Annotated in this window: 204 protein-coding genes and 4 tRNA genes (1 of these 208 only partly in view); 107 read left to right on the top strand and 101 right to left on the bottom strand. The window is 68.4% G+C overall.

Annotated features, from left to right (window positions below; all coding sequences use genetic code 11):
* The 7 genes from ACFQ0E_RS04320 to ACFQ0E_RS04290 all read right to left on the bottom strand — a co-directional run.
* On the bottom strand, positions 1–382 hold the 5' portion of the coding sequence (locus ACFQ0E_RS04320) for a TenA family transcriptional regulator (RefSeq protein WP_386822457.1). The gene continues 329 nt to the left of window position 1, outside the view; only the first 382 of its 711 coding nucleotides appear in the window; it begins with the start codon at positions 380–382; the stop codon falls past the left edge of the window.
* The gene (locus ACFQ0E_RS04315) at positions 379–1893 is read right to left on the bottom strand and encodes an AMP-binding protein (protein ID WP_386822456.1); all 1515 of its coding nucleotides are present in this window, start codon (positions 1891–1893) and stop codon (positions 379–381) included. Before ACFQ0E_RS04315 ends, ACFQ0E_RS04320 begins: the two co-directional genes overlap by 4 nt.
* Before the next feature lie 8 nt (positions 1894–1901).
* Complete coding sequence (locus ACFQ0E_RS04310; protein ID WP_386824021.1) at positions 1902–2555, bottom strand: thermostable hemolysin; 654 nt, start codon at positions 2553–2555, stop codon at positions 1902–1904.
* A 311-nt stretch (positions 2556–2866) separates the two neighbouring features.
* Positions 2867–4138, bottom strand: a complete 1272-nt coding sequence (locus tag ACFQ0E_RS04305) for an RNA polymerase sigma factor (RefSeq protein WP_386822455.1) — start codon at positions 4136–4138, stop codon at positions 2867–2869.
* Between the two features lie 78 nt (positions 4139–4216).
* On the bottom strand, positions 4217–4576 hold the full coding sequence (locus ACFQ0E_RS04300; protein ID WP_386822454.1) for a DUF1428 domain-containing protein: 360 nt from the start codon (positions 4574–4576) through the stop codon (positions 4217–4219).
* 36 nt (positions 4577–4612) lie between these two features.
* Entirely contained in the window at positions 4613–5032 is a 420-nt protein-coding gene (locus ACFQ0E_RS04295; RefSeq protein ID WP_386822453.1) for a VOC family protein, read from the bottom strand.
* A 48-nt stretch (positions 5033–5080) separates the two neighbouring features.
* Positions 5081–5512: a YciI family protein gene (locus ACFQ0E_RS04290; RefSeq protein WP_386822452.1), complete on the bottom strand. Its 432-nt coding sequence runs from the start codon at positions 5510–5512 to the stop codon at positions 5081–5083.
* A gap of 175 nt (positions 5513–5687) precedes the next feature.
* Here ACFQ0E_RS04290 and ACFQ0E_RS04285 point away from each other — a divergent pair, with 175 nt between their 5' ends.
* Positions 5688–6062, top strand: coding sequence for a YciI family protein (locus ACFQ0E_RS04285; RefSeq protein WP_386822451.1), 375 nt, complete (start codon positions 5688–5690; stop codon positions 6060–6062).
* 57 nt (positions 6063–6119) lie between these two features.
* On the opposite strand, the gene ACFQ0E_RS04280 is transcribed toward ACFQ0E_RS04285, so the two are convergent.
* From ACFQ0E_RS04280 to ACFQ0E_RS04255, 6 genes are all read right to left on the bottom strand, one after another.
* A complete protein-coding gene (locus ACFQ0E_RS04280) occupies positions 6120–6629 on the bottom strand; it encodes a hypothetical protein (RefSeq protein WP_386822450.1) in 510 nt (169 codons plus the stop codon).
* On the bottom strand, positions 6626–7459 hold the full coding sequence (locus tag ACFQ0E_RS04275) for a TIGR02452 family protein (RefSeq protein ID WP_386822449.1): 834 nt from the start codon (positions 7457–7459) through the stop codon (positions 6626–6628). The genes ACFQ0E_RS04280 and ACFQ0E_RS04275 overlap by 4 nt, the downstream gene beginning before the upstream one ends.
* A 61-nt stretch (positions 7460–7520) precedes the next feature.
* On the bottom strand, positions 7521–8294 hold the full coding sequence (locus ACFQ0E_RS04270; protein ID WP_386822448.1) for an SDR family NAD(P)-dependent oxidoreductase: 774 nt from the start codon (positions 8292–8294) through the stop codon (positions 7521–7523).
* Between the two features lie 121 nt (positions 8295–8415).
* A complete protein-coding gene (locus tag ACFQ0E_RS04265; RefSeq protein WP_386822447.1) occupies positions 8416–9648 on the bottom strand; it encodes an efflux RND transporter periplasmic adaptor subunit in 1233 nt (410 codons plus the stop codon).
* Positions 9649–9668: 20 nt separating this feature from the next.
* Positions 9669–12041: an ABC transporter permease gene (locus tag ACFQ0E_RS04260; protein WP_386822446.1), complete on the bottom strand. Its 2373-nt coding sequence runs from the start codon at positions 12039–12041 to the stop codon at positions 9669–9671.
* 19 nt (positions 12042–12060) lie between these two features.
* Positions 12061–12816: an ABC transporter ATP-binding protein gene (locus ACFQ0E_RS04255; protein WP_386822445.1), complete on the bottom strand. Its 756-nt coding sequence runs from the start codon at positions 12814–12816 to the stop codon at positions 12061–12063.
* A gap of 142 nt (positions 12817–12958) precedes the next feature.
* On the opposite strand from ACFQ0E_RS04255, the gene ACFQ0E_RS04250 reads away from it, so the two are divergent.
* On the top strand, positions 12959–13801 hold the full coding sequence (locus ACFQ0E_RS04250; RefSeq protein ID WP_386822444.1) for a universal stress protein: 843 nt from the start codon (positions 12959–12961) through the stop codon (positions 13799–13801).
* Positions 13802–13894: 93 nt separating this feature from the next.
* Complete coding sequence (locus tag ACFQ0E_RS04245) at positions 13895–15139, top strand: MgtC/SapB family protein (RefSeq protein ID WP_386822443.1); 1245 nt, start codon at positions 13895–13897, stop codon at positions 15137–15139.
* 22 nt (positions 15140–15161) lie between these two features.
* Here ACFQ0E_RS04245 and ACFQ0E_RS04240 read toward each other — a convergent pair whose 3' ends face one another.
* The 4 genes from ACFQ0E_RS04240 to ACFQ0E_RS04225 are packed head-to-tail and all read right to left on the bottom strand — an operon-like array spanning position 15162 to position 18995.
* A complete protein-coding gene (locus ACFQ0E_RS04240) occupies positions 15162–16769 on the bottom strand; it encodes an MFS transporter (RefSeq protein WP_386822442.1) in 1608 nt (535 codons plus the stop codon).
* Positions 16770–16809: 40 nt separating this feature from the next.
* Entirely contained in the window at positions 16810–17019 is a 210-nt protein-coding gene (locus ACFQ0E_RS04235; RefSeq protein WP_386822441.1) for a hypothetical protein, read from the bottom strand.
* A gap of 9 nt (positions 17020–17028) precedes the next feature.
* Complete coding sequence (locus ACFQ0E_RS04230; RefSeq protein ID WP_386822440.1) at positions 17029–17778, bottom strand: murein L,D-transpeptidase catalytic domain family protein; 750 nt, start codon at positions 17776–17778, stop codon at positions 17029–17031.
* A 53-nt stretch (positions 17779–17831) separates the two neighbouring features.
* The gene (locus tag ACFQ0E_RS04225; RefSeq protein ID WP_386822439.1) at positions 17832–18995 is read right to left on the bottom strand and encodes a L,D-transpeptidase; all 1164 of its coding nucleotides are present in this window, start codon (positions 18993–18995) and stop codon (positions 17832–17834) included.
* Positions 18996–19143: 148 nt separating this feature from the next.
* Here ACFQ0E_RS04225 and ACFQ0E_RS04220 point away from each other — a divergent pair, with 148 nt between their 5' ends.
* The 7 genes from ACFQ0E_RS04220 to hemC all read left to right on the top strand — a co-directional run bounded on the left by ACFQ0E_RS04220 (position 19144) and on the right by hemC (position 23499).
* Positions 19144–19845 (top strand): alpha/beta hydrolase, encoded by a 702-nt coding sequence (locus tag ACFQ0E_RS04220; RefSeq protein ID WP_386822438.1) that lies wholly within the window; start codon positions 19144–19146, stop codon positions 19843–19845.
* A gap of 70 nt (positions 19846–19915) precedes the next feature.
* Entirely contained in the window at positions 19916–20656 is a 741-nt protein-coding gene (locus ACFQ0E_RS04215; RefSeq protein ID WP_386822437.1) for a LytR/AlgR family response regulator transcription factor, read from the top strand.
* A 56-nt stretch (positions 20657–20712) separates the two neighbouring features.
* Positions 20713–21165 carry a hypothetical protein gene (locus ACFQ0E_RS04210; RefSeq protein ID WP_386822436.1) on the top strand — a complete coding sequence of 151 codons (453 nt, stop codon included), beginning with the start codon at positions 20713–20715 and terminating at the stop codon, positions 21163–21165.
* A 7-nt stretch (positions 21166–21172) separates the two neighbouring features.
* Positions 21173–21622: an NADAR family protein gene (locus tag ACFQ0E_RS04205; protein ID WP_386822435.1), complete on the top strand. Its 450-nt coding sequence runs from the start codon at positions 21173–21175 to the stop codon at positions 21620–21622.
* 30 nt (positions 21623–21652) lie between these two features.
* Positions 21653–21826 (top strand): hypothetical protein, encoded by a 174-nt coding sequence (locus ACFQ0E_RS04200; RefSeq protein WP_386822434.1) that lies wholly within the window; start codon positions 21653–21655, stop codon positions 21824–21826.
* Between the two features lie 179 nt (positions 21827–22005).
* Complete coding sequence (locus tag ACFQ0E_RS04195; RefSeq protein WP_386822433.1) at positions 22006–22524, top strand: hypothetical protein; 519 nt, start codon at positions 22006–22008, stop codon at positions 22522–22524.
* A 66-nt stretch (positions 22525–22590) separates the two neighbouring features.
* Positions 22591–23499: a hydroxymethylbilane synthase gene (gene hemC, locus ACFQ0E_RS04190; RefSeq protein ID WP_386822432.1), complete on the top strand. Its 909-nt coding sequence runs from the start codon at positions 22591–22593 to the stop codon at positions 23497–23499.
* 100 nt (positions 23500–23599) lie between these two features.
* Here hemC and ACFQ0E_RS04185 read toward each other — a convergent pair whose 3' ends face one another.
* From ACFQ0E_RS04185 to ACFQ0E_RS04155, 7 genes are all read right to left on the bottom strand, one after another.
* Entirely contained in the window at positions 23600–24544 is a 945-nt protein-coding gene (locus tag ACFQ0E_RS04185) for a dimethyl sulfoxide reductase anchor subunit family protein (RefSeq protein WP_386822431.1), read from the bottom strand.
* Entirely contained in the window at positions 24544–24900 is a 357-nt protein-coding gene (locus tag ACFQ0E_RS04180) for a hypothetical protein (protein ID WP_386822430.1), read from the bottom strand. The genes ACFQ0E_RS04185 and ACFQ0E_RS04180 overlap by 1 nt, the downstream gene beginning before the upstream one ends.
* Positions 24897–25676: a 4Fe-4S dicluster domain-containing protein gene (locus ACFQ0E_RS04175; protein WP_386822429.1), complete on the bottom strand. Its 780-nt coding sequence runs from the start codon at positions 25674–25676 to the stop codon at positions 24897–24899. The genes ACFQ0E_RS04180 and ACFQ0E_RS04175 overlap by 4 nt, the downstream gene beginning before the upstream one ends.
* Before the next feature lie 16 nt (positions 25677–25692).
* Positions 25693–27456 carry an SLC13 family permease gene (locus tag ACFQ0E_RS04170; RefSeq protein ID WP_386822428.1) on the bottom strand — a complete coding sequence of 588 codons (1764 nt, stop codon included), beginning with the start codon at positions 27454–27456 and terminating at the stop codon, positions 25693–25695.
* Complete coding sequence (locus ACFQ0E_RS04165) at positions 27453–27692, bottom strand: hypothetical protein (RefSeq protein ID WP_386822427.1); 240 nt, start codon at positions 27690–27692, stop codon at positions 27453–27455. The genes ACFQ0E_RS04170 and ACFQ0E_RS04165 overlap by 4 nt, the downstream gene beginning before the upstream one ends.
* Complete coding sequence (locus ACFQ0E_RS04160; protein ID WP_386822426.1) at positions 27689–30556, bottom strand: molybdopterin oxidoreductase family protein; 2868 nt, start codon at positions 30554–30556, stop codon at positions 27689–27691. The genes ACFQ0E_RS04165 and ACFQ0E_RS04160 overlap by 4 nt, the downstream gene beginning before the upstream one ends.
* Before the next feature lie 65 nt (positions 30557–30621).
* On the bottom strand, positions 30622–31170 hold the full coding sequence (locus tag ACFQ0E_RS04155; RefSeq protein WP_386822425.1) for a hypothetical protein: 549 nt from the start codon (positions 31168–31170) through the stop codon (positions 30622–30624).
* Positions 31171–31338: 168 nt separating this feature from the next.
* Between ACFQ0E_RS04155 and ACFQ0E_RS04150 the strand changes: the two genes are divergently transcribed.
* Positions 31339–32307, top strand: a complete 969-nt coding sequence (locus ACFQ0E_RS04150; protein WP_386822424.1) for a helix-turn-helix transcriptional regulator — start codon at positions 31339–31341, stop codon at positions 32305–32307.
* Between the two features lie 60 nt (positions 32308–32367).
* Here the strand turns inward: ACFQ0E_RS04150 and ACFQ0E_RS04145 are convergent, their stop codons facing one another.
* Positions 32368–32874, bottom strand: coding sequence for a DUF6940 family protein (locus tag ACFQ0E_RS04145; protein WP_386822423.1), 507 nt, complete (start codon positions 32872–32874; stop codon positions 32368–32370).
* Between the two features lie 181 nt (positions 32875–33055).
* Between ACFQ0E_RS04145 and ACFQ0E_RS04140 the strand changes: the two genes are divergently transcribed.
* The 3 genes from ACFQ0E_RS04140 (at position 33056) to ACFQ0E_RS04130 (ending at position 36445) form a co-directional block, all read left to right on the top strand.
* Positions 33056–33367, top strand: coding sequence for a hypothetical protein (locus ACFQ0E_RS04140; RefSeq protein ID WP_386822422.1), 312 nt, complete (start codon positions 33056–33058; stop codon positions 33365–33367).
* 101 nt (positions 33368–33468) lie between these two features.
* Entirely contained in the window at positions 33469–35619 is a 2151-nt protein-coding gene (locus tag ACFQ0E_RS04135) for a prolyl oligopeptidase family serine peptidase (RefSeq protein ID WP_386822421.1), read from the top strand.
* A 112-nt stretch (positions 35620–35731) separates the two neighbouring features.
* A complete protein-coding gene (locus ACFQ0E_RS04130; protein WP_386822420.1) occupies positions 35732–36445 on the top strand; it encodes a hypothetical protein in 714 nt (237 codons plus the stop codon).
* Positions 36446–36525: 80 nt separating this feature from the next.
* Here the strand turns inward: ACFQ0E_RS04130 and ACFQ0E_RS04125 are convergent, their stop codons facing one another.
* Positions 36526–37062 (bottom strand): DUF924 family protein, encoded by a 537-nt coding sequence (locus ACFQ0E_RS04125; RefSeq protein ID WP_386822419.1) that lies wholly within the window; start codon positions 37060–37062, stop codon positions 36526–36528.
* Between the two features lie 180 nt (positions 37063–37242).
* Positions 37243–38019: an AMP nucleosidase gene (locus ACFQ0E_RS04120; RefSeq protein WP_386822418.1), complete on the bottom strand. Its 777-nt coding sequence runs from the start codon at positions 38017–38019 to the stop codon at positions 37243–37245.
* Between the two features lie 243 nt (positions 38020–38262).
* On the opposite strand from ACFQ0E_RS04120, the gene ACFQ0E_RS04115 reads away from it, so the two are divergent.
* The 5 genes from ACFQ0E_RS04115 (at position 38263) to ACFQ0E_RS04095 (ending at position 43554) form a co-directional block, all read left to right on the top strand.
* Complete coding sequence (locus ACFQ0E_RS04115; protein ID WP_386822417.1) at positions 38263–39711, top strand: amidohydrolase; 1449 nt, start codon at positions 38263–38265, stop codon at positions 39709–39711.
* Positions 39708–41027 (top strand): amidohydrolase family protein, encoded by a 1320-nt coding sequence (locus ACFQ0E_RS04110; protein ID WP_386822416.1) that lies wholly within the window; start codon positions 39708–39710, stop codon positions 41025–41027. Before ACFQ0E_RS04115 ends, ACFQ0E_RS04110 begins: the two co-directional genes overlap by 4 nt.
* 65 nt (positions 41028–41092) lie before the next feature.
* Entirely contained in the window at positions 41093–41845 is a 753-nt protein-coding gene (locus tag ACFQ0E_RS04105; RefSeq protein ID WP_386822415.1) for a hypothetical protein, read from the top strand.
* A 20-nt stretch (positions 41846–41865) separates the two neighbouring features.
* On the top strand, positions 41866–42522 hold the full coding sequence (locus tag ACFQ0E_RS04100; protein WP_386822414.1) for a 2-hydroxychromene-2-carboxylate isomerase: 657 nt from the start codon (positions 41866–41868) through the stop codon (positions 42520–42522).
* Between the two features lie 87 nt (positions 42523–42609).
* On the top strand, positions 42610–43554 hold the full coding sequence (locus ACFQ0E_RS04095) for a DegV family protein (protein ID WP_386822413.1): 945 nt from the start codon (positions 42610–42612) through the stop codon (positions 43552–43554).
* A gap of 45 nt (positions 43555–43599) precedes the next feature.
* Here ACFQ0E_RS04095 and ACFQ0E_RS04090 read toward each other — a convergent pair whose 3' ends face one another.
* The 4 genes from ACFQ0E_RS04090 to rpmH all read right to left on the bottom strand — a co-directional run bounded on the left by ACFQ0E_RS04090 (position 43600) and on the right by rpmH (position 46455).
* Positions 43600–43944, bottom strand: coding sequence for a hypothetical protein (locus tag ACFQ0E_RS04090; protein WP_386822412.1), 345 nt, complete (start codon positions 43942–43944; stop codon positions 43600–43602).
* A gap of 137 nt (positions 43945–44081) precedes the next feature.
* Entirely contained in the window at positions 44082–45773 is a 1692-nt protein-coding gene (gene yidC, locus ACFQ0E_RS04085; protein WP_386822411.1) for a membrane protein insertase YidC, read from the bottom strand.
* Positions 45770–46228: a ribonuclease P protein component gene (gene rnpA, locus ACFQ0E_RS04080; RefSeq protein ID WP_386824019.1), complete on the bottom strand. Its 459-nt coding sequence runs from the start codon at positions 46226–46228 to the stop codon at positions 45770–45772. The genes yidC and rnpA overlap by 4 nt, the downstream gene beginning before the upstream one ends.
* Positions 46229–46314: 86 nt before the next feature.
* The gene (rpmH, locus tag ACFQ0E_RS04075) at positions 46315–46455 is read right to left on the bottom strand and encodes a 50S ribosomal protein L34 (RefSeq protein ID WP_137852594.1); all 141 of its coding nucleotides are present in this window, start codon (positions 46453–46455) and stop codon (positions 46315–46317) included.
* A 343-nt stretch (positions 46456–46798) separates the two neighbouring features.
* On the opposite strand from rpmH, the gene dnaA reads away from it, so the two are divergent.
* From dnaA to ACFQ0E_RS04025, 10 genes are all read left to right on the top strand, one after another.
* Complete coding sequence (gene dnaA / locus ACFQ0E_RS04070) at positions 46799–48136, top strand: chromosomal replication initiator protein DnaA (RefSeq protein WP_386822410.1); 1338 nt, start codon at positions 46799–46801, stop codon at positions 48134–48136.
* A gap of 322 nt (positions 48137–48458) precedes the next feature.
* Positions 48459–49559: a DNA polymerase III subunit beta gene (gene dnaN, locus ACFQ0E_RS04065; protein ID WP_386822409.1), complete on the top strand. Its 1101-nt coding sequence runs from the start codon at positions 48459–48461 to the stop codon at positions 49557–49559.
* A 117-nt stretch (positions 49560–49676) separates the two neighbouring features.
* Entirely contained in the window at positions 49677–50786 is a 1110-nt protein-coding gene (gene recF / locus ACFQ0E_RS04060; RefSeq protein WP_386822408.1) for a DNA replication/repair protein RecF, read from the top strand.
* A 157-nt stretch (positions 50787–50943) separates the two neighbouring features.
* Complete coding sequence (gene gyrB, locus ACFQ0E_RS04055; protein WP_386822407.1) at positions 50944–53400, top strand: DNA topoisomerase (ATP-hydrolyzing) subunit B; 2457 nt, start codon at positions 50944–50946, stop codon at positions 53398–53400.
* A 565-nt stretch (positions 53401–53965) separates the two neighbouring features.
* A complete protein-coding gene (locus tag ACFQ0E_RS04050; RefSeq protein WP_386822406.1) occupies positions 53966–55180 on the top strand; it encodes a tetratricopeptide repeat protein in 1215 nt (404 codons plus the stop codon).
* Between the two features lie 120 nt (positions 55181–55300).
* Complete coding sequence (locus ACFQ0E_RS04045) at positions 55301–56068, top strand: energy transducer TonB family protein (protein ID WP_386822405.1); 768 nt, start codon at positions 55301–55303, stop codon at positions 56066–56068.
* A gap of 110 nt (positions 56069–56178) precedes the next feature.
* The gene (locus tag ACFQ0E_RS04040) at positions 56179–56961 is read left to right on the top strand and encodes a MotA/TolQ/ExbB proton channel family protein (RefSeq protein ID WP_137851599.1); all 783 of its coding nucleotides are present in this window, start codon (positions 56179–56181) and stop codon (positions 56959–56961) included.
* Between the two features lie 42 nt (positions 56962–57003).
* Positions 57004–57429, top strand: a complete 426-nt coding sequence (locus tag ACFQ0E_RS04035; protein WP_386822404.1) for an ExbD/TolR family protein — start codon at positions 57004–57006, stop codon at positions 57427–57429.
* Between the two features lie 15 nt (positions 57430–57444).
* Complete coding sequence (locus tag ACFQ0E_RS04030; RefSeq protein ID WP_137851601.1) at positions 57445–57861, top strand: ExbD/TolR family protein; 417 nt, start codon at positions 57445–57447, stop codon at positions 57859–57861.
* Between the two features lie 201 nt (positions 57862–58062).
* The gene (locus tag ACFQ0E_RS04025) at positions 58063–58464 is read left to right on the top strand and encodes an ExbD/TolR family protein (RefSeq protein ID WP_386822403.1); all 402 of its coding nucleotides are present in this window, start codon (positions 58063–58065) and stop codon (positions 58462–58464) included.
* An 87-nt stretch (positions 58465–58551) separates the two neighbouring features.
* Here ACFQ0E_RS04025 and ACFQ0E_RS04020 read toward each other — a convergent pair whose 3' ends face one another.
* From ACFQ0E_RS04020 to cls, 3 genes are all read right to left on the bottom strand, one after another.
* Positions 58552–59301, bottom strand: a complete 750-nt coding sequence (locus ACFQ0E_RS04020; protein WP_386822402.1) for a pyridoxine 5'-phosphate synthase — start codon at positions 59299–59301, stop codon at positions 58552–58554.
* Between the two features lie 12 nt (positions 59302–59313).
* Positions 59314–59604 (bottom strand): hypothetical protein, encoded by a 291-nt coding sequence (locus ACFQ0E_RS04015; protein ID WP_386822401.1) that lies wholly within the window; start codon positions 59602–59604, stop codon positions 59314–59316.
* 137 nt (positions 59605–59741) lie between these two features.
* Positions 59742–61223, bottom strand: a complete 1482-nt coding sequence (cls, locus tag ACFQ0E_RS04010) for a cardiolipin synthase (protein WP_386822400.1) — start codon at positions 61221–61223, stop codon at positions 59742–59744.
* 52 nt (positions 61224–61275) lie between these two features.
* On the opposite strand from cls, the gene ACFQ0E_RS04005 reads away from it, so the two are divergent.
* Positions 61276–62415, top strand: a complete 1140-nt coding sequence (locus tag ACFQ0E_RS04005; protein WP_386822399.1) for a PA0069 family radical SAM protein — start codon at positions 61276–61278, stop codon at positions 62413–62415.
* A 19-nt stretch (positions 62416–62434) separates the two neighbouring features.
* Here the strand turns inward: ACFQ0E_RS04005 and ACFQ0E_RS04000 are convergent, their stop codons facing one another.
* Entirely contained in the window at positions 62435–63421 is a 987-nt protein-coding gene (locus tag ACFQ0E_RS04000) for a GlxA family transcriptional regulator (protein ID WP_386822398.1), read from the bottom strand.
* Positions 63422–63513: 92 nt separating this feature from the next.
* Between ACFQ0E_RS04000 and ACFQ0E_RS03995 the strand changes: the two genes are divergently transcribed.
* Both ACFQ0E_RS03995 and ACFQ0E_RS03990 read left to right on the top strand, forming a co-directional pair.
* Positions 63514–64344 (top strand): dienelactone hydrolase family protein, encoded by an 831-nt coding sequence (locus ACFQ0E_RS03995; RefSeq protein WP_386822397.1) that lies wholly within the window; start codon positions 63514–63516, stop codon positions 64342–64344.
* A 38-nt stretch (positions 64345–64382) separates the two neighbouring features.
* Positions 64383–65459 (top strand): hypothetical protein, encoded by a 1077-nt coding sequence (locus ACFQ0E_RS03990; protein ID WP_386822396.1) that lies wholly within the window; start codon positions 64383–64385, stop codon positions 65457–65459.
* A gap of 22 nt (positions 65460–65481) precedes the next feature.
* Here the strand turns inward: ACFQ0E_RS03990 and ACFQ0E_RS03985 are convergent, their stop codons facing one another.
* The 3 genes from ACFQ0E_RS03985 to ACFQ0E_RS03975 form a co-directional block, all read right to left on the bottom strand.
* Positions 65482–66183, bottom strand: a complete 702-nt coding sequence (locus ACFQ0E_RS03985) for a 2OG-Fe(II) oxygenase (RefSeq protein WP_386822395.1) — start codon at positions 66181–66183, stop codon at positions 65482–65484.
* Positions 66184–66226: 43 nt separating this feature from the next.
* A complete protein-coding gene (locus tag ACFQ0E_RS03980; RefSeq protein ID WP_386822394.1) occupies positions 66227–67255 on the bottom strand; it encodes a class 1 fructose-bisphosphatase in 1029 nt (342 codons plus the stop codon).
* Between the two features lie 75 nt (positions 67256–67330).
* A complete protein-coding gene (locus tag ACFQ0E_RS03975; RefSeq protein ID WP_386822393.1) occupies positions 67331–68023 on the bottom strand; it encodes an O-methyltransferase in 693 nt (230 codons plus the stop codon).
* Between the two features lie 467 nt (positions 68024–68490).
* Here ACFQ0E_RS03975 and rpmB point away from each other — a divergent pair, with 467 nt between their 5' ends.
* Together rpmB and rpmG are read left to right on the top strand one after the other, a co-directional pair.
* Entirely contained in the window at positions 68491–68727 is a 237-nt protein-coding gene (rpmB, locus tag ACFQ0E_RS03970) for a 50S ribosomal protein L28 (protein ID WP_137851609.1), read from the top strand.
* A 10-nt stretch (positions 68728–68737) separates the two neighbouring features.
* The gene (gene rpmG, locus ACFQ0E_RS03965; protein WP_171008295.1) at positions 68738–68905 is read left to right on the top strand and encodes a 50S ribosomal protein L33; all 168 of its coding nucleotides are present in this window, start codon (positions 68738–68740) and stop codon (positions 68903–68905) included.
* Positions 68906–69007: 102 nt separating this feature from the next.
* Here rpmG and ACFQ0E_RS03960 read toward each other — a convergent pair whose 3' ends face one another.
* The gene (locus ACFQ0E_RS03960) at positions 69008–69550 is read right to left on the bottom strand and encodes a GNAT family N-acetyltransferase (RefSeq protein WP_386822392.1); all 543 of its coding nucleotides are present in this window, start codon (positions 69548–69550) and stop codon (positions 69008–69010) included.
* A 95-nt stretch (positions 69551–69645) separates the two neighbouring features.
* Here ACFQ0E_RS03960 and ACFQ0E_RS03955 point away from each other — a divergent pair, with 95 nt between their 5' ends.
* Positions 69646–70116: a hypothetical protein gene (locus ACFQ0E_RS03955; protein ID WP_386822391.1), complete on the top strand. Its 471-nt coding sequence runs from the start codon at positions 69646–69648 to the stop codon at positions 70114–70116.
* Positions 70117–70133: 17 nt separating this feature from the next.
* Here ACFQ0E_RS03955 and ACFQ0E_RS03950 read toward each other — a convergent pair whose 3' ends face one another.
* Positions 70134–70679 carry a hypothetical protein gene (locus tag ACFQ0E_RS03950; protein WP_386822390.1) on the bottom strand — a complete coding sequence of 182 codons (546 nt, stop codon included), beginning with the start codon at positions 70677–70679 and terminating at the stop codon, positions 70134–70136.
* Between the two features lie 254 nt (positions 70680–70933).
* Positions 70934–72784 (bottom strand): proprotein convertase P-domain-containing protein, encoded by a 1851-nt coding sequence (locus tag ACFQ0E_RS03945; protein ID WP_386822389.1) that lies wholly within the window; start codon positions 72782–72784, stop codon positions 70934–70936.
* 296 nt (positions 72785–73080) lie between these two features.
* Here ACFQ0E_RS03945 and ACFQ0E_RS03940 point away from each other — a divergent pair, with 296 nt between their 5' ends.
* The 8 genes from ACFQ0E_RS03940 to ACFQ0E_RS03905 all read left to right on the top strand — a co-directional run bounded on the left by ACFQ0E_RS03940 (position 73081) and on the right by ACFQ0E_RS03905 (position 78678).
* Entirely contained in the window at positions 73081–76551 is a 3471-nt protein-coding gene (locus ACFQ0E_RS03940; protein WP_386824017.1) for a hybrid sensor histidine kinase/response regulator, read from the top strand.
* Between the two features lie 69 nt (positions 76552–76620).
* Positions 76621–77094: a hypothetical protein gene (locus ACFQ0E_RS03935; RefSeq protein WP_386822388.1), complete on the top strand. Its 474-nt coding sequence runs from the start codon at positions 76621–76623 to the stop codon at positions 77092–77094.
* 189 nt (positions 77095–77283) lie between these two features.
* On the top strand, positions 77284–77532 hold the full coding sequence (locus tag ACFQ0E_RS03930; RefSeq protein ID WP_386822387.1) for a phosphotyrosine protein phosphatase: 249 nt from the start codon (positions 77284–77286) through the stop codon (positions 77530–77532).
* Positions 77533–77767: 235 nt separating this feature from the next.
* A tRNA-Leu gene (locus tag ACFQ0E_RS03925) sits at positions 77768–77844 on the top strand.
* A 57-nt stretch (positions 77845–77901) separates the two neighbouring features.
* Positions 77902–77978 (top strand) — tRNA-Leu (locus ACFQ0E_RS03920).
* A gap of 58 nt (positions 77979–78036) precedes the next feature.
* Positions 78037–78113 (top strand) — tRNA-Leu (locus tag ACFQ0E_RS03915).
* Between the two features lie 21 nt (positions 78114–78134).
* Positions 78135–78482, top strand: a complete 348-nt coding sequence (locus ACFQ0E_RS03910; protein ID WP_386822386.1) for a peptidyl-tRNA hydrolase — start codon at positions 78135–78137, stop codon at positions 78480–78482.
* A gap of 4 nt (positions 78483–78486) precedes the next feature.
* Positions 78487–78678, top strand: coding sequence for a CPXCG motif-containing cysteine-rich protein (locus ACFQ0E_RS03905; RefSeq protein ID WP_386822385.1), 192 nt, complete (start codon positions 78487–78489; stop codon positions 78676–78678).
* Between the two features lie 3 nt (positions 78679–78681).
* Here the strand turns inward: ACFQ0E_RS03905 and ACFQ0E_RS03900 are convergent, their stop codons facing one another.
* Both ACFQ0E_RS03900 and acs read right to left on the bottom strand, forming a co-directional pair.
* Positions 78682–79347 carry a response regulator transcription factor gene (locus ACFQ0E_RS03900; RefSeq protein ID WP_386822384.1) on the bottom strand — a complete coding sequence of 222 codons (666 nt, stop codon included), beginning with the start codon at positions 79345–79347 and terminating at the stop codon, positions 78682–78684.
* A gap of 12 nt (positions 79348–79359) precedes the next feature.
* Positions 79360–81324 carry an acetate--CoA ligase gene (gene acs / locus ACFQ0E_RS03895; RefSeq protein ID WP_386822383.1) on the bottom strand — a complete coding sequence of 655 codons (1965 nt, stop codon included), beginning with the start codon at positions 81322–81324 and terminating at the stop codon, positions 79360–79362.
* A 198-nt stretch (positions 81325–81522) separates the two neighbouring features.
* Here acs and ACFQ0E_RS03890 point away from each other — a divergent pair, with 198 nt between their 5' ends.
* Together ACFQ0E_RS03890 and ACFQ0E_RS03885 are read left to right on the top strand one after the other, a co-directional pair.
* The gene (locus ACFQ0E_RS03890; RefSeq protein ID WP_386822382.1) at positions 81523–82905 is read left to right on the top strand and encodes a DcaP family trimeric outer membrane transporter; all 1383 of its coding nucleotides are present in this window, start codon (positions 81523–81525) and stop codon (positions 82903–82905) included.
* Positions 82906–82922: 17 nt separating this feature from the next.
* Entirely contained in the window at positions 82923–84590 is a 1668-nt protein-coding gene (locus tag ACFQ0E_RS03885) for an MFS transporter (RefSeq protein WP_386822381.1), read from the top strand.
* Between the two features lie 330 nt (positions 84591–84920).
* On the opposite strand, the gene tatC is transcribed toward ACFQ0E_RS03885, so the two are convergent.
* The 4 genes from tatC to ACFQ0E_RS03865 all read right to left on the bottom strand — a co-directional run bounded on the left by tatC (position 84921) and on the right by ACFQ0E_RS03865 (position 87345).
* Positions 84921–85664, bottom strand: coding sequence for a twin-arginine translocase subunit TatC (tatC, locus tag ACFQ0E_RS03880; protein WP_386822380.1), 744 nt, complete (start codon positions 85662–85664; stop codon positions 84921–84923).
* Positions 85651–86082 carry a Sec-independent protein translocase protein TatB gene (gene tatB, locus ACFQ0E_RS03875; protein ID WP_386822379.1) on the bottom strand — a complete coding sequence of 144 codons (432 nt, stop codon included), beginning with the start codon at positions 86080–86082 and terminating at the stop codon, positions 85651–85653. Before tatB ends, tatC begins: the two co-directional genes overlap by 14 nt.
* A gap of 40 nt (positions 86083–86122) precedes the next feature.
* A complete protein-coding gene (gene tatA / locus ACFQ0E_RS03870) occupies positions 86123–86347 on the bottom strand; it encodes a Sec-independent protein translocase subunit TatA (RefSeq protein ID WP_386822378.1) in 225 nt (74 codons plus the stop codon).
* A 140-nt stretch (positions 86348–86487) separates the two neighbouring features.
* Entirely contained in the window at positions 86488–87345 is an 858-nt protein-coding gene (locus ACFQ0E_RS03865) for a lipid-binding SYLF domain-containing protein (protein ID WP_386822377.1), read from the bottom strand.
* Between the two features lie 158 nt (positions 87346–87503).
* Between ACFQ0E_RS03865 and hemH the strand changes: the two genes are divergently transcribed.
* The 6 genes from hemH (at position 87504) to ACFQ0E_RS03835 (ending at position 92151) form a co-directional block, all read left to right on the top strand.
* Entirely contained in the window at positions 87504–88496 is a 993-nt protein-coding gene (gene hemH, locus ACFQ0E_RS03860) for a ferrochelatase (protein WP_386822376.1), read from the top strand.
* A complete protein-coding gene (locus tag ACFQ0E_RS03855) occupies positions 88493–89356 on the top strand; it encodes an alpha/beta fold hydrolase (protein ID WP_386822375.1) in 864 nt (287 codons plus the stop codon). Before hemH ends, ACFQ0E_RS03855 begins: the two co-directional genes overlap by 4 nt.
* 96 nt (positions 89357–89452) lie before the next feature.
* The gene (gene queF, locus ACFQ0E_RS03850) at positions 89453–90262 is read left to right on the top strand and encodes an NADPH-dependent 7-cyano-7-deazaguanine reductase QueF (protein ID WP_386822374.1); all 810 of its coding nucleotides are present in this window, start codon (positions 89453–89455) and stop codon (positions 90260–90262) included.
* Between the two features lie 136 nt (positions 90263–90398).
* The gene (locus ACFQ0E_RS03845) at positions 90399–90755 is read left to right on the top strand and encodes a LysM peptidoglycan-binding domain-containing protein (RefSeq protein WP_386822373.1); all 357 of its coding nucleotides are present in this window, start codon (positions 90399–90401) and stop codon (positions 90753–90755) included.
* Positions 90756–90816: 61 nt separating this feature from the next.
* Entirely contained in the window at positions 90817–91320 is a 504-nt protein-coding gene (locus ACFQ0E_RS03840) for a hypothetical protein (protein ID WP_386822372.1), read from the top strand.
* Between the two features lie 126 nt (positions 91321–91446).
* Positions 91447–92151, top strand: a complete 705-nt coding sequence (locus tag ACFQ0E_RS03835; protein WP_386822371.1) for a UPF0149 family protein — start codon at positions 91447–91449, stop codon at positions 92149–92151.
* Positions 92152–92582: 431 nt separating this feature from the next.
* Here ACFQ0E_RS03835 and ACFQ0E_RS03830 read toward each other — a convergent pair whose 3' ends face one another.
* From ACFQ0E_RS03830 to ACFQ0E_RS03815, 4 genes are all read right to left on the bottom strand, one after another.
* Positions 92583–94607 (bottom strand): 2Fe-2S iron-sulfur cluster-binding protein, encoded by a 2025-nt coding sequence (locus ACFQ0E_RS03830; protein ID WP_386822370.1) that lies wholly within the window; start codon positions 94605–94607, stop codon positions 92583–92585.
* A 69-nt stretch (positions 94608–94676) separates the two neighbouring features.
* Positions 94677–95294, bottom strand: coding sequence for a glutathione S-transferase family protein (locus tag ACFQ0E_RS03825; protein ID WP_386822369.1), 618 nt, complete (start codon positions 95292–95294; stop codon positions 94677–94679).
* A gap of 105 nt (positions 95295–95399) precedes the next feature.
* The gene (locus tag ACFQ0E_RS03820) at positions 95400–96278 is read right to left on the bottom strand and encodes a LysR family transcriptional regulator (protein WP_386822368.1); all 879 of its coding nucleotides are present in this window, start codon (positions 96276–96278) and stop codon (positions 95400–95402) included.
* 25 nt (positions 96279–96303) lie between these two features.
* Positions 96304–97206, bottom strand: a complete 903-nt coding sequence (locus ACFQ0E_RS03815) for a LysR family transcriptional regulator (protein WP_386822367.1) — start codon at positions 97204–97206, stop codon at positions 96304–96306.
* Positions 97207–97392: 186 nt separating this feature from the next.
* On the opposite strand from ACFQ0E_RS03815, the gene ACFQ0E_RS03810 reads away from it, so the two are divergent.
* On the top strand, positions 97393–97950 hold the full coding sequence (locus ACFQ0E_RS03810) for a carboxymuconolactone decarboxylase family protein (protein ID WP_386822366.1): 558 nt from the start codon (positions 97393–97395) through the stop codon (positions 97948–97950).
* A 67-nt stretch (positions 97951–98017) separates the two neighbouring features.
* Entirely contained in the window at positions 98018–98488 is a 471-nt protein-coding gene (locus ACFQ0E_RS03805; RefSeq protein ID WP_386822365.1) for a nuclear transport factor 2 family protein, read from the top strand.
* Between the two features lie 18 nt (positions 98489–98506).
* Here ACFQ0E_RS03805 and ACFQ0E_RS03800 read toward each other — a convergent pair whose 3' ends face one another.
* Together ACFQ0E_RS03800 and ACFQ0E_RS03795 are read right to left on the bottom strand one after the other, a co-directional pair.
* On the bottom strand, positions 98507–99682 hold the full coding sequence (locus ACFQ0E_RS03800) for an NAD-dependent epimerase/dehydratase family protein (RefSeq protein WP_386822364.1): 1176 nt from the start codon (positions 99680–99682) through the stop codon (positions 98507–98509).
* Positions 99683–99855: 173 nt separating this feature from the next.
* A complete protein-coding gene (locus tag ACFQ0E_RS03795; protein ID WP_386822363.1) occupies positions 99856–101031 on the bottom strand; it encodes a S1 family peptidase in 1176 nt (391 codons plus the stop codon).
* A gap of 352 nt (positions 101032–101383) precedes the next feature.
* On the opposite strand from ACFQ0E_RS03795, the gene icd reads away from it, so the two are divergent.
* Positions 101384–102712 (top strand): isocitrate dehydrogenase (NADP(+)), encoded by a 1329-nt coding sequence (gene icd, locus ACFQ0E_RS03790; protein ID WP_386822362.1) that lies wholly within the window; start codon positions 101384–101386, stop codon positions 102710–102712.
* A gap of 177 nt (positions 102713–102889) precedes the next feature.
* On the opposite strand, the gene ACFQ0E_RS03785 is transcribed toward icd, so the two are convergent.
* Positions 102890–103126, bottom strand: a complete 237-nt coding sequence (locus ACFQ0E_RS03785) for a hypothetical protein (RefSeq protein ID WP_386822361.1) — start codon at positions 103124–103126, stop codon at positions 102890–102892.
* A 448-nt stretch (positions 103127–103574) separates the two neighbouring features.
* Here ACFQ0E_RS03785 and aceK point away from each other — a divergent pair, with 448 nt between their 5' ends.
* Positions 103575–105305 carry a bifunctional isocitrate dehydrogenase kinase/phosphatase gene (gene aceK, locus ACFQ0E_RS03780; protein ID WP_386822360.1) on the top strand — a complete coding sequence of 577 codons (1731 nt, stop codon included), beginning with the start codon at positions 103575–103577 and terminating at the stop codon, positions 105303–105305.
* Positions 105306–105312: 7 nt separating this feature from the next.
* On the opposite strand, the gene ACFQ0E_RS03775 is transcribed toward aceK, so the two are convergent.
* A complete protein-coding gene (locus ACFQ0E_RS03775; protein WP_386822359.1) occupies positions 105313–105540 on the bottom strand; it encodes a hypothetical protein in 228 nt (75 codons plus the stop codon).
* Between the two features lie 287 nt (positions 105541–105827).
* On the opposite strand from ACFQ0E_RS03775, the gene ACFQ0E_RS03770 reads away from it, so the two are divergent.
* Positions 105828–106715, top strand: coding sequence for a class I SAM-dependent methyltransferase (locus tag ACFQ0E_RS03770; protein WP_386822358.1), 888 nt, complete (start codon positions 105828–105830; stop codon positions 106713–106715).
* Positions 106716–106759: 44 nt separating this feature from the next.
* Here ACFQ0E_RS03770 and ACFQ0E_RS03765 read toward each other — a convergent pair whose 3' ends face one another.
* The gene (locus ACFQ0E_RS03765) at positions 106760–107311 is read right to left on the bottom strand and encodes a DUF1003 domain-containing protein (protein ID WP_386822357.1); all 552 of its coding nucleotides are present in this window, start codon (positions 107309–107311) and stop codon (positions 106760–106762) included.
* An 87-nt stretch (positions 107312–107398) separates the two neighbouring features.
* On the opposite strand from ACFQ0E_RS03765, the gene ACFQ0E_RS03760 reads away from it, so the two are divergent.
* Together ACFQ0E_RS03760 and ACFQ0E_RS03755 are read left to right on the top strand one after the other, a co-directional pair.
* Positions 107399–107935 (top strand): pseudouridine synthase, encoded by a 537-nt coding sequence (locus tag ACFQ0E_RS03760; RefSeq protein WP_386822356.1) that lies wholly within the window; start codon positions 107399–107401, stop codon positions 107933–107935.
* Positions 107936–108005: 70 nt separating this feature from the next.
* Complete coding sequence (locus tag ACFQ0E_RS03755) at positions 108006–108665, top strand: Fe2+-dependent dioxygenase (protein ID WP_386822355.1); 660 nt, start codon at positions 108006–108008, stop codon at positions 108663–108665.
* Between the two features lie 52 nt (positions 108666–108717).
* Here the strand turns inward: ACFQ0E_RS03755 and ACFQ0E_RS03750 are convergent, their stop codons facing one another.
* Both ACFQ0E_RS03750 and hrpB read right to left on the bottom strand, forming a co-directional pair.
* Positions 108718–109683 (bottom strand): hypothetical protein, encoded by a 966-nt coding sequence (locus ACFQ0E_RS03750; protein ID WP_386822354.1) that lies wholly within the window; start codon positions 109681–109683, stop codon positions 108718–108720.
* The gene (hrpB, locus tag ACFQ0E_RS03745; protein ID WP_386822353.1) at positions 109680–112205 is read right to left on the bottom strand and encodes an ATP-dependent helicase HrpB; all 2526 of its coding nucleotides are present in this window, start codon (positions 112203–112205) and stop codon (positions 109680–109682) included. The genes ACFQ0E_RS03750 and hrpB overlap by 4 nt, the downstream gene beginning before the upstream one ends.
* 639 nt (positions 112206–112844) lie before the next feature.
* On the opposite strand from hrpB, the gene ACFQ0E_RS03740 reads away from it, so the two are divergent.
* The 5 genes from ACFQ0E_RS03740 to ACFQ0E_RS03720 all read left to right on the top strand — a co-directional run bounded on the left by ACFQ0E_RS03740 (position 112845) and on the right by ACFQ0E_RS03720 (position 117496).
* Positions 112845–113882 (top strand): sensor histidine kinase, encoded by a 1038-nt coding sequence (locus ACFQ0E_RS03740; protein ID WP_386822352.1) that lies wholly within the window; start codon positions 112845–112847, stop codon positions 113880–113882.
* Positions 113879–114664 (top strand): LytR/AlgR family response regulator transcription factor, encoded by a 786-nt coding sequence (locus tag ACFQ0E_RS03735; RefSeq protein ID WP_386822351.1) that lies wholly within the window; start codon positions 113879–113881, stop codon positions 114662–114664. The genes ACFQ0E_RS03740 and ACFQ0E_RS03735 overlap by 4 nt, the downstream gene beginning before the upstream one ends.
* A 151-nt stretch (positions 114665–114815) precedes the next feature.
* Entirely contained in the window at positions 114816–116570 is a 1755-nt protein-coding gene (locus ACFQ0E_RS03730; RefSeq protein ID WP_386824015.1) for an endonuclease, read from the top strand.
* A gap of 185 nt (positions 116571–116755) precedes the next feature.
* The gene (locus tag ACFQ0E_RS03725) at positions 116756–117202 is read left to right on the top strand and encodes a hypothetical protein (protein ID WP_386822350.1); all 447 of its coding nucleotides are present in this window, start codon (positions 116756–116758) and stop codon (positions 117200–117202) included.
* Between the two features lie 90 nt (positions 117203–117292).
* The gene (locus ACFQ0E_RS03720) at positions 117293–117496 is read left to right on the top strand and encodes a hypothetical protein (RefSeq protein ID WP_386822349.1); all 204 of its coding nucleotides are present in this window, start codon (positions 117293–117295) and stop codon (positions 117494–117496) included.
* 12 nt (positions 117497–117508) lie between these two features.
* Here ACFQ0E_RS03720 and ACFQ0E_RS03715 read toward each other — a convergent pair whose 3' ends face one another.
* Positions 117509–118663, bottom strand: a complete 1155-nt coding sequence (locus ACFQ0E_RS03715; RefSeq protein ID WP_386822348.1) for a serine hydrolase domain-containing protein — start codon at positions 118661–118663, stop codon at positions 117509–117511.
* Between the two features lie 218 nt (positions 118664–118881).
* On the opposite strand from ACFQ0E_RS03715, the gene ACFQ0E_RS03710 reads away from it, so the two are divergent.
* From ACFQ0E_RS03710 to ACFQ0E_RS03695, 4 genes are all read left to right on the top strand, one after another.
* Entirely contained in the window at positions 118882–119421 is a 540-nt protein-coding gene (locus ACFQ0E_RS03710; RefSeq protein WP_386822347.1) for a hypothetical protein, read from the top strand.
* Positions 119422–119485: 64 nt separating this feature from the next.
* A complete protein-coding gene (locus ACFQ0E_RS03705; RefSeq protein WP_386822346.1) occupies positions 119486–120322 on the top strand; it encodes a TatD family hydrolase in 837 nt (278 codons plus the stop codon).
* Positions 120323–120419: 97 nt separating this feature from the next.
* The gene (locus ACFQ0E_RS03700) at positions 120420–121568 is read left to right on the top strand and encodes an efflux RND transporter periplasmic adaptor subunit (RefSeq protein WP_386822345.1); all 1149 of its coding nucleotides are present in this window, start codon (positions 120420–120422) and stop codon (positions 121566–121568) included.
* Positions 121565–124654 carry an efflux RND transporter permease subunit gene (locus tag ACFQ0E_RS03695; protein WP_386822344.1) on the top strand — a complete coding sequence of 1030 codons (3090 nt, stop codon included), beginning with the start codon at positions 121565–121567 and terminating at the stop codon, positions 124652–124654. Before ACFQ0E_RS03700 ends, ACFQ0E_RS03695 begins: the two co-directional genes overlap by 4 nt.
* Positions 124655–124833: 179 nt before the next feature.
* On the opposite strand, the gene ACFQ0E_RS03690 is transcribed toward ACFQ0E_RS03695, so the two are convergent.
* The 3 genes from ACFQ0E_RS03690 to ACFQ0E_RS03680 are packed head-to-tail and all read right to left on the bottom strand — an operon-like array spanning position 124834 to position 127140.
* A complete protein-coding gene (locus ACFQ0E_RS03690) occupies positions 124834–125331 on the bottom strand; it encodes a hypothetical protein (protein WP_386822343.1) in 498 nt (165 codons plus the stop codon).
* A 46-nt stretch (positions 125332–125377) separates the two neighbouring features.
* A complete protein-coding gene (locus ACFQ0E_RS03685; RefSeq protein WP_386822342.1) occupies positions 125378–126184 on the bottom strand; it encodes an ABC transporter permease in 807 nt (268 codons plus the stop codon).
* On the bottom strand, positions 126181–127140 hold the full coding sequence (locus ACFQ0E_RS03680; RefSeq protein ID WP_386822341.1) for an ABC transporter ATP-binding protein: 960 nt from the start codon (positions 127138–127140) through the stop codon (positions 126181–126183). Before ACFQ0E_RS03680 ends, ACFQ0E_RS03685 begins: the two co-directional genes overlap by 4 nt.
* 96 nt (positions 127141–127236) lie before the next feature.
* On the opposite strand from ACFQ0E_RS03680, the gene ACFQ0E_RS03675 reads away from it, so the two are divergent.
* Complete coding sequence (locus ACFQ0E_RS03675) at positions 127237–128040, top strand: ferredoxin--NADP reductase (RefSeq protein ID WP_386822340.1); 804 nt, start codon at positions 127237–127239, stop codon at positions 128038–128040.
* Between the two features lie 67 nt (positions 128041–128107).
* Here the strand turns inward: ACFQ0E_RS03675 and ACFQ0E_RS03670 are convergent, their stop codons facing one another.
* The 3 genes from ACFQ0E_RS03670 to ttcA all read right to left on the bottom strand — a co-directional run bounded on the left by ACFQ0E_RS03670 (position 128108) and on the right by ttcA (position 130978).
* Entirely contained in the window at positions 128108–128914 is an 807-nt protein-coding gene (locus ACFQ0E_RS03670; protein ID WP_386822339.1) for a M48 family metallopeptidase, read from the bottom strand.
* A 132-nt stretch (positions 128915–129046) separates the two neighbouring features.
* Positions 129047–129952, bottom strand: a complete 906-nt coding sequence (locus ACFQ0E_RS03665) for a recombination-associated protein RdgC (RefSeq protein WP_386822338.1) — start codon at positions 129950–129952, stop codon at positions 129047–129049.
* A 114-nt stretch (positions 129953–130066) separates the two neighbouring features.
* On the bottom strand, positions 130067–130978 hold the full coding sequence (ttcA, locus tag ACFQ0E_RS03660) for a tRNA 2-thiocytidine(32) synthetase TtcA (protein WP_386822337.1): 912 nt from the start codon (positions 130976–130978) through the stop codon (positions 130067–130069).
* 235 nt (positions 130979–131213) lie between these two features.
* Here ttcA and ACFQ0E_RS03655 point away from each other — a divergent pair, with 235 nt between their 5' ends.
* From ACFQ0E_RS03655 to ACFQ0E_RS03630, 6 genes are all read left to right on the top strand, one after another.
* A complete protein-coding gene (locus ACFQ0E_RS03655) occupies positions 131214–131582 on the top strand; it encodes a BON domain-containing protein (RefSeq protein ID WP_386822336.1) in 369 nt (122 codons plus the stop codon).
* Between the two features lie 113 nt (positions 131583–131695).
* A complete protein-coding gene (locus tag ACFQ0E_RS03650) occupies positions 131696–131899 on the top strand; it encodes a CsbD family protein (RefSeq protein WP_137851655.1) in 204 nt (67 codons plus the stop codon).
* Positions 131900–132387: 488 nt separating this feature from the next.
* Entirely contained in the window at positions 132388–133857 is a 1470-nt protein-coding gene (locus ACFQ0E_RS03645) for a sigma-54-dependent transcriptional regulator (protein WP_386822335.1), read from the top strand.
* A 109-nt stretch (positions 133858–133966) separates the two neighbouring features.
* Positions 133967–134488 (top strand): TspO/MBR family protein, encoded by a 522-nt coding sequence (locus tag ACFQ0E_RS03640; protein WP_386822334.1) that lies wholly within the window; start codon positions 133967–133969, stop codon positions 134486–134488.
* A 70-nt stretch (positions 134489–134558) separates the two neighbouring features.
* Positions 134559–136808, top strand: a complete 2250-nt coding sequence (locus ACFQ0E_RS03635; protein ID WP_386822333.1) for an ATP-binding protein — start codon at positions 134559–134561, stop codon at positions 136806–136808.
* Positions 136798–137910, top strand: a complete 1113-nt coding sequence (locus ACFQ0E_RS03630; protein ID WP_386822332.1) for a hybrid sensor histidine kinase/response regulator — start codon at positions 136798–136800, stop codon at positions 137908–137910. Before ACFQ0E_RS03635 ends, ACFQ0E_RS03630 begins: the two co-directional genes overlap by 11 nt.
* A 30-nt stretch (positions 137911–137940) precedes the next feature.
* On the opposite strand, the gene ACFQ0E_RS03625 is transcribed toward ACFQ0E_RS03630, so the two are convergent.
* Entirely contained in the window at positions 137941–138105 is a 165-nt protein-coding gene (locus ACFQ0E_RS03625) for a DUF1328 family protein (protein WP_137851659.1), read from the bottom strand.
* A 390-nt stretch (positions 138106–138495) separates the two neighbouring features.
* Between ACFQ0E_RS03625 and ACFQ0E_RS03620 the strand changes: the two genes are divergently transcribed.
* The 5 genes from ACFQ0E_RS03620 (at position 138496) to ACFQ0E_RS03600 (ending at position 142878) form a co-directional block, all read left to right on the top strand.
* Entirely contained in the window at positions 138496–138759 is a 264-nt protein-coding gene (locus tag ACFQ0E_RS03620; protein ID WP_386822331.1) for a hypothetical protein, read from the top strand.
* 87 nt (positions 138760–138846) lie between these two features.
* Positions 138847–139065 (top strand): YdcH family protein, encoded by a 219-nt coding sequence (locus tag ACFQ0E_RS03615; protein WP_386822330.1) that lies wholly within the window; start codon positions 138847–138849, stop codon positions 139063–139065.
* Entirely contained in the window at positions 139062–139448 is a 387-nt protein-coding gene (locus tag ACFQ0E_RS03610; protein WP_386822329.1) for a VOC family protein, read from the top strand. The genes ACFQ0E_RS03615 and ACFQ0E_RS03610 overlap by 4 nt, the downstream gene beginning before the upstream one ends.
* Before the next feature lie 153 nt (positions 139449–139601).
* Positions 139602–142448: an RCC1 domain-containing protein gene (locus tag ACFQ0E_RS03605; RefSeq protein WP_386822328.1), complete on the top strand. Its 2847-nt coding sequence runs from the start codon at positions 139602–139604 to the stop codon at positions 142446–142448.
* Between the two features lie 55 nt (positions 142449–142503).
* On the top strand, positions 142504–142878 hold the full coding sequence (locus ACFQ0E_RS03600) for a hypothetical protein (RefSeq protein WP_386822327.1): 375 nt from the start codon (positions 142504–142506) through the stop codon (positions 142876–142878).
* 49 nt (positions 142879–142927) lie between these two features.
* On the opposite strand, the gene ACFQ0E_RS03595 is transcribed toward ACFQ0E_RS03600, so the two are convergent.
* On the bottom strand, positions 142928–144448 hold the full coding sequence (locus ACFQ0E_RS03595) for a hypothetical protein (protein WP_386822326.1): 1521 nt from the start codon (positions 144446–144448) through the stop codon (positions 142928–142930).
* Positions 144449–144611: 163 nt separating this feature from the next.
* On the opposite strand from ACFQ0E_RS03595, the gene ACFQ0E_RS03590 reads away from it, so the two are divergent.
* Positions 144612–149237 (top strand): RCC1 domain-containing protein, encoded by a 4626-nt coding sequence (locus tag ACFQ0E_RS03590; protein WP_386822325.1) that lies wholly within the window; start codon positions 144612–144614, stop codon positions 149235–149237.
* A 41-nt stretch (positions 149238–149278) separates the two neighbouring features.
* Here ACFQ0E_RS03590 and plsB read toward each other — a convergent pair whose 3' ends face one another.
* The 5 genes from plsB to ACFQ0E_RS03565 form a co-directional block, all read right to left on the bottom strand.
* Positions 149279–151990 (bottom strand): glycerol-3-phosphate 1-O-acyltransferase PlsB, encoded by a 2712-nt coding sequence (gene plsB, locus ACFQ0E_RS03585; RefSeq protein WP_386822324.1) that lies wholly within the window; start codon positions 151988–151990, stop codon positions 149279–149281.
* A gap of 60 nt (positions 151991–152050) precedes the next feature.
* Positions 152051–153019: a hypothetical protein gene (locus ACFQ0E_RS03580; RefSeq protein WP_386822323.1), complete on the bottom strand. Its 969-nt coding sequence runs from the start codon at positions 153017–153019 to the stop codon at positions 152051–152053.
* A 259-nt stretch (positions 153020–153278) separates the two neighbouring features.
* Complete coding sequence (locus ACFQ0E_RS03575) at positions 153279–154181, bottom strand: 5'-nucleotidase, lipoprotein e(P4) family (RefSeq protein ID WP_386822322.1); 903 nt, start codon at positions 154179–154181, stop codon at positions 153279–153281.
* 62 nt (positions 154182–154243) lie between these two features.
* The gene (locus ACFQ0E_RS03570) at positions 154244–155017 is read right to left on the bottom strand and encodes a TSUP family transporter (protein WP_386822321.1); all 774 of its coding nucleotides are present in this window, start codon (positions 155015–155017) and stop codon (positions 154244–154246) included.
* 1 nt (position 155018) lies between these two features.
* Positions 155019–156998, bottom strand: a complete 1980-nt coding sequence (locus ACFQ0E_RS03565) for a UvrD-helicase domain-containing protein (RefSeq protein ID WP_386822320.1) — start codon at positions 156996–156998, stop codon at positions 155019–155021.
* A gap of 258 nt (positions 156999–157256) precedes the next feature.
* On the opposite strand from ACFQ0E_RS03565, the gene ACFQ0E_RS03560 reads away from it, so the two are divergent.
* The 4 genes from ACFQ0E_RS03560 to ACFQ0E_RS03545 all read left to right on the top strand — a co-directional run bounded on the left by ACFQ0E_RS03560 (position 157257) and on the right by ACFQ0E_RS03545 (position 160656).
* Positions 157257–158078: a hypothetical protein gene (locus tag ACFQ0E_RS03560; protein ID WP_386822319.1), complete on the top strand. Its 822-nt coding sequence runs from the start codon at positions 157257–157259 to the stop codon at positions 158076–158078.
* Positions 158079–158342: 264 nt separating this feature from the next.
* Complete coding sequence (locus ACFQ0E_RS03555) at positions 158343–159143, top strand: hypothetical protein (protein ID WP_386822318.1); 801 nt, start codon at positions 158343–158345, stop codon at positions 159141–159143.
* Positions 159144–159218: 75 nt separating this feature from the next.
* Positions 159219–159965, top strand: coding sequence for a hypothetical protein (locus ACFQ0E_RS03550; protein ID WP_386822317.1), 747 nt, complete (start codon positions 159219–159221; stop codon positions 159963–159965).
* 67 nt (positions 159966–160032) lie between these two features.
* Positions 160033–160656 (top strand): thymidine kinase, encoded by a 624-nt coding sequence (locus ACFQ0E_RS03545; RefSeq protein ID WP_386822316.1) that lies wholly within the window; start codon positions 160033–160035, stop codon positions 160654–160656.
* A 39-nt stretch (positions 160657–160695) separates the two neighbouring features.
* On the opposite strand, the gene ACFQ0E_RS03540 is transcribed toward ACFQ0E_RS03545, so the two are convergent.
* The 4 genes from ACFQ0E_RS03540 to mutM form a co-directional block, all read right to left on the bottom strand.
* Complete coding sequence (locus ACFQ0E_RS03540) at positions 160696–161145, bottom strand: hypothetical protein (RefSeq protein ID WP_386822315.1); 450 nt, start codon at positions 161143–161145, stop codon at positions 160696–160698.
* A 13-nt stretch (positions 161146–161158) separates the two neighbouring features.
* Positions 161159–163978: a serine/threonine-protein kinase gene (locus ACFQ0E_RS03535; RefSeq protein ID WP_386822314.1), complete on the bottom strand. Its 2820-nt coding sequence runs from the start codon at positions 163976–163978 to the stop codon at positions 161159–161161.
* A 67-nt stretch (positions 163979–164045) separates the two neighbouring features.
* Positions 164046–164633, bottom strand: a complete 588-nt coding sequence (locus tag ACFQ0E_RS03530) for an ECF-type sigma factor (RefSeq protein ID WP_137851715.1) — start codon at positions 164631–164633, stop codon at positions 164046–164048.
* Between the two features lie 106 nt (positions 164634–164739).
* Complete coding sequence (mutM, locus tag ACFQ0E_RS03525) at positions 164740–165567, bottom strand: bifunctional DNA-formamidopyrimidine glycosylase/DNA-(apurinic or apyrimidinic site) lyase (protein WP_386822313.1); 828 nt, start codon at positions 165565–165567, stop codon at positions 164740–164742.
* Positions 165568–165800: 233 nt separating this feature from the next.
* Here mutM and ACFQ0E_RS03520 point away from each other — a divergent pair, with 233 nt between their 5' ends.
* Positions 165801–166658, top strand: coding sequence for a hypothetical protein (locus ACFQ0E_RS03520; RefSeq protein ID WP_386822312.1), 858 nt, complete (start codon positions 165801–165803; stop codon positions 166656–166658).
* Positions 166659–166791: 133 nt separating this feature from the next.
* Here ACFQ0E_RS03520 and ACFQ0E_RS03515 read toward each other — a convergent pair whose 3' ends face one another.
* The 7 genes from ACFQ0E_RS03515 to ACFQ0E_RS03485 form a co-directional block, all read right to left on the bottom strand.
* Complete coding sequence (locus tag ACFQ0E_RS03515) at positions 166792–167241, bottom strand: hypothetical protein (RefSeq protein WP_386822311.1); 450 nt, start codon at positions 167239–167241, stop codon at positions 166792–166794.
* 127 nt (positions 167242–167368) lie between these two features.
* A complete protein-coding gene (locus ACFQ0E_RS03510; protein ID WP_386822310.1) occupies positions 167369–168319 on the bottom strand; it encodes a phosphatidate cytidylyltransferase in 951 nt (316 codons plus the stop codon).
* A gap of 28 nt (positions 168320–168347) precedes the next feature.
* Positions 168348–169013 (bottom strand): lysophospholipid acyltransferase family protein, encoded by a 666-nt coding sequence (locus ACFQ0E_RS03505; protein ID WP_386822309.1) that lies wholly within the window; start codon positions 169011–169013, stop codon positions 168348–168350.
* 37 nt (positions 169014–169050) lie between these two features.
* The gene (locus ACFQ0E_RS03500; protein WP_386822308.1) at positions 169051–169503 is read right to left on the bottom strand and encodes a hypothetical protein; all 453 of its coding nucleotides are present in this window, start codon (positions 169501–169503) and stop codon (positions 169051–169053) included.
* Positions 169500–170825 carry a phosphatase PAP2/dual specificity phosphatase family protein gene (locus ACFQ0E_RS03495; protein WP_386822307.1) on the bottom strand — a complete coding sequence of 442 codons (1326 nt, stop codon included), beginning with the start codon at positions 170823–170825 and terminating at the stop codon, positions 169500–169502. Before ACFQ0E_RS03495 ends, ACFQ0E_RS03500 begins: the two co-directional genes overlap by 4 nt.
* Positions 170822–172591: a bifunctional alpha/beta hydrolase/class I SAM-dependent methyltransferase gene (locus tag ACFQ0E_RS03490; protein ID WP_386822306.1), complete on the bottom strand. Its 1770-nt coding sequence runs from the start codon at positions 172589–172591 to the stop codon at positions 170822–170824. The genes ACFQ0E_RS03495 and ACFQ0E_RS03490 overlap by 4 nt, the downstream gene beginning before the upstream one ends.
* Before the next feature lie 157 nt (positions 172592–172748).
* A complete protein-coding gene (locus ACFQ0E_RS03485) occupies positions 172749–173351 on the bottom strand; it encodes a CDP-alcohol phosphatidyltransferase family protein (protein WP_386822305.1) in 603 nt (200 codons plus the stop codon).
* Positions 173352–173521: 170 nt separating this feature from the next.
* Here ACFQ0E_RS03485 and ACFQ0E_RS03480 point away from each other — a divergent pair, with 170 nt between their 5' ends.
* From ACFQ0E_RS03480 to ACFQ0E_RS03470, 3 genes are all read left to right on the top strand, one after another.
* Positions 173522–174730 carry a DesA family fatty acid desaturase gene (locus tag ACFQ0E_RS03480; RefSeq protein WP_386822304.1) on the top strand — a complete coding sequence of 403 codons (1209 nt, stop codon included), beginning with the start codon at positions 173522–173524 and terminating at the stop codon, positions 174728–174730.
* A 180-nt stretch (positions 174731–174910) separates the two neighbouring features.
* A complete protein-coding gene (locus tag ACFQ0E_RS03475) occupies positions 174911–175312 on the top strand; it encodes a helix-turn-helix domain-containing protein (protein WP_386822303.1) in 402 nt (133 codons plus the stop codon).
* A gap of 46 nt (positions 175313–175358) precedes the next feature.
* Positions 175359–175778, top strand: coding sequence for a calcium-dependent protein kinase 21 (locus ACFQ0E_RS03470; protein ID WP_386822302.1), 420 nt, complete (start codon positions 175359–175361; stop codon positions 175776–175778).
* Between the two features lie 219 nt (positions 175779–175997).
* On the opposite strand, the gene ACFQ0E_RS03465 is transcribed toward ACFQ0E_RS03470, so the two are convergent.
* Positions 175998–176873: a BPSS1780 family membrane protein gene (locus ACFQ0E_RS03465; RefSeq protein ID WP_386822301.1), complete on the bottom strand. Its 876-nt coding sequence runs from the start codon at positions 176871–176873 to the stop codon at positions 175998–176000.
* 24 nt (positions 176874–176897) lie between these two features.
* Complete coding sequence (locus ACFQ0E_RS03460; RefSeq protein ID WP_386822300.1) at positions 176898–177635, bottom strand: glutamine amidotransferase; 738 nt, start codon at positions 177633–177635, stop codon at positions 176898–176900.
* Between the two features lie 83 nt (positions 177636–177718).
* Between ACFQ0E_RS03460 and glyQ the strand changes: the two genes are divergently transcribed.
* The 7 genes from glyQ (at position 177719) to ACFQ0E_RS03425 (ending at position 188955) form a co-directional block, all read left to right on the top strand.
* On the top strand, positions 177719–178663 hold the full coding sequence (gene glyQ, locus ACFQ0E_RS03455; protein ID WP_386822299.1) for a glycine--tRNA ligase subunit alpha: 945 nt from the start codon (positions 177719–177721) through the stop codon (positions 178661–178663).
* Between the two features lie 121 nt (positions 178664–178784).
* Positions 178785–179183 (top strand): hypothetical protein, encoded by a 399-nt coding sequence (locus tag ACFQ0E_RS03450; RefSeq protein WP_386822298.1) that lies wholly within the window; start codon positions 178785–178787, stop codon positions 179181–179183.
* A gap of 1 nt (position 179184) precedes the next feature.
* Entirely contained in the window at positions 179185–179853 is a 669-nt protein-coding gene (locus tag ACFQ0E_RS03445) for a DUF3011 domain-containing protein (protein WP_386822297.1), read from the top strand.
* 137 nt (positions 179854–179990) lie between these two features.
* A complete protein-coding gene (gene glyS, locus ACFQ0E_RS03440; RefSeq protein WP_386822296.1) occupies positions 179991–182318 on the top strand; it encodes a glycine--tRNA ligase subunit beta in 2328 nt (775 codons plus the stop codon).
* Positions 182319–182650: 332 nt separating this feature from the next.
* Positions 182651–183007 carry a hypothetical protein gene (locus ACFQ0E_RS03435; RefSeq protein WP_386822295.1) on the top strand — a complete coding sequence of 119 codons (357 nt, stop codon included), beginning with the start codon at positions 182651–182653 and terminating at the stop codon, positions 183005–183007.
* Positions 183008–183183: 176 nt separating this feature from the next.
* Positions 183184–184989, top strand: a complete 1806-nt coding sequence (locus ACFQ0E_RS03430; protein WP_386822294.1) for an autotransporter assembly complex protein TamA — start codon at positions 183184–183186, stop codon at positions 184987–184989.
* A 3-nt stretch (positions 184990–184992) separates the two neighbouring features.
* On the top strand, positions 184993–188955 hold the full coding sequence (locus tag ACFQ0E_RS03425; RefSeq protein WP_386822293.1) for a translocation/assembly module TamB domain-containing protein: 3963 nt from the start codon (positions 184993–184995) through the stop codon (positions 188953–188955).
* Positions 188956–188971: 16 nt separating this feature from the next.
* On the opposite strand, the gene ACFQ0E_RS03420 is transcribed toward ACFQ0E_RS03425, so the two are convergent.
* The 5 genes from ACFQ0E_RS03420 to ACFQ0E_RS03400 all read right to left on the bottom strand — a co-directional run bounded on the left by ACFQ0E_RS03420 (position 188972) and on the right by ACFQ0E_RS03400 (position 193929).
* A complete protein-coding gene (locus ACFQ0E_RS03420; protein WP_386822292.1) occupies positions 188972–190030 on the bottom strand; it encodes a serine hydrolase domain-containing protein in 1059 nt (352 codons plus the stop codon).
* A gap of 100 nt (positions 190031–190130) precedes the next feature.
* Positions 190131–190961 carry a helix-turn-helix transcriptional regulator gene (locus ACFQ0E_RS03415; RefSeq protein WP_386822291.1) on the bottom strand — a complete coding sequence of 277 codons (831 nt, stop codon included), beginning with the start codon at positions 190959–190961 and terminating at the stop codon, positions 190131–190133.
* 7 nt (positions 190962–190968) lie between these two features.
* Positions 190969–191766 (bottom strand): ABC transporter permease, encoded by a 798-nt coding sequence (locus tag ACFQ0E_RS03410; RefSeq protein WP_386822290.1) that lies wholly within the window; start codon positions 191764–191766, stop codon positions 190969–190971.
* Complete coding sequence (locus ACFQ0E_RS03405; protein WP_386822289.1) at positions 191763–192701, bottom strand: ATP-binding cassette domain-containing protein; 939 nt, start codon at positions 192699–192701, stop codon at positions 191763–191765. The genes ACFQ0E_RS03410 and ACFQ0E_RS03405 overlap by 4 nt, the downstream gene beginning before the upstream one ends.
* Positions 192702–192969: 268 nt before the next feature.
* Complete coding sequence (locus ACFQ0E_RS03400) at positions 192970–193929, bottom strand: LysR family transcriptional regulator (RefSeq protein ID WP_386822288.1); 960 nt, start codon at positions 193927–193929, stop codon at positions 192970–192972.
* 120 nt (positions 193930–194049) lie between these two features.
* Between ACFQ0E_RS03400 and ACFQ0E_RS03395 the strand changes: the two genes are divergently transcribed.
* Positions 194050–194817, top strand: coding sequence for an SDR family oxidoreductase (locus ACFQ0E_RS03395; RefSeq protein WP_386822287.1), 768 nt, complete (start codon positions 194050–194052; stop codon positions 194815–194817).
* Positions 194818–194901: 84 nt separating this feature from the next.
* Here the strand turns inward: ACFQ0E_RS03395 and htpG are convergent, their stop codons facing one another.
* The 3 genes from htpG to ACFQ0E_RS03380 form a co-directional block, all read right to left on the bottom strand.
* Entirely contained in the window at positions 194902–196821 is a 1920-nt protein-coding gene (gene htpG, locus ACFQ0E_RS03390; protein ID WP_386822286.1) for a molecular chaperone HtpG, read from the bottom strand.
* 154 nt (positions 196822–196975) lie between these two features.
* On the bottom strand, positions 196976–199024 hold the full coding sequence (locus ACFQ0E_RS03385) for a S8 family peptidase (protein WP_386822285.1): 2049 nt from the start codon (positions 199022–199024) through the stop codon (positions 196976–196978).
* 403 nt (positions 199025–199427) lie between these two features.
* Positions 199428–200294, bottom strand: coding sequence for a LysR family transcriptional regulator (locus ACFQ0E_RS03380; protein ID WP_386822284.1), 867 nt, complete (start codon positions 200292–200294; stop codon positions 199428–199430).
* A 121-nt stretch (positions 200295–200415) separates the two neighbouring features.
* On the opposite strand from ACFQ0E_RS03380, the gene ACFQ0E_RS03375 reads away from it, so the two are divergent.
* The 3 genes from ACFQ0E_RS03375 to ACFQ0E_RS03365 are packed head-to-tail and all read left to right on the top strand — an operon-like array spanning position 200416 to position 202681.
* The gene (locus ACFQ0E_RS03375; RefSeq protein ID WP_386822283.1) at positions 200416–201075 is read left to right on the top strand and encodes an ankyrin repeat domain-containing protein; all 660 of its coding nucleotides are present in this window, start codon (positions 200416–200418) and stop codon (positions 201073–201075) included.
* A complete protein-coding gene (locus ACFQ0E_RS03370) occupies positions 201072–202151 on the top strand; it encodes a catalase family peroxidase (RefSeq protein WP_386822282.1) in 1080 nt (359 codons plus the stop codon). The genes ACFQ0E_RS03375 and ACFQ0E_RS03370 overlap by 4 nt, the downstream gene beginning before the upstream one ends.
* The gene (locus ACFQ0E_RS03365; RefSeq protein WP_386822281.1) at positions 202148–202681 is read left to right on the top strand and encodes a cytochrome b; all 534 of its coding nucleotides are present in this window, start codon (positions 202148–202150) and stop codon (positions 202679–202681) included. Before ACFQ0E_RS03370 ends, ACFQ0E_RS03365 begins: the two co-directional genes overlap by 4 nt.
* 79 nt (positions 202682–202760) lie before the next feature.
* On the opposite strand, the gene ACFQ0E_RS03360 is transcribed toward ACFQ0E_RS03365, so the two are convergent.
* Positions 202761–202837: transfer RNA gene (locus ACFQ0E_RS03360), tRNA-Arg, on the bottom strand.
* A gap of 65 nt (positions 202838–202902) precedes the next feature.
* On the opposite strand from ACFQ0E_RS03360, the gene ubiA reads away from it, so the two are divergent.
* Positions 202903–203802, top strand: coding sequence for a 4-hydroxybenzoate octaprenyltransferase (ubiA, locus tag ACFQ0E_RS03355; protein ID WP_386822280.1), 900 nt, complete (start codon positions 202903–202905; stop codon positions 203800–203802).
* Between the two features lie 4 nt (positions 203803–203806).
* Here the strand turns inward: ubiA and ACFQ0E_RS03350 are convergent, their stop codons facing one another.
* The 5 genes from ACFQ0E_RS03350 to zwf all read right to left on the bottom strand — a co-directional run bounded on the left by ACFQ0E_RS03350 (position 203807) and on the right by zwf (position 209555).
* Positions 203807–204436 carry a bifunctional 4-hydroxy-2-oxoglutarate aldolase/2-dehydro-3-deoxy-phosphogluconate aldolase gene (locus ACFQ0E_RS03350; protein WP_386822279.1) on the bottom strand — a complete coding sequence of 210 codons (630 nt, stop codon included), beginning with the start codon at positions 204434–204436 and terminating at the stop codon, positions 203807–203809.
* The gene (glk, locus tag ACFQ0E_RS03345; protein WP_386822278.1) at positions 204433–205440 is read right to left on the bottom strand and encodes a glucokinase; all 1008 of its coding nucleotides are present in this window, start codon (positions 205438–205440) and stop codon (positions 204433–204435) included. The genes ACFQ0E_RS03350 and glk overlap by 4 nt, the downstream gene beginning before the upstream one ends.
* Positions 205437–207284 carry a phosphogluconate dehydratase gene (gene edd / locus ACFQ0E_RS03340; protein WP_386822277.1) on the bottom strand — a complete coding sequence of 616 codons (1848 nt, stop codon included), beginning with the start codon at positions 207282–207284 and terminating at the stop codon, positions 205437–205439. Before edd ends, glk begins: the two co-directional genes overlap by 4 nt.
* On the bottom strand, positions 207285–207989 hold the full coding sequence (pgl, locus tag ACFQ0E_RS03335; protein ID WP_386822276.1) for a 6-phosphogluconolactonase: 705 nt from the start codon (positions 207987–207989) through the stop codon (positions 207285–207287). It lies immediately after the preceding gene.
* A 102-nt stretch (positions 207990–208091) separates the two neighbouring features.
* Positions 208092–209555 carry a glucose-6-phosphate dehydrogenase gene (zwf, locus tag ACFQ0E_RS03330; RefSeq protein WP_386822275.1) on the bottom strand — a complete coding sequence of 488 codons (1464 nt, stop codon included), beginning with the start codon at positions 209553–209555 and terminating at the stop codon, positions 208092–208094.
* A 396-nt stretch (positions 209556–209951) separates the two neighbouring features.
* On the opposite strand from zwf, the gene ACFQ0E_RS03325 reads away from it, so the two are divergent.
* A complete protein-coding gene (locus ACFQ0E_RS03325) occupies positions 209952–211721 on the top strand; it encodes a beta-1,3-glucanase family protein (RefSeq protein WP_386822274.1) in 1770 nt (589 codons plus the stop codon).
* An 84-nt stretch (positions 211722–211805) separates the two neighbouring features.
* On the opposite strand, the gene ACFQ0E_RS03320 is transcribed toward ACFQ0E_RS03325, so the two are convergent.
* Entirely contained in the window at positions 211806–214400 is a 2595-nt protein-coding gene (locus tag ACFQ0E_RS03320; RefSeq protein WP_386822273.1) for a glycoside hydrolase family 3 protein, read from the bottom strand.
* Between the two features lie 275 nt (positions 214401–214675).
* Between ACFQ0E_RS03320 and ACFQ0E_RS03315 the strand changes: the two genes are divergently transcribed.
* The 6 genes from ACFQ0E_RS03315 to ACFQ0E_RS03290 all read left to right on the top strand — a co-directional run bounded on the left by ACFQ0E_RS03315 (position 214676) and on the right by ACFQ0E_RS03290 (position 224087).
* A complete protein-coding gene (locus ACFQ0E_RS03315) occupies positions 214676–215689 on the top strand; it encodes a LacI family DNA-binding transcriptional regulator (protein ID WP_386822272.1) in 1014 nt (337 codons plus the stop codon).
* A gap of 392 nt (positions 215690–216081) precedes the next feature.
* Complete coding sequence (locus ACFQ0E_RS03310) at positions 216082–219096, top strand: TonB-dependent receptor (protein WP_386822271.1); 3015 nt, start codon at positions 216082–216084, stop codon at positions 219094–219096.
* A 112-nt stretch (positions 219097–219208) separates the two neighbouring features.
* Positions 219209–220801 carry a tryptophan halogenase family protein gene (locus ACFQ0E_RS03305; protein WP_386822270.1) on the top strand — a complete coding sequence of 531 codons (1593 nt, stop codon included), beginning with the start codon at positions 219209–219211 and terminating at the stop codon, positions 220799–220801.
* 23 nt (positions 220802–220824) lie between these two features.
* Positions 220825–221532 (top strand): SapC family protein, encoded by a 708-nt coding sequence (locus tag ACFQ0E_RS03300; protein WP_386822269.1) that lies wholly within the window; start codon positions 220825–220827, stop codon positions 221530–221532.
* Positions 221525–222538 carry a cupin-like domain-containing protein gene (locus tag ACFQ0E_RS03295; RefSeq protein ID WP_386822268.1) on the top strand — a complete coding sequence of 338 codons (1014 nt, stop codon included), beginning with the start codon at positions 221525–221527 and terminating at the stop codon, positions 222536–222538. The genes ACFQ0E_RS03300 and ACFQ0E_RS03295 overlap by 8 nt, the downstream gene beginning before the upstream one ends.
* Before the next feature lie 25 nt (positions 222539–222563).
* Positions 222564–224087, top strand: a complete 1524-nt coding sequence (locus ACFQ0E_RS03290) for a tryptophan halogenase family protein (RefSeq protein WP_386822267.1) — start codon at positions 222564–222566, stop codon at positions 224085–224087.
* Between the two features lie 149 nt (positions 224088–224236).
* Here ACFQ0E_RS03290 and ACFQ0E_RS03285 read toward each other — a convergent pair whose 3' ends face one another.
* Positions 224237–225685, bottom strand: a complete 1449-nt coding sequence (locus ACFQ0E_RS03285; RefSeq protein ID WP_386822266.1) for an MFS transporter — start codon at positions 225683–225685, stop codon at positions 224237–224239.
* Positions 225686–225900: the final 215 nt, after the last annotated feature.

Genomic DNA, 225900 nt, shown 5'->3' with positions numbered 1-225900 from the left:
TGGTGTCGTAGGCGTAGGCGACCATCAGTTCGGTGGCCTCGGCCGGCTGCGACCGCTCGGACGCGTCGCGGTCGGCACCGCAGGCGGCGAGGTCGTCGAGGATCCATTCGTGATGGCCCATCTCCTCCTCGATGTAATCGCCGACAGCGGTGCGGAGCCATTCGAGCCGCGCCGGCAGGCGCGCGCCGCAGGCCATCAGCAGCGGCACGGTGTGGCGGACGTGGTGGAAGGCCTGGGTGAGGAAGGCGATGTAGTCCTCGCGACGGATGCGCCCGCCCAGGGCCTCCTGGATGATCGGGATCGACAGCAGCGAGGCGCGCTCGGCCTGGGTCTCGGCGAGCAGTCGGTCGTGGAAAGCGATGTCGTTCGATGCGGCGGTCATGTGGCGGTATCCGGGATGCGTTCGGTGGGGAAGGAAGCGGCGGCGTCGCGCGCGTAGCAGGCCTCGACCGCGTCGGCATGGCGGGCGAGGATGGCGTCGCGGCGCGGGCGGCCGTTGCTGGTCAGCAGGCCGTCTGCGAAGGTGAAGGGCGCATCGGCGCGGACGATGTCGCGCACGCGGGCGTAGTCGGGCAGCGCGCGGTTGATCACGTCGAGCGCGGCGCGCAGCGTGCGGTCGTCGGCCGCGGGATCGCGCGGCCAGACGATCGCGATGTTGAACGGCCGCGCCTCGCCGTGGACCACCGCCTGGGCGAAGGCCGGATGCTGCAGCAGCTCGCTTTCCACCCATTCCGGCGACACGTTGCGCCCGAACGCGGTGATGAACAGGTGCTTGCGACGACCGCTGATGTGCACGTAGCCATCGTCGTCGATGTGGCCGAGGTCGCCGGTGGCGATCGGGCCATGCCGCGAGTCTTCGTCGCCGAGGTAGCCGAGCATGCGCACGCCTTCGACGAACAGTTCGCCGTCGCGCACGGTCACGCGCGCATGCGGCAGCGGACGACCGACGCTGCCCGCGCGGGTCGCGCCGGGCCGGTTGAGGCAGACCACCGAGGCGCATTCGCTGAGGCCGTAACCTTCGAACACCGGCAGGCCGACGGCCTCGGCGCGCGCGACGAGGGTTTCGCCGACGCGACCGCCGCCGACGGCGAGGAATTTCAGCGAATCCGGCAAGGCAGCACCGCGTTCCGCCGCCATCACCAGCGCCAGCAGCAGCTGCGGCAGCAGGATCGCGCTCTCGGGACGATGGCGATGCAGGCAGGCGAGCAGGGTCGGCACGTCGAGCCCGGCCGAACCGCTGTAGCCGATCTCGCCGAGCGAGGGCACGACGATCTCGGCATCCGACAGCAGGGCCGCGCACAGGCCGCCGACGTTCTCCAGCAGGGTCGACAGCGGCATCAGGCACAGGTGGCGCCTCGCCGACAGCGGGCCTGCGGCCTCGGCCAGCGAGGTTGCGACCGCGAGCAACGCGTCGGCATCGAGGCATACGCCCTTCGGCGTGCCGGTGGTGCCGGAGGTGAAGGTGATGACGACCGTGCCCTCGGGCAGGTCGACAGGTTGCGCGGGCAACGAGACGAGGCGCATCGCGTCGCCGAGCGCGCGCGACGGCAGCAGCGAGAACGGCTCCGGCAGCGGCGCGTCGACCGACACCACCAGCGCATCCGCACCGCTGCTGGCCAGCGCATGCGCGACCTGCCCGGGCGTGAAGAAGGTCGGCAGCGGCACGTGCACGCGGCCGAGCGCACGGATCGCCAGGTCCAGGGCCAGCCAGTCCGGCCCGTTGTCGAGGCGGCTGGCGATGCGCGCGGCGCCGCTGTCCTCCAGGGCTTGTGCGAACTGGCGGATGCGCGCGGCGAAGTCGTCGCCGGTCCACTCGCCGCCGGTCCAGCGCACGCGCACCGCGTCGCCGCCGATGCCGGCGATCAGGTCATCGAAGGTCGTGGTCGTATCCATGCGGCTGCTCATGCGCCCGCCTTCGCCGTGCGCGGCAGCCAGGCGGGACAGGGCGACATCGACGGCAGCGCGCCGCTGCGCACCAGGTACGCGTGGCCGGCACCGATGTCGCCGAACATCAGGGTCGGCTGGGTGTCGTAGTAGCGGCCCCAGTCGCTGGCATCGCCCTGCAGCCGCGAGGCCAGCGCCGGGGCCAGTTCCACGGTGGCCAGGTGCAGCCGATCGAACGTGTTGCGCAGCTGCCGCGTGGCCGCGAACAGCACCCAGCGGAAGCCGGCGAGGTGCAGCCAGTGGGTCATGTGCACGATCAAGGCGCGCGCGTCGCCGGCGCGCACCGCGCCGAAGTTGCCGGCCTCCACCAGCGCGGATCGCGACACCGGCCGGCCGAGGTGCGCGGCGATGGCGTCGTCCGCCGGCACGTCGAGGTACTGCTCGACGAACAGCGGACCTTCGTCGCCGCTGCGCAGGCCGACCGCCGCGCGCAGTGCGCCGGCGTCGTTGCGGAAGGCCAGCAGGTGCGGCAGGAAGGCCGCGAGCGAAGCGCCGTAGCGCGCGCGATAGACCTGGGCGATGAAGGCCTCGGTCTCGGCGCGACGGGCATCGCTGGCATCGACCAGCGCGCCCTGTGTGAAAGCACCGTCGACGACGCGCTGCGTCGGCATCGGGACGAAGGCGTCGGACAGCGTGTCGGGCATCGTGGGCGTCATGAGCATCATGGAGCGGGATGCTCGGCGCCGCGGATTAAGCGTCGATTAGCCGATTGTGAGCGTCGCGTGAGGGAAGCGTTCGCTTTTCATTGCGACCCGTGCATGCGGTCACGCGCTTGACGCGGACTTAACGCGCGCTTGTCGAAATCCTGACGAAAACGAGGATGGATCGCGAATCGTTCGCGTTTGCGCGCGAACGAAACGATACATGCCATGCGTGCGCGCAATCGCACGGAACTTCCGCGGACGCAGCCCGCGCCGATCGTTCAACCGTCGCCGATCGCGCATGCGCGCGCCTTGTCGCGCATCAGGTCGCGATCACGGACATTGCCGGCGAGTGCGGCGGCGCGCTGGTATTCGATGCCGGCTTCCGGCAGTCGGCCCAGGCGTTGCAGCAGGTCCGCGCGCACCGCATGCAACAGGCCGTAATCGCGCAGCGCACCGCCCTCGCAGAGCGCATCCACCAGCGGCAGAGCGGCCTTGGGACCTTCGGCCATGCCCACCGCGACCGCGCGGTTGAGTTCGATCACCGGGGACGGCATCACCGTGCACAGCACGGCATACAGCGCCGCGATGCGCGACCAATCGGTGTCCTCGGCGCGCGCGGCGATGGCATGGCAGGCGGCGATCGCGGCCTGAAGCGCGTACGGTTCGCGGCCGCCGCCGAGTGCCTGCGCGCGACGCAGCGCGACCAGGCCGCGGCGGATCTGCAGGCGGTCCCAGCGGCTGCGGTCCTGCTGCAGCAACAGCACCGGCGCGCCATCGGCATCGGTGCGCGCGCGGGCACGCGACGCCTGCAGCTCCATCAGCGCGAGCAGGCCGAGCACCTCCGATTCGTCGGGCATCAGGCCGGCCAGCACGCGCGCCAGGCGCAGCGCTTCCTCGCACAGCGCCGGACGCATCCAGTCGTCGCCGGCGCTGGCCGCGTAGCCTTCGTTGAACACGAGATAGATCACTTCGAGCACGGCGTCGAGGCGTTCGGCCAGTTCCGCGCGGCGCGGCACCTCGAACGCCACGTCGCGCTCGGCGAGCGTGCGCTTGGCGCGCACGATGCGCTGGGCCACGGTCGGCTCCGCCTGCAGGAAGGCGCGCGCGATCTCGGCCGTGGTCAGGCCACCGAGCAGGCGCAGGGTGAGCGCGACCCGCGATTCGCGCGGCAGCACCGGATGGCAGGAGACGAACACCAGGCGCAGCAGGTCGTCGCCGATGTCGTCGTCCGCGAAGGCTTGCGCTTCGTCGCCCATGGCGTCTCCGTGCAGCGCCAGTTCGATGCCGTACTCGTCCTGGCGCCGGGCGTGCAGCGCACGCTGGCGCAGGTGGTCGATGGCGCGATGCTTCGCTGTGGTCATCAACCAGGCCGCGGGATTGTCCGGGACGCCGTCGGCGGGCCAGCGCTCCAGTGCGGCGAGCAGCACGTCCTGCGCCAGCTCCTCGGCGACACCGACGTCGCCGGTCATCCGCGCGACGCGGGCCACCAGCTTCGGCGATTCCATGCGCCACAGCGCGTCGAGGGTCCGTTGGAGGCGGGCGTCGGTCATCGGCGGCGATGACACCACCGCCGGTCCCGGCATGCAAGCTGCGCTCATCCGTTCAGCGAAGGCATGCGCCGTGCGCGTTCAGTATTCGACGATCGACTTGAAGCCGCCCCAGAACATGCGCTTGCCGTCGAACGGCATCTCGCCCGGCGGGCAGATCTTCTGCATGCGCGGATCGGCCATGACCTTCGCGTTGATCCTGTCGCGCTGCGCGCGCGACCGGTAGACGATCCACGCGAACACCACGACTTCGCCCGGCTTCAGTTTCACCGACTGCGGGAAGGACGTGTGCTTGCCCGGCTTCACGTCGTCCTCCACGCATTCGCAGTAGGCGAGCGCGCCGTGGTCCATCCAGATCTTGCCGGCCTTGCGCGCAATGCTGCGATAGGCGGCGATCTTGTCCTTCGGCACCGGCAACACGTAACCATCGACGTACGACATGGGTCTGCTCCTCGTTTGGGATGATGATGCGGGGGGTCACACCGGTGCGTCGGTCTTCATGCAGTTGACCATCCACGGCTTGCCGAAGCGGTCGGTGAAAGCGCCCCAGCGATGGGCCCAGAAGGTTTCGGCGAGCGGCATCTGCACCGTGCCGCCTTCGGAGAGCGCGGCGAAGATGCGCTCGGCCTCCTCGATGCTGGTCACGTCGATGTTCACGCAGGTGCCCACGCCGGCATCGACGTGCGGCGGGGGGCCGTCGGCGCCCATCAGCACCGCGCCGCCGGCCTCGAGCTGGCAGTGCATGATCAGGCTGTGGGTGTCGGGCGGCATCTGGCCGGACATCGGCGAATCGCCGTAGGTCATGCGCATGACGATCTCGCCGCGGAACACCTCGCGGTACAGGTCGAACGCGGCGCGGCAGTTGCCGTTGAAGTTCAGGTAGGCGATCAGACGCATGGCGGGCTCCTCGTGGCCTCGATGGGAAAGGGGTGGATCGGACAGGCGTCAGGGTTCGCCGGCGATGCGCTCGCGCAGGCGGTCTTCCTGTTCGCGCAGCTCGGGGGTGAAGGCCTCGCCGAAGTCGTCGGCCTCGTACAGCGGGCGGATCTCCAGGCTGGAGCCACCGCTGCCGGGATGCGGGTCGGGGCAGCGGCGCGCCCATTCGATGGCTTCCTCCAGCGAACGCACCTGCCACAGCCAGAAACCGGCGACCAGTTCCTTCGTTTCCGCGAAGGGGCCGTCGATCACCTGGCGGCGGTCGCCGTCGATATGGACGCGCACGCCCTGCGAGGTCGGCTTCAGGCCCTCGCCGGCCAGCAGCACGCCGGCGTTGGCGAGCGCCTCGTTGTAGCGGCCCATCGCCGCCATCAGCTCGGTGGACGGCAGGACGCCGGCCTCGGACTCGGCGGTGGCCTTCACGATCACCATGACCTTCATGTCGTTCTCCTCGGTAGGGTGGGGCGGCCTGTCCGGCCCCATACCCGTCACGACGAACGACGACGCCCGGGATCGACACGGGGCGCAGGAAATTTTTTCCGTCGCTTCCGGCACGGGTCCGGGCCCCGCGCCTGCGGCATCATGGGCGCCGTCCCCCGTATGCGCGGAGCCGCCGATGCAGTACCTGCTGCTGGTCTACACCGACCCCGAACTGATGGCCACCCTGCCCCAGGCCGAGTTCGACCGGCTCATGCACGGCTGCATCACCCACGCCGACGAACTGAAGGCCAGCGGCTGCCTGCTCGGCTCGCAGCAGCTGGAGGACGCCCGCACCGCGCGCACCGTCCGCGTCCGCGACGGCGCCGCCCGTGTCACCGACGGCCCCTTCGCCGAAACCAAGGAAGTGCTGGCCGGCTTCAACCTGATCGAAGCCGACAGCCTGGAGGACGCCGTGCGCATCGCCCACGAATTCCCGTGGATCCGCTTCGGCAGCATCGAAGTCCGCCCGGTGCGCGATTTCGACGCGGTGCGGAGGCGGGTGGGGGCGTGATGAAACTGCTCGTCATCCTCGCGCTCGTGACTCTGCAAGCGCACGGCAGATCGAAGGTCATCCGACAGGTGGATTCCCGCCGAAGTTGTCCATGAACAGGGCGCCGAACTCCACCTGATCGATCCCCTGCCTCACCAGGCGCTCCCGCACGCGTTGAACCAGTGGGTGTGCGTGGACGATCTCGGCCAATGGTCCCTGATGCTCATAGTTGAGCGCCTCGACGATCTCTTCGAGCAATTCCGCTTCGCAGTCGTCGGTCATGGCGAGCGCGATCCCGAAACCCTCGAGCGGATGATGGGACAGGAGGATGCTCATGGCGCCCGCGCGAAGCCATCGATCTGCGTTGCTGTCGTGAAGGAGCGATTCACAGAGTGCGCCCGTCTGGTGATGCCCGCGCGACTTCAGCTCAGTGAGCGCCGACTGTGCACAGGACGGCTCGCATTGATGCGTCACCACGAGCGCGACGAGTACGTCGTCCGGAACCACATGCCAATTCGGCTCGTCTGGAAACGCAATCTGGATGGCTTCCGATTCGGTCATGGCGACGCTGGCCGATGTCGGGTTCATGCGGCACCGAACCGCGCCTCGAACGCGCGCAGCGTCCCCTGCGTCTTCGAGGTGTCGTACACCGCGAACACCACACGATCGAACGCACCCGCGAACTGCGGTGATTCGAGCCATGCACCGAAGGCATCGGCGACCTGCACGGGGTCGTTGCGGAACACGCCGCAGCCCCAGGCGCCGAGCAGCAGGGTGCGGTGGCCGTGCGCAGCGGCGACCGACAGCACGCAGCCGGCGCGACGGCGCAGGGTGGTTTCGATGTCGTCGATCGCGTGCGGCTCGCGTTCGCGCACGACGCCGGCATTGGGCGCGGGCGCGGTGATGACCGAGGCGAGGAACAGGGCATCGGGCCGGTCGCGGCTGCGCGCGCGGAACCACGGCACGCGCGGCGAATGGATCAGGTGGTCGGTGTACAGCGCCGATGTGCAGGCCCGGTTGGCGTCGTAGTAGGCACGTTGGGCCAGCAGGGTGGGATACAGGCCGGAGCAGCGGCACAGGTCTTCTTCCTGCGCCTTCGCGCCATTGACGAAGCCGCCGCCCGGGTTGCGCGCCGAAGCGAAGTTCAGCAGCAGCGGATCATCCACGCCTTCGTCCAGCACCAGCCGGCGTGCGGCGATCTGGGTGGTCTCGGCGGTGACCTCGATGCGTGGCCGGCCGCCTTCGGATGCGCTGCGCGATGCCAGCAGGGCATTGCCCTGTTCGGGCGTGTAGAGGCGCGTGCCCTGCACCGCCTGTGCCTGTTCCGCATGCAGTTCGACGCGTCGGCCATCCGGCGCGGTGAAATGGCCCGCTTCGAGCAGGGCGAGGGTTTCGTCGGCGGTGCCTTTGAGGGACATGGCGAATGGAGCTGCGTGTGGAGGGCGCCATCATGCCCGATGGCGCCTCGCACCAACGGCTTCACCGCGCCGTGTACCCCCCGTCGATCACCAGCTCCGAGCCGGTGACGAACTTGGCTTCGTCGGAGGCGAGGTAGACCACGCCCCAGGCGATGTCGTCGGCTTCGCCCATGTGGCCGAGCGGGTGCAGGGCGCCGACGTCGGCGCGCGCCGCCTCCAGGTCGGTGGCGCCGCTGGCCTGCAGGTGGTGTTCGACCATCGGCGTCCAGATGTAGCCCGGGTGCACCGAGTTCACGCGGATGTTGTCGCGGGCGTAGATCATCGCGTCGGTCTTGCTCATCAGGCGCACCGCGCCCTTGGAGGCGTGGTAGGCCGGGACGTCGGGCGCACCGACCAGGCCGTAGATCGACGAGAGGTTGACGATGCTGCCGCCGCGCGCCGCGCGCAGGTGCGGGATGGCGTGCTTGGTACAGAACAGCACGCCCTTCACGTTCACGGCCTGCACGTGGTCCCACTCGGCTTCGGTGATCTCATGGGTCAGCTTGGTCGAACCCGAGATGCCGGCGTTGTTGACCAGCACGTGCAGGCCGCCGAAGTGCGCGACCACCGCATCGGTCGCGGCCTTCACCGACGCCTCGGAGGCGACGTCGACGTGCCAGTACGCCGCGTCGATGCCGCGCGCCTGCAGCGCGAGCACCAGCGCTTCGCCCTGCGCGTCGAGCACGTCGAACACCGCGATGCGCCCGCCTTCCTCGCCCAGCCGCTCCGCGCAGGCGCGGCCGATGCCGAGCGCGCCGCCGGTGACGATGCAGACCTTGTCCTTCACCCGTTGCATGGCTGTCTCCCCCGTGTCGTGCCTTGTCGTGGCGTGTGCATGGATTGCACGCCGTTGCGCGCCCGGCGACCTTGATCGCGATCAAAGCCCGCCGCTGCAGCACCGCTCATCGGTCGGGTGCTCATCGGTCCGCCGCGTCCCGCGGCCTCACCCGCAGGCCGTCGACGACGTCGTCGCCCGGGTAGACGATCACCCGGTCGCCGCGCGCCAGGCCCTTCACGATCCAGGCCTCGCGGCCGTTGCGACCGCCCAGGTCGACCGGCACCAGGCGCGCGCGACCGTCGCGCAGGGCGAACACGGCCATGCGCGCGGGGCCGTCGCCGGTGTCGCCGGGATGCGGGAACACCGCGCCGACCGGCACCACCAGCACGCCGTCGCGGGCCTGCACGATCGCGCGCACGCCGACGCGGTAGCCGTCGCCGAGCGCACCGCGACGCGCGGGCGGGTCGAGCAGGTCGATCAGCACGCGCACGCGCTGCTCCTCGACGCCGAGCGCGGAGATCTTTGTGAACGCGGCCGGTTCGATCCGGCGCACGCGGCCGGCGAGCGTGCCTTCGCCACCCCAGCGCTCGATGCGCACCGGCGTGCCGGGCGGGGTTTTCAGGGCATCGGTGGTCAACAGTTCGGCGACCACCTCCATGTCGGCGAGGTCGCCGATGTCCAGCAGCGGCGTGCCCAGCGCGACCATGCCTTCGCTGGCCTGCGCCACGCGCAGGACGCGGCCGGACACCGGGGCGCGGAGGGCGAAGGCGCGATCGGACCCGCCCTCCGGATTGCGCGCAGCGGACAGCGCGGCGCGCGCCTGTTCGAACTCGTGACCGGCGACGTGCTGGTCCTGCTCGGCGCCCTCCAGCTCGCGCTCGGCCGCGCGCAGCGCCAGGCGGTCGTTCTCCACCTGGTTGGCCGAGACGAAGCGGTCGCGCGCCAGGGCCTCGTCGCGGCGCAGGGTGTTGCGCGCCTGCGCCACGCTCACGCGGGCGCGGTCGATGCGCTCGCCGGCGCGCGCGACCAACGCGTCCGCCGCCTCCACGCGCGCGCGCAGCTCAGCTTCGGTGCGCGCATCGAGCATCGGCGACAGCGCCGGCGTGAGCGTGGCGACCACGTCGCCGGCGGCCACCGCGTCGCCTTCGCGCAGCGCGATCCGCGCCAGCCGCCCGGACAGCGGCGCCGAGACGACGTAGCGGTCGCGCACCCGGGTCCGCGCCTCCTCGTCGATGCTCGCCTCGAACCGGCCGGTAGTCGCCGTCGCGATCTCGACCGGCAGCGGCCGTGGCGCGAACGCCCACGCCAGCAGGCCCAGCGCGACCGCGCCCAGCCCGATGCCCCATCCCCATCCGCGTCGCGTGATCCGCATGCCTCGTCTCCGTGATTCCGTCATTCGCGCGTCTTCAGCGCGGCCACCATGTCCAGCCGGTCGATCCGCCGCCGCACCACCAAGGCGCTGGCCGCCGCCGCCGCGAGCACAGCGAGGCAGGCCCAGGCGTAGGTACGCGGGCGCAGCGCCACCGGGAAATAGAACTGATCGCTGCGCAGCAGCTCGACGAGCAGGTGCACCAGTCCGTAGCCCGACAGCATGCCCAGCGGCAGCGCCAGGGCGATGACCAGGGCCATCTCGCCGAGCAGCAGGGTCGACACCTCGGCGCGGCTGAAACCGAGCACGCGCAGGCTGGCCAGCTCCCAGGTGCGCTCGGCCAGGGCGATGCGCGCGTTGTTGTAGACCACGCCGATCGCGATCACCGTGGCGAACGCGGTCAGGATCGTGCTCATGATCCGGATGTTGCGCGCGCTGATCTCCTGCATGTTGCGCCACAGCGTCGCCTTGCTGAACGCGCCGACGATGCGCGGCAGGCGCATCGCAGCCGTGAGAAAGCGGGTCTCCTCGCCGCGCGCCACCGCGACCGGGAAACGGCCGGCGACGTCGTCCTCGCCCAGCGCGCGATTCAGCGCGCGGCGTTCCATGTAGGCGTTCAGGCCCATCATGTCGCGCACCGTCGCGCGCAGCGGCAGATGCAGGGTGCGCGCGCGGCCTTCCAGCACCTCCACGCGCACCGCGTCGCCGACACGCAGGCCGAGCTTGTCGGCGAGGCGGTCGGTCAGCACCAGCCCGTCGGGCGAGGGCCGCCAGGCGCGGTCGTCCACGTCGACGATGCGCTGCAGCACCGGCTGCGCGGGCAGGCCCTGCAGCACAACGCGCTCGCTGCGGTGGCCGTGAACGATGCGCACGGCCACGTCGCGGCCGGCCTCGACCGAGATCGCGCCCGGCAGCCGCGCCAGGTCGTGCACGGCAGCGGCCTCGGCCGGTTCGGCGAGCCAGACGATCACGTCGGCGCGCAGCTCGACGCGGAACTTCGAGTCGACGATGGTCTCGATCGCGTCGCGGAAGAAGTTGCCGAGGATGACGATGGCCACCGCCGCCGACACGCCGGCGACCGCCAGCGCGCTGCGCAGCGGACGCCGTTCGAGGTTGCGCAGGATCATCCGCAGCACCGTCGGCAGGCGGCGCAGGCCGAGGCGTTCGGCGAGCGTCGGTCGATACCGTCCCGGCGCCGGCGGACGCATGGCTTCGGCCGGTGCGAGGCGCATCGTCGCCAGCAGCGGGTTGGCGGTGCCCAGCGCGGCGGTGGCAAGGGCGATCGCGGCGCTGGCCAGCACCAGCCCGGGCGCCATGCGATGGTCGAACCTCGGGAACTGGAAGAACTCGGCATACAGCCCGACCATCGCCGCGCCCAGCCATTTGCCCAGGGCCAGGCCGAGCAGCAGGCCGATCGCGACGATCACGACCACCTGGGTGAAGTAGTGCCCGGCGATGCGGCGGTCGGGATAGCCCAGCGCCTTGAGCGCCGCGATCTGCTCGCGCTGGGTGGCGATGGTGCGCGAGATGACCACGTTCAGCAGGAACGCCGCGACCGCGAGGAAGATCGCCGGCAGCACGGTGCCGAGCACGCGCTGCTCGCGGATCTCGTTGTCGAGCATGGCGTGCGAAGTCTGCTCGGTGCGATCGTGGGCTTCGCGTCCGCCCCACGGCGAGATGACGCGCTCGATGCCGGCCACCGCCTCGGCATGCGACGCGCCCGGCGCCAGCGTCGCCGCGATCCGGTTGAACGCGCCGTCCATGTCGCTGGCCGCTGCCAGCGTGTCGTGGTCGATCCAGAACACCCCGAAGCCGCGCATGTCGGGCATGCCGCCGTATCCGGCGAAGACATATTCCGGCGACAGCGCGATGCCGACGATGCGCAGCGTGCGCTGCCGGCCGTTGATGAGCGCGCGCAGCCGCGCGCCCGGGCGCAGGCCGCGCGCTTCTGCGAAGCCGGCGGACACCAGCGCCTCGATGCCGTCGGCCTCGCCGCCGTCCGCCGCAGCCTGCGGCATCCGCCCGCCACGCAGCGCGATGCGGTTGATGCGCGGCGGATGGCGGGGATCGATGCCGATCAGGTGGCCGAGGATCGGATCGTCGACGCCGTCGATGCCGATGCGCACGGTCTGTTCGACGGTCAGCTGCAGGTCGGCGACGCCGGGCACTTCGCGCAGGGTGTCGGCCAGCGACAGCGGCGCGCGCTTCACCGTGGCGAACACGTCGGCGAAATGCGCCTCGGCGTAATGGCGGTCGCGCGCCTGGGCCAGCGAATCGATCGCGCTCAACGTGGTCACGAAACCGGCGACGCCGCTGGCCACCACCAGCGCGATGGTCAGCGCCTGGCTCCAGCTCTGGCGCAGGTCGCGCAGCAGCTTGCGGTCGAGCGCCTTCACGGTCGAAATCCTCGCCCGCTCACCACGACAGCTCCGACGGCCGCAGCCGGTGCGCGTTGCGTTCGATCCGCTGGATGCGGCCGTCGCCGAGCACGATCACCCGGTCGGCCATGCCGGCGATGGCGGCGTTGTGGGTGATCACCACCACCGTGGTGCCGAGTTCGTCGTGGATGCGTTCGATCACCTCCAGCACACGCTTGCCGGTGGCGTAATCCAGCGCGCCGGTCGGTTCGTCGCACAGCAGCACCGCAGGACGCTTCACGATCGCGCGGGCGATCGCCACGCGCTGCTGTTCGCCGCCGGACAGCTGCGAGGGGAAATGGTCGCGGCGCGCGGTCAGGCCGACGCGCTCGATCGCCTCGTCCACCGGCATCGGATCGTCGGCGATGTCGGCGACCAGCTGCACGTTCTCGCGCACGGTCAGGCTGGGGATGAGGTTGTAGAACTGGAAGACGAAGCCGACGTGCTCACGGCGGAAGCGGGTCAGCTCGGCCTCGCCGGCGCCGTCGAGCCGGTGTTCGCAGTAGGCGACCTCGCCGGCGCTGGGCACGTCCAGACCGCCGAGGATGTTCAGCAAAGTGGACTTGCCGCTGCCCGAGGCGCCGAGCAGGACGATGAACTCGCCGGCGGCGATGTCCAGGTCGACGCCATGCAGGGCCACCACCTCGACCTCGCCCATCGCGTAGACCTTGCGCAGCCCGCGCGCGCGGAAGACCACGGGTACTACCGGTGGTGCCGCTTCGGCCGAACTGCCCGCACCCGCTTCCGGCGCCATCGCATCGTCCTCCGTGGGCGCCCATCGGCGCACCACAGACTCTACTCCGCCGCTGGTCGGAAGGATTGACCACGATCAAGGCCCGGGCAAGGCGGAGATGCTGGAATGCAGGCTCCGACAATCGAACGCGAGGTCCGCCGTCATGATCAAGGACATTCTGGTGCCATGGGTAAACGCCGACAGCGAGCGTTCGGTCGCCGATGCGGCGCTGGCGCTGGCGGCCGGATCCGGCGCCCGCGTCGCGGTGCTGGTGACGGTGGACGTGCCGGCGCCGATGCCCAGCGACTGGGGCGCGATGGCCTACGACATCTACGCCAAGCTGCACACCGAGGCGCATGCACGCGCCAGCGAACGCGCCGAGAAGCTGCGCCAGCGCTTCGCCAACGCCGAGGTGCCGGTGGAGGTACGCGTGGCCGATGCGGTGTCGGTGTTCCCGCAGAACACCGCGACGATGCACGCGCGCCACGCCGACCTGAGCGTGCTGCCGACGATGCCGCGCGACGGCGCCGAGTCGATGCTGGTCCACGACCATTTCCACGACCTGCTCCGCCACTCCGGACGCCCGGTGCTGGTGGTGCCCGCCGACAGCAAGGCGCAGCTGCCGCCGCGGCGCGTGGTCGTGGCCTGGAAACCCACGGCGCAGGCCGCGCGCGCAGTCGGAGACGCCCTGCCGTTCCTGCAGGCTGCGGACAGCGTGAGCGTGGTGGTGATCGACCCGAAGATCGGCGAAGGGTCCTATGGCGCCGAACCCGGCGCGGACATCGCGGCGCATCTGGCGCGGCACGGCGTGAAGGTCGAGGTGATGACGCGACCGAGCATGAACTTCTCGGCGGCCTACGCGCTGCTGGATGCCGCACGCGACGTGGGCGCCGACCTGCTGGTGGCCGGCGGCTACGGCCATTCGCGGCTGCGCGAAGCGGTGCTCGGCGGCACGACGCGCGAACTGCTGCACACCGCGCACATCCCGGTGCTGTTCGCGCATTGATCGAAGCCTCGCGTGCGCAAGCGCGCATGCGAGGGTCGACACGCCCTATGCTGGAATGGCCCGCCGTTCCGGCACAGTCCAGCGCACGCATCGATGCTCACCCTGCCACCTGAATTGCCCGGCCTCTGCGTCGCCTTCGGCATCGGCCTGCTGATCGGCATCGAGCGCGAACGCAGCAAGGGCGAAGGCCCGGCGCGCGGCGCGGCCGGCGTGCGCACCTTCCTGCTGGTGGCGCTGGCCGGCGCCATCGCGCAGCGCATCGGCGGCGCCGGCGTGGCCATCGCCGGCGCCTTCGTCGCGCTGGCCGCGCTCGCCAGCTACCGCAGCAGCCGCGAGACCGATCCCGGGCTGACCACCGAGGTCGCGATGCTGGTGACCTTCCTGCTCGGCGTGCTGGCGATGACCGCGCTGCCGCTGGCCGCCGCGCTGGGCGTGGTGGTCGCCGTGGTGCTGGCCAGCAAGTCCGGGCTGCACGCCTTCATCCGCAACACCCTCACCGAACAGGAACTGCACGACGCCCTGCTGCTGGCCGCCGCCGCGACGGTGGTGCTGCCGCTGCTGCCCGACCGCGCCATCGACCCCTGGGGCGCGCTCAATCCGCACAAGCTCTGGCTGCTGGTCGTGCTGGTGATGGCGATCAACGGCGCCGGCTACGTCGCGCTGCGCATGCTCGGCCCGGGCGCCGGCCTGGCACTGGCCGGCTTCGTCGGCGGCTTCGTTTCCAGCACCGCCACCATCGCCGCGATGGGCGACCGCGCGCGGGCCTCGCCGCAGTGGGTGGCGCAGTGCGCCGCCGCCGCGCTGTGCTCGAACATCGCCACGATCCTGATGCTCGCCGTCATCATCGGCGCGCTGTCGATGCCGCTGCTGGCCGCCCTGGCCTGGCCGCTGGCGCTGGCCGGCGCGGCCGCGCTGGTCTCGGCGCTCGCGCTGCGGATGCGCGGCGGCGGCGGCGCGGTGGACGGCGATGCGGTCGCGCCCGGCCGGCCGTTCGAGCCGCGCCATGCGCTCACCTTCGTCGCCATCGTCGGTGCGATCCTGCTGCTGTCGGCCGGGGTGCACCGCTGGCTGGGCGACACCGGCGTCGTGCTCGCGGCCGGGGTCGCGGGTTTCGCCGACGCCCACGCCGCCGCCGCATCAGTGGCGCAGCGCGTGGCGAGCGCGCAGATCACGCCCGCGCACGCCGGCTGGGCGGTGCTCGTCGCCCTCGCCGCCAATTCGGCCAGCAAGCTGCTCATGGCCTGGCTGCGCGGCGGCGGCGGCTACTGCCTGCGCATCGTGCCGGGCGTGGTGGCGATCCTCGCCGCGTTCGCCGCCGGGGTGTGGTGGCGGGGCTGAGGGAGAAACCGGGCGCCGACGCTCAACGCAGCGCGGACTGGATCTCTTCCAGCGAACGACCTCGGGTGTCCACGCCGGCACGCCAGAGCATGACCCCCGACACCGCCATCGGCAGCGCGATCACCAGCGCCGACAGCGCGAAGTGGTCGAAGAAGCCGATCAGGCCCAGACCCGCGCCGACGATGCCGCCGAGCTTGGAACTGGCGGCGATCAGGCCCGAACCGGTCGCGCGCAGCGCCACCGGATAGATCTCGGCGGCGTAGGGAATCAGCATCGCGATCACGCCGCTCACGCTGACCAGCAGCGCGGCGGTGGCGGCCACGGTGAGCGGCTGCGAACGCATCTGCAGCCAGCCCATCGCGCAGAATGCCAGCAGCGACAGCGCGGTCAGGCCGATGAACAGGACCAGGGCGCGGATGCTGCTCCAGCGGTGGTACAGCCACACCGTCACCGCGATGCCCGGCAGCGCCAGCACCGCCGAGCGGGCGAGCAGCGCGCTGGCGGCCTTCGGGTCCACGCCCAGTTCGACCAGGTTCGTCGGCAGCCACAGCAGGAAACCGAAATTCGCCAGGCCCCAGGCGACGCCGCAGACCAGCAGGCCGGCGCTGATCCGCGCGTGCGGACCGCGCATCAGCGAGCGCCAGCCGCTCACCGGATGCGTTTCGTCGATCGCGGCGTGGCCCTGGTCCGCCTGAGGATCATCCTCGATCGCCTTCGCGGAGCCGCCGGCGAAGCGGCGCAGCACCGCGCGCGCCTCGTTCTCCAGGCCCATGTTCGACAGGAAACGCGGCGACTCGGGGATCCAGCGGTTGAGCACGATGATGATCGCGCCGGTCGGCAGGCCCAGCAGCCACAGCACCCGCCAGCTGAACATCGGTTCCAGCACCGCCGCCGCGCCCGAGGCCAGCAGGTAGCCCGCCGACGTGCCGACCCCGCCGAGCGCCACCAGCAGCCAGCCGCGATGCGTCGCCGGCACGGTCTCGGCCATCAGCGTGAACACGATCGGCAGCAGGCCGCCGGCCGAGGCGCCCATCAGGAAGCACATCGCCAGGTTCCATTCGAACGTGGGCATGGCGCCGCAGATCGCGGTGCCGATGAACATCAGCGCCGACAGCAGGATCGCGGCGCGGCGCCCGAACAGGTCGCCGATGCGACCCCAGGCGACCGAGCCGACCGTGGTGCCGGTCAGCGCGAACAGCGCGAGCAGGCTGGCGCGCGACTTGGTGATCTCGTATTCGGCGCTCATGCCCGGCATCACGAAGCCGAGCGTGGCCGGCTTCATCACGTCCACGGCCAGCGCGATCGCCAGCACCGTCACCAGCACCCAGTGCGCGCGGTTGAGCGGCACGCCGTCGGCCACGTGGAACCAGCGGTGGTCGCGCGCGGCCTGGCCACTCGCGCGCAGCGCGTCCAGGCGCGGCGTCAGGCCATACATGGACAGCGCCAGCCCGACCGGTATCGCCAGCATCCCCAGCCACATCTCGGTGGTCATCGGCATGCCGACCATCTGCCAGTGGGTGTGCTCGCCCATCATGAACATGGGCATGTGCGCCAGGACGCCGGCGAGGACCAGCAGGCAGCCGAACCAGAAGGCGAAAGGATGGTGGAACGCGATGCCGTCGAGCTTCATGCCGGATCCGGAGGCGGAGCGAACCGCATCCTAGCGCGCCTCACGTGTCGCGCTTCGACGCGCGCAGCTGCCAGAACGCGCCCGCCCACACGCCGATCGCCACGACCGGCGCGCAGGCCAGCCAGACCGGCGCGCCTTCCGGCAGAACTGCGGCCAGCAGCAGGCAGGCCAGCAGCGTCGCCAGCAGGCTGAGGTAGAACCGCCAGAGGAAAAGCGCCTCGCCCAGGGCGACCAGCGCCTGCAGCAGCACGGCCCAGCCTCAGCGCCCGCCCGCCGGACGCGCGGCGCCCGCACGCGAGGCGAGACCTGCACGGCAGCGGAAGAAGGTCGAGTTGGCCAGCCACTGCTGGTCGGGGTAGTAGGCGAACAGCAGCTGGCCATCCTTGAGGGTGTCGATCACCTGCTGCGCCACGGCGGGACGCACCGCCGGGCAGCCGAGGCTGCGCCCGAGCCGGCCTTGGCGCTGTGCCATCACCGGATCCACGTAGGGCGCGCCGTGCATGACGATGGCGCGGTCGCGGGCGCGGTCGTTGATGCCCGGCTCGAGTCCGTCCATGCGCAGCGAGTAGCCGTTGCCGCCGACATAGGTCTCGGCGGTGGCGAACAGGCCCAGGCTGGTCTGGTGGCTGCTGTCCTGGTTGGAGAAGGCGGTCGCGAAGTTCTCGCCGCTGCGCCGGCCGTGCGCCACGTGTTCGGCATACAGCAGACGCGCATCGCGCAGGTCGAACACCCACAGCCGGGGTTCGGTCGAGGGCTTCGAGTAATCGATCACCGCCAGCCGTCGCGCCGGTGCGACCCGGCCGGATTCGGCCGCGCAGCCGGCGGCATCGAGGGCGAGCCCGAGCACCTTCGCGTCCAGGCGCGGGGCCTGCGCGTGCAGGCGCTGGAGCAGGTCCGGCGCGCCGGCCGGGATCTGCGCGGAGATCGGCATCCCCGCATCGTTGGCGGACGCCAGCGGCGCGGCAGCCAGGGCCAGCAGGAGGGAGAAGGCGACGGATCGTGGCGACATCGGCGCAGGATAACCGTGGAAGCCGCCGCGTTTCATGAACCTGTCGGCACTTTTCACCGCCCTGGCGACCCGGGATCCGGCGGAACGAAGACCGGCTGGGCCGGCGGCAGGGGTGGCGGCGCGGGCGGCGCGGCCTCCGGCGGCGCGTCCGCACGCAGCACGGTCAGGCCCTCGTCGGCCCCGGCGGGGCGCAGGGCTTCGTCGGTCAGCACCACGGTCGCGCCGGGGCGCAGGACGTCGTAGACCTGCCGAGCGAAAGCGGGGTCGACCTGCAGCTGGCCCTCGGCCACGAGCCGATGCAGCCCGTCCTCGGGCATGGTCCCGCTGCGCGGCACGGCCACCGCCAGCCAGCGCAGGCGCGGCCGGTCCGGCAGCACCGCGCTCGGGCCCTCGGCGGCGCCCTCCAGCAGCACGTAGGCCTGCGTGCCCTGCGGCGCCAGCGGTCCCACAGTCACCCGGGCCCGACCGATCTCCACGCCGTTGCGCAGCACCAGGACGCGCTGGTCGCGGGTGCTGAGCAGCACGGTCAGCGGGCCCTCGGGTGCGCGCTCCGGTGCCCAGACGCTGTCCTCGTCGACCGGCGGCGGCAGGCGGGGCGTACCGCTGCCGGCATCCACGGGCGCGAACAGGCCCGGCGAGGCCACCTCGGGCGGATGGGAAGCGCCATCGGCGATCACCACCGTCATCCCGCGCGACGTGGTCGCGAACAGTTTCTCGGAAAACGCATGCGGCAGGCGCACGCAGCCGTGCGAGGCGGGATAGCCCGGGATCCGGCCCGCGTGCAGCGCGATCCCGTCCCAGGTCAGGCGCTGCATGAACGGCATCGGTGCGTTGTCGTAGAGGTTCGAATAGTGCTCGCGCTGCTTTTCCAGGATGGTGAACACCCCGGTCGGCGTCTCGTGGCCGCGCATGCCCGTGCTCACCGTCGACACGCCGATGCGTACGCCGTTGCGGTACACATGCGCGCGCTGCTCGGGCAGGCTGACCACGATCACCACCGGTCCCTCGGGCGCCAGCTCCGGCGTCCAGACGAACTGGCCCGGCTTGAGCACCGGCGTCGAGACCGCGACGGCAGGCTTCGATGCGACGGGTTTCGATGCGGCGGGTTTCGCCGGACTCGGCGAAGCAGGCGTCTGCGCCGCCAGCGGCATCGCGACCGCGATGGCAACGGCCAGCGCACAGGTCTGCAGGACGCTGCTGCGGGCGCGGATCGACATGAACGGACCTCCAGGGACATCGGTGTAGCGTCAGGACTCGTGCATGATGCACGGTGGCGTCGTGTCGTCGCTTGATCGCGCGCAGGCTTCGACGCGGAAAGACGCCGGCACGCTGGCCGCCGTGCCCGGCGCCGGCCAGAATACGGCCATGACCACCGACACCGCCCCCCTGCTCGACTGCGTCGAGCGCCTCACCGGCAACGCCCCCACCTGGACCGTCCTCTGGCTGCATGGCCTCGGCGCCGACGGCAACGATTTCGTGCCGATCGTGCCCGACCTCGTCCGCCCCGGCTGGCCCGCGCTGCGCTTCCTGTTCCCGCATGCCCCGGTCCGCCCGATCACCTGCAACGGCGGCATGCGCATGCGCGGCTGGTACGACATCATCGACCTCAGCGCCGACAACCTCTTCAACCGCGCCGACGAAGCCGGCGTGCTCCAGTCCGTCGCGCAGGTCGAAGCGCTCATCGCCCGCGAAGCCGAACGCGGCATCCCGCCGGAACGCGTGATCCTCGCCGGCTTCTCGCAGGGCGGCGCGGTGACGCTCGCCACCGGCATGCGCCGCACGACGCCATTGGCCGGACTGATCGCGCTGTCGACCTACGTTCCCGCGATGCACAAGGCCGAAGCCGCCTTCGCGTCCGGCGCGGAACGCCAGCCGCTGTTCATGGCGCATGGCCGCTTCGATCCAGTTGTGCCGTTCGGGGCTGGTGAGCAAAGTTGCGCGCTGATGCAACGCCTCGGGTTCCAGGTGGAATGGAAGCAGTACCCGATGCAGCACCAGGTCTGCATGGAAGAGATCCGCGATCTCGGCGACTGGATGCAGACCTTGTTCGCAGGCGCGACCCGCTGAGCGGTCCCTGTTGCAAAGCGTGGCGACAGGACTAAGATCGACCCATCGCGATTCCAGGCCACACAATGACGTGAAAGTCCTCATCGCCGACGACGAACCCATGGCCCGGGAGCGCCTCCGCGCGCTCCTCGCCGAGCAGCCCGGCCTGGAACTGGTCGGGGAGGCCGGCGATGGCGAAAGCGCCCTGGCCGCCTGCAGCGAACACCATCCCGACATCGTCCTGCTGGACATCGCCATGCCCGGCCTGGATGGCCTGGAAGCGGCGCGCCGGCTGACCATGCTGGAACCGCGCCCGGCGGTGATCTTCTGCACCGCCTACGACGAACACGCGCTGTCGGCCTTCGACGCCGCCGCCGTCGACTATCTCGTCAAGCCGGTCCGCCGCGAACGCCTCGCCGCCGCGCTGGAACGCGCCCGCACCTTCATCGCCGGCCGCGCCCCGCGCCCCGACACCGGCGAAAGCAACGGCAACGGCAAGCGCCGCACCCATCTCTGCGCCCGCCTGCGCGGCAGCCTGCGCCTCATCGCGATCGAGGACATCCGCTACCTGCACGCGGAAGAGAAATACGTGGTCGTGCACCACGCACGCGGCGAAGACCTGATCGAGGAATCGCTCAAGTCGCTCGAACACGAATTCGGCGACAGTTTCGTCCGCATCCACCGCAACTGCCTCGTCGCCCGCGAAGAGCTCATCGAACTGCGCCGCTCCGGCGACGGCCGCATCGAAGCCGTGCTGCGCCACGGCGACAAGCCCCTGGAAGTCAGCCGCCGCTGCGTCCCGCAGCTGAGGGAGCTGGTGAGGCATCTGTAAGGTGGCGGTGAGCGAAGCGAACCCCACCTCGTCGCGATCGACGCATCATCGACAGCATGACGACACCTGCGATCCAGGCCTGCCTCGACAGGCTCGTTACAGTGTGGGAACAGCTCCCGCGCGAGACGCGTCCCGATGGGTTCTGGGTCGCGGAGCATGATGTGGTCCACGATCACGAGCATCCCAGCGCCAGTCCAGTGATAGGCGCATGGTATGCCGATGGGGCCGGGCTTCATCGAAGAAGTCCGATGGACTTGGTTCGATTTCTGCACATCCAAGACGGAAGGTTGTGGTACCCAGATACCCCGTTCATACAGAAATCCCCCGCCTTTGATCGTAGAGACAATCTGATGCACCTCATCGGCATCGCACATATTGGTCCGACTACTGAATCGGATGTCTATTACGTGGACTACCAATGGGGCAGCCGATTCGGCCGTGCCATGTTGTTCCGATACCACCCGGAAGATGGTCGTTTCATGGGTCTTGCTGACCTCTGGATTTCGTGATGCCCTGATGGCAAGCCACACCATCCGCTTCTACAGCACCACCGACGACTACGGCGAATTCTCCAACTTCGCCGAATACCCGATCCGCATCGACGGCGTGACGTGGCCGACGACCGAGCACTACTTCCAGGCACAGAAATTCGAGGATGCCGCGTATCGGCAGCGCATCCGCAAGGCGCATTCGCCGATGGAAGCGGCGCGCATGGGCCGTGATCGCAAAATGAAGCTGCGTCGCGACTGGGAATCGGTGAAGGTGTCGGTGATGCACGCGGCGCTGCTCGCCAAGTTCCGCCAGCACGGCGACCTGCGTGCGCTTCTGCTGTCGACCGGCGATGCGAAGCTCGTCGAGCACACCGAGAATGATGAGTACTGGGGCGACGGCGGCGACGGCCATGGCCGCAACATGCTGGGCCAGCTGCTGATGCGGGTACGGGAAAGATTGGTAGCGGAGGCTTGAGGTCGTGTCCGGAAACCCCACACCTTGCACATGACCACATTCCTGTCCGCACTGCTTACCTTGCTCTACGTGCTGATGGCACTGTTCGCAGCGCTGTACGCCACGTGGCTGTTCGTTTCGCGGATCAGGCGGGGCAAGTCGAAACCCAGGTCGTTCCTGCGCTGGCTGCGGGATCTGTGGGATGCGGTGAGCGGGATTGGCTGACCGCGCGGAAGTTCGGCTCCGCTTAATGCCTGCCGCATCGGATCGATGGCGATGGTGGGCTTCGCTGCGCTCAGCGCCACCCTACGCGGGCTCCGGGCGAGCTGGGGCGGCGGGGGCACATGCGATAATCCGTCGTCGCGAGCCGGGGGGCTCGCTCCACCTTGGCGACGGCCATACGCATGCATATTGCCCACAAGATCGCGAAATGTCCGCTGTGCATGATCCTCACGGGCATCATCGGCCTGATCGTGCTGTCCTTCGTCGGCAGCAAGTTCATCAACCAGAAGCCGGTTTCGGCATCCGACCTCGTCGAGATCAAGGGCAAGGTCGAAACAGCCTCGCTCGTCCAGCATCGGAAAAGCCGATATCTGGAAATCGTGCTGCCCGATCAGCCATTGCCGTTCCGCAGCTACACCTACGCCTATGGCCTGTTGCCTGGAAGCCTGGACCGACTGGGCCCGGGTAGCCGCGTCGTGATCGGCATCACCAAGCAGAACAAATGGGTTCCGCACAAGAATGTGTCCGGCAAGGAGACCCATTACAGCATCGTGACCCTCGCCATTGATGGACAGGAAGCCCTGCCGATTTCGGTACACAACAGGAATGCCGAGCAGGATCACCTTTTCGGGCTGATCTTCACGCCGATCATGGGCCTGATATGTCTTTTCATGATCGTGGCCGGCTTTCGGCGGATGTGATCGTTGCGCCCCTGCGGGACAGGGTTCCACGCAGGACGGGCCGACACCCCATGCGATAATCCGCCCATGAAGACCCTGCGCATCGCCACCCGAAAGAGCCCGCTCGCGCTCTGGCAGACCGAGCATGTCGCCGCCCTGCTGCGCGGCCTGGATCCCGACCTCGAGATCACCCTGGTGCCGCTGTCGACACGCGGCGACCAGGTGCTGGACCGCTCGCTCGCGGCGGTGGGAGGCAAGGGACTGTTCCTCAAGGAGCTGGAGGAGGCGATGCTGCGCGGCGAGGCGGACTGCGCGGTGCATTCGCTCAAGGACGTGCCGATGGAACTGGAAGGCCCGTTCGTGCTGCCGGCGATCCTGGAACGCGCGGACCACGCCGATGCCTTCGTAAGCAACAACCACGACGACATTGCGTCCCTGCCCTACGGCGCGCGCGTCGGCAGTTCCTCGCTGCGCCGCCAGGCGCAGCTGCGCGCGCTGCGTCCCGACCTGCAACTGGTCGACCTGCGCGGCAACGTCAACACGCGGCTGGCCAAGCTCGATGCCGTCGAATACGACGCCATCCTGCTCGCCTGCGCCGGCCTGCAGCGCCTGGGCTTCGATCGCCGCATCCGCGCGCGTCTCGATGCCCCGGCATGGCTGCCCGCGCCGGCGCAGGGCGCGATCACGGTGGAATGCCGCGAAGACGACGAGGCCACGCGCACGCTGTTCGCCGCGTTGAACCACGCACCGACGCGACGCTGCGTCGAGGCAGAGCGCGCGATGAACCGCGCACTGCACGGCAGCTGCCAGGTGCCGGTCGCCGCATTCGCGCACGAAGTCGAGGGCGGCCTGCATCTGGTCGGCCAAGTCAGCGCGGTCGAGGACGGCCGCGCGGTGCGCAGCGAAGCGACCGGCGACGATGCCGACGCGCTCGGCAGGCTCGTCGCGCAGCAGTTGCTCGATCTCGGCGCCGGCGAATTCATCGCCGGGCGCTGATCGCGCATCGATCCTGCTTTTGTAGAGCGGAGCTTGCTCCGCTCATGCATCTGACGGGATCTGCGAGCGGAGCAAGCTCCGCTCTACAAGAACCCGTGAATCAGTAGTACAACGTCACCACATGCTTCGCTTCTGCGAAGAACAGCCAGCGTTCGACCAGCGCGCCGATCTGGAAGGACAGCGCGGCAACCCAGTAAAACGCCCCAGGCCCGCCATGCGGGAGCAGCAGCATCGGCACGGCGCACAGCGCGGGCACCAGCGCGAACAGCAGCAGCGCGATCGTGCGCAGCTTGCGCGCATGTTTGCGGGCAACGACGAAACCCATCTCTCGGTTGAGATAGTTCGCCTCGGTATGCGGTCGCTCGAACACCGAGACATCCCGGCCCGGCAGGCCGACGGCGTCACCGCGATCGAGTGGCAACGCATCGCGATCGAGATCGCGCCAGTAACGCCACTTCACGAGCGCCAGCACGACAGCGCCGACGAGCACGCCGATGCCGACCAGACGCGGCATGTCCATCGTGGTCGCAGCGAACGGACCGAACAGCAGGCCACCGCCGAGCAGTGCGAACAGCAGATAGGCCGGCACGACGAGGCGATGCCGCCACGCCGGGATGGTCTTCAGCGAGCCGTAGATCATCGCCGTGCTGACGATCGCGGCGAGGGACAGCGGCGCGAGCAGGGCGCAGAGGAGACGCATCACCAGCGGTTCCTGCGGCAGGTCGATGACCGTGGACTGCACCAGCACGGTGGCGGCCGCCACCGCCATGCTCGCGATCGCGAACACGCCTTCGCGCGACATCCACGAACTGCGCCACTGCGAGAGCGCGCGCCACACCCGCATCGGCTTGCCGAGGTGCCAGAGCGAGGCGATCACCCCGGCCGCGACCAGCACGCCACCGGTGATCAGGCCCAGCGCCCAGCCGATGCCGTCGAACCATTGCGCGTTATCGCCGAGCGCGATGCGCAGCGCGAGCCAGAACCAGAGCCCGAAGCCGGTGCCGGACAGGGTGGTGAAGACGATGACGGAGAAGGCGGGGTTCATCAGGCATCACCGAGGCGCCGCGACCGGCGCGGTGCATGGAAGAAGAACAGATACGCGACCTGGGTCAGCGCGATGGCCGAACAGGCGGCGAATACGGCGGCCTCGGCCGCATCGATGCGGAACGCGCGCAGCGACCAGGTCGTGAAGATCAGCGCGCCGAAGAGGCAGTACAGCGCCCAGAGCGGCAGGACGAAGCGGTTCTCGTACAGAACGCCGACGACGAGTACGAAGACGGCGACGAAGCGCAGGGTCGCGGGGGTTCCGGGCACGGACCACCAGAACCAGGTTTCCAGCAGGAGATAGGCCAGCACTGGCAGAGCCAGCGGCCACGGCGGTTTCGGAAGGAAGGACTTCATCGCGACAGCACCTTGTCCAGCCAGCGCAGCAGCGGCGGCAGCTTGGACGTGTCGAGCATTTCCTCCTGCGCTGCGGGCGCATCGCTTCCGGTGCGACGCGGACGCGGCGGCAGATAGCGGTTGACCGGGTTGTAGCCCAGTTCGGGCATCAGCGCGACACCGTTGCGCTCGGCGACCAGCTTCGACACGTCGGACTCGGGATCGCCGAGGTCGCCGAAGTGCCGTGCGCGCGTCGGGCAGGCCTGCACGCAGGCGGGCTGGCGGTCGGCTTCGGGCAGTTGTTCGTTGTAGATGCGGTCGACGCAGAGCGTGCATTTCTTCATCACGCCCTCGACCGCGCTGTATTCGCGCGCGCCGTAGGGGCAGGCCCAGGAGCACAGCTTGCAGCCGATGCACTTGTCCTCGTCGACCAGCACGATGCCGTCCTCGGCGCGCTTGTAGCTGGCGCCGGTCGGGCAGACCGTCACGCAGGCCGGCGTCTCGCAGTGCAGGCAGCTGCGCGGGAAATGCAGCGTCATGGCTGGCTGCGCGGCTTCGGCGGCGATACTGCCGGTGGAGGCGCAGCCCGAAGTCGCCGCGATCTCGTAGCTGTGCACGCGGTTGAACCACACGCCCGAGGGATCCTTGCCGTAGGGCTGTTCGTCGGTGAGCGGCCCGGCGATGCCGCCGGCGTTCCACTGCTTGCAGCTCACGGCGCAGGCGTGGCAGCCGACGCAGGTGTCGAGGTCGATCACCAGGCCCAGCTTCTTCTTCGATGGCGGCGGCAGGTCGGTCATGTCGGAAGGGGACGCATCAGAACGGGAAATAACGCGGAATGAGGATGACCGCCATCGCCCAGAACAGCAGGTTCAGCGGGATGCCGATCTTCGGGAAATCGGAGAATCGATAACCGCCGGCGGTGTAGACCATGGTGTTGGTCTGATAGCCCACCGGCGTGGCGAAGCTGGTCGATGCGGCGAACGCGACCGCGACGAGGAAGGGCTTGGCATCCACGCCCATCGACTCGGCGGTGGAGATGGCGATGGGCACGACCAGCACGGCGGCGGCGTTGTTGCTCATCACTTCGGTCATCAGCGCGGTGAGCAGGTAGATCGCCGCGAGCGTGACCAGCGGACCGTAACCGGAGAGCCAGCCCAGCGCATGCTGCGCCACCCAGTCGGCGCCACCGGATTTCTGCAGCGCGATGCCCAGCGGCAGCACGCCGGCGAGCAGGATGATCACGCGCCAGTCGACGGCGGCATACGCCTCTTCCGGGCGCAGGCAGCGCAGCACCACCAGCGCGGCGCAGCCCAGCAACGAGGAGGCGACGATCGGCATCCAGCCGAGCACGGCGACGCCGATCGCGGCGGCCATCACCAGCAGCGACAGCAGCGCGCGGCGACCGTCGACGCGCGGCTGCTCGCGCTGGCCGATCAGCACCACGCCCGGATCGCTGCGGAGGTCCTCCAGCGCGGAAGCGGTGGCGTCGACCAGCAGGATGTCGCCGACCGCCAGCGGAATGTGGTCCAGCGGCAGGCGCGGTTGCGTGCCGCTGCGCTGCACGCCATGCACGCGCACGCGGTAGACATGGCCAAAGCGCAGCTGCGCCAGGCTCTTGCCGGCCAGCGGCGAACCCGGCGCGATCATTACCTCGGCATGCAGTCGCGCGTCGGCAGGATCGCCGTCGAGATCGCGCGCAACGTTGTCGTGGCGCAGCTGCAGGTCGCGGCGCACGCGTTCGATCTCGTTCCAGTCGCCGCGGATCAGCAGGCGATCACCTGCCGCGACGGCCTCGGCGCGCGGCTGCGCAAGCGGCCGGCCGTCGCGGAAGTTCTCCAGCAGGAACACGTCCTTCGCATCGACCGGGATCGCGACCGAACCGAGGCGCCCGATCACCGGCGATTTCTCCGGCACGCGAAGTTCGACCAGGTAGCGGCCGCGATGATCGTCGGCACCACTGTCGGGAATGCCCAGGTCGGGCAGCAGGAACCGCTGCGCGACCAGCATGTAGAGCACGCCGGCGACGACGAACCACAGCCCGAGCGAGGCGAACTCGAACAGCGCGAAGCCCGGTTGCCCGGACTGCCGCGCCAGCGAATCGACCAGCAGGTTGGTGGACGTGCCGATGAGCGTGCACACACCGCCGAACTGCGCCGCGAACGATAGCGGGATGAGGAATTTCGACGGGGACAGGCCGCGTGCGACGACGGCCGAAATCACCAGCGGCAGGAACACGGCGACGATCGCGGTGTTGTTGATGAAGGCCGACGTGAACGCGACCAGCAGCATCATCAGCAGGCCGAGCAGCCACGGCCAGCGCACCCGTGACAGCAGTTCGCCCACGCCGCGCAGCGCACCGCTGCGCTGCAGGCCTGCGCTGAGCACGAACATCGCCGCGACCGTGATCGTCGCCGGGCTGCTGAAACCCGACAGGGCCTCGCCCGGCGACACCACGCCGAAGACCAGCAGGCTGCCGAGGATCAGCAGCGCGACCACGTCGACCGGCAGCTTCTCGCTGACGAACAGCACCACGGCACCGACGAGGACGACGAGGGTGATCCACAGGTCCGGCGTCATGCCCGGCCATCCTGGCGGTTGTCCTGACGACTGTCCTCGTCGGCCAGCATCAGCACGCGGATGCCGACGACCACCGCACCGGCGGTCATGCCGAACAACGCGAACAGGGCCCATGGGTCGAGGGGCACATCGCCGGGCTCGGCGCCCGTGACGAGCAGCCACAGCAAGGCGAGGCTGCCGACCTTGCCGACGGCGATGCAGCTCCAGCCGACGAGGCGGCGCAGCAAAGGGCTCATCCCCGGCCCCGCGCGCGCAGGTCCGCGCCATAGCGCAGCGGCCGGTTCGAGGCCGCATCGAACGACAGCGACGTGAACTGCGGCGCGCTCATGCCGGTGGTGTCGGCCTTGCGGATCGCGACGCGCAGATCGAACCACGCCGCCTGCCCGGTGACCGGATCGGCGTTGGCGTAATCGCCTCGCGGGGTGATGTCGGAGATCAGGTGGTTGAGCAGGAAACCCTGTTCACCTTCCGGCGCATCCTTGGACAGACGCCACGCGCCACGACGCTTGCCGATCGCGTTCCAGGTCCACACGGTGTCCGGCTGCACGTTGCCGGCGAACTTCGCCTGCACGGTGATCGTGCCGTGGTGCGAACTCACTTCGATCCAGTCCTCGTCGGCGATGCCGTACTTCAAGCCGGTGTCGGGATGCAGGTAGAGATAGTTGCGCGCGGTGATCTGCCGCAGCCAGGCGTTCTGCGAACCCCAGGCGTGGTACATGAACATCGGCCGCTGGGTCAGCGCCGAGAGCGGGAAGGTCTCGCCGCTGGTCTGCGCGCCCTCGAAAGGCTCGTACCACATCGGCAGCGGATCGAAATAGGTCTCGACGCGCTCGCGGTGTTCCGGCGGCGGCACGTTCACGCCATGACCCTGCGCGGCGAGCCGGAATTTCTGCATCGTCTCCGAATACAGCTGCAGGGTGATCGGGTCGGTGGTGGCGATGAAGCCGAAGCGATGCGCCCATTGCAGGTAATCGCGATTCGCCATCTTGTAGTAGCGCGCCGACTCGGGAATCGGCGCATGCCAGAAACCACCGTGTTCGATGTAGCGCTGCAGCTGGTCGGGATTGGGCGCGCCCTTGCCGTGTTCGTCGCCGTTGCGACCGCGCCAGCCGGCAAGCAGGCCCACGCCCGGCGCGCGTTCGTGGCGGACCATGTAGTCGGCGTAGTCGCGATACAGCGGCGTGCCCGTTTCATCGACCATGCCCGGCAGACCGAGTCGCGCCCCAAGATCGAGCAGCACCGACTGGAAGCCGCGCACGTCGCGCGGCCGGCCCTCGTGGTCGGCCTGCGTCGACGGATCGAACACTGGATGACGGATCGCATCCGAGGCGCCGTCGGCGTCGGAAATCGGTCGATCGAGCAGGCTGATCGCGTCGTGGCGTTCGAGGTAGGTGGTGTCGGGCAACACCAGGTCGGCATATGCGACCATCTCGCTGGCGTAGGCGTCGCTGTAGATGATGCGCGGAATGCGGTATGCGCCGGTCTCGTCCTTGTCGGTGAGCCAGTGCATGGTCTCGCGCGTGTTCATCGCCGAGTTCCAGCTCATGTTCGCCATGAACATCAGCAGGGTGTCGATGCGGTAGGGGTCGCCGGCGTGCGCGTTGCGGATGACCGTGTGCAGCAGGCCGTGCGCGGACAGCGGATACGACCACGAGTAGGCATGGTCGATGCGCTTGGGCTGGCCTTCGGCGTCGACCACCAGATCCTCGGGCCCGTGCACGAAACCCAGCGGCGCGGCATCGAGCGCGCCGTTGTCCTTGCGCGCCTTGCCGGGCCGGTTCGCCGGCGGCACCGGTTTCGGGAACGGCGGCTGGTAGCGGAAGCTGCCTGGCGCGTCCACCGCGCCCAGCAGCATCTGCAGCACGTGCAGCGCGCGGCAGGTGTGGAAGCCGTTGCTGTGCGCGCTGATGCCGCGCATCGCGTGCATCGACACCGGCCGGCCGACCATGGTGTCGTGCGTGCGGCCCCAGGCGTCGGTCCAGCGCACCGGCAGTTCCAGATGGCTCTCGAACGCCGCCTGCGCGAGTTCGCGCGCGATGCGGCGGATGGTGTCGGCGGGGATGCCACAGCGTTCGCTCACGGCATCGGGCGAATACTGTGGATCGAGGTAGCGCTCGGCGAGCAGCTGGAACGACGGCACGGCGGTGCGGCCGTCGGGCAGGGTGACCTCGCCGACGATGCGCGGCTGGATGTCGATGGCGTTGGCCAGCGCAAGCGCACCGGCGTCGCAATCCCAGCACAGCGGCCGACCCTCTTCATCACGCACGAACAGGCCATCGTCCGCCGCGCCCGGATCGCGGATCACCAGCCAGTGCGCATTGGTGTAGCGCACGAGATAGTCGAAATCGATGCGGTCGCCGTTGAGCAGTTCGTGGATCAGCGCGAACGCGAACAGGCCGTCGGTGCCGGGCCGGATGCCGATCCATTCGTCGGCGATCGCGCCGTAGCCGGTGCGCACCGGGTTCACCGCGACGATCTTCGCGCCGCGCGCCTTCAGCTTGCCGAGGCCGAGCTTGATCGGGTTGGAGTCGTGGTCCTCGGCGACGCCCCACATCATCAGGTAGCGGGTGTGCTCCCAGTCGGGCTCGCCGAATTCCCAGAAGCTGCCGCCGATGCTGTACAGGCCGCCGGCGGCCATGTTCACCGAGCAGAAACCGCCGTGCGCGGCGTAGTTCACCGTGCCGAACTGCTGCGCCCACCAACCGGTGAGCGCCTGCGACTGGTCGCGGCCGGTGAAGAAGGCGAGTTCGTCGGGATTGCGTTCGCGGATCGGTTTCAGCCAGGACGTGGCCAGCGCCAGCGCCTCGTCCCATTCGATCTCGCGGAACTCGCCGCTACCGCGTTCACCGGTGCGCAGCAGCGGTTTGCGCAGCCGCGCCGGCGAGTAGTGCTGCATGATCCCGGCCGAGCCCTTGGCGCAGAGCACGCCCTTGTTGACCGGGTGCTCGGGGTTGCCCTGGATGTAGCGGATCTGCCCGTCCTTGATCCACACTCGGATGCCGCAGCGGCACGCGCACATGTAGCAGGTGGTGTGCTTGACCTCGTCGCCGGGCGAGGGCGACAGATCGAGGCGGGGGTCGTTCGTCGGGCGCGCGGACATCCGGGCATTGTGCCTGCCGGGCGGGCCGGCAGGCGAGTGCGCAGGCGCGATGCTGGTCTCGACGCTTACTTCGGCACGTCGATGCGGATCGAGGGATCGTTGAAGCGCGAATAGGTGATGGTCACCGTACTGCTGCGTCCGGCGGCCTTGCCGGTGGTCTCGATGCGGGCCGGGTAGCCGTCCACACCAACCCACATCAGGGTGCTGGTCGGCGTGCCGCCGCTGTTCTGGGTCATCCGGTACTTCTTCGCCGGCTTGCCGTTCACGACGTCCGAGCCCAGCGCTTCGACCTGGGCCTTGTCGACCTCGCGCATCGCGCGGTCGGTCTCGCGCCACTGGGTCATCGTGCCCTTGGGCATCGGGATGCGCATCGATCGGCCGTCGATGCTCATGTACATGGTGTCGCCGATCACGATCTGGGTGCCCACGCCGGGCATCTGCATGCGGTAGCGGTTCGGGGCGACGAAGTCCATCTCGGTCTTCGGCACGCGCTTGTCGCTGTTCTCCATGACCACGTGGTAGCTGCGCAGGGCGAGGAACTTCACGCTCACCGCCTTGAGGTCTTCCTTGGGGCCGGCCCATGCGGTTCCGGCGGCGGCGGCCAGCAGAACCATGGCCAGGCCCGCGCCAGTCGCAGCCCGTAAGACCGGCGTACGGCACACTATTCCTTTCTGGATCAACGACATGAGAGGCTCCTGCGACGGGAAGACGAAGACCCATGCTATAGCGGAAAATGGAGGCCGAACCGGCCATCACGCCACCTGCCAGCCGACTGGACATCAATGGACCGTTACGAACGCATTCTGTCGCTTCACCGCATCCTCAAGAGCGCCCGCTACCCGGTGACCGTGAAGCGTCTGCAGGACGAGCTGGAATGCTCGCGCGCGACCGCCTACCGCGACCTCGCCTTCCTCCGCGACGCGCTGATGGCGCCGATCGTGGGCGACGGCGAGGCCGGCTTCCGCTACGACGCCCAGGAAGGCGAACGCTTCGAGCTGCCCGGCCTGTGGCTGAACTCGGAAGAGCTGCACGCCCTGCTCGCCGCGCAGCAGCTGCTCAGCCGCACCGGCGGCGGCGTGCTGTCCTCGGCCCTGGCGCCGCTGCAGCAGCGCATCGAGAAGCTGCTGGAGGAGCACGCGCCGGGCAAGCGCTGGCCGGTCGAGCGCGTGCGCGTGATCCCGCACCGGACCCGCAACATGGACGAGCAGGTGTTCCGCATCGTCTGTTCGTCGGTGCTCGAGCGCAAGCAGCTGAGCTTCGAATACCGCGCACGCTCCACCGACGAGAAGACCCGGCGCACCGTGTCGCCGCAGCGCGTGACCCACTATCGCGGCAACTGGTATCTCGACGCCTTCGATCATGAGCGCGAAGCGCTGCGCAGTTTCTCGGTCGACCGCATCTCCACGCCGCGCATGCAGGACGGCGCCGCCCGCGACGTGCCCGACGAGGAACTCAACGCGCATCTCGCCGGCAGCTACGGCATCTTCTCCGGCGCGCCGAAGGGCTGGGCGACGATCGTCTTCAACCAGAAGATCGCGCGCTGGGTCGCCGACGAGCACTGGCACTCGCAGCAGCAGGACCGCCACCTCCCCGACGGACGCTTCGAACGCAAGGTGCCGTACAGCGCCCCGCGCGAACTGCTGATGGACATCCTGCACTACGGCCCCGACGCCGAGATCGTCGAACCCGCCGTGCTGCGCGAGCAGATGAAGTCGATGCTGCAGCTGGCGGTGAGCAATTACGAGCGGTGATCCGCCCCGGCCCCGTCGCTGCGAAGCGACGGGGCCGCTTTCATTTCGTCGACCGGAGACTCAAGCCTCGGCATAGGGCCGGTGCCAGTAGTACTTCGGCACCCGGTCGATGCGGACGTGCAGCCAGGCGACACCGGCACCGGCGGTGCTCAGCCACAGCGGACGATCCGACAGGCTGCGCAGCACGGTGTCGGCGACGCAGCGCCACAGCGCATCCACCTGCGATCGCGGTGCGTCGCGCAGGAACGCCGCCAGGTGGACATAGCTTTCGTCGCGGGCGATCCCGCGCGGAACCACGAGTTCGGACGTTCGCCCGAGATTGGGCACCGACAGCACGTCCGCATCACCTCCCCGGAAATACGAAGCGAACGCCTGCGGCTCCGGCCTGCGCTGCAGGAGAGGATCGTCGATCAGCACACATTCGAACGGACGCGACTGCGTGCCGACCGACAGGGCCGGGGTTTCCCAGCGGAACGCGGCGGGCGCGTCCTCCAGCAGCATCGACGTGAACCATTCACGGAAGTCAGCGGAATCGGCAAGCAGGCGCAGCACGGCGGCGAACGTCATCGGACCCGATGCGTCCGCCACGGTGCGACGGGTTGCACGGCCGCTCGGCAAGGTTTCGCAGGCACTGGTCCAGAACGTCATGTCGAGCCCTACAGGAACGGCTTCCGATCATAGCGGCCATGTCGCAGCCCCTGAGACCCGCCCCCGGAACACTGGATCCGTCATCCACCGGAGCGTCGCCATGTCCCATGTCATGCCAGCCACTGCCCCTGACCAACCGTCCCTGATCGAACAGAGCCTGCTCGGCGCCGTCGCGCTGGGCCTGGTGGCGATGCTGTCGCTGCCGGCGACGCGCAGCACCAACGAGACCCTGGGCTGGCTGCCGTTCTGGCTGCTCGCCCTGCCGCTCTCCGCATGGGTGGTGGCCCGCCTGCTGCGGCTGCGCGAGCAACGCACGCTGGCTGCGGCGCGGCGGCCAATGGCGAGCGTGCATGCGCTGCACGACGTACGCCCGCGTACCGTGGTGGTGCGGGACCTGCGCCGCGCTGCATGACCGCTGTGCGCGGTCTGCGGGCGTGACCTCCGGCAGCGGCCCGGGGGCGCGGGCTGTGCTAGCGTGACGGCCCCTGCCGTCCCTGATCACCGGTACCCCGCATGCCCAAGCTTTCGCATGTCTGCCTCGCCGTCGGCCTCGCCCTCGGCTGCGCGCCATCCCTGGTCGCCTTCGCCGCGACGCCCGCCTCCAAGCCCGCCCCCGCCATGTCCAACGACGCCACGCCCGCCGACCCCTATCTCTGGCTCGAAGGCGTGGAGGATCCCAAGGCGCTGGAATGGGTGCGCGAACGCAACGCCAAGGCCGAAGCCGAGATCGCCGGCACGCCCGAGTTCCAGAAGCTCGAAGCCGACCTGCGCGCGATCCTCGATTCGACCGATCGCATCCCGGGCGTGACCAAGATCGGCGACTACTACTACAACTTCTGGCGCGACAAGACGAACCCACGCGGCCTGTGGCGCCGCACGACGCTGGACGAATACCGCAAGCCCGCGCCCAAGTGGGAGACCGTGATCGACCTCGATGCGCTGAACGCCGCCGAAGGTCGCGCCGAGAACGAGAAGTGGGTCTGGCACGGCGCCGAATGCCTCAAGCCCAAGTACGAGCGCTGCCTGATCGCGCTGTCGCGCGGCGGCGCCGACGCCGATGTGACCCGCGAGTTCGACCTCGAAACCAAGACCTGGGTGGAGGACGGCTTCTTCCGTCCGGAAGCCAAGGGCGGCCTGCAGTGGGTCGATCGCGACACGGTCTACGTCTATACCGACTTCGGCGACGGCTCCCTCACCTCGTCCGGGTATCCGCGCGTGGTCAAGGAATGGAAGCGCGGCACGCCGATGGCCTCTGCCAAGGTCGTGTACGAAGGCAAGCCGACCGACATGTACATCGCGGCCTACCACGACCTGACCCCGGGCTACGAGCGCAGCTTCGTCAGCCGCACGCTGGCGTTCTACAACGACGAACTCTACCTGCGCGGCAAGGACGGCAAGCTGGTCAAGCTCGACGTGCCGAACACCGCCAACAAGTCCGTGCACAACCAGTGGCTGACCCTGGAACTGCGCGAAGCCTGGAAGCTCAAGGACCGCGAATACGCCGCCGGCTCTCTGCTGGTCATCGACTTCGACAAGTTCATGGCCGGCAACCGCGAGTTCGACGTGGTGTTCACGCCGGACGAACACACCTCGCTGTCCGCGTTCACGTGGACCAAGCAGCACCTCGTGATCACCCTGCTCAGCGACGTGAAGAGCAAGATCCGCGTGCTCACCCCGCTGGGCGAAGGCGGCTGGAAGCAGAGCCTGCTCGACGGCGTGCCCGCCGTGGGCACGACCAGCGTCAGCGCAGTGGATCCCGACGGCAACGACCTGCTGTGGATGACCACCACAGACTACCTCACGCCGACCACGCTGCTGCTGGTCGATGTCGGCCAGACGCCGGAGAAGCTGAAGTCGATGCCCGCCTTCTTCGACGCCGAAGGCCTGGTCACCGAACAGCAGTTCGCGACCTCGAAGGACGGCACGAAGGTTCCGTACTTCATCGTGCGCCGCAAGGACCTGGCCTTCGACAGCAAGGCACCGACCCTGCTCTATGGCTACGGCGGCTTCGAGGTCTCGCTGACCCCCGGCTACAGCGCCACCGTCGGCCGCGCCTGGCTGCAGCAGGGCGGCGTGTACGTGCTCGCCAACATCCGTGGCGGCGGTGAATACGGCCCGCGCTGGCACCAGGCCGCGCTCAAGGCCAACCGCCACAAGGCCTACGAGGATTTCGCCGCCGTGGCCGAAGACCTGTTCGCGCGCAAGATCACCTCGCCCAAGCATCTCGGCGCGCAGGGCGGCAGCAACGGCGGCCTGCTGATGGGCAACATGATCGTGCAGTACCCGCAGCTGTTCGGTGCCGTCGTCTGCCAGGTGCCGCTGCTCGACATGAAGCGCTACAGCAAGCTGCTCGCCGGCGCGTCGTGGATGGCCGAGTACGGCGATCCGGACACCAAGGACTGGGAGTTCATCCAGCACTTCTCGCCGTACCACCTGCTCAAGGACGACGCCAAGTACCCGCCGGTGCTGTTCACCACCTCCACGCGCGACGACCGCGTCCACCCCGGCCACGCCCGCAAGATGATGGCGAAGATGGAAGCGATGAACGCCGACGTCCGCTACTACGAGAACATCGAAGGCGGCCATGGCGGCGCCTCGAACAACCAGCAGGCCGCGCACATGGCCGCGCTCGCCTACACGTTCCTGTGGCAGAAGCTGAAGTAACCGCGCGATCTCATTGCAACGCAACACCAGCAGGGCGGCCTCCGGGCCGCCCTGTTGCGTTTGGGCAGGCCGTCCGCACACGATGTCATCGCCGCCTCGCCCGGACTCCGCCATGCGCCTCGACCCGCACCGCCTGACGCTCTGGCTCGCATTGTTCGCGACGGGCGCCACGTACCTCGCGCTGTCGCCGTCGTACCGACAGGCCGTGCCTGCGATCAAGGACAAGCCTTGGATCGGATTGCCGGACAGCGGGATGGATGCCAGCGAGATGCCGATTCGCGAACTCTTCAACCCGGACTACCATCCCGGCCGCCAGGGCGATGCCTTCCTCGAACTTGCCTGGACCTGCGGCGGAATTCGCGACGCCCATGATCCCCGCTTTCCGGAACGCTACATCGCACATGTCTCCGACAGCGCATGGGGTCCTCATCACGACATCCTCATCGATGTCGACAAGGGCCAGCTCCTCTTCTCGATCCGCAGCGCCGACCATCCACCCGCACCGTCAAGCCCTGACACGAACGCGCCCGAGACGGTCACGATGCGTCCGGTGGTGTCTGTACTGATGTCCAGAGCGCAGGCGGAGCCGATTCGCCAGACCTGGAATAGCGACGTGCTCTGGCATGCGCCGCAGAAGGAAGACCTCTGCAACGACGGCGCAAGAATCAGGCTCGAAGCCTGCATCCACGGCCGGTATGCCATTCGAAGCCGGACTTGCGACAGCGATGCACAGCAAGCCGCCGATACCCTGCGCTCTGCATTCAAGGCTCTGCTGCCCACTCCAGAACCTGTTCACCAACGACCGGCACCGGCGACCAGTTCATAGGGTGCGCGACAGCGCACCGGCTTTTCATCGCACGACGCGAAGCGGTGCGCTGTCGCGCACCCAATGGCACATCTCGTGACTCAGAACCCCCCGCCCGCATCCAGCCACGCCAATTCCTCCGGGGTGCTGTCGCGGGCGAGGGCGCGGTTGCGGTGCGGGAAGCGGCCGAAGCGGCGGATCACGTCGCGATGCGCTTCGGCGTACTTGAGATAGTTCGCGTCGCCCATGGCTTGGCACAGCACGACGCAGCGGTCCTGGTCAGCGAGGTCTTCCGAGTGTTCGAGCGGCAGGTAGACGAACACGCGCAGCGCGGGATCGACCTGCGTGTCGAAACCCGCGTCGATCGCGCGGCGCGCGTAGGCGAGCGCGAGCGGATCGGTGGCGAAGGCATGCGCGCTGTCGCGGAAGACGTTGCGCGGTACCTGGTCGAGCAGCAGGATCAGTGCCAGCGCGCCGTCTGGCGTATCGAGCAGGTGCTCGCGCTCGCGACGCGCGGCGGCGAAGTGTTCGTCGAGGAAGCGTGCACGCAGTTCGGCGTCGAAGGCGGTGTCCTTCGCGAACCATTTCGATGGGCCGGCGTCGCGCCAGAAGGCGAGGATGTCGTGGTTGACAGTCATGGATGAATGCCTTGCAAAGAAGAAAAGCATGTCGACTTTGTAGGAGGGCCTTCAGGCCCGAGCACTTTCCTGAAGACATTCCACGTCGTTCGAAGAGCTCGGGCCTGGTGTTCAACAGCCGCATGGCTGGTCAGGCCCTCCTACGCAAGACAACTGTCCCCTTGACGTTATCCGCGACGCTTACTCATCGAACCGCAGATGCCGCACCGACTTGCCGTGCCGGCGGATCAGGCGCAGGGCCTCGATGCCGACCTGGATGTGGCGTTCGACGAATTCGGCGCTGACCTTGGCGTCGCTGGCTTCGGTCTTCACGCCTTCGGGGATCATCGGCTGGTCGCTGACCAGCAGCAGCGCGCCGCAGGGGATGCGGTTGGCGAAGCCGGCGGCGAAGACGGTGGCGGTTTCCATGTCGATGGCCATGCAGCGCATCGCGCGCAGGCGTTCCTTGAATGCCTCGTCGTGTTCCCAGACGCGGCGGTTGGTGGTGTAGACGGTGCCGGTCCAGTAGTCGTGGCCGAGGTCGCGGATCATCGTCGAGACGGCGCGCTGCAGGGCGAAGGCGGGCAGGGCCGGGACTTCGGGCAGCAGGTAGTCGTTGCTGGTGCCTTCGCCGCGGATCGCGGCAATGGGCAGGACGAGGTCGCCGAGCTGGTTCTTGCGCTTCAGGCCGCCGCACTTGCCGAGGAAGAGCACCGACTTCGGCATGATCGCGGACAGGAGGTCCATCATCGTCGCGGCGTTGGGGCTGCCCATGCCGAAGTTGATCATGGTGATGCCGTCGGCGGTGGCGCTGGGCATGGGTCGGTCGGTGCCGACGATCGGGGCGCCGGTCATGCGCGAGAAGTGGCCGAGGTAGCCGCCGAAGTTGGTCAGGAGGATGTGTTCGCCGAACTGGTCCAGGGGCACGCCGGTGTAGCGGGGCAGCCAGTTCTCGACGATCTGTTCTTTCTCTTTCATTGCGGGGAGTTCTCCGTCGTTGTCGTTGTTATGGGGCCATTCTGGCATGCGGCGGATGGGCGATTGCTCCAATCCGTCCCTGCGCCAGCGGGTTCCCGGCGTTGCGGGCTTTGGCGGGAGACCGCCAGCGCGCCGGCAAGCTGTCGACTGCGTTCCGGGAATGCCCCGACCCTGCCGAAGGTCATGGTTGGCAGCCCGTCCGGGGCGGTCTACGGTGGCGAAGTTTTCCCGGGGAGACTCGCCATGCACCGCTCTTTCGTGGTCGCGCTCGCCGCGACCGTCCTGACTGCGCCCGTCGCGGCGCCGGCCGCCGCCGCCGATGCGGCGTCCGCCAAGCCGGTCTCGCGCTTCGCGCAGGATCCGTACGCCAGCACCTACCGCCCCGTCGCATCGCCTGCGGTCTTGATCCGCGACGCCACCGTGCTGACCGGCACCGGCACCCGCCTGGACGACGCCGACGTGCTGATGCGCGACGGCCGCATCGTCGCTGTGGGCCGCGACCTAGATGCCCCCGCCGACGCCGTGCAGGTCGACGGTCGCGGCAAGTGGGTGACGCCGGGCCTCATCGACGTGCATTCGCACCTGGGCGTGTATCCCTCGCCGGGCGCCAGCGCACATTCCGACGGCAACGAGGCCACCGCGCCGACCACGCCGAACGTGTGGGCCGAGCATTCGGTGTGGCCGCAGGATCCGGGCTTCGCCACGGCGCTGGCCGGCGGCGTGACCGCGATGCAGGTGCTGCCGGGTTCGGCGAACCTGATCGGCGGTCGCGGCGTGACCCTGAAGAACGTGCCGGCGACGACCTACCAGTCGATGAAGTTCCCGGGCGCGCCCTGGGGCCTGAAGATGGCCTGCGGCGAGAACCCCAAGCGCGTCTACGGCCAGCGCGGCGGTCCGTCCACGCGCATGGGCAACGTCGCCGGCTACCGCGCAGCGTTCATCGACGCCAGCGAATACCTGAAGAAGAACAAGCCCAGGCCGGCCAGCAGCGCGAAGCGGCGCTGGTGGCAGAGCAGCACCGACGGCAAGGACAGCAACAACGACAGCGGCGGCAAGCGCGACCTGAAGATGGACACGCTGGCCGGCGCGATCAACGGCGACATCCTGGTGCACATCCACTGCTACCGCGCAGACGAGATGACCACCATGATCGACCTGGCCAAGGAATTCGGCTTCAAGATCAGCGCCTTCCACCACGGCGTGGAGGCGTACAAGCTCGCCGACCGCCTGGGCCAGGAAAACATCTGCGGCGCGCTGTGGGCCGACTGGTGGGGCTTCAAGATGGAAGCCTTCGACGGCATCCAGGAGAACATCGCCCTGGTCGACCGCGCCCGCAACGGCTGCGCGATCGTGCATTCCGATTCCGACGAAGGCATCCAGCGCCTGAACCAGGAAGCGGCGAAGGTGATCGCCAACGCACAGCGCGTGGGCATCGACATCCCGCCCGAGCGCGCGGTGCGCTGGATCACCGCCAACCCGGCGAAATCGATGGGCATCCTCGACCAGACCGGCACGCTGGAAGCCGGCAAGATGGCCGACGTGGTGCTGTGGAACGGCAACCCGTTCAGCGTGTACGCCAAGGCCGAGCAGGTCTATGTCGACGGCGCGCGCCTGTACGACCGCAACGATGCCTCGCGCCAGCCGGTGTCCGATTTCATGCTCGGCCAGGGCATCGAAGGAGGTGTGAAGTGAATCGCACGAACAATCGCACGCAGAACCGCACCCATCGCGGTGTCCGCCTCGCCGCGCTGGCCGCCGCGCTGGCCCTGCTCACGGGCAACGCCTTCGCCCAGAACGTGCTGATCCGCAACGCTACCGTGCACACGGCCAGTGCGCAGGGCACGCTGAAGAACACCGACGTGCTGGTTCGCGACGGCACCATCGCCGCGATCGGTACCGGCCTGCCGGCCGGCAGCGCCACGGTGGTCGATGCCGGGGGCAAGCCGCTGACGCCGGCCATGTTCGGCGGCGTCAGCGCGATTGGTCTCGACGAAGTCTCGTCCGAAGACCCGACCAACGACCAGTCGCTGGCGCTGGGCCAGGGCAAGCAGATGGTGGTCCGCCCCGAGTTCGACGTGACCCTGGCCTACAACCCCGCTTCGGTGCTCGTGCCGATCGCGCGCGTCGAAGGCATCGGCTTCACCCTGCTCGGCGCCGACACCGCCAACGGCGGTTCGATCATCGCCGGCCAGGGCGCCGTGGTCCGCCTGGACGGCAGCGCCGACCCGGCGGGTCCGAAACTGCTGTTCATCCAGCTGGGCAGCGATGGCGCCGGCCTCAGCGGCGGCACCCGCGCCAGCCAGTGGATGCTGCTCGACCAGTTCATCGACGAAGTACGCGGGCGCATCCCGACCAACGCGCCGATGGCGATGCTGACGCCAGCTGGCCGCGCCACCCTGGCGCGCTTCATCGACGGCGGTGGCCGGGTGATGGTCGGCGTGCATCGCGCCGCCGACATCCGCCAGCTGCTGCGCTGGTCGCAGCGCCACAACGTGCGCATCGCGATCCAGGGCGGCGACGAAGCCTGGAAGCTCGCACCGCAGCTGGCCGCCGCGAAGGTGCCGGTGTTCCTCGATCCGCTGTCGAACCTGCCGCGCAGCTTCGACCAGCTCGGCGCCACGCTGGAGAACGCCGCGCGCCTGCGCAATGCCGGCGTGCAGGTCGCGTTCTCGCAGTCGGACAAGGCCTCGCACAACGCGCGCAAGATCCGCCAGCTGGCCGGGAATGCAGTGGCCAACGGCCTGAGCTGGGAAGACGGCCTGGCCGGCCTGACCCGCGTGCCGGCGGAAACGCTGGGCGTGGGCGACCGGCTCGGCACGATCGCGGTCGGCAAGCGCGCCGACCTCGTGCTGTGGACCGGCGATCCGCTGGACGTCAGCAGCACGGCGCGGCAGGTGTGGTTCGACGGCCGCGCGATCCCGATGCGCAGCCGCCAGACGGAACTGCGCGACCGCTACCTGCGCGCCGCCGGCACCCTGCCGAGGGCCTATCCCGCCGACGCCAATTGAACGAACGGCACGCGAACGGCGCCGAATGACCCACGGGCGCCGACGGACACGGGTAAGCTGGTGCCATGACACGCATCGCCTTCCCGTTCGCGGCGCTCTCCCTCGCGATCTGCGGCGGCCTCGCAACGAGCGCCGCCGCCTCTGCCGGCTACGGCCTGCAGCCTCCTGGCAGTTTCCACAGCGGCGAAGCCGTTGCCCGTTCCGGCGAGCGCTGGCTCGCCCTGCGCGGGCAGGACGACGACACGGCATTGGTCTCGGTCCAGGTCGCCGTCAAGCGCGTCCACGATCCGCTGGTCGACGCCGAAGGCCAGGCCACCGGCGAAGCGGTGTCGGCGATCCGAGCGGACGACGCGATCATGCTGCTGCGCGGTGCAGGCCTGCGCGCTGGCGCGGTGAGCCGCGCCAGCGTCGCCGAGCAGGCCTCGGAACACGGCCTGCCCGCATATCGAATCGCCCTGGACACGCGCGAGTACCGCATCGCGACGAGCTGCGTCATCGAAGACCGCAACGCCACGGCCTCGCCCACCCAAGCCGCCGCCTACGCCTGCACCATCGACCTGATCGATGGCGAACGCAGGCAATCGCTGATGTCGATCGCTGCGTACCGGGAAAGCCCGGATGCGCGTCTGCTCTTCGCCGGCGACGCGTCACCGCACCTGATCTTCGCCGGCGATCTCGACCGCGACGGCCGCGTCGATCTGATCCTCGACACGACCGACCACTACAACCTCAGCCGGCCGACGCTGTTCCTCTCCGGCGCCGCCGGCAAGGGCGAACTGCTCCACGCCGTCGCCACCCACGCCGCCACCGGCTGCTGATCCCGCCCAACGACATCGCCATGCACGCAGACACCTCCGCAAGCACGCCCACCGAACAAGCCAATCGCTGGTACTTCGATTTCATCTCGCCCTTCGCCTACCTGCAGTGGCCGAAAGTGCGCGCGCTGATGGCCGAGCACGCCATCGTGCCGGTCCCGATCCTGCTCGCCGCCGTGCTCGACGCACGCGGGCAGAAGGGTCCCGCCGAAATCCCGAGCAAGCGCGAATTCACCTATCGCCACGCGCTGTTCCAGGCACGCGAAGCCGGCGTGCCGCTGCGCTTCCCGCCGACCCATCCGTTCAATCCGCTGCCCGCATTGCGTTTGTGCATTGCAGCAGGCGCCAGCGTCGCCGCGATCGACGCGCTGTTCGACTGGATCTGGGTGCAGGGCCGCGCCGCGGACAGCGCCCAGGCCCTGGAACCCGTGCGCGAATCGCTGGGATTGCCGCCCGGCGTGGCCGACAGCGCCGAGGTGAAGGCGATGTTGCGCACCTGCACCGAAGTCGCGCTGACCGAGGACGTGTTCGGTGTGCCAACGCTCGCACTTGGCAAACGCCTGTTCTGGGGGAATGATGCTCATGCGTTCGCGGTTGCGGTCCTGCGCGACCCGGCCCTGTGGGACGAGGCCGAAATGCGCCGGGTCGCCGATTTGCCCGTCGGTGTGCAGCGCGCCTGAACAGGGGCTGGCCGTTCCATGCCGAAGGTGACGTACGACGGAGTACGGTAGCTGCTACCATCGCGCCCCCTTACGGAACCCGCCATCATGCGTATAGGTCTGGTGATCGATTCGGTCTGCGATCTTCCCAGGAGCTATATCGAACGGAATCACATCGAGATACTTCCCATCACCGTCCAGATCGGCGACGCGATCCGCGCCGATCATCGCGACGAGAAACAGACGCTGGACTTCCTGCATTCGCACGTCGCAGAACGCGGCGCGGAAGCGGAAACCATGCCGTTCAGCGTGCAGGACATCCACGACCTGTTCCTGAAGAAACTGGTCCTCGACTACGACCACGTCTTCTGCCTGACGGTCACCAAGAGCCGCAGCCAGGTCTACGAGAACGCGATGCAGGCCAGCTACGCGATCCTCAACGACTACAAGCCGATCCGCGCCGCCGCCGGGCTGACCGCGCCGTTCGCGCTGCGCGTCATGGACACGCAGAACCTGTTCGCCGCGCAGGGCGTGACCGCGGTGGAAGCGGTGCGCATGATCGAGGCCGGGGAGGGCGTCGCCAAGATCCGCGCCCGTCTCGACAACCTCGCGATCAACACGCACGGCTACATGGTCCCGCGCGACCTCATGTACCTGCGCACACAGACCAGGCTGCGCGGCGACAAGAGCGTCAGCCTGTTCAGCGCCACGCTGGGCTCGGCGCTCGACATCAAGCCGGTGCTGTACTGCAACCGCGGCGAGACCAGGCCGGTCGCCAAGATCCGCACCTTCGAAGCCGCCTGCCGTCGCCTGTTCGACCACGCCAGCGAGCGCGTGCGTGTCGGCCTGATGACGAAGACGATGTGCCTGAGCTTCGGCGGCGAGCTGGAGGAGATGCGCCTGCTGCCCGGTTACCAGTCGCTCATCGACACCTGCCGCGAGCATGGCGTCGAAGTGTTCGAGAGCGTGATGAGCCTCACCGGCATGATCAAGGTCGGCAAGGGCTCGCTGGCGATGGGCTTCGCCTCCGATCCGCACGACTTCAAGGACTGAACGCGAACGCCGCCTGCCCCGGGCAGCGGCGTTTTCGCAACGGTCTCAGCCACCGACGGCATCGCCGAGCATGAAGATCGGCAGATACAGGCCGATCACCACCAGCGGTACGAGCACTACCGGCAGGCCGACGCCGACCAGCAGGGCCACCAGCCCGCGGCGGTTCGGTTGGCCCGGCACCGCCGGCGTCAGCCACCACGCCAGCAGCACCAGCACCGGCAGGCCGAACAGCAGCCAGCGGCCGGCGAGCAACGCCCGCGTGAGCCACGGCAGGTCCGCGCCGAAGTTGCGGTAGACCTCGTCGAACTGCGGCACGACCAGATTGACCACGATCGCGGCGACCAGCGCGCAGAGCGTTCCGAAGGCGAGCAGCGCGTGTTGTGCGGTCATGGCGTTTTCCGTCGTGGCGACGCCGCATGATCGCATTCCGCATCGCACGGCGACATTCCCGGCAGGCGACCGCCCTCCAGAACGACGACACCCGCCTTGCGGCGGGTGTCGTGCGTGTTGCGCGTGTTGCTGGCGGATCAGGCTTTAGCCGTGTCCGACTTGTCGCCGAAGCGACGCATCATCCACACCTGCTGAACCATGCCCAGCGCGCCGTTGGTGACCCAGTACAGCACCAGGCCCGCCGGGAAGAAGGCGAACATCACGCCGAAGATCAGCGGCATGAACTGGAACATGCGCTGCTGGATCGGATCCACGCCGACCATCGGCGTCAGCTTCTGCGTGTACCACATCACCGCCATGTTGAGGATCGGCAGGATGAAGAACGGATCGCGCGCAGTGAGGTCCTGGATCCACAGCATCCACGGCGCCTGGCGCAGCTCGACCGATTCGATCAGCACCCAGTACAGCGCCAGGAACACCGGCATCTGGATCAGGATCGGCAGGCAGCCGCCGGCCGGATTGATCTTTTCCTTCTTGTACAGCTCCAGCATCGCGGTCTGGAACTTCTGCTTGTCGTCGCCGTAGCGTTCCTTCAGCTGCTGGATGCGCGGCTGGAACTTGCGCATCTTCGCCATCGACTTGTACTGCGCGGCCGACAGCGGATACAGCGCGAGCTTGATCAGCAGTACGAGGAGCACGATCGCCCAGCCCCAGTTGTGCGTGACCTTGTGCAGCTGCGCGAGCAGCCAGTGGATCGGCTCGGCGAGCACGGTGAAGATGCCGTAGTCGAGCGTGCGCTCGAAGCCCGGCGCCTGCTGCGCCAGCTGGTCCGGCAGCTTCGGGCCGATCCACAGCTTGGCTTCGGTGCTGGCCTGGGTATTCGGCGCGACCGTGAACTGAGGGCCGGTGGCGCTGATGCCGAACAGCGACTGCGCGCCATCGGCACTGAGCGCATAGTTCGCCTTCTGGTCGGCCTGCGGGATCCAGCCGGTGAAGAAGTAGTGCTGCAGCAGCGCGATCCAGCCGCCCTCGACGTTCGTGCCCTTCTCGATCGGATCGACCTTGTCGCCATCCATGAAGTCGTCGTACGGACGCTTCTGGTACTTCTCTTCGGGCGTGTACCAGGCACCGCCGCTGAACGCGAAGGTTTCCGGGTTGAACATGCTGCGGTGATAGTCGTGCGGCACGCGCGACAGATAGCGATAGACGTGGCCGGTCCACGGCGTGGTGCCGCGGTTGACGATCTCGTCGCGGACCTTCAGCGCGTACTGGCCCCGGGCCAGCGTGTAGGTGCGGCGGATGGTCACGCCGCCGGCGCCGTTCCACACGAAACGTGCGCTCACGTCCTTCGCGCCATCGGCGAGCGCGAGCGTGGTCGCGCTGTCCTCGGGCACGAAGCCACCGTTGTGGTTCGGCGCGCCCTGGCCGCTCACCCAGCCACTCTGCGCGACGTAGAAATTCTTCGGATCCTCGTCGAACAGGCGCACCAGCGGCGCATCCTCGGCGCGGCTGGTGCGGTAATTCAGCAGTTCCGCACGACGCACGCTGGCGCCGTCGACGACGAGGCGCAGCACGTCGTTGCTCAGGGTGATGCGCACCTGCGGCTGCGCGCCGGCGACGGCCGTCGGCATCGCAGACGTCTGGCCCGGTGCGGCAGGCACGGTCGCAGTCGGCACCGGCGCGGCGGTCGGCACCGGCATGCCCTGCGGCTGGGCGGTCGGCTGCGCAGCGACGACGGGCTGCGGCTGCTTCTCCTCGGTCCATTTCATCCACAGGATGGTCGCGACCATCAGCCAGGCGAGGATCAGGAAAGTACGCAATTGGGTCATGGCACGGCCGGAGTCGTCGCACCGCCGGAGGGCGATGCTGGGGGTGATGAAGGAGAAGCGGGCGGCATTGTGCCGTCCGGTATCGATGGGGGCAACGCGACCCGGCGCAAGGCATGCCGGAAGGCACTGGTGATCTCGGCACCGCTCGCACGCGCGGCACCGGCGCGGGCGACGACGACGAAGTCGCCGCCGGGCAGGGCATGGCGTTCGCGGCGGAAGTGATCGCGCAGGACGCGCTTGATGCGATTGCGGACCACGGCGCGCTTGTCGACCTTGCGTGACACCGCGAGGCCCAGGCGGGCAGGGTGGTCGGCGGGGAGGTGATGCAGGGCGAACAGGGCGTTCGCGGCGGCGCGGCGGCCTCGGGTGAACACGGCGTCGAATTCCGGACGCGCGCGTACCCGCGCTGAGCGCGGGTATCGGGCGGTGACGCCTGGGGGCTTGCCGGCAGTCATGCCGGTCGGATCGTCGTTGCCGGGGCGCATTGTCAGCACGTCACGCCCGGGATCCGGTCAGCGGACCGGATGCGGCAGATCGACGATCAGGCGCAGAGGCGCTTGCGGCCCTTCGCGCGACGACGGGACAGGACCTTGCGGCCATCGGCGGTCTTCATGCGGGCACGGAAGCCGTGATCGCGCTTGCGCTTGAGGTTGCTGGGTTGGTAGGTGCGCTTGGTGGCCATGATCGGGCTCGAAAGTGCTTGAAAAAGGTGAGGTGGTAGCCCGGTGGGCGCGCAGCACGCGCAGCCTGGGCCGCAAGAACCGGTAATTATGGGGTCCGGGGGCGGCCGGGTCAAATGGCCGCGTCGCAGCGGGTGAGATGGTGATGCGGCAGGCCCCCTCGGGATGGTAGTCTGGCCGACTTACCCACCGGTTACCCACAGCCCTGCGCACGGGTGCCGCGTCGCGACGACGGCCCCGAGGCCACGCGAACGCGGACATCGCGCGTTCCGGGCACGGACGACCCGTTCCCGCGATTGGCTCCGGCCGATCGCCTCACACCTAGCTGCGACCCGCGAATCACTGATGGATGCCTGGCCCCGCTGTCTCGAACGTCTCGAAGCCGAACTGCCGCTCGAGGAAGTCCAGACCTGGTTGAAACCCCTGCAGGCGCGCCAGCGCGACGACGGGATGGTGCTCTACGCACCGAACGCCTTCGTCCGCGACGCCGTGCAGGAACGCTACCTGCCGCGCATCAGCGAGCTGATGGATTACTTCGCGGGCAGCGCCACGGTGACGCTGGAAGTCGGCTCGGCGCCGCGCCAGGCGCCCGCACCGCCCACGCCCACCCAGCTGCATGCCGCGCAGCGCGTGCAGTCCGGCGAATCCGGCGCGTCGTTCGCCGGCAATCTCGACAACCACTACACCTTCGACAACTTCGTCGAGGGCCGCAGCAACCAGCTCGGCCGCGCCGCCGCCTGGCAGGCCGCGCAGAAGCCGGGCGACCGCGCCCACAACCCCTTGCTGCTGTACGGGGGCACCGGCCTGGGCAAGACCCACCTGATGTTCGCCGCCGGCAACGAGATGCGCCGGCAGAACCCCGGCATGCGCGTGATGTACCTGCGCAGCGAGCAGTTCTTCAGCGCGATGATGAAGGCGCTGCAGGACAAGACCATGGACGCGTTCAAACGCCAGTTCCACCAGGTGGACGCGCTGCTGATCGACGACATCCAGTTCTTCGCCGGCAAGGACCGCACCCAGGAAGAGTTCTTCCACACCTTCAACGCGCTGTTCGACAGCCGCCAGCAGATCATCCTCACCTGCGACCGCTATCCGCGAGAGGTGGAGGGCCTGGAGCCACGCCTGAAATCGCGGCTTGCCTGGGGCCTGTCGGTGGCGATCGAGCCGCCGGACTTCGAGACCCGCGCCCAGATCGTGCTCAGCAAGGCGCGCGAACGCGGCGTCGTACTGCCCGAGGATGTCGCCTACCTGCTCGCCAAGAAGATGCGCAGCAACGTGCGCGACCTCGAAGGCGCGCTCAACACGCTGGCGGCGCGCGCTAACTTCACCGGCAAGGCGATCACGCCCGAGTTCGCCCAGGAAACCCTGCGCGACCTGCTGCGCGCCCAGCAGCAGGCGATCGGCATCGCCAACATCCAGAAGGCCGTGGCCGACTACTACGGCCTGCAGATCAAGGACCTGCTCTCCAAGCGCCGCACGCGATCGCTGGCGCGCCCGCGCCAGGTCGCGATGGCCCTGGCCAAGGAGCTGACCGAACACAGCCTGCCCGAGATCGGCGACGCCTTCGCCGGTCGTGACCACACCACCGTGCTGCACGCCTGCCGGCAGATCCGCACGCTCACCGAGAGCGACGGCAAGCTGCGCGAGGACTGGGACAAGCTGATCCGCAAGCTCAGCGAGTGAAGACAGCGTCCAAGGTGTTGTCGCGACAGGCGAAAAGTGTGGATATCCACACCCGCATTTCGTAAGTTGCGCAAGGGATGGAGACAAGTTGTGGATAAAAACGAGGCCGCCGGAGCGGCGCCCGCTTATCCACAGACCATCCCCACGACGCGACCCAGGTTATACAGACGTTCGGATGCATCGAAAAACGTGCGAAAACAGCGACTTGAATGCGTTTCCCACCGTTTTTCGCGCTACCATCACCACCATCTTTTAAGATTTTCCATCTTTTAGAAGCATGAAGCGGCGCAAGGCCGCCGACTCACGAGGGGAACCCAATCCGATGCGTTTCAGTCTTCAACGCGAAGTGCTCCTGAAGCCGCTGGCGCAGGTGGTGAATGTCGTCGAACGCCGACAGACGCTTCCGGTGCTGGCCAACCTGCTGGCCCGGGTCGATGGCGATCTGCTGTCCCTGACCGGAACCGATCTCGAAGTCGAGATGGTCGCGCGCACCAGGGTCGAGGACGCCGAACCCGGCGAAACCACGATCCCCGCGCGCAAGCTGTTCGAGATCGTGCGTGCGCTGCCCGACGGCAGCCGAGTCACGATCAGCCAGTCCGGCGACAAGATCACGGTCCAGGCAGGTCGCAGCCGTTTCACGCTGGCTAGCCTCCCGGCGAATGATTTCCCCGCCCTCGATGAAGTCGATGCGACCGAGCGCGTGAAAGTCGCCGAAGCCGGGCTGAAGGAGCTGATCGAACGCACCGCGTTCGCGATGGCCCAGCAGGACGTGCGCTACTACCTCAACGGCCTGCTGTTCGATCTGCGCGACAAGGCGCTGCGCTGTGTGGCCACCGACGGCCATCGTCTTGCGCTCTGCGAAGCGGTGCTCGAAGAAGCCGTGCAGACCAAGCGCCAGATCATCGTGCCGCGCAAGGGTGTGCTCGAACTGCAGCGGCTGCTCGAAGGCGGCGACCGCGAGCTCGAACTGGAGATGGGACGCAGCCATATCCGCGTGAAGCGCGACGACGTGACCTTCACCAGCAAGCTGATCGACGGCCGTTTCCCGGATTACGAAGCAGTGATTCCGATCGGCGCCGATCGCGAAGTGCGGATCGACCGCGAAGCCCTCCGCGCTTCGCTGCAGCGCGCGGCGATCCTCTCGAACGAGAAGTACCGCGGCGTTCGCATCGAAGTGTCGCCAGGCCAGATCAAGATCAACGCACACAACCCGGAACAGGAAGAAGCACAGGAAGAAGTCGAAGCGGACACCAAGGTCGACAGCTTGGTCATTGGCTTCAACGTGAACTACCTGCTCGATGCCCTGTCGGCCCTGCGCGAGGAGCAGATCATCCTGCAGCTGCGCGATGCCAACTCTTCCGCCCTGGTCCGGGAGTCCAGCAGCGACAAGTGCAGGCACGTGGTCATGCCCCTCCGTCTCTGACCTGTCTGGCTTGTTCCACGTGGAACACATCAGCGTTTCAATGGGTCGCCCGGGGATTCCCGGGCGATTTCATTTGAGCAGGATTGTCAGCTCGGTCCCGTTCGCAGGAGAGCCGTCATGCATGTGACGCGCCTGCGTGTGGGATCGGTCCGGCGTGTCCAGGTTGCCGAGCTGCTGCCGGCGCCCGGGATCAACCTCATCACCGGGGACAATGGTGCGGGCAAGACCAGCCTGCTCGAAGCCCTGCACCTCCTCGCCTATGGCCGCAGTTTCCGGGGGCGCGTGCGCGACGGGCTGATCCGGACCGGTGACGAAGCCGTCGAAGTCTTCGCCGAATGGCAGGAACAGTCGCCGCTACGCCTCCGCAAGGCCGGCCTGCGTCATCTGGGCCAGCGCTGGGAGGGCAGGCTCGACGGCGAATCCGTCACCCAGCTCGGCGAACTCTGTGCCGCCCTAGCCGTCGTGACCTTCGAACCCGGGAGCCATGCCCTCGTGACCGGCGGTGGCGAACCCCGGCGTCGTTTGATCGACTGGGGGTTGTTCCACGTGGAACAAGCGGAAGGCGGGCATGAGTTTCTGCGCCTGTGGCGCCGCTATGCCCGTGCCCTGAAACAACGCAACCAGTTGCTCAAAGCCAGGATCCGGGATGGCCAGCTGGATGCCTGGGACCATGAGCTTGCTGAGGCAGGCGAGCCGCTGACCCGCTATCGCCAGCGCTATGTCGAGCAGCTGGAACCCGAGCTGCAGGCGGTCGCCGACGAATTGATCCCGTCGCTGGGCCGACCGGTCCTCGGTTTCCAGCCTGGCTGGTCCCGCGACCAGCTGCCGCTTGCCGATGCCCTGCTGGTCGCGCGCGATCGCGACCTGACCTATGGCTACACCTCGGTGGGCCCGCACCGTGCCGACTGGCGCATCGATTACCCGGCGTTACCCGGGCGTGAAGCCCTGTCGCGCGGGCAGGCCAAGCTCACCGCGCTGTCGATCCTGCTCGCCCAGGCCGCGCACCATGCGCATACCGCCGGTGAATGGCCGGTCGTGGCCCTGGACGATCTTGCCTCGGAGCTGGATCGCAACCATCAGTGCAGGGTCCTGCAGCGATTGGTGTCTTCGGGGGCGCAGGTGTTCATCACCGGCACCGAGGCGCCATCGGCATTGCAAGGTCTCGATATCCGCCCGCGCGTGTTCCACGTGGAACGTGGTGTCGTGTTGCCCCGGGACGTCGCCTGAGCGCTGAACTGCCAAACATTTCGACCAACCCGGCGCTCCGGCGCGGGCAGGGGCGCACTGTTATACTTTTCGATCGAATTCCCAACGCGACCCCGCTGCCGCCTGCGCCATGCGCAAGCGGGTCCGGCACGATCGCACCAGCACCAGAACGAAGCGAATGACCGACGAAACCCAGCCGTCCTCCGGTGCCAACAACACCTACGATTCCAGCAAGATCACCGTCCTGCGCGGTCTCGAGGCCGTCCGCAAGCGTCCCGGCATGTACATCGGCGACGTCCACGACGGCACCGGCCTGCACCACATGGTGTTCGAGGTGGTCGACAACTCGGTGGACGAGGCCCTGGCCGGTCACGCGGACGACATCATCGTCACCCTCCACGAGGACGGCTCCTGCTCGGTGTCGGACAACGGTCGCGGCATCCCGGTCGACATCCACAAGGAGGAGGGCGTCTCCGCTGCCGAAGTGATCCTCACCGTGCTCCACGCTGGCGGCAAGTTCGACGACAACAGCTACAAGGTCTCCGGCGGCCTGCACGGCGTGGGCGTCTCGGTGGTGAATGCGCTGTCCGAGAAGCTCTGGCTGGAGATCTGGCGCGACGGCCACCACTACGCGCAGGAATACGCGCTCGGCGAGCCGCAGTACCCGCTGAAGCAGCTGGAACCCTCGACCAAGCGCGGCACCAGCCTGCGCTTCCTGCCGTCGGTGGAGATCTTCACCGACGTGGTGTTCCACTACGACATCCTCGCCAAGCGCCTGCGCGAACTGTCCTTCCTTAATTCGGGCGTGAAGATCACCCTGCAGGACCTGCGCCCCGACGAGCGCGGCGAGACCCGCAAGGACGTCTTCCAGTACGAGGGCGGCATCCGCTCCTTCGTCGAGCACCTGGCCCAGCTCAAGACCCCGTTGCACCAGAACGTGATTTCGGTGAGCGGCGAGCAGAACGGCATCACCGTCGACGTCGCCCTGCAGTGGACCGACGCCTACCAGGAAACGATGTTCTGCTTCACCAACAACATCCCGCAGAAGGACGGCGGCACGCACCTCGCCGGCTTCCGTGCTGCGCTGACCCGCACGCTGAGCAACTACATCGAGCAGAGCGGCATCGGCAAGCAGGCCAAGATCGCCTTCTCCGGCGACGACATGCGCGAAGGTCTGATCGCGGTGCTGTCGGTGAAGGTGCCGGACCCCAGCTTTTCCTCGCAGACCAAGGAAAAACTGGTCAGTTCGGAGGTGAAGCCGGTCGTTGAAAGCACGTTCGGTGCACGTTTGGAGGAGTTCCTCCAGGAACACCCCGCCGAAGCCCGCGCGATCTGCGAAAAGGTGGTCGACGCCGCCCGTGCGCGCGAGGCCGCGCGCAAGGCGCGCGAGCTGACCCGCCGCAAGGGCGCGCTCGACATCGCCGGCCTGCCCGGCAAGCTCGCTGACTGCCAGGAAAAGGATCCGGCGCTGTCCGAACTGTTCATCGTCGAGGGCGACTCGGCGGGTGGCTCCGCGAAGCAGGGCCGCAATCGCCGCAACCAGGCGGTGCTGCCGCTGCGCGGCAAGATCCTCAACGTGGAGCGTGCGCGCTTCGACCGCATGCTGTCGTCCGCGGAAGTCGGCACGCTGATCACCGCGCTCGGCACCGGCATCGGCAAGGACGAATACAACCCGGACAAGCTGCGCTACCACCGCATCATCATCATGACCGACGCCGACGTCGACGGCTCGCACATCCGCACGCTGCTGCTGACGTTCTTCTACCGGCAGATGCCCGAGCTGATCGAGCGCGGCCACATCTACATCGGCCTGCCGCCGCTGTACAAGATCAAGCAGGGCAGGAACGAGCTGTACCTCAAGGACGACGCGGCGCTGGACCAGTACCTGGCGAACAACGCCGTGGAAAACGCGTCCCTGGTGCCCGCCGACGGCGAACCCGCGATCGAGGGCGCGAACCTGGAACGCCTGCTGCTGGCCTACGCAGGTGCGCGCGACGCCATCGCGCGCAACGCCTATCGCTACGATGCCTCGCTGCTCGAAGCGCTGATCGATTTCACGCCGCTGGACGCTACCGCGCTCGTGCGTCTCGTCGACGATCGCAGCGAACTCGACGCGCTCGAAGCGCGGCTCAACCGCACCGGCCTCGGCCGCCCGCGCTTCCGCGTCTCCGTGCAGGCTGGCGGCGAACAGCAGGCGGCCGCCTTGCTCGTCACGCGCACGCACATGGGCGAATCACAGGTGCAGGTGCTCGGTCTGTCCAGCTTCGAACACGGCGAATTGCGTCCGCTGCGCGATGCCGCCGCGCTGCTGCACGGCCTGCTGCGCGATGGCGCGAAGATCGTGCGCGGCAACCGCGAGGAGCCGGTGTCCAGCTTCGCCCAGGCGCACGAATGGCTGCTGGAGGAAGCGAAGAAGGGCCGCCAGATCCAGCGCTTCAAGGGCCTCGGCGAAATGAACCCGGAACAGCTGTGGGAAACCACCGTGAACCCCGATACGCGCCGCCTGCTGCAGGTGCGCATCGAGGACGCGGTGGCTGCCGACCAGATCTTCTCCACGCTGATGGGCGACGTGGTGGAACCGCGCCGCGAATTCATCGAAGACAACGCTCTGAAGGTCGCCAACCTCGACGTGTGATCGAGGCGGCGAGGCCCGCCTGGAAGCCCTGTGCATGCGCGACTGCGCGCAGGGCTTTTCCATACGGATGCGAATGTCGAGAAATCCTGCAAGTTCGTGAATTCCGACGGGAACCGGACATGCAGGACGCGGTTTCCCGAGGCGCATCACGGAACGACGCCGGGAGTCGCAAAAAACGTCGAGATCCCTTTCCCGAGTGTGGCGGGCTGCGCATAATCGACCGCCGTCAAGCGAAGAAGGTCATGGTCTTGACGAAACTTTAATGCCCGACCGACTACAACATGTCCCCCCACCGCGCCGAGCCGTACCGCATGTCCTCCAGCAACACGACGCCTTTCCTGCGCGCGTTCGCGGCGGTCATGACCTGCGCCCGGGAACACCCCGACCCCGATGTGCGATGCCGCGCGTTGACGCGCGGGCAGCAGCGAAGGATGTGGTTCGATCACTGCACCGCCTGACCCGTCCGCCCTTGCCATCGAAGTACGAAACACATTGCGGTGACCCCGCATCCACAGCGACGCCCCGCAGGTCGTCGCACCAGAGTCCACCGGAACAGAGAACACCCATGACCGCTCCTTCCCGTCTCCTCTTCAAGACCTCCGCGCTGGCCATTGCCGCCGCGTTGATGGTCGGCAGCCTCGGCACTCCGGCCACTGCCTCCGCGCAGTCCACGGGCGATGAGGAGATGGAAGACAAGTCGCGCGACATGGGCAATCCCGTCACCGCCCGCATCCGCGCAGCCAAGGAGCGCCGCGCCCGCGCGAACCAGGAAGCCGGTGCCGAGCAGGCCGGCAGCAGCGAGCAGAAAGGCGCCGCTGCGCCGCTGTATCCGCTGGCCACCCGCGTCGCGCCGTCGCAGAAGGTGAATGCCAAGGAAAGCAAGACCGCCAAGGAAGTGCAGGCCGATTACGAAGCCAACAAATACGACGCCGTGTTCGCCAAGGTCGACGCCTTCGCCGCTTCGGGCTCGACCAACGCCTACCTGCAGGCCTATCTCTACCAGCTCGCCGCGGTCGCCGCGAACAATGCCGGCGACCAGCAGAAGAGCGCCGCCTATTTCCGCAAGGCGGTGGACGCGAACGGCCTCGACAACAACGGCCATTACCAGGCGATGTACAACCTCGCCATCCAGCTCAACCAGCTGGACCAGTCGGCCGAAGCGCTGACGGTGGTGGACCGCTTCCTTGCCGAAACCAAGACCGACAAGACCGATCCGCTGGCGCTCAAGGCGATCATCCTCGGCAACCTCGACCGTCCGGCCGAAGGCGCCGCGCTGTTCGAGAAGGTCCTGGCCTCGAAGCCCGGCGACCGCGCGACCCTGATGAATGCGGTCGCGCTGTACCAGCAGGCCGACAACTTCGACAAGGCCAACGGCCTGCTCGAGGACGCCCGCAAGAAGGGCCTGCTGACCGAGGGTACGGAGTACCGCACCCTGTTCGTCGGCTATATCAACGCGAACAAGTACGCCGAGGCGCGCCAGGTGCTGGAAGAAGGCGTGAACAAGGGCGCGATCAAGCCCACGCAGCAGCTCGCCAACGACTACTCGATCCTCGCCCAGCATTACTACATCGACGCCAACAAGATTCCCGAGGCGATCGATTTCTATACCCGTGCGATGAAGGTCTCGACCGACGGAGAGGCCGCGCTGAACCTTGCCCGCGTGCTCCGCAACGAGTCGCGGATCGCCGAAGCGAAGGCCGCCGCCAAGGAGGCGCTGGCCAAGGGTGTGAAGAAGCCAAAGGATGCCAACGCGATCCTGGCCCTGCCCGGCGGAAAGTGAGAAGACGGGCGGTTTCAGGGGTCCGGGGGTGTTGGTAACTCCCGGCCCGATTGTATAAGCTTACAGATTCCCGCGACCGGGGCCGATGTTTGAAACCAGTCGCGGTTCGACCATTCCGGGGTGCTGTGGTTCAGGGGGCGGGTTCGTGTTCTGGCAGAGGACACGGGCGCGGATCCGGACAGGTACCACGAGTCCGCTAAATCGAGCCTGCTGCGCATGACCCAAGACTTGCCGACCTCCGACAAGCGTGACCGCGACGAATCCGGCCTGCACTGGCCACGGGTCGCCGCTATCAGCTTCGCCATCGCACTGCACATCGCGGCACTCATGCTGTTGCTCGTGCCGGTCACCCCTCCGGGCGCCGAGCAGGAAGAAGAGCAGAACACCAGCGTCGTCATCATCGAGCCGCCCCCGCCGCCGCCGCCCCCGCCGCCGCCGCCGGAAGAGCCGCCGAAGGAAATCAAGCTGACCCCGCAGGAAACCCCGCGGCCCGTCGTGCAGCCGCCGCCGGATGAACCGCCGGTGGTGTTCGAGGAAGCGTCGGAAGTCGACACCCCGGCTCCGCCGCCGGCCCCGCCGGCTCCGCCGTCGCCCCCGGCGCCGACCGCGCCGTCCCGCAACGACAACGACAACGACCTGCGCGCTTCGCTCTGCGTCCGGCCTTCGATGGCCCCGCTGCAGCAGGCTGTCTCGCGTGCCGGCTCCGCCGCTGACCTGACCCTGACGATCGTCTACCAGGCCGACGGCACCATCACCGACGTTTCCGTCTCCAAGAGCAGCCGCAACCGCGATCTCGATCGCGCAGCGGTGACCTGGGCACGGCGCGCCAAGTTGTGTCCGGGCGCTGCCGGTTCGGGCCGCCTGCCGTTCTCGTTCGACCTCGACTGATCGGAACCCCGTCCAGTCAGGGCATCGCCAGACCTGATCAGCTTCAAACAGATCCGCTCCACACAGATCCAACCCCGTTCCTTTCCACTACACAAGAAAAGGTAAGCGTCATGCTGCAGGAAATCCTCACCATCGCATCCGCCGGCGCCGCCGGGGGCGGTAATGCTGCCTCCGCGCTGAAGCAGATGGGCGTCGACCATCTGATCACCGAATTCACGACGAAGCCCGGCGAGTATCCGGTGCAGATCGCCGTGGCCCTGACCCTCATCATCCAGTCGGCCATGTCCTGGTACTGGATCGTGGTCAACTTCATCAAGAACAGCGCCCTGCGTCGCCGCGGCGACTCGGTCACCAGCACGTTCTGGGAAACCCCGAATGCCCAGGACGCCATCCGCTTCATGGAAGAGCAGCCCAAGAGCGAGCCCTTCTCGAAGATCGCCCTCGACGCCGCCCAGGCCGCCGCGCACCATCAGCGCCACGAAGGCTCGCGCCTGGTCGAGTCGCTGAACCGCTCGGAGTTCGTCGATCGCGCCCTGCGTCAGGCCGTCACCCGCGAATCCATGAACCTCGAGAGCGGCATGACCGTGCTCGCCACCGTCGGTTCGACCGCGCCGTTCATCGGTCTGCTCGGTACCGTGTGGGGCATCTACGGCGCGCTGATCAAGATCGGTGCGACCGGCCAGGCCTCCATCGACGCCGTCGCCGGCCCGGTAGGTGAAGCGCTGATCATGACCGCCGTCGGTCTGTTCGTCGCCATCCCGGCGGTGCTCGCGTACAACTTCTTCATGCGCGCCAACCGCATCACCAACAGCCAGTTCGACACGTTCGCGCACGACCTGCACGACTTCTTCGCCACCGGCTCGCGCGTCGGCGAAGCGGCCAACAAGCGCTGATCCGTACGTAGCGACGATCGAACCACCTGACGGAGCACAGTCATGGCCTTCAGTAACGGCAACGACAGCGGCACGCCGATGTCCGAAATCAACGTCACGCCCCTCGTGGACGTGATGTTGGTGCTGCTCATCATCTTCATGATCACGGCACCGCTGATGTCGCACAAGACGAAGGTCGAGCTGCCACAGGCGAACTACGAGACGCGCGACACGGAAAACACGCCACCGACGCCGCCGATCACCATCGCCGTTACCGAGGAAGGTCGTTACTTCTTCAATGACGAGCCGGTGACCCGCGAGCTGCTGGAAAGCCGACTGTCCGTCGAAGCGCAGAAAGTGCCGCAGCCCTCGGTCAACATCCGTGGCGACAAGACCGTTCGTTATCGCTTCATCAACGACGTGGTCAACATCGCCCAGGCCCAGGGCATGCGTCAGGTCGGCTTCGTCGCCACCCGCGAACGCAACTGATTCGGAGACAGACGCATGGCATTCGCATCCAACTCCGGCGGCGGCCCGATGGCCGACATCAACGTCACGCCCCTCGTGGACGTGATGTTGGTGCTGCTGATCATCTTCATGGTGACCGCGCCGATCCTGTCCTATCCGATCGACATCGACCTGCCCCAGCGCACGAGCAATCCTCCGGAGAACCCGAAGGAACCGCCGCCGCCGGTCAAGCTGCGCATCGACCAGGCCGGTACGGTCTACTGGAACGACAGCCCGACCCCGGTGTCCGCATTGCTCAACATGATGCAGGCCGAGGTCGAGCGTGATCCGACCAACCAGCCGACCCTCGAGATCGATGTCAACGAGGAAGCGCAGTACGAAACGCTTGCGAAGGTCCTGGCCCAGGCCAAGGACGCGCAGATGAAGAAGATCGGTTTCGTCAAGAAACCCTGATCCTGAAACAATCGCAAGAAAAGGCCGGCGCTGGACCTGCAGCCTGCCGCCCGCCCAGAACGACTTGAACCAATTCGACGCCGCCCTCCGGGGCGGCGTTTTTTATGGTCGAACACAGGGTTTTCCGCGTGCAAACGCTTGTCGACCCCGTTCCAGCGGGCGTAACGTTGGAAGCGTCACCCCAAGCAGAGGAGCGACGCCATGGCTTTCGCACAATCCCGGACGCATGACCGGACCCTGGCCGAAATCAACATCACCCCGCTGATCGACGTGATGCTGGTGTTGCTGGTGATCTTCATGATCGCGGCGCCGGTGCTGACCAAGGACATACCCCTGACCTTGCCCCAAGTCGCGCCGATCCTCGACAGGCTTCCGCCGCCGCCGATCGAGTTGCGCATCGACGCCGTCGGCGAAGTGACCGTGTCCGGTGCGCCTGTCGCGATGAGCGAACTGGCCTCGGTGCTGCGCACGGAACGCGAACGGCTCGCGGGGCAGAAAGTCATCCTGAGCGTGGAAGCGAGTTACGACGTCGACTACGAGGTGGTGGCCAAGGTGCTCGCGACTGCACAGAACGCGGGCATGTCGAATATCCGCATGCGTTGAAGCCACGGCGAACAGACACACTCCACCGGAAACAACACGGGCGGCCTTGAGCCGCCCGTGTTCGTTTATGGACTGGTGTTCGTCAGCTCAGCGACCGTCGAGGATCGAGAGATAGCGTTTCACGGTGAACGCGAGGCCGTCGTACAGCGCTTCGCCGATGAGCGCGTGACCGATCGATACTTCGAGCACATCGGACACGCCGGCGATGAAGGTGCCGAGGTTGGCCTGGCTGAGATCGTGGCCGGCGTTGACGCCCATGCCTCGCGCCTGAGCAGCGCGGGCGGTGTCGTCGAACGCGGGCAACGAGCGCTGCGGATGCCCGGCAGCGAACGCTTCGGCATAGGGGCCGGTGTACAGCTCGATGCGGTCGGCTCCGCTGGCCGCTGCCGCGTCCATATCGGCACCGGCATCGGCGAACACGCTGACGCGGCAACCGATCGCCTTGAGCGCGCCGACGTGCTCGCGAAGCCCATCGAGGTCGCGGGCGAAATCGAACCCATGGTCCGAGGTCAGCTGGCCGTCACCGTCCGGCACCAGAGTCGCCTGCGCAGGCCGCGTCTCGGCGCAGAGCGCATGGAAGCCGGGATAGCCCTCGCGCGGCGGTGCGAAGGGATTGCCTTCGATGTTGAACTCGACGCTGTAGGCGCGGGTCAGCTCGGCGAGTGCGTAGACGTCGTCCGCGCGGATGTGTCGTGCGTCGGGACGCGGATGCACGGTGATCCCGTGAGCGCCGGCATCGAGGCAGGCGCGGGCAGCGGTGACCACGTCAGGATCGCGACCCCCCCGGGAATTGCGCAATACCGCGATCTTGTTGACGTTGACGCTGAGGACAGTCAAACCGGTGCTGCCTCAGGCCTGCGGCGGTTCGGGCTGGACGATCGCGGGCGTCGCGGGAGCTTCGGCGGCCGCGCCGTTGCGACGCGCTTCGGCCAGCTCGCGCAAACGGCGCAGTTCCTGCGGATCGATCAGCAGGGTCTCGCTGCGCGAGGCGCTGCCGACACGGTCGGCGATGAGGATCATGACCGCGAAGACGGTCAGGCCGAGCGAGACCAGCATGCAGATCACCATGATCGCCATGGAGGTCGAGGTCAGGGCCACCGCGAGCAGGGCGGCGGCGATCGCGAAGAAAAGCCAGGGCATGAGGCGCGTCCTTCCCGGGGGACAGAAGAGGGGCGGGCGCCAGTCTACTCCGGCGGGTGCCCGTCACGACAGGCCGCCGGCCGGTGGCGACCTGCCGTCCGTCGCCAACGGCGAGGCTGTCGGTGCCGGGATGGCGCCTACAGCAGGGGCGACATCAGCCGCGCGAGCGCTTCAGGCAGCCGGCTGCGGAACAGGGGGCGCCTGCGATCGCGCCGGACGCGCGGGGCGGAGGCGAACTCGCCTTCGACGTGCCGGGCGAGCTGAACGGCCAGGTCGGTGTCCTGGAAGAGGATCGAGACCTCGAAATTGAGGCGGAAGCTGCGGTGGTCGAAATTGGCGCTGCCGACGAGGCAGGTGGTGTCGTCGACCAGCAGTGCCTTGGTGTGCAGCATGCGCGGTCCGTATTCGTAGATCTTCACGCCGGCATCGATCAGGTCGTCGTAGTACGAACGTGCGGCGAGCGTGACGAGCTTCGAGTCGCTCATCCGTGGCACCAGCAAGCGCACGTCCAGGCCGCCGAGCGCGGCGGAGGTCAGCGCCATCATCGCCGCCTCGCCTGGCACGAAGTAGGGCGTGACCAGCCAGACCCGGCTGCGCGCGGCGTGGATCAGTGCGACATGCATGCGGTGGATCGCTTCCCACGATGAATCCGGCCCGGAGGTCAGCACCTGCGCGGAGATCGTGCCGGGCTTCGTGCCCGTCGCAGGCGACGGTGTGTCCCGGGCGAGTTGCGAGAGGAAATCGCGGTCGCCGGTGGCGTAGATCCAGTCCTCGACGAACACCCGCTGCAGCGCGCGGACCACGTCGCCTTCGATGCGCAGATGCAGGTCGCGGTAGGCGTCCCCGCGCAGGCGTTCGTTCTGTTCGTCGGTGATGTTGATGCCGCCGGTGAACGCGACGCGGCCATCGATCACCACGATCTTGCGATGCGTGCGCAGGTTGAGCCAGGGACGCGACCAGAAGCGCCAGAAACGCGTGGGATGGAACCAGGCCAGTTCGCCCCCCGCCGCAACCAGCGGCGCGAAGAACGCTGCCTTGCATTTGCCGGCGCCGATCGCATCCAGCAGCAGTCGTACCTTCACGCCGCGCTTCGCGCATTCGACCAGCGCATCGCGCAATGCCGCGCCGCTGCGGTCGGGCATGAAGATGTAGTACTCCAGATGGACGTGCGCGCGTGCCTGGGCGAGATCCGCGATGAGCGCGTCGTACTTCGCTGCGCCATCGACGAGCAGGCGCACATCGGAGGCGCGCATCGGTGCGAGCCCGGTCGAGGCTTCCGCTAGCCGGGCCAGTTCCAGCGCATCCGGCGCTTCGCCCGGCGCGAAGGCGGGTGATGCGAGCGCGTCGCCGGCGATGCGACTGTGGGCGCGTCGCAGTCGCTGTCGCTGGATCTTCTGCGGTCCGAACAGGTGGTAGATCAGGATGCCGACGTACGGCAGCAGGGCCAGGCCGAGGATCCAGCTGAGCGTGGCCACGGGTTCGCGTTTCTGCAGCACGATCCAGCCGCCGAGCAGCAGCAGGTGCAGCAGCCAGCCGCCGATCAGCACTGGTTCGATGTAGGGCCCCACGACCGGGATCGCATGCAGCCAGTCCCAGAACCAATCGAGCATGCCGAACATCGTCAGGATCTCCGTCGCAGCCGCTGCGACCCGAAGGACGTAGCCTACCCGGATGGCGATGGGCGGCAAAACCGATGCGGCGACGCACGACCTGCTGCGCGAGGGTCCGATCAAGGGGCGCGGCGCGGCTTCGTTCGTGCGCGGGCGTTTCGAGAAGACGGTGACCGAGGCCGAGGACGACGGCTGGGGCTCGGTCTACGCGGGCGACGAGGCTGGCAGCGACTGGCGCCCACCGCCGCTGCCGACCCAGGTCACCGAGGAGCGTGCGCGCAGCATCATCAGCCGCAACCAGTCGCCCGACATTCCGTTCAGCCAGTCGGTGAATCCGTATCGCGGCTGCGAGCACGGTTGCGTCTATTGCTTCGCGCGGCCGTCGCATGCCTATCTCGACCTGTCGCCGGGCCTGGATTTCGAGACCAAGCTGTACGCCAAGACCAATGCGGCGCAACTGTTGCGCGCCGAGCTGGGCAAGCGCGGCTATCGCTGTTCGTCGATCTCGCTGGGCATCAACACCGATGCCTACCAGCCGATCGAGAAGCGCCACCGCATCACCCGCCAGGTGCTCGAAGTGCTGGCCGAGTGCCGGCATCCGGTCGGCCTGATCACCAAGAGCGGCCTGATCCGTCGCGACCTCGACCTGCTGGCGCCGATGGCGAAACAGGGCCTGGTGCATGTGTACGTGTCGATCACCTCGCTCGACAACCGCCTGTCCGCGATCCTCGAACCCCGCGCTGCCGCGCCGCACACGCGGCTGAAGACGTTGCAGGCCTTGCACGACGCGGGCGTGCCGGTCGGCGTGATGGTCGCGCCGGTGATCCCGATGATCAGCGATCGCGAGCTGGAACAGATCCTCGAAGCCGCCTATGCACACGGCGCACGCGGTGCCGGCTACGTGCTGCTGCGCCTGCCGCATGAGCTGAAGGAGGTATGGCGTGAGTGGCTGGCCCTGCATTACCCCGATCGCGCCGCGCACGTGATGAGCCTGGTGCAGCAGATGCGCGGTGGCAAGGACTACGACAGCCGCTACGGCACGCGCATGCGCGGCGAAGGCCCGTTCGCGGACCTGATCGCGATGCGCTTCGCCAAGGCGTACAAGCGGATCGGGTTCGGCCGCCTGCCGCCGCTGGATACCTCGCAGTTCGTGCCGCCGGATCCACCGAGGCCGCGTTCGCCGCAGGGCGAGCTGTTCTGAACGATTTCGCCGCAGCGGTTCAACGCGGCTCGGCCTGCGCACGGAACCGCGTCGGCGTGGCCCCGGTGCGCCTGCGCACCAGGCGGCGCAGCGCGGTCGCGTCCTCGTAGCCGACCGCCGCCGCGACCTGGTCGATCGACATCCGCGTGGTTTCGAGCAACCGCCGTGCGCGCGAGAGACGCACGGCCTGGATGAGCGCCGACGGCCCCTGCCCGGTGGCATCGCGAACGCGGCGCGAGAGAGTGCGCGGCGACATCGCGAAGGCCTCGGCCAGCGCGGACACCGCTGGCGGTCGCGGCAGCGTTTCCTCGATCCGCTGCACCAGCCGGCGGACGAGGGCATCGCCATTGGCGAGCAGCGCCGGCAGGGTGTAGGCCGACTGCGCGGTGCGCGCGTCGAGCAGCAGGACGCGGGCCACGGCATCGGCGAGTGCGGCGCCGTGGCCGCGCAGCAGGTGCAGCATCAGGTCGACCTGGGCCATCGCCGCACCGGCGGTGACCAAGGCTCCATCCACGCAGACGATGCGGTCCGCGTCGACGCGGCAGCCGGGCGCGGTCCGGCGCAGGTGCTGCGCCAGCCACCAGGTCGTGGTGACGGAGCGCCCAGCCAGCGCGCCGCTGTCGCGCAGCAGGAAGACGCTGCTGCAGGTCGCCGCGACCGGCAGCCCGCGCGCGAGACGGCGGGCCAGGTCGTCGCCGACGGCCCGCGCATCGGGCTGGGCGAGGCGGCATTCGAGCGCGTCCGGCGATTCGGTCGCCAGGCCCGGGACGACCGGAATGCCGACTTCGGTGTCGGCTTCGGCCATCGGCGTGGTCGGGCAGCGCAGGCCGCCCGCCAGCTCGATGTCGCCACCGTCGGGCGACAGCACGCGCCAGCGGGGTGCGGGCAGGGTCAGGCCGGGCGCCAGCGTCGCCGCCGCGCGCAGGATGTCGAGGCTGACCGCCACTCCGGCCGCATGCGCGCCGGGCAGGACGATGAGCTGCAGCTCGGGAAGTGCATCGGGCATGGCCGAAACCGCCTTGAACATGTCGAATCGGACGCTGGGAGTGTAGCGGCGGCCCGGGTGCAATGTCCGCACCCGTCCGACGAGCCACCACCATGACCGTTCTGCCCGCTTTCGATGCACTCGCCGACTTCGATCCCCGCGACCTCGTGCTGGAGGGCGTCGGCAAGCGCGTCCATGTCGCCGGCAGCGGCCCGGCGGTGATCGTGATGACCGAGATGCCCGGCATCAGCCCGCACGTGGCCCGCTTCGCGCGCTGGGTGCGCGACGCCGGCTTCACGGTGTGGATGCCCTCGCTGTTCGGTCGCGATGGTGCCGTGCCCGACGCCGAGGAAGGGACGACTGTCTTCAAGCGTGCCTGCGTCAGCGCCGAGTTCCGCGCCTTCGCCGGCCAGGGCGCCAGCCCGGTCACGCAGTGGCTGCGCGCGCTGGCCCGCCACGCCCACGCCGAATGCGGCGGCCCGGGCGTGGGCGCCATCGGCATGTGCTTCACCGGCAATTTCGCGCTGAGCATGATGCTGGAGCCCGCGATGCTCGCCCCGGTGCTGTCGCAGCCCACGCTGCCGCTGGACGACCCCGCCGCGCTGGAAAGCCCGGCCGAAGAACTCGCTGCGGTGCGAGCGCGTCTCGAACGCGAGGACCTCACCGTGCTCGCCTACCGTTTTGCCGGCGACCGCTTCTGCCGCGCCGAACGCTTCGACGCCTACCGCCGCGCGCTTGGCGACCGCTTCCTCGAACGCGTGCTGCCCGATGAGTCCGCCAACCGCGAGAACCTCCCGCCGTTCTTCCGCGACGTGGTCGGTGGCCCGCACAGCGTGGTCACTGTGCACCTGATCGATGAAGCGGGGCAGCCGACTGCGCAGGCGAGGGATGAGATTCTAAGATTCTTCAGTATGCGATTGTATGAGACAGTAAGAACAGTATAGAAATACTCCAGATCGCAGAATGCGGCGGGGAATATGACATGGAAAAGTGGGCAAGAAAAATCTCGTTGAAGCCGTTGCTCAAACGCAAAGGCGCGATGACACCAAGAAAATTTCTAGAAAAATCTCTAATAGAATTGGAGATGGAGGCGATTGCATCGAGTCTGCTCCCCGAGATGATTGCTGCTCAGAAGACTGCAAGAGATGAAAACGGATCAATGCGGTGGAGGGATGTTAATTACATAAATTCGACTGTGGAATTTTCAAGGGCCATGTATTTCGCCAGAAAAATTTCACTGCAAGAGTTGGTTTTCTTGGTATCCCACTCTGTGGAAATTTTTCGCGAAAACATGAGGGGGGGAAATGATTTCCAAGAACTGGAGTCGATATCTAAAAAAATTCGTGATGTCGAAAAGTCATATGGACTGAAGGATGATGAATTTTGGCCTGCTGGTGAAGGGCCTTCTGAGTATCAAGAACTTAACGAGCAGTGGAATGCTCTTGAAGATAAGCTTTTTAATGAATCTCTTTGCGCTCTGGGTGGGCCTGAGATTGCGGAGATCGTCAAAGCGGGGAATGGACAGTATGAAAAACTCAGGGAGAGAGGAAGAAGGTCTTTTTTCCATAATAATGATAGACAAGAGGCACTTGCCGATACTGTGAAGCGTTATGAGGCAGAAGCAAGAGTTGCATCCGCTGCAGGCGCATACACTGCAGCCATTGTGCTATTGGGAGCGGCTCTCGAAGGGTTGCTTCTATTGCGCTGTTTTCGCTCGAAAACAAAAGCAATAAAAATAGCTAGAGATTTACCAAGGCAAATAAGGCCATCAAAGCCAGAAGTTTTTGAGAAATGGACACTCGATGCCTTGATAAATGTATGTCTTAACGCAGGTTGGCTTCCTGTCATCAAGACGGCAGATTTAGAGGTCTACCCGGCAGGGTTAGCACAGCGACTTCGTGAGATCAGAAACTACGTACACCCGGGGAAAATTTCTGTGGAAAAGCCATGGATCGAACTTGAGAAGAGAGACTTTGACGACGCGGAAGCAATTTACACAACACTTTTTGCAACAGTCTTCAACAAGAAAGTCATAAGAAGCGTTGGCGAGAAAGCCTAGGCCAACGTAAAAATAGCGGGAGCTACTGCGCCCCGAACAGGTTCTCCGCACGCTGGAACAGGATCCAGCTGGTGGCGATGAACTTGTCGCCGCCCTGCGGACGGTTGCCGCGATGGGTGTGGGTGAAGGCGGTGGGGGCGATCAGCAGCGCACCGGTTTCGGGCTTGACCTTGCGGTCCTGGAACATGAACTCGGTTTCGCCTTCCTCGAACTCCTCGTTGAGGTAGATCGTCCACAGCAGGTGGCGGTGCAGGGTCTCGCAGGTGGTGTCGCGCGGGTACAGCTCGCAGTGCCAGTACGGGTAGCCGCCTTCGCCGGCGGTGTACCACTGCAGGTTGGTGTGGCCGGGGCGCAGGCAGGTGAGGGTGAGCTGCTGCAGCTGTTCCTCGTCCATGGTCGCGAAGTCGTCGGCCACCAGGCGGCGCATCTGGCCGCCCGGGGGTTGGTGCTGCAGCATCAGCGGTGCGATCAGCGCCTGCGGATACTCGCGGATGTAGCGCTTGGTCGCTTCGAGCACCGCCGTGTTCAGCGCGATCTCGACATCACGCCATTCCGCGACCCCGGCGATGGCGAGGTCGCGGCTCTTCTTGAGGTCCGGGAACAGGCCGCCGCCGATTTTCCCTTCCTGCAGCTGGTTGCTGCGCCGCATCCGTTCGACGATCTGCGCGCAGACGTCGCGCGGAATCGCGTTGGGCGTGACCGAGATGAAATCCTTTGTGCTCATGCTGCGCGTCGCCTGTCGAACGAAGTGGAGGAAAGAGGAGGGATCAGCCGGCGTGGCGGTCGTGGTCGAGATGGTAGCGGACGGCGGTCTCGACTTCGTCCTTCGAGCCGAGGAACACCGGCACGCGCTGGTGCAGCTGGCTCGGCACGATCTCCATCATCCGCTGGCGGCCGTTGCTGGAGGCGCCGCCGGCCTGTTCGATCAGGAAGCTCATCGGATTGGCTTCGTACATCAGGCGCAGCTTGCCGGCCTTGGACGGATCCTTGCGGTCCCACGGATAAATGAAGATGCCGCCGCGGGTGAGGATGCGATGCACGTCGGCGACCATCGAAGCGATCCAGCGCATGTTGAAGTCCTTGCCGCGCGGGCCTTCCTTGCCGGCCAGCAGGTCGGTCACGTAGGCCTGCATCGGCGCTTCCCAGTGGCGCTGGTTGGACATGTTGATCGCGAATTCCTTGGTCTGCTCCGGCACGCGCATGTGCTTCTGGGTGAGCACGAACGAGCCCTGTTCGCGATCCAGCGTGAAGGCATGCGTGCCGTGGCCGATGGTCAGCACCATCATCGTGCTGGGGCCGTAGATGCAGTAGCCGGCGGCGACCTGCGCGGTGCCCGGCTGCAGGAAGTGCTCGTCGCCGACCTGCGGCACGTCGTCCGGGCAGCGCAGCACCGAGAAGATCGTGCCGACGCTGACGTTCACGTCGATGTTGCTGCTGCCGTCGAGGGGATCGAACAGCAGCAGGTAATTGCCGCGCGGGTAGGCATCGGGGATCGGCTGGCAGTGGTCCATCTCTTCCGACGCGCAGGCGGCGAGATGGCCGCCCCAGGCGTTGGCTTCGAGCAGGATCTCGTTGCTCAGCACGTCGAGCTTCTTCTGCGCCTCGCCCTGGACGTTGCCGGTCCCCGCGTCGCCGAGCACGCCGCCGAGCGCACCCTTGCCGACCGCAACCGAGATGCTCTTGCAGGCGCGGGCGACGACTTCGATCAGCAGCCGCAGGTCGGCGCTGATGCGGTCCTGGCGCTGTTCTTCGAGCAGGTAGCGGGTGAGGGAAACAGGCGAGCTGGGTGCTGTCATGGCGGGCAGAAGGCGGCGGGCGAAGCCGCCATTCTCCCCTACATTCCGACCATACGCGCCGGTCAGCAGCGCCGCTCAGCGCTTCAGGGCCAGGGTCAGGCCGTCGCCGATCGGCAGCAGGCTCAGGGTCTCGACCCGGGGGTCGGCCGCGATCTTGGCGTTGAGGTCCTGCACTGCGGCGATGGCGTCGTCGCCGATCAGCACCGCCAGCTGGCCGGTCAGCACGGTCTTGTCGAGCACCGCGCCGAACAGCAGCACGTTGTCCACGGCGACGATGCCGCCCGGACGGAGCAGGGCCAAGGCCCGCTCGTAATAGCGGTCGAGGTTGGGCTTGTCGGCGTCGATGAACACCAGGTCGTAGGTGCCCGACTGGCCGTCCGCGATCAGGCCATCCATGGTGTCGACCGCGTCGCCGAGGCGGAAGTCGATCTTCCCGGCCACGCCGGCCTGTTCCCAGTGCGGGCGCGCGATCGGCAGCCAGGCGTCGTAGAGGTCGCAGGCGACCAGGGTGCCGTCCGCCGGCAGGGCCTGGGCCATGCACAGGGCGCTGTAGCCGGTGTAGGTGCCGATCTCGATGATGCGCTTCGCGCCGATCGCCTTGACCAGGAAGGCCATGAACTGGCCCTGCTCCGGCGGGATCTGCATGATCGCGTACTTGTCCTTCAGCGTTTCCGCGCGCAGGCTGACCTGCGCCTCCGACTCCCGGACCGAGACGCCGTGGATGTAGTTCCAGAGCGCCGGGGTGTAGTCGATGTCGTGCTTTTCCATTCCTTCCTTTCCTTGCGAACGAGGGTTCCCTGGCGCCATCGCGTCGTCCTTGCCAGCCGGACGCGGGTGCGTCGTGCGGGGCCGGCTGGAGCATAGCCCCCGGCCCCGGCCACGCGCCAGCGCGCGACCGCCATGATTACCGTCGGTCTCCGCGCTGCCTGAGACTGACGTCGCGGCCCACGGAATCCGGCCAGACCCGGCAGGCCCGACCGGCGGGTTTGCCCGGAGGCCGTCCGCCCGGCATAATTGCCGGCTCGCTGCGCCCGGCGTACCCGACAGGGTGCCCGGAGGACGGGGGCGCGATCCCGCCCGCAAGCCGCAACGACACCTTGAATCCCCTATCGCGTGGTGAACGCCCGGCCGGCAGTACAGGCCCGGTCGACGTCGGGGCCGCCGCTTCCCGGGCTACGGGAGGCACCCACGGAACGCAGTCGAGCATGCTCGAGCGTTCTTATCGAGAGGTACGTATGTCCCGCGAATGCCAAGTCACCGGCAAGCGCGTTGCGACCGGCAACAACGTGTCGCACGCGAACAACAAGACCCGCCGCCGTTTCATGCCCAATCTCCACGAGCGCCGCTTCTGGGTCGCTTCGGAAAACCGTTGGGTCAAGCTGCGCGTTTCCACCAAGGCCCTGCGCACCATCGACAAGAACGGCATCGACGCCGTGCTCGCCGAGCTGCGTGCCCGTGGCGAAAAGGTCTGAGGAGAACTGAATCATGGCTTCCAAGCGCGACAAGATCCGCCTGATCTCCTCGGCCGGCACCGGCCACTTCTACACCACCGACAAGAACAAGAAGAACACGCCGAACAAGATGGAGGTCAAGAAGTACGACCCCGTCGTTCGCAAGCACGTGATGTACAAGGAAGGCAAGATCAAGTGATCATCGCGTAGCGATGGTCATCCTGGCGAAGGTCGGGATCTGGCTTCCACGAAAAACCCGCCTCACGGCGGGTTTTTCTTTGCTTGATCCAAACCGATGCGCTCAATCCGCGATGCGTTTCGCCATCACGTAATCGTCCATCACGTAGCCGTTGCCGATGTCGAACACCGCTTCCTCGCGCACCTCGAACCCGGACCTGCGGTAGATCGCGATCGAATCGAGGTTGCCCTTGTTCACCGTGAGGTACAGCACGCGCCGGCCGTGCGCGCGGCAGGCGTCCTCGACGGTGCGCATCATCAGGCCGCCCAGGCCCTTGCCCTTGTGCGCCGGCAGCAGGTACAGCTGTTCCAGCTTGACCTCGTCGTCGCGTTCGCCGAGCGACCAGCTGCAGTAGCCGGCCGGCTCGCCGTCGACGCGCAGCACGCGCATCCAGCGTGCATGCGAATCGATGTACCGGCACAGGTTCTCGGCGGTGTAGCGACCGTCGAGCATGTAGTCGATCTGCGCCATCGAGATCATCGTGCCGTAGTGGCCGCGCCAGATCGTGTCGGCGAGTCGGGCGACGGCGTCGAAGTCCTGCTCGGTCAGGGGGTCGAGGCGAATGCTGCCTGAGCGGATGTCGTCGGAGCGGTGGTCTGCGCGCATGGCATGCGGGAATGGCGGCGGGCACACAGTATCGCCGAGCGCGCAGCGCGGATGCTGGGCTAACATCGACCGTCCCGAAGCCCGAGGACACGAGGATGCGCCCCACTGCGACCGCCTGCCTGCTGCTCCTGTGCCTGCTTGCATTCGCGGGCGTGACCCACGCGCAGGCGTCGGGACGCGTGGGCATCCGTCTGAGCTGCGACGGGCCGGAGACGGCGCTGGTGTCGATGATCGCCTACGAGCGCGATCGCGGCACGCCGAAGGCCGAGATGCTCGCCCGCGCCGAGCGCCTGCCCGAGAACGACGGCAGCCGCATGGTCGCGGTCTCGCGTGTCGAGGATGTCTATCTCGATCCCGCGTTGCAGGCGCAGACACTCAGTGCGTACCGCTCGAAGAAGTGCCAGCTCGGCCTGCTGCTGCGCAATCTCGCGCCGTACGCCGACCTCACCCGCGAACGCCTGCTGCAGTGCCAGGCGATTGGCACGGGCGGGCGCGGGTTCCGCAACTGCATCCACGCGCTGATCGGCGAACTGGAAGCGCGGCTGGCGAAGGCCGACGCCGGCTGAGCAGGGCGATCGCGCGCTCAGGCGCGCAGGAAATCCATCGTCCAGTTGGTTTCCCAGGTCTCGCCTCCGTCATCGGAAAACGCCTGCTCCCAGCGTGCCCTGTCCCGCCCGGCAACCTGCCACCGGAAACGCACGCGGATCGGACGACCGTCGAGATCGTCGTCCGCGAGGAACGTGCCGAGACCGCCTTCGAAGCTGTCGACCACCGGCACGTCGAGCCTGTCCGGGAAGTGCCCGTCCAGCCACCAGATCGACCAGCGCGCCGCAGTCGGGTCGAAGGTGCGCAGCGCGACGGCGCGGTAGGCGCCTTCGGGGAGCTCGATGCGGTTGTCCTCGAGATTGCCCTGGCCGCCGAGGATGGGACGTGTGCTCGATGTCCCGTCGAAATCCACCCACTCCGTGCAATCGGCCAGTCGCGCGCGCAGGCGGCGGTGGCGCACGCGCCAGTCGCCGTGGATGAAATCGAAGTCGGTGGCGGTCGATGCTGTCAGTGGGTGTGTCGAGGCCGTGGCGGCAGACCCGGGGAGCGCGCTGCGGGACGGCGCGTGGGGAGCGGGCGGCATGGCGGATCTCCGGGTCGGATGGATGGAACCACCCTAGCCTGGAGAGCTGACAGGATCTGTCAGGAATCGACCGCGAAGCACGGCGTCTGCAGTGCTGCCCGCGCTAGGAGCCGGTCGAGAAGGCAATGGAAGCCGGGCGCGCAGATGGCGCATCACGACCCGCATCGCATGGTTCCGGCCCGCCCCCGCGAGCGGGGGAAGGCCGGAACGTCCTGCGGGACACGATGGGCCGGCGTTCAGCGGCCCATCGTCGATCAGAACGTGATGCTCCAGCTGTCGATGCGACCGGTGTCGGCCGTCGCAGCGTCGCGGACGCGGAGGTTCCACGTGCCGTTCAGCGCTTCGCCCGAGAGGTTCACGTTGAACGTCTGGTTGACGTTGTCCGCGCTGCCGCCCGAACGGTTCAGCAGGTTGTACACCGAACCATCCGGCGCCACGAGGTCGACCACCAGGTCACCGCGATAGGTGTGGATGATGTTCACCGCGACCGGCGTGCTGGCCTGGCCATTGCCCGTACGACCGCTCACCGCGATTGGGCTGCTGACCGTGGCATTGTCGTTGATCGTGTAGTCGGTGCCGTTGCTGTAGGTCTGCACGCCGCCGCTGCCCGAACCGGTGCCGGTGAAGTTCTGGCCGGTGACATTCGCGCTGCTCACGGTGACGCTGCGGCTGGTCGGCGAGAAGGTGTAACCACTCAGCGACGGGGTCAGCGTGTACGTACCGTTCGACAGGCCGCTCAGCGTGTAGGCGCCGCTGCTGCTGGTCGTGGCGCTCGCGCTGCCGCTGCTGACGGTGACGCCCGCGATGCCCGTGCCTGCGCTCGTGGTGATGGTGCCCGAGATGCTGTAGGTGGTCGGTGTCGTGCCGTTGTCGCCGTCGGGCACCACGCCGCCGAAGTGGGTCGAGACCTGCGGCCAGATCAGGGACATCTTCGCGCCCTTGTTCATGCTGCCGCCCAGGTGGTGCAGCGCGATCGCCTTGTGGCTGGCGCGCGCGATCACCGGCGAACCGGAGCTGCCGCCTTCGGTGTCGCAGTAGTAGCCGATGTCGGTGTTGGTGCCGTTGCCGCTGGTGCTGGCGCTGTTGACCCGGCAGCGACCGCCGCCGTCGCGGTCGCTGACCACACTCAGTTCCTTCTGCCGACCGCCCGGATGGCCGGCGATCATGATCTCCTCGTTCAGCGTGGCCGCGCGCGTTTCCAGGCCGAGGTAGCCGAAGCTGGCGATCGTGCTGAAGTTCTTCACCGTGTACAGCGTGTAGTCCAGCGTGGTGTTGGTGGCGAGCATCTGGTCGCCGGCGACCTTGGTCGGCGTGGCCGAGGTGCCGCCGCAGGTGCTGAGCTGGTAGTTGAACCAGACTTCCGAGGCCGCGACGCCGCTGGCGGTGGCGGTGCAGTGGTTGTTGGTGAACATGCGGTTGTCGGCGCCGACGCGCCAGGTGGTGCACAGGCCGCCACCGCTCATCACCAGGCGCGCGACCGGGCGCGAACGATCGAAGGCGGCCGGATCGCTGGACGAATAGCAGGCCGCCGCACGCTTGTCGTCGGTGCCGATGATCGAACGCGTGCCGAGCGAGCCGTCGAGCAGGCCGTCGATCTGCAGCTCGCGCAGCTTGCGCTCGGAATAGCCCTGGAGATAGCGGCTGACGCGCACGCCATCGCTGCTCTTCCAGGCGCCGGTGGGCGTGCCGACCAGGCGCACCAGCGCGACCGGACCGTGGATCGACATCGCCGAGAAGCTGGTGCGGCCGTTCTGACCCATCTCGCGGTCGACGGTGTGGCCATCCAGGCCCTGGTTGCTGTAGCGATAGACCTCGGTGCGCGCGGGGTTGAACACTTCCAGCGTCACGCCGTCGGGCAGCGAGAAATGATCGAAGTGCAGCTTCACGAAGGTCGCATCGGTGGTCCGCACGGCATAGGTGCGACCGATGGCGGTCGCGCCGATGCGCAGGTCAGCCTTGCGCTGTTCGGCCACGCGCAGCGGCGCGGGCTTGGCGGAGGGAGCGGGTGGTGCGGCCTGCGCGACCAGCGGCAGCGCGCAGGTCATGGCGGCGATGGCGAACAGGGCGTGCGCGCCGCGTCGTGCGGCGGAGGTGTGGCGTTTCATCTGACGGTCCTTTTTGTATTGTCGGAACAACGCGAAAGCGTCCGTGGGCGCGCGGGGGTTCGCCGATGGGGCTGCGGACGCGGAATGGCCGAGCGGCCGCCCGCAAGCCTACACACGCCGGGCAGGGCAGGGATTTGCCGGGCATCACAACGTGCGTGCGCGCATGGACGCAGGGGCGCCATGCTGCACTGCGCCATGTCTCGTCGACTTTGGTCGAACACCAGCGGACCACGCGGGGGCCGAGCGCTTACACTCGGATTTCGATGCCCGAGTTGCCGGGCGATGACGGGGCGCGCGTGATTCCAGGCTGGATCCTGCTGCTGGTGTCGCTGGGCTATGTCGGCGTGCTGTTCGCCGTCGCCTACGCCGGCGACCTGCGCGGCGCGATCCCGCGCTGGCGCTGGCTGCGCCCGCTGATCTATTCGCTGGCGCTCGCGGTCTACTGCTCGTCGTGGACCTTCTACGGCGCCGTCGGCACCGCCGCGCGCACCGGCCTGGGTTTCCTGCCCATCTACCTCGGCCCGCTGCTGCTGCTGTTGTTCGCGTGGCGCATCCTCGAACGACTGGTGCTGATCTCGGGCGAGCAGCGCATCGTCTCGATCGCGGATTTCCTGTCCTCGCGCTATGGCCGCGCACCGGGTCTCGCCGCGCTGGTCGCCTTCGTCGCGCTGATCGCCGCCGTGCCGTACGTGGCGTTGCAGTTCAAGGCGGTCGCGATGAGCGTCGAAGTGCTGGCGCCGGGCAGCGACCAGCAGCTGATCGGCGATCCCGCGCTGTACGTCGCGCTGCTGCTCTCCGCGTTCGCGATCCTGTTCGGCACGCGGCAGATCGACGCCACCGAGCACCATCGCGGCATGGTCATGGCCGTCGCGCTGGAATCGCTGGTCAAGCTGGTCGCCTTCATCGCGATCGGCGTGTTCGCACTGCTGCACCTGCCCGGTGTCGGTGGCCTGGGCGATCGCATGATCGACGCCGCGCGCGTGGTCACCGCGCCGGGCCTGCCGAAGGGCATGCTCGCGCAGACGCTGATCGCCTTCGCCGCCATCGTCTGCCTGCCGCGCCAGTTCCACGTGGCGGTGGTCGAATGCCAGGACGCCGCCGACATACGCCAGGCCCGCTGGCTGTTCGGTGGCTACCTCGTGCTGTTCAGTGCGTTCGTGGTGCCGATCACCATCGCCGGTCAATCGGTGCTCGGTGCCGGCGGCGCATCGCCGGACACCTACGTCCTCGCATTGCCGCTGGCGCTGGACCAGGATGCCCTCGCGCTGATGGCCTACATCGGCGGATTCTCCGCCGCGACCGGCATGGTGATCGTGGCCAGCGTCGCGTTGGCCACGATGGTCGGCAACGACCTGATCATGCCCCTCCTGCTGCGCAACGGCGCGCTCGCCGGCCACGTGCTGAAGGATCGCGGCGGCATCGATCGCCTCGTGCTGTGGGTGCGTCGCGCCACCATCCTCGCGCTCGCGCTGATGGCCTATGCCTACCATCGCGCCGCCGAAGGCAGCGACAGCCTGGCGCAGCACGGTCTGCTCGCGTTCGCCGCGGTCGCGCAGTTCGCGCCTGCCCTGCTCGGTGGCCTGTACTGGCGCGGTGCGAGCCGCTCCGGTGCGTTCACCGGTCTGGTGCTCGGCGCGCTGCTGTGGGCGTACACGCTGCTGCTGCCTGCACTGGCGCAGGGCAGCGGCCATGGCGCGGACTGGATTGCGCATGGTCCGTTCGGCATCGGCTGGCTGCGCCCGCAGCAGTTGTTCGGCCTCAGCGGCTGGGACCCGCTCACGCACGGCGTGTTCTGGTCGCTGCTGTTCAACATCGGCGCGCTGTTCTTCGTGTCCGCACGCTGGCGTCCGCGCCTGCAGGAACAGCTGCTGGCCGCAAGCTATCTCGACCCCTACGCGCAGCGTTCGCCGCTGGCGCCCGGCGGCTGGGCCGGCACGGTGCGCAGCGGCGAACTGCTCGCGCTGGCCGAGCGCATCGTCGGCGAACGTCATGCGCGCCGCGCCTTCGCCGAGTTCGCCGAATCCACCGAACGTCGCGAACTCCAGCCGCAGCAGCTCGCCGATCGCGCACTGGTGCAGTTCACCGAACGCCTGCTCGCCTCGGCGATCGGCGCGGCCTCGGCGCGGCTCACCCTGACCAGCGCGCTGCGTGGCTCGGGCATGGAGCTGGGCGAAGTGGTGTCGCTGCTCGACGAAGCCAGCCAGGAACTGCGCTTCAACCGCCAGGTGCTGTCGACCACGCTGGAGAACATCAGCCAGGGCGTGAGCGTGGTCGATCCCGACCTGCGCCTGATCGCCTGGAACGGCCGCTACCAGGAGATGCTCGGCTATCCCGACGGCATGCTCTACGTCGGCCGGCCGATCGCCGATCTGATCCGCTACAGCGCCGAGCATGCGGAAACCAGCGAAGATGGACCGAATGCGCAGTCCGTGGAGGAGCAGGTGGCGCGCCGCCTCGCGCACCTGCGCGCGGGCCATCCCTACGTGTTCCAGCGCATGCGCCCGAACGGGCAGGTGATCGAGATGCGCGGCCAGCCGCTGCCCGGCGGCGGCTACGTGACCAGCTTCAGCGACATCACCGACTACAAGCGCGCCGAGCAGCAGCTGCGCGAGATCAACGAAACCCTCGAACAGCGTGTCGAACTGCGCACGCGGGAAGCCGAAGCCGCGCAGCAGTCGAAAACCCGCTTCCTCGCTGCCGTGAGCCACGACGTGCTGCAGCCGCTCAACGCCGCGCGCCTGTTCGCCTCCGCGCTGCGCGAGACGACGGATGCCGACGAGCGCACGCGCCTGGCCGAGCGTGTCGACACCGCGCTGCGCGCCGCCGAAGACCTGCTCGATGGCCTGCTCGACGTGTCGCGCCTCGACGCCGGCGCGCTGCAGCCCGAATACAGCCGCTTCGACGCCGGCGAACTGCTGCGCGAACTCGCCGCGCAGTACGCGCCCAGCGCCGAAGGCCGCAAGCTCGCGCTGCGCGTGCATGCGCGCGGCGACGCGATCGTGCGCAGCGACCGCCGCCTGCTGCGTCGCGCGCTGCAGAACTTCCTCGCCAATGCATTGCGCTATACCCGCGAAGGCGGCGTGCTGCTCGCGTTGCGCGAACGCGGCGAGGATATCGAGCTTCAGGTCTGGGACACCGGACCCGGCATTCCACAACATCACCTCACGCAGATCTTCGAGGAGTTCCGTCGCTTCGACCAGCCTGGTGTCGGCGGCGAGCGCGGGCTGGGCCTCGGCCTGTCGATCTGCCAGCGCATCGCGCGCATCCTCGGCCATCCGCTGCGCGTGCATTCGCGCGTCGGTCGCGGCAGCCTGTTCTCGATCCGCGTGCCGCGCGCAGAGCGTGTCGCCGCAGGCACCGGGTCGTCAGCAGCGCTTCCGCCTGTCACGACTTTCGCCGCAGACGATCTCGCCGATCTGCGCGTGCTCTGCGTCGACAACGATCCCGAGATCCTCGACGGCATGCGCGCATTGCTCGGTCGCTGGCGTGCGATCCCGCTCACCGCGACCACCGTCGACGACGCCATCGCCCGTCTCGACGATGCGCCCGACGTGCTGCTCGTCGACTACCACCTGCACGACAGACTGGATGGCCTCGGCGTCATCGCCGAACTGCGCCGCCGCGCGAAACGCGACCTTCCTGCCGCCCTGCTTACCGGTGACGGCAGCGACGCCCTCAAGCATGCCGCCCGCGACTACGGCTGCGTCGTACTGACCAAGCCGATCAAGCCCGCATCGCTGCGGGCGTGGCTCGGCTCGCGTGGCTGAGCGACGACGTTGACGTTGCGTTGGGCGAACTCCAGACTTCACCCCATGCATGCCGCCACCGGAGTCTCCATGAAGCTGCTGACGTTTGTCGCTCTCACCTTCCTTGCGCTGTCCGTCAGCGCGCAGGATCCGCAGCTTTCGCCGAATGCGCCGCAGGACAGGCCGATCACTGCGGAAGCGGACCAGCTGGCCGCCTTCGAGGCAGCCATCGCGCCCCACGTCGCGGAAGCAAAGCGCACCTATCCGGAAGCCAGGCGGAAATTCATCGCGGGTCTGCCGAAAGGACAGTCGTTCTTCATCACGACCCGCCTCCGTGACGGCACCGGCGCCTTCGAGCAGGTGTTCATCGCGGTCCGCAGCATCGAAGAGGGCGAAATCCGTGGAAAGATCTGGAGCGATATCAATACGGTCCGTGGCTATCGCTTCGGCGATGAACATCGATTCCCGGAGTCGGACATGATCGACTGGTTGATCACCCATCCCGACGGTTCCGAGGAAGGCAATTTCGTCGGCAAGTTCCTCGATGCCTATCGTGGTGACTGATCGAACGACACCCGCATGCGCATCCCTCGGCGATGCGCATGCATCGATGCGGCGGCCGGTGGAAAGGTGATGGCAGGCAGAAAGACGTCGCAGGATGGTGGGTCAGGGCGCATCAACGTCCTGTTCGTCTGCAGCCGCAACCAGTGGCGAAGTCCGACTGCGGAACGTATCTTCAGGCGGCATCCGCTGATGTCGACGCGATCGGCGGGCACGAGTCCGAACGCGCGCCGCAGGATCAGCGAAGACGATCTGCGCTGGGCGGATGTGCTGATGGTGATGGAGCACAAGCATCGCGATCGCATCGTCGCTGCGTTCCCGGACCTCGCCGAACTTCTCCTCATCCACGTGCTCGACATTCCGGATGAATACCGCGAGATGGATCCGGAACTGGTGGAGCTTCTGACGCTTGTCGTGCCGACCCTGTTGCATCAGGAGTGACGGGTCGCATCGCAATGGGTGATGCGATGCATCGCGAAAATGCCTGAAAAAACAGCTTGACATGCGAATGAGTGCTCTCTAGCATCCGTCGCCATGAATATTCGCTGCACTCGACTAGCCACCTTGCTGACCCTGCTTCGCGCGGGACCGGTGGCGTGCGTGTAGAGAACGAGGCGATGCTCGCCCGTCTTCGAAACCCCCTCGGCCCTGCCGCAGGGGGTTTTTCTTTTTCCGCGCCCAGGTGACGCAACTGGAAGACGTGCCGGTCTCAGAAGCCGGTGGTTGTGGGTTCGAGTCCCACCCTGGGCACCAGTGTTGTCGACGTCGCGCATGCGAGCGCTTGCGTGTGCGCGCGCGTCGGAAAAAAAAGCCCGGATGGCGCAATTGGCAGACGCGTCGGATCGAGATTCCGGTGGTTGCGGGTTCGAGTCCCGCTCCGGGCACCAATCGCATGACGTCCGCGTCCGTGGACGCAACGGCGTGCATGCTTGACGACATCCCTTCGCCCGGGTGACGCAATCGGTAGACGTGCCGGTCTCAAAAACCGGAGGGTGTGGGTTCGAGTCCCACCCCGGGCACCAGCAACGAGAGGAGAACGTGTGGTGAAGATGTACATCCTGATCCGCGACGATGTGCCGCTGGGCCTTGCCATGGTCGCGGCTGCGCATGCGTCGCTGGCCGGCTACCTGAAATTCCGCGACACGCCCGAGGTCGCGGCCTGGCTGGACGGGCCGTTCCGCAAGGCCGTGTGCAAGGTCGACGCGCGGGAGTTCGAACGGGCGCGTGAGGTCGAGGATCATCTCGTGCTGACCGAGTCCGCGCTGGATGGACGCGAGGTCGCGCTGGTCTTCAAGCCGCGCGAGACGTGGCCGAAGATGTTCGGATACCTGCGCTTGTATCGCGACGCACAGGTGCCGCATGCTCTGCGCGACGAATCGACGACGGAATGAAGAGATGCCCCACACCGACACCGCCTTCGTGCACTGCCCCTACTGCGGCGAGGAGATCGAGATCGTGGTCGACGGATCGGTCGACCACCAGCAGTACGTCGAGGACTGCAGCGTGTGCTGTCGCCCGATCGTGTTGACGGTGACCGCCGAGGATGGCGAGGTCACGGACGTGGATGCGCGCGGCGAGAACGACTGAGGCTCAGTCGTCTTCCGGCGGCGGCATCACCGCTTCGGGATCGATCGCCAGCTTCCCGGCGATCAGCACGGCCTGGGTGCGGTTGCTGGCGCCCAGCTTGCGCAGGATCGCGGTCATGTGCGCCTTGATCGTGGCTTCGGAGACGCCCAGTTCGTAGGCGATCTGCTTGTTGAGCAGGCCGTCGCCGAGCATTTGCAGTACGCGGAACTGCTGTGGCGTGAGTTCGCGCACGCGCTGTGCGGCGTCGTGTTCGTCGGCCGCAGCGGCCGGCGCCTTGAGTGCGGCTGGGGGCGCCCAGCGGTCACCTGCGAGCACCGCATCGATGGCTTCGCCCAGCGTTCCGGCATCCGCCGACTTGGGCAGGAAGCCGACCGCGCCGTGGTCCAGCGCGCGACGCATCACCACAGGTTCCTCGCGTGCCGACACCACCATCACCGGCAGCTGCGGATGATGCGCGCGCAGGTGCACCAGTGCACTGAAACCGTGCGCGCCCGGCATGTTCAGATCGAGCAGCAGCAGGTCCGCTTGAGACTCGCGTTCCACCAGTGCGTAGAGCGCATCCACGCCGTCGGCTTCGCGCAGTGTCGCGCCCGGCACCGCCCGCATCACCGCGCTGCGCAGGGCCTCGCGGAACAGCGGATGGTCATCGGCGACAAGGATGGTAGGCATGGTGGGATGGTCTTATTTCACCAGCCGCTCGTCCACCAGCGACTTCACCACGGAAGGATCGGCCAGGGTCGAGGTGTCGCCGAGCTGGTCGGGCGCGTTCTCGGCGATCTTGCGCAGGATGCGGCGCATGATCTTGCCGGAGCGGGTCTTGGGCAGGCCCGGTGCCCACTGCACGAAGTCGGGCGTGGCGATCGGTCCGATCTCCTTGCGCACGTGCGCGACCAGCGCCTTGCGCAGGTCTTCGGTCGGCGCCTCGCCGGCGACGAGGGTGACGTAGGCGTAGATGCCCTGGCCCTTGATGTCGTGGTTGAAGCCGACCACGGCCGCTTCGGCGACCAGTGGATGCGAGACCAGTGCGCTTTCGACTTCGGCGGTGCCGATGCGGTGGCCGCTGACGTTGATCACGTCGTCGACGCGGCCGGTGATCCAGTAATAGCCATCCTCGTCGCGACGGCAGCCGTCGCCGGTGAAATACATGCCGGGATAGGTCTTGAAATAGGTCTCGATGAAACGTGCGTGGTCGCCGTAGACGGTGCGCATCTGACCGGGCCACGAGTCGAGCAGGACGAGGTTGCCTTCGGTGGCGCCGTCCAGGATCGCGCCGTTGGCGTCGACCAGCGCGGGCTGCACGCCGAAGAAGGGGATGGTCGCCGAACCGGGCTTGAGATCGGTCGCACCAGGCAGCGGCGAGATGAGGATGCCGCCGGTCTCGGTCTGCCACCAGGTGTCGACGATCGGGCAGCGGCTGTCGCCGACCACCTCGTGGTACCAGCGCCAGGCTTCCGGGTTGATCGGCTCGCCGACGCTGCCGAGCAGGCGCAGCGAGGCGCGCGAGGTCTTCTTCACCGGCGCTTCGCCTTCGCGCATCAGCGCGCGGATCGCGGTCGGTGCGGTGTAGAAGATGGTGACCTGGTGCTTGTCGATCACCTCCCAGAAGCGCGAGACGTTCGGGTAGTTCGGCACGCCTTCGAACACGATGCCGGTGCCGCCGTTGGCGAGCGGGCCGTAGGCGACGTAGCTGTGGCCTGTCACCCAGCCGACATCGGCGGTGCACCAGAACACGTCGTCTTCGCGCAGGTCGAACACGCTCTCGTGCGTGTAGCTCGCCCAGACCAGGTAGCCGGCGGTGGTGTGCAGCACGCCCTTGGGCTTGCCGGTGCTGCCGGAGGTGTAGAGGATGAACAGCGGATCCTCGGCGTTCATGCGTTCCGGCTCGCATTCCGCAGGTTGGTCGTCGACGACCGCGTCGTACCAGCGGTCGCGCGGCATCTGCATGTCGACCGCGCCACCGGTGTGGCGTACCACCAGCACGGTCTCGACCGAGTTCGTGCCCGGCATCTTCAGCGCCGCGTCCACGTTCGCCTTCAGCGGCACGGTCTTGCCGCCGCGCAGGCCTTCGTCGGCGGTGATGACCAGCTTGCTGGTGCAGTCGGCGATGCGGTCGGCGATGGAATTCGGCGAGAAGCCGCCGAAAACCACGGAATGGATCGCGCCGATGCGCGCGCAGGCCTGGATCGCGACCACGGCATCCGGGGTCATCGGCAGGTAGATGGTGACGCGGTCGCCCTTCTTCACGCCGAGGTTGCGCAGCGCGTTGGCGAGCTTGCAGACGCGCGCATGCAGTTCGCGATAGCTGATGCGCTGCGCGGGCTTCGCCGGGTCGTCCGGTTCGAAGATCAGCGCGGTCTTGTCGCCGCGCGCGGCGAGGTGGCGGTCGAGGCAGTTCACGCTGACGTTGAGGACGCCGTCCTCGAACCAGCGGATGCGGAAATCCTCGAGCGCGTAGCTGACGTCCCTGGTCTTCGTCGGCGGCACGAACCAGTCCAGGCGCTGCGCGACTCGCGCCCAGTACGCGTCGGGGTCGGCGAGCGCGGCGGCGTAGTCGCGCTCGTAATCCTCACGGCGGATGCGCGCGGTCGCCGCGAAGGCATCGGGAACGGGATACACCGCAGCGGCGGTGGGTTCGGACTGCGACATGGCGGGCTCCGCGACGAAGGCGAACGGGATGGCCACAGTGTGCCGCAATGCAGCACATCCTGCGCGATCGCGGGCTTAGACCATGGTCGAATCGGGACCGTCGAAGGTGCCGGATTCGACCATCGGCGAATGGCCGCCGGGTGACGGGGCGCGCAGGCTGCATGCACGGTGCATTGCACGTGCCCTCGGGAGGGGCCCATGAACCACAGCACGCAACCGCGACGACTGCTGGCTCTGTCGCTGGCGCTGGCGGTGCTCGCGCCCGGCGCGGCGCTGGCGCAGTCCGCGACGGAAAAGGAGGCGCAGCTCGAAGCCCGCGTCGCCGAACTCGAAAGGATGGTGCAGCAGCTCGTCGCGCAACAGCAGCAGACCCAGCAGACGGTCGCGCAGGTGCAGAGCGCACAGGCATCGCCCGCACCGGCGGCAGACGGCAAGCCGAAGATCCAGTCAACACCCATCCTGCCCGGTGCCAACCCGGGCACGCGCTTCAGCTACGGCGGATTCGTGAAGCTCGATGCGATGGTCACCGACACCACCGACGGCGAAATCCCCGACGGCAGCGTCGGTCGCATGTTCTACGTGCCTTCAGCCATTCCGGTCGGCGGCGCGAACGAAGGCCAGGACACCGACATGGGCGCGCAGTTCTCGCGCTTCTGGTTCGGCGCCGACAGCGACCTGGAGAGCGGCGCGAAGCTCAAGGCCTACCTCGAATTCGACCTGTTCGGCGGCGGCAGCATCACCGGCAACGAAGTCTCCACGAACACCTATGGCGTGACCGTGCGCCATGCCTATGTCAGCTGGACGCAGCCGAGTGGCGCGCAGTGGCTGGCGGGCGAGACCTGGTCGAACTTCCAGGATGTCGCGTCGCTGCCGGATTCGGTCGACTTCATCGGTCCGACCGAAGGCTCGATCTTCGTGCGCCAGGCCCAGCTGCGCTACAGCAAGGGGCCGTGGTCGTTCTCGGTCGAGAACCCCGAAACCACGGTGACGCCGTATCGCGGCACCGGCGCGCGCATCAGCAGCGACGACAACCTGATGCCCGACATCACCGCGCGCTGGCAGAAAAAGGGCGACTGGGGCCACGTCTCGGTCGCGGGCATGGTCCGCCAGTTCAGCTACGAGAACCCGGCGTCAGGCATCGACGACAACCGCGTCGGCGGCGCACTCAGCGTGTCCGGCAAGTTCAACCTCGGCAAGCAGGACGACATCCGTTACATGGCCAGCTACGGTCGCGGCATCGGTCGCTACCTCGGCCTGGGCGTCGCCAGCGACACCGTGCTCGACGCGCGCGGCGAGCTCGAACCGATCGATGGCTACGGCGCGTTCGCCGCGTGGCGCCATGCGTTCTCGCCGAAGCTGCGAACGAACCTGTTCTACTCGATGGCGCACTACGACAACGATCCGGCGCTGACCGGATGGATCGCCACCGAGCGCGTGCAGTCCTTCCACGCCAACCTGATCTACTCGCCGCTGCCGAAGCTCGACATCGGCGCCGAACTGATCTGGGGCCGGCGCTCGCTCGAAAACGACGCGGAAGGCGATCTGCGCCGTCTGCACACGCACGTCAAATACAGTTTCTGACCCGGAGGGAACGGACCATGTCCAGTGTCACCGCATCACCCGCCGCTCCCGCCCAGGGCGCACTCACCAAGGGCCACAAGAAGGTCATCTTCGCGTCGAGCCTCGGCACGGTCTTCGAGTGGTACGACTTCTATCTCTACGGCTCGCTCGCCGCGCTGATCGGCAAGCACTTCTTCAGCGGCCTCAACGAGACCAGCCAGTTCATCTTCGCCCTGCTCGCCTTCGCCGCCGGCTTCGCCGTGCGTCCGTTCGGCGCGCTCGTGTTCGGTCGCCTCGGCGACATGGTCGGCCGCAAGTACACCTTCCTCGTCACCATCGTGCTGATGGGTTTCTCCACGTTCCTCGTCGGTGTGCTGCCGGGGTACGAGACCATCGGCATCGCGGCGCCGATCATCCTCATCACCCTGCGCCTGGCCCAGGGTCTGGCGCTCGGCGGCGAGTACGGCGGTGCGGCGACCTACGTCGCCGAGCATGCGCCGAACGGCAAGCGCGGCCTGTACACCAGCTTCATCCAGACCACCGCGACGCTGGGCCTGTTCCTGTCGCTGCTGGTGATCTGGGCCTGCCGCAACTACCTGGGCAAGGAAGCGTTCGAAGAGTGGGGCTGGCGCATTCCCTTCATCGTTTCGGTGCTGCTGCTCGGCGTGTCGGTGTGGATCCGCATGCAGCTGCACGAGTCGCCGCTGTTCAAGCAGATGAAGGAAGAGGGCAAGCAGTCGAAGGCGCCGCTCACCGAGAGCTTCCTGAGCAAGAACGGCAAGATCGTGCTGCTCGCGCTGCTCGGTGCCACCGCCGGCCAGGCCGTGGTCTGGTACACCGGCCAGTTCTACGCCTTGTTCTTCCTGACCAAGACGCTGTCGGTGGATCCCAACACCGCCGACCTCATGATCGCGATCGCGCTGGCCATCGCCACCATCGGTTTCGTGGTGTTCGGCTGGTTGTCGGACAAGATCGGCCGCAAGAAGATCATCATGGTCGGCTGCCTGCTCGCCGCGTTGACCTACTTCCCGGTGTTCAAGGCGCTCACGCACTACGCCAATCCCGCGCTCGAAGACGCGGTCAGGAATTCTCCGGCCGTGGTCCACGCCGACCGTTCGCGCTGCGCGCTGCAGTTCGACCCGGTGGGCAAGAAGACCTTCAAGCAGTCCTGCGACATCATCACCTCGGCGCTGGCGAAGAAGGGCATCCCGTACATCATCCAGGACGCGCCGGCCGGTTCGCTCGCACGGCTTAGCCTGGGTGGCGCATCGCTCGACAGCTTCGAAGGCGAGGCGCTCGACAAGGATGCGTTCAAGGCGAAACAGGAAGCCTTCGGAAAGGCGCTCGGCGAGGCGCTCACCGCTGCCGGTTACCCGGCGAAGGCCGACGACGCGCGCATGAACAAGCCGATGGTGATCCTGCTGCTCACCTACCTGGTGACGCTCGTGGCCATGGTCTACGGCCCGATCGCGGCGTGGCTGGTGGAACTGTTCCCCACGCGCATCCGCTACACCTCGATGTCGCTGCCGTACCACATCGGCAACGGCTGGTTCGGCGGCTTCCTGCCCTTCATCGCCTTCACGATCGTGGCCGCCACCGGCAACATCTACAGCGGCCTGTGGTATCCGATCATCGTCGCGGTGCTGACCGCCATCATCGGCTCGCTGTTCCTGCGCGAGACCAAGGACGTCGACATCACGCAGTAAGCGCAGACACCGCGTCACCCGTGCAACGACGACGCCGGCGCAAGCCGGCGTTTTCGTGCGGGTTCTTGATGGGGGCGCAAATCCCCCCGCCATCGCTGCGCGATGTCGACCCCCTTTTGCAAAGGGGGCAAGCACGATGCGCTGTCTGCATGTCTGCATGTCTGCATGTCTGCATGTCTGCATGTCTGCATCAGCACATGCCGTGTCCAGCTTGGTGCAGAACATGGTCTGCGACCACGCTTTATCATGCCGGTATCGCCACAAGCCCACTTTGCGAGGGGGCGGCGAGCCGCGCAGCGGTTCGCGGGGGATTTGCTTTTCGTGCGCCGGTTACTCTTCCGCCGGCGTCCGCCCGACCAGCTTCGCCGCGATGATCCCGACCTCGTACAGCAGGCACATCGGGATCGCGAGCATCAGCTGCGAGATCACGTCGGGCGGGGTGACCACGGCTGCGATCACGAAGATGCCGACGATCGCGTAGCCACGCCATTCGGCCAACTGCTTCGGCGTGACCCAGCCCAGCAGCACGAGGATCACCAGCGCGACCGGCAGCTCGAAACTCAGGCCGAAGGCGAGGAACAGCACCACGACGAAGTCGAGATAGCTCGCCGGGTCCGGCGCCAGCTTCACCACGTCCGGCGCGAAATGCACCAGGAAGCCGAACACGCCCTTGAGCACCAGGAAGTAGGCGAAGGCGCAGCCGCCGTAGAACAGCAGCAGCGCGGACACCAGGATCGGCAGGGCCAGGCGCTTCTCGCGCTTGTACAGGCCGGGCGCGACGAAGGCCCAAGCTTGGTACAGCAGCCACGGCATCGAGGCGAACAGCGCGACGAAGAACGCCAGCTTCACCGGCGCCATGAAGCCCGACATCACGTCGCGGGCGATCAATTCGCTGCCCTTGGGCAGCACCGCCAGCAGCGGCGCGACCAGCCAGGTGAACAGCGTGTCGGAAAAGGGAATGAGGGCGAGGAACACCACGAGCAGCACCGCGACGCCGCGGATGAGGCGGGCGCGCAGTTCGATCAGGTGGCTCATGAGGCTGCTGCCGTCGCCGTCCAGGTCAGCCTCGGCCATCGCGGTCTCCCTGTGGGGTGTCGTCGGCGGGTGCTGCGGGCGTCGGCGAGGGCAGTGCCGAAGGCGGTTCCGGCACTGCCGTCTGCGCGTCGCTGTCGGCGACGGCGGCCGCGATGTCCGGGTCGTGCCCGGCCATCTGCGCCTGCATGCGCTCGAACTCGCGCCGCGCCAGGGCTTCGGTGTCGCGCACCTGGCTTTCGATGTCCTTCGCCGCTTCGCGGGTCTCGCGCAGGCTGCGCTGCAGTTCCTCGGCCGCGAGTTCGCGCTCCAGTTCGCCCTTCACGGAATACCACTGCGCGCGGGCGCGGCGCACCCACAGCCCGGCGAAACGCGCGGCCTTGGGCAGGCGCTCGGGGCCGAGCACGATCAGGGCGACGAGCCCGATCAGCAACAGTTCGGAGATTCCGACGTCGAACATGCGTATCGGCCGGACTTGCGTCCGGCCGGAATCGATCGGATCAGCGGGCGACGTTGTCGTCGTTGCGCTGGGATTCGCTCGAACCCTCGCGCTTGGACTGGTCGCTGAGCTGGGCGGGCTTGTCGTCGTCGCCGCTCACGCCCTTCTTGAATTCGTTGACGGCCTTGCCGAGGTCCTTGGCTCCGCTGGTGAGGCGCTTGGTGCCGAACACCAGCACCACGATGACCAGCACGATGAGCCAGTGCCAGATGCTGAAGCTACCCATGGCGGTTACCACTGCGTGAGAGAGGGGCGATCAGGATACCGCAGTCCCCATGACGGGCGTGTTTGGTCCCGCCGGGTGAAGGGTGGTTCTGCCGCAGGCGTCACGGTGGCCGCAGGGGACACCGGCGACGCCGCACCCGGTCACGGCGTGTCCGGCAGCGGCTCGACCTTGGCCGGGTTCTCGACCGTCTCGAAGGCCTGGGGCTGGGCCTGCGGCTGCGTAGCCGGGGCGGCGTCCGCTGCGGGCACCGCCGTGGCTGCCACGTCGGTCGGTGCGGTGTCCTGGCGGGCGGCGCGCGCTGTGGCGCTGGCGTCGGCCAGGCGCTGGCGGAAATCGACGATCGCCTGCGACGGCAGCTCCGGGGCGCGGTCCTCGAAGATCATTCGCGGCGTGGTGTCGCGGCCGTAGACGGCGGCATTGGCCTCGTCGTCGATCGATAGCACCGCGCCGTCGAGCGACACCCCGGCGAACAGGCCGCGTGCCCGCGACCAGGACCAGATCTCGGCCTTCATCTGGCCATCGGTGGCGGCGGCGGCGTTGCGACCCATCGGGCCTGCGGCCACGCCGGCATCGGCGCCGAGGGTGAACTTGCCGTTGACGATCGAATCCAGGCCGCGCTCGCTGCGGAACACCAGCACCACGTCGGCCGACTGCACGCCGACCTGCAGGCCGATGCTGCCGCCGGTGAGGGTGACGAAGCTGGGGTTCGACCAGCCGCCATCGGCGGTGCGCACCGCAAGCACGCCGCGACCGCGACGGCCGCCGACCACCAGGCCGGCCTTGATCGTGTCGGGGATGATCACGATCGCCTTCGCCTCGTCGAGCAGCTTCTCGGGGATCGACGACTCCGGGATCGCCTGGATCTCGGTCAGCACGCGCAGGGCGTTGCCGGCGCGCGCGTCCTCGGTGGGGCCGGCATGGGCGGCAGGTGTGGCGAGGGCAGCGGCCAGGACCAGCGGGAGGGCGAGGGACAGGGCGGAGCGACGGGGGGTATGCATGGGCGGACATCGATGGCCTGCGGGATGGCCGGAGCCTACCGCCCGCGCGATGAACCGCGCCAGTCCACGGCCGCGACGAGACGCACTGGCCTGCGGGTGGCGGCACGGTGCGATCCGCCGGTCGCACCTTATGCCCGGCCATGGCCGGCTGTCATGCTATGCGCATGACGCCCGATGCCCCTTCCTCGCCCCGTTCCGCCATCCTCCTCGTCAACCTCGGCACGCCCGATGCGCCGACAGCCCCGGCGGTGCGCCGCTACCTGGCCGAGTTCCTCCACGATCACCGCGTGGTGTCGCTGACCCGCTGGCTGTGGTGCCCGATCCTGCACTTCATCATCCTGCCGCTGCGCGGGCCAAAGGTGGCGCACAAGTACGCGTCGATCTGGATGGACGGCGGCTCGCCGCTGGCGGTGCACACGCGCGGTCTGGCCGAGGCGATGCAGGCGCAACGGCCCGATGTCCGCGTGGCCTGGGCGATGCGCTACGGCAATCCGTCGATCGCCTCGGTCGTCGACGCGCTGCGCGCCGAGGGCGTGCGCGACATCGTCGTGCTGCCGCTCTACCCGCAGTACTCGACCACCACCACGGCCTCGGTGCAGGACGCGATCGACCGCGTGGCCCGCGCCCATGCCGACACCCGGTTCCGCGTCGTGCACGACTACCATGTCGACGCCGGCTGGGTCGCGGCGGTCGCCGATTCGATCCGCGCCCACTGGGCCGCACACGGCCGTGCCGATCGCCTGCTCTTCTCGTTCCACGGCATCCCGCAGCGTCTGGTGAACGCCGGCGACCCCTATGAGAGGCAGAGCCGGGCCAGCGTCGACGCGATCGTGGCTGCGCTGGGCCTGGCGCCCGACGAGGCCCTGCTGACCTTCCAGTCGCGCTTCGGTCGCGAGCCCTGGCTGCAGCCCTACACCGACGAGACCCTGAAGGCGCTGGCCGGGCAGGGCGTGAAGACCATCGACGTGGTCTGCCCGGGTTTCGCTGTGGACTGCCTGGAAACGCTGGAGGAGATCTCGGTGGAGAACGACGCGCTGTTCCGCGAGGCCGGCGGACAGGCGCTGCGCTACATCCCCTGCCTGAACGCGTCCGACGCGCACGCTGCGGCTCTGGCCGGCGTGGTCGCTGCCTTGCCGGGAGCCCGCGCATGAGCCCGACGTCGCACGCCGCGCCGCTGCGCGAACTCGATCTGCCGACCGCGCGCGGCCGCTTCGCCGGCTTGCGCAACGGCAATGCCGGCGCCGCGCCGCTGCTGGCCTTGCACGGCTGGCTCGACAATGCGGCGAGCTTCGTGCCGATGGCCCCGTTCCTGGCGGGCTACGACCTCGTCGCGCTGGACCTGCCCGGCCACGGCCAGAGCTTCCATTACCCGGCCGATGCGGAGTACAGCCTGTTCAGCACTCTGCTGGACGTGCTCGCCGCCGCCGATGCGCTGGGCTGGACGCGCTTCACTCTGCTCGGCCATTCGATGGGCGGCGCGATCGCCAGCCTGCTCGCCGCCGCCGCGCCGGAACGCATCGCGCGCCTGCATCTGATCGAGGCGATCGGCCCGCTGGCCGCGCCCGAAGACACCACCGCCGAACGCCTGCGCGACGCGGTCGCCAAGCGCCGCGCGCTGGACGGCAAGCGCAAGCGCGTGTTCGACGACCCGGAGCTGGCGGTGCGCGCGCGCATGCAGACCAACATCACCACCCTGGACGAGGACTCGGCGCGGCTGCTGGTTGGCCGCGGCCTGAACACCGTGCCCGGCGGCTACGAGTGGAGCAGCGACACGCGCCTGACCCTGCCGACGGCGGTGCGCATGTCCGAGACGCAGGTCGCCGACTGCCTGCGCGCGATCGCCTGCCCGGTGCGCATGGTCATGGCCGATCCCGCGCCGCCGTACATCCCGCCGTCGATGCGCGACGGCCGCATCGCCTGCGTCCGCGACATCGCCTGCACCGTGCTGCCCGGCAGCCACCACCTGCACATGACCCATCCGCGCGAGGTCGCGGCGGCGCTGCGCCTGTAAACAGGCCAGTACCGGGCCAGTCGCCGGGTCTGCGGAATTGCCGGGCAACCGCGCGATAATCCCGCCATGAGCCAGCCATCCGCCCCCGATTCCGCCATGACCCATCCCGACCTCCCGCTCGGTCGCGAGGTCGCCTATCCCGATCGCTACGATGCCGGGCTGTTGTTCCCCATCCCGCGCGCCATGGGCCGTGGCGAGATCGGCCTGCGCGACGCCGCGCTGCCCTTCGCCGGCCACGACCGCTGGCATGCCTACGAGCTGAGCTGGCTCGACGTGCGCGGCAAGCCTGTCGTCGCGACCGCGACGCTCGCGGTGCCGGCCGATTCGCCGCACCTGGTCGAATCGAAGTCGCTCAAGCTCTACCTGAATTCGCTCAACGCCGCGCGCTTCGAATCGCCAGCGCGCGTGCGCGAGACCATCGCCGCCGACCTGTCGCACGCGGCCGGTGCGCCGGTGGTGGTCGAGTTCGGTCTTCCGTCCTTCGAGACCGACGACGCAGCGATGTCGATCGACGATCTCGACGTCGAGATCGACCGCTACGGCCCGCCCGATGCCGCGCTGCTGGCCGTGCACGACGATGTCGTCGAGGAAACCCTGCGCTCGGACCTGCTCAAGTCCAATTGCCCGGTCACCGGCCAGCCCGACTGGGCCACGGTGCGCATCGCCTATCGCGGCCCGCGCGTCGACCGCGCCGGCCTGCTGCGCTACCTGGTCTCGTTCCGCGACCACGCCGAGTTCCACGAGCAGTGCGTGGAACGCATCTTCGTCGACCTGCTCGCGCACTGCCGCTGCGAAGCCCTGTCGGTCGAAGCGCGCTACACCCGCCGCGGCGGGCTGGACATCAATCCGTGGCGCGCGCTGCCGGGCACGCCCGCGCCGAAGGCGGGACGCGACCTGCGCCAGTGAACCTGCGTGGCGTCGCGTTGCGCATGAACGCGCGCTGTCGCGCCCGGCGCGGGGAAAAAAAGACCCGAATGCCATGGATTCTTAACACTTTCGCGTGTCACTGTGTCCGCGCCTTTCCGGCAGGAGCCCTCCAGACATGACCACGCCCGACAAGAAACCCGATTTTTCGAACGTCCAGACCACGGTCACGAGCACCGAGCAGATCCGCCCGGACTTCAGCAACGTCCAGACCACGGTCACCTCCACCGAGGAGATCGTCGGCGGCGAAGGCGGTGGCGGCGGTACCGGCGAGCAGACCTACACGATCGAGAAGGGCGACACCCTCTCCGCCATCGCCAAGCGCTTCTATGGCAAGGCGAAGTTCTGGTCGAAGATCCATGACGCCAATCGCGACACGATCGAGGATCCCGACCGCATCTTTCCCGGCCAGGTGATCCGCCTGCCGGCCATCGACGTCGATGGCGACGGCGACCTCGACGATCCGTCCGCCTGATCGCGCCCCGACCTCCCGATCCCCTGATCCCTGTCCGCATTTCGAACGGAGCACCATGCCCATGACCCGCACCCTCAAGACCCCGCTGTCGCAGGCCCTGCTCGTCGCCGTGATCGGCGCCGTCGCCATCGTCGGCTGCAAGAAGGACGAGGCCGCGTCCGCCCCGCCGGCCGCCGCCGAACCGGCCCCCGCCCCCGCGCCTGCGGCCCCCGCCACCGCCTCGGTGTCCACGGTCGACATCGGCAATGCCGTCGGCGCCGACATGAAGGTGTCCTCGCCCACCGCTACTTTCAAGCCGAACGAGACCTTCCACGTCGCCATCGGCACCGCCACCAGCGATCCCGCCGCCACCGTCGCCGGCAAGGTCAGCGTCAAGCTCGTCTACATGGACGGCACCGAGGAAATGGTCGTCAACGACGAAAGCCGCGACATGAACCTCACCGGCGCCGGCTCGACCAACTTCCAGTTCGCCAAGCCCGATGGCTGGCCGGCCGGCAAGTACAAGGTCTACGTCTCCATGAACGGCAACGTCGTGCAGACCAAGGAAATCGAAGTTACCAAGTGAGCCCTGCGGCCCGGTGACTTCACGAAGGGCGCGGCTCCGGTCGCGCCCTTCGCATGTCCGGCGGCAGGGAGCCGGCGTCGGCACGGCGCGTGGATTACCCTATGCGCCCGCTGCAGGAGCCCCGCCATGTCCGCCAACGCCATCCTCGACGACGCCCAGCTGGAGCGCCTGTCCGACCTGCTCGACACCCGCGCGGTGCCGTTCAAGGGCTTCAACCTGGAAGCGCTGGACGGCTTCCTCTCCGCCCTGGCCGTCGGCCCCGAGACCGTGCCGCCGGAGGAATGGCAGCCGGCGGTCTGGGGCGGCAAGCCGCCGCGCTGGGAAGCTGGCGAAGCGGATGAAGTCGACGCCCTGCTGCAGGCGCACTGGAACCTGGTCACCCAGCGCGTGCGCCATGGCAGCGACGAGCTGCCCGACGCCCTCGCGCCGCTGCTGTGGCTGCCGGAAGATCCGTCCGAACACGAGGACGACGAACTGGATGTCGGCCGCGACTGGGCCTACGGCTTCTTCCGCGGCGTCGAGCTGCGCGAAGCCGCGTGGGAAGCCTGGCTCGACGAGCACGACTGGATCGACGAGATCTTCGGCATGCTCGACCGCCTCGCCAGCGGCGAGGTCATCGGCGAAGACCCCACTGCCGAACCGACCCCGCTGGAGTACCGCGAGCGTCTCGGCATCGTCATCGAACTGCCCTCGATGCTCGCCGACCTGCACCACCACCGCATCGACGCGCTCACCCCGCGCACGCAGCTCAAGCGCGAAGCCAAGCCCGATCGCAACGATCCCTGCCCGTGCGGCAGCGGGAAGAAGTACAAGAAGTGCTGCGGCAGCTGACGCACGGCGACGCGCTCAGGCCCGCCTGCGCGATGCGGCCTCGCGGGTCGCGGACGACCCGCCGGACGTTCGCGGACGCTGGCATGCGGACGCAAGCTGTGCCCATGCCGTCGGCAGCCATTCGCTGAATTCGGAACCGAACCCCGCCGACGACCCCAGCATGACGCATTCGAACGCCGCTTCCGACGCGGCCCCGGGCGCTGGCCCATCGCGGTCGTCGTCGATCGGTTCGCAGGCAGGCGCCGCGTCGTACGCGGCCTCGGGGCGGGCAGGGTGGTATGCGATATTCGACATCGAAGTCACGCGGAGGCAGGGAATGGACGTGCAGCGTGATCGTTCGCGTCGTGCGCTTGAATCGCCGCGCCGTCTACAGGCGCATTGCGCGATGCGCAAGAATCGGCGCCGAGCGTGCGGAGGGATCGAACGGGCGCTCAGGCATCGATGACGATCGACGGACTGCCCTGCGCCGGCACGGCCTGGCACAGCAGGACCTGCCCCGGTGCGATCGCGCTCGCGGGCGTTTGCGCATAGGTTGCCGTGCCGGCCACGAGCGCGTGGCTGCAGCTGCCGCACATGCCCTGCCGACAGGCATGCACCGGCGAAAGGCCGCGTGCTTCGGCCAGATCCAGCAGGCTGCCCAGGCCTGGTTCCCAGCGCGCTTCCTTGCCTGATCGCGCGAACAGGACCGGCACGGCCTGCGTTGCCGCCGGCGCCATCGGCGCGTCCGTCCCTCGCTGCAGTCCTGCCGGACCGAAGGCTTCCGCGTGGATTCGCGCATCGGGCACCTGCAGTGCGCGCAGGCCTGCATAGAGCGCCTGCATGAAGCCCGGCGGACCGCAAAGCGCGAAGTCCGCATCGTCCAGCGGCAGCAGCGATGCCAGCAGCGTGGCATCGATGCGGCCGGCATGGTCGTAGTCGATGCCGGTGCGCGCGGTCGGCCCGGGATCGGACAGTGCGTGCACTACGCACACGGCGCCGCGCGACGCCTGCGCAAGCGCGGCGACTTCCGCATGGAAGGCGCGTTCGTTCTCGTCGCGCGCGCCGTGGACGAACCAGGTCGGGCGGACGCGCCGCGTGCGCAGGCCTTCGTAGACGACATGGCGCAGCATCGCGAGCATCGGCGTGATGCCGATGCCGGCCGATGCCAGCACGAGCGGTCGCGTCGGTCGTGCGTCCACGGTGAAACCGCCGCGCGGTGCGCGGGCTTCGACGATGTCGCCCACGCGCAGGCGATCGTGCATGTGGCTGGAGACGCGACCCTGGCGACGCACGCTCAGGCGATACGCGCCATCGGATGGGGCGACCGACAGGGTGTAGGTGCGCACGACCGGCGCGTCGGCGTCGTCCAGCATCACGCGCACCGGCAGGTGTTGCCCAGCCTCGAACAGATCGAGGCCTTCGCCATCGTCCGGTTCGAGCCAGAAGGATTTCACGACGCGCGATTCCTGGTCGATCCGCGCCACGCGGAACGGCCGCCATTGCTCGCGCAGGCGCGCCACCTTCCGTCGCGCGGCGGTCTCTTCCCACGAACCGGTCAGCGCCGCGTTTGGCGACAGTTCGCCGCCATCGCCGCGCAGCGACAGCGCGCCGCGGCGCAGCACCCAGCGTTCGACGTCGAGGTGCCACAGGCGTTCGGCGCCCTGGAAGAAGCGAACGTCCCCGGCGTCGAAGTCGAGCACGACGCGACCGCTGACCTGGAGGATGTCGCCGCTGGAAAAATCGACGAACACCAAGCCGGCGCGGGGATTGCGCATGAAGTTGCCGAGCGTGTTGAAGTGCAGGTTGCCGGCGAAATCCGGGATGCTCAGCCGATCGCCCTGCACGCGGACGAAGCCGGGCCTGCCGCCACGATGCGAGGCATCGATCGATCGCCGCGCATCGTCATGGTCCACGTAGCTTGCGACGAAGCAGGTGTCGGCCGCGCGGATCATCGCGGTCGTGGCCGCGTCCAGCCGTTCGCCGTGGACGGGCGGCGGCAGGGATGCGGCATCGCGTTCCGGCAGGACGTGCAGGCCCCGCGCCTGGATGTATTGCGGACAGTTGCCGAAGGCATGTTCGACATGCAGCGCGAATGCATCGCCATCGCTGCTGAGCACCCCGTTGACGCGGTTGCGCCTGCGCGTGTGCAACTCGATGCCGAGCACGCCGACGGCCGCGCCGTCCCGCCAGCCTGCGGCGATCGGGTCTTCGCGTGGGGGGACTACCGAGAACGCAAGCCGCGTCGGGTCGGGCGAGGTCGCGAATCCGGGCGTGCCTTCGAGCAGCCCGGCCCACGGATCGCCGCGATCGTCGACGGTCGCCACGACCAGGAAGGGCAGCTGCGCGTAGAACTGCCGATGCTGGTCGGGCATGTGGTCGCGCACGACGCGACGACCGAACTCGGCCATGCGATCGGCCACGCCCAGCGATTGCTGGATCGCGACTTCTCCGGCGTGAAACGGCGAGGGTATCTGCATGTCGGGACTCGGTGGGGGACGCGGCACGGACGTGCGACGTCGGCACGCGGGCCGGCCTGCGCGCTGCGGTCAGGCGCGCAGGCCGACCGGCGTGGACACCATCGGCACGAAGCCCGGAAGCGCTTCGATGCGCGCGAGCCATGCACGGATCGATGGATAGGCCTCGAGCGAGACGTTGCCTTCCGGCGCATGCGCGATGTAGGTGTAGGCCGCCACGTCGGCGATGGTCGGGTGCGTGCCCACCAGCCACGCGCGGCCCCGCAGTTCGTCCTCCACCACCTGCAGCAGCGCATGCGCCTGGGCGATGGTGTCTTCGGCGCTGTAGCGCGCGCCGAACACGGTGATCAGCCGCGCGCGCGCCGGGCCGGAGGCGATCTGGCCGGCGGCCACCGACAGCCAGCGTTCCACGTTCGCCGCCTGCAGCGGGTCGTTCGGCAGCCACTGCTCGCCGCCGTACCTGCGCGCCAGGTACACGAGGATCGCGTTGGAATCGGCGATCACATCGTCGCCGTCCTGCAGCACCGGCACCTGTCCGAAGCGGTTGAGCGCGAGGAAGTCCGGGCGCTTGTGCGCGCCTGCGCGCAGGTCGACATCGACCTGCGTGGCATCGAGGCCGAGCAGGGACAGGAACAGTTCGGCGCGATGGGCGTGGCCGGACAGCGGGAAGCGATGGAGGACGAGACTCACGGAAGACTCCGGTGGGGTTGGGGTGCGCACATCGTCCCCGTCCGTCTCCCGCGCCGGAATCCGCAAGGCGGGCAAGCCATCATTTCACCTGCCGCAAGGATCGCCTCAGGACGCCAATGCCTCGGCCAGTCGCTGGCTCGCCAGCTCGACGAAGGCCATCAGCCGGGCAGAGGGAATCCGGCTGCGCGGGAAGACCAGGCAGACGGGTACCGGCGGCGGCTCGAAGGCTTCGAGCACGGGCACGAGGCGGCCTTCGGCCAGGTCCGAGCGCACCTGGTACGACAGGATCCGCGTCAACGCCCAGCCGGCTTGCGCCTCGCCGATCGCCGCGCGCAGCGTGCTGACGCTGAGCACCGGCGCCACGCGCACGCCCTGGCTGCGTTCCCCTTCGCCGAAGTGCCAGTCCAGGCTCGCGCTGGCGCCCACCGAAACGACGACGCGATGGCGCGCGAGATCCTGCGGACGTTCCGGCCGGCCGAATGCCTCCAGGTAGGCAGGCGAGGCGACGACCATCCGTCGTACCTCGCCCACGTCCACCACTTCAAGCCCCGAATCCTGCGGTGGGCCGATGCGCAGGGCGAGATCGAGCCCCTCTTCGACCAGGTTGGTCACGCGGTCGAGCAGCCGCACGCTCGCGGTCAGCTCCGGATGCAGGTCGAGGAACTCGCGGACCACCGGCATCAGGTACTGCTCGCCGAACAGCACCGGTGCGGTCACGCGCAGCGTCCCCTGCGCGCGGCCCTGCGGTCCTGCGGCGGCCTGCTGCGCGAGGTCCATCTCGGCAAGCAGCCGGCGTGCATCCTCCGCGAACCGGGCACCGGCTTCGGTCGCGCGCACGCTGCGCGTGGTGCGCACGAACAGTCGCGCGCCCAGGCGTTGTTCCAGTGCAGCGATGCTGCGGGTCACGGTGGGCGGCGTCAGGCCCAGGCGCTTCGCGGCTTCGCTGAAGCTGCCGGCGTCCGCGACGGCCACGAGTGTGCGCATTTCGGAAACCCGATCCATGCGTCGCCTATCCCATCAGCGCCGGATGGCCGCGCAGGCGCTCGGCCATGAAGGCGAGGAACACGCGGAGCTTCGCTGCGGCACGCCGTCCTTCCTGGTTCACCAGCCAGACCGGCAGCGGCTTGTCTTCGTAGGGCTGCAGCAGGCGCTCGAGGCGTCCGTCCGCCAATGCGGGCGCGATCTGGTACGACATCACGCGGGTCAGGCCCGCGCCGCATTCCGCGGCCGAGATCGCCGCGGCGTTGGTCGATGTCACCAGGCGCGGCTGGATCGCAATGTCGATGCGCGTGTCGCCATCGACGAACTGCCAGGCATCGTTGCGGGTGTCGGCCACGGAGGCGACGAGCGCGTGACCCGTCAGTTCCGACGGATGCGCGGGCCGGCCGTGCGCATCGAGATAGGCCGGGCTGGCGCAGACCACGCGGCGGATGTAGCCGAGCGGCATGGCGACGAGGCTCGAATCGGGCAGGTCGCCCATCCGGAACGCCGCATCGATGCCTTCCTCGCCGAGCAGCACCGTGCGATCGACCAGCAACAGCCGCACCGAGACGGCCGGATACGCCGCCAGGAAATCGACCACCGCAGGCACGAGCAACTGCTGGCCGAACAGTACCGGTGCAGCGATCACCAGGTTGCCCCGTGGTGCGATGTGCGCGCCTGCAGCCTGCGCCTCGGCTTCCTCGAGCTGGCGCAGGATGCGCCTGCAATCGGCGAGGTAGCGCTGCCCGGCCTCGGTCAGCCGCACGAAGCGCGTGGTGCGCACGAACAGTTCCGCGCCGATCGATGCTTCCAGCGAGGCCACCGCGCGCGTGACCGTCGGTGCCGACAGGTTCAGCAGGCGCGACGCAGCGGCGAAGCCACCTTCCTCGGCTACCGCGACGAACACGGCCATCTCTTCGATTCGATCCACTGCGCGTCCCGCCACGTCGGTGCGGCGCAGTCTGCGCGGATTCTTTCCGGATCTGCAAGGACCGGTTGCGGAGTCCGTCGATTCTCGCCGCCGGCCCGGGTTCCTAGAGTGCGCTCCACCGAAGCGGGCTACGTCCCGCACCACTCGGCCACACCCGTAACCCCACCCACTGCATCGAGGACACCCATGAACCGTTTGCCCATCCCCGCCGTCGAAACCGCCCCCGCCGCATCCCAGCCGCTGCTCGCCGCAGTGAAGCAGCAGCTCGGCATGGTCCCGAACCTGATGAAGGTGCTCGCCCACAGCCCGGCCGGCCTCGGGGCATACCTCGGCTTCAGTGCCGCCACCGCAGGCGGTGCGCTGGAGGCCGCCGATCGCGAACGGATCGCGCTGGCCGTCGCCGAAGCCAATGGCTGCGAATACTGCCTGTCGGCGCACACCTACCTGGGCAGGAACGTCGCCAAGCTGCCGGCCGGGGAGCTCGAAGCCGCGCGCGATGCGCGTTCCGCCGATCCGCGCAGCCAGGCCCTGCTGACGTTCACGCGCGCCGTGGTCGAACAGCGCGGCCAGGTCGACGATCAGGCGCTGCAGGCCTTCACCGCGGCCGGCTTCGGCCCGGATGCGGTCGTCGAGGTCGTCGCGAACGTCGCGATCAACGTCTTCACCAACTACCTCAACAACGTCGCCCGCACCACGGTCGATTTCCCCCTGGTCCCGGCGCGCACCGCCGTCCGCGCGGCCTGAGGCCGGCGCTACGGACCTGCCGGCCCCGCATTGCGATACCGGGCCGGCAGGTCCACTGGAGTCCGACATGCACATTGCGCGCCCACCCGTGCCGCCCTTTACCGAACACAGCGCCAACCGCAAGGTGTGCATGGCCGAGGATGCCTGGAATACCCGCGATCCCGATCGCGTCGTGCTGGCCTACACGGAAGACAGCCGCTGGCGCAATCGCGACCGCTTCATGCAGGGACGCACCGCCATCCACGCCTTCCTGCGCGAGAAGTGGTCGCGCGAACACGACTATCGCCTGATCAAGGAACTGTGGGCGTTCACTGCGGACCGGATCGCCGTGCGCTTCGCCTACGAATGGCACGACGACGCCGGACAATGGTGGCGCAGCCATGGCAACGAGAACTGGGAATTCGACGCCGACGGCCTGATGGCGCGACGCATCGCGAGCATCAACGATGTCGCGATCGACCCTTCCCAACGCCTGTTCCACTGGGCGTCCGGCCTGCGCCCGGAAGGCCACCCGTCGCTCTCTGCGCTCGGGCTGTGAGCGTCACGCAGCGTGCGCTCAGGCCCGTGCCTTCGCCTTCCACGCTGCCAGCACTTCCGCCTCGCGCTCGGGCTTGATGCCGGCGCGCGGGCCGGCCTTGCGGCGTTCCTCGGGCAGGGCGTCGTACCACGCGAGCGTGGCGGCGACGGTGTCGGCGATGCTGCGGAACGTGAGTCCCGCAGCGACGGCCTTGCGATTGCTGCGGGTGTGGAAGCCGGCGCTGTCGCCGGCGTTCGGCACCCAGGCGGGCATGTCGCCCCACGGCGTCACGTTCTGCGCGGCGAGGAAGTCCGCAGGCACGAAGGTCAGCGTCGCGCCCTGCGTGGTCGAGGCGCGCACGCCATACAGCAGCGCGGCCATGTCGAGGTCGTAGTCGGGGCCGAAGGCGTTGAACACGCCCTGTGTGCCCTGTTCGGCGAGGCGGATCATCCATTCGCCCAGATCGCGCGCGTCGATGATCCGCACCGGGTCGCGGCCGTCGCCGGGGCACAGCACTTCACCGCCGCGCCGCATCCGCAACGGCCAGTAGGTGAAGCGGTCGGTCTCGTCGCCGGGGCCGACGATCAGCCCGGGGCGCAGGATCGTGCTGCGTTCGCCGAAGTGCTTGCGCGTCTCGGCTTCGGTCGCCGCCTTGAGCCCGGAATACTTGTTCATGTCGGCGCGCAGCGAGGTCATCGTTTCCTTCAGCGGGTCGCCGGCGAAGGTGGCCAGCGCTGCGGTTTCGTCCTGGCCGCGCGTTGCGTTGTCGGCATAGGCCGACAGGCTCGAAATCATCATGTAGCGGCCAACGCGTCCTTTCAGCACCTGCGCCGCGTCGCGGATCCATGCCGGCACGCTGCTCGGATTGTCGATGCACACGTCCCAGCGACGGCCCTTGGCCACGGCCTCGGCCAGCGACGCGTAATCGTTCTTCTCGCGATCGCCGAGCAGTTGTTCGACCTGCGACGACCACTCCGGCTGCTTGCGCCCGCGGTTGAAGATCGTGATGCGGTGGCCGCGCGCCAGCGCGTAGCGCACCTGGTGCGGGCCGGTCAGGCCGGTGCCGCCGAGGATCAGGATGTCCAGGGGTTTCGACGCCGGTGCCGGCGGCGGCGTTGCGGGCGAGGCCTGCGCGGTCGCGCCGACGGACAGCGACGCCATGCCCGACACGCCCAGCACACCCAGTTTCAACAGTTCGCGGCGATCGATCGGCATGGTCCAGGCTCCGTTGGCGAGGATTCGATCCTGCGCCCGCCGCCGTCGTGGCTCCCGTGCCGGAAGTCAGCGCGGGCTTGCCTGCCTTGGCCGCATGGGCCATGAGGACGTTCGCGGAACGACGATGCCCCGGGCGAACCCGGGGCATCGCGTGATCACACGAACGGAAACGATCAGCCCAGCGTCAGCGTCAGGCCGAAGCGGCTGATCAGCGGGTTGATCGGCTGGAAGAACGTCACCGGGCTGGCCACGCTGCAGTTGTTGTTGCTGCCGGCCGGCAGCTGGCCGCCCGAAGTCACGCCCTGGGCCTGGCCCGAACCGGTGATCCACGAACCGCCGGAATCGCCCTGGCCCGCGCAGGCGGTGGACTGGGTCAGGCCGCTGACCGTGCCCGCGCCGTAGTTGGCGCTGACGTTCTTGCGGGTGACCGTGCCGCAGCGCCAGCCGGTGGTGCTGCCCGAACGGCAGATTGCCGCGCCCACGGCGGCTTCGGTGCGGCCCAGCACGCGCTGCACGGTGCCGTTGTACTTGCTGACCTGGCCGACCAGGGTGTCGCTGCTGCGCACGCTCGCCCAGGCCATGTCGCCACCGGGGTAGTAGCGCACCTGCACCGAACCCACGGTCGTGCCGGAAATGCCGACCACCGTGCCCGGGCCGCCGCAATGGCCGGCCGTGGCGAAGCCCTTGGCGCCGCTGCGCGTGGCGGCGAAGCCGATCGAACAGCGACCGCCGCCCGAGGAATAGGCGATGCCGCCGATCACGTTCACGAACGGCGTCGGCGCTTGCATCTGCGAGGCCTCGAAGCGGACCATCCCGGCATCGATGCCGCTGACCGCGACGAAATCGATCGCGTTCAGCGCATAGCCCGGGGCCACGGTGACCACCACGCTGTTGCTCGGCACGTCCACGCCCCAGGCGTACACGCCCTGCAGCGCCGACTTGTTCGACAGCGCATGCACGCGGTTCAGGCGTTCCACCGCGCCTTCGAGCTGGCGCAGCGAATGACGGGCCTGGCGCACGTCGACGCCGGCCACCTTCGCACCGCGCACGGCGCCGGTGCTGGCCACGACGTAGCGATAGCCGCCGTCTGCGCCGCGCTCCAGCCAGCCGCCGGCATAGCGGTCGCCGAGCTGGCGCGCCAGGCGGGCTTCGTTGAGGAATGCGGTGCGCTCGGCGGTGAAGTACTGCGCCAGCTGCGCGTCGTTGAGGCGCAGGTCGCGCTTCATGGCGTCGGCGACGGTCTTGCTCAGCACCGGTGTGCGGTCCTCGGCCGATGCGCTGCCGATGGCGAACACGGCGGCAGCCAGGGAGAGGGCGATGACGGTGCGGCGGGAATTGCGATGAGACATGTGAATTCGCTCCTTGAATGACGATGTATGGAAACCACGGATGGATGGAAACCACGCGCTGCGCCGCCTCCGGGTCCTCGCTCCCGGTGTGGTGCTTATGGCGACGCCGTTCCTGCGGCGGTCCTCGCGCATCGGGTGGGGGACATCCCGGCAGCGGGCCCCGGAACCGCAGGACCCGACGAACGTATCCGCCCCGCCGCGCACCATCCGTGCGAAGCCTCTCAGAACGCCCGGGGGATGCTGTGCCGACTTTGGCCCCAGGTCGTTGGGCTCGCCCTTCCCCCCACCCCCCGCGACCCGCGACAATAGCGGTCTTGGCCGGCGGCCTGCCGGCCTTCATGGAGACCAGTGAATGGCTGATTTCACCCCCCAGGTGCCCGCCGGCGGCGCCAAGATCACCAAGACCCCGACGGGTCTGGTCGTTCCCGACCATCCGATCATTCCCTTCATTGAAGGCGACGGCACCGGCCCGGATATCTGGCGCGCCAGCGTCCGCGTCCTCGACGCCGCGGTCGCCAAGGCCTACGGCGGCCAGCGCAAGATCGAATGGATGGAAGTCCTGGCCGGCGAGAAGGCGTTCAACGCCACCGGCAACTGGCTGCCCGACAGCACCGTCGACGCCTGCCGCGATTACCTCGTCAGCATCAAGGGCCCGCTCACCACCCCGGTCGGCGGCGGCATCCGCTCGCTGAACGTCGCGCTCCGCCAGATGCTTGACCTGTACGTCTGCCTGCGCCCGGTGCGCTGGTTCGAAGGCGTGCCCTCGCCGGTGAAGAAGCCCGGCGACGTCGACATGGTGATCTTCCGCGAGAACACCGAGGACATCTACGCCGGCATCGAGTTCGAACCCGGTTCGGACGACGCGCAGAAGGTGCTGGATTTCCTCGCCAAGGAATTCCCGAAGGGCTTCGACAAGATCCGCTTCGGCACCAAGGCCAAGACCGACGACTGGAACAAGGCGCTCGAAGGCATCGGCGCCCCGGCGCGCGACCTGCCGGTGCAGGTCGGCGTGGGCATCAAGCCGGTGTCCTACCTCGGCACCGAGCGCCTGGTGCACAGCGCGATCGGCTACGCGATCCAGAACAACCGCAAGTCGGTGACCCTGGTCCACAAGGGCAACATCATGAAGTTCACCGAAGGCGCCTTCCGCGACTTCGGCTACAAGATCGCGCGCGATTTCTACGGCGCGGTCGAACTCGACGGCGGCCCGTGGCACGTGATCCCCGAAGGCAAGCCCGGTGCCGGCCTCGTCATCAAGGACGCCATCGCCGACGCCTTCCTGCAGCAGATCCTGCTGCGTCCGCGCGAATACGACGTGTCCGCCACGCTCAACCTCAACGGCGACTACCTGTCCGACGCGCTCGCCGCGCAGGTCGGCGGCATCGGCATCGCCCCGGGTGCGAACATCAACTACGTCACCGGCCACGCCGTGTTCGAAGCGACCCACGGCACCGCGCCGAAGTACGCCGACCTCGACAAGGTCAACCCGGGTTCGGTCATCCTCTCCGGCGAGATGATGCTGCGCTACATGGGCTGGACCGAAGCCGCCGATGCCATCATCAAGGCGATGGACGGCGCGATCGGCAGCAAGCGCGTGACCTACGACTTCGCCCGCCTGATGGACGGCGCCACCGAAGTGAAGTGCAGCGAGTTCGCCGACGAGATCATCAAGCATCTCTGATGCGCTCGCGACACGCGTCGCATGCGAAAGCCCGGCGGAGACGCCGGGCTTTTTCTTGCCCGGAAAACGGCCGTGCATGAAAAAGCCGCCCCGGAGGGCGGCCCGATGGGTGGCGCGACATGGATGCGGACGGGGTCGTCCGATCGACCGGTGCGTCGTGCCTGGATGCGGCCCCGATCAGGCCGCTTCGTCGATGATCAGCACCTCGATCGCCTCGGCCTTGGCCGACGCATCCGTCGACGCCTGCGCATCGATCGCCTGCGTGGCTTGCGGCTCGACGCGCGGCTCGGTCGCCGGAGCGGCGATCCGCGGCATCGTGCGGCAGCCGTAACGACGCCGACGCGGCGACGCGTAGTGGCCCGCGAAGGTTCGCGGCGGGTGGGTGAAGATGATTTCGGTGGTGAATAACTGCATGGATCTCTCCTTGTTCATGGGTGAATCGAGCCATGTCCGGCTCGTACGGATGGACGCCCGCGCGCGCCCGCCGCGCGGATGCGCGACGGTGTCGTGCGAGCGTGTGCGCCGCCGGGAGGGCGACGCGGTGGGGTGGCGTGGACGACCGCGAGGAGGTCAGGGGTGCCGGCGGCACATCCTTGTGCCGGGGGACGACTGTCCATCCGCGCCATCGCTCGTGGCTGCGTACCGGTGCCCCTGTCCTGACCGCCTCCCTGCGGGCCGAGCGTCCATCATCGCAACCGGGGGTCTCACGGGCTGCGATGGCGGTGGCGGAATCTTGCTGGAACTTGGCGGAAATCCGCTTGTTTTCCAGGGTTTTCCGCCGTTCCCGACATGGAGGAAATGATACGTCCAAGGGGTCTCACGGACTGCGATTGCGCAGGCCCGCCCGCGCTACACTGCAGGCATGTCGAACGCACCGGACCCGCGCCCTTCCGATGCCGCGCAGCAGGCCGCCGCGCGCATCGTCGATGGCTTCGAGGACTACAACGCGCGCTTCTCCGACATCACGCGCCGCGCGCGCCGCCGCTTCGAACGACGCGACTGGCGCAAGTCGCAGGCCGACAATGCCGCACGCATCGATCTCTACGACCAGTGCATCGACGAAACCCTGTCCCGACTCGAAGCGCAGCTCGACGAACGCCTGCGATCGCGCGCGCTGTGGCGCGAGACCCGAGCCGCGTACGCGTCGCGCATCGAGCGCATGCCCGATCGCGAGCTGTACAAGACCTTCTACAACTCGCTGGTGCGTCGTTTCTTCCGCATCGACGGCGTCGCCGCCGACCTGGAATTCCTCGCCTTCGACATCGTGCCCACCGGTGATGCGAGCTGCCCCGGTGAAGCGTCGCACCACGCGCTTGGCGGCGACATCGACGACGCGGTCGAAGTCTGGCGCAGCCGGTTCGAGGCACTGGGCTTCGCCAACGGCTGGGCCGACCTGCCGCGCTGCGCGCGCGCCGTGGCCGAGCGCCTGCGCGGACGCGGCGTGGTCGCGGTGTCGATGCTGCGCACGCCGTTCTACCGCGAACGACGGGCCTACCTCGTCGGCCGCGCGCATGGCGCGTCCGGCGCGACCTACCCGGTCGTCGTCGCGCTGGTCAGCGAAGTCGACGGGGTGCGCGCGGACGCGGTGATCGTCGACGACCAGCAGCTGTCGATCCTCTTCGGTTTCTCGCGCAGCTACTTCCATGCCGACATCGCCCGCGTCGGCGACGTCGTCGCCTTCCTGCATGCGCTGCTGCCGCGCAAGCCGGTCGACGAGTTGTTCACCGTGGTCGGTCGCATCAAGCAGGGCAAGACCGAGCGTTACCGGCAGATCTTCCGGCACCTGGCCGAACATCCGCACGAGGAGTTGGTGATCGCCGATGGCGAACGCGGCATGGTCATGGCCGTGTTCACGCCGCGCGGGCATCCGGTCGTGTTCAAGCTGATCCGCGATCGCTTCGCGTACCCGAAGGACACGGTGCGTGCGGAAGTCGAGGAGAAATACCGGCTGGTGTTCCGTCGCGATCGCGTCGGTCGCCTGGTGGATGCCCAGGAGTTCCGGCGGCTGCGCTTCCCGAAGCGCCAGTTCTCGGCCGAGGCGCTGGACGAGCTGCTGCGCGAGTGCGCGCAGACCGTGCAGGTCGAAGGCGACGAGGTGCTGATCCGCCACTGCTACGTGGAGCGACGACTGCGTCCGCTGGACCTGCATGTGCGCGAGTCGCAGCCGCAGGTCGCGGAGCGCGCGGTGCTGGACTACGGGCAGGCGATCAAGGACCTGGCGCGCAGCAACATCTTCCCGGGCGACCTGCTGCTGAAGAACTTCGGCGTGACCCGTCACGGCCGCGTGCTGTTCTACGACTACGACGAGCTGTGCCTGGTCGAGGACTGCCGGTTCCGTGCGGTGCCGCCGATGCGCGACGAGGACGAAACGCGTCCGCTGGACGAGTGGCTGTATGCCGGCGCCGATGACGTGTTCCCGGAGCTGTTCCCGCAGTTCCTGGGGATCAGGCCCGAATTGCGCGAGAGGCTGCGGGCCGTGCACGACGAGATCTTCGACCCAGCCTGGTGGCGGGACGTGCAATCACGGCTGGCGGCCGGCGAGCATTTCGATGTGTCGCCTTACCCCGCGGCAACGCGGTTGCCGACGGGGTAAGGCGACGTCACGCGGCGCGGTGGACCGTGCCGGCAATGACGGGATCGTGGCTGCGTTCGGCCTTCGGCGAGGACACCAGGGTCAGCATCTCGGACACGCGCAGCGCGTCGGGCATGGCGACCGGCTGGTCGACCGGAGACGGACGGCGGCCGTAAGTGCGGCCGTAGGTGCGCTGGTAGAGGAGCGGGGGCAGGGGCTGGGCGCGCTCGGCGCGGAGCCAGAGACAGTTGAACATGGTCAATCTTCCTGTGTGTGGTGATCGGCGCGAACGGCGCCGGTCGGGTCCTTGGGGTGGTGTACGACCGTGAAGCTTCGGGGGTACGACAGTGTTGCGGCTCCATGCTGCAACGCAACATAGGATGGCGATCTTTGTTGCAATGCACAACCGCGCGGCGGTGACGAAACCGTCACCGTTGTCACCGGTTAAGGCTTCACGCCCAGCCTGCAAGGCCCCAAGGATCGCACTGGCAGCGACCCGGGGCATGGCGGAGAATCCCGGCTCCCCTTTCCCCAGGAACGACCATGCTCCGGATCGCATTGCTGACGACCGCCCTCCTGTTCGCTTCGGGTGCCGTGTCGGCCGCCGACACCCCTGCCAAGCCGGCCCGTGCCGAGGCCGTCGACGCCAATCTCGCGAAAGCCATCGCCGGCGACTGGCGCGATCCGAAGAACAGCGCGCGCGATGCGTTCCGCAATCCGGGCCAGACCCTGACCTTCTTCGGTGTCCGCGCCGACCAGAAGGTCGTCGAGGTCACCCCGGGCGGCGGCGGCTGGTATGCCGAGATCCTCGCGCCCTACCTCCGCGACAAGGGTCGCTACGGCGCTGCGATGGTCGATCCGTCCGTGCTGCCCGAGGGTCGCGGCCGCGACTACCAGCAGAAATCGCTCGACGACCTCAAGGCACGCCTGGCCGCGCATCCGTCGCGCTTCGACAAGGCCGCGATCGTGCTGTTCGATCCCAAGCAGCCGCGCTTCGGCGAGGCCGGCAGCACCGATGCGGTGCTGACCTTCCGCAACGTGCACAACTGGGTGTCGGCCGGCACCGCCGACGGCTACTTCAAGGCGTTCTTCGAGGCGCTGAAGCCCGGCGGCGTGCTCGGCGTGGTCGAGCACCGCGCCAAGCCGGGCACCGACATGGAGACGATGCGGAAGTCCGGCTACATGACCGAGGCGCTGGTGATCGAGCTGGCGACGAAGGCCGGCTTCGTCCTCGATGCGCGCAGCGAGGTCAACGCCAATCCGAAGGACACCGCCGATCACCCCAATGGCGTGTGGACCCTGCCGCCGACCAACCGCCACGATGCCGAAGAGGCGCAGAAGTACCGCGCCATCGGCGAGAGCGACCGCATGACACTGCGTTTCGTGAAGCCGGCGGCGAAGACGCCGGACCAGTATCCGGCCGAGCGCTGAGGCGTCCGGCGCAGTCGCGCCACAGCCTCGATCGCCGCGATGCCTCAGTCGCGACGTGCTTCCAGCAACTGGCGCAGCAGGGCGATCTGTTCGCCCTGCTCGGCCACGATCCGTGCCAGCTGCGCGTCGCGCAGCTGGTCCAGCTTGTCGTGCAGCGCCATGATCTCCAGCTCCGCCTTGAGGTTCACGGCGTAGTCGTGTTCGGCCGCGGCACGGTCGCGGGCGGCCTGGCGGTTCTGGCTCATCATGATCACCGGCGCCTGCAGCGCAGCCAGCATCGACAGCAGCAGGTTGAGGAAGATGAAGGGATACGGGTCGAACGGGTGCGTGCGCAGCAGCCAGACGTTCGAGACCACCCACAGCGCGAGGAACAGCCCGAAGCTTGCGATGAAGGTCCAGGAGCCGCCGAATCGGGCGACGTTGTCGGCGACGCGTTCGCCGAAACTGCGGTCGTCTCCGCTGCGCTCCGTGGGTGAGACATTCGTGCGTTCGCGTCGATGCAGCTGGGTGAGGACCGCGCGCTCCACGGCGGTGGCGTGTTCCCAGGCCTTGCCCAGCAGGCGTTGCGAGAGTCCGGTCGGGTCGTGCAGGTTCATGGCGGCGTTCCGGTGGGGCCTCGCCACAGCATAGGCGGCAAACCCGGGCACGCATTAACCTTGCGCATCCACAGCCCCCGCCGACCGATGCTGATCGCCTTCAACAAGCCCTACGACGTGCTCTGCCAGTTCACCGATCGCAGCGATCCGCTGCGACGGACACTGGCCGGGTTCGGCCTGCCGGCGGACGTCTACCCGGCGGGCCGGCTCGACCACGACAGCGAAGGCCTGCTGCTGCTCACCGACGACGGCGGGCTGGCGCACCGGATCACCGATCCCCGCCACAAGCTGGAGAAGACCTATCGGGTGCAGGTCGAAGGCGACCCGACTGCGGAACAGCTCGACGCCCTGCGTCGCGGGGTGACGCTCAACGACGGGCCCACGCGCCCGGCGCGCGTGCAGCGCATCGATGCGCCCGCGCTGTGGCCGCGCGACCCGCCGGTGCGCTTCCGCAAGACCGTGCCCGACGCCTGGCTGGAGATCGCGATCTGCGAGGGACGCAACCGGCAGGTGCGGCGGATGACGGCGGCCGTCGGCCTGCCGACCCTGCGCCTGGTGCGCGTGGCGATCGGAGACTGGACCCTGGGCGACCTGATGCCCGGGCAGTGGCGCACGCTGCGCTGAGCCTGCGCTCGAACCTTGCGGTGCGCGGTGCCCTGCCGGATGATCGCGGCATCCTCGACCGGAGCCGCGCATGATCCGCCAGTTGCACCAGGTGCTGAACGAAGACGAGCTGGCGGTGATCCATGCGCTGCTGCCGCAGGTGCGCTTCGTCGACGGGCGCGCGACCAATCCCGACAACACCAGCAAGCAGAACCTGCAGGCGGCGCAGGAAGACCCGGCGAGCGCGCGGATTTCGCAGATCGTTCGCGATGCATTGTTCCGTCATGCCGACATCCGCGGCTGGGCGATGCCGCGCACGATGGCGCGACCGACCGTGGTGCGCTACGAGCCGGGCATGACCTACGGCTGGCACGTCGACGAAGCCCTGTTCCCGTCCACGCCGCCGCTGCGCAGCGACCTGTCGTGCACGGTGTTCCTCAATCCGCCGGATGCCTACGATGGCGGCGAACTGACCATGCAGCTCGGCCAGGAACAGCTGAAGTACAAGCTGGCGCCCGGCGACGCCATCCTCTATCCCTCGACCACCATCCACCAGGTCGCGCCGGTCACGCGCGGTGTGCGCCTGGCCGTGATCACCTGGATGCAGAGCTGGATCTCCAGCAGCGAGCGCCGCGAGCTGATGGTGCAGCTGGAGGAAGCGCGCGCGCGCGCCGGCACCGGCGATGAACGCCTGGCGGTGCTGCTCGATTCGCTGCGCACGAACCTGTTCCGGATGTGGGCGGATACCTGAAGACCCCTGCCGCATCTCTTCGATGCGGCCAATCCGATCACGACATCCTGTGTCACGCCATCGCGCGATCGACCCAAGCCACGCCACGCGCGATCTCCGCGCCGAAGCGTTGCTGCGCGAGCGCGAGATCGTGGGCGCGGTCGTCGCGGCCATAGTCGTGCTGCTGTGCCTTGGAGTAACGGCCCCAGGCCGGCGAGGCCAGCGCATGTGCGACGCCGTCGGCATCGAGCGAGAGATGCGCGGCGATGCGCGCCAGCTCGGTGCTCGGCGACGCGAGCAGATCCTCGAAATCCACGCGCAGCACGCGTGATGCGAACTCGCCGGAGGCGAGCGCGTCGAAACGCAGGCGTTCGGCGAGCCAGCCCATGGCGCATGCTTCGATCGCATCGCCTGGTGCGTGCACGCCGTCGATCGCGATGCCGTGCATGCGCAGCACCTCGGCGCGCTCGTCGAACGCGGCCAGCGCGTCGCGCACCGAATCCTCGGATTTCAGCAGCGTCGCCAACCAGGGCACGAGCGGCATGTCGAGCAGGATCGCGCGGGATAGACCACCGTCGCGCAGCAGCGGCTCGATCAGCACGTTGCAGCTGCTGGTCACCTTGATCGCGACCCGCGAAGCCGGCGGCAGCGGGCGTCGCCAGTACGCCATCAGCGTCGCGAGCAACGCGTGCGGTGGCGATGGTGCGTGCCACGCGGCGGCGAGATCACGCAGCGGCAGCGGCTCGCGCAGGCCTTCGACCTCGGGCCAGGTGTCGAGCAGGCGCGACAGCAGGGTCGAGCCGCAATGGCCGATGTGGAAGATGCCGTCTGCGACCGTGTGGCCGGTATCGGGCGCCTGGAGTATCGACAGCGCCAGCCACGCGCCCTGCGGCTGCGGTGGCAGCGCGCGGGGGTCGAGGAAGGCGGCCTCGCGGCGCTGCTGCGCGTCGAGTCGCACGCACAGCACGCGGCCGTTCGCGAGATCGAGCTGGAACGGCAGGTAATGCGGATCCTGGAGGAGATCGGCGGCGGTGTTCATGTGCCCCTCGGTTTCGCGCGGTGTGTGGCAGTCGCGCTCCATGGGTCATCGGGCCACGGATGCTTCGGATACCGTCCCTTCATCTCCTTCCTCACCTCCGGATACGTGCGTTCCCAGAAGCTGCGCAGGTCCTGGGTGACTTGCAGCGGCTGGCCGCCGGGCGAGAGCAGGTGCAGCGTGACCGGAATGCGGCCGTCGGCGACGCGCGGGGTGTCGGCGAGGCCGAACAGCTCCTGCAGTTTCACCGCGAGCACCGGTGGTATCGGTGCGTCGATGGCGTCGTCCCAGGCGTAGTCGATCCTGCGTTCCATGCCCGAGGGCACGATGATCCGCGTCGGCGAGAGTGCGTCGATGCGCTGGCGCAGGGCCCAGTCGAAGTCCGATTTCAGCGCTTCACCGAGTTCGTCTTCGCCGAGCGCGTCGAGGCGCGTCTTGCCGCTGAAGGCGGGCTTGAGCCAGGCGTCGAGCGTGTCGAGCAGCGCGGCGTCGGACAGGTCGGGCAATCCGAGATCGGGCATCCACGCGCGCAGGCAGCGCACCCGCGCGCGCCACTGCACCAGCGACTCGCGCCAGGGCAGGGCGTCGATGCCGAGCGTGCGCACGGCGTCGGTGAGCGCCTGTGCGGCCTGCGTTGTGTCGACCTTTCCAGTGGCCCGGGCGTCGAGCACGATGCCGTCGAAGCGCTGCACGCGTTCGGCGACCAGCGCGCGCTTCGCATCGTCCCAGCGGACTTCGTCGCGATCGGAGAAACGCTTGGGGAAATCGCGGCGCAGGCGTGCGTCGTCGACCGGTGCGGCACGCAGCAGCTTTGCGTCGCCGCGCGCTTCGTGGCGCAGTTCGCAGGCGACGAGCCACGGCTCGCCGATCAGCGCGCTGTCGTCGAACAGCTGCGCCATGCGCCCGTTGGCGAGCTGGTAGCGACGCAGGTCGCTGGCGTGGCGATGCGCGATGCGGTCGGGAAAGGCGTGCGCGAGCAGGTCGCCGAGAAGGTGCGCGGGCGCGCTCTGCGCAGGCTTCGCGTCGCAGCGCAGGCGGCGGCGCCACTGCGCTGCGGCGGCATCGATGGCCTGCAGCGAGGAGCGCGAGGCCTCGGCTGGCGCACGGCCGTTGCGGAATGCTGCGAGGGCCTGCCAGCGTACGGCCAGGGCATCGCTGCGGCCGCCGCCGGGCATCGCGCGGATCGGATCGCGTGCTTCCAGCAGCGCGGCGAGATCGCAGGCCAGTGCGGTTTCGGCGTCGTCGCGCGTGGACAGCAGCATCGCGGCGAGGCGCGGATGCGTGCCGATCGCGAGCATCTTCCGGCCCAGCGCGGTGATGGCGAGGCCGTCGTCCAGCGCGCCGAGCCGGCGCAGCAGGTCGCGCGCGGCGGACAACGCGCCCGTCGGCGGCGCGTCGACGAAGCGCAGCGAATCGCTGCCCCAGGCCGCGAGTTCGAGCACCAGCGATGCGAGTTCGACCTGCGCGATCTCCGGCCGGCGCTGCGGTTCCAGGCGCTGCGATTCCGGCCACAGCCGATACGCCCAGCCCTCGGCGATGCGACCGGCTCGGCCCGCGCGCTGGTCGGCCGAGGCCTGCGCGATGTTCACCACGTCCAGCCGCGAGAAGCCGCTGTTCGGGTCGTAGCGCGGTTCGCGGGCGAGGCCGCTGTCGATCACCACGCGCACGCCGGGCAGGGTGACGCTGGACTCGGCGACATTGGTCGCCAGCACCACGCGCCGCCGGCCGTCCTGCGAGGGTTGGAGCACGCGTGACTGCTGCTCGACGGGGAGTTCGCCGTGGAGGGCGAGGATCTCGATCGATGATGGATCGATCGCATCCGCCAGCAGTGCATGCACCCTGCCGATCTCGCGCTGCCCCGGCAGGAACACCAGCACGTCGCCGGGATGTTCGGTCAGCGCGTGCTGCACCGCGCGCTTGACCTGATGTTCGATCGCTTCGTCGCGACGCGCGGGAAAGTGCCCGACCTTCACCGGGAAACTGCGGCCGGCGCTGCTCAGGCGCGGCGCGTCCAGGCACTGCGCGAGTTTCTCGCCGTCCAGCGTCGCCGACATCGCGACGATGCGCAGGTCCTCGCGCAGGCCGGCCTGCACGTCCAGCGCCAGCGCCAGGCCGAGGTCGCCGGCGAGATGCCGTTCGTGGAATTCGTCGAACAGGATCGCGGCCACGTCCTCCAGCATCGGGTCGTCCTGCAGCATCCGGGTGAGGATGCCTTCGGTGACCACTTCGATGCGCGTCTTTCCCGAGACCCTGTTCTCGAAGCGGATGCGGTAGCCGACCGTCTCGCCGACGGCTTCGCCGAGCTGCTTCGCCATGAATCCGGCAGCGGCGCGCGCGGCGACGCGGCGCGGTTCCAGCATCACGATCCTGCGGTTGCCGCGCCACGGGGCATCGAGCAGGGCCAGCGGCACCTGGGTGGTCTTGCCGGCGCCGGGCGGCGCTTCCAGCACCAGCCGGGGGTGGTCGGCCAGCGAGCGGAGGATCTCCGGCAGCAGGTCGGCGATGGGAAAGGCGTGTTGCGTCATCGACATAGGCTAGCAGTCGCGCCAAGCCGGTCGCCAAGGCGGTCGGCGCGCGCCGCCGGCCGGACCGTTCGCGCGGCGAGGCCGTCGCTCGCACCCACCATTCCGCAGTCGGTCGCATTCCGCTCGGTTTCGCCAGCGCGGCAGGCCACAGTCGCGCCCATCGATGCCCGGCGTCGCGTGTCGCAACCACGGCACGCATTCCCCGGCGCCGGGCATTGACTCCCTCCCGGATATCGCAGTGTCTTCATCGCTCCAGTCCACCTCGTCCGTGCCCATCGCCGCCATGGGATCGCCCTCGCCTGCGATCGGCGGTCCGGCGAACGTCCTGTCGCCCGGACGCCACGGTTCGCCGCGTGCGGGATTCCCTTCCTTCCGCGCGGGCAGGAGAGTCACGTCCACGCCGGCGTCCGAGATGGCGCGCGTCCCAGGAGGCGCGTCATTCCCCCTCGGGCGCCGGCCGTATCCTCCGGAAGCGCGCATGTCCATCCGCGTGATCGGAACGACCTGCATGGCACGAATGGACGGCGGCGGCTATCGTGGCCGCGACACCGTCATCCGCGTTCGTGCCGCATGAGTTCCGTACACCCTCCGCCGTCGCCGATTCACGGAATGTCCGCCGGCCCTCGTGGGCTGAGGCTGATGTTCGCCTGGAAGCGGGTGCGCTTCGCGCTCATCGCCTCGATGGTGTTCGCCCTGCCGCTCAGCATCAATTCCATCGCGGCGATAGGGATCATCACCGGTCGCGTGTCGATCGTGGCCTTCGCGGCACTGACGGTGTTCGGCCTCTTCGAACAATGGCCGAAGCGCCTGCCGCGCTGGCTCGAGCGCTGGATCCTGCAGCTGTTCGGCGTGGTGCTGGTGGTCGTTCCCGCCGCCTTCGTCGCATCCCTGCTGCTGAAGGTGGACGGCACCGGTGCGTTCTTCGAGGACGAGCGGCGTCTCACCGGCTTCGTCATGCTCACGTTCGTGGGCATCCTGTTCGCGCCATGGCTGGCGCTGGGCGCGATGATCCGCCAGCGCGAGATCGTGGTGCGCGATCAGGCCGAATCGTTCGCGCTGGCGCGCAGCGAACTGGAGCGGCAGGCGCTGGATGCCCGGCTGCGCCTGCTGCAGGCGCAGATCGAGCCGCACTTCCTGTTCAACACGCTGGCCAACGTGCAGGCGCTGGTCGACGTGCGCTCGCCGCAGGCTTCCGACCTGCTGCGCAGCCTCGTCGCCTATCTGCGCGCCGCGATCCCGCGCCTGCAGGCGCCCGAGCCCACCATCGACCGCGAACTGCAACTGGTCCGCGCCTATCTCGAACTCATGCGCATGCGCATTCCCGACCGCCTGCGTTACGCCGTCGATGCGGACGACGCGGCATTGCGCCTGCGCTGCCCGCCCGCGACCGTGCTCACGCTGGTGGAGAACGCCGTACGGCATGGCATCGATCCCAGCGAGGACGGCGGCGAGGTGTCGGTGGACATCCGTGCCGTCGACGGTCGCTGCCGTGTGGTCGTGCGCGATACCGGCGTCGGTCTGTGCGGCGGCACCGAGGGGACGGGTACCGGCCTGCTCGCGCTGCGCCAGCGCCTGCAGCTGTACTTCGACGGCGATGCCCGCCTGGACGTGCGTGCGGCCGAGCCGGACGGCGTGCATGCCGAAATCGAATTCCCCGCACAGCAGGCCCCGACATGAGCGCATCGCAGCCCACCGCCCTGATCGCCGACGACGAACCGCTGCTGCGCGAGGCGCTCGCTGCGCAGCTCGCCGACGCCTGGCCGGCGCTGCAGGTGGTCGCCCATGCGCGCAACGGGCGCGAGGCGATCGAACGTTTCGAATCGCTGCAGCCCGACATCTGCTTCCTCGACGTGCACATGCCGGGCGTGTCCGGCATCGAGGCGGCGCAGCGCATCGGCAGGCGCGCGCATCTCGTGTTCGTGACCGCCTTCGATCACTACGCCGTCCAGGCGTTCGCCCATGGCGTGCTGGATTACCTCGTGAAACCGGTGGAAGCCGCGCGGCTGGCGGACACCGTATCGCGCCTGCAGGAGCGGCTGCGCGCCGTCGAGCCTGCGACCAACACGGACGCGCTGCTCGAAGAGCTCGCCGCGCGCCTCCGTCCGCCGGCGACGCAGGCGCCGCTGCGCTGGCTGCGCGCGCTGGTCGGGCAGACGCTGAAGCTCATTCCGGTCGAATCGATCGACTACCTGCGCTCAGACGACAAGTACACCCGCATCGCCTGGCGAGACGATGGCGGACAGCTTGCCGAAGCGCTGATCCGGCTGCCATTGAAGGAGCTGCTGCCGCAGCTCGACGCGGCGCAGTTCGCGCAGGTGCATCGCTCCGTGGTCGTGAGCCTGCGCGCGATCTCGCATGTCACGCGCGGCGACAACGACACCGCCGACATCCACCTCAAGGGCCGGCGCGAAGTGCTGCCGGTCAGCCGTACCTATCTGCACCTCTTCAGGCAGATGTGATCTGCGGACGCGGTCGCGGCGCCGTGCCGTGTATACGATCCGTCGCCGTTCGTCGGCCGGCGGCGCACTTGTCCGCATGGCCGATGGCGACTGTCATCCGGCCGGGCTATGGTGCCACCTCCATACCGGAGGGAATGTTGTTATGCGGAGCATGCTGTCGAAGTGGTCCCCCGTGGCCTGTGCGTTGCTGCTGGCGTCAGGCGCAGCCCAGGCCGAAGTCTTCATCAACGAATTCCATTACGACGACGCAACGTCGTCGGGCGATACCGGCGAACGCATCGAGATCGTCGCCACCGCCGGCGAAACGCTGAGCAGTTACCGGATCTATCTCTACAACGGTTCCACGCCGTCGTCGGCCGTGACCTACGACAACGACCTCGTGCCGGCCGGCAGCCTCGTTTCCTGCGGCGGCCAGGTGCGCATCGCCACGCTGAGCTATCCCACCAACGGCATCCAGAACGGTCCGAACGACGGCATCGCCCTCGTGAACCCGAGTGGCCAGGTCGTGCAGTTCATCAGCTACGAAGGCGCGATCACCGCCAGCAACGGTCCGGCCGCCGGCCGCACCAGCACCAACCTGCCGGTCTCCGAAGCCGGTTCCGACCCGGCCGGCCGCTCGCTGCAGCTCGGCGGCACCGGCAGCAGCTACGCCAACTTCAGCTGGCGCAGCGCGGCCACGGCGACCTTCGGTGCGTGCAACAACGGCCAGACGTTCTCGTCGCCGAACCCGCCGCCGACCGTGACCGGCACCACGCCGAGCAACGGCGCGACCAACTTCCCGGCCGCCGGCAACCTCGGTGCGAGCTTCAGCGAAAGCGTCACCGCCGCGGCTGGCGCCTTCACGCTGTCCTGCGCGAATTCGGGCAACGTCGGGCTGACCTATCCGTCCAGCGGCAGCAGCTTCAGCATCTCCACCAACACCGCGCTGGTCGGTGGCGAAGCCTGCACCTTCACCATCGTCGCCAACGCGATCACCGATGCCGGTGGCGCGAAGCCTTCCGGCAACACGACGGTGAACTTCAGCGTCGCGTCCGGCGGCGGTGGCGGCACCGGCTACTACTCGCGCGTCAACACCAGCAGCGCCTCGCAGCTGCGCTGCTCGCTGCACGCGACGATCAAGGGCCACACCGCGTATCCGTACAGCGGCGGCACCACCAACGCGTGGACGATCCTCGAGATCGCCGACGAAGATCCGAACAACAGCGGCCGCATCCTCGACGCCTACCGCAACCGCAGTTTCGCGAAGGTCACCGAGCGCGCGGGCACCGGCAGCGGCATCGTCTACAACCGCGAACACACCTGGCCGAACTCGCTGGGCTTCGGCTCCGCCACCGGCAACCTCGGCCTGCCGCACTCGCCGTACACCGACACGCACATGCTGTATCTCACCGAGTCGGTCTACAACGCCGATCGCGGCAACAAGCCCTATGCCAACTGCACGCAGGCCTCCGGCTGCAGCGAACGCGTCACCGAAGCGAACAACGGCCAGGGCGGCGGCAGCGGCGTCTATCCGGGCAATTCCAACTGGGTCAAGACGCCGGACGGCAATAGCGGCTCGTTCGAAGTCTGGGGCAAGCGCAAGGGCGACATGGCGCGCGCGATCATGTACATGGCCATCCGCTACGAAGGCGGCACGCACCCGACCACCGGCCAGAACGAACCCGACCTCGAACTCACCGACAACCGCAGCCTGATCGTCATCACCTCCAGTTCGCCCGCCTACATGGGCCTGCTGTCCACGCTGGTTGCCTGGCACCAGGCCGATCCGCCGGATGCCGCCGAACGTGCCCGCAACGAAGTCATCTACAGCTTCCAGGGCAACCGCAACCCGTTCATCGACCATCCCGAGTGGGGCACCAGCGCCCTGTTCACGTCCACCAAGCCGGCGAGCTGCCAGTTGAACTGATGCAAGCCTGAGTGCGTGTGATGCGAAAACGCCGGCGGGAAACCGCCGGCGTTTTCGTTGGGGCAAGACAGGCACCGTGCTTGCCGTCGAGAGCATGTGCATGCCTGGCGGAGAGTGCGATATCGTCAGCGTGCGCATCGTCGCAATCAGGCGATACGGGCTCCTCTCCATTCCATCGAGGCGACATGAAGACTCCCGCCATCCTGCTGCTTCTGGTTCCGTTGCAGGCCTTCGCCGCTGAAGGGACCGTCGCCAAGAGGGAGCTCTCGCTCGGCGGCGTCGCCATCGGCGATACCGCCGCCCAGGTCGCAGCGCGCCTCGGTGAGCCGAAGCACAAGGTGGCCGCGCAGGATTTCCTCGATCTTCACTACGAATACGCAAGCCTGCGGGTCTCGTTCAACGGCGGCATCGTCGCCGGGTTGCATGCCGACAAGCGCGATGCCTGCACGCCGAAGGGCCTGTGTCCGGGCGACCGACTGGACAGGATGCGCGCGCTGTACGGCGCACCGGTCGTGGCGGATCGCGAGACCGGTCGGTTCTACGAGTATGTCGGCGGCGACGCGGCCTGCTGGTTGCAGATCCGCGCGAAGGGCGGGCGGGTCGCGTCGATCAGTGTGGCGTGCCAGCCTTGATGTTCCTGCCATTCGCCTCAAGGTAGGGATAGTGGCCATGGCCCGCGTTCGCCATGCGCACCGACCCACGCAGCACACGAGGACACCACGATGAGATGCAGCCGATGCGGCACGGAGGCGGAGAAGGCCGGGGCGCTGGCTTGGTACGCCGTACCCTGGTTCCTTCTGCTTGGCGCCCTGCCGCCGGTACGCAGCATATGTGCGGATTGCGCCGGCGGGCAGAACTTCCTTGCCCTGCTGGCGACGATCGCACTGCTGGTGGTGGCTTTCGTCGTCGCGGTGATCCTGCTTTGATGCGCGCCAGCGTCATCTGCGCGCGTGGTTGTCCGCGCGGACCGGCCGCGATGCCTGCAGCTCCGCTGCGGTCGGATTCGCCGGCAGGACCGGCGCCACGCGGCGACCGCCGGTTGCGGTGACGGCGTTGACCATCGCGCGGATGTCCTCGATGTCCTCGACCACGCGGGTGTTCAGGTCGTCGACGAGGAACACGCCGGCGATGCCATTGACGCGGTCGACCCAGGGCGTGAAGCCGAACGCGCCGGGACTGGAGACGATGAGCGGCGAGGTCGGATCGATCCACTGGCCCAGGCCGTAGCCGTAACCGGTGCTCGTCGGCGGACGCGAGATGTCGGTGGTACCGACGGTGCGATCACGCGCCATCGCCTCGATCGTGGCCTGCGACAGGAACCTGCGCGACGGCCGGCACGGCAGCAGCAGCGTGTTGTCGAGGCAGCCGTTCGCCAGCACCATGTCGACGATCCTGCCGTAATCCTCGAGCGTGCTCCGCACACCGCCGGCGATGCGCGGATTGGTGTTGCGCACGTAGCCCGGCTCGGTCGACGACGTGGCGAAGTCGGTCGCGTTCAGGCCCAGCGGAACGACCATCTCGTCGATGAACAGATCGTCCCAGGACCGGCCGGTCGCCAGTTCGGCCATGCGGCCCGCGACCTGCATCGAATTGCCGCCGTACGAAAACACCTGGCCCGGTTCGCCGATCATCGTCGACTGCTGCAGGATGCGGTTCGCGCAGGTCGCGAGGGTGAACAGCGGGTTCGACATGCAGCTGTCGTCGCCGCCGGGCAGGCCGCTGGTGTGCGAGAACAGCTGTTCGAGCGTGATCCCGCGCTTGGCCGGTTCCACGGTCGGGAAATACTGGCCGACGGTGTCGGTCCAGCGCAGCTGGCCCTTTTCGACCAGCCGGGCGAGCGTCAGCGCGGACACCCACTTGCTGGCCGAAGCGATGCGGACCTGGGTGCCCAGCGTGTACTGGCCGAAGGCCTGCCGGTAGACCACGTTGCCGGCCTTGTTGACGCGCAGCGAGGCGCCGTCGAGCGCGTAGGTCTGCACGAAGGACTGCATTTCCGCCGTCACCGGCGAGAAGTCGTAGCGGGGCACGGCCTGCGCCATGGTGGCGCCGAGCAGGGCGGTGAGTCCGAAGGTGGCGACGAGGATGCGCAGCATGGCGGGTCGTCCGTGGCGGGGAGGTGCGGGCGTGAACGCTGCGGCAGGGCCTGCGGTTGACAGCCGCGCCTCATTCCCCGGCATCATGCCGAAGCTGCCCTGGACGTCCGATGAGAACGAAGCTCCTGCTCCTGACCTGTCTTGCGACATCTCCTGTCTTCGCGCTGTGTCCCAGACCCGAACCCAGGCTTTGCGATCGCTACTTCCGGAGCGACACCATGCTCGTCGGAACGCTTGTCGGGCAGGAACTGGTGGATGATGGCGCCGGCGACCCGGAAGGGCGCCTGGCGCATCGCATCCGCGTCGAACGCGTGCTGAAGGGCGATGCCGGCCGTGCCTGGACCGCGTACTCGCCCAATACCTCGGCGCGCTGGACGGGAGACATCGGCAAGCGTTACGTCTTCTTCGCCGCATCCGGGGAGCTGGAGAGCTCGTGCTCAGGGCTGGATACGCCAGCCTATGTCGCGCGTGTCGATGCCGAACTCCGGCAGTTTCGTCGTGCGAAGACCGCCAGCATCGAAGGCACGACGGTCGGTCTCGGCCCGCGCTCGCCGCGACCATTGCTCATTGCCGAGTCCAGGGCGGGGACACATGCCATCCGCATCGATGCGGATGGCCGCTTCTCGGGCGAGCTGCCACCCGGACGCTATCGATTGCACGCGGACAACCTGCGACCCAGCGTGTATTCGGCGCCGTTGGGCCATGTGACCTTGCAGGCCGGACAATGTGCGCTGTTGGAGCTGGAGTCTGTCCGGTAAGTCCCGATGCACGTCTCGTGCTTCCGTACAATGGCCGCCTTTCCTGCACGCGCGCACGACCCGCATGACCCTGATCGACACGCCCTTGATCGACACGCCGCTCATCGACATCGGCGCCAACCTCACCCACGACAGCTTCGACCACGACCGTGAGGCGGTGCTCCAGCGCGCCCGCGCGGCGGGCGTGGCGCGGATGGTCGTCACCGGCGCCTGTCGCGCGCACTCGCCGCGTGCGCTGATCCTGGCGCAGACGTATCCGGGCGAACTGTTCGCCACCGCCGGCGTGCATCCGCACCATGCGATCGAATACACCGACGAATGCGATGCCGAGATGCGCGCGCTGCAGGCGCATCCGGAAGTGGTCGCGGTCGGCGAATGCGGCCTCGACTACAACCGCGATTTCTCGCCGCGCCCGGCGCAGCGCAAGGCCTTCGAGCGCCAGCTGCAGATCGGTGCCGACACCGGCAAGCCGCTGTTCCTGCACCAGCGCGACGCGCACGATGACTTCATGGCGATGATGAAGAACTTCGACGGCCGGCTCGGCCCGGCGGTGGTGCACTGCTTCACCGGCACGCGCGAGGAACTGTTCGCCTATCTCGACCAGGACTGGCACATCGGCATCACCGGCTGGCTGTGCGACGAGCGCCGCGGGACCCACCTGCGCGAACTGGTGAAGCACATTCCTGCGAACCGGCTGATGATCGAGACCGATGCGCCGTACCTGCTGCCGCGCACCGTGCGCCCGCAGCCGTCGCATCGCCGCAACGAGCCGATGTACCTGGCGCACATCGTCGAGGAGCTGGCCCGGGATCGCGGCGAAAGCGTCCAGGCGGTGGCCGCGTCGACGACCGCCACGGCGACCGCGTTCTTCCGCCTGCCCACGGCGTCCGCCGCGAGCTGAACCGCCTCCCGGTCCCTGCCTTCCGGCAGGGCCGAAATTACTGAACCGATCGGTACACTGCGCGTCCCGAAGTCCCTCCAGAGCCCGTGCAATGCCGGTGTCGTCGCGCCCCCTCCCTGTCTCCGTCCCGGTCGTCCGCCTGCCCCTGCTGGCGCTGGTCGCTGCGCTTGTGCTCGCCGGCTGTTCGGGCGACGTGCCCGAGGCATCGCAGGCCGCCGCAGCGTCGTCGGCGATGGCGGTGACCACCGCGCCGGTGGAGATGCGCGACCTCGCCCGCACCGTGCTCGTGTCCGGCGCGGTCGCGCCGGTCGAGGAGATGCAGCTGGGCGTGGAAGTCAGCGGCCTGCGCGTGACCGAACTGCTGGTCGACGTCGGCCAGTCCGTGCGCCGTGGCCAGGTGCTCCTCCGCCTCGACCGCCGCATGCTCGACAGCGAACTGCGGCAGGCCGAGGCCGCGCTGCGCGAGGCCGAAGCCGGTGCCGCACTGGCGCGCGCGAACCTGGCGCGCGGCGAGAACCTCGCGCGCGAGCGCTACATCAGCGCCGGACAGCTCGACGAACTGCGGGCTGTCCGCACCCAGGCCGAAGCCCGTGTCGGCACCGCGCGCGCCGGCCGCGATGCCGCCGCACTGCGTCACAGCTTCGCGGAACTGCGTGCGCCGGCCGACGGTATCGTCTCGAAGCGGTTGGTGCAGCCCGGCCAGGTCGTCGGGGCCGGCGGCGAACTGTTGCGCCTGATCCGTGACGGCCGCCTGGAGTGGCGCGCCGAGCTGCCGGTGACGCAGCTGTCGTCCGTGAAGCCCGGCGATCGCATCGCACTGCGCGGCCCCGGCGGCGTGGTGGTCGAAGGCCGCGTCCGCGCGGTCAGCCCGGGCGTCGATGCTGCGACCCGCACCGGCACGGTCTATGCCGACCTGCCCGACCCGAAAGGGCTCGCCGCAGGCGCCTATCTCGAAGGCCGCATCGACACGGGCCGCGCGCGCGTCGCCACGGTGCCAGCGGCGGCGGTGGTGCTGCGCGACGGCTTCGCCACCCTGTACACGATCGCGACGAAGGAGGGCGCGACCGTCGCCGAGGCCCGGCGCGTGCGCACCGGCGCGCGCGAGGGTGCGCATGTCGAACTGCTCGATGGACCGAAGCCGGGGCAGCAGGTGGTGGTGAAGGGCGCCGGTTTCCTCGCCGATGGCGATGCCGTGCGCGTGGTCCCGGCAACGCAAGCCGCGCCGGCGGCGGGTGTCGCGCGATGAGCGGCGGCGGCAGCCTGTCGTCCTGGGCCATCCGCCGGCCGCTGCCGGCGATCATGGTGTTCTTCGTGCTGTGCGTGGCGGGCCTGTGGGGCTTCCACTCGCTGCCGGTGGCGCGTTACCCCGACATCGCCTTCCCGATGACCACGGTGACCGTGAACCAGCCCGGCGCATCGCCGTCGCAGCTGGAGACCGAGGTCACGCGGCGGATCGAGGACTCGCTGGCGACCATTCCCAACGTCAAGCGGATGTCCTCGCTGGTGACCGAGGGCCAGAGCACCACGATCGTCGAGTTCAACCTCGACACCGACCTCGCCGACGCGCTGGACGACACCCGCGACGCGGTGACGCGCATCCGCAGCGACCTGCCGCAGGACATCCTCGAACCGGTGGTCGGCAAGATCGACATCGGCGGCTCGCTGCAGACCTACGCGGTCGACGCACCGCATATGCGTCCAGACGAACTGTCGTGGTTCGTCGATCGCGAGGTGTCGCGCACGCTGTACGGCGTGCCCGGCGTCGCCCGCGTGAACCGCATCGGCGGCATCGACCGCCAGGTGCGCGTGGACCTCGATCCGCAGGCGCTGCTCGCCTGGGGCATCACCGCCGGCGAAGTCTCGCAGCAGCTGGCGCGCATCCAGGTGGACCGCCCGGGCGGCAAGGCCGAGCTGGGCGGCGAACAGCAGACCATCCGCACCCTCGCCACCGTCGCGAGCGCGCAGCAGCTGCGCGACTACTCGATCGCATTGCCCGACGGGCGATCGGTGCGCCTGTCGGACATCGCCCGCGTCGAGGACGGGGCGGCCGACGAAACCCAGGCCGCCCTGCTCGACGGCCAGCCCACGGTCGGCTTCTCGCTGTCGCGCACGCGCAAGTCGAACGAACTGTCGGTGTCGGCCGAGGTGCGCGAGGCGCTGGACCGCCTGCAGGCCGAGCATCCCGGCGTGACCTTCCGCCTGGTCACCAACATCGTCGACGAAACCGAGCGGTCCTACCGGTCGTCGATGATCATGCTCTGGGAAGGCGCGCTGCTCGCGCTGCTGGTGGTGTGGTGGTTCCTGCGCGACTGGCGCGCGACGTGGGTGTCGGCGGTGGCCCTGCCGCTGTCGATCATCCCGACCTTCGCGGTGATGTCGCTGCTGGGATTCAGCCTCAACATGGTCACCCTGCTGGCGCTGTCGGTGGTGGTCGGCATCCTCGTCGACGACGCCATCGTCGAGATCGAGAACATCGTCCGCCACCTCGGCATGGGCAAGTCGCCGCTGGAGGCCGCGCGCGAGGCCGCCGAGGAGATCGGCACGGCGGTGATCGCGACCTCGATGACCCTGGCGGCGGTGTTCGTGCCGGTCGCCTTCATGCCCGGCATCGCCGGCAAGTTCTTCCGCGAGTTCGGCTGGACCGCCGCGACCGCCGTGCTGTTCTCGCTGCTGGTGGCGCGCCTGCTCACGCCGATGATGGCGGCCTACCAGCTCAAGCCGCATCCGCAGCAGGACGAGACCGATACGCCGATGATGCGCCGCTATCTCGGCTGGGTGGAGGCGTCGCTGCGCCATCGCGGGCGGACGCTGTGGATCTCGCTCGGCTTGTTCGTCGCATCGCTGGCGCTGGTGCCGCTGATCCCGACCACGTTCATTCCGTTCAGCGACCTCGGCCGCAGCAACCTCAGCATCGAGTTGCCGCCGGGCACGCGCATCGAGGAGACGCTGGCCGTGTCCGAGCAGGCGCGCGCGCGCCTGGAGACGGTGCCGGAGCTGAAACAGGTGTTCACCATGGTCGGCAGCGTGCTGGACGTCGGCGATCCGGCGAAGACCGGCATCGCCGAGGCACGCAAGGCGACGCTGGTGCTGGACTGGGGTCCGGAAGGTGATCGGGATCGCGACCAGAGGCAGCTCGAACGCGAGGTGCGCGAACGACTCGCCGACCTGCCGGGCGCGAAGATCAGCTTCATCAGCAGCGAACCGGGCAATGCGATGCAGCTGGTGCTGTCCGGCGACGATCCGGACACGCTGTCGGCCGCGGCCTCCGCGGTCGAACGCGACCTGCGCACGCTGAAGGGACTGGGCAGCATCTCGTCGTCGGCCTCGCTGCTGCGTCCGGAGCTGCAGATCGTCCCCGACCCGGCGCGCGCGGCGGACCTGGGCGTCGCCACCGCAGACATCGCGGAAGCGACCCGCATCGCGACCAGCGGCGACTACACGCAGCGCCTGGCCAAGCTCAACCTGCCCGACCGGCAGATCCCGATCCGCGTCGGCTTCTCGCAGGAGGCGCTCGCCGATCCGGCGCTGATCGGCCAGCTCCGCGTGCGCGGCGCGCAGGGCCCGGTGCCGCTGTCGGCGGTGGCCGAGATCCGTGACGGCAGCGGGCCGTCGATGCTGTCGCGCTACCAGCGCGAGCGCAACATCGTGCTGACCGCCGAGCTCAACGGCCGCCCGCTGGGTGAAGTCATGGCCGAGGTGGAGGCGCTGCCGTCGGTCAAGCGCCTGCCCTCCGGCGTGGAACTGCTCAACGCCGGCGACGCCGAGATCTTCATCGAACTGTTCTTCGGCTTCGCGATGGCGATGCTGGCCGGCCTGGTCTGCATCTACATGGTCCTGCTGCTGCTGTTCAACCACGCCATCCAGCCGCTGACCATCCTCACCGCCGTGCCGCTGTGCGCCGGCGGCGCGTTCGGTGCGCTGCTGCTGACCGGCAACATGCTGTCGCTGCCGGCGCTGATCGGTCTGCTGATGCTGATCGGCATCGCGACGAAGAACTCGATCCTGCTGGTCGACTACGCGGTCGTCGCCGAGGACCAGCACGGCCTGTCCGTGCACGACGCGCTGATCGACGCCTGCCGCAAGCGCGCGCGCCCGGTGATCATGACCACCCTGGCGATGGGCGCGGGCATGCTTCCGCTCGCGCTGGGCCTGTCGGGCGATTCCAGCTTCCGCGCGCCGATGGCCTGGGCGGTGATCGGCGGCCTGATCACCTCGACGGCGCTCAGCCTGATCGTGATCCCCGCCGCGTACTCGGTGCTGCACGACCTGGGATTGTGGATCGCGCGGAAGTTCCGGCGCGTCGGTTCGACGACGGCACGCGCGGACGCGTGACGCCGCGCGTGACATGACGGTGCCCCTGTCATGTCATCCCGAGCCGCAGGCGAGGGACCTGCTTTCGAGCTTGACCCCCACTGTGCAAAGCAGGCTGGATTCGAATCGATCAACCGCGCACAGCATGAAGCAGGTCCCTCGCCTGCGGCTCGGGATGACAGGGAAGGCCTGTCGGTCGATCAATACACCGCCAGGTCGCCGCAGCCGTGCAGCGTGGTCTCGCCTTCGAGCGTGACCGTGACCCGCTGCGGATGCGGGCGGTCGGCTTCGTCGGTGCAGGGCCCGGTGACGATCTCCACGCGGATCGGCTTCGCGCCTTCCGCGGTGTCGAGCGTGCCGTCGAGCGCGATCGGCCCGCGATGCGGCACGCCGGGTGCGCCGCGATACATCAGTACGCCCTGCGCGGACTTCTGGCCCATCGCCCAGGTCAGCTCGACATCGTGGCGCATGTCGCCGACGGACTGGATGCGGATGTTGAAGTGCTCGCCCAGGCCCATGAAGGCCGGCACCGGGCTGACGCGGCCGGCCATCTCCGCCGAGACCTTGGGCGATGGTGCGGGCGGTGCTTCGGCAGCGGTGGAGGACGGCGGCGCAGGCGCCGGCTCGGCGGATGGCGCTGGCGCGCTGCACGCGATGAGGGTGACGATCAGGCTGAGGGTGAAGGCATGCAGGCGCATCGGGACGTCCTCCGGGGATGATGTCGATCGGGTGTCGCGCGTGGCCTCAGCTCCGCAGTCCCACGCCGCGCTTCAGCAGCCACAGCCCGACCGCGCCGAGGACGACCACGAAGCCGAGCATCAGCGCGTAGGCGAGCCACAGCGGTACGTCGCTGACGCCGAGCAGGCCGTAGCGGAAGGCGTTGACCATGTAGAAGATCGGATTGAGGTGGGTCGCGGTCTCGGCCCAGCCGGGCAGCAGCTTCACCGAGTAGAAGACGCCGCCGAGGTAGGTCAGCGGGGTGAGGATGAAGGTCGGGACGATGGCGATGTCGTCGAACTTCTTCGCGTAGACGGCGTTGACGAAGCCGGCCAGCGAGAAGATCGTCGCGCCGAGGATGACCGTGGTCAGCGTGACCAGCGGATGCGGGATGCGCACCTTGGTGAACAGCATCGCGATCGCCAGCACGATCGCGCCGACCATCAGGCCGCGCAGCACCGCGCCGGCGACGTAGCCGCCGAGGATGACCCAGGCGGGCATCGGGCTGACCAGCAGTTCCTCGACGTGGCGGCCGAACTTGGCGCCGAAGAAGCTCGACGAGATGTTGCCGTAGCTGTTCTGGATCACGCTCATCATCACCAGGCCGGGGACGATGAAGTCCATGTAGCGGATGCCGTCCATCTCGCCGACGCGCGAGCCGATCAGGCCGCCGAAGATCAGGAAATACAGGGTCATCGTGATCGCCGGCGGCACCAGGGTCTGGCCCCAGATGCGCAGGATCCGGTTCACCTCGCGGCGCACGATGGTCATCAGCGCGGTGCGGTTGCGCTGGCCGGTGGTCATCTGCGTCGTGGTCGCTTCGGTCGCGCTCATGCGGCGGCCTCCTGGTTGCCGGTGAGGCGCACGAACAGTTCCTCCAGGCGGTTGGTCTTGGTGCGCATCGAACGCACGCGCACGCCGGCGGCGTCGAGCGCGGCGAACACGCCGTTGAGGTCCATCGAGCGCGGCATTTCGAGATCGATGGTGTGATCGTCCGCAGCGAGCAGGGTGGCGCCGGCGATGGCCGGCAGCGTCGCCGGCAGGCCGCCGTCGATGTCGAGCAGGAAACCTTCGACGTCGAGCTTGGCGAGCAGCGCCTTCATCGGTCCCTGCTCGACGATGCGGCCCTTGTCGATGATCGCGAGGTTGCGGCAGAGGCTCTCGGCCTCCTCCAGGTAATGCGTGGTCAGGATGATCGTCGTGCCGGCGGCGTTGATCTCCTTCAGCGTCTTCCACATGCCGCGGCGGATCTCGATGTCCACGCCGGCGGTGGGTTCGTCCAGGATCAGCAGCCGAGGCTGGGTCATCATCGCCCGGGCGATCATCAGCCTGCGTTTCATGCCGCCGGACAGCGTGCGGCTCATCTTGTCGGCCTTGTCCCACAGCTGCGCGTCCTTCAGCACCTGCTCGGCGCGCGCGCGCGCCTGTTCGCGGGGCACGCCGTAGAAGCCCGCGTAGTTTACGCAGATGTCGAACGGCTTCTCGAACATGTTGAAGTTGATCTCCTGGGGCACCAGGCCGATCAGGCGCATGGCTTCGTCGCGCCGGGCGGTGATGTCGACGCCGAAGATGCGGACCTCGCCGGAGGTCTTGTTCACCAGCGAGCTGGTGACGCCGATCAGGGTCGATTTGCCGGCGCCGTTCGGGCCGAGCAGGGCGTAGAAATCGCCCGGCGACACGTCCAGCGACACGCCCTTGAGGGCTTCGACGCCGTTGTCGTAGGTCTTGCGGAGGTCGCGGATGGACAGGGCCGGCTGGCCGGGCGCGTCGGGGGTTGGGGCGGTGCTCATCAGGGGATCCTTGCCGGCCCTGCGCAACGGTGCGTCCGGACGAAGGGCGGCGGTTCTGGCGGTTCGGCGTGGCGCGAACCGGTAGTATAGGCGGCCATGCCGGAAGCCTCCGGCAACACTCCATTCCAGGACACACCCGTGCCCGCCCTCTTCCCGCTCAAGCTCGTCGGCCGCCGCATGCTGGCCCCCACCGTGGCCCATCTCAGCTTCGTCCGCGACGACGGACAGCCGCTGGACTACATCCCCGGCCAGTTCCTGCAGGTGCATTTCGAATACGCGGACGGCACTGCGACCAAGCGCAGCTATTCGCTCGCCACCCAGCACGATCACGCCATGGCGCCGGGCGAATCGGTGGAGATCGCTGTCAGCTACGTCCCCGGCGGCGCGGCCACCGCGCTGTTCGAGAACCTCGAAACCGGCGGCACGGTGACCGCCAGCGGCCCCTACGGTCGCTTCTGCCTGATGCCCGCCGACGCCAACCGACGCTACCTGTTGATCGGCACCGGCACCGGCGTGACCCCGTACCGCGCGATGCTGCCGCAGCTGGCGCAGCAGATCGCCGAACGCGGCATCGAGGTCGTGCTGCTGTTCGGCGCGCGCACGCCCGAGGAACTGCTGTACGGCGACGAGTTCCGCGCCTTCGCCGACGCGCATCCGAACTTCCGCTTCGTCCCGTGCTTCTCGCGCGAGCTGCCCGCCGAGGGTTCGCCGCATGCGCACGCCGACGTGCGCAAGGGCTACGTGCAGGACCAGCTGGCGGAATTCGCGCCGGATGCCGAAGGCGACATCGCCTACCTCTGCGGCAACCCGAACATGGTCGACGCCTGCTTCGAGACCCTGAAGGGCCACGGCCTGCCGATCCCGGTGATTCGCCGCGAGAAGTACGTCAGCAGCAAGTGAGTCCCGGCGCGGCGGCCGTGAACGGCTGCCGCGCGCATGAAGACGAAAGTCTTGAGGCCGTTGCGCGTCAGCGCACCAGCGCGACCATCTGCGCCTTGAGCTGGCGGCCGTGTTCGCGGAACCACTCGCGCTGGTCGCGCCAGTGCGGGAAGCGATGCTCCACCTCGCGCCAGTAGGCGGGCGAGTGGTCGTGGTGGATGAGGTGGCACAGCTCGTGCACCAGCACGTATTCGAACGCGTCCGGCGGGGCGAGCACCAGCGACAGGTCCAGCGCCATGGTGCCGTCCGGCGCCAGCGAACCCCACTGCGAACTCATGATCTTCAGCTGCACGCGACGCGGCGCGCGCGGCAGCTCGGGCAGGTAGCGCGGCATCCAGCGACCGATGTCGGCGCGCGCCTGGGCTTCGTAGAAATCGCGCAGCGCGCGGTGCAGCGCTGCGTCGCCGGCGCGCGAGGTGGCCTGGAAGACCGCGCAGGCATCGGCGCCGTCGCCATCGAGCTGCACGGCAGTGAAGCGGCCGGGTTCCCAGCGCAGCGGCAGCATCCGGCCGCGCAGCGGCAGGCGATCGCTTTCGCCGCGCACGAGCGGTGCGACTTCGGTTTCGACCAGGCGATCGAGCTGTGCGCCGAGCCAGTCGCGGTGTTCGGCGAGGAAGCGGTCGCCGGCGACGAGGCTGGCGCGTTCGGGCAGGGTCAGGCGCACGCCGCGCTCGCTGACCGAGAGCTTGATGCGGCGCGCGCGCGGATCGCGCACGCGCAGGACATCGATGTTGCGGCCGTCGTCGAGCAGCAGCGCCACGAGGTCGCGTTGCTGCGCACGGCTGTCGGCATGGCGCGGAGCGGAGGACTCGCGCAGTCGGAAACGGAAGGGCATGCGAAATGCTAACCGTTGTCGGCGGAACAATACAAAACTTGACGTGGCGGTTCGGATCGGTGCGGAAACCGGCACCGGCGAAGATCGGGCGCGAGAACCGCGCGCCGTCATCGCACGCCGGTCATGCGCCTGTCATTCTGCCTTCGACAGCTTCAGCGCCGGCTCCAGCGTGCGGAACAGTCGGCGCGTTTCCGCGCTGAACAGGGCGAAGCGTGCGTCGAGCTCGGCGCGGAAATCGTCGCGGTCGCCGGATTCGAGCTGCTCGACCGCACCGTCGAGGAACTTCAGCTTGCGGATGATCAGGTCGTCGCCGAGCACGAAACTGAGACGGTCGTCGAGCGTGAGTGCGAGACGCGTCACCTGCTTGCCCGCTTCGAGGTGCTTGGCGATCTCGTCGCTGTCCAGTTCCTGGTGCTGGCACTTCACGATCGCGCCGTTGTCGGTGGGATCGCGCAGTTCGCACTCGTCGCCGAGCGACAGGCCGTGCGGCAGCGGGTCGCCGGCGATCCAGCCGGTCAGCACCGAGCGCGGCGCCACTTCGGCGTTCAGCGGCAGCGCCGGGAAGCTGCCCAGCGCGTGGCGCACGTCCGACACCACCGCTTCGGCGCTCTTGCGCGAGGAGGTGTCGACGGCGATGAAGCCGTCCGTGCAGTCGATGAAGGCGTCGGTGCGACCGGGCTTCACGAACGCGCGGGGCAGCAGCTCGTGGACCAGGTCTTCCTTCAGGCGCTTGCGCGCGCGACCGCCGAGCTTGCGGCCTTCCTTGTCCTCGATCTCCTGCAGCTTCTTCTGCAGCAGGTCGTTGACCACCGAGCCCGGCAGGATCTTGTCCTCGGTGCCTGCAGTGACCCAGATCGCTTCGCCGATGCGGTGCGAGAGCACTTCCTGGTCGCCGCGACCGAACGGCGAGACGAAGCCGCGCGACGAGAGTTCAAGCGCGCCGACCGGCTTGAGGATGCACTCGGACAGGCCGGTGTCGAGTTCGCTGAAGTCGAGCGAGGCGGGGAAGCGGAAGAACGTCAGGTTGCGGAAGAACATCGGGAATCCGGGAAGTGGAAGAAGGGGTCATCCCGAGGCCGTGGGCCGGGGGACCTGTTGTCGTACCGCAGGCAACGCCGGAAGCAGGTCCTTCGCTTCGCTCGGAATGCAGGGTCAGCCTGTCGCGGATTCGTCCTGATCCGCTTTCGCGCCATCGCTGCCCAGCCAGGCATGCGCATCGGGCAGCTCGGCGTCGCCGCGCTTGCCCAGCGACAGGAAGTCGAACAGCTTCGGATCGCTGAGCTGCGAGGGACGGATGTCGCCGAGCGCGCGCGCGATCTGCTCGACGCGGCCCGGGGTTTCGCGTTCCCAGGCGTCCATCATCTTCTTCACCTGCTTGCGCTGCAGGTTTTCCTGCGAGCCGCAGAGGTTGCATGGAATGATCGGAAAGCCCTTGGCATCGGCGTACGCGGCGATGTCTTCCTCGCGCGCGTAGGCGAGGGGACGGATCACCACGTGCTTGCCGTCGTCGCTGAGCAGCTTCGGCGGCATGCCGCTGATCTTTGAATGGAAGAACAGGTTGAGGAAGAAGGTCGCGACGAGGTCGTCGCGATGGTGGCCCAGTGCGATCTTGGTGAAGCCCTGTTCCTCGGCGTAGGTGTACAGCGCGCCGCGGCGCATGCGCGAGCACAGCGAGCACATCGTCTTGCCCTCGGGCACCACGCGCGTGACCACCGAATACGTGTCCTGTTCGAGGATGTGGTAATCGACGCCGATCGACTTCAGGTATTCGGGCAACACGTGCTCGGGAAAGCCCGGCTGCTTCTGGTCGAGGTTGACTGCGGTGATCGAGAACGACACCGGCGCCTTCTTCTGCAGCTGCAGCAGGATGTCGAGCATCGTGTAGCTGTCCTTGCCGCCGGACAGGCAGACCATGACCTTGTCGCCGTCCTCGATCATCCCGAAGTCGGCGATGGCGCGGCCGACCTGGTGGCGCAGGCGCTTGGCGAGCCGGTTGGCTTCGTGGGCGGCGCGCCGCGAGGGCGGCGGCAGCGGTTCGGACAGGGGCAGGGGCGTGGCATTCATCAGGCGCGCATTTTATCCACAACGCCATGCCGTGCCGCCGTGCGTGGCATGGCGTCTCGTGCAGGCTGCAAGACCGGTCTGCAGCCTGCATGCCTGGCGCGCGGGAGGATTTCGCTAAGGCATTGATTCGCAAGGGGGCATAGGGTTGGCACGCACTCTGCGGAAGGAATCATGGCCGGCGCATCCCCCACCGCCGGCGATCCCTCGCAATGGTTTCGCAACAGGAGTCGCAGACATGTCCCAGCGTTTCACGAATCCCCGGTCCTCGTCGCGCATGCTGGCCATCGGCGCCGCGCTCGCGATGTCCCTGGCCGCGCCGCTGGCCATCGCCGCCGACGGTGCCGCCACGCAGACGAAAGCGCACGAATCGTCGCAGCAGCCGGTCGAGGACAGCTGGATCACCACGAAGGTGAAGGCCGACCTGCTGGTCGACGAGCAGACCAAGGGCCTGGACATCAACGTCAGCACGACCAACGGCGTCGTCACTCTGGCCGGTCGCCTCGACAGCACCGTGCAGGTCGACAAGGCCGTCTCCATCGCCCGCGGCATCAAGGGCGTGAAGTCGGTCGATGCCACCACGCTCACGGTGAAGCCGCGCGGCTGAGGTCGCGCGCTGCACCGCACGATCGCGCTGCCGCTGCGGCAGCGCGACCACCCCGGCCTCGTCCGTCCCTCCCCCATCCCGGACGTGCCGTATCCCCCAAGGAGATCCGATCCATGAACACCGACATCATCAAAGGCAACTGGAAGCAGCTCACCGGCCGCATCAAGCAGCAGTGGGGCGAGCTCACCGACAACGACCTGACCGCCGCCGAAGGCAGCCGCGAGTACCTCGCCGGCAAGATCCAGGAGCGCTACGGCATCGCCCGCGACGCGGCGATGGACCAGGTGCGCGACTTCGAGAAGCGCATCGACCACTGATCGCGCAGCGCTCCACGATCGGGAGGCAGGATCTCAGGTCCGCCTCCCTCTTCTCCGAAGCGCGCTCGCCTCCTCGGTCCCTTCCCCTCCCGGAGCGTCATGGCCCCGATCTCCGGACGAGGGGGCGAGCGTGCCGCGGTTCCGCGACATGCGGAACTGCATCCGACGACGGCCCTGCCACGTCTCTCCAAAGTGAGCCAATCGTTCCCCGGTGCTTGCGAGTTTCCCCGCTCCTCCCTCCGTGTGTGCAACTCCCAGTGTGTTCCTCCGTGTGTGTGTGTGCTCGCCGTCCCGGTGCGCCGGGGCGGCTTTTTTTTGGGAGGCGTTCCGTGCATTCCGCACGATCGCGGGCCGTGGATCGTGCGCGATGCACGGCCGCGGGTGTCGTACGCACGGCGCCACGGGGCCTGCAGGCGTGGCATGTCTCTTGCGGAAGTCTCGTCGCCGCGCCTTTCCCCCGGGGCGCACCCACTGTCCAGGACGCTCCCATGACCACTGCCGCGCCCCCGCGCCGTCCTTCCAGTCCGCAGGCCAGCCTCGGTACGGCCCGGCCGCAGGGTATGGATATAGTGTCGAGCGCCCTGCCGACGACCACGATGGAGACACCGGACGTGCCCACTCCTGCGACACCGCCTCCCGGCCGCGTGCTGGCGATCGACGACGATGGCCGCCTGCTGCAGAACTTCGCCATGGCCCTCGCCCGCGATGGCCACAAGGTCGAGACCGCCGACACCCTGGCCGACGGCCTGCGCCTGGCCGCCACCTGGCCCTTCGACGTGTGCCTGCTGGACCACGACATCGGCAGCGATGCCGGCATCGACGCGCTGCCCCGGCTGGCCGAGCTGGCGCCGCGCATGCGCGTGATCATGGTCACCGCCAACGCCCAGATCGAGCAGGCGGTGCGTGCGCTCGCCCTGGGTGCCGCCGACTACCTGGTCAAGCCCTGTTCGCCGGACCAGCTGCGCATCGCGGTCGCACGCCAGATCGAGGCGCGTCGCCTGCGCGACCGCGTCGATACCCTCGAGCGTGAAGTCTCGCGCGGCACCCCCGAGCTGAGCAGCCGCAATCCGGCGATGCAGGCCGCGATCGACATGGCGCTGCAGGTCGCCGCCACCGACGCCAACCTGCTGATCCTCGGCGAGAGCGGCACCGGCAAGGGCGTCGTCGCGCGCGCCGTGCATCGCGCCAGCCCGCGCGCCTCGGCCGAGTTCGCCACGGTGAACTGTCCCGCGCTCACCGCCGAACTGCTGGAAAGCGAGTTGTTCGGCCACGCCAAGGGTTCGTTCACCGGCGCCGTGCAGAACGCGGTCGGCCGGGTCAGCCATGCCGACGGCGGCACGCTCTTCATGGACGAAGTCGGCGATTTCCCCCTTGCGCTGCAGCCGAAGCTGCTGCGCTTCATCCAAGACAAGGAATACGAGCGCGTCGGCGATCCGGCGACGCGCAAGGCCGACGTGCGCATCGTCGCGGCGACCAATCGCGACCTCGACGCGATGGTGGTCGAGGGCACCTTCCGCCTCGACCTGCTCTACCGCCTCAATGTCATCAGCATCACCCTGCCGCCGCTGCGCGAGCGCCAGGAGGATCTGGAAGACCTCGCCAACGGCTTCATCCGCCGCTACGCCGCCGACTACGGCCGGCCGGCGCGCAGGCTGTCGGCGGCGGCGCTGTCGAAGCTGCGCACCTACGCCTGGCCGGGCAACGTGCGCGAACTGCAGAACATGATGGAACGTGCGGTGATCCTCGGCCGCGACGAGGAGATCGCAGCGGACCTGCTGACCCTGGACGCCACGCGCCGCGCCGAAGCGATGCCTGGCGCGTTGATGTCGCTGGAAGCGCTGGAGCGGATGCACATCGAGCGCGTGCTCGCGCAGAGCGACAGCCTGGATGCGGCCGCGAAGACCCTCGGCATCGATGCCTCCACGCTGTACCGCAAGCGCAAGCTCTACGGCTTCTGACCACGACATCGCCCGCCGTCTTGCCGAAGCCGTCCCGCCACCCGCCGAGAGCCCGCACCCGCCACGCATCACGCGCCACGCTCCGCGTCACACGCCACAGGTTGTCCGCATGTCCGATTCCCGACCCGAACCCGTCACCGAAGATTTCGCCCGCTCCCCGATGTGGAGTGGCGCACTGCTGGTCGCCTGGATCCTGCTGATCGCAGGCCTGGGTGCACTCTTCGGCGTACTCTTTCCGCCCGGAGACTGGTTCGCCGCGCTGGCCAAGCCGACGTTCCAGCCACCGGACTGGCTGTTCGGTCCCGTCTGGACGGTGCTGTACGTGGCGATGGCGGTCGCGGCCTGGCTGCTGCAGCGCACGCCCGGGGTCGACATGGCGCTGCGCCGCCGCGCGTTCGTCCTGTTCTTCGTGCAGTTCGTGCTGAACCTGGCGTGGACACCGCTGTTCTTCGGCCTGCGCAGCCCGGGGCTGGCCTTCGTCGACATCTGCGCGCTGTGGATCGTGCTGCTGTGGACACTGCTCACCTTCGGCCGCCTGCGGCCGCTGGCCGGCTACCTGCTGTTGCCCTATCTGCTGTGGGTGTCGTTCGCCCTGGTGCTCAATGGCACCATCTGGCTGATGAACGCCTGACCCGTCTCCCCGGCCTCACTCCGCACCGCGGCGCCGGATCGCGCCGCCACATCTCCCCGTTGGACCGACCATGCCGCAGAGCCAGGCCAGTCAATTCCGCAACCGCGCGAACGTCGGCCTGCTGGCGCTCGCGTTCCTGGTCATCCTCGTCACATCGGTGGTGTCCGTGCGTTCGATCAACGCGCTGCGCGAGTCGATCGGCTGGGTGACCCACACCATGGAGGTGAAGGACGAACTGGCGCGGCTGCAGTTCGCGCTGCACGATCTGGAAGTCGCCGGCCTGCGTTTCATGATCGATGGCCGCGCCGAGCATCGCGAGGCCCTCAACAGCAATCTCGACCAGGTCGCCAAGGGAATCCAGACCCTCCGCACGATCGCTTCGGACAACGACGAACAGCGCGTGCTGCTCGACGCACTGGTCAAGGATCACGAACGCCTGCGCGAACGCGCGCGCACGTCCATCGCCATCAAGGATGCCGACATGGCCCGTGGCGATGACCGCGCCGCCATACGCCGCCTGCGCGACGGACGCGGCGAGCGCATCGTCGATCGCATGCGCGCACGCATCCAGCAGATGATGCTGATCGAGGACGGCCTGCTGGCCGAGCGCCAGACCGAGCGCGACGTGCTGGTGAAGCAGACCAATGCCACATTGCTGGTCGCCAACGGCCTGGCCCTGTTCGCCGGCCTGATCGGCTTCCTGGCCCTGCGCCGTGCCCAGCGCGAGGCCGAGAACACCCTGCTGCTGCAGCTGCGCGCCGCGCAGGCACGTCGCGCCAGCGAGGAGAAGAGCGTGTTCCTGGCGAACATGAGCCATGAGATCCGTACGCCGATGAACGCGATCTTCGGCTTCGCCCAACTGCTCGCCGACCATGTCGACGAACCGCTGCAGCGCGAGTGGGTGACCTCGATCCGCAAGAGCGGCCAGGTGCTGCTGACCCTGATCAACGACGTGCTGGACCTGTCGAAGATCGAGGCCGGCAAGCTGCAGCTCAATCCGCAGGGCACCGACATCGGCGAGCTGGTCGAGGAAACCCTATCCCTGTTCGGAGCGCTGGCCGAAGCGAGGGACATCGCATTGCAGCTGGAGATCGCGCGCGACGGACTGGTGCCGGTGGCGGTGGATGCGCCGCGCCTGCGCCAGGTGCTCATGAACCTGATCAGCAATGCGGTGAAATACACCGAACACGGCACGGTGACCGTGTCCGTCGACATGGCGCCCTCGCCGCTGGGCGGGCACGACCTGCGCATCCGCGTGCAGGACACCGGCACCGGCATCCATCCGGACGAGCAGGCGAGGATCTTCGAACCCTTCTACCAGGCCGACAGCCCCGACGGCAGGAGCCGCCAGGGCACCGGCCTGGGCCTGAGCGTCACCCGCCTGCTTGTGCAGCTGATGCAGGGCCGCATCGAGGTCGTCAGCACGCCCGGCGAAGGCGCCCTGTTCCAGGTCGACATCCCGGCATTGCCGGAGGCCGAAGCGGTGGCGCCCAACCTGGCGGACGGCTTCGCCGAGGCGGTCGACTTCGACCGCCTGCCGCCGCTGCGCATCCTCGTCGTGGACGACGTGGATTGGAACGTCGAGGTCGCGCGCGGCTACCTGCGTGGCAGCCATCATTCCCTCGCGATCGCCCGCGACGGCGAGGAAGCGGTGGCGGTCGCGCGCGCGTTCCGACCGGACGTGGTGCTGATGGACCTGCGCATGCCGCGCATGAACGGCTACCGTGCGACCGAAGCCATCCGCGCCGACATCGCCGCACGCGGTGCGCGAATCATCGCCGTGACCGCCTCCAGCATGACCGACGACCATGGGACGACCGAGGTCCGCTTCGACGGCTACGTGCGCAAGCCCTACGCGCCGGCCGAGCTGCTGTCGAGCCTGATCGCGCTGTTCGGCGAGCGCAGCAGTGCGCAGGGCGGCACGCCACCGGGCGACGGCGTGAAGGACGACAACGCGCGGGACGCCGTGCGGGGTGGCGCACGCAGTGCCGCTGCGCCGCCGACGCCGGCCGAAGACCGGCGCGCGGAGGCGCTGGCCGAATGGGCCACGGTGCGTGGCGCCCCGCTGGAGGCGCTGCGCACGCGCATGCGCATGCGCGAGATCGGCGAATTCTCCCGGCGACTGGATGTGCTCGCGGACGCCATCGGCGACCCGCGCCTGCTCGACGAAGCGCGCCAGCTGCGACGCGCCGTGCAGCGTTTCGACGTCAACCGCATGAAGGCCGTGCTCGACCGCCTCGCCGGCCATGCCCTTGCCCTCCACACCGACGACGCGCACGCGCACAGCCGCGAAGACACAGAAGAAGACGATGCCCAATAGATTCCTTTCCACCGCCGTGGCCATGCCGGTGATCATGGTCGTGGACGACCAGGCCGCGAACGTGCAGGTGCTCGGCCAGCTGCTCACCCATGCCGAGTACGACGTGGTGCCTGTGCTCGACGGCGCCGAAGCGCTGGCGCTGGCCGAACATTCCCCGCCGGACCTGGTGCTGCTGGACATGCGCATGCCCGGCCTCGACGGTTTCGCCGTGCTGGAAGGCCTGCAGGCGATGGCGCAGACCCGCCACGTACCGGTGGTCTTCCTCACTGCCGACCACGAACGCGACAGCCTGGTGCGGGCGTTCTCGGCCGGTGCGGTCGACTACATCACCAAGCCGTTCATCGCCGAAGAACTGCTGGCGCGCGTGCGCACGCATCTTGACCTCAAGCGTTCGCGCGAACGCCTGGCACGCGTCGCCGAAGAACGCCAGCGCATGGCCGAGATCGTCAGCCACGACCTGCGCAACCACTTCGGCAACATCCTCTTCTCGCTGGACATGCTGCGCGAACCGGGCATGGACGATGCGGCCTCTGCGGACCAGCGCGCGCGGCTGGTGGATTCGATCCGCGCCTCCGCCGATGCCGGCCTGCTCTTCGTCAGCGCCTTCCTCGACCAGCAGCAGGACGCCACGCAGGGCGTGCCGGTCGCCGAGATCGATGCGGCATCGCTTGCCCGGGGCGCCGTCGAACTGATGACGCCGCAGGCCGCGCGCAAGGGCGTGACACTGTCGCTGGCGATCGAGGATCACGCACTGCGCGTGCTCGCCGAACGCGCCGGTGCCGGCCACGTCCTGCAGAACCTGCTGTCGAACGCCATCAAGTACGGCCCGCCGGAAGGCGAGGTGATGCTGACGGTGACCCGTCGCGGCGACATGGCCGCGCTCGCGGTGCACGATCGTGGACCCGGCATTCCGCCGCAGGACCGCGAGCGCCTGTTCCGCCGTTTCGTGCGTCTGGGTGCCTCGCCCACCGGCGGCGAAACCTCGACCGGGCTCGGCCTGGCATTGGCCAAGCAGCGCGCACGGGCCATGGGCGGGGATCTCTGGTACGAAGCCCGCCCCGGTGGCGGGGCGAGCTTCGTCTTCGAACTGCCGCTGGCCTGAGCCGGGCGATTCGGCTCAGGTCGTCTTGGCTCAGACCACCTTGCGCCTGCCCAGCAGCAGCGACAGCACGAACAGCACCAGGAACACGACGAACAGGATCTTCGCGATGCCGGCGGCGGCGCCGGCGATGCCGGTGAAGCCAAGCACGGCGGCGATCAGGGCGACGACGAGGAAAATGAGGGCATAACGCAGCATGGGAACTCTCCTTCGGGGGTGACCCGTCTCGCGGGCTTGCTGTGTTCCTTTCAAACCCCGTGCCAGCGTCGCCGCGTCCGTGAACGCGCGCCAACGGCTTCGATATCAAGGACTTGGCCGGCTCCTCGCGAGGCACGCGTTGTCCCGGTAGCGATCCGCCATCGCGGCTTCCGCACGACGCCGTGCAGCCTGCACGACCCGCGTGGCCGCGATCGCCCCAGTTCCGCCCGGCCATCAAGGCGTTCCGGGCTGGCACGGATCTTGGATGTGCATTCCATCGTCCTCCCGCGGAGACCCGACATGCGTCACGCCCCCCTGGCACACCCCGCTGTCCTTCCCGCCACCCGCAGGGGCCGCCACTGGCGGCGGATGCGCGCACGGATCGGCCTGATGGCGCTCTGGACCGCCCTGCTGGTCTGGAGCCTCGGCGCTTCGCTGCAGGTCCCGGGCGAGGCCGGCGCCATGCCCTTGCCCTTGCCCGAGGCGGCCGTCCAGGCGGGGCCTGCCCTGCCGTCCGTGGATCTGGAACGCGCCTCGGCGTGGCCGCAGGAATCCGCGGAGTCCTGGCAGGCGCCCTCGCACGAATCCCCCCGCGACACCCTGCGCGAACCGTCGCCCGAGGAAGAGGCCGCGCTGTACATCGCCGGTCGCTGAGGCGTGTTCCCGGCCTGATCGCGGATCGGGCCGGGGGCTGCGCCCGGATGCATGAAAAAGTCGCCGGCAGGCTCTAAGCTCGGGGCAATGAATCCGCCCTCCGACCCGACCGAACTCGCACGGATTGCCCAGCGCCTCGCCGAGCTGCGCCTGGAGCACCGCGACCTCGATGTCGCCATCGACCGCCTGCACGACAACATCGCCGCGGACGAACTGGCCATCAAGCGCCTGAAGAAGCGCAAGCTGCAGCTCAAGGACACCATCCACCGGCTCGAATCGGCGCTGATCCCGGACGAACCGGCGTGAATCCCGCCTCCGGGGCCGTCGCGCTGGCGCGGCCGCGCTTCGTCATCGCCGTCCCCGACCTGGCCCGCTCCGCCGCGTGGTATCGCGATGTGCTCGGCTTCGAGATCCACGATGTCGGCGACCCCGGCTGGCGCTGGTTCCAGCGCGACGCCTGCGTGATCCTCGCCGGCGCCTGTCCCGACGCACCTCCGCCCGCCGCCATCGGCGACCACGCGTATTTCGCCTACATCGAGGTCGACGGCATCGACGCCTTCCACGCCGAGCTCGTCGTGCGCGGTGTCGACATCCTCAAGCCGCTGCGCGACGAGCCCTGGGGCATGCGCGAATTCGCGATCCGCACCCTCGACGGGCACCGGATGATGTTCGGCGAGGAGATCGGATGAGGTGCCGGTTGCCCCGGGCATCGGAGCGCATTCGCCGTCATAATGCCGAGTGAAGGCCAGCTGCAGTGTCGACTGGTCCGAATGTCCGGAAAAACGAAGCGACCAGGGGGAAGCATGTGGCATCGGCACAAGCGAGGATCATGCACGGCATGGTTGCTCGCGATCATTCTTTCCATCGTTCATTTGCCTTCCACAGCACATGCGGCAGCCAACGGCGTCGGCTTCGTGCCGCTGGACGCCGGCGTCGCCCGGAACTGCAATATCGATGCACATAACGTCCTCCGGTGCTGGAGGGATGATGTGCAGCCTTCCTCTGGCGTCGCCATGGAAGGACGATTCATCGCCGTGTCCGTCGCCGTCGATAGAACCTGCGCCATCAGGACCGATGGCCTCGGAGGTTGCTGGTCCGCGGCAGAGCCGTCGGTTTTCCGTGCCCTGCCTTTCGGGCCAGTCATCGCGATCGACGCCACATCGGATGATGTCTGTGCTGTGGCGAGTGATGGACGATTGCGCTGCGTCGGTGGCGAGCTGTCCCGGCATGCACCGAACAAGAGCCGGTATGCAGCAGTCAGTGTGGCTCCTGCGCATGCGTGCGCGCTGCGCATCGAGGGCGGGCTGGATTGCTGGGGAAAGGACGAACATGCGCTCGCAGATCGATTGCCGCATGGGCATTATCTCTCGGTGAGCGTTTCGGAGACCGATGTCTGTGCGATTCGAGTCGACGGTGAAGTCGACTGCGCGCGATGGGGCGGGGTCTTGTCCGCTGCTCCGCCGAGCGGCATGCGCGCCCTTGCGATTGCCGCAGGCTCAGGCTATGCCTGTGCCATTGTCGATGATGGTCGGATCAGGTGCTGGGGCGATGTCGGCGGCGGTTTGATGCGCGTGCCATCAGGAAGGTTTGTGGCGATAGGCGCATCGGAGAAACATGCCTGTGTGCAGTCCGTCGATGGTGAGATGCAGTGCTGGGGGAATTCGACCCGGCTGTCGCAGCCTGTCAGCAGCCATCAGGACCATTTGTCGCAGGCGATCCTGGATATCGCCGCAGGCGAGCAGAAAACCTGCGTCCTGCGAAGCCGTGCGGAAGTCGATTGTGCTGGCATCGGTGTTGACTCACCCGGCACCACCGAGGGACATCGAAGCATTGCCGCCGGCACGGCCCAGGTCTGCAGCATCGCCGATGGCAACCGCATCGTCTGCTGGGGCAGCGCAGGGAAAGGCGACGAGCCACCGCCGGAAGGACCCATGCGCAGCCTGGATGCTGGCGCTTACAACGGCTGTGCGATCAGGAGCAATGGTCTCGTTGCGTGCTGGGGATGGGACAAGTACGGGCAGGACGACTTCGCTTCAGGAACGTATCGCGATGTTGCGACTGGCATGAATCACTCCTGTGCCATCCGCGCCGATGCATCGCTCGTTTGTCGCGGGTATGGTGCCGAGGGGCAAACTTCCCCGCCGGCTGGCGGCTTTCGCGACGTTGACGTGGGTGAACGGCATGCGTGCGCGCTTTCCGACCAGGGACGCATCGTCTGCTGGGGGCTGGGTTCGGAAGGACAGACGACGCCTTCGGGTGCGTCGGTGACCTATCGCGCCCTGGCCGTTGGCGCATTTCACGCCTGTGCGATCTCCGATGTCGGACGTCTCGCGTGCTGGGGACGCAACAACCATGGACAGGCGACGCCGCCCAGCCATGGACGCTATGTCTCCCTGAGTGCCGGTTTCGCGCACTCATGCGCGATCCGCGATGATGGGCAGTCGGTGTGCTGGGGCGACCCCGCGGCTGGTATCCACGTGGCTTCCAAGAGCATGGCGATGGGTGTGAAGGCGGTCGACACCACGCCGCCAACGGTCACGCCTGTCATCACGGGAACCCTGGGCGAGAACGGCTGGTACGTCAGCGAAGTCCAGCTTCGCTGGCTGATCGAGGATCCTGAGTCTCCGCCCAGAATCTACAGTGGTTGCCGGGATGTTGTCCTCACGCAGGACACGAAGCCGGAAGATCATGTCTGCATGGCGGTGAGCGACGGCAGCCGGCCCGGATTTCCACCCACGACGGTCCAGGTTGTACTCAAGCGCGACACTGTCCCGCCCCGTGCGATCATCGAAACGCCCGCTCCCAATGAAGCAGGCTGGTACAACTCGACCGTGGGCGTCCGTTATACGTGCTTCGACGAGACCTCCGGTGTCCCGAGCAACTGCAATGTCTGGACCAACGCATATGAGGAAGGGCCGACCCAGCTTGGCCATCAGGTCAAGGATGAGGCCGGTCATCTCAGTGAATATGCCCAGGCGACGGTCTGGATCGACAAGACACCCCCGACGATCTCCGCGATACTGCCGACATCGCCGATGATCCTGAATGCGTCGTTCGACACGCAGCTGTCCGGCACAGACGCAAGGTCCGGCGTGGATTGGGCCCGCAGTGGTTGCACGCCGATCGCCACGCAGATTCCTTCGCAGGAAACAACGTGCCGTATCTACGATCGTGCCGGCAACCTCGCCGCCAAAACGGGAGGCTACGCCGTTCTGTACGATTTCGAAGGCTTCATGGGGCCGCTTGCGAAAGGAGAGGTGTTGCACGAGATCGAGGCGACGCGTTACGTGCCGATCATCTGGAAAGTGCGCGATGCAAAGGGCGTGCTGGTCGCGGACAAGGTCTTTGGCTGGGTCGAATACGGCAGCATTGCTTGCCCGGCATGGCCTGTCGCGCAGTTGAATTGGAGAGGCGTGACATCGAGCCAGGGTGAATACATCCTTCCGGATGGGTCGCATCGAATCGACTTCAGGTTCTACGCGGACGAAGCCAACAAATGTTTCCAGGTTCACTACTACCTTCGTGATCAGACGCGGCATACGGTTACGTTCAAGGTGCGTCCACGCCAGATGACGACGGGTGGACCTCTGCGGCCCATTCAGTCGCCGACGCCCATCCAGCGACCGGTGTCCGGCCGTCCAGCACCCGGTGCACTGCGGCCGGCACAGTCCAGGCCAAGGGCGCGATAATGGTGGAGCCGGTGGCGTGAGCGTCACCGGCTCTCCCGACGAGGAAGCCCCGCCCATGCACTCCCGCCCCGCCCGCATCCTGTTCACCGTTGCCGACCTGCTCGCCTGGCCAGCCTGCGCGATCTCGCTGCTCGTGGCGGGGCTGTATCCGTTCGTGATCAGTACCTTTCTCGCGCGCAAGGGCATCACGGTGCCGGGGTGGATGCTGACGTCGGAGTGGCTGGGCTGGCTGCTGGCGAGCGTGGGCCTGATGCTGGCGCTGCGGCGCACGCCGTTCTCGCTGGTGCCGCTGCTGCTGTCGGCGCTGGCGTTCGCGGTCGCGCGCGACTGGCCGTATGCGCTGTCGATGCTGGGCTATGCGGTGCTGCTGGTCGCGCTGCCGCATGTCCTGGCGTTGCGGGCGTTCAAGGCATCCGGCGGAACGCCCTGACGGCGCGAGCAGCCTGCCGCGCGGCAGGCGGCAGGCGTTCGCGGATGCCTCACCGGGCCTGTGCCGGCAGTTCCGCTTCGGCTTCGCGTTCCAGGTCCTTCAGCAGCTCGTCCGCGGCGCGCGACAGCGCCAGCGAGGCCCAGGCCGTGGTGTCGCGGACGTCGCAGGCGACATGCGTCGCGTCCTTGGCGCAGAGCGCGTCGAGCAGCTCGGGAATGCTCTCGTCGCCGTGTGCGAACACCCGCGTGAGGTTCTCGCAGCCGACGCGCACGCCGGCCGTGCAGACCTTCAGGTATTCGGGCTTCGCGCCGGCCCAGTCGCCGGCCAGCGCGCGCTGGTGGCCCAGCGTGTTGCAGCCGTGCAGGCTGCCGCGCGCGCAGCAGGCAGCGATGCTCTCGCTGCCGGGCTGCGGGCAGTCCTCGACCAGCGGCTTCTCGACGTAGACCATCGGTGCGGCGCAGGTCGCGGCGCCGCCATCGCGGGTGTACACGGCGTAGCGGTTCCAGCTGTCGATGCCGATCAGCGCATCGCCTGCGATCGGCGCGAACACGAAATCGCCGCCCTTGTCGTGGCGGATCCGGACCTGGCCGTCCTCGATGCGCGCGCGCAGCTGGCCGCCGAGGCTCGGGAGGAGGCCGCGATCGCCGAAATCCAGTTCGCTCATCAGTCCGGTGGCGGCGACGTAGCGGCCGCAGGGCAGGCGTTCGGCACGTTGCGGCTGCAGCGAGGCCACGCCGGCCAGCGCGGAGGCGTGTCGGCAGGCTTCCGGGTCGCCGCCGCGCGTGCAGGCGGTGTCCAGCGCGGTGCGGGCGTCCGCATGACGTCCGCCGATCCACAGCTGCTCGGCGACTTCGTTGCAGACCTTCGCCGAGCCATGTTTCGCGCACAGTGCGGGCAGGGGCGCGAGCGCCTGCGCAGGCAGTGGCTTGTCGTCGGCATACATCGAACCGACGGCCTCGGTGAGTGCGCGTGCGAGCAGTGCCGATGCGGGGCGATCGCAGGCGTCCTTCGAGAACGACGGATCGTCTTCGCTGCACGCAGCGGGCCGTTCGAACGGTTCGAGATCCTGCGCCTCGCGCAGCGCGTCGATCCAGCGCACGCAGGCGATCGCCACGCCATCGTCGCAGGCCGCGCGCAGCCTGTCGGCCGAGGCATGGCCGATGTCGGCGAAGCAGGCATCCAGATCGGCGCGGCAGCTGCCCGGCGCGGCCGGTGGCGGCGCCGCGCCGCAACTGCGGGCTTCGGCGAGCACGAAGGTCTTGCGGAACGATTCCTCGACTTCGGTCATTGTCCTGCCGTCGGCGCTCAACGCGAAGTCCGAGGCATAGCCCTGGTCGGTGTCGAACAGCCGCAGCGTCTTGCCGGTCACGCGGTAATGCTGCGTCGCAGGCGCAGATCCCTCACGCAGCAGGCGTGCCCTCACGCCATCGTCGATCTCCAGCCGCGCGCCACTGTCGGCATCGATGTAGCTGCCACAGGTCGGTGGGGCGGCGAAGGCGGTAGAGAGGCATGCACTGCTTGCGAGCAGGGTGCAGCCGAGGAGGCGCACAACAGACAGGATTTTGCTCATGGCGGATCACAAGGACATCGAGATGCCCATTGTCGCTTCCCGCATGCCTGCAGTCGCCCCCCGTCAAATGTTTCGTGGACAATAGGGGCCAGGCAGGTCCACCCATGAAGACCGATCTGTCGCCGCATCGGGCAATGCAGCCATCGAATTTCAGGGAGATACCATGATGAAGCAGATGTTGCTGGCCTTTGCCGCGATGGCTGTGTGGCTTGCGGCGCCCCTCTGCGCGCACGCAGGGCGGAATGCGGCGGATGCCGGGCTGCAGCTGGATGCCTCCAGCGATTACAGCTGCGCCTTGAAGGAAAACGGTGACCTGCGTTGCTGGGGCCTCATCAATGGGGACAATCCCGAACCGCCGGTTGGGCCGCATCTCTCGGTATCCGTCGGCAACGATCATGTCTGCGCCATCCGCGCGGATGGCGGGTTGGCATGCTGGGGAGGCGCGGATGCAGCGCCTCCCGCTGGCGTATTCCGCTCCGTTGCCGTGGGCAGCGATGGCGATTGCGCGATTCGTGATGATGGCCGCGTGACCTGCTGGGGCGGCGGACTTGCGGCAACCGCTCCGCTTTCGGGCGCGTATCTCAGTCTCGATGCTTCCGGCACTCGCGCCTGCGCCATCGACAGCAAGGGCGAGTTGGTCTGTTGGGAATCGCAAGGAGCGACATCCCTGGGGCCACCGCCAGCAGGCAGGTTCCTTTCGGTCGCAATCGGTGCCGCGCACGCCTGTGCGCTGAGAAGCGACGGAGAGGCGACGTGCTGGGGTGACGGTACCGACGGTCGAACCGAGGCACCCGCAGGGATGCGCTTCCTCAGCGTGACTGCAGGTGAACGACACAGCTGCGGCGTTCTCGTCGATGGCCGCCTGCAGTGCTGGGGAAGCGATTCGGAAGGGCAGCAACTGTTGCCATCCGGGCGATTCACGGCGCTTGCAGCAGGCCGCTCGCATACCTGCGCACGCGGCATCAAGGGTGCGATCGCATGCTGGGGTGGCGGCGGGAGCAGTGGCCAACTGCATCCACCGCAGAGCGAAGGCGCTGGTTCGCATGCGCTCACGCTGGGCGGTCGTGGCGCGGCGGTCTGCGAGCTCACTGCGTCCGGAGGGCAGTCCGACATCGATTGTTCCGACGGGATCGGCGGTCTTCGCCCGCCTGCCTTGCCTTTCGTCGATATCCGGCTGGGCGAGCGCTCTGGCTGCGGCATCCTCCGTGACGGGACGGTGCGTTGCTGGGGAGAGTTGCCGGAACGGCCTCTCGCGGACAGGACGGGCTTCCATCGCATCACCGTCGGAGGCGCGCACGGATGCGCACTTGATGAGAATGGCAGCGCGCTTTGCTGGGGCGACAATTCCGATGGCCAGGCGAACCCGCCGACGGGACATTTCATCGATATCGCGGCAGGAGACCGTTTCACCTGCGGTCTCCGCGGTTACAGTGCAGTCCCTGTCGACTCCGTCGTCTGCTGGGGCGCCGGTGCTGCCGTCACCGACAAGCCGGCGAACAGCGATTTGCAGGGCATTTCGGCCAGCGACGGCAATGTCTGCGCATACAAGTATTACGGCGCTGCCATCTGCTGGGGAAGCGCGGGCCAGACGATCGTGCCACCGGCCACCTTCAATTCCAGGTTGAATCGCGTCGTCGTCGGTGCCCGGCATGCCTGCGCATGGCGTGACTTCAGCAACATCGTCTGCTGGGGAGACAACAGCGCCGGCCAGCGCCATGTCCCGATGTCCGGAGGCGGTCCTGACCTGATCGCTGCGGGGGATACCACGTGCTCGACTTTCCTCGGCACGGTCCAATGCTGGGGCGCCCATGCCCGCACGTTGCGAGCGGGTATCGATTTCGGCCCGTATGGCGTGCCATCGCTGGAAGCGGGCGAGCGGCATACGTGCACCAAGCGCAGTGGCGGCACGGTCCGCTGCTGGGGCGAGGCGTCGGCGGGAAAGCTGGATCCACCGCTCGATCGCATGCGCGCCATCGGCGTCGGTGGCCACCATGCCTGCGGCATCAATGGCGTAGGCCGTGCGCAATGCTGGGGGGATGGGGAACATGACGGCAACATCGCACCTGCGGAGGACGTACGCGCCATCGGCCTCGGCTTCTACAACGGCTGCGCGATCCTGACCCATGGTGCGGTGTCCTGCTGGGGCTGGAACGCGAATGGCCAAGGCACCCCGCCTGATGGCGTATTCCGCATCGTTGCCAGCGGATTGAGCCACGCATGTGGCGTGCGCGACGACGGCACGCTGGCATGCTGGGGCTACGACGCGGATGGTCAGGCATCGCCGCCCCAGGGCCGCTATCGAGCGATCGATGTTGGCGAACGGCACAGTTGTGCCATCGCCGATACCGGTGAACTGCTTTGCTGGGGACTCGGCAGCGAAGGCCAGACCGATGCGCCGGCCGGCCGCTTCCGTGCGCTTTCCGTTGCAGCGTTCCATGCCTGCGCGATTCGCTCTGATGGCGGTATCGCCTGCTGGGGGCGAAATGACCAGGGACAGGCCACGCCACCGACGAGTGGTGCCTACGTATCGATCGCGACGGGATTCGCGCACAGTTGCGCCGTTCGTGATACGGGTGGACGCGTCTGCTGGGGCAATAACACGCTCGGACAGGCACCTGCATTCACGATGCTGCCCGAAGCACTTCCGCCGGGTCGCGTGGGTGAACTGTATCGTGTCGATCTGATGTATGCGCGCAACGGCGACGCATATCGTCCAGACGCGATCTGGTTCGAACACGTGGCGGGGGAGTTGCCGCAGAGCATGCACCTCCTGGAATCCGGACGGCTTGTCGGCGAATTCATGCCCGAGGATGAAGGAGAGCATCGATTCACGCTCAGCGTCGTCGATGCAAACGGTGTCGAGGATCGGCGCGAGTATCGCCTTTCCGTCCGTCCGCCGGATAACACGCCACCCATGGTGGAGCCCGTGGTCGCGGGGCCTGTCGGAAATGCGCATTGGTATCGCGGTGATGTCACCGTTCGCTGGAATGTCACCGACCCGGAGTCGACCATCACCCAGGCGATCGGGTGTGACGAGGAGATCTTGTCCAACGATACGGCCAGGCTGGACTTCATCTGCACTGCCACCAGCGCAGGCGGGACCACCGAGCATGCGGTCACGGTCAGGCGCGACACCGTCGCGCCGGACACCGTGCTCACCGAAGTGCCGCCGGCGCAAGCCAACTACGGTATCCGGGATCAGCGGTTCGCATTCGAGACGACGGCCGTGCACGATCTTTCCGGATTGGCGGGATTCGAGTGCGAAACGATCCATGAGGACGTGTCGTCGGGCTTCAGCACATGTTCTTCACCCTTCGTCCTCTCGGCGCCGCTGGCACCAGGCGAATGGCAGGTGCGCGTTCGTGCACTGGATATCGCCGGCAATTTCGAAGACATGCCGGCGACATACACCTGGCGCATTCAGGCCGATGTCTCGCCTCCCGTCGTTCGTCCCCTGGTCGATGGTGTCCCGACACTCGCGAGCTGGTACACGAGCGATGTCGCGCTGGATTGGGAGGTGTCCGATTCACAGACTCCGGTGACGGGCCGGATCGGTTGCGAACCCTTCGTCTGGCGAGAGGAAGGTATCAGCCCGGTACAGTCGTGCGAGGCTACCAGTGGTGGAGGCACTGGTCGTGCCCAGGTCTTCCTGCGTAAGGACTCGGTGCCACCGGTCGTGGTCGCCGCGCCCACCGTACCGGCAGGCGCGTCGGGATGGCACAACAATGTGGTCAGGGTCGTGCATGCGTGCACCGACGCCACGTCCGGCGTCAGTGCCTGCCCGCCCTCCGAGATCGTGACCGCAGAAGGCATGCAGGTCGTGCAATCCACCCTGCTCGCCATGGATTACGCCGGGAATGCCGTACGCCCGTCCCCCATTGTCCTGAAGATCGATCTCGCGTCGCCGCAATTGACCTGGCGGATCTCGCATCCGGCGGACATCAATGGCTGGCATCGCATCCCGCCTGTCGTGGAATTCATCTGCTCCGACCTCGTGTCCGGGCTGGCCTCGGGCGCATGTCCCGAACCGGTGACCGTCAGCAGCGAAGGTGCCCAGCTTCTGACCCGGAGCGTGACCGACATCGCGGGCCTGACCAGTTCGGTGACCATGCCGTTCAGCGTCGATCTCAGTCCGCCGACACTTGCGATCTCGCGTCCCGACAGGGTCGTGCTGGGCAGCAAGCCGATCGCGAGCGCAAATGCATCGGACCTCTACTCGGGGGTTGCCTCGCAGTCGTGCTCGGCGATGGATACATCGACGATCGGACGAAAGTCCGTCACTTGCACTGCGACCGATCGAGTCGGTCATGTCGCCACGGCAAGCGCCACCTACGATGTCGTCTATGGCTTCACGGCGTCCAGCGCACCGCTTTCCAACCCTGCGCAGCTGCACACGATCGAGGCGCCCCGTTCGGTCGTATTCGATTGGCGTGTGCACGATGCGGCGGGAAACGCGATCACCAATGCCGCCGTGGTGTCTACCGACGCAGTCGAGATCGCATGCCCCGCCGGAGGCATGCCACTGATGGCCGCGCCTGGCGGCGAAACGGACACCATCGAGAACTTCGGTGACGGGCGATACCGACGCAACTGGTGGATCAATTACACAGGCAAAGTTCGTTGCCTGCGTTTGTCCGTGACGCTGGACGACGGGCAGGCGCGCAGTGCGATTGTTCGCGTCCAGCCGAAGCGGCGGGTAACAGGGGGCCCGAAGCCATCGGAACTGGCGCCGCAGCGACCGAAACCGCTGGCGACACCCCGAATCCCGGGACATCTGCAAAAGCGCTGACGCGATGCCCGTTGGAACGCGCGGGAGTGCCCCGCGCGACGTCAGTCCGCGACGGTCTGTTCCGGCGCCTCGCGCTTCACCGCTTCCGGGCTGACCTTCTCGATCGTGTGGCGCAGTTCGCGGCCGAGGATGGTCTTGGCGTCCTTGGCCCAGTTGTCCAGGCGCTGGTCGAACAGCAGCTTGCTGTTCTCGTCGGGCCACACCAGTTTCAGTTCGCGCAGTTTCTGGATGAAGCCGCGGAACAGGGTCTTGTCGAAGAACTCGGGCGCGGCGGGGGCGTAAAGCAGGCTCAGGCGCTGCGCGGCGAGATGGCAGAGGCTTTCCAGTTCGCCGGCGCCGAGCGTGCCGGGGCCGTTCTTGGCGAGCACCGAGATGGCGATGTAGTAGCGCTCGAACGCCTGCTGCAGCGGATGGCCGAGCGCGCGCAGGCGGAACACTTCGTCGGACTGCCCGGCGTTGCGCGCGAGGATGCCGCCGTCGTCGTCGCCGACCTGTTGCAGCAGGCCTTCGCGGATGAAGACGGCGATGGTGCGCTCGACCTGTTCGGCGAAGCCTTCCTCGTCCCAGGGCAGGAACAGTTCGGCCTGCACGAACGGATACAGCGAGCGGCCGATGCGCAGCAGCGTGTTGCGGCTCATCCGGCGGTTGTGCTGGAAGCAGCAGGCGATCCACGCGGTCGCGGTGAACAGGTGCAGCACGTTGTTCCGGAAATAGCTCAGCAGCACCGCAGTGTCGCCGTCGACGTGCAGCACGTCGCCCAGCGGGTGCGCGGTGCGCGAGAGCACGCCGATTTCCTCGCCATGCGCGACGATCTGCTCGGGCGGATGCGGGGTGACGGTGACACGGTCGGAATAGGGCACTTCGGCCAGCAGCGTCTTCGACAGCGCGATCTGCGCCAGCAGGTCGGCTTCGCCCATCGAGTGCTTGGGCGTGGACAGCAGGGCGAGCGCGAGCAGGTTGATCGGATTGACGTCGGCGGCGCGGTTGACGTTGACCTGGATGCGGTCGGCCAGGGTGTCGACGGTGTTGTTGAGCCACACCGGCTTTTCCTCGTCACCGACCGGCCGGCCGTCCCACTCCGCGGCCAGTTCGCCGAGCACATCGCCCAGGCGGATCGGCTCGCCGAAGTTCACCACCACCTGGCCGTAGTTCTCGCTCAGCACCTTGGGGATGCCGGTGAGCACCTGCCAGATCGATTCCTTTTCCTTCGGCTTGCCGCTGAGCTCGTCCAGGTAGCTGCGGCCTTCCATGATCTTCTCGTAGCCGATGTACACCGGCTGGAACAGCACCGGGCGCGTGGGCTGGCGCAGGTAGGCGCGGATGGTCATCGCCAGCGAACCGCCCTTGGGCGGCAGCAGGCGACCGGTGCGCGAGCGCCCGCCCTCGATGAAGTATTCGATCGAATAGCCGCCGGCGACCAGCTGCGCCATGTACTCGCGGAACACCGCCGAATACAGCGCGTTGCCGCGGAAGCTGCGCCGGGCGAAGAACGCGCCGCCCTTGCGCAGCAGGGTGCCGATCACCGGCAGGTTGAGGTTGATGCCGGCGAAGATGTGCGGCGGCACCACGCCGTGGGTGTACAGCAGGTAGCTCAGCAGCAGGTAGTCCATGTGGCTGCGGTGGCTGGGCACGTAGATCACTTCGTGTCCCGGCGCGTCCTGCTTGAGCTTGTCCAGGTGGTGCACCAGCACGCCGCGGTAGATGCGGTTCCACACCGTGGTGAGCATGAACGAGGCCGAGCGCACCACCGGATGCGAATAGTCGGCGGCGATCTCGTAGGCGTAGGCCTGCGCCTTCTTCCAGGCGTCTTCCTGTTTGCTGTTCTCGCGGCGCGCGGTGTCCGCGATCGCTTGCTTCACCTGTTCGGCGGACAGCACCTTGTCGATCAGCAGGCGGCGCGTCGACAGGTCCGGCCCGATCACCGCCTCGCGGATGCGGTTGAAGTGGGTGCGCAGCACGCGCGAGAGCTTGCGCACGATGCGCTCGGGCGGCAGGTCCTCGGACACCACCTCGCGCACCGACACCGATGGCGCGAACTGCACCACGGTGTCGCGGCCGTTGAGCAGGATCGACAGCAGCCGGCGGAAGCGGCCGACGATGGTCCAGTTCTCGGAGAACAGCACCGAGAACCAGCCGTTGTTCCGTGCCGGCGCGCGGCCGACGAAGATCGACACCGGCACCAGGCGCACGTCCATGCCGACGTCGGCACGGTGGGCGTCGAGCAGGTGCGCCAGGGCCTCGGAATGGCGGCGGGCGCGACGCGGCGGCTTGCCGGTGGCGAGGTCGGCGGCGAAATCGGCGGCCAGGCCGAGCGCGCTGCCGGCATTGCGCCGCGACAGCGCGACGTAGGCGCGCTTGCGCTTGAGCGGATCGCCGGGCAGCGGGCGCAGGGCCGAGGGCAGGCCCAGTTCGCGGCAGGTGCGTTCCAGAATCAGGGCATTGGACAGCCCGTAGTCCTCCAGCACGTAGCAGACCGGGCGCGGGTCGCTGCGCAGGTCGTCGGGCAGGGCTTCGATGCGCAGCTCGATCCACGGATCGATCAGGCGACCCATCAGCGCGGCCCACCAGGGGCGGCGGCCGCTGCCGTGGACCGGCGCGGCGGGCGCCTCGTCCGGGGCGGGCGGCGGGTCGCCGGCGGGCGCCGGGTCTGCGGTGCGCAAGGGCTCGGCGGCGTGCACGGGCGCGCCCTCGGCCGGGTCGGCCTTGGGCGGGATGGATTCGAAAGGCGTGGGCTGGTCGGGTGATGTCGGCATGATCGCCGTCATTATGACGAAGGGGGCCGGCGCCGGGTGCGGCCGGAGGTCATGCCGGGCTCAGGCCGGCGGTGGCGCGGGCGCGGTGGCGGCCGGGGGCGTCGTGCTCTGCGGACCGGTGGCGGGTCCGGGGACGACGGCAGGCGGTCGCTGTGCCGCGGCGGCGGCGCGCGCGTGGCGGACGAAATCGCTGAGGTACCAGTGGCCGTCGATGCGTTCCACGGCCACGGTGGTGTCGATGGTCTTGCCGGCCAGGGGGTAGCGCATCCGCACCCAGGCACGGTCGCCGTCGCGTTCGACCAGGGTCGCCTGCATCCCGCCGAAACTCTCGTCCAGGTCCAGGTCGTAGCTGCGCAGGGTGTCCTTCAGCGCGGCCCACATCGGCCCCAGCCGGCGCAGGCTCTCGTCCATGCCCGCCTCGCGGAAGGCGGCCTCGGAGGTCAGGTGGGTGCGCCGTGCCGCCAGGCCCAGCCGGGCGATCGTCGCGCGCGCGCGTTTGGGGTCGCCCAGCCGCGCCCGTTCGCCCCAGGCGCTGAACGCCGCGACCAACTGCACGGCGTGGTGGCGCTCGTCGGGGGTCAGGCTGCGGTCGCTTTCGAGGTACTTCACGCCGAACAGGCCCAGCGAGCGCGCCGCCGAGCGGATCTCGCCGTGGGCGTTGGCGAACTGCCGGTCGAAGTCGCGCTGCAGGCGTTTCTCGGCCCCGGGTTCGGACAGCGTGGCCAGCATGCCCGGGATGCGGTGGTCGAAGGGCAGTTCCTCCAGCGGCCAGCGCGTGTGCCCGTTGCGCCAGGCCTCGGCCATGGCCGGATGCAGGCCCGGCGGGATGGCGTCGCGGGCGAAGCCGACCAGGTCGTTGTCGCGCAGGCGGCCGGCCAGGACCAGCACCGACTGCTCGGGGGCGCTGGCGGCGCCGGGCGGCGGCGCCTCTTCGCTGCAGCCGGCCAAGCCCAGCAGCCCTGCCATGAGGAGGGCGGCCATCAGGGCGGGCAGGGCAAGGGGACGGCGGCGGCGGACGGCGACAGGCATGAACGGGCATCTTGGCCGGGGCGGCGGGCCGCCACAAGCGACCGGCAAGAAAAAGGAGACCGGCGTCGGTCTCCTCTGGAAAGATCCGGCACGGGGCCGGAGGACATCGGTTGTGGTCTGGGGTGGTGGTATGGTCCGGCGAACCGGATGCGGATCAGGCTACCTGCGTCCCGGATCGCATGCAATACATCAACTGTGCGCATGCAAGGCCTTGATGGGCTTGGGTGCCGGTGTTCCTGCCGCCGGCAGCCGGGCCCGCTCAGGGGCTCGCCACGTCCATCGCCTTGCGCTTGGTGTCGCGCCGCACCTCGCGCGGTTCGCGCCAGTTGTTGTTGAACAGCGCCGGCTCCCACGAGCCATAGGTCGGGTTGGGCAGCATCCACCAGCGCTCGCCGAACCAGCCACGGTGCCGGGCCTGCAGCTCGGCGCGGGCTTCCGGGGTGTTGGCGAGGATCTGCGCGAAGTCGCCGAGCTGGTCGCCGAACTGCATCAGCACGCGATAGCTGCGCCCGGCGAACTGGCGGCGGCAGAGCTTTTCCGAGCCTTCCTGCTCGCAGTCCGGCACGTGGGTGCCCAGGCCAAGGAAGACGCTGTCGTCCTTCACCGGCAGGCCGACCGCGCGCAGGTTCGCCAGGGTCGGTTCGATCAGGTGCTCGGCGCGGTTGGAGATGTAGATGACGGTGATGCCCTTCGCCTGCGCGGCGCGGGCGAACTCGACCACGCCCGGCACCGGCTTCGCGCGCTGCTCGCGCACCCAGGCATCCCAAGTCACCTCGTTGTACTCGGTGCCGTCGCGGACCAGGCGCGCCTGGTAAGGCGAGTTGTCCAGCACGGTCTCGTCGATGTCCATCACCACCGCCGGCGGCAGGCCGCGCGCGGCATTGGCGCGTTCCTCCGGTACCAGCGCGTCCCACGACGGGTCCTTCAGCGCCGCGTCCAGGCGCGCGGTCGCGGCGCGGTAGACGGTCTCGGCGGCGGCCTGGTACTCGGCCGAGCGTTGCACCCACAGCACCGCGTTGAGGTTGTCGTCGGCGGGCACCGTGGCGGCGGCCACGGGCGGCGCAGCCGGGGGCGGCGTTTCGGAAGCGACCGGCGTCGACCTGCAGGCGCCGAGCGCGAATGTCGCAATGAACAGGGCGGTGAAGGCGTACGGACGGCGCATGCGGACTCCAGGAAGCGGAAACGTTGAGGTTCGAGTGTAGCGGAGAGCCTACGCGTGGCCTGTTACAGCGCGCCCGCGATCAGCCCGATCGCGAACACGAACAGCGTGGCCGCGACCACGCGCTGCAGGCCGCGCAGGGTGGTCTTCTTCAGAAGCCGGTTGCCCAGCCAGGCGCCGGCGAAGGCGGCGAGCACGGCGCAGCCGAGCAGGACATGGTCCAGCGTGCCGAACACCCGGGCCAGCGTGCCGCCGTAGACCGTCAGCCGCGACACGTCGATCAGGCAGGCGATCGCCGAACCGGTGGCGACGAAGGCCTGCTTCTCCAGGCCGCTGCGCGACAGGAAGGCGCTGCGCAGCGCGCCCTGCATGCCGGCGAGGCCGCCGAAGAAGCCGCTGAGCGCGCCGCCGAGCGGCTGCCATCGGTTGTCGAATTCCAGGTCGCGTAGCGCCGGCACGATCTCGAACAGCGCGAACACCACCAGCAGCAGGCCGATGACCAGCTTGATCGGGGTGATCGCGAAATCGTGGCCGAATGCGGTGTACGCATGCAGCACGGGCAGCGTGCCGAGCAACGACAGCACCCAGGCGCCCAGCGCTGCGGCGAGCAGCGCGGGCAGGCCGAAGCGCAGCAGCACCGCGCGGTCGATGTGCCGATGGAGCAGCGCCAGCTTGAACAGGCCGTTGAGCAGGTGGACCACCGCCGTCGCCGCGACCGCCTGCTCGATCGGCATGAACAGCGCGAACGCCGGCAGCAGCAGGGTGCCGAGGCCGAAGCCGGAGAAGAAGGTCAGCGTCGAGGCGAGCAGCGCGACCAGGCAGACGACCAGGATCTCCACGTCAGTCCCCCAGCAGCGCCTTGATCGCGGCAAAACCCGCACTCGCCCGCTCCTGCTTGCGCACCGCGTCGGCCTGCGGATCGGCGCCGTCGCGCTGCAGCTCGGCTTCCGGCAGTTCGTCGAGGAAGCGGCTGGGCGACAGGCGCAGCCGCGTGCCCCAGCGCTGCGCTTCGCGCGAGTACGACAGCCACAGCTGTTCCTTGGCGCGGGTGATGCCGACGTAGAGCAGGCGGCGTTCCTCGTCCAGGCGGCCCTCCTCGATGCTCGCTTCGTGCGGCAGCATGCCGTCCTCCATGCCGACGATGAAGACGAAGCGGAATTCCAGGCCCTTCGCGGCGTGCAGGCTCATCAGCCGCACCTGGTTGCCCGGTTCGCCCTTGTCGGCGTGGCTCAGCAGCGCCAGCGACGCGGCCAGCTCGCCCGGTCCCGCGCCGCCGCGCGCGCCGTCGAACCAGTCGGCCAGTTCGTCGAGGTTGCGCCGGCGCAGCGCGTACATCTCCTCGTTCTTGCACTGCGCGCGCACCGCGGCGAGCAGGCCGGAACGCTCGTTGAGCTGCTTGACCAGTTCGGCCGGCGTGAGCCGGTGCGATTCGCTGCGCAGGCTGCGCAGGATGTCGACGAAGCCGCTCAGCGCATTGGCCGCGCGCGGCTGCAGCTGCTTCAGCACGCTCATCGATTCGGCGGCGCGCGCCATCGGCATGCCCGCGTGCTGGGCCAGCTCCGCCAGCTTCGCCAGCGTGGTCGCGCCGACCTCGCGCTTGGGCGACTGCACCGCGCGCAGGAAGGCCGCGTCGTCCTCGGGATTGGCGATCAGGCGCAGCCAGGCCAGCGCGTCCTTCACTTCGCCGCGATCGAGGAATGCGGTGCCGCCGCTCAGGTGATAGGGCACGCGCAGCAGCTGCATCGCCTTTTCCAGCGGGCGCGACTGGTGGTTGCCGCGGAACAGGATGCAGAACTCGCCCCACTCGGCCTTGCGCGACTGGGCGATGAAATGGATCTCCGACGCGATGCGCTCGGCCTCGTGCTCGCCGTCGCGGCATTCGAGGATGCGGATCCGCTCGCCGTCGGCCTGCTGGCTCCACAGCGTCTTCAGGTGCTCGTGCGGATTGTTCGCGATCAGCGCGTTGGCGGTGCGCAGCACGCGGTTGCTGCAGCGGTAGTTCTGTTCCAGCTTGACGATGCGCAGCGAGGGATAGTCCTTGCCCAGCTGCGACAGGTTCTCCGGGTTGGCGCCACGCCAGGCGTAGATGCTCTGGTCGTCGTCGCCCACGCAGGTGAAGTGGCCCTGCTCGCCGGCCAGCGCCTTGAGCAGCCGGTACTGCGCGTCGTTGGTGTCCTGGCATTCGTCGACCAGCAGGTAGCCGATGCGTTCGCGCCAGCCCAGGCGGCATTCCTCGTCGCGTTCGAGCAGCTCCACCGGCAGGCGGATCAGGTCGTCGAAATCCACCGCGTTGAAGGTGTTCAGGCGCTGCTGGTACTTCACGTACAGCTGCGCCGCCTGCAGCTCGCGCGGGCTCTGCGCCAGCGCGAGCGCTTCCTCGGGCGACAGCCCCGCGTTCTTCGCGCGCGACACCAGGCCCTGCATCGCCTGCACCACGTCGGGCTTCGCGCCCGCCAGCAGGTCCTTCATCTGCGCGGCCACGTCGTCGGTGTCGAACACCGAGAAGCCGCGCTTGAGGCCGACGCGCGCATGTTCGATCTGCAGCAGGCGCAGGCCCAGCGCGTGGAAGGTGCAGACGGTCAGGCCCTCGGCCGCGCCGCCCTTGATGCGCTTGGCCACGCGCTCGCGCATTTCCTTCGCCGACTTGTTGGTGAAGGTGATCGCGGCGATGCGCTTGGCCGGATAGCGATTGGTCTGGATCAGGTGCGCGATCTTCTCGACGATCACGCGGGTCTTGCCGCTGCCGGCGCCGGCCAGTACCAGCAGCGGGCCCTCGGTGTGGAGGACCGCTTCGCGTTGTGGGAGATTCAGACCGTGCATGGACAAACCGTGGGGAAATGACTGTGAAGAACAGACCGGGAACAAACAGGCCGTGAAGCACAGGCCGTGGATGAACCGTCGGGCATGACGGAAGTCATGTAGGTCGTCAGTTTACCCGTTCGCCCGCGACCGATCGGCTACCGTATGCATCCAGTCGACCATGCTCCGTCCATCGAAGCCTTGGTGCCGTCCGCACAGGGGCATCGACCCGTGATGCATGTTTCGCCCCCCGCTCTCCCTCTCCCGAATCGGCTCCCCATGATCCGCCATCGCCTGCTCTGCGCCGCCCTCCTGTCCACGCTGTCCCTGGCTGCGCCGGCCTTCGCCGCGCAGAACGTGGTGCCGCCGGAGCCGACCGAGGACCCGATGCTGATCACCGCCGGCTTCCTCGACCACCACCAGGACATGAAGTACCGGCTGCTGGGGCTGGAGGCCTACAACGCGAAGCGCTACGACGACGCGATGCGCTTCTTCCGCCGCGCCAGCTTCTTCGCCGACAAGCCCTCGCAGGGCATGGTCGCGGAGATGTACTGGAACGGCGAAGGCGTGGCCCGCGATCCCGCCCTGGCCTACGCCTGGATGGACCTCGCCGCCGAGCGCAACTACGTCGGTTTCATCGCCCTGCGCGAACGCTACTGGAAGGAACTGTCCGCCGCCGAGCGCGAGCGTGCCGTGCAGGAAGGCCAGGCGATCTACGCGAAGTTCGGCGATGCCGCCGCCAAGCCGCGCTACGAGTTCCAGCTGCGCGTCGGCAGGCGCGAGATGACCGGCAGCCGCACCGGCTTCAACCGCGGCGTGCAGATCGAGATCCCCGGCCCTTCCGGTTCGCAGATGATCGAAGGCTCGAAGTTCTACGACGAGCGCTACTGGGACGCGAAGAAGTACTGGGCCTGGCAGGACCGCGTCTGGCGCAACCCCAACGGCGTGCGCATCACCATCGGCGAGATCGAGCAGATTCCGGGCCAGGCGCAGGGCAAGGGCAAGCCGAACTCGCGCATCCCCGAGACCGCGCCGGACACCGCTGCCCAGGCGCCCGAAGTGCCCGAGCCGCCGAAGCCGCCGGCACCGGCCAGCCCCTGACGGCGGGGCCCTGACCGCAGGGTCCTGCCTGCGGTGCATGTCCGCTTTGCCCGCCACACCGCGACAGAAATGGATGGTGTGGTGAAGGTACCGCCGCGTTCCGGGATGGCCTCGGACCGGGCGCGGCGGTACCGTCCCTTCCTGCCGGTCTCGATGGCTTGTTGATGCCCTGTGACGGGTGGAATACTGCCTCGGCACGGAGGCGCGGATCGCGCGCGGGAGGCGCTGCTGATCGGGGCATTCACGGGGCTCGCAGGGGCGCACATGCAATCGAACACCAGGATCCTGTCTCTGGCGCTGGGCGCCTGTCTCGCGCTGTCGGCCGCCGACGCCGCCGCGCTCAAGCCGCGGGTGAAGATCGACGCCGCCGAGGCGGCGGTGTCGTCCGATGTCGACGCCGACATCCGCAAGCGCTTCGACGACCTGTTTCCCGGCAGCGAGAACCTGCTCAACTATCGCTATCGACTGTATGGCCACCTCGCCGCCGCCGAGCGCCGCTGGCCCAATGCCGCCGACGATTTCCGCGTCGCGGCCAGCTATGCCGACAAATACTCCCAGCACCGCCTGAGCCTGCTGTACTGGCACGGCGTCGGGGTCGAAAAGGACCGCGTGCAGGCCTACCTGTGGGCCGACCTCGCCGCCGAGCGCGGCTATACCGAATTCCTCGCGGTGCGCGAGCGCATGTGGCGCCAGCTCGACGAAGCCGAGCGCGCCGCCGCCGTCGAACGCGGCCCCGCACTGTACGAACACTATGGCGACCCGGCCGCGAAGCAGCGCCAGAAGTATCAATGGCTGCTCGGCCAGGCCACCAGCCTGCTGCGCCGCGAGCGTCTGGCCGTGGTCGATTTCGAGGACTACTGGCAGAAGGTCGACGCGCCCTGGGTGCCGCCGAAGAACGCCACGGTGACGATCGGCGAGATCGAGGAGATCGACGGGCCGAAGCGCAAGTCCTCGCGCAAGCGCCGCGCCGAGCCCGAGCCGGTGCCCGAACTGCCGCCGGAATTGCCGCCCGGACCACGCCCGGAACCGTCGCCGAACCCTTCCCCTGAGCCGATGCGGCCGTGAATGTCCGCTGCCCGACCCCGGCCGCGAAACGGAAGGAGCGCGACCCAGCGCAAGCAGCATAAGGAGATGAGTGCCATGCCAGTGTCCACATCGATCAGATTGCGTCTGTGCGTTGCGCTGCTCGCCGCGGTGTCCACGCTGTCCCATGCGCGGGCACAGGACCCGGTGGTGAGGCTGGGCCACTTCAGCCAGACCCAGATCGACCACCAGCTGTATCTCGCGGCCGGCCATCCGAACGAGCAGTGGCGTTACCAGGGGCTCCGCCAGCATCTCGCCGGCCGCGACGCCCAGGCCGTCCTGCATTTCGAACGTGCCGCCGGCTACGCCGACAAGATTTCCCAGCACTACCTCAGCCTGCTGTACTGGTATGGCCAGGGCGTGCCCCAGGATCGCGTGCTGGCTTACATCTGGAGCGATCTGGCTGCCGAGCGCGGACACCGCAACCTGCTGCGCATCCGCGAGAAGATGTGGCTCGAACTCACCGAAGCGCAGCGTGCGCAGGTGATCCAGCGTGGCGAAGGCATGCATCGCCAGTACGCCGATGCGTTCACCAGGATCCGCACCGAACGCGCGCTGTTCCGCTTCGCCACCCAGATGACCGGCAGCAAGGCGGGCTTCGACGGCCATAATCTGACGGTCCAGTTCGGGCCTTCGGCGCTGCAGGGCACGTCGACCGAAGGCGGGATCACCGGCCTTGCGATGTACGGCGACGAACGCACCGATCGCCGCGTCTACTGGCAGGCGCAGGACCGCATGCTGGAAGGGCCACTCCGCGCCACGGTCACCATCGGGCCGCTGGAGCCTCACGACAGGACGCTCTGAGCGGTTCCCGCCCGGGCCGTCCATGCATCGCCATGGCGGCCCGCGACCCGGCGGCTATACTGCCGCGATGGCGAAACTGTACTTCTACTACTCGGCGATGAACGCCGGGAAGACCACCACGCTGCTGCAGTCGGCGCACAACTATCGCGAGCGCGGCATGCGCGTGCTGATCCTCACGCCGAAGCTCGATTTCCGTGGCGGATCCGGTACGGTCGCCTCGCGGATCGGCCTGAGCGCGCAGGGCGTGTCCTTCGAGCGCGACAGCGATCTCGACGCCCTGGTGCATGCCGACATCGCCGCGCGCGGCAAGCTCGACTGCGTGCTGGTCGACGAGGCGCAGTTCCTCACCCGGTCCCAGGTCTGGCAGCTGAGCGAGGTCGTCGACCGCCTGCGCATCCCGGTGTTGTGCTACGGGCTGCGCACCGATTTCCGCGGCGAACTGTTCGAGGGCAGCCAGTACCTGCTGGCCTGGGCCGACGAGCTGACCGAGATCAAGACCATCTGCCACAGCGGCAAGAAGGCGACGATGACCGTGCGCGTCGACGAGCAGGGACTGGCCGTGCAGGACGGCCCGCAAGTTGAGATCGGTGGCAACGAGCGCTACGTGTCGGTCAGCCGCGCCGAGTTCAAGAAGGTGATGCGCGGCGAAGGCCGGATCGATCCGCTGCAGCAGCCGTTGCCGCTGGAGTGATTCCCTGGAGCGGTGCCCGCCGGCATGGCCTGGCGGGCATCAGTCCGCTGGCAGCGCCGGGAAGTCGGCCCGGGCCTCGTCGAAGAACGTCAGGTTGATCCCGTCCAGCAGTGCGCCCGGCGTCACCGTGACCGTCTTCGGCAGTTCGGGGCAGGGTGCGCGGATGCATTGCACCTGCTGCACATGGCCGCCGCTGCGGTACATCCCGGTTCCGACCTCCGCGAACACCTGGTAATCGCCCGGCGGCAGGCCGTCGATGCGATACGTGTCGGCGGCGGCGCGACTGTCGATGCAGCGATGCGGTTCGCGACCCGGTCGCGTCGACAGCGCGCAGATGCGCATCGCGGGCACCGCGTGCGCGGGATGGTTGATCACCCCTGCGATGCTGCCCGGGGCGGCCTGCGGTCCGCCTGCGGCGATGGCGCAGCCGGCCAGTGCCAGCGCGAATGCGGCGGCCAGGGTTCGCATCGGATTCGATCGCACGATCATCGGGACTCTCCTCTCATCGGCAGCGCTGCCGTTCGCGTTCGAAGGTGCGGGCGACCACGCCGCCTTCCGGCATGGCGATCGAAATCTCGGCGGCCACGGCGTCCAGCCGTTCCCGGCCATCGCCCAGGCCCGGTTCGCGGCAGGCCTGCAGTGCCAGCGCGGCCTCGGCCAGCCAGGCGATCTTGCGCAGCTCCGTATCGGATTTCGGCAGCGCGGCGAGCTCGCGCAACTGGTTGAGCACGGCCGGGGCCGGCGGATCGTCGCGGGCGAGGTCGAACTGCGCCAGCGACAGCTCGGCGCGGCGCGTGTGCGGATGGGTGAGGCCGTGGCCGTTGCGCGTGAGCTGCACCGCCAGGGCCAGGTCCGTGCGTGCGCTCGCATCCTCGCCCAGCGCGGCGCGCACTTCGCCGAGCAGGCGCGCGGTCTCGCCGTTGCGCGGATGGCTCTTGCCCAGCGTGGCCACGCGCAGGCCGTCCACCTGCAGCAGCAGCGGCAGCGCTGCGCGGTCGCGGCCGGCGTCGTGGAGGATCATCGCCTTGTTGAACAGCACGTTCTGGTACAGCGGCGCTTCCGGCTGCCTGCGCAGGACCGCCAGCGCGCGGTCGATGTGCGCCAGCGCGGTCGCGGTGTCGCCGCGCTCCCAGGCGACGATGCCCAGGCTGTTGTCGTTGCGCGCCACGTCCTGGTGCTGGCGGCCCAGGCGTGCGACGAGCAGCCCGTGGCTGTCGCGGAAGGCCTTGTCGGCTTCGGCGTAGCGACCCTGGTCGACGTGGATCGCCGCCAGCTGCCTGCGTGCATCGACCGTCGCCGGGTGCGCCGGGCCGCGCACCTCCAGCGCCAGCGCCAGGGCGTCGTGGCAGTGACGCTCGGCCACCGCCAGCTGGCCTGCGATGCGTTCCAGTTCGCACAGCCGCTTCTGCAGCTCGATGCCCAGCGGGTGCCGCGCGTCCCCGCCGGCCTGCATCTGCGCCAGGGCATCGCGATATGCCTGCAATGCCCCCGGGATATTGCTGGCATCGCGCTCCAGGTCGCCGAGGTCGATCCGGTTCTCGACGACGCCGATCGCGCCGATGGACTCATCCAGGCTGTTGCGACGCACTTCCAGCGAACGCTGGAACAGCAGGCGCGCCGCCTTCGTGTTGCGCAACTGGCGATAACAGCGGCCGAGCACCGAATAGAACTCGGTCGCCTGGATCGGCAGCGCGCGCTGCAGCCTGCGCGCGGTGTCCTCCATCGGCGACATCCGCGATGCGCACTCCTCCGGCCGGTCGAGCAGGCGCAGGGTATTGCCGTAATCCGATGCCGAGGACAGGCGCAGGCTGTCGGGCACATCGTCGAGACCGGACAGGATCGCGTCCTGGGTCTTCAGCAGCGCTTCCGCTTCGCGGTAGTCGCCCAGGCCGATGCGCAGGCGCGCGATCACGCCGAGCAGTTCGGCGCGATCCAGCGGCTGCGGCAGCAGCTCGCGGTTGGCGCGCTGTTCGCCCGCCTGCAGCAGCTTGCGCACGTCCAGCGGCCCGGGCGCGCCGCCGCCGGCCTGCTCGAACAGCCCGGTCACGAATTTCTGCAGCGCCTGCGCGCGGCTGGCCTCGCGCAGCGCCTGCCGCGCCTGCCAGCTCACCAGCACCATGGCGGACGCCATCACCACGACCACCAGCGCCGCCGTCGCCAGCACCCAGCGATGGCGATGCACGAACTTGTGCGTGCGATAGGCCACGCTCTGCGGGCGCGCCAGCACCGGCTTGCCTTCGAGGTAGCGATGCAGGTCCAGCGCCATCGCCTCGACCGAGGCGTAGCGATGCTCGGCGCGCTTGGACAGCGCCTTGAGCACGATGTTGTCCAGGTCGCCGGCGATCTCCTTCGCGCGGCGCTTGAGCGCCGGCATCCGCGATGGGTCGCTGTCGGCCTCGCGCAGCAGCGTCGCCGACGGCTTCAGCGGATCGGCGAGCAGGATCGCCTCCTCCCATTCCGCGTCGGTCTGGCGCTTGAGCCGATAGGGCTTGGTCTCGGCGAGCAGTTCGTACAGCACCACGCCCAGCGAATACACGTCGGTCATCGTGGTGACCGGTTCGCCGCGGATCTGTTCGGGCGCGGCGTAGTGCAGGGTGAAGGCGCGCACCTCGGTGCGGGTGTGGTCGCGACCTGGTTCCGAGCCGTCGAGCAGCTTGGCGATGCCGAAATCGAGCAGGCGCACCTCGTCCAGCGGCGTCACCAGGATGTTCGACGGCTTGAGGTCGCGATGCACGATCAGGTTGGCGTGCGCGTGGCTCACCGCTTCGCAGACCTGCAGGAACAGCTTGATCCGCGCCTCGATGCCGAGGTCGCGGCCGCGGCACCAGTCGGTGATCGCTTCGCCTTCGACGTATTCCAGCGCCAGGTAGGGCTGGTTGTCGGTGCTGATCCCGGCGTCGAGCAGGCGCGCGATGTGCGGATGCCCCAGGCGGGCGAGGATCTGCCGCTCGCGGGTGAAGCGCTGGCGCAGGTTGGGGTCGGCCAGCCCCGGACGCAGCAGCTTGAGCGCGACGCGGCGCTGGTACAGGCCGTCGGCGCGGCGCGCCAGCCAGACCTGGCCCATGCCGCCTTCGCCGAGCAGGCGGTCGAGCTTGTACGGGCCGATCAGGCTGTCGGGTTTGGCCATCGGCGGCGGGGCCACCAATGGCTCGGCGAGGAAGTCCGCGTTGTCCTCTTCCAGCGCCAGCAGGGCCTCGACCTCGGCCGCCAGCGCCGGGTCTTCCTCGCGCAGCGCATCGAGCCGCGCCTGGCGGGCGTCGCCATCGAGTTCGATCAGCGCATCGAGCAGCGGCGAAAGGCGCTGCCAGCGTTCGGCATCCATCGGTGGGGCGTCGGGGCCTGGGTGGGCTCATCCTCGCACGGGCTGCAGCGCCGCGCGAAGTGCAGCGCTAGCGTTCGCCGTTCTCGCCGCCCAGCGAGGCGAGCAGGAACAGCCGCGCCTTCTGCCAGTCGCGGCGGATGCTGCGCTCGGAACGCTTCATCAGCTCGGCGATTTCCTGTTCGGACAGGCCCGCGAAATAGCGCAGCTCGACCACCTGGGCCAGCTTGGCGTCCACCGCGGCCAGCTTGGTCAGCGCGGTGTCCAGGCCCAGCATGTCCTCGTCCAGGCGCAGGCCGCCTTCGACGTCGTCCGGCAGCTCGGTCACGCGGTGCAGGTCGCCGCCGCGCTTCTGCGCCAGGCGCTGGCGGGCGTAGTCCACCACCACGCTGCGCATGGCCGAGGCGGCATAGGCGAAGAAATGCGCGCGGTCGTCGAACTGCACGTCGCGACGACCGATCAGCTTGAGATAGGCCTCGTGCACCAGCGCCGTGGCGTCGAGCGTCTGCCCGTACTGCCCCGCGAGCTGGCGCCGGGCCATCGAATGCAGCTCGTTGTAGAGCGTGCCCAGCACGCGGTCCAGGGCGCCGCGGTCGCCGCCGCGGGCGGCATCCAGCCACTGGGTGATTTCGGCGCTTTGTTCGGCGTGATCGCTCATCAACGGGGGACGTGTCTGCTGGATCCGGAAACGACTATACCCCGAATGCCCGTGCGCCCGAACCGGCGCGAATCGCCGCCAACCGGCGCATTTCGCGACGTGGTGACTATTTTTGACAGTGCCCGCACCAGGTGGTGGCCCGCTGGGCCAGCATCGACTGCTTCAGCGCCCGTCCGCAGCGGGGGCAGGGCTCGCCGCCGCGCCCGTAGACCGACAGTTCCTGTTCGAAATAACCGGGCGCCCCGTCGGGGCTGATGAAATCGCGCAGCGTGGTCCCGCCCCGGCGGATCGCGTAATCGAGGATCGTCCGCACCTCGCGCGCAATGGCTGCGTAGCGTTCCCGCGACACCTTGCCCGCCGCGCGCGTCGGCGACACTCCGGCCGCGAACAGCGCCTCGGCCACGTAGATGTTGCCCACGCCGACCACGATCTTCTGGTCCATCAGGAACGCCTTCACCGCGACGTTGCGGCCCCGGCTGCGCTCGAACAGATAGTCGCCATCGAAGTCGTCCGACAGCGGCTCCGGCCCCAGCTCGCGCAGCAGCTCGTGGGTCTCGCCCGGCGCCTGCCACAGCAGGCAGCCGAAGCGGCGCGGATCGTTGAAGCGCAGTACGCGTGCACCGCTGCGGCCCTTGCCCTCGATCAGCATGTCCACGTGATCGTGCGCCCGCACCGGCGTGTCCACCGGCAGCACGCGCATGCTGCCCGACATGCCGAGGTGCCAGATCGCCGTGCCGATCTCCGTGTCCATCAGCAGGTACTTCGCCCGCCGCCGCACCGCCGTGATCGTGCTCGTCGGCAGCAGGTCGGAAATCTCGCGCGGGATCGGCCAGCGCAGGTCCGGCCGACGCAGCGTCACCGACGCGATGCGCCGGCCTTCCAGGTGCGGCGCCAGGCCGCGCCGGGTGGTCTCGACTTCGGGGAGTTCGGGCATGGGGGTGACTGCTGTGGCAGGCCGCGATGATACCGGGCTTCATCCGAGACGAGCGCAGGTGATCGAATGCACCGTGAGGAACCGCTGGATCCGCGCAGGAGCGCGGACATGCCCCGGCGGCGCCCTGCCGGCCCTGCGCTGCACTCGATTCCCAGCGGCGTCCGTTCGAGGGTGCAGTCCCATGCGCAGAAGTTGATCCTGTTTCGCCCCTGATTCCGCTGTAGGAGGCAGGCATGGGCATCGCGCATGCGTCGTCTCGAAACGAGATGTTTCCGGCGCGAGTGGCGGTGATCGTGCCTGCCTATCCACAGGAGAACTCCATGTTGAAGAAGTATCTGGCCGCAGCCGCGCTGCTGCTTGCCGTCCATTTCGTGCCCGGCACCATCGGCGCCAGCCAGGCTGCCCAGATCTGCGTGTTCCAGCCACTTCCGGCCGGACAGGTGATCACGGCCGCCTCCTATTTGTCGTCCTGTCCTGGCGGCAAGGCATACACCATTGCCCTGCCGTACCACGGCATCCAGGTCTGCGCGAATTCCCCGATCCCGAATCCGTATGCCGTCACCGGCACTTCGGGTTCCTCGGCCTGCGGCGGCCTCAACCGCTACACGCTGGCCAAGGCGGACATGTTCAGCAATCTGCTCGTCTGCACGTTCTCCCCGGTGCCTTCCCAATACATCATCACGTCCTTCTATCCGTCCGTCACCTCCTGCGCCGGCAATGGATACTTCATCAAGAAAGCCGTCGACAACGACAATGCCTGCGCCTTTTCGCCGATCCCGAGCGGCTTCGTGATCGATGGGACGTATCGGTCGTCGTCGTGCAACGGCAGCGCCCACCACAACCTCAGGCTGCCGTACGAGGGCATCAGCGTGTGTCCCAATTCGCCGATCGCGCAGGGCTACGTGATCACCGGGACCTTCAACTCGAACAGCTGCTACGGCATGTCGTCCGAGCATGTGCTGCGCAAGCCGTACGACGGCATCGTGGTCTGCGGGTACTCGCCGCTGCCGAGTGGTTTCTATGCGGCTTCACAGGTGCGCGTGTCCAATTGCGGCACAGCGACATACGGCTGGATGCTGCGCAAGTCGTGAATCCCCCCTGCGGCGGCGGAGCGTGCCAGCCCGCCGCCGCAGGTGATGGATGCGCAATCGATGCGCATGTTTTCCGGGTGCGGCGAAAGCCGCGACGGTTGTTTTCGAGTTCGGATCGTTCGGCGTTCCGTGCTCAGCCTTGACCGGGCTTGAAACAGAAATCGATGACTTCCTCCGCGAGCTGCTGGCAATTCTGGTCCGCGCGCAAGCCGTGCTTCTCGCAGAACTGGGACGATGCGCCCATGATCTCCCGGACCTGCCCGATCGTGCCTTCGGCTTCGATGGTAGGGCAGATCGCGATGTTGCGCTCCGCGGTGTCGAGGCAGCCGTTGAGCCAGAACCGGCGGCCGAGCGCGCTGAACGTGCCGCGATCCTTGCGATAGTCCGCAACGGCGCGATCGACGCAGCCGACACTGTCCATCGATTCCCCGGCTTCGCGACCCTCGGCCATCAGCTTCTCGCCGCGATCCACCCAGCCCTCCGCGTTCCGCGCCACGTACCAGACCACGCCGCCGAGGGCGAGCATCATCAGCAGGAAGACCCCGACGATGACGGAGAGGATGATCTTGGTGTTGCGTTGCATGGGCGGGCCCTCGTCGTTCCGTGAAGGTCGAAGTCTATCGCTGCAATCGGGTGTGCCTCGGCGCACCGTTCTTGGTCGGCGTGGCGGTGCGAAAAGCCGATGCGATGCATCGCACCATGTGCGTGCTTCACACCCACCCGTACCGCACGATGTGGAAGAAGATCGGGGCGGCGAAGACGACGGAGTCGAGGCGGTCGAGGATGCCGCCGTGGCCTTCGATCATGTGGCCCCAGTCCTTCACGCCGCGGTCGCGCTTGATCGCGGACATCACCAGGCCGCCGAAGAAGCCCATCAGGCAGATGACGAGCGCGACGAGCGCGGCTTCGACCGGCGTGAACGGCGTGATGCCGTGCAGCGCGGCGCCGAGGGCGGTGGCGCTGGCGACGCCGCCGATCAGGCCTTCCCAGGTCTTCGACGGCGACAGCGAGGGCGCGACCTTGTGCCTGCCCAGCAGCTTGCCCCAGACGTATTGCAGTACGTCGCTGCCCTGGACCACGATCACCAGGAAGGCGATCAGCAGCAGGTTGCGATCCTCGTAGCCCGGGATGGCGAGCGACATCAGCGCCGGGACGTGCGAGAGGCAGAACACGCAGATCATCAGGCCCCACTGCACCTTCGACGCGCGTTCGAGGAAACGCGTGGTGTCGGCCGACAGCGCGGCGAAGATCGGCAGCAGCAGGAAGGCGTAGACCGGGATGAAGATCGCGTACAGGCCGTACCAGTCGATCCACACCAGCGCGTACTGCACCGGCAGGGCGATGAAGAAGGCGAGCATCAGCACGAGGTGGTCGCCGCGCCGCGTGTAGCAGAGGGTGATGTACTCGCGCAGCGCGAAGAACGACAGCAGCGCGAACAGCACGATCACCCCGCCCTTGCCGAACCAGAACGCGGCGGCGAGCACGCCGACCATCCACCACCAGGCACGGATGCGGCTGTTGAGGTTGTCGATGGTCGGATGCGGGCCGTCCGGCGCGAGGCGCAGCTTGAGGATCCAGCCGACGATCGAGGCCACGGTGAGCACGATGACGGCACCGGCGAAGATCGGCAGCGCGTACAGGGTCGGGAAGGGGTTCTGCATGGCGGTCCGGTCGAGAAGGCTGCGAAGGTCAGAGGGGGTCGAAGGGCGTGGCGTCGCTGGGCGTCTCGTCCTCGTCGTCGCGCGGACGCAGCGCCAGCATCGCGTCGCGCGCGCGTTCGAGGAAGGCGGCCTTGTCCTCGCCGTCGATGCGCGCCAGCGGCGGCCCGAAGGTGACGGTGCACAGCAGCGGCACCGGGATGAGCTCGCCCTTGGGCATCACCCGGCCGAGGTTGTTCATCCACACCGGCACCAGCTCGGCGCGCGGGTACTGCGTGGCGAGGTGGAACAGGCCGCTCTTGAACGGCAGCAGCACCGCGTCGGTGGTGTTGCGCGTGCCTTCGGGGAAGATGATCAGCGAATCGCCGCCGGCCAGGGCGTCGACCATCTGCTGCACCGGGTCGGGCGCGCCTTCGCGGCGCTCGCGATCGATCAACACGGCGCGGAACACCTTGCTGCCGACGAAGCGGCGCAGCGCGCCCTTGTTCCAGTAGTCGGCACCGGCCACCGGCCGTGTGCGCCGGCGCAGCCAGGGCGGCAGCGAGGCCCACAGCAGCACGAAGTCGCCGTGGCTGGCGTGGTTGGCGAAATAGATGCGCTGCGCCGCGTTCGGCGTGCAGCCGCGCCAGTAGGCCTGGGCGCCGGTGAGCAGGCGGATGAAGCCGATGATGATCCGGGCGATCAGGCGTTCGAGCATCGAGGCGTGGACAGGCGTGGCCGGCGGGAAGCGCCGGTCAGGACGATACCACTGCGAGCAGGGTCATCGCGGCCTGGACGAGCACGACGGCGAGGTGCCAGCGCCACAGCCTGCGCCCGCCGGCAATGCGCGCGTCGAGCGGACGCGGCGGGTGTGTCGGCGCGCTGGCGCGCACGCCGATCGCGGCCAGGCCCGTATCCAGCGCCGCGAGGTCCGCGATGCGACCGCTGGCGAGATCCGCAAACAGCCCGGCATCCAGGCGCAGGCGCAGCGCGAAGTAGCGCTCGACCATGCCGAGCAGCGCCGTGGCGAGCGCGAACACCAGGTCTTCGTTGCGCCACGCGCCGGCCGCCATGCACAGCAGCATCACGCCCGTGCAGGCCAGCCCGAGCAGGCCGAGGACCTGCGCCGCGTCCATGCGCCGGGCGACGACGGCGCAGCGCGCGCGGTCGTGCGTATCCAGTGGCTGTGGCGTGTCGCGGTCGGTCATGCGTGCAGGGCCAGCGAGGCGAGGGCGAGGCGGTGCGCATCGTAGAGGACGAGCCTGGGGCGCTCGCGACGCAGGCGTTCGATGGCCTCGTCGACGCGCTCCGATCGGCCGGTGTGCAGCAGCCATGCGGCGGCGGCCGCTGCGCTGCGCGAATAGCCCAGCGCGCAGCAGACCAACACGGTGCCGGTGTTGCCGGCAGCGAGGCGCTGCGCTTCGATCGCCTCGGCGGCGACGCGCAGTCCCTGTGCATCGGGCACGACCAGATCGAGCATCGGCACCGCGCGCACCACGACACCGTCCGGCGACGACAGCTCCGCGCTGAGGTCGACGACGTGGGTGATGCCCAGTCGCTGCGCCTCGCGCGTCGTCGGCATGCGGCCGAGCATCACCCCGCTGGCCACGCGAACCGCCGGCGGTTCGCGACGGGTCCACAGGCGGGCGTTGATCCATGCGCCGAGGCGATGCGGCAGCAGCAGCCAGCGCGTGGCGAACGATGGCCGTCCCTGCGCATCCTTCTGGAAACCCGCTGCACCGAAGAGCAGATAGTTCAGCGCGACCAGCAGCAGCGCCGCACCCGGCCAGCACAGCCACAGCGCGACGCCGCCGAGCCATGCGGCCAGTGCGAAGCACGTGGCGGCACCGAGCGCATAGAACAGGGCCAGGCGTCGCCGGCGACGATCGTCGGTGAACCGCAGGCCGCGCAGCGGCGACGGGCCATCGAGCGGCCACAGCCACAGGCAGACCAGGCCGAGCAGCGCGCCGGTGGGGATGTCGATGAAATGATGCTGGTAGGTGGTGAGCACCGAGATCGCGATCAGCCACGACCAGCCGTGCAGGAACCAATGCCATCGCGTCGGCAGCAGGCGTCGATAGAGATCCCACAGCACGATCAGCAGCGCGATGTGCAGCGACGGCGCCTGGTTGAACGGCTTGTCGAAGCTGGTCAGCGCAGTGAAGAACAGGCCCGGGATGCCGTCGGTCGGTGGCCGGGTGAAGGTGAAGCCCAGCGGGAACAGCAGGAAGCAGCTCACCGCGACCAGCTGCGCGGTGAGCAGGCGGCGGCCGTGCGCATGCAGCTCGTCGCGCGTGCGGCACAGGAACAGCGACAGGCCGTAGAACAGGTTGATCGACCAGTACGGCACGATCGTCCAGGCCACGAACGGCACCTGCCGCTCCCAGTCGAACACCACCGAGCCCACTCCCGTGCGCTGCGCTGCAAGGTGGTTCGCGAATCCGTAGCTCAGGTAGAAGAACGGCGCGAGGCAGGCCAACCACAGCGCGGCCTGCTTCCACGGGCGTGGTGTCGATGCGGTCGTGCTCACGCTTCGCGCACCGCCAGCGACACGGTGAAGATGCCGAACTCGTCGATGCGCTGCGCCACCTTGCGGAAACCGGCGGCTTCGACGAGCTGGTCCATCTCCGCCTGCGTGCGACGGCGCATCACCCAGGCCTGGCCGGCGCGATGGCTGGTCAGCGCGCGCGCGATCAGCTCCAGCTGCGGATGCCAGGGCTGGCCGGTGTAGACCAGGCAGCCGCCGGGCGGCACCGCTGCGGCGATGCCTTCGAGCGAACGCGCGACCTGGTCGTTGTCGGGGAACAGTTCGTACAGGCCCGAGACCACCGCGACGGTCGGCGGCGGCGAGACCTTGGCGAGATCGTCGCGATCGAAGGCGTCGCCCTGCTCGAAGCGCGCGATGCCTTCGAGCCCGCGTTCGGCGATCAGCGCACGTCCATCGCGGACGTTGATGTCGCTGTAGTCGCGCAGCAGGATCGATTCGGGCGTGGCATCGGAGGTCGCGACCGCATCCAGCACGTAGCGGCCATGTCCGGCGGCGACGTCCATCACCCGCAGCGGCAGTCCGCGCTGGCGCACGCGGCCGAAGGCATCGCGCAGCAGGGCTTCGACGTGGGTCTTGCGCACGCGGATGCCGCGCCAGCCGATCGAATCGAGGTAGGTGCGATCGATCATCGTGCCGATCACCGGCACGCCCTGCGCCTGGTTGCGGTACACATAGTCGAGCGTGCTGCCCGAATCGAAGCCGGTGGCATGGCCCAGCGCGATGCCGCGCGACAGCAGGCCGCCGAACTTCAGGCCCAGGCGGGTCAGTGCCCAGTACGCGCCGCGCGGCGTATACCAGGGCAGCGGCCCGGCGAGCGCGCGCGATTCGTCGGCGGTGAAACCGACGCGGTGCGCATCGCGCAGCGACAGCGTTTCCGGCGGACGCTCGAACAGGTCGAGGATGAAGCGTCGCGCATGATCCACGGCCAGCTTGCGGTCGCGTTCGCCGAGGGTGTCGTGGAAGAAGCCCGGCAGGACGTGCTTCTCCTTGCGCGGATGCACCAAGCGCTCGAAGAAGCGATGCTGCGGCGCGTGGTGCACCACCCAGTCGCTGCCCGAGATCAGCAACTGCGTCGGCAGGGTGATCGCGGCGGCATCCGCGACCACGCGGTCGGCGGCCTCGTACAGGCCGAGCAGGATGTTCACCGAGATCGGCCGCGTGATCAGCGGGTCGGATTCGTAGCTGGCGATGCGTTCGGGATCGTGGGTGAGGAACTTCGCCTTGACGTAGCTGTTGACGAAGAAGTTGCCGCGCAGCTTGCGCATCAGCGCGAGGCCCGGTCGCGCGAAGGGCACGTACAGCTTGACCTTGAAGGCCGGCGAGGCCAGCACCAGGCCGCGGATCTTCGGTGCGTAGTCGTGCGCCCAGGTGCTGGCGACGACCGCGCCCACGCTCTGCGCGATCACCACCACGTTCGCCGGGTCGATGCCGTGCGTGGCCGCGAGATGCTCGACGAAGGTCTGCAGATCGCGCACCGAGGTGCCGAAGCTGGGGCTGTCGCCGCGCGCGCCCGGCGAACGGCCGTGGCCGCGCATGTCGTAGGCAAAGACGTCGAAATCGGGCAGCTCCAGTTCGTCGGCCAAATGGGCCATGCGCCCGGAGTGCTCGTGGCCGCGATGGATCAGGACCAGCGCGCCGCGTGCGTCGCCGTGGGCGGGCCAGTGGCGATAGAACAGGCGGACGCCGTCGTGGGTGGAGAAACCGTGTTCGTGCTGTTCGCGCGGGTCGTGCATCGAAGGGCTGGACATGGGGCGGAGCGATCCTCGCGGAAGTGGGAGATCCGTGGTGTGAGACGCAGCCTACGCAGCGCACGGGACGGTCGTGGCAGGCGCTTCGATGGAGTATCGGCATCCGATACCGGCGGCGCTGCCGGCATGCACCGCTGGAGCGGGTGCGCGCGCTGGCTCAGCCGGCGTCGCGCAGGCCGTTGCGCACGCGGCGGACGATGGTCGCCGCGACGAGCAGACACAGCAGCGGGAACAGCCAGGCCATCCACGCCGGCAGCAGGCCGGCGATACCCAGCCACAGCGCCACCGCGCCGAGCACGAAGGCGCGGTCGCTCTTGCCCATCGGTCCGTCGTAGCGGCGGGTGCCGCCGACCGTGGGCCCCAGCGCACCGGCGAACTCGCTCAGCCCGGCCAGGACCACGAAGGTCGCCACCCAGACCGGTGCGAACGGCGCGACCGCCGCGAACGGCAGGGCCAGGGCGGCGTCGGCGATCACGTCGGTCAGTTCGTTCAGGTAGGCGCCGAGCTTCGACTGCTGGCCGAACTCGCGCGCCAGCATGCCGTCGACCGCGTTCAGGGCCATGCGCAGGAACAGCCACAGCGGCAGCAGCAGGAAGGCGGCCGGGCCGGGTGCCGCGACGTACAGCCAGATACCCAGCGCGATCGACACCGCGCAGGCGAACACGGTGACCTGGTTGGCGGTGACGCCCATGGCGTGCAGTCGGCGCACGGCGGGGCGGAGCAGGGCCTGGAATTTCGGTTTGAGGGAATAGATCGACATCGCCGCATCATTCCATACCGTGTCGCTGGCTGTCGCCCGACAGACGGCGGCGCGAAGTGAGACGCGCATCGTCGGCCGGCCGTCACCATACGTGGGCGGATGTATGGCAATCCCCCAATCCTGCCCCCATCATTCCGGACGTACATTTCCGATTGCCACGAGTCTCCTGCATGTTCCCGTCCCTGTTCGACTTCCTCTCCGGCGGCCTGGTCCAGGCCGGCTGGGGAACGATGCTGGTCTACCTGCTGGTCGCCACCCAGCTGACGATCTTCTCCGTCACCCTCTACCTGCATCGCAGCCAGGCGCATCGCGGCGTCGATTTCCATCCGCTGCTCAACCACTTCTTCCGCTTCTGGACCTGGCTGACCACGTCCATGATCACGCGCGAATGGGTGGCCATCCATCGCAAGCACCACGCGAAGTGCGAGACCGAGGAAGACCCGCACAGCCCGAGGACCAAGGGCATCCGCACGGTGTTCTGGCGCGGCGTCGAGCTGTATCGCGAAGCGCGCACCGACCGCGCGTCGATCGAGCAGTACGGCAAGGGTGCGCCGAACGACTGGATCGAGCGCCATCTCTACACCCCGCACGCGACCTGGGGGCCGACCTTCCTGCTGTTCCTCAGCTTCGCGCTGTTCGGCTTCAAGGGCATCGCGGTGTGGGCCATCCAGATGGCCTGGATCCCGTTCTGGGCCGCCGGCGTCGTGAACGGCCTCGGCCACTGGTGGGGCTACCGCAACTTCGAGACCACCGACACCGCGACCAACCTCACCCCGTGGGGCGTGTGGATCGGCGGCGAGGAGCTGCACAACAACCACCACGCGTTCCCGAGCTCGGCGAAGTTCGCGCTGCGCCGCTGGGAGTTCGACATCGGCTGGGCCGCGATCAAGCTGTTCGAGGCCGTGGGCATGGCCAAGGTGCTGCGCGTCGCCCCGGCGCTGGATATCCGTCCGAACATCCCGGTGCCGGATACCGACACGCTCAAGGCGCTGCTCGCGCTGCGCTTCCAGGCCATGACCGACTACCAGCGCAACGTGGTCAAGCCGGCGCTGCAGGAAGAGGCGCGCATCGCCGGCGCCAAGCTGCGCGCGATGCTGCCGCGCCAGCTGCGCAAGGGCATCGTCGACGACGGCCGCTGGCTCAAGCCCGACGCCCGCGAGCAGCTGCGCGAATGGGTCGCCCAGCGTCCGCGCATTGGCACCCTGATCGAATACCGCGCCCGCCTGGCCGCCGTGCTCGAAACCCGCAGCCAGAACGCGTCCGACACCCTGCAGGCGCTGCAGCAGTGGTGCCGCGAGGCCGAGGCCAGCGGCATCCAGGCGCTGCAGGATTTCTCGCTGCGCATGAAGGGCTACGCCCTGCAGCCCGCGCGGGTCTGACCCTCGCTTTCGATGCATCGACGACGGCCGCCATGTGCGGCCGTCGTCGTCTCCGGTGTCTATCCAAGTCTTTGATTCGACAGGAATATTGTGAGGTGTCGTGCGGGTGTCGTGTTCCTGTCGTGGCGCCCGTCGTGGTGGTGCGGTCGGATGTGGCACCCTTTGCCGACGATCCCGCACATGTCCGACGAACACATGAAGCTCGACCCCGCCCGACTGAAACAGCTGCGCGAATCGCGTGGCTGGACCCAGGAGCAACTGGCCGACATCGCCGGCCTCAATGCCCGCACCGTGCAGCGCGTGGAAGCCGGCGGCAATGCCTCGGCGGAGACCGGCATGGCGCTGGCATCGGCGCTGGACTGCCCGCTCCCCGAGTTGTCGGGGCCATCGGCCACGCCGGCTCCGCAGCCCGGGGCGCCGACGTCCGCATTCGCAGGCACGAGCCCGTGGCTGATCCTGGTGTTGCTGCTTGCGATCGTGGTGTGGCTGCAGATCTCGTTCGGTTTCGGCGTCGGCAGGGATCTGGCCGAACGCGACAACCGCAACGCATGCCGGGAGACGTCCGGTACCGATTGCCGCTGAACGGCCGGGACTTGCGGCCGTGCGCCATGCGACGCACCCTGCGCGCATGTCGCTCGCCTGTCGTCTCGCTGCCGTCCTCTGCCTCGCCGCGCTGCCGTCGGCGGGCTTCGCGCAATCCCTGAAATGGAGCGGCGACGTGACGCCGCCCGCATCGCCGTCGGCTCCCGCCGCCCCCCCGGCGCCGGCCGACGCGCCCCAGCGCACCGGCGACTACCTGACCCTGATGGACACCAATCGCGACCAGCGGGTGTCGCCGGAGGAATACCAGGACTGGCTGAGCTATGCCTTCGACGGCATGGACCGCAACCGCGACGGCGTGCTCACCGCCGACGAACAGCCCGGCGGACGCGGCAAGACCGTCACCCGCGATGAACACCGCCTCCGCATCGCCGAACGCTTCAGGCGCCAGGACCGTGATCGCAACGGCTTCCTCGATGCGCAGGAGCTGTCGTCGCCGCCGCAGTAGGGCTTTCGTGGGAGCGACGCGAGTCGCGACCTGCGGCCTTCCCGGAAATCCGGTCGCGACTCGCGTCGCTCCCACGAGTGCAGAGGCACCTGCTTCTCGAATGGGAAATCAGAGGTTGCCGACGTGAAAGACGCCGTAGCGCCGAAAAAGACATCCCGGAAACGACATCGGCGCCCGAAGGCGCCGATGCGGAAGACCCAGGCCGGCGATGGCGTCGGATCAGACTTCGATCCCCGTCGAAGCCGACGGCGACTGCGGCGCGGGGCTGCCGTCGCCGAGCAGCTGCTTCCACGCGAAATACATCACGCCCGAAGCGAACACCGTCATCAGGCCGTTGAACGCTGCGTTCGCGAGCAGCAGGCCGGTCTGGCCGGCGATCAGCATCGCGATCTGGCTGAACAGCACGAAGCCGAAGCCGATCGCCATCACCACCACGAAGCCCAGCACCAGGAACACCACCAGCGCGCCAAGGTTGGCGCTGCAGACGCGGAAGCAGCGCGCCATGCCCTGCACCAGGCGGGTGTCGGTGAACAGCATGTCCGGCACCAGGGTGAAGGTGAACAGGAAGGCGGCCAGGCCCACGCCGAACACCAGCAGCATCCACACGAACAGCCGGCCGAAGGGAATGTTCGCGAATTCCGACGGGTCCACCGGAATCTGCGACTCGGCCTGCGCCTGCAGCTTGGTGAACAGCTTGAGCAGGTTCTCGATGTGCTCGGCGCCGACCACCACGAACAGCAGGATCGCGCACAGCACCATCAGTGCGAGCTGCGGCAGCACGGTGCTGACCAGGCGCGCGGCCTTGCCGGTGCGCAGGGCCGCGAGCAGGTGGGCCGGCGCTGCGCTGCGGCCCTCGTCGACTTCGCGCGCGGCGAAGATCATGCCGGCCAGCAGCAGGGGACCGATCAGGAAGAAGGTCAGCTGCAGCGGTGCGAGCAGCGCGGGCACGGCCTGGGCCAGGCCATTCACGGTCAGCCACAGGGCCGCGTAGCTCAGGGCCAGCAGGCCGAAGCCGCCGGGCGAGCGGCGCAGCAGCATGAAACCGCCCAGCAGCCATTCCGCGCCGGCGGTGGCCGGCACCTTGCGAACGTCCATCGTCTTCCTCGAAAGAACCAGCGATCAGTGACCGCGCAGTGTAGCGGCGTGGCGGACGAAACGGCGCAGCAGGCCGCGCGCGTGCGGGGTCGGGCGGACGTCGCGGGCCATGCGCCTGTGGCACTGGCCTTCCTTCGCCAGCGCCTCGCGGCGGGCGTGGACGTAGCCGCGCATGTGGTCGACGCTGAATTCGGGGTGGAACTGCACGCCCCAGGCATGGTCGCGCCAGCGGAAGGCCTGGCACTGGTCCTGTTCGGAGCGTGCCAGCACGGCGGCGTCGCCGGGCGGGCGCAGCACGGTCTGCAGGTGGGTCACCTGGACCGCGAAACGCGACGGCACCCGCGAGAACAGGGCGTCGCCGGCGGCGTCCGGATGCAGGTCGACCGGGACCGTGCCCATCTCGCGACCGGCCGGGTTGTAGCCGACCTCGCCGCCGAGGGCGTGGGCCAGCAGCTGATGGCCGTAGCAGATGCCGAACACCGGCAGGCCGTCGTCCAGGGCGTCGCGCAGCCAGTCGGCGGTGCGTTCGCTCCAGTCGTGGCGGTCGGTGACCATTGCGCCGGAACCGGTGACCAGCACCCCGGCCAGGCTGCGATGGTCGGGCAGGGCCTCGCCGGCTTCGACATTGACCATGGTCGCGCGATCGGCGGGCAGGCCGGCGGCGACGCGGATCCAGTGGGGGAAGCGGCCGTGCCGGCGCATGCTCGGCACCGGCTGGCCGGTTTCGATGATCAGGAACGACGCGTCGGACTGGGACTTCACGGCGACGGTGTGCGGCGCGGGCCGCATTGGGCGGATGAGGTGCCGCTTATACTACCGGGTCCCCATACCGACGCGGCTGCCACATGCAGGGACCGACATTCCAAAACCTCATACAGCGCCTCAACGAATACTGGGCGGGCCAGGGCTGCGTCCTGATCCAGCCGCTGGACCTGGAGGTCGGCGCCGGCACCTTCCATCCGGCCACGTTCCTGCGCGCGCTCGGCCCCGAGCCGTGGAATGCCGCCTACGTGCAGCCCTCGCGCCGTCCCACCGACGGTCGCTACGGCGAGAACCCCAACCGCCTGCAGCATTACTACCAATACCAGGTGGTGATGAAGCCCAACCCCGACAACATCGTCGAGCTGTACTTCGAGTCGCTGAAGGCGCTGGGCATCGACCCGCAGACCCATGACCTGCGCCTGGTCGAGGACAACTGGGAATCGCCGACGCTCGGCGCCTGGGGCCTCGGCTGGGAAGTCTGGCTCAACGGCATGGAAGTCACCCAGTTCACCTATTTCCAGCAGGCCGGTGGCCTGGAGTGCAAGCCGGTGCTGGGCGAGATCACCTACGGTCTCGAACGCCTCTGCATGTACCTGCAGAACTGCGACAACGTCTACGACCTGGTGTGGACCGTCGGCCCGCAGGGCGTGGTCACCTACGGCGACGTGTTCCTGCAGAACGAGCGCGAGCAGAGCGCCTACAACTTCGAGCACGCCAACGTCGAGGAGCTGTTCCACCGCTTCGACGCCTGCGAGGCCGAGGCGCTGAAGCTGGTCGAGGCCGGCCTGCCGCTGCCCGCGTACGACCAGGTCTGCAAGGCCAGCCACAGCTTCAACCTGCTCGACGCGCGTCGCGCCATTTCCGTCACCGAGCGCCAGCGCTACATCCTGCGCGTGCGCAACCTCGCCCGATCGGTGGCCGAGGCCTACCACGCCCAGCGCGAGAAGCTCGGCTTCCCGGGCGTGAAGGACGAGGCCCGCCGTGCCGCGCTCGGCCTGGCGCCGGCCGGCGCCCGCGACGCGGCCTGAGCCCGCGTCGACGCGGCGTGATGGCGGGGTGGTGGCGATGCCGCCCCGCCCGGGTGTAGCGTAGCCACGGGGCTGCAGGCGCGGCCCGCCCCCGGGTCGCCGGCTCCGTCAGGAGGCGCAGATGAAAGCAGTCGTTGTTTCCGCCATGGTCGTCGCCGTGGTCGCGCTGGGCTGGTCGTCGCCCACGCGCGCGGACGATCCGCCGCCGATCGGCTCGATCCCGCTGTCCGAGATCCTCTCCACGCTCGACCGCAACGGCAACGGCTGCGTCGACCTGGAGGAAGGCCGCAACTACGCCAGCCGTCGTTTCCACGCGCTGGACCGCAACCACGACGCATCGCTGGATGCCGAAGAGGCGCCGCCTGGCCCGGACGAAACCAGCAACAGCCGGCCGATCAGCATCGCCGACTGGCAGGACGCCTACCACGCCCGTTTCGACAGCTTCGATACCGACCGCAACGGCTGCCTGTCGCTGCAGGAAGTCGAAGCCGGCCGCAACGCACGCAAGGGAGGCCACTGAGATGATCCGCCATCGCATCCACATCCTGGCAGCGGCCGCGCTGCTGCTCTCCGCCGGCCAAGCCGCCGCCGCCGACACCACGATCGTCTGCGAATCGCAGAACGAGCAGTACCAGTCCTGCCCGGTGAACACCTCCGGCGGCGTCTACCTCTCGCGCCAGCTCAGCCGCCAGGGCTGCTGGCAGGGCGACACCTGGGGTTACGACCGCAACCGCGTCTGGGTCACGCGCGGCTGCCGCGCCGAATTCCGCGTCGGTTCGCGCAATTCCGGCAGCGACAACGGCGCCAAGGTCGCCGGCGCCCTCGTGCTCGGCACCATCGCTGCGATCGCCATCGCCAAGCACAACGAGGACAAGCGCGACGACCGCCGCGACCGCTACGACGACCATCGCTACGACGACGACCGCTACAACCACCGCTACGACAACGATTACGACTACGGGTACGGCGACGGCTCCTACGGCGGCGGCTCGAACTGGGGCCGCGAATTCACCTGTTCGTCCAAGGACAACCGGATGACCTGGTGCGGCCAGCGCGTCGGGCGCAGCGAGCACGTCGAGGTCCGCCGCCAGCTCAGCAACACGCCCTGCACCTACGGCCGTACCTGGGGCATCGACCGCAACCAGGTCTGGACCGACCAGGGCTGCCGGGCGGTGTTCGTCGTCTATTGACCGGCGACCCTCCCCGCCGGGTTCGTCCCGGCGGACCCGTCGGTTAAAGTAACCAACCCGCGTCACACAGGGGCAGCGCGCCGCCCGGCCGCTGCCCTTGCCGTGTCCGGGCACCCCCGACCCCAAGGATTTCCAGCGTGAGCGGCTTCAGCCCCCTTCTGATCGAACTCGGTACCGAGGAACTCCCGGTCAAGGCCCTGCCGGGCCTGGCCCAGGCCTTTTTCGACGGCGTGATCGCCGCGCTCGACAAGCGCGGCATCGCCTGCCAGCGCGACGGCGCCAGGCCGCTCTACACCCCGCGCCGCCTCGCCGTGTGCCTGCCCGGCGTGGCCGTGGAGCAGCCCGAGCAGCGCAGCGAAGTGCTCGGTCCCTACCTGAACATCGCGCTCGACGCCGAAGGCAGGCCGACCAAGGCGCTGGAAGGCTTCGCCGCGAAGTCCGGCATCGACTGGACCGTGCTGGAGAAGACCACCGACAACAAGGGCGAGCGATTCGTCCTGCGCACCGTGAAGCCGGGCGCGAAGACCGCCGACCTGCTGCCGGAGGTCGTGGCCGAGGCCCTGGCCGGCATGCCGATTCCCAAGCCGATGCGCTGGGGCGAGCGCGACAGCGGCTTCGCCCGTCCGGTGCACTGGCTGGTGCTGCTGCTCGGCGACAGCGTGGTCGATGCCGAAGTCTTCGGCGCGAAGGCCGACCGCATGAGCCGCGGCCATCGCTTCCACCACGAAGGTCCGGTGTGGATCAGCACGCCGGGCGACTACATCGACGCCCTGCGCGCCGCGAAGGTGCTGGTCGACCCCGAGGAACGCCGCCACCGCGTCGTCGCCGAGGTCGATGCCGCTGCCGCCCGTGCCGGCGGCACCGCGCGCAAGACCGAGGACAACCTCGAACAGGTGCAGTGCCTGGTCGAATGGCCGAAGGCCGTGCTCTGCGCGTTCGAGCGCGAATTCCTCGCCGTGCCGCAGGAAGCGCTGATCGCGACGATGGAAGCGAACCAGAAGTTCTTCCCGGTGCTGGATGCCGACGGCAAGCTCACCGAGCACTTCATCGGCATCGCCAACATCGAATCGCGCGACGAAAGCGAAGTCCGCAAGGGCTACGAGCGCGTGATCCGCCCGCGCTTCGCCGACGCCAAGTTCTTCTTCGACGAAGACCTGAAGCAGGGCCTCGCGTCGATGAACGAGGGCCTGAAGACGGTCACCTACCAAGCCAAGCTCGGCACCGTCGCCGACAAGGTCGCGCGCGTCGCCGCGCTGGCCGAAAGCATCGCCGGCGAAGTCGGCGTCGATCCGAAGCTCGCCAAGCGCGCCGCGCTGCTCGCCAAGGCCGACCTGCAGTCGCGCATGGTCAACGAATTTCCGGAACTGCAGGGCATCGCCGGCCGCTACTACGCGATGCACGATGCCTCGCTGAACGATCTCTCCGCCGACGAACGAAAGCAGCTCGCCGATGCGCTCGACGAGGTCTACATGCCGCGTTTCGCGGGTGACGCGATCGCGCCGAGCAAGCTGGGTCAGGTGCTGGCGATTGCGGAGCGTCTTGACACGCTGGCCGGTGGTTTCGCAGCCGGTCTGAAGCCGACAGGCAACAAGGATCCGTTCTCGCTGCGCAGGAATGCGCTGGGGTTGGCGAGGACGGTGATTGCCGCAAGTGACATAGATGTTTTTTTTGAGTTGCTGCGCGCATTGATTGAAGCAGAGAACGATATTGTCTACGTCCCACGGCATGAGAATTTAAGCAAGCAGCTCGAAAAGGCAAAAACCGACAGTTTTCAAGTTAGCAATAGACATGATGTTATTGAGAGTCTTGCGAGCGAAATTCAGAATTTGCGTATTGCTCGAATTAACAAGAATCTTGGGGTCAAAGAAAACCCAGAATTGGCATCTGAAATTTTTGGATTCATCCTCGATCGCCTCCGCGCCTACTACGCCGACCAGGGTGTGACACCACAGCAGTTCGAAGCGGTCGCGACTCGCGTCGCTCCCACAAGGAGCGAGGACGCCACGGCTGCTGTGGGAGCGACGCAAGTCGCGACGAACGAAGCGGCGAACACCGGCTCTCTGCTCGACTTCGACCGCCGCCTCAAGGCCATCGGCGAATTCGTGAAGCTGCCGGAGGCCGAGGCGCTGGCGGCGGCGAACAAGCGCATCCGCAACATCCTGAAGAAGGCCGATATCGCGATTCCCGATGCGGTCGACGCGTCGAAGTTCCAGGACGACGCCGAGCGCGCATTGCACGCGGTGGTCGAGCAGGCCATCGCCGACACCGATCCGTTGCTCGCGAGCCGCGACTACGTGGCCGTGCTCGCGCGGCTCGCACGCCTGCGCCCCGAGGTCGACACCTTCTTCGACAAGGTGATGGTGAACGCCGAAGACCAGGCCGTGCGCGCCAACCGCCTCGCCCTGCTGCAGCGCCTCGCCGACCGCCTCGGCAGCGTCGCCGCGATCGAGCACCTCTCGGTCTGATCGAAGCGCCCCCACCCATTCGCGCTGCGCGCGAATCTCCCTCCCCCGCATGCGGGGGAGGGTTGGGGAGGGGGCGAGGCGTTTGCCAGCGACGCTTCCATCTCGTCGCACTCGCCGCGCTGATTCCAGCGAACAAACTCCGCACACTGCACGACACGAAGCCGCCTCCCCGGGCGGCTTCGTTGTGACTGCGGTCGTCTCCGTTCACGCACCCGCTTGCTAGCATCGACCGGTCGCATCGCCGATGCGACGCGCACCGCGGGCGATGCCCGGGCTGTTCTTCGCCATGGACATGGCCGCGGGCTCATCCCGTCTCGACAAGGAGTGCATCGATGAAGCGTCTTCTCACCGCCCTGGGTCTCGCCGGCCTGTTCGCGCTGGCCGCGCCCGTGACCGCCTCCGCCGCGTCCTGGGCCTACGCCGACTGCTCGCTGCAGAGCAACATGTGCTACGGCGAAGGCGGCAGCGATTCCGGTCCGGTCACCCTGATCTGGCAGTTCGACACCAACGGCACCGACGCGATCTTCCCGCAGGACTGCACCAACCAGAACTACTGCCGCTTCTACTGCTGGCGCTACGAAGGCACGATCGTCGCGCGCCTGCGCGTCTACGACGCCAACTTCAACCTGCTCGCAATCAGTGAGCCTGCGGTCGCCATGTGCACGCAGCAGGACATCGTGCTGCCCTGAGCGCGCTGATCCGTGGCTGTCCCGATCCGCGCCCGGGCCGGCCAGGCCCGGGACGCGGATTCGATCCGGTGCCCCGCGTGCATCGTCCATTTCGCCAGCCACCGACGACGAAGCCACGATGAACGAGCGCCGACCCGCTGTCGGCATCCGCGCGGGCCGCGGGTATCCTGTGCCCCATGCACCTGCCCCCCCGATCCGCCATCGCCGCAGTCCTGATGATGCTCTGCGGCGCCGCACACGCGGCGAAGATCGGCGACGTCCGCGTGGAGGGCCTCGACGAGGCGATGACCACCAATGTCGTCACCGCGCTGTCCCTGGAGGACGCGCGCGGCAAGCGGGTGTCGGATGCGCGTCTCGACTACCTGCTGCAGGTCGCCGAGGACGAGGCCCGCGAGGCGCTGGAGCCTTTCGGCCACTATTCGCCGACCATCCGCATCGCCACCGTGCCGGCCTCGCTGGAAGGCCTGGGCGATGACGCGACCGTCGACGTGCGCATCGTCGTCGACAAGGGCGAGCCGGTGCGCGTGCGCAGCGCGGCGGTGGCGATCGATGGCGACGGCGGCGACGACCGCTACCTGAAACAGGAACTCGATGCCTTCTCGCCGAAGACCGGCGACGTGTTCGACCACGCGCAGTACGAGCGCAGCAAGGCCTTCATCACCCGGCGCCTGGCCGAGCGCGGCTATTTCGACGCCGACTTCATGGCCCGTCGCGTCGAAGTGACCCGCGCCGAGAAGGCCGCCGACATCGACCTGCGCTGGGACAGCGGCGATCGCTACGACATGGGCACGATCACCTTCGACCAGGGCGAGAAACCCATCATCCGCGAATCGCTGCTGCGCGAATCGATCTACTGGGACGAGGGCGAGTACTACCACCAGGGCCGTCTCGACCGCCTGCGCAAGTCGCTGGCCGCGCTCGACTACTTCAGCCGCATCGACATTTCGCCCGAGCCGGAGAACGCGGTCGATGGCCGCGTGCCGGTGAAGGTCACGCTGACCCCGGCCAAGCGCAGCGTGTACAGCGTCGGCGGCAGCTTCGGCACCGACAGCGGTTTCGGCGTGTCGCTGGGCCTGGAGCGTCGCTACCTGAATTCGCGCGGCCACAAGGCGCTGGCGCAGCTGGACTACGCGGAGAAGCGCAAGACCTTCACGGTGCAGCACCGCATTCCCGCTTACGCCTGGCGCGACGGCTGGTACACCACCAGCCTGCAGGCCTACGACGAACAGACCGACTACATCGACACGCGTCGCTACGAGGCGGTGTTCGGTCGCACCGCGCAGTACAGCCGCGACCTGTCGCTGTCGGCCTCGGTGCACGGTCTGCGCGAACGCTGGGCCTACGCCATCGACGATCGCCTGCGCCCGGTCACGCTGTACCGGCAGGTGACGTTCTTCTATCCGTCGGTGTCTGCCGAGTACATCGATGTCGACGACCGTTTCCAGCCGCGCAGGGGCTTCGGTGTCAGCGGCACGCTGCGCGGCGGCCTGCAGGCCCTGGGCTCGGACGCGAACTTCGCGCAGCTGCAGGCGCGCGGCAGCTGGTTCCGCGGGCTCGGCGCGCGCAGCCGCCTGATCGCGCGCGGCGAGCTGGGCACCACCCTTACCGACGAACTGACCGTGATCCCGCCGACCCTGCGCTTCTACGCCGGCGGCGACCGCAGCGTGCGCGGCTACGAATGGCGCGAGATCGGTCCGCGCATCGCCGCGCGTCCCGGGCGCAAGGCCTACGCGCTGGGCGCGAAGCACATGGCCACCGCGAGCGTCGAATACGAGCAGTACCTCAACGACACCTGGGGCTTCGCTGCGTTCGTCGATAGCGGCAGCGCCTTCGACGACCGCGTCGACCGCTGGCGCACCGGCGTCGGCATCGGCCTGCGCTGGAAATCGCCTGTGGGCCCGCTGCGCGTGGACATCGGTCGCGGCCTGGACGATCCCGATTCGTCCTTCACCCTGCACATCAACCTCGGCGCGGATCTCTGAGCGATGAGCGAGTCGATGCGCGACGACGCACCGCTGCCGACGCCCGACGAGGCCCGCGAAGCGCGCATCGCCGAGCTGCGCGCGCGCCGGATCGCACGCATGCGCTGGCTGGCGACGCGCAGCGTGCTCGCGATGGTCGCGCTGACCGTCGTGGTCGCGGTGCTCGGCTACTGGCTGCTCAACACCATCGGCGGGCGCGACGTGCTGCTGCGGCAGATCGTCGCGCGCCTGCCTGCAGGCAGCGAGCTGACCTGGTCGCGCGCGGAAGGTCCCGCGTCCGGCCCGATGATCCTGCACGACGTGCGTTACGTGCATCGCGGCTGTCCCGACAGGGACGGCCAGCCGGTGACGTGGCCCGACTGCGGCAAGGATGAATTGCTGACGGTGTTCGTCGCGAAACGCGTGACCCTCGATCCCACGCTGCGCCCGCTCATCGGTCGCCGCCTACAGCTGGAGCTGCTGTCGATCGCCGATGCGACCGTGACCCTGCCGCACGACGACAGCCCGTTCGAGCTGCCACGCTGGCCGGAATCGCTGCCGCTGATCGAGACGCCGCTGGCGATCGAGGCCCATGAAGTGGTGATCGATCGCCTGCGCGTGGTGCGCGCGCCGCCGAGCACCACGCCGGATGCGGCGGTCGAATCGCTGGTGGCGATCGCCAGCCTGCGCGGCTGCATCGAGATCGATGATGGCTTCCTGCGCCTGGAGCGCGTGCTGGCCAAAACCGACCGCGGCGAATTCGGTGCGCACGGCGACTACGCGCCGCGCGACCGTCATCGCATCGACATGATCGTGCGCGCTACGCTCCCGGCGCCGGCCGGACGCACGCCCGCGCGCATCGGTGTGGTCGCGCGCGGCGATCTGGACGCGCTGTCGGTGTCGGTATCGGGCAACGCGCCGGCGCCGCTCAAGGCGCGCCTGCAGCTGGAGGGCGAGCGCGAGCCGCGCTGGCGCTTCGAGGCGAAGACCGATGCGCTGGTGCTCGCGACGCTGCTTGGTGAGGGTGCGGACGAGGTGCCGTACGTCATCGACCTCCGCGCCGAGGGTACCGGTGGGCGCGCGACGCTGCAGGGCCGGTTCGCGCAGGGCGATCTCGACGTGACCGTGCTGCCGTCGAAGGTGGCGCTGGAAGAGCAGGTACTGGTGCTGTCGCCATTGTCCGCGTCGCTGCTCGGCGGCACGCTCGCGGCGACCGGTCGCGCGGATTTCACCACGGCATCCGATCCGAGTTTCGACGGCACTCTGCGCGCGCGCGGCCTGCGCTGGCAGGGCGAGAGCACCGACGCGGTGGCCGTGGTCGGCGATGGCGACTTCAAGGTGTCGGGTCGCCTGCGTGCGTGGACCGCCGACGGCAGCGCGAATCTGCAGCGCGGACGCGATCGCGCCGAGGTCGCGCTGAAGGCGCGCGGCGACGGCGAGGCCGCGAAGGTCGAGACCCTGCGCGCGGTGATGCCGGGCGGACGACTCGATGCCGCCGGCGACATCGCCTGGGCACCGACGCTGCGCTGGCGCCTCGACGCCACGCTGGCCGGCTTCGATCCGGGCTATTTCGCACCGGACTGGCGCGGCGCGGTGCAGGGCCGGCTGCGCCTGAGCGGCGACACCCGCCGCGATGGCGGACTGGATGCGCGCGTCGAGGCGAACGATCTCGGCGGTCGCCTGCGCGGTCGCGCGCTCGGCGGTCGTGCCGACGTGATCGCGCACCTGCCCGCGAACGACGGCGGGCGGACCGATGCTGAGGGCACGGTCGCGCTGCGCCTCGGCGACAGCCGCATCGATGCGAAGGGCAAGGTCGCCGCCGACATCGTGGTCGATGCCGAACTCGCGCCGCTGCAGCTGGCCGACCTGCTGCCGAACGGCGAAGGCGTGCTGCGCGGTCGCGTCGCGCTGCGCGGTCCGCGCACGACGCCGGATGTGGATGTCGATCTCGACGGCCGCGACCTGCGCTGGGACGACTGGCGGGCGGCGCGCATCAGTGCGCGCGGCCGCCTGCCGTGGCGCGCGGGCCGGCCGGGCGCGCTGGACATCGAAGGCGAGGGCGTGGACGCGGGTCTGGCGTTCTCGCGCCTGCGACTCGAGGCGCGCGGTGCGGTCGAGGCCTTGCAGCTCGACGGCGATGCGCAGGCCGACATCGGCACGCTGGCGCTGCGCGGCGATGTCGCGAAACGCGGCACGCAGTGGCAAGGCACGCTGGCGACGCTGCGCGTGGCGCCGACCACGGGCGCGGCCTGGGCGCTGCGCGCACCGGCCGCGTTCAGCGCGACGCCGGGTGCGGCCGGCCTGCGCCTGCGCATCGCATCCAGCTGTTTCGCGACCGACGACGGCGCGGGTTCGCTGTGCGCCGACGTCGACTGGCCGACGCGCGTCGACGTGAAGGGCGAGTCGCTGCCGCTCGCATTGCTGTCCCCGTACCTGTCTGCCGGTGAGGACGCGCAGCGCAAGCGTCGCGACCAGTGGCGCCTGCGCGGCACGGTCGACCTCGACGCGCGTGTGCGTCCGGTCGGCGGCAGCTGGGCCGGCACCGCGCAGCTGCGCTCGGCCGAAGGCGGGCTGGCGTTCGACGCGCGCAGCCGTCGCGACGTGCTGGCCTATTCGAACCTGCGCATCGACGCGCGCTTCGATCCGCGCGACCTGCAGGTCGAGCTGGCGAGCGCGCTGCGCGACGACGGCCGCGTCTCCGCGAACGTCGCCACCGGCTGGGACGCCTACGCGCCGCTGCGCGGCGAGATCGATGCGGACATCCGCAACCTCGTGTGGCTCGAACTGTTTTCGCCGGACATTGTCGAGCCGCGCGGCCGCCTGTCGGGACGCATCGCGCTGGGCGGCACGCGCGCCCAGCCGACGCTGGGCGGACAGGCGCAGCTGACGGGCTTCACCGCCGAACTGCCCTCGCTGGCGATCAGCCTGCGCGACGGAGACGTGCGCATGGACGCGCAGCCCGACGGCAGCGCGCGCATCGTCGGCAGCGTGCGCAGCGGCGAGGGCGTGGTGCGCGTCGATGGCACGCTGGGCTGGATGAGCGACGACACGCCGCTGCGCCTCGCGGTGCGCGGCGAGAACGTGCTGGTGTCCGATACCCGCGAGCTGCGCGCGGTGGTCGACCCCGACCTGACCGTGCGCTACGCCGCCGGCCAGCCGATCGCGGTGTCCGGCAGCGTGCGGATTCCCAGCGCGAAGCTCGATCTCGAACGTCTGGATGCGGGCGTGTCGGCGTCGGAAGACGTGGTCGTGCTCGACCCGGCGAATCCCGAGCGCGAGCGCGCCTCGCCGCTGGACCTCGATCTGGCCCTGGTGATGGGCGACGACGTGCGCCTGCACGGCTTCGGCCTCGAAGGCACGCTCGGCGGCAGCGTGCGGATGCGCGCGCGCCCCGGCCGCGAGACGGTCGCGACCGGTTCGCTCGATGTCGAAGGGCGCTACACCGCCTACGGACAGAAGCTGCAGATCGAACGCGGGCGCCTCGTCTGGTCGAACAACGCCTTCGGCGACCCCGTGCTCGACATCCGCGCGCAGCGCGCGGTCGGCAGCGTCACTGCGGGCATCGATGTGCGCGGCCGTGCGTCCGCACCGGAAGCCAGCGTGTGGAGCGATCCGGCGACCAGCGAATCGGAAGCCTTGTCCTATCTCGCGCTCGGCCGTCCGCTGTCGAGCATCACGTCCGACGAGAACCGCCAGCTCAGCGGCGCGGCGGCGGCGCTGTCGGCCGGCAACCTGCTCGCCTCGCAGCTCGGCACGAAGATCGGCCTCGACGATGCCGGCCTCAGCGAATCGCGCGCGCTCGGCGGCACCGTGGTCGGCATCGGCAAGTACCTCTCGCCGCGCCTGTACGTCAGCTACGGCGTGTCGCTGCTCGGCACCGGCCAGGTGGTCACGCTGAAGTACCTGCTGCGCAAGGGCTTCGACATCGAGATCGAATCCAGCACGATCGAAAACCGCGGCTCGGTGAATTGGCGCAAGGAGAAGTGAGGCCGCGACGACGGACTCACAGCGCCGGCAGCAGCTTCTCGATCAGCAGTTTCGCGGTGAGGCGGTGGGGCTGTGGCACGTCGTAGTTGGTCGTGGTGATCACGACGACGACCTTCTGCTCTGGGAAGACCTGCACGGTGTTGCCGCCGGCGCCGTTCATCGCGAAGGTCTGCCAGGTCGCGCCCTTCGCGGGGAACTGCATGCGCCACCACAGATAGCCGTATTCGACGCCGTCGTCGACGCGTGCGTGCGGGGCGACCGAGGTCTTCACCCAGTCCGCCGGCACGAGCTGCCGGCCCTTGTGGCGGCCGCCGTCCAGATAGAGCTGGCCGAGTGCGAGCAGGTCGCGGCTGCGCAGGCCGAGACCGCCACCGGCCTGCGGCAGGCCCAGCGGCGAGAACTGCCATTCGGGCTTCACGATGCCCAGGGGATCGAACAGCCTGCGCTGGGCGTAGGCGTCGAGGCGTTCGCCGACGGCGCCCTGGATCGCGGCGCCGAGCGTGGTGACGCCGGCGGTGCAGTAGCGGAAGTTGCGACCGTAGGGCGAATCGGCGGGTTTCGGCATCCACGCCGGGAAGCCCTGGATCGGCAGGTCGAGGTAGAAGCCGACCCAGTCCTCGACCAGGTACATGCGTTCCTCGTTGCCGCGCGAGAACTGGTTCTCGTCGTTGCATTCGAGCAGCGAGGACATCGTCGCCAGATCCTCGAAGCGGATCTTCGCCTTGCGCGGATCGGGATGGTCCATCGGCGGTCGCTCGCCGAGGTAGGGCAGCATCGCGGCCTGCGCGTTGGGGATCTTGCCGTCGGCGATCGCCAGGCCCAGCAGCATGCCGGCGACGGTCTTGGTCGCCGAGCGGGTGTTGCGCCGCGCCTCGGCGCCGCCTGCGTCGAAATACCGTTCGTAGAGGACCTGGCCGTCGCGGGCCACGATCACGCTGGTGATCTGCTTGAACTCGCCGGCTTCGATCGCACGCGTGGTATCGGCGAAGCGATCGGCCGGAGGCTGCACGGTGTCGGCGGATGCCGTGTGCGACAGCAGGGCGAAGGCAAGCAGGAGCAGGGGCGCGTGGCGCATGGCAGGGTCCCGGGAGGCGATGCCGTGCACGTTAGCAGAGGGCACGCGCGGGATTTGAACGCACTGAACACGCCGATCGGCCAGCGAATCGGCCAGCGACTCAGCCCGCGCGGCGGAAGGTTCCGGGCGCATGGCCGAAGGCGTCGCGGAAGGCACGGTTGAAATGCGCCTGGTCGGCATAGCCGGCGCGCGCGGCGACATCGCCCAGCGCGAGGCGCGGATGCCGGCGCAACAGGTCGACGGCATGATCCAGCCGGCATTCGCGCAGGTATTCACCCGGCGAACAGCCGTAACGGCGACGGAAGGCACGCGCGAACGCGACCGGGTGCACGCCCGAGAGCTTCGCCAACTCCTCGATGCGCGGCGGATGCGCGCAGTCGTCGCGCAGGCGTTCGCGAGCACGCGACAGCCACGCGGGCCCTTCACCGTCGTCGACGATGCGCCGCTGCAGGCCGTCGAGCACCGCCTCGATCCCGGTCTCCACGGCCAGCGTCGAGACGTCGTCCCAGCGCGCCAGTTCGTCGCGCACCTCGCGGATGCGCTGCTCGGCGATCGCGCCCGCACGCACCGCCGCGGGCGGCAGCGTGCGACCGGCGAGTGCTTCCGCAGGGATCGAGAGCGTGAAGAACCGACCTTCGAGGCCGCGGAAGCAGTCGCGGTGCGTGGTGCCGGGCGGGTTGTAGACCAGCACCGGATGCAGGCACACCGCGGGCATGCCGCGCGCGCTGCTGATGTACTTCCCTGACAGCAACAGCACGAAGTGCGCGTCGGCATGGGTGTGCGTTTCGACTTCGTGCTCGGGCACGGTCGGCTGCAGCTCGGCCAGCTCGATCGCGCGTGCGTCCGCCTCGGCAGCGACGCCGGTGTCGTCGTCGATGCGCCGGCGGCGCTCGAACGCGCCGTAGAAACCGCCGTGCGCGAAGGTCTTCATGTCGCAGTCATCCCTTCTGCCTCGCGGTCGCGAACAGCACGTACCCGGCGACGACCAGCACCGTGAACCAGCCGAGCGCCATCCACGGCATCTCGACTATCGCGGGCGGCAGCTTCGCGCCGGACATCGACGCGAGGTAGTGCGCGGCGGTGTAGCGATAGGGCAGCAGCCAGCCCCACTTCCAGGGCAGTGTCATCAGCGAGGCCAGCCACAGCACGAAGCCGATGCCGATCGGCACCATGAAGTTGCGGTAGCGCAGGCTGAGCAGGTACTGCAGCGCGACGATCGGCAGGCAGCCGAGCAGGAACAGCCCGGTGTCGCGCGCGAACGCCGCGACCGGCACCGATGCGACCGGCAGGTCCACGCCGGGCAGCAGCGCCGGCAGCACGGCGACGCCGCAGAGCGCGACGAGGAACAGCGCCATGTACTGCAGCAGCATGCCGAGCACAATCGCGAGCTTGGCGACGTACATCGTTGATAGCGACAGCGGCAGTGCGTGCACCTGCTTCCAGGCGTTGTTGCGATGCTCGATCTGCGCGATCAGGCTGGTGGCGAGGATCGTGCCCATCGGCAGCAGGAACATCGCGGTGAATTCCCAGGCCTTCTTCCACAGCGCTGGCCAGTAGTTGGCCGAGGCGTGCAATGCGGGCAGGTCCTCGTGGTTCCACAGGCGTGCGGCGAGCAGCATCGCCGGCACGAACACGCCGCCGACCAGCACCAGCCAGGCCGACAGGCTGCGCCGCTGCTTCAGCCATTCGCACTGCAGCGCATCGAGGAAGGTGGCGCGATACGCAACGGCGCTCATGCGGCTTCTCCCAGCGTCACGGATGCAGTGCTGCGGTCTTCGACGATGTCCATGAAGATGCGTTCCAGGTCGCCGCGTTCGGGTGCGAGTTCGAACACGTCGATGCCGGCAGCCACCAGCGTGCGGTTGAGCGCGGCGGCATCGGCATCGTCCAGCGCCGGCAGCGACAGCCCGTCGACGTCGCGATGCGCCGGATGTCCGTGACGTGCGAGCAGGGATTGCGCCGCATCGTCGTCGCCGGTGCGCAGGCGCAGCGCGCGGCGCTGGTGCTGACGCGCCTGCAGCGCGTCGATCGTGCCCTGGAACATCAATCGGCCGCGATGCAGGATGCCGACGTGCGTGGCCAGCTTCTCCACCTCGGGCAGCAGGTGGCTGGACACCAGGATCGTGATGCCCAGTTCGCGGTTGAGGCGCTGCAGGAGTGCGCGCATCTCGACGATCCCGTTCGGGTCCAGGCCGTTGCTCGGCTCGTCGAGGATCAGCAGGTCCGGCGCGTGCAGCAGCGCGACCGCCAGGCCCAGGCGCTGCTTCATGCCCAGCGAGAACTGGCCGGCGCGCTTGCGCCCGGTCTGCGCCAGGCCGACGAGCGCCAGCACCTCGTCGATCCGCCCGCGCGGACAGCGATACACCTTCTGCAGCAGGGCGAGGTTCTCGCGCGCCGAAAGATGCTCGTAGAACGAGGGACTTTCGATCATCGAACCGATGCGGCGCAGCAGGCCGATGCGGTCTTCGTCGAGGCGATGGCCGAAGATCGCGATCTCGCCCTGCTGCCTGCGCAGCAGCCCGAGCAGCAGGCGCAGGGTGGTGGTCTTGCCGGCGCCGTTCGGGCCGAGGAAACCGTAGATGCTGCCGGTCGGCACCTGCAGGTCGATCCCGTCGAGGACGAGGTCGTTGCCGTAGCGGTGGACGAGGGCCCGGGTCTGGAGGCAATGCACGCAAGATCTCCGAAGGGGATGCGGATCGTGGCCGTGCACGCTCCGGTCGCCACGATGCGGCGACGCGGCCGGCGGCCACGCATGGATGCCCGCGCATCCCGCCGCATCGCGCGCCCGCGCGAACGCGAGCCCGTTGTCCCCTTCGATGCGGCGGCTCGGTGGATTGCCCGGCGCGCGGCAAGGTCATTGAACGCCGTCGCGGTGCGCGTGGCGCATGCCGGAAGCCATGGTCCGCTCCGCATGCGCGGCGGTGCCGTGTCGCGTCGGATCAGTCGCGCGACGCGACGAACGCGGCCAGCAGCGCGTCCGCTTCGCCCGGTGCCAGTCGCCAGTCGGGCCGGCCGCGGATCCATTCGACGGCGGCGTCCACGAACAGGCGCACGCGTCGCGCCAGGGTGGCGCGCTGCGGGTAATAGAGATAGGCGCCGTAGCGCTCGCTGATGGTGTCGCACAGCACCGGCACCAGCCGGCCGGCGCGCAGGTGGTGGCCGGCGATCATGCTGTCGATCATGCCGATGCCCAGGCCGCCGAGCACCGCTTCCAGCTCGGTGTCGCCGTCGTTGCACAGGAACGGCGAGGGGATTTCCTCGAACTCGATCTCGTCGCCGTTGCGGAATTCCCAGGCGTCGACGCGCCCGGTGTTCGGCTGGCGGCTGCCCGTGCACACGTGCGCGGCCAGGTCCGCGCGCCGTGTCGGCACGCCGTGCGCGCGCAGGTACGCGGGCGATGCACAGGTGACCAGCTGCATGCGGAACAGGTCGCGCACCACCACCTGGCCCTCGGGCGGATGGCCGCAGCGGAAGCCCAGGTCGATGCCCGAAGCGACCAGGTCGGTGTAGCGATCCTCGACCACCAGTTCGAATTCGATGCGCGGATGGCGCTCGCGGAATTCCAGCAGGAAGGGCACCAGCACGCGCCTGGCGAAACCCTGCGCCGTGGCGATGCGGATCTGCCCGCCGGCGTCGAGGGTCGCTTCGCGCACGTCGTCCCAGGCGCGGTCGATCAGGTCCAGGCCGCTGCGCACTCGCGCCAGCAGGCGCTCGCCCTCGTCGGTCAGCTGGCTGCGCCGGGTACTGCGATGGAACAGCCGGACGCCCAGTTCGTCTTCCAGCCGGCGGATGGCCTTGCTCACCGCCTGCGGCGACACGCCCTCTGCCGCAGCGGCACGGTGGAAGCTGCCGAGGTCGGCGGCGCGGACGAAGGTCTGCAGGCTGCGCAGGCGATCCATGACAATTCACAACCCCGGGTTGTTTTTGATTCGCGATCCACAGCCTACCCGGGTTGAGAAACGGCTACCACGCTGTGCACCACTCGCCGGCATCGGGCCGGCGCCCCACCGGAGTCCCCCATGTCGTCCCTTCCCATGCATCCCTACGATTCCATCCGCGGCAAGGTCGTGGTCATCACCGGCGCCAGCAGCGGCCTGGGCGAGTCCACCGCCCGCCATCTCGCCACCCTCGGCGCCCGCCTGGTGCTCGGCGCCCGCCGCCAGGCCCATCTGGACCGCATCGTCGCCGAGATCACCGCCGGTGGCGGCGAAGCGATCGCCGTGGCCACCGACGTGACCCGTCCCGAACAGGTCGAAGCCCTGGTCGCCGCCGGCGAAGCACGCTTCGGCCGCATCGACGTGCTGGTCAACAACGCCGGCACCATGCCGCTCTCGCCGCTGGCCAAGCGCCGCGTCGACGAATGGGACCGGACCATCGACGTGAACATCAAGGGCGTGCTGTACGGCATCGCCACCGCGCTGCCGCGTTTCCAGGCGCAGGGGAGCGGGCACTTCGTCAACGTCGCCTCGGTCGCGGGCCTGAAGGTGTTCAGCCCGATCGGCACGGTCTACAGCGCCACCAAGTTCGCGGTGCGCGCGATCAGCGAAGGCCTGCGCAGCGAATCGGGCCCGAACATCCGCACGACGATCATCTCGCCCGGCGCGGTCGATTCCGAGCTGAAGACGCACAGCACCGATGCCGAGACCGCCGCAGCCGTGCAGTCGTTCTATGCGGCGTTCCAGATCCCGGCGGACGCCGTCGCCCGCGCCATCGCCTATGCGATCGCGCAGCCGGACAACGTCGACATCAACGAGATCGTGCTGCGCCCGACGGCGCAGGAGTTCTGATCGTCCGTTCTGATCATCCCTTCAGATCGTCCGTGACGAAACCCGCGCCGGTTGCCGGCGCGGGTTCTGGCTCGTATCGCCGCCTCAGCCCACCAGCAGCCGGTTCATGCGCGCGATGAACGCGGCCGGATCGTCCAGCGTGCCGCCTTCGGCGAGCATCGCCTGCTCGAAGATCAGCGCGGCGTAGTCGGCGACCAGGGCATCGTTGCCGTCCACCGCTTCGACGCGCTTCACCAGCGCGTGCCCCGGATTGATCTCCAGGATCGGCTGCGACGGCGGCACGGCCTGGCCGGCGGCGGCGAACAGGCGCTGCATGTGCAGGGACATGTCGTACTCGTCGACCACCAGGCAGGCGGCGGAGTCCACGAGTCGATTCGACACGCGCACGTCCTTCACGCGTTCGCCCAGCGCGGCCTTGAGCTTGTCGACCAGCGGTGCGGCGGCCTGCGCGGCCTCTTCCTGCTTCGCCTTGTCTTCCTCGCTGCCGAGCTTGTCGAGGTCGATCTCGCCCTTGGCCACGTTGCGCAGGCGCTTGCCGGCGTACTCGTGGAAATAGCCCGACACCCAGTCGTCGATGCGCTCGTGCAGCAGCAGCACCTCGATGCCGCGTGCCTTCAGCGCTTCCAGCTTCGGGTGGTGGCGCGCCGCGTTCCAGCCGTCGGCGGTGAGGTAGTAGATGTCTTCCTGCAGGCCGGCCATGCGGCCGATGTAGTCGTCCAGCGAGATGCGCTGGTCGGCGCTGTCGCTGCGCGTGGTGGCGAAGCGCAGCAGCTTGAGCACGCGCTCGCGATTGGCGGTGTCTTCGACCACGCCTTCTTTGAGCACCGCGCCGAAGGCTTCCCAGAACTTCACGTAGTTCTCGGGTTCGTCGCGCGCGATCTTCTCCAGCAGGTCGAGCACGCGCTTGGTCAGCGCGCCCTTGATGCGCTCGACCTGGCGGCTTTCCTGCAGCAGTTCGCGGCTCACGTTGAGCGGCAGGTCGTCGGAGTCCACCACGCCGCGCGCGAAGCGCAGGTAGGCCGGCAGCATCTGCTCGGCCGCGTCCATGATGAAGATGCGCTTGATGTACAGCTTCAGGCCCTTGCGCTCGTCGCGGCCGGCCTGGAAATCGAAGGGCGCATGCCCCGGCACATACAGCAGCGAGGTGAAGTTCTGGTTGCCCTCGACGCGGTTGTGCGTCCACGCCAGCGGATCGGCGAAGTCGTGCGACAGGTGCTTGTAGAAGGCCTTGTAGTCGTCGTCCGACAGCTCGGTCTTCGCGCGCGTCCACAGCGCGGAGGCCTGGTTGACGGTCTCGAGTTCGGGCGCCGGGGTTTCGGTGTCGTCTTCGGTCTTCGCGACCGGCTTGAGCATGCGGATCGGGAAGCCGACGTGGTCGGAATAGGTGCGCACCAGCGAGCGCAGCTTCCAGTCCTGCAGGTAATCCTCGGCGTCCTCGCGCACGTGCAGGTACAGCGTGGTGCCGCGCGGCGTGTCCGCGGGCGCCGGCTCGATGCTGAACTGGCCGTCGCCCTTCGAGCGCCAGGTCCAGGCCTCGTCGCTGCCGGCACGGCGGCTGGTCACCGCGATCTCGTCGGCGACGATGAACGCCGAGTAGAAGCCGACGCCGAACTGGCCGATCAGCTGCGCGTCGACCTTTTCGCCGGCGGCGATGGATTCGAGGAAGCGCCGGGTGCCCGAATGCGCGACCGTGCCGAGGTTGCGTATCAGCTCATCGCGCGACATGCCGATGCCGTTGTCGCGCAGGCTCAGGGTCCTGCTGTCGCGGTCGGCGACGATGTCGATCGCGAGCTCGCCGCCGTCGGCCAGCAGGTCGGGCTGGGCCAGGGCCTCGAAGCGCAGCTTCTCGCAGGCGTCGGAGGCGTTGGACACCAGCTCGCGCAGGAAGATGTCCTTGTTCGAATACAGCGAATGGATGACCAGCTTGAGGACCTGCTGGACATCCGCCTGGAAGGCGTGGGTCTCGGCCTGCGGGGCCGTCTCGGTGGTGGCGTCGGTGCTCATCCGGAAGCTCCTGGAAAGTCGGTGGAACGGACAGACCGCGGAGATTGGGCGCCGATGGCGGGGTTTCAAGGGCAGAAGACGGCCGGAGGCGCGAAGCCGCCGGCCGCCTCCGGCCGAGAGGTGCCGCCGGGCAGGCCCCGACGGCACCGGATCGTCAGCGCGACTTGATCGCGCGCTTCAGGGTCGCCTCGCCGGCCGCGCCCTCGGCGAACACCGGGTCGCCGGTGGTGCCGACGTCGAACAGGCAGTCCCGCTGCAGCTTCTCGTCCTTGACCCGTGCGCAGACCTGCTTCGCCAGCTCCACGTTCCGCGGATCCATCGGCGGGATCCTGTCGGTCGGATAGGGCTCGCTGACGAACTTCTCCGGTCCCAGGTCCTGGTCGTAGTCGAACAGGCTTTCATTGACCCCCTCTTCCTGTGCGATCGCCCGCGTGGTCGTCCGCGCGGTGGTCAGGCTGCGCGTGCCGATGCGCTTGCTGACGCGCCACTTGTCGGAGAAGCCAGCGCTCGACCATTCGCCGGGCTTGAGCACGCCCATGATGCCGTCGGTCGCCTGCGTGTTGTAGGCGCGGACGTTGAGGTACCAGACGTTCCCGTAAGACCAGAAATGCGCGTTGGCGGTCATCTTCGTGCCGTCCGGGAAATCGATGACGATGCCGGTGCTGCCCTGCGGCGAGACCTTGCCGCCGTCCAGCGCGATGCCCCCTGCAGGCAGCGAGGTGACCGCGCCGTCGATGCGCAGCTGCAGGCCCGACGGATCGGGCGTGAAGCCGGTCCCGGGCTGCCAGGTCACGCGATGCTTGCCGACGCGCGCGGCGACGGCGGTGTTGACGCTGACCCAGGGCAGGCTGTCCACCGGACGCTGCCGGGTCTGGAACTCCATGCCCTGGCCGCGCAGCGCGACGAATTCGCCGCCGGTCTGGAAGTCGTAGTAAAGGCCGTTGACGGTCCTGATGTGGGGATCGCCGTCGTTGTAGCCGTCGTTGAGCGACCCGTAATGCAGCAGCTCGTTCGGCGAGCCGGTGCCGCGGTTGGCGACGCCGGGCCAGGACGGCGTCACGCCGAAGATGTTGTTGGCCCAGTGGATCGCGGCACGCACCGCTGCGGGCGTCGCGGTCGGATACGTCTGCAGGTAGCGCGCGGCCACGCCTGCCACGTGCGGCGCGGCCATCGACGTGCCGTTGATCGTGTTGATGGCCGTGTTGCTGCCGATCCATGCGGAAGTGATGTTGGTGCCGGGTGCGAACCAGTCGAGGCAGCTGCCCCAGTTCGAGGCTTGTCCGGATGTCCAGATCGAGCGTGCGTCCGTGGCGTCCGTGGCCCCGACCGTGATCAGCGCCGGCGCGCGCGCCGGAGAGAAGCCGCAGGCATCGGCGTTGCTGTTGCCTGCCGCGACCACGACGGTGAGGCCATGGGTGGTCTGCAGGTTCAGGGCTGCAGCATCGGCGGAGGCATTGCCGCCGCCACCCAGGCTCATGTTCACCACAGCGGGAGCGACGTGGTTCGCGGCGACCCAGTTCATGCCAGCGATGATCGTCGACCACGGCGAACCGCCGCTGCAGCCGAAGACGCGGACCGGATGGATCGTGACGGCCTTGGCGATGCCGTAGGTCGTGCCGCCGATGGTGCCGGCGACATGCGTGCCGTGGCCGTTGCAGTCGTTCACGCCGCCACCGATGAAATCGGCGCCGAGGCCGACGCGACCGGTGAACTCGTTGTGGGTGACGTTCAGACCGGTGTCGATCACGTAGGCGTGCACGCCGGCACCGGTGGTGTCGTAGGTGTACCAGGTGTCGAGCGGCAGCAGGCGGCGATCGACGCGATCCAGGCCCCAGGTCGCACCGGTCTGGATGGTGCCTGGCATGGCGATGCCGTCCTGTTCCACGTAATCCACGCGTGGATCCGCGAGCAGCCTGGCGAGCGCCTTGTCGTCGGCCCGGACCACGAAGCCGCGCAGCACGCGGTCGTAGGTGCGGATCAGGCTGGCGCGATGCTGCAGGGCGATCGACCTCGCAGCCACCGGCACGCGGCTGATGCGGCTGGATTCGCCGACGAGGCTCGCAGCCTGCGGCTTGAGTACCACGATGTACTGGCCCTTGATCGGCTTCGCGGTGGTGCGGAACTGGCCTGCGAAGGCGGGCGCGGCGGCGCATAGCAGCGAAGCGCCGACGGCGAAGGCGAGATGATGCATCCGAAGTTTCATCGTACGTTCCTTGTCCATGGTGTGAGTGACGATGCGGACTGAGCAGTCCTCTCGATCGGTCCTTCCGATCGGTCCATCAGGTCAGTCCGTTGAGCGGGTCGCGTCATGCCGGGACATCGCGATGACGAATGAAGCGTTGTCCATGCTTCCTTTCCTGCAACCCGCGTCTGCAGCCTACGCCCGCGCGATGACGGGTGTCATCCCCTGATCAGGTGAGATGCATGCAGCGCAATATTCTGTGTCAATCGATATGCGCATCGAGCGATGATCGATCAATGATGGATGCCTGTGCCGATGCGTTTCGCTGCATGGCGATGCGCATCCGGCGATCGAAGATGCGCTCGCGATGCGGATGACGATCGTTTGTCGAACCGCTGCGATCACCGCTGCATGGCCGCTGCGATCACTTCGCGCGCGCGGCCAGCTCTCCGCATCGTCGCGCCAGGCAGGTCGCGAGTTCGAGCGCCGCGGCCGATGCGCCGGCAGGGTAGTGCATGGTCAGGAACAGGCACGGCGTTTCGGGGAAACCGTCGCGACGACCGAGCACCCGGTGCGAAGCCTCCGATACGGCCCGTCGCGGCAGCAGGCTCAGGCCGAGGCCGTCGGCGACAGCCGCCTGCAGGTTGGCGAGATTCGGGCTGCTGTAGGCCACGTGCCAGTTCTTCTGGTGCGCATCGAGCCAGGCGAAGATCTCTTCGCGATACAGGCCGCCCTCCGGGAACACCGCGACCGGCAAGGGCTCGCGACCTAGGCAGGGATGTCGCCTGCTGTCCACCCAGGCGAGCGTCTCCGGCCATGCATGCACGCCGTCGGGCCGTCGCTGCTTGGCGAGGACGAGTTCGAAGTCGCCGCGTGCATAGCCGGCCACGAGGTCATGGCTCATGCCGCTGGTGACTTCGAGCTTCACTGCAGCGCCCATCCGTCGCGCGAAGGTCGACAGCACGGGCGTCAGCGCCCGGCCGCCGAGGTCTTCGGGCACGCCGAGGCGGATCACCTCCTGCTGCGCGACCCTGCCCATCGCTGCACGCGCTTCCTCTCCCAGCGCCAGCAGCCGGCGCGCATAGCCCAGCAGGCGTTCGCCCGCTTCCGTCGTCAACGGGTGCGGACCGCTGCGATCGAGCAGCAGGTGCCCGGCCGCCTGTTCGAGGCGTCGCACCTGCTGGCTGACCGTGGATTGCGTCAGGTGCAGGGCGCGCGCGGCGCGGGTGAAGCCACCGTGCTCGACGACAGCGACGAAGGCACGCAGCAGGGTCGGGTCGTGCAGGGTCATTCGCGAAGCCACTGGGAATGATTCAATGATTTAATTTTACACTGGCAATCGCGCTCCCTAGTCTGCGCGGGTCGTCCGCCGGTTTCCCGGCGGCCCATCCATCCATTCTGGAGAAGGCAGCATGGAACAGACGATCGACGCTTCCATTCCACGACGATCGCAGGCCGACAGCGTTTCGAAGCATGCGCTCCTGGTCGAGGCGGCGGAGTCCGGCCATGCGCACACGGTCGAGCGCCTGCTGCGGGACGGTGCCGACATCGGCCATCGCGATCCGCGAGGCAGGACGGCCCTGCTCGCGGCCACCCACGCCAACCGCATCGCATCGGCGCGGCTGCTGGTCGCGGCGGGCGCGGACGTGAACGCGAAGGATGCGATCGGGGACAGTCCCTATCTCTACGCAGGCGCGCGCGGGCATCTGGAGATCCTCGAACTGCTGCTCGCCCACGGTGCGGACCTGCGCAGCACCAACCGCTACGGCGGGACCGCGCTGATCCCGGCGGCGGAGCGCGGCCACGTCGAGACGGTGCGCCGGCTCATCGAGGCCGGCGTCGATGTCGATCACGTGAACCGCCTCGGCTGGACGGCGCTGCTCGAAGCGGTGATCCTCGGCGATGGCGGCGAGCGTCACCAGGCCATCGTGCGCTTGCTGCTGGACGCCGGTGCCGATCCAGCGCTGGCGGACAACGAGGGCGTGACGCCGCTCGAACATGCCCGACGCCTCGGGCACCTTGCCATCGAAGCCCTGCTGCAGACGGCCATCATCGGAGGTAGAACGCCGTGACCTCGCCCCGTTTCCGTTTTCCGCTGCGTTGGCGGCCCGTGCTTCCCTTCGCCGGTATCGCTGTCGTGGTGGGCGGCCTGGCCGCTGCCTTCGCCTGGACGGCGGGTTGGCTGACCCCGGCGCGGCTCACCGCGCCGCGCCTCGTCGACACCATCGAAAACGGCAAGCCCTTCACAGGCTTCCGGCGCGCGCATGCGCGCGGTGTGTGCGTGGCGGGTTACTTCGAGCCCTCGGCCGAGGCGGCGTCGCTGTCGCAGGCGCGGGTGTTCTCGCAGCCACGTACGCCGGCTATCGGCCGCCTGTCGATCGGCGGCGCCGACCCGCTCGGCGCCGAGGCGCAGGCGCGTGTGCGCAGCCTCGCGCTGCAGTTCGATACCGACGACGGCCAGCAGTGGCGGCTGGCGATGAACAGCTTCCCGTTCTTCGCGGTGTCCACGCCGCAGGCCTTCGCCGAGCAGATCCTGGCTTCACGGCCGGATCCGGCTACCGGCAAGCCCGATCCGGCGAAGATGCAGGCCTTCCTCGCCCGTCATCCGGAAGCCGCGAACTTCATGGCCTGGGCCAGCTCGGCGCCGTGGTCGAGCAGCTTCGCCAATACGGCTTACAACGGCGTGCATGCCTTCGAATTCACCAGCGCGTCGGGCGAGCGCCGTTACGTGCGCTGGTCGTTCGTGCCGCAGGCGCCGTTCGAACCCCTTCCGCCCGAGCGGCGCCAGGCCGCCGAGGCCAGCTACCTCACCGACGAACTCGCAGCGCGACTGGCCAAGGGCCCGCTGCGCTGGACACTGGAGCTGACCCTGGCCGAACCCGGCGACCCGATCGAGAACCCCTCGCAGCCTTGGCCCGGAACGCGTCAGCGCGTGGCGGCCGGCACCTTCGTGATGGAGCGCGCCTACGACCAGGCCACCGGCGACTGCCGCGACATCAACTTCGATCCCACTGTGCTGCCTGTCGGCATCGCGCCTTCGCGCGACCCGGTGCTGGCCGCGCGCGCCGCGGCGTACTCGGTGTCGTTCAACCGCCGCCAGCGCGAAGTCGCCGGCGGCGCCGGCCAGGCAACGGGAGACGCCCAGTGAGCGAACCGCGTACGCACTTCACCCGCACCGCCCGCTGGTTGCACTGGTCGATGGCGGCGATGATCCTGGCGATGCTGTTCATCGGCGTGGCCATGGTCGCATCGCTCGAACTGCGGCCCTGGCTCATCGACCTCCACCGTCCACTGGGTCTGCTGATCCTGCTGCTGGCGCTGATCCGCCTGCGGCATCGTCGTCGCAATCCACCGCCGCCGCTGCCTGCCTCGCTGCCCACGCTGCAGGCCCGCATCGCCGGCGCTTCGCACGTGGCGCTGTATGCGCTGATGTGCGCGATGCCGCTGCTGGGCTGGGCGATGTCCTCGGCCGGCGGCTATCTCGTCGCGCTGCCCTTCGGCTTCACGTTGCCGCCGCTCGCGCCGCAGGATCCCGCGCTCTACACCGTATTGCGCAGCGCGCACGGCATTCTCGGTTACGCCTTCTTCGCGCTGGTGCTTGCACACATCGCCGGCGCCCTGCACCACGCTTGGGTGAGGCGCGACGGCGTGTTCGAGAGCATGACCGGCCGGGAGTGACGCAGGTTTGCCGGGTGTGTGGCGCCATCGCGGGACGCGATGGCCGGAAATCCCGACTGGAGGATTGTCCGAAGGAAGATGGCGCGCCTGGAGGGATTCGAACCCCCGACCAACGGCTTCGGAAGCCGCTACTCTATCCGGCTGAGCTACAGGCGCGTGACGCCCATTGTCCCCGATTCGGGCGATCGACGCGAGCCTCCCCCGTCCGCAGTGCCCTTCCGATGAGCGAAACCCCCGAAATTCCCGTGGAAAGTCCCGACTGGCGCGCGCGTGCCCGCCTCTACTGGGCGCTGGTGCGCGGCGACCGGCCGATCGGCTGGCTGCTGCTGCTGTGGCCGACGTGGTGGGGCTTGTGGCTCGCGGCCGATGGCGTGCCGCCATGGTGGACGCTGCTGGTGTTCTCGCTCGGCGTGTGGTTGACGCGCTCGGCCGGTTGCGTGATCAACGACTACGCCGACCGCTGGCTCGACCCGCAGGTCGAACGCACCAAGGGCCGACCGCTCGCCACCGGCGCGGTGCGCGGCCGCGAGGCGCTGGCGGTGTTCGCGGTGCTGATGCTCGTCGCGTTCGCACTGGTGCTGACGATGAACCGGCTGACCGTGCTGATGAGCGTGGTCGGCGTGCTGCTCGCCGCCAGCTATCCCTACCTCAAGCGCTACACGTACCTGCCGCAGGTCTATCTTGGTCTGGCCTTCGGCTGGGGCATCCCGATGGCGTTCGCGGCGATTCGCGGCGAGGTCCCGCCGATCGCGTGGATGCTGTACGTCGCCAACATCTGCTGGACCACCGGCTACGACACCTGGTACGCGATGGTCGACCGCGAGGACGACTTGCGCGCGGGCTCGAAATCCACGGCGATCCTGTTCGGCGACATGGACTTCGTCGCGCTCGGCGTGCTCTACGCCCTGTTCTTCCTCGGCATGGGCTTCGTCGGCCACCAGGCCGATCTCGGCATCGCCTACTGGGCGGGACTCGGCGTTGCGCTGGTGCTGGTCGCGCACCAGTTCGTCATCGCCCGCCACCGCGAACGTGCCGCTTGTTTCCGTGCTTTCCTCGGCAACCACTGGGTCGGCATGGTGGTCTTCATCGGCCTCGCGGTGGCGCTGTGGATGAAGGGCTGAGGCGTCAGCGCGCGGCTTCCGCAGCGAGCGCGCCGATCCGCGCCCAGTCCTTCACCTTCAGCGCATCCGCCGGCACCATCCACGAGCCGCCGACGGTGAGCACGTTCGGCAGCGCACGATAGGCCGGCGCCTTCGCGGCATCGATGCCGCCGGTGGGGCAGAACTTCACCTGCGGGAACGGGCCGGCGAAACCCTTCAGCGCCGCAATGCCGCCGCTGGCTTCGGCGGGGAAGAACTTGAAGCGGGTCCAGCCGTGTTCGAGGCCACGCATCAGTTCGCTGGCGGTGGCGATGCCGGGCAGCAGGGGCACATCGAAAAGGTTGGCTGCCTCATACAGTCTTTCGGTCGCGCCTGGCGAGATGACGAAGGTCGCGCCTGCCTTCACGGCGCGTTCGTAGTCGTGCGCGGTCAGCACGGTGCCGGCACCGACGATGGCGCCGGGCACGTCGCGCATGCGCTGGATGGCGTCGGTCGCGACCGGCGTGCGCAGGGTGACTTCGAGCACGGTCAATCCTGCGTCGACGAGCGCATGTGCGAGCGGCACGGCGTCGTCGAGGTCGTCGATCGCGAGCACCGGCACCACTGGCGCAGCGCGCAGGATGGCGTCGATGCGCTGCAGCTGCTCGGGCGTCATCGTGCATGCTCCTTCGCGAGATCGGCGCGCAGCGCCATCGCCGCGCCGAGCAGGCCCGGGCAGGTGTGGGTGATGACGCGGATGTTCACCGATTCGAGATACGCGGCGAAGCGGCCCTTGGCGAGGAAGCGTTCGCGGAACGCGCTGCTGCGCAGGAAGGGCACGAAACGCGGGACGATGCCGCCGGCGATCATCACCGTTCGCGATCCGTGGATCAGCGCGGCATCGCCGGCGACGCTGCCGAGCACGGCGCAGAAGCGGGCGAGGGTGCGACGTGCGGCCAGGTCATGGCCTTCGAGCGCGGCGCTGACGATGTCGGCCGGTTCGCGCAGGGCGTGGTGCTGGCCATTGGTGTGATCGACCGCATCGCGCAGCACCGCGTCGATGTGCGAGAGGCCGGCGCCGCAGAGCAGGCGTTCGTTCGACACACGGCCAAAACGCGCAGAGAACCAGCGCGCGATCGCATGCTCCTCGTCGCCCAGCGGCGCGAAGCTGACGTGGCCGCCTTCGGTCTCGACCACTTGCCAGTCCGCGTCGTGGCCGACCAGCAGCGCGACGCCGAGTCCGGTGCCGGGACCGAGCACGGTGATCGGGCCTTCGCGCAGCGCATCGTCATCGCCGTGCAGCACGATGCGGTCTTCCTCGCCGAGCGCGGGTACGGACCAGGCGACCGCGCCGAAATCGTTGAGTACATGCAGGTGATCGAGCGCCAGTGATGCCTGCAGCTCGCGCCGGGTGAACGACCAGGCGCGGTTGGTCAGGCGGATCTCCTCGCCGTCGACCGGGCAGGCCACCGCGATCGCCGCGTGCTTCGGGCGTACGCCCACCATGTCGAGGTAATGCTCGGCTGCATGCTGCAGGCTGGCGAAGCGTGAGGCATCGAGGCTCTGCGGCTGCAGCACGCGCGGCGCGGCGGACGCGAGGTCGGTCAAGGCAAAACGCGCGTTGGTGCCGCCGATGTCGGCGATCAGGGCCGGCAGCGCCAGCGGTTCATGCAAGATCATGTCGACGCCTCCGCGCCATCGTCGTCATCGCCGAACAAGCCACACGCGCCGCGTTCGGCGGAGGTCGTGGTGCGGCGCATGGTGGCGAACAGTTCGCGGCCGGTGCCGTGGGCGCTGGCGGCGAGGTTCGGTTGCACGGGTTCACGTGCCGACCACTCGGCTTCGTCGACCAGTGCCTGCATCGTGCCGGCCTCGGCGTCGATCGCGATCACGTCGCCCTCGCGCAGCATCGCGATCGCGCCGCCGCAGGCGGCTTCCGGGCTCACGTGGATCGCCGCCAGCACCTTGCCCGAGGCGCCGGACATGCGGCCGTCGGTCAGCAGCGCGACCCGCTGCCCGCGATCCTGCAGCACCGACAGCGTCGGGGTCAGCTTGTGCAACTCGGGCATGCCGTTGGCGCGCGGACCCTGGCCTCGGACCACCGCGACGAAGTCGCCTGTCAGTTCACCGGCCTTGAACGCCGCCAGCAGCGCGTCCTGGGTCTCGAACACCTTCGCCCGCGCTTCGATGCGGCGATGCTCCGGCGCGACAGCCGAGACCTTCACCACCGCGCGGCCGAGGTTGCCCTGCAGTCGCCGCAGGCCGCCCTCGGCATCGAAGGGTTCCTTCACCCCGCGCAGGATCGTGGTGTCGCCCGACTGCGTCGGCGGATCGTGCCACACCAGTTTCGTCCCGCTTTCCAGCGCCGGCACCGTGGCCTGCCGCAGCAGGTCGCCGCCATGCACGCACAGCAGGTCCTTGTGCATCAGCCCCGCCTCGACCAGCTCGCGGATCACGAAGCCCAGACCGCCGGCCGCGTGGAAGTGATTCACGTCCGCGCTGCCGTTCGGGTACACCCGTGCCAGCAGCGGCGTGTGCCTTGAGAGTTCGTCCAGGTCGTCCCAGTCGATGATAAGGCCGGCGGCCCTTGCGATCGCGACCAGATGGATCGCGTGGTTGGTCGAACCACCTGTCGCGGCGAGTCCGACCATCGCGTTCACGATCGCCTTCTCGTCCACGACCCGGCCGATCGGCCGGTAGTCGTTCGTCAGGTGGGTGATGCGCAGCGCCTGCTCCGCCGCCGCCACCGTCAGCGCATCGCGCAGCGGCGTGTTTGGGTTCACGAACGCCGTGCCCGGCATGTGCAGGCCCATCACTTCCACCAGCATCTGGTTGGAGTTGGCGGTGCCGTAGAAGGTGCAGGTGCCCGCGCCGTGGTACGAGGCCGACTCCGCTTCGAGCAGTTCCTCGCGCGTCGCCTTGCCCTCGGCGAAGCGCTGGCGCACCGCCGCCTTCTCCTTGTTCGGCAGGCCCGAGGGCATCGGCCCCGCCGGGACGAAGATCGCCGGCACATGCCCGAAGGCCAGCGCGCCGATCAGCAGCCCCGGCACGATCTTGTCGCAGACCCCGAGCAGCAGCGCGGCGTCGAACATCTCGTGCGACAGCGCGATGGCCGTGGACTGGGCCACGACATCGCGCGAGAACAGCGACAGCTCCATGCCCGCGCGGCCCTGGGTCACGCCGTCGCACATCGCCGGCACGCCGCCGGCGACCTGGGCCGACCCGCCGGCATTGCGCGCGGCCATGCGGATGAGGGTGGGGTAGTGCTCCATCGGCTGGTGGGCCGAGAGCATGTCGTTGTAGGCGGTGACGATGCCGATGTGCCCGGCGTGTCCGGCCTTGAGGGAAGGCTTGTCCGCGCCCGACGCGGCGAAGCCGTGGGCGAGGTTGCCGCAGCCGAGGTCCTTGCGCGCAGGGCCGGACGGGCGTGCGGCGTCGATGCGGGCGAGATAGGCGGCGCGCGTCTTCGCGCTACGCTCGGCGATGCGCTCGGTGACGCGCTCGGTGACGGGGTGCAGGCTCACTCACGGACTCCAGTGCACATGCACGTCGCGGGCGGCGCGCAGCACGGCGGCGATGGGATGGCGCAGCGGGTCGTTGGCGGCCATCGCCTCGCGCAGCACCTCGCGCTTGCGCTGACCGGTGACGATCAGATGGATCGACCGCGTGCGCAGCAGCCGCGCCAGGCCCAGGGTGATGCGCGGGTACGGCGCCTCCGGCGGCAGCGGCTCGGGATGGATCAGGAACGCGTCCTCGCGCGAGGCCGGGGCCAGCGCCGCCGGCAGACCGCGCGCGCCGGGGAACAGCGAGGCGGTGTGCGCGTCCTCGCCCATGCCCAGCACCACCGCGTCGAAGGTGTCGGCATGGCGGCTGAGCATCGTGCGTGCATGCTGCAGCGAGGCGCCGGGATCGCCGTCGGGCGTGGTCAGCGCACCGACGCGCACGCCTTGGGCCTCGGCGAATGCCGAACGCAGCGAGGCGACATTGCTCGCCGCATGGTCCCAGGGCACGCAGCGGTCGTCGCCCGGGACGATCGCGACATCCTCCCAGTCGATGCCCGCGCTCGCGGCCAGCTGCCGATACGCCGGGAACGGCGTGCGTCCGCCGGCCAGGCACAGCAAGGCGTGGCCGCGATGGGCCAGGGCGCTGGTGCAGGCCTGGCGCAGGCGCGAGGCCACGGCTTCGGCCAGCACCGCGCTGTCCTCGTAGGCGTGTTCGATCACCGCCATCGCGGGGTCCCTCCGGTTGCGGTCATGGCGATCATGCCTCTCCCGCACATCGCGGACCGGAAGCGTGTACAGCCGAGCCTGTGCATGCATGCGTGTCTCCCTTCACTCGCGCCAGCTGTGGCCGTGGCGCTCGGCCAGGGCGACCGCTGCGGTCGGGCCCCAGGTGCCGGCGGCGTACGGACGCGGCGCCTGTTGCGATTGCTGCCAGCCGTCGAGGATCGCATCGACCCACTGCCACGCCGCCTCGGTCTCGTCGCGGCGCACGAACAGGGTGCCGTTGCCCTCGATGGCATCGAGGTACAGCCGTTCGTACGCCAGCCTGCGGCGCACGCTGGCGAACTCCTCGTCCAGGTCCAGGTCCAGCGAGACCTGCGACAGGCGCAAGCCGCTGCGGTCCAGGCCCGGGGTCTTGTGCATCAGCTGCAGCTCGATGCGCTCCTCCGGCTGCAGGCGGATCACCAGCGCGTTGGGCTGGGTTGCGGCGCCGCCGCGCGCGAAGATCGAGTGCGGCACGGCGCGGAACTGCAGGTAGATCTCGGTGCAGCGGCGCGGCAGGCGCTTGCCGGTGCGCAGGTAGAAGGGCACGCCCGACCAGCGCCAGTTGTCGACGTGCGCGCGCAACGCAACGAAGGTCTCGGTGCGACTCCCCCGGCCCAACTCTTCGAGATAGCCCGGCACCGACTGGCCGGAGATCGCACCGGAGGTGTACTGACCGGCGACGGTCTCCGAGGCGACATCGCCGCGCCCGATCGGCCGCAGCGAGCGCAGGACCTTGATCTTCTCGTTGCGTACCGCCGTGGGCTCGAACTGCGAGGGCGGCTCCATCGCGGTGAGGCACAGCAGCTGCAGCAGGTGGTTCTGCAGCATGTCGCGGATCGCACCGGAGCCGTCGTAGTAGTCGCCGCGTCCCTCGACGCCGACGGTCTCGGCGACGGTGATCTGCACCTGCTCGATGTGCCGCGCGTTCCACAGCGGCTCGAACAGGGCGTTGCCGAAGCGCAGGGCGAGCAGGTTCTGCACGCCGTCCTTGCCCAGGTAGTGGTCGACGCGATAGACGCGATCCTCGTCGAAGCACGCGGTGACGCCGTCGTTGATCGCGACGGCCTCGGCAAGATCGTGGCCGATGGGCTTCTCCAGCATCACGCGGGTGCCCGGACCGGCGAGGCCGTGTGCGGCGAGCGCAGCACACGCGCGGACGTAGAACGACGGCGAGGTGGAGAGGTGGTAGAGCACGTCGCCCGAGCGCAGCGACGAGACGCGCGACGCGAGTGCCGCCATCGAAGCGTCGTCGTCGAGCGAGGCGGGCTGGTAGTGGACGCGATCGAGCAGAGAAGCGATCGCGGTCTCATCAATGAACGACGCGGGCACGAAGCGGCGCAGCGCGGCATCGACCAGCTCGCGGAAGCCCGCATCGTCGAGCGAGGACCGCGCGGTGCCGAGGATGCGCAGGCCCTCGGGCAGCAGGCCGTCGCGATGCAGGCCGTACAGCGACGGCAGCAGCATGCGCTGCGCCAGGTCGCCGGTGGCGCCGAAGATCGTCAGCAGGGTCGCGGGGGTGGCGGGCACGGTGTCATCCGGGAATCTGGGCCAGCAAGCGTAATCCGCGCGCAGCAGGCGACGCGATGCATACGTTTGCACGCGGCGGCAGGCGTATCGCGGTATTCGCGCGTGGCATCCGACAGGCAGGCCGTCCTGCCAGCCCTGGAGCCACTCCGGAAAAGTTATTGACGCATTGCAACATCGGTAATCCCAATGAAAATCATCGCGTTAGGCTGGCTTTCTACGCGAGAGTGACAACGCTGTCAATTGGCCGTAGAGTGGCGCCGCCACGACGGCCACGTGATGCAGGGGGCGGGTGCCGCGTCGTGGTGGATGGACGTGCGCGGAGCGCACGGCGCCGATTGACGGCGCGCCATCCCCCCCTCAACGCAAGGCGTCCCCGGACGCAGGGAGAAGTTGAAGATGCATCGCACCATACGCACCTGGCTGGCAGGGTGGACCCTGTTGCTGGCCGTTCTCGGGTTCCAGGCCCATGCACAGGAATACACGCGCGGCGTGGATGTCAGTGGCAGCACGGCCACGATCTGGTTCAAGCCGAACGTGACGATCCAGTGGGTCGACGTGCACTACACGCTCGCAGGCGGCGGGCAGCAGAACTTCCGGATGGGCTACAACAGCGCCGCCGCGCGGTACGAGCGTGCGGTCAGCCCAGTGGCATCGGGGCAGGTCCTCAATTCCTCGTTCACCTATGGCGATCCCGGGCGCGACACGCCCTGGTTCTCCAACACCATCGGCAGCGGCACCACGCCGACCGGCCGCGTCTGCTTCTACGAGAACATCAACTACGGCGGCGCGAGCCTCTGTTCCGATGTCGATTCGAGCTGGATCGGCACGGCATGGAACGACCGCGCCTCGTCGATGAAGGTCGTGGCCGGCTACCAGGCGCAGCTGTTCCGCGACGTGAACTACGGTGGCGGCACGGTCACGGTGAGCGGCAACGTGCCCGACCTCGGCGCGCAGGGTTTCAACGATGCGGTGTCGTCGTTCAAGGTCGTGCCGGTCACCGGCGGGACCTGGAACGAGCGCACCACCTTCGTCGTGCAGAACCTGACGCGCGGCCGCTGGACCAACGCGCAGGTGTACTACGCGATCATCGGCAAGAGCTGGCAGACCGGGCAGTTCGTGTGGATCAACGCCGCCGGCCAGCAGGTTCCGATGTCGGATGCCGACAATGGTGCGCTGGTGAAGAACGGCGAGCGCTACAGCAACTACTTCCACCGCGTGTCCGACCTGCCGCAGGTCACCATCGCGCCGATCAACTCCGCGCGCATCCTGCTGTCGGTGGGCAGCCCGATGTACATCAAGGTCGTGCGCGACGGCAACGGCAACATCGGCTATGCCGGCGCCAACATCGAGAACCCGACCGATCCGAACCTCGACGTGTACTTCGACTTCGGCGAAATGGCGATCCTGCCGAAATCGATGGGCAACCCGGGCATCTACGTCAACACCACGCGCGTCGATCACTTCGGCTTCCCGCTGCGCCTGCGCGTGCAGGGCCTCAACGGCTATGATCGCACCGTCGGCGAGCGCATCGACACGCTGACCCGCGACGACGTGATCTCGCGCTTCGTCGCGCGCGTGCCGACGCCGTTCAAGCCGCTCGGCCAGGCGCCGTACACGCCGTACCGGGTGATCGCGCCGGCGCATGCGAACTTCGGCAGCGGCAAGCCGAACGCCGGCTACCTGCAGCCGTACATCGACCAGGTGTGGGCGCGCTACCGCAACGAAGACCTGGTGTTCACGCTGCCGAACCTCGGCACGTTCCGCGGCCGCATCACCGGCGATACCTTCCGCTTCACCGGCGGCAACGAGAACGGCGTCTTCTACATCAACGGCAAGCCGGACACGCAGATGGTGTTCCTCGGCAACGGCCTGCTCAACGATGCGCGCAACGCGGCGCCGCAGCACATCGGCACGCAGCTGCAGATCCAGGCGCAGGTTGCCGCGGCGCTGAACCGCCACGTGATCGAGAGTCCGGCCAACTGGTACAACCGCAATGCGTTCTATCCGGCGGGATCGCTGGCGAACTGGTATGCGAAGTTCTGGCACGACAGCGACATCGCCTACGACTATCTCGCCTACGGCTTCTCGTACGACGACGTGGGCGATCACAGTCCGTCGCTGCACACCAGTGCGCCGACTACGGTGACCTACAGCATCGGCTGGTGATCATCGGCATCCGCTGGCGCAACGGCGGTGAAACAGGAAGGGGCGTGCATGGCACGCCCCTTCTTTCGTTCGGTCGCATCGTCGTCAGGGTGCTGGCGCGGCAGGACACGCAAGCTTGTGCGTCGGATCCGTCCCCAGGCCGATGCCCGACACCGTCAGCTTGAAGCCCGGCGCGGCGCGCAGGCCGAACGGGACGGTCACGTTGCGCATGTCGTTCGCACCGTTGCTGCGCAGGCACTTGAGCTGCATGCCGACGCGCAGCCACTCGCCGCGCGGCAGGCCGGCGAACTGCGAAGTCATGTCGATCGATGCGCCGCACTTGTCGCCGCACGCGGCCAGCCATGCGACCTTGCCGGTCTTCGGGAGCGCATCGATGCGCAGGTCCGCGATCACCCAAACATCCCCGTCGGTCTGACGCTGCAGGTCCTGCGCGGGTGTCGCCATCAGTTCGGCGGCCGATGCACCGGTGCCGGTCCAGAGCAGCTGCCGTGCGTCTTCCTGGGCGAGGCGATCCACACCGGCGATCGACAGCGCGCCATCGGGCGTCGCGCCGCGCGTGTGCATCACGTCGTAGGTGCCGCCGCTCGCGTCGGTCAGGCGCAGGCGGAAGCCTTCGGCGGCCTTGCCGCGCACGAAGAACACGTTCGGCTGCGCGGGTGCTGCGGCGATGCCGGAGTCCTCGGGCAGCGGCGCGAGCGTGCCGTCGTCGGTGTAGCGCAGGCCGTGGCCGAAAGCGAACAGCGGGTCGTAGTTCGCCTGGCCGACGTTGTTCTCGTACTGGTCCGCGCGACGCGGCCAGGAGAAGCTGAGCTTGCCCTTGAAGTCGTGCTGGACCTTGCCACGCGCATCGCGCAGCAGCACGTCGGCGATGCCGGCGCCTTCCGAGCCCGGCAGCCATGCGGCGACGAAAGCGTCAGCGGCGTTGATCTCGCGGTTCATCCACAGCGGACGCCCGCTGAGGAACACCGCGACCACCGGGATGCCGTCGGCCTTCAGCTTGCGCAGCAGGTCGAGGTCGCGGTCGTCGCCGGGCTTGTACAGCAGGTTCGGCAGGTCGCCCTGGAATTCGGCGTACGGGTTCTCGCCGAACACCACGATCGCCGCGTCGGGTTTTTCGCGGTACTTGCCGTCGATCGCGAGCTCCGCGCGACCGCCGGCCGCGTCGATCTGCTGCTTGAAGCCTTCCCAGATCGTGTCGGCGTTCGGGTAGTCGGCGCGCGTGGTGCCGGTGCCCTGCCAGTTCAGCGTCCAGCCGCCGGACTGCTTGCCGACGTCGTCGGCACCGTCGCCAGCGACGAGGATCCGCTGCTTCGGCGACAGCGGCAGCAGGCCGCCGTTGTTCTTCAGCAGCACCAGCGATTCCCGCACCGCCTGGCGCGCGACCGCGCGATGCGCCGGTGCGCCGAGCAGTTCGAACTTGCCGCCGAGCGCGCGCTGCGAGGGCTTCGGCGCTTCGAACAGGCCCATGCGGAATTTCACGCGCAGGATGCGGCGCACGGCGTCGTCGATCCGCGACATCGGGATGTCGCCGGACTTCGCCTGCGCGACGGTACTGTCGTACAGGCCGCGCCAGCTGTCCGGCGCCATCGCCATGTCCAGGCCGGCGTTGAAGGTCTTCGCGCAGTTGGTGTTCGTGCAGCCTTCGACCTGGCCATGGCCGTTCCAGTCGCCGACGATGAAGCCGCCGAAGCCCATGCGGTCCTTGAGCACGTCGGTCATCAGGTCGCGGCGGCCATGCATCTTCTGGCCGTCGATGCTGTTGAACGAGGCCATCACCGCCTGCGCGCCGGCACGGATCGCGGTGAAGTAGCCGGCGGCGTGCACGTCGCGCAGGGTCTTCTCGTCGCCGGGCGTGTCGCCCTGGTCCTTGCCGTTGCGCGTGCCGCCGTCGCCGAGGTAGTGCTTCACCGACACCATGACGTGGCGTTCGCTCAGGAAGTCGCGCGCCCCGGGCTTGCCCTGCAGGCCTTCGACCATCGCACCGGCATATGACGCGACCACGTCCGGGCTTTCGGAATAGCCTTCGTAGGCGCGCCCCCAGCGATCATCGCGCGGCACCGCCACGGTCGGCGCGAACGCCCATTCCATGCCGGTGACGCGGGTCTCGATCGCAGTGACTTCGCCGATGCGGCGCATCAGCGCGGGGTTGCGCGTCGCGCCCAGGCCGACGTTGTGCGGGAACAGGGTCGCGCCGACGATGTTGCTCTGGCCGTGCACGGCATCGATGCCGAAGATGACCGGGATGGCCTTGCCGCCGCCGGAGGTGTCCATCGACGCGGCCCAGAAGGCGTCGGCGAGGTCCAGCCAGGCCTGCGGCTTCGCGTTGTACTGGTTGCCCGGGTCGGAATTGCCGCCGGCGAGGATCGAACCGAGCCGGTACTTGCGCAGGTCGTCGGGGGTGATCGTGCTGATGTCGGCCTGCACGATCTGGCCGACCTTCTCTTCGACAGTCATCGTCGCCAGCAGGGCTTCGACGCGGCGTTCCAGTGCGGCGTCCTCGCGCAGCGGCCAGCCCGGCACCGGCCAGTTCGCGGGATCGATGGCGGCGGGCGCGGCGGTGGCCGGAGCCTCGCCGGGCGCGGCGTGGAGGCCGCCGCTCAGGGCCAGCAGCAGGGCTGTGCACAGTGGTGCGATGCGCGGCCTGCTGCGCGCGGACGTGGCGTGGGGAACGGCGCTCATGGGCAATGCAATCCTCGCGAAGGCAGGGCCCGTCGTCCTGGCGACGGGCCGTGGGTCGATGCCGACATCGCGCCGCACGGATAGGTGACAGCGCTGTCAGCCGAGCGCAGAATACACCGCGTCGCGCGGCAGTTCTTGTTGCAGGGCAGCATCGTTCCGTTGCTGCAGGTCGCCGGGCGCATTGCCGGTTCGGCCGATGGGAAGCGCCGGGCGGCTCTGGCAGTATTGCCCCGCAATTGCATCCCGCAATGACCACGAGAGAGTAGGCCCAGTCCATGCGAGTCCGGATCGAGGATGTGGCGAAGGTCGCCGGCGTGTCGATGAAGACCGTGTCGCGCGTGCTCAACCACGAGCCTAACGTGTCCGAACGCACCCGTCAGCGCGTGCAGACCGCGGTGGACACGCTGAACTACCGGCCGCTGCCGTCCGCGCGCGTGCTCGCCGGTCGCCGTTCGTACCTGGTGGCGATGCTGTTCGACAACCCCTCGAACAATTACCTGATGGAAGTGCAGATGGGCGTGCTCGACGCCTGCAAGTCGCAGCACTACCACCTGATGCTGGTGCCGATGGATCACCAGGGCCGCGATGCCGCCGCCGAGATCGAAGCGCTGAGCGTGCAGCTGCAGGTCGACGGCCTGGTGCTGACCCCGCCGATCACCGACGACCCGGCCGTGGTCGCGCGCCTGCGCGACCTGCAGATTCCCTACGCCAGCGTCTCGGCGAAAGAGGAAAACCGCACGATCGGTGTCGTCGTCGACGAACACGGCGCGGTCTGCGCGGTGATGGCGCACCTGGTCTCGCTGGGCCATCGCCGCATCGCGCACATCAAGGGCCATCCCGCGCATGGCGCGAGCGGCTGGCGCCTCGACGGCTACCGCGATGCGCTGGCGCGCGCGGACATTCCCTACGATCCGGCGCTGGTGGTCGACGGCGAGTTCTCCTACGACTCCGGTTATGCCGCCGCGCTGCACCTGCTGGCGATGGACGCGCCGCCGACCGCGATCTTCGCGGCGAACGACGACATGGCCGCCGGCGCGATCTGCGCGATCAGCGAACGCGGCCTGTCGGTGCCCGGCGACATCTCGGTCTGCGGCTTCGACGACACGCCGATCGCGCGGCAGATCCATCCCTCGTTGACCACCGTGCGCCAGCCCACGCGGGAGATGGGGCGGCTGGCGGCGCTCGAGCTGCTGACCGAGATCCGCAACCCCGGCAGCGGCGCCACGATCAGCGTGCCCTACGCGCTGCAGCTGCGACGATCCACCGGCCCTGCGCCGACGCCGCGCTGAATCGAGACGCACGGTTTCCCGGGCCTTACTCCTGGCCCGTTTCCGAAGCCGGCCTGTCGCCGCGCGCCGCCCATGCGCTGCTGATTGCTCGCGCCCGGAACATGCCTGAGCGCATGCCCGGCGCAGGGCCTGTCCGAAGTTGTGCACCGTTTTATTGTGCGCCGCAACAACATCAAATCATTGATTCAATTGAATTTCATCTGGATTTTATACGCATTGTCGACTCCAATTTGACAACGCTGTCAATCTGACTTCCAATGCGCTGGCGATGATGGGCGATGTGCCCGTCGCGCCGATGCGGCGGCGCCGGCAGGCGGCACAGGGCGCGTTCGGGAACGTCGTCGCACGGAAGACCAGAACAACGACATGCAGATCCCGGGGAGGGACGAGTGATGAAACAGTTGCAGACCACACCCAGGCGGACGCTGCTGGCGACCGCACTGCTTCTGGTGATGTCGCAGACCGTCGCCGCGCAGACCGCGCCGCAGGATGCGTCCACCGATCCGGATGCGCCCGCGCAGTCCGCGCGCCAGGACGACGCGAACGACCTGGACGTGATCGAAGTCCGCGGCATCCGCGGCAGCCTGCAGTCGGCGATGAACGTCAAGCGCAACGGCCAGGGCGTGGTCGACGGGATTTCCGCCGAGGAGATCGGCAAGTTCCCGGACACCAACCTCGCCGAATCGCTGCAGCGCATCTCCGGCGTGTCGATCGATCGATCGATCGGCGAGGGCTCCCGCGTGACCGTGCGCGGCGTCGGCCCCGACTTCAACATGGTGCTGCTCAACGGCCGGCAGATGCCCGCGTCGAGCATCGCCGAGACCGGCGCGTCCAACTCGCGCGCCTTCGATTTCGCCAACCTCGCCTCCGAGGCGATCTCCGGCATCGAAGTGTTCAAGACCAGCCGCGCGGCGACGCCGGCCGGCGGCATCGGCGCGACGATCAACATCAAGACCGCGCGTCCGCTGGCCAATCCGGGCCTGCACGCGAACGTCGGCATCAAGGCGGTCAACGACACGTCGAACGACCACCTGCCGAGCCATATCCAGGGCGACGACGTCACCCCGGAAGTCTCGGGCATCTTCAGCAACACCTTCGCCGACGGCAAGTTCGGCGTGGCGCTGACCGCGAGCTACCAGGAGCGCGACCTCGGCTACAACCAGGCATCGGTGGCCAACGGCTGGCGGCCGTTCCGCGGCGACGAGAACAACTGGGGCACGATCCCGCAGCCGGGCACGCCCGGCTCCGAGAACATCACCAATCGTCCGGGGCCGAACGACATCTACTCGGTGCCGCAGAACTTCGGCTACAGCGTCAACGCCGTGCAGCGCCAGCGCACCAACGGCCAGCTGACGCTGCAGTGGGCGCCGACCGACCGCATCACCACGACACTCGACTACACCTATTCCGAAAATCGCATCCAGCAGCAGCGCAACGAGCTGTCGGTGTGGTTCAACTTCGGTCCGTCGGTGAGTTCGTGGACCAACGGTCCGGTTGCCGCGCCGCTGGTGTATTCGGAAATCATCGTGCCGGCGACCAGCGACCTGGCGATGGGCGCCGCCAAGTACGCCACGAAGAACGAGAACAGGTCGCTGGGCTTCAACGTCGACTGGGCGGTGACCGACACCCTCGGCCTGGAGTTCGACTACCACAACTCCAGCGCGGAATCCGGCGCGGACAGCCCGTACGGCAGCAACAGCGTGCTCGGCGCCGCCGGCTTCTTCCGCGGCACGACCACGGTCGATTTCAGTCGTCCGTTCCCGGTGCTGAGCGTGACCCTGCCGGCCGGCATGACCAGCATCGATCCCTCGCGGATGGAGGTCACCGGCTCGTCGTTCCGCAACAGCTACATGCGCTCGGACGTCGAACAGGGCCAGCTGCGCGGCGACTGGCAGTTCGGCGAAGCCTCGCAACTTGATTTCGGCGTCTCGCTCACCGAAGTCGACAACCGCACCGCGTTCTCCAACGTGCAGCGCGACACCTGGGGCGGCACCGGCCCGCAGAACTACCCCGACGACCTGTGGATCCCGGATTCGCTGCGCCAGTACTTCGGCGATTTCAGCGGCAGCCGCAATCCGGCGATGTTCAACCAGTTCTTCACCTTCGATTTCGAGACGATGCGCCGACTCGCCGGCATCGCCGCCGGCGACGATGCGCTGTACCGTCGCTCGGACGTGTTCACCACCGACCGTCGCGTGTCCGAGAAGTCGCAGAGCGCCTACGTGCAATACAGCACGACCTTCGACTGGGCGATGCCGCTGCAGGTGGCCGCCGGCGTGCGCTACGAGCGTACCGAGGTCGAATCGCAGGCGCTGGTGCCGACCTACTCGGGCATCGTCTGGGGCTCGGCGAACGAGCTGAACCTCGTGCGTGCCGGCTCCGGCTTCAGCACGCTCAAGGGCGACTACCGCTATTTCCTGCCGAACCTCGACCTGCGCCTGGACCTCCGCGACGACCTGCTGCTGCGCGCCAGCTACGGCCAGAGCATCGGCCGGCCCGGCTGGGGCGACATCCAGGGCGGACGCACGTTCAACGAACTGCTGCGCGTGGATGGCGGTTCGGGCGCGCAGGGCAATCCCGGCCTGGAGCCGCTGCTGTCCGACAACTTCGACGTGTCGCTGGAGTGGTACTACGGCGAGTCGAGCTACCTGTCGATCGGCTACTTCCGCAAGAACATCGACAACTACGTCGGCGTGACCACGTTCAACGACACCTCGGCCGGGCTGAACACGCCGGTCGGCGGTGCCTACTGGAACCAAGCCCTCGCCAATGGCTGCGCCACCGCCGATGTGGTCTGCATCCGCAACTACATCCTCAACAACCTCAACGGTTCGCCCGGCGTGGTGCGCACCGGTTTCGACAGCAACGGCAACGCCACGGGCACGATCACCGGCCAGCCGGGCGACCCGATCGCGAACTTCCGCGTGACCACCCCGGCGAACCAGCGTTCGGCCTCGCTCGACGGCTGGGAATTGAATGCCCAGCACATCTTCGCGAACGGCTTCGGCCTGTCCGCGAACTACACCATCGTCGACTCCGGCCTGACCTACGACAACTACAACCTGGGCGAGCAGTTCGCGCTGGAAGGCCTGAGCGATTCGGCGAACCTGGTGGCGTTCTACGAGCGCGGCCCGCTGCAGCTGCGCGGTGCGTACAACTGGCGCGACAAGTTCCTGGCCGGTCGCTTCGACGGCACGGGCCTGCCGAATCCGGTGTACGTGGAAGCCTACGGCCAGCTGGACTTCAGCGCGGGTTATCGCTTCAACGACCAGTTGTCGATGTCGTTCGAAGTGATCAATGCGATGGGCAAGACCCAGCGCGTGCACGGTCGCCACTACAACCAGCTGCTGTACGCCACCCAGACCGGTCCGCGGTTCATGATGGGCCTGCGCTACACGTTCCGCTGATCACCGGCGAATCGTCGGCCGAACCTCGTCGACGGCCCGGCGCGCGATGCGCCGGGCCGCCTGCGGCGGCCGTATCGCGCGACAATGCGTGCGACGCAGTCGTGGCATGCACATGAACCCGAACCCGAGCAGCGGCATGGAGACACCGGTCCGGCACATCGTGATCGTCGGCGGCGGTTCCGCCGGCTGGCTGACCGCAGGCCTGCTCGCGGCGACGCATCGCGGCGGGCCCGACGATGAGGCCGATGCCCTGCGCATCACTCTGCTCGAATCGCCGGACGTGCCGACCATCGGCGTCGGCGAGGGCACCTGGCCGTCGATGCGCGACACCCTGCGCCGCATCGGCGTGCGCGAAACCGAGCTCGTGCGCGAGTGCGATGCGGTGTTCAAGCAGGGCTCGAAGTTCGCGCGATGGGTGCAGGACGAGGATGCCGATGCCTACCACCATCCCTTCAGCCTGCCGCAGGATTTCCTCGACGCGGATCTCGTCTCGGGCTGGATGGCGCGCGAGGGCCGCGTCGCCTATGCGGCGCTGGCCAGTGTCCAGCCGCACCTCTGCGATGCGGGGCGTGCGCCCAAGCAGTTCTCCACGCCGGAATTCGCCGGCGTCGCCAACTACGCCTATCACCTCGATGCCGCGAAGCTCGGCGCGTTCCTGCGGCGCCACTGCGTCGACACGCTCGGTGTCCGCCATGTCGCCGACCACATGGTCGAGGTCGTCTGCCGCGAGGACGGCGACATCGCTGCCGTGCGCACGCGAGAGAACGGCGACATCGCCGGCGACCTGTTCATCGACTGCACGGGCCTGCGCGCGCTGCTGATCGGCCAGCACTTCGGCGTCGGCATGGTCGATTGCCGCGAGGTGCTGTTCAACGATCGCGCGCTGGCGGTGCAGGTGCCGTATGCGGACGCCGCGACGCCGATCGCCTGCCACACGCTCTCCACCGCGCAGCGCCACGGCTGGACCTGGGACATCGGCCTGTCCGCGCGACGCGGTGTCGGCTACGTCTATTCCAGTGCGCATGCCAGCGATGCGGAGGCCGAAGCGGTACTGCGCGCGCACATCGAGCGCAGCGGCGGTCCGCGCGCGACCGACGTGCCGTCGCCATTGGCCTTGAAGTTCGACCCCGGCTATCGCCGCGTGTTCTGGCAGCGCAACTGCGTGGCGGTGGGCCTGTCCAGCGGCTTCATCGAGCCGCTGGAAGCCTCGTCCCTGGTGCTGGTGGAGCTGGCTGCGGGCATGATCGCCGACACGCTGCCGGCGTCGCGTGCGGCCATGGACATCGTCGCCCGGCAGTTCAACGACGCCTTCCTGTATCGCTGGGCGCGCGTCATCGACTTCCTCAAGCTGCACTACGTGCTGAGCCGGCGCAGCGACAGCGATTACTGGCGCGACCATGCCCGTCCCGAATCGGTGCCGGCGCGGCTGGCCGAACTGCTCGCGCTGTGGCGCCATCGTTCGCCTTCGCGGCACGACCTGTTCCGTGCCGACGAGGTCTTCCCGTCGGCCAGTTACCACTACATCCTCTACGGCATGGGCTTCCGGTCGGCGCAGCGCGTCGCGCCGCCGACCGCGCCCGGTCGCGAACGCGCCGAAGCGGTGTTCCGCCAGACTGCGGAACTCGTGCCGCGCATGCTGGCAGCATTGCCCGGCCATCGTGAGATGATCGACCACATCCGCACGCGCGGCCTGCCGCGCATCTGACGCCCGCCTCCGGAACGCACGCCATGGCCCGACACGCCCAGCTCAACAACATCGACCACCGCGACCTGCGCGTCGTCACCGAACGCGGCGCGGCCTGGGGCGACGACGTGATGTCCGCGCTGACCTTCCCGGGCGAGTTCCGCAACCTGCAGGCCTGTTACCCGATCGTGTTCCAGAAAGCCGCCGATGGGAGTTTCCAGCCGGTCGCGCTGCTCGGCTTCCAGACTGGGCAGAACCTGTTCCTCGACGAACGCGGCTGGGATGCGCTGTACCTGCCGCTGGCGATCGAACGCCAGCCGTTCCTGATCGGCCTCTCGGTCGAGGGCGAGCCGATGATGCACATCGACCTGGACCACCCGCGCGTCGGCAAGACGCACGGCGAGCCGCTGTTCCGCACCCATGGCGGCACGACGGAATTCCTCGACCGCATGGCGTCGACGCTGCAGGCGCTGCACGAGGGCCTGCAGGCAGTGCCGGGCTTCGTCGACGCGCTCCTGCGCCACGATCTGCTGGAATCGTTCGTGCTGGACATCACCCTGGACGACGGCGCGCAGCATCGCCTCGCCGGGTTCTACACGATCAACGAAGAACGACTGTCGCGACTCGATGGCGAGGCGCTCGCGGCGCTGCACGTCGAAGGCCATCTGGAAGCGATCTACATGGCGATCGCCTCGCTGTCGCGCTTCCGCGACCTGATCGAACGCGTGCGTCGGGCACAGGGCCATGCCTGAATCCATCGTCGAGGTCGCCGAAGTCGCCGGGCTCGATCCGCACGCGCTGCCGGATGCGATCCTCGCCTCGCAACGGCCGCTGTTGCTGAAGGGCTTGGTGTCCGACTGGCCGCTGGTGCATGCCGCTGCGGAAGGGCCATGCGCAGCGATCGCGCACCTGCGCGGCTTCGACACCGGCCAGGTGGTCACGGCGATGGTCGGTCCGCCGGAGATCGAAGGGCGCTTCTTCTACAACGACGCGCTCGACGGCTTCAATTTCGTGCCGCAGCGCCAGCGCATCGCGACGGTGCTGGATGCATTGGCCACGCACCTCGACGATCCGGCGCCGCCCGCGCTCTACGTCGGTTCCACGGCGATCGACGCCTGCCTGCCGGGCCTGCTCGCGCCGGATGCGCTGGCGATGGGCGATCGCGACCCGCTGGTCAGCCTGTGGCTGGGCAATCGCTCGCGCATTCCCGCGCACCAGGACTTGCCCGACAACCTCGCCTGCGTTGTCGCCGGTCGGCGCCGCTTCACGCTGTTTCCGCCGGAGCAGCTGCCGAACCTGTACATCGGTCCGCTCGATTTCACCCCGGCCGGCCAGCCGGTGAGCCTGGTCGACATCAGCGCGCCTGACCTGACGCGCTTTCCGCGCTACGCCGAGGCGCAGCGGCATGCGCAGGTGGCGGAGCTTGCGCCCGGCGATGCGCTGCTGATCCCGAGCATGTGGTGGCATCACGTCGAAGGGCTCGAACCCTTCAACATGCTGGTCAACTATTGGTGGCGCCGCTCGCCGGGTTACATGGACACGCCGATGACCGCGCTGATGGCGGCGATCCTGTGCATGCGCGACCTGCCCGCGCACGAGCGCGCGATCTGGCGCGACGTGTTCCGCCACTACGTCTTCGAGCATGACGACGACGTCGCGTCGCACGTACCCGAGGCCGCGCGGCGCATCCTCGGGCCGCTCGATGCCGACGCCGCGCGCAGGCTGCGCGCGATGCTGCTGAATCGATTCAATCGCTGATCGAACCATGCCCTTGGAGTCCGTCATGCCCGACACGTCCATCCCTCAGGATCGCCTCGACCGGCCCGTGCAGCGCGTCGTCATCGTCGGCGGCGGCACCGCAGGGTGGATGACCGCCGCCGCGTTGTCGAAGCTGCTCGGCAAGCGGGTCGAGATCCTCCTTGTCGAATCCGAGGAGATCGGCACCGTCGGCGTCGGCGAAGCGACGATCCCGACCATGGTGACCTTCCATCGCCTGCTCGACATCAACGAGCAGGCGTTCATGGCCGCCACCCACGCCACGATCAAGCTCGGCATCGCCTTCGAACACTGGCGCGAGCGCGGGCATCGCTATGTCCATTCCTTCGGCACCACCGGCCGCGACCACTGGGCCGCCGGCTTCCAGCATTTCTGGCTCGCTGCGCATGCGCGCGGCCTCGCGCGCGACTACGGCGACTACTGCCTGGAGTTGCAGGCGTCCGAAGCGAATCGCTTCGCGCACCTGCCCAACGGCGGCATGAACTATGCGTTCCATCTCGATGCGAGCCAGTACGCTAAGTTCATGCGCGCCTTCAGCGAACGCCACGGCACGCGGCGCATCGAAGGCCGCATCGTCGAGGTGAAGACCGCGCCGGGCGGCGGCTGGATCGACGCGATCCGCCTCGCCGACGGCAGCGAGATCGCCGGCGACCTGTTCGTCGACTGCAGCGGCCTGCGTGGCCTTCTGATCGGCGACGCGCTGGGCGTCGAGTACGAGGACTGGTCGCACTGGCTGTTCAACGACAGCGCGATCGCGGTGCAGACCGAGTCGGTGCGCGATGCGATTCCGTACACGCGCTCGATCGCCGGCGACGCCGGCTGGCAGTGGCGCATCCCGCTGCAGCACCGCGTCGGCAACGGGATCGTGTTTTCGAGTCGCTACATCGACGACGACACCGCGAAGCGCACGCTGCTCGAATCGATCGAAGGTCGCGCGCTGATCGAGCCGCGCGTGATCCGCTTCAAGCCCGGGCAGCGTCGCGAGTCCTGGCGCGGCAACTGCGTGGCGATCGGCCTGTCGGGCGGCTTCCTGGAGCCGCTGGAGTCGACCAACATCCACCTCATCCAGCGCGGCGTGCTCCGCCTGCTGCAGCTGTTCCCGCAGGTTGTCGCGCAGGCCGACATCGACCAGTTCAACCGCCAGGCCGAGGACGAGATCACCAGCATCCGCGATTTCGTGATCCTGCATTACCACGTCACCGATCGCCGCGACACGCCGTACTGGCGCGACTGCGCTGCGCTGGAGATTCCGGCTTCGCTGCGCCATCGCATCGATCTGTTCCGCGAGACCGGACGCGTCTTCCGCGAAGGCAACGAGCTGTTCGCGGAGAATTCTTGGATCCAGGTGATGCTCGGCCAGGGCATCCTGCCCAGGCGCCATCATCCTGCCGCCGACTTGATGAGCGATGCGGAACTGGACGAGTTCCTGGAGCGGATCCGCAAGCCGATCGCGCAGACCGTCGCGCGGCTGCCGATGCATGCGGATTACCTGCGGGATTACTGCGGGGAGGCGATGGTCGCGTCGGGTTGAGCGAGCAGATCTATCCTGTCATCCCGAGCCGCAGGCGAGGGACCTGCTTGTAGTCTCTGAATATCCAGAACGGGTGAAAACCACCTCGGTTTCTGCCATGAAAAAGCCCCCGGTGACGGGGGCTTTTTCGTTGATGCTGTCTCTCGCGATCAGTGCCCGTTCGACTTCGCGAGCTTGTCCAGATCGATGCCCTGGGCGCGGAGCAGGCGCGAGGATTTCCAGGCGTAGAAGGCGAGGTAGGCGAAGCAGACGACGCCGACGATGAAGCTGAACTGGATGCCGTGGCTGTCGGCGACCGCGCCCTGGATCCAGCTGACGATGCCGCCGCCCATGATCATCATGATCAGCAGGCTGCTGCCCTGGTTGGTGTTGCGGCCCAGGCCGGTGATCGCGAGGGCGAAGATGCAGGGCCACATCGTGCTGCAGAACAGGCCGACGCTGATGAAGGCGACTGCGGCGGTCTTGCCGCTGGTGTGCATGCCGATCAGCAGCGCGACAATGCCGCAGATCGCGAAGTACAGGAGCATGCGCGCCGGGTTGCCGCGGCTGGCGAAGGTGGCGGCGATCATCAGCACGATCACGAAGGCGTAGCCATAGAACTGCGACACGTCGTGGCGCGCGATCGAATTCACCGCGAGGAACACACCGAAGGCGAGGTAGGGCAGGATCAGGGTGAGCATGCGCTTCGCACCGGCGCCGACATCGAAGGCACCGGCGGCGCCGGTCCAGCGGCCGATCATCAGGCTGGCCCAGTACAGCGACACGTACGGCGCGATCGACGACGCCGGCACGCCGTGGCTTTCTTCGAGATAGGCCGGCAGGTTGCTGATCGTCGAGACCTCGACGCCGACGTAGACGAAGATCGCGATCATGCCCAGCACCAGCTGCGGATAGGCCAGCGCCGAAGGCTTGTGGATCAGTTTGTCGCTGTCCTGCGCTTCGCTCTCGGTCACGCCTTCGAGGTCGATGTGGTTCGGCACCGAGGAGAACTTCAGGAACACCGCGACCAGCAGGAACGCGGCGCCGAGGATCAGGTAGGGCGTCTTCACGCTTTCGATGCTGGCCTCGGTGCCGCCGGCGGCGACGCTGCCGAAGATCGCGATGCTCACCAGCAGCGGGCCGATGGTGGTGCCGAAGTTGTTGATGCCGCCGGCCATGGTCAGGCGCTGCGAGCCCGTGCGCGGGTCGCCCATCACGATCGCCAGCGGGTTGGCGGCGATCTGCTGCAGCGAGAAGCCCAGGCCGACCACGAACAGACCCGAGAGCATCAGGTTGAACGAGCCGGCGTTGGCGGCGGGATAGAACAGCAGGGTGCCGATCGCCGAGATCACCAGGCCCAGGCAGATGCCGTTCTTGTAGCCGATGCGGTTGAGCAGGTCGACGCCGAGCGTCTTCGACACTGCGACGTAGATCAGCGAGCCGACCGTGTAGGCAACGTAGAACGCCACCGACACCAGCTGGCTCTGCGCCTGGGACAGGTTGAAGGCGTGCTTGAACACGGGGATGAGGATGTCGTTGCTCGCGGCGACGAAGCCCCAGAAGAAGAAGACGGTGATCAGGACGCCGAACTGCGACCAGCGGGTGTGTTGAGTCGTCATGTCATGGATGTCGTGGTGGCGGTTGGGCGCGTGGGCGGGCGGGGGTGGACGGTCACGGAATGCGCGAACGGCCGGGCATGTCCGGAAAAGCACCGGAGCACACGGAGGCGGGGCGTCGGGGGAGGGCGGCCTCCGTGTGTCCGGATCGAATCATGTCGCGGGCGAGGCCTGTGGCGAACGGGGGCGTCCGCCGGGCGCGGTCGCGCGCGCGACCA

This window comes from Lysobacter brunescens, assembly GCF_042677005.1.
Classification (GTDB): domain Bacteria; phylum Pseudomonadota; class Gammaproteobacteria; order Xanthomonadales; family Xanthomonadaceae; genus Lysobacter_I; species Lysobacter_I brunescens.
This window is presented reverse-complemented; position numbering and strand designations above follow the sequence as displayed.

Bases quoted from the DNA above. Each gene is read 5' to 3' on its own strand.
- ACFQ0E_RS03930 (WP_386822387.1), top strand. From the start codon at position 77,284: ATGTCGACGCGATCGGCGGGCACGAGTCCGAACGCGCGCCGCAGGATC.
- ACFQ0E_RS03515 (WP_386822311.1), bottom strand. From the start codon at position 167,241: ATGCAACGCAACACCAAGATCATCCTCTCCGTCATCGTCGGGGTCTTC.
- ACFQ0E_RS04270 (WP_386822448.1), bottom strand. From the start codon at position 8,294: ATGCAACGGGTGAAGGACAAGGTCTGCATCGTCACCGGCGGCGCGCTC.
- gyrB (WP_386822407.1), top strand. From the start codon at position 50,944: ATGACCGACGAAACCCAGCCGTCCTCCGGTGCCAACAACACCTACGAT.
- ACFQ0E_RS04040 (WP_137851599.1), top strand. From the start codon at position 56,179: ATGCTGCAGGAAATCCTCACCATCGCATCCGCCGGCGCCGCCGGGGGC.
- ACFQ0E_RS03675 (WP_386822340.1), top strand. From the start codon at position 127,237: ATGCCGGAAGCCTCCGGCAACACTCCATTCCAGGACACACCCGTGCCC.
- ACFQ0E_RS03835 (WP_386822371.1), top strand. From the start codon at position 91,447: ATGTCCGCCAACGCCATCCTCGACGACGCCCAGCTGGAGCGCCTGTCC.
- ACFQ0E_RS03755 (WP_386822355.1), top strand. From the start codon at position 108,006: ATGATCCGCCAGTTGCACCAGGTGCTGAACGAAGACGAGCTGGCGGTG.
- ACFQ0E_RS03690 (WP_386822343.1), bottom strand. From the start codon at position 125,331: ATGCGCCTGCATGCCTTCACCCTCAGCCTGATCGTCACCCTCATCGCG.
- ACFQ0E_RS03840 (WP_386822372.1), top strand. From the start codon at position 90,817: ATGACCCGCACCCTCAAGACCCCGCTGTCGCAGGCCCTGCTCGTCGCC.
- ACFQ0E_RS04240 (WP_386822442.1), bottom strand. From the start codon at position 16,769: ATGAAGCTCGACGGCATCGCGTTCCACCATCCTTTCGCCTTCTGGTTC.
- ACFQ0E_RS03665 (WP_386822338.1), bottom strand. From the start codon at position 129,952: ATGTTCTTCCGCAACCTGACGTTCTTCCGCTTCCCCGCCTCGCTCGAC.
- ACFQ0E_RS04165 (WP_386822427.1), bottom strand. From the start codon at position 27,692: ATGAGCCCTTTGCTGCGCCGCCTCGTCGGCTGGAGCTGCATCGCCGTC.
- ACFQ0E_RS03490 (WP_386822306.1), bottom strand. From the start codon at position 172,591: ATGTCCAGCCCTTCGATGCACGACCCGCGCGAACAGCACGAACACGGT.
- ACFQ0E_RS03600 (WP_386822327.1), top strand. From the start codon at position 142,504: ATGCACTCCCGCCCCGCCCGCATCCTGTTCACCGTTGCCGACCTGCTC.
- ACFQ0E_RS03285 (WP_386822266.1), bottom strand. From the start codon at position 225,685: ATGACGACTCAACACACCCGCTGGTCGCAGTTCGGCGTCCTGATCACC.
- ACFQ0E_RS04005 (WP_386822399.1), top strand. From the start codon at position 61,276: ATGGCGATGGGCGGCAAAACCGATGCGGCGACGCACGACCTGCTGCGC.
- ACFQ0E_RS03710 (WP_386822347.1), top strand. From the start codon at position 118,882: ATGCTCGTCGGAACGCTTGTCGGGCAGGAACTGGTGGATGATGGCGCC.
- ACFQ0E_RS04315 (WP_386822456.1), bottom strand. From the start codon at position 1,893: ATGGATACGACCACGACCTTCGATGACCTGATCGCCGGCATCGGCGGC.
- rpmB (WP_137851609.1), top strand. From the start codon at position 68,491: ATGTCCCGCGAATGCCAAGTCACCGGCAAGCGCGTTGCGACCGGCAAC.
- hemC (WP_386822432.1), top strand. From the start codon at position 22,591: ATGAAGACCCTGCGCATCGCCACCCGAAAGAGCCCGCTCGCGCTCTGG.
- ubiA (WP_386822280.1), top strand. From the start codon at position 202,903: ATGAGCGAAACCCCCGAAATTCCCGTGGAAAGTCCCGACTGGCGCGCG.
- ACFQ0E_RS03485 (WP_386822305.1), bottom strand. From the start codon at position 173,351: ATGTCGATCTATTCCCTCAAACCGAAATTCCAGGCCCTGCTCCGCCCC.
- ttcA (WP_386822337.1), bottom strand. From the start codon at position 130,978: ATGAATGCCACGCCCCTGCCCCTGTCCGAACCGCTGCCGCCGCCCTCG.
- ACFQ0E_RS03820 (WP_386822368.1), bottom strand. From the start codon at position 96,278: ATGCGCACACTCGTGGCCGTCGCGGACGCCGGCAGCTTCAGCGAAGCC.
- ACFQ0E_RS03395 (WP_386822287.1), top strand. From the start codon at position 194,050: ATGTCGTCCCTTCCCATGCATCCCTACGATTCCATCCGCGGCAAGGTC.
- rnpA (WP_386824019.1), bottom strand. From the start codon at position 46,228: ATGACTGCCGGCAAGCCCCCAGGCGTCACCGCCCGATACCCGCGCTCA.
- ACFQ0E_RS04030 (WP_137851601.1), top strand. From the start codon at position 57,445: ATGGCATTCGCATCCAACTCCGGCGGCGGCCCGATGGCCGACATCAAC.
- ACFQ0E_RS03685 (WP_386822342.1), bottom strand. From the start codon at position 126,184: ATGAGCGCGACCGAAGCGACCACGACGCAGATGACCACCGGCCAGCGC.
- ACFQ0E_RS03620 (WP_386822331.1), top strand. From the start codon at position 138,496: ATGGCGCTCTGGACCGCCCTGCTGGTCTGGAGCCTCGGCGCTTCGCTG.
- ACFQ0E_RS03590 (WP_386822325.1), top strand. From the start codon at position 144,612: ATGATGAAGCAGATGTTGCTGGCCTTTGCCGCGATGGCTGTGTGGCTT.
- ACFQ0E_RS04280 (WP_386822450.1), bottom strand. From the start codon at position 6,629: ATGAACCCGACATCGGCCAGCGTCGCCATGACCGAATCGGAAGCCATC.
- ACFQ0E_RS03775 (WP_386822359.1), bottom strand. From the start codon at position 105,540: ATGTTCAACTGTCTCTGGCTCCGCGCCGAGCGCGCCCAGCCCCTGCCC.
- ACFQ0E_RS04285 (WP_386822451.1), top strand. From the start codon at position 5,688: ATGCAGTACCTGCTGCTGGTCTACACCGACCCCGAACTGATGGCCACC.
- ACFQ0E_RS04015 (WP_386822401.1), bottom strand. From the start codon at position 59,604: ATGCCCTGGCTTTTCTTCGCGATCGCCGCCGCCCTGCTCGCGGTGGCC.
- ACFQ0E_RS03500 (WP_386822308.1), bottom strand. From the start codon at position 169,503: ATGACCGACCGCGACACGCCACAGCCACTGGATACGCACGACCGCGCG.
- htpG (WP_386822286.1), bottom strand. From the start codon at position 196,821: ATGAGCACCGACGCCACCACCGAGACGGCCCCGCAGGCCGAGACCCAC.
- ACFQ0E_RS03415 (WP_386822291.1), bottom strand. From the start codon at position 190,961: ATGAAGACCTTCGCGCACGGCGGTTTCTACGGCGCGTTCGAGCGCCGC.
- ACFQ0E_RS03890 (WP_386822382.1), top strand. From the start codon at position 81,523: ATGAACCACAGCACGCAACCGCGACGACTGCTGGCTCTGTCGCTGGCG.
- ACFQ0E_RS03565 (WP_386822320.1), bottom strand. From the start codon at position 156,998: ATGCACGGTCTGAATCTCCCACAACGCGAAGCGGTCCTCCACACCGAG.
- ACFQ0E_RS04000 (WP_386822398.1), bottom strand. From the start codon at position 63,421: ATGCCCGATGCACTTCCCGAGCTGCAGCTCATCGTCCTGCCCGGCGCG.
- ACFQ0E_RS03695 (WP_386822344.1), top strand. From the start codon at position 121,565: ATGAGCGGCGGCGGCAGCCTGTCGTCCTGGGCCATCCGCCGGCCGCTG.
- ACFQ0E_RS04105 (WP_386822415.1), top strand. From the start codon at position 41,093: ATGACACGCATCGCCTTCCCGTTCGCGGCGCTCTCCCTCGCGATCTGC.
- ACFQ0E_RS03555 (WP_386822318.1), top strand. From the start codon at position 158,343: ATGCAATCGAACACCAGGATCCTGTCTCTGGCGCTGGGCGCCTGTCTC.
- ACFQ0E_RS03805 (WP_386822365.1), top strand. From the start codon at position 98,018: ATGCACATTGCGCGCCCACCCGTGCCGCCCTTTACCGAACACAGCGCC.
- ACFQ0E_RS03325 (WP_386822274.1), top strand. From the start codon at position 209,952: ATGCATCGCACCATACGCACCTGGCTGGCAGGGTGGACCCTGTTGCTG.
- ACFQ0E_RS03295 (WP_386822268.1), top strand. From the start codon at position 221,525: ATGCCTGAATCCATCGTCGAGGTCGCCGAAGTCGCCGGGCTCGATCCG.
- ACFQ0E_RS03830 (WP_386822370.1), bottom strand. From the start codon at position 94,607: ATGCAGATACCCTCGCCGTTTCACGCCGGAGAAGTCGCGATCCAGCAA.
- ACFQ0E_RS03650 (WP_137851655.1), top strand. From the start codon at position 131,696: ATGAACACCGACATCATCAAAGGCAACTGGAAGCAGCTCACCGGCCGC.
- ACFQ0E_RS04025 (WP_386822403.1), top strand. From the start codon at position 58,063: ATGGCTTTCGCACAATCCCGGACGCATGACCGGACCCTGGCCGAAATC.
- ACFQ0E_RS03310 (WP_386822271.1), top strand. From the start codon at position 216,082: ATGAAACAGTTGCAGACCACACCCAGGCGGACGCTGCTGGCGACCGCA.
- ACFQ0E_RS03680 (WP_386822341.1), bottom strand. From the start codon at position 127,140: ATGAGCACCGCCCCAACCCCCGACGCGCCCGGCCAGCCGGCCCTGTCC.
- ACFQ0E_RS04125 (WP_386822419.1), bottom strand. From the start codon at position 37,062: ATGACTGTCAACCACGACATCCTCGCCTTCTGGCGCGACGCCGGCCCA.
- ACFQ0E_RS03735 (WP_386822351.1), top strand. From the start codon at position 113,879: ATGAGCGCATCGCAGCCCACCGCCCTGATCGCCGACGACGAACCGCTG.
- ACFQ0E_RS04310 (WP_386824021.1), bottom strand. From the start codon at position 2,555: ATGCCGACGCAGCGCGTCGTCGACGGTGCTTTCACACAGGGCGCGCTG.
- ACFQ0E_RS03705 (WP_386822346.1), top strand. From the start codon at position 119,486: ATGACCCTGATCGACACGCCCTTGATCGACACGCCGCTCATCGACATC.
- ACFQ0E_RS03290 (WP_386822267.1), top strand. From the start codon at position 222,564: ATGCCCGACACGTCCATCCCTCAGGATCGCCTCGACCGGCCCGTGCAG.
- recF (WP_386822408.1), top strand. From the start codon at position 49,677: ATGCATGTGACGCGCCTGCGTGTGGGATCGGTCCGGCGTGTCCAGGTT.
- glk (WP_386822278.1), bottom strand. From the start codon at position 205,440: ATGATCTTGCATGAACCGCTGGCGCTGCCGGCCCTGATCGCCGACATC.
- ACFQ0E_RS03750 (WP_386822354.1), bottom strand. From the start codon at position 109,683: ATGAACACCGCCGCCGATCTCCTCCAGGATCCGCATTACCTGCCGTTC.
- ACFQ0E_RS04195 (WP_386822433.1), top strand. From the start codon at position 22,006: ATGCATATTGCCCACAAGATCGCGAAATGTCCGCTGTGCATGATCCTC.
- ACFQ0E_RS04245 (WP_386822443.1), top strand. From the start codon at position 13,895: ATGCTCACCCTGCCACCTGAATTGCCCGGCCTCTGCGTCGCCTTCGGC.
- ACFQ0E_RS04150 (WP_386822424.1), top strand. From the start codon at position 31,339: ATGGACCGTTACGAACGCATTCTGTCGCTTCACCGCATCCTCAAGAGC.
- ACFQ0E_RS03445 (WP_386822297.1), top strand. From the start codon at position 179,185: ATGATCCGCCATCGCATCCACATCCTGGCAGCGGCCGCGCTGCTGCTC.
- ACFQ0E_RS03410 (WP_386822290.1), bottom strand. From the start codon at position 191,766: ATGAGCGCCGTTGCGTATCGCGCCACCTTCCTCGATGCGCTGCAGTGC.
- ACFQ0E_RS04050 (WP_386822406.1), top strand. From the start codon at position 53,966: ATGACCGCTCCTTCCCGTCTCCTCTTCAAGACCTCCGCGCTGGCCATT.
- ACFQ0E_RS04170 (WP_386822428.1), bottom strand. From the start codon at position 27,456: ATGACGCCGGACCTGTGGATCACCCTCGTCGTCCTCGTCGGTGCCGTG.
- ACFQ0E_RS03375 (WP_386822283.1), top strand. From the start codon at position 200,416: ATGGAACAGACGATCGACGCTTCCATTCCACGACGATCGCAGGCCGAC.
- tatC (WP_386822380.1), bottom strand. From the start codon at position 85,664: ATGGCCGAGGCTGACCTGGACGGCGACGGCAGCAGCCTCATGAGCCAC.
- queF (WP_386822374.1), top strand. From the start codon at position 89,453: ATGACCCATCCCGACCTCCCGCTCGGTCGCGAGGTCGCCTATCCCGAT.
- ACFQ0E_RS03560 (WP_386822319.1), top strand. From the start codon at position 157,257: ATGATCCGCCATCGCCTGCTCTGCGCCGCCCTCCTGTCCACGCTGTCC.
- pgl (WP_386822276.1), bottom strand. From the start codon at position 207,989: ATGGCGGTGATCGAACACGCCTACGAGGACAGCGCGGTGCTGGCCGAA.
- ACFQ0E_RS04250 (WP_386822444.1), top strand. From the start codon at position 12,959: ATGATCAAGGACATTCTGGTGCCATGGGTAAACGCCGACAGCGAGCGT.
- mutM (WP_386822313.1), bottom strand. From the start codon at position 165,567: ATGCCCGAACTCCCCGAAGTCGAGACCACCCGGCGCGGCCTGGCGCCG.
- ACFQ0E_RS03420 (WP_386822292.1), bottom strand. From the start codon at position 190,030: ATGCGCCACGCGCCCCTGCTCCTGCTTGCCTTCGCCCTGCTGTCGCAC.
- ACFQ0E_RS04255 (WP_386822445.1), bottom strand. From the start codon at position 12,816: ATGGCGCCGGAAGCGGGTGCGGGCAGTTCGGCCGAAGCGGCACCACCG.
- ACFQ0E_RS03760 (WP_386822356.1), top strand. From the start codon at position 107,399: ATGCTGATCGCCTTCAACAAGCCCTACGACGTGCTCTGCCAGTTCACC.
- ACFQ0E_RS03985 (WP_386822395.1), bottom strand. From the start codon at position 66,183: ATGAGCACAAAGGATTTCATCTCGGTCACGCCCAACGCGATTCCGCGC.
- ACFQ0E_RS04230 (WP_386822440.1), bottom strand. From the start codon at position 17,778: ATGTCGCCACGATCCGTCGCCTTCTCCCTCCTGCTGGCCCTGGCTGCC.
- ACFQ0E_RS04120 (WP_386822418.1), bottom strand. From the start codon at position 38,019: ATGAAAGAGAAAGAACAGATCGTCGAGAACTGGCTGCCCCGCTACACC.
- plsB (WP_386822324.1), bottom strand. From the start codon at position 151,990: ATGCCGACATCACCCGACCAGCCCACGCCTTTCGAATCCATCCCGCCC.
- ACFQ0E_RS03855 (WP_386822375.1), top strand. From the start codon at position 88,493: ATGAGCCCGACGTCGCACGCCGCGCCGCTGCGCGAACTCGATCTGCCG.
- ACFQ0E_RS03770 (WP_386822358.1), top strand. From the start codon at position 105,828: ATGCTCCGGATCGCATTGCTGACGACCGCCCTCCTGTTCGCTTCGGGT.
- ACFQ0E_RS04155 (WP_386822425.1), bottom strand. From the start codon at position 31,170: ATGGTTCTGCTGGCCGCCGCCGCCGGAACCGCATGGGCCGGCCCCAAG.
- ACFQ0E_RS03385 (WP_386822285.1), bottom strand. From the start codon at position 199,024: ATGAAACTTCGGATGCATCATCTCGCCTTCGCCGTCGGCGCTTCGCTG.
- ACFQ0E_RS04160 (WP_386822426.1), bottom strand. From the start codon at position 30,556: ATGTCCGCGCGCCCGACGAACGACCCCCGCCTCGATCTGTCGCCCTCG.
- ACFQ0E_RS04200 (WP_386822434.1), top strand. From the start codon at position 21,653: ATGACCACATTCCTGTCCGCACTGCTTACCTTGCTCTACGTGCTGATG.
- ACFQ0E_RS04295 (WP_386822453.1), bottom strand. From the start codon at position 5,032: ATGCGTCTGATCGCCTACCTGAACTTCAACGGCAACTGCCGCGCCGCG.
- ACFQ0E_RS03900 (WP_386822384.1), bottom strand. From the start codon at position 79,347: ATGCCTACCATCCTTGTCGCCGATGACCATCCGCTGTTCCGCGAGGCC.
- ACFQ0E_RS03655 (WP_386822336.1), top strand. From the start codon at position 131,214: ATGTCCCAGCGTTTCACGAATCCCCGGTCCTCGTCGCGCATGCTGGCC.
- ACFQ0E_RS04300 (WP_386822454.1), bottom strand. From the start codon at position 4,576: ATGTCGTACGTCGATGGTTACGTGTTGCCGGTGCCGAAGGACAAGATC.
- ACFQ0E_RS03530 (WP_137851715.1), bottom strand. From the start codon at position 164,633: ATGAGCGATCACGCCGAACAAAGCGCCGAAATCACCCAGTGGCTGGAT.
- ACFQ0E_RS04275 (WP_386822449.1), bottom strand. From the start codon at position 7,459: ATGTCCCTCAAAGGCACCGCCGACGAAACCCTCGCCCTGCTCGAAGCG.
- ACFQ0E_RS03315 (WP_386822272.1), top strand. From the start codon at position 214,676: ATGCGAGTCCGGATCGAGGATGTGGCGAAGGTCGCCGGCGTGTCGATG.
- ACFQ0E_RS03505 (WP_386822309.1), bottom strand. From the start codon at position 169,013: ATGCTCGAACGCCTGATCGCCCGGATCATCATCGGCTTCATCCGCCTG.
- ACFQ0E_RS03435 (WP_386822295.1), top strand. From the start codon at position 182,651: ATGAAGCGTCTTCTCACCGCCCTGGGTCTCGCCGGCCTGTTCGCGCTG.
- ACFQ0E_RS04130 (WP_386822420.1), top strand. From the start codon at position 35,732: ATGCGCCTCGACCCGCACCGCCTGACGCTCTGGCTCGCATTGTTCGCG.
- ACFQ0E_RS04135 (WP_386822421.1), top strand. From the start codon at position 33,469: ATGCCCAAGCTTTCGCATGTCTGCCTCGCCGTCGGCCTCGCCCTCGGC.
- ACFQ0E_RS04100 (WP_386822414.1), top strand. From the start codon at position 41,866: ATGCACGCAGACACCTCCGCAAGCACGCCCACCGAACAAGCCAATCGC.
- ACFQ0E_RS03465 (WP_386822301.1), bottom strand. From the start codon at position 176,873: ATGGACGTTCGCAAGGTGCCGGCCACCGCCGGCGCGGAATGGCTGCTG.
- ACFQ0E_RS03380 (WP_386822284.1), bottom strand. From the start codon at position 200,294: ATGACCCTGCACGACCCGACCCTGCTGCGTGCCTTCGTCGCTGTCGTC.
- ACFQ0E_RS03575 (WP_386822322.1), bottom strand. From the start codon at position 154,181: ATGCGCCGTCCGTACGCCTTCACCGCCCTGTTCATTGCGACATTCGCG.
- ACFQ0E_RS04145 (WP_386822423.1), bottom strand. From the start codon at position 32,874: ATGACGTTCGCCGCCGTGCTGCGCCTGCTTGCCGATTCCGCTGACTTC.
- ACFQ0E_RS03980 (WP_386822394.1), bottom strand. From the start codon at position 67,255: ATGACAGCACCCAGCTCGCCTGTTTCCCTCACCCGCTACCTGCTCGAA.
- ACFQ0E_RS03720 (WP_386822349.1), top strand. From the start codon at position 117,293: ATGAGATGCAGCCGATGCGGCACGGAGGCGGAGAAGGCCGGGGCGCTG.
- ACFQ0E_RS03320 (WP_386822273.1), bottom strand. From the start codon at position 214,400: ATGAGCGCCGTTCCCCACGCCACGTCCGCGCGCAGCAGGCCGCGCATC.
- yidC (WP_386822411.1), bottom strand. From the start codon at position 45,773: ATGACCCAATTGCGTACTTTCCTGATCCTCGCCTGGCTGATGGTCGCG.
- ACFQ0E_RS04220 (WP_386822438.1), top strand. From the start codon at position 19,144: ATGACCACCGACACCGCCCCCCTGCTCGACTGCGTCGAGCGCCTCACC.
- ACFQ0E_RS04265 (WP_386822447.1), bottom strand. From the start codon at position 9,648: ATGCGGATCACGCGACGCGGATGGGGATGGGGCATCGGGCTGGGCGCG.
- ACFQ0E_RS03740 (WP_386822352.1), top strand. From the start codon at position 112,845: ATGTTCGCCTGGAAGCGGGTGCGCTTCGCGCTCATCGCCTCGATGGTG.
- cls (WP_386822400.1), bottom strand. From the start codon at position 61,223: ATGTTCGGCATGCTCGATTGGTTCTGGGACTGGCTGCATGCGATCCCG.
- ACFQ0E_RS03990 (WP_386822396.1), top strand. From the start codon at position 64,383: ATGGAAAAGTGGGCAAGAAAAATCTCGTTGAAGCCGTTGCTCAAACGC.
- ACFQ0E_RS04035 (WP_386822404.1), top strand. From the start codon at position 57,004: ATGGCCTTCAGTAACGGCAACGACAGCGGCACGCCGATGTCCGAAATC.
- hemH (WP_386822376.1), top strand. From the start codon at position 87,504: ATGCGCATGACGCCCGATGCCCCTTCCTCGCCCCGTTCCGCCATCCTC.
- ACFQ0E_RS03670 (WP_386822339.1), bottom strand. From the start codon at position 128,914: ATGCCCTTCCGTTTCCGACTGCGCGAGTCCTCCGCTCCGCGCCATGCC.
- dnaN (WP_386822409.1), top strand. From the start codon at position 48,459: ATGCGTTTCAGTCTTCAACGCGAAGTGCTCCTGAAGCCGCTGGCGCAG.
- ACFQ0E_RS04140 (WP_386822422.1), top strand. From the start codon at position 33,056: ATGTCCCATGTCATGCCAGCCACTGCCCCTGACCAACCGTCCCTGATC.
- ACFQ0E_RS03625 (WP_137851659.1), bottom strand. From the start codon at position 138,105: ATGCTGCGTTATGCCCTCATTTTCCTCGTCGTCGCCCTGATCGCCGCC.
- ACFQ0E_RS04175 (WP_386822429.1), bottom strand. From the start codon at position 25,676: ATGACCGACCTGCCGCCGCCATCGAAGAAGAAGCTGGGCCTGGTGATC.
- ACFQ0E_RS03535 (WP_386822314.1), bottom strand. From the start codon at position 163,978: ATGGATGCCGAACGCTGGCAGCGCCTTTCGCCGCTGCTCGATGCGCTG.
- ACFQ0E_RS03470 (WP_386822302.1), top strand. From the start codon at position 175,359: ATGTCGCTCGCCTGTCGTCTCGCTGCCGTCCTCTGCCTCGCCGCGCTG.
- ACFQ0E_RS03400 (WP_386822288.1), bottom strand. From the start codon at position 193,929: ATGGATCGCCTGCGCAGCCTGCAGACCTTCGTCCGCGCCGCCGACCTC.
- ACFQ0E_RS04185 (WP_386822431.1), bottom strand. From the start codon at position 24,544: ATGAACCCCGCCTTCTCCGTCATCGTCTTCACCACCCTGTCCGGCACC.
- ACFQ0E_RS03615 (WP_386822330.1), top strand. From the start codon at position 138,847: ATGAATCCGCCCTCCGACCCGACCGAACTCGCACGGATTGCCCAGCGC.
- ACFQ0E_RS04225 (WP_386822439.1), bottom strand. From the start codon at position 18,995: ATGTCGATCCGCGCCCGCAGCAGCGTCCTGCAGACCTGTGCGCTGGCC.
- tatA (WP_386822378.1), bottom strand. From the start codon at position 86,347: ATGGGTAGCTTCAGCATCTGGCACTGGCTCATCGTGCTGGTCATCGTG.
- ACFQ0E_RS03950 (WP_386822390.1), bottom strand. From the start codon at position 70,679: ATGCCGCCCGCTCCCCACGCGCCGTCCCGCAGCGCGCTCCCCGGGTCT.
- ACFQ0E_RS03520 (WP_386822312.1), top strand. From the start codon at position 165,801: ATGGGCATCGCGCATGCGTCGTCTCGAAACGAGATGTTTCCGGCGCGA.
- ACFQ0E_RS03715 (WP_386822348.1), bottom strand. From the start codon at position 118,663: ATGCTGCGCATCCTCGTCGCCACCTTCGGACTCACCGCCCTGCTCGGC.
- ACFQ0E_RS03480 (WP_386822304.1), top strand. From the start codon at position 173,522: ATGTTCCCGTCCCTGTTCGACTTCCTCTCCGGCGGCCTGGTCCAGGCC.
- rpmH (WP_137852594.1), bottom strand. From the start codon at position 46,455: ATGGCCACCAAGCGCACCTACCAACCCAGCAACCTCAAGCGCAAGCGC.
- ACFQ0E_RS03305 (WP_386822270.1), top strand. From the start codon at position 219,209: ATGAACCCGAACCCGAGCAGCGGCATGGAGACACCGGTCCGGCACATC.
- ACFQ0E_RS03450 (WP_386822298.1), top strand. From the start codon at position 178,785: ATGAAAGCAGTCGTTGTTTCCGCCATGGTCGTCGCCGTGGTCGCGCTG.
- aceK (WP_386822360.1), top strand. From the start codon at position 103,575: ATGTCGAACGCACCGGACCCGCGCCCTTCCGATGCCGCGCAGCAGGCC.
- ACFQ0E_RS03935 (WP_386822388.1), top strand. From the start codon at position 76,621: ATGAAGCTGCTGACGTTTGTCGCTCTCACCTTCCTTGCGCTGTCCGTC.
- ACFQ0E_RS03580 (WP_386822323.1), bottom strand. From the start codon at position 153,019: ATGCCTGTCGCCGTCCGCCGCCGCCGTCCCCTTGCCCTGCCCGCCCTG.
- ACFQ0E_RS03975 (WP_386822393.1), bottom strand. From the start codon at position 68,023: ATGGAAAAGCACGACATCGACTACACCCCGGCGCTCTGGAACTACATC.
- acs (WP_386822383.1), bottom strand. From the start codon at position 81,324: ATGTCGCAGTCCGAACCCACCGCCGCTGCGGTGTATCCCGTTCCCGAT.
- ACFQ0E_RS03795 (WP_386822363.1), bottom strand. From the start codon at position 101,031: ATGTCTCATCGCAATTCCCGCCGCACCGTCATCGCCCTCTCCCTGGCT.
- ACFQ0E_RS03640 (WP_386822334.1), top strand. From the start codon at position 133,967: ATGTCCGATTCCCGACCCGAACCCGTCACCGAAGATTTCGCCCGCTCC.
- ACFQ0E_RS03725 (WP_386822350.1), top strand. From the start codon at position 116,756: ATGAAGACTCCCGCCATCCTGCTGCTTCTGGTTCCGTTGCAGGCCTTC.
- ACFQ0E_RS03510 (WP_386822310.1), bottom strand. From the start codon at position 168,319: ATGCAGAACCCCTTCCCGACCCTGTACGCGCTGCCGATCTTCGCCGGT.
- ACFQ0E_RS04290 (WP_386822452.1), bottom strand. From the start codon at position 5,512: ATGAAGGTCATGGTGATCGTGAAGGCCACCGCCGAGTCCGAGGCCGGC.
- ACFQ0E_RS03845 (WP_386822373.1), top strand. From the start codon at position 90,399: ATGACCACGCCCGACAAGAAACCCGATTTTTCGAACGTCCAGACCACG.
- ACFQ0E_RS03430 (WP_386822294.1), top strand. From the start codon at position 183,184: ATGCACCTGCCCCCCCGATCCGCCATCGCCGCAGTCCTGATGATGCTC.
- hrpB (WP_386822353.1), bottom strand. From the start codon at position 112,205: ATGACGCAACACGCCTTTCCCATCGCCGACCTGCTGCCGGAGATCCTC.
- ACFQ0E_RS03885 (WP_386822381.1), top strand. From the start codon at position 82,923: ATGTCCAGTGTCACCGCATCACCCGCCGCTCCCGCCCAGGGCGCACTC.
- ACFQ0E_RS03800 (WP_386822364.1), bottom strand. From the start codon at position 99,682: ATGCCGATCGATCGCCGCGAACTGTTGAAACTGGGTGTGCTGGGCGTG.
- ACFQ0E_RS04090 (WP_386822412.1), bottom strand. From the start codon at position 43,944: ATGACCGCACAACACGCGCTGCTCGCCTTCGGAACGCTCTGCGCGCTG.
- ACFQ0E_RS04180 (WP_386822430.1), bottom strand. From the start codon at position 24,900: ATGAAGTCCTTCCTTCCGAAACCGCCGTGGCCGCTGGCTCTGCCAGTG.
- glyQ (WP_386822299.1), top strand. From the start codon at position 177,719: ATGCAGGGACCGACATTCCAAAACCTCATACAGCGCCTCAACGAATAC.
- ACFQ0E_RS04115 (WP_386822417.1), top strand. From the start codon at position 38,263: ATGCACCGCTCTTTCGTGGTCGCGCTCGCCGCGACCGTCCTGACTGCG.
- ACFQ0E_RS03960 (WP_386822392.1), bottom strand. From the start codon at position 69,550: ATGCGCGCAGACCACCGCTCCGACGACATCCGCTCAGGCAGCATTCGC.
- tatB (WP_386822379.1), bottom strand. From the start codon at position 86,082: ATGTTCGACGTCGGAATCTCCGAACTGTTGCTGATCGGGCTCGTCGCC.
- ACFQ0E_RS04305 (WP_386822455.1), bottom strand. From the start codon at position 4,138: ATGACCGACGCCCGCCTCCAACGGACCCTCGACGCGCTGTGGCGCATG.
- icd (WP_386822362.1), top strand. From the start codon at position 101,384: ATGGCTGATTTCACCCCCCAGGTGCCCGCCGGCGGCGCCAAGATCACC.
- ACFQ0E_RS03955 (WP_386822391.1), top strand. From the start codon at position 69,646: ATGCGCCCCACTGCGACCGCCTGCCTGCTGCTCCTGTGCCTGCTTGCA.
- ACFQ0E_RS03300 (WP_386822269.1), top strand. From the start codon at position 220,825: ATGGCCCGACACGCCCAGCTCAACAACATCGACCACCGCGACCTGCGC.
- ACFQ0E_RS03645 (WP_386822335.1), top strand. From the start codon at position 132,388: ATGACCACTGCCGCGCCCCCGCGCCGTCCTTCCAGTCCGCAGGCCAGC.
- ACFQ0E_RS04210 (WP_386822436.1), top strand. From the start codon at position 20,713: ATGACGACACCTGCGATCCAGGCCTGCCTCGACAGGCTCGTTACAGTG.
- ACFQ0E_RS03350 (WP_386822279.1), bottom strand. From the start codon at position 204,436: ATGACGCCCGAGCAGCTGCAGCGCATCGACGCCATCCTGCGCGCTGCG.
- ACFQ0E_RS03785 (WP_386822361.1), bottom strand. From the start codon at position 103,126: ATGCAGTTATTCACCACCGAAATCATCTTCACCCACCCGCCGCGAACC.
- dnaA (WP_386822410.1), top strand. From the start codon at position 46,799: ATGGATGCCTGGCCCCGCTGTCTCGAACGTCTCGAAGCCGAACTGCCG.
- ACFQ0E_RS03730 (WP_386824015.1), top strand. From the start codon at position 114,816: ATGCTGTCGAAGTGGTCCCCCGTGGCCTGTGCGTTGCTGCTGGCGTCA.
- ACFQ0E_RS04095 (WP_386822413.1), top strand. From the start codon at position 42,610: ATGCGTATAGGTCTGGTGATCGATTCGGTCTGCGATCTTCCCAGGAGC.
- ACFQ0E_RS03630 (WP_386822332.1), top strand. From the start codon at position 136,798: ATGCCCAATAGATTCCTTTCCACCGCCGTGGCCATGCCGGTGATCATG.
- ACFQ0E_RS03765 (WP_386822357.1), bottom strand. From the start codon at position 107,311: ATGAACCTGCACGACCCGACCGGACTCTCGCAACGCCTGCTGGGCAAG.
- ACFQ0E_RS03995 (WP_386822397.1), top strand. From the start codon at position 63,514: ATGACCGTTCTGCCCGCTTTCGATGCACTCGCCGACTTCGATCCCCGC.
- ACFQ0E_RS03905 (WP_386822385.1), top strand. From the start codon at position 78,487: ATGCCCCACACCGACACCGCCTTCGTGCACTGCCCCTACTGCGGCGAG.
- ACFQ0E_RS03595 (WP_386822326.1), bottom strand. From the start codon at position 144,448: ATGAGCAAAATCCTGTCTGTTGTGCGCCTCCTCGGCTGCACCCTGCTC.
- ACFQ0E_RS03945 (WP_386822389.1), bottom strand. From the start codon at position 72,784: ATGAAACGCCACACCTCCGCCGCACGACGCGGCGCGCACGCCCTGTTC.
- ACFQ0E_RS03550 (WP_386822317.1), top strand. From the start codon at position 159,219: ATGCCAGTGTCCACATCGATCAGATTGCGTCTGTGCGTTGCGCTGCTC.
- ACFQ0E_RS03810 (WP_386822366.1), top strand. From the start codon at position 97,393: ATGAACCGTTTGCCCATCCCCGCCGTCGAAACCGCCCCCGCCGCATCC.
- ACFQ0E_RS03545 (WP_386822316.1), top strand. From the start codon at position 160,033: ATGGCGAAACTGTACTTCTACTACTCGGCGATGAACGCCGGGAAGACC.
- ACFQ0E_RS03475 (WP_386822303.1), top strand. From the start codon at position 174,911: ATGTCCGACGAACACATGAAGCTCGACCCCGCCCGACTGAAACAGCTG.
- ACFQ0E_RS03635 (WP_386822333.1), top strand. From the start codon at position 134,559: ATGCCGCAGAGCCAGGCCAGTCAATTCCGCAACCGCGCGAACGTCGGC.
- ACFQ0E_RS03540 (WP_386822315.1), bottom strand. From the start codon at position 161,145: ATGATCGTGCGATCGAATCCGATGCGAACCCTGGCCGCCGCATTCGCG.
- ACFQ0E_RS03865 (WP_386822377.1), bottom strand. From the start codon at position 87,345: ATGCATACCCCCCGTCGCTCCGCCCTGTCCCTCGCCCTCCCGCTGGTC.
- ACFQ0E_RS04205 (WP_386822435.1), top strand. From the start codon at position 21,173: ATGGCAAGCCACACCATCCGCTTCTACAGCACCACCGACGACTACGGC.
- ACFQ0E_RS03425 (WP_386822293.1), top strand. From the start codon at position 184,993: ATGAGCGAGTCGATGCGCGACGACGCACCGCTGCCGACGCCCGACGAG.